We start from the raw sequence: 230,686 nt of genomic DNA, 5'->3' as shown, positions 1-230,686 counted from the left end.
CAACCATTGTAAATCTTGTTCACGCGCTAAAAATATTCCACGCAATAACATAGCGCTGATTTGTTCTGGGTGTTTTTGGGCGTAGAGCAAAGCCAAAGTTGTGCCCCAACTACCGCCTGCTAACACCATTTTTTTGATTTCCAGTTGTTGGCATATCAACTCAATGTCGGATAACAAATGTGCTGTGGTATTGTTTTCTAACGACAAACTTGGGGTCGATTGGCCACATCCGCGTTGATCAAATAAGATAATGCGGTAAAAGTTAGGGTCGAAAAAACGTCGGAAAAACGCACTACTGCTACCGCCCGGCCCACCATGACAATAGAGCACAGGGTAACCTCTCGGATTGCCCGATTCTTCCACATAAATATTATGGCCATCACCTGTGTCTAATTGGTAAGTTTGATTTGGCTGAATATCTGGGTAAAGCATGGGTCAGTTATCCTGTTAATTGATTCAATATTAGGCGCTTCTAAATTCATCTAACACGCAAGTAAATTCAGCACCGAGCAATACCACTAGCCAGTTAAAGTACACCCAAACACAAAATATTGGAATGGCTGCCAATGAGCCATAAATAAACTGGTAGGTTGGAAAGGCGCTGATATACCAACTGAAGATGTACTTACATATTTCAAATAATATCGCAGTAATACCTGCGCCTACCATAGCAACTTGGCTACTGGGTGCTTTGGCTGGCACTAAACGGTATAACAATAAAAAATATAAAAATGAGAAAACCAGCGGAATACCCGCGTTGAGCATATTGCCCGGAAACCAACTAGCAACTTGTTGGATCCATTCATTGGCTAAAAAGGCGCTGGTGGCGAGTAAACTTATGCCTATTAACACTGGGCCTAAAATAATCACCATTAAATAAATAATTAAATCTTGCCAGAACGGACGTTTTTTATTGGTAACAAATATGCGGTTAAGCTCTTTATCTATATTTTTCAGTAGCATAACTGCAATAACAAAAAGCGCAGCTGTGCTTAACCCCGTTGCATTGCCTAAATTGCCGATAAATTTAACTAGGTGTTTTTGGACCTCGGCGCTGGCTTCTGGCACAAAATGATGGAGTAAATAACTTTCAATACTGGTTTGCGCCTGTTCAAAAATACCAAAGGTGCTCATTACACTCATGATCACAGTGACAAAAGGCACAAAACTCAACAGGGTCACAAAAGCTAAATTACCGGAAATAATACTGACTTCATCTTGCTGGCATTTTTTTAAATATCGAATAATAAAAGCTTTTAACGTGCCAAAAATTGACGGGGTTTCTTCCATGGAAATTCTCTAAACAAAGTGTATACGGAAAAGAACAACAGCTCGAAGGCAACATAACACACTTGCTTGTGCTATAACTATACCCAAGCTAAAAATAACAACTAGGCGCTTATTATGACTCAGTTTCCGCAATTATTTCAGCCACTCACGCTTAAACACCACAGGTTAAAAAACCGCATTATTATGGGCTCAATGCACACTAATTTGGAAGAGTCGCCACAGGGTTTTGCAGCATTAGCTGAGTTTTATCGGCATAGGGTGGAAAATGACGTCGCACTTATTGTTACTGGCGGTATATCACCTAACGCCTCTGGGGTATTAGCACCAAAACAAGCGATGATGACAAGCCAAGCGGATGTTGAGCAGCACAAACAAATTACCCAAGTTGTGCACAATGCAGGTGGCAAAATTTGCATGCAATTATTACATGCGGGGCGTTATGGTTTTCATCCTGACGTAGTTGCTCCCTCTGCTATTCAAGCGCCGATTAGTCCATTTAAACCTAAAGAACTGACAGATACAGAAATTGAACAACAGATTACTGATTTTATTAACGCTGCTGTGTTGGCTGACCAAGCGGGTTATGACGGTGTCGAAATTATGGGCTCGGAAGGTTATTTAATTAATCAGTTTATTGCCAAGCGTACCAACCATAGGTCGGATACTTGGGGCGGTAGCCTTGAAAATCGTTGTCGCTTTGCGCTTAAAATTGTTCAAGGTATCCGCGCTAAGTTAGGTGATAAATTTTTAATTTTGTTCAGATTGTCTGTGCTTGATTTAGTTGAGCAGGGTAGTGATAAAACGGAAGTTTTACAACTGGCTAAATGGTTGGAAGATGCCGGAGTGGATATTATTAACACTGGCATAGGTTGGCATGAAGCGCGAGTGCCAACCATAGCCGCTATGGTGCCAAATGCCGTTTTTAGCCAAGCGAGCCAGTTAATTAAACAGCAAGTAGATATTCCCGTGGTAGCGGTTAACCGCATTAATATGCCCGATACGGCAGAACAAATACTGCAAGACGGCCATGCTGATTTAATCTCAATGGCGCGCCCCTTTTTAGCCGACAGTGCTTGGGTGAAAAAAGCGCAAAGTGGCAAAGTGGATGAAATTAATACCTGCATTGCCTGTAACCAAGCTTGTTTAGACAAAGTATTTTTAGGCCAAACCGCCAGCTGTTTAGTTAACCCTGTTGCTTGCCGTGAAACTGAACTTAAATTTAACCCAGCCGCTGTTGTTAAGAATATTGCTGTGATTGGCGCGGGTGTCGCTGGTATGGCGGCGGCAGTGTATTGTGCGATGCGTGGACATCAAGTGAGCTTATTTGAAAAGCGCAGTGAAATTGGTGGTCAGGTTAACTTTGCGAAAAATATTCCGGGCAAAAGTGAATTCGCACAACTGCTGCGATATTTTAAAACCATGTTGGCTAAACATGCAGTGGACATTCGTCTGAATATTGAAGTTGAGTCCGACGATTTAGCCAACTTTGATGAAGTGATAGTTGCCTCTGGTGTGCAACCTAGATATCCAAATATTGCTGGCTTAGATGATTTTATTGGCACTAAAGTATTTGACTATCAGCAAGTGTTATCCGGCAATGTGAGCCTAATGGGAGCTACTGCAATTATCGGCGCTGGTGGCATTGGTGTAGATATGGCGGTGTTTTTAACTGAGCAGCTGAGTTTGGAGGATAACAGCGGCAAGAGTGATGCCGAGCTTTATTGTCAGCAATGGGGCATAGATCTTACCCTTGAACATCAAGCTGGTTTAAGGAAACCTCATGTTAGTGCAAATTCAGATATTTATTTATTGCAGCGCAAAGCTGAAGCTATTGGTAAAAACTTAGCGAAAACCACAGGGTGGATCCATAAAGCGCATTTGCAGCAGCATAAGGTGCATATGTTGTCGGGTGTTAGTTATCAAGAAATTAATCAGCAAGGTTTAGTCATCGAACATGATGGGCAAACTAGGTTGCTTGAGGTGAATAATATTGTGATTTGTAGCGGCCAGGAGTCGGTTATTCCGTCATGGATTGTGCAGTTAAAACAGAAAGTACATTTTATTGGTGGTGCGGCCAAAGCGGCGGAGTTAGATGCCGAAAGAGCGATTTATCAAGCAGCGAAAATAGCGAATGTTATTTGAGTTTGGGTGTTAATCGCTGCACATTTGGTGGCATTCAAGCCCATTCGAAGCATAATTTTATAAAAACGCTGTTCGCCAGTCCATGGCCGCTCCCAAAAGATATCCCTATCTTTTGAAGTTTTATAAAATTAGCATTCGAATCAGCTTTTGATTGAACTTGTGAGTTGCTGGTGCATTTATCGCAGCTCGGTCGTCTGTGGTAATCAAGCCCACTCGAAGCATAAATTTATAAAAACGCTGTTCGCCAATTCATGGCCGCTCCCAAAAGATATCCCTATCTATTGAAGTTTTATAAAATTAGCATTCGAATCGGCTTTCGACCGTGCTTATGAGTTGCTGTCGGATTTATCGCTGCTAGATTTGTGGTAAAAAAGCCCGTTTCAAGCATGATTTTCAAAAAACGCGGTAAACCCATCCATGGGCGCTCTGCTTTATCATCCCTGATAAAGAAGTTTTTGAAAACCAGCATTCAAACAGGCTTTAGTCTGACATCGGTGGTGCTGTTGGGGTTGCCGCTGCTTGTTTGGTGTATTCAAGCCCATTCGAATTGGCTTTTGATTGGGCAGGTGAGTTGCTGGTGGATGTGTCGCCGTTTGGTGGTATTAAATCTAATTTGAAGGATGCTTTTCAAAAAGTTCAGTTCTCCATTTTTCGCAAAATATTCGACGTCACCAGACAAGGTTTGAACGCCGAGCGACTTCGATGTTAAAGCTAGTGAATGGGTGGGTTGCGAACAAAACTTCATAAGATAGGGATATCTTATGCGAGCGACACAAGGATGTGCTTGAAGCGTTTTTGTGAGTAACTCCCCATTTGCTCGCTTGAATATAGTGCACCATGCTACCAGCGCCAACGAATCCAAACTTGGGAACTGTCCGTTTATCCAGTATACTGCGCGCAGTTATAAAAAATGCGAAGGTCGAATGCATGGATATTCATGGTTTAATTGATGGGTTAAATGACAAACAGCGCGAGGCAGTTGCCGCGCCACAACAATCAATGCTGTTACTTGCAGGTGCTGGTAGTGGTAAAACACGTGTGCTGGTGCAACGTATCGCTTGGTTGATACAAGCAGAAAACATCTCCCCCCATTCAATTTTAGCGGTAACTTTTACCAACAAAGCGGCGGCAGAAATGCGCCACAGGGTAGAAGATTTATTGCAAACCTCAGTGCAAAGCATGTGGATAGGCACATTTCATGGATTAGCTCACCGTATGTTGCGATTGCATTATGCCGATGCTGGTTTGCCAGAAGGTTTTCAAATACTCGATGCCGACGACCAATTGCGCCTGATAAAACGCGTAGTACGTGCACTCGATTTAGACGAAAAAAAATGGCCACCAAAACAAGCCATGTGGTACATCAATGGGCAAAAAGACGAAGGTTTGCGTCCACACCACATAGAAACTTGGGGCAACCAACAAGACGAAGTCTGGAAACGCATTTACCAAGCTTATCAAGAAACCTGTGACCGATCTGGCCTAGTCGATTTTGCTGAGCTATTACTACGTGCACACGAATTATGGCTAAAACATCCGCATTTATTGCGTCACTATCAACAAAGATTTAAACACGTTTTAGTTGACGAATTTCAAGATACCAACAGCATTCAATATGCCTGGTTACGTTTATTGGCCGACGCCGACAACTTTATCAGTATAGTCGGTGATGATGACCAATCTATCTACGGTTGGCGTGGTGCTAAAGTTGAAAACATCCAACGCTTTTTAGACGATTTTCCCGATGCACATATGATCCGCCTAGAACAAAACTATCGTTCCAGCGGGACAATTTTGAAAGCCGCCAATGCGGTTATTGCCCACAATTCTGGTCGTTTAGGCAAAAACTTGTGGACTCAAGCAGGTGATGGCGAAGCAATCAAACTTTATTCTGCTTTTAACGAACTCGATGAAGCTCGTTTTATTGTTGGCCGTATCAAAGAGTGGTTAGAGCAAGGCAATGCGTTAAAAGACAGTGCCATTTTATACCGTAGTAATGCGCAATCGCGAGTGTTAGAAGAAGCGTTGATTGTTGAAAATATACCGTACCGAATTTATGGCGGTTTACGTTTCTTCGAGCGCCAAGAAATTAAAGATGCGTTGGCATATATGCGTTTGTTAAACAATCGCCAAGATGATGCAGCGTTTGAGCGTATTATCAACACACCAACGCGTGGTATAGGTGAAAAATCTCTACAACAAATTCGTCAATATGCGCGTGAACACCAACAAACTATGTGGCAAGCGTCTGAAAATTTGGTGTCGGCAAAGTTACTGACAGGTCGCGCGGCCAATTCAGTTAGTAGTTTTGTGAATAAAATAAATGAACTAGAGCATGAAATTGAAGACTTAGTTTTGTATCGTCAGTGTGATGTAGTGATTAAATCTTCTGGTTTACATTTTATGTATCAATCAGAAAAAGGCGAAAAAGCGCAAGCACGTATCGAAAACTTAGAGGAGTTAGTTACGGCTTGCCGCCAGTTTGAAAATACCGAGCCTGAGTTATCAGATTTAAGCGCGTTTTTATCGCACGCAGCGCTAGAATCAGGCGAAAACCAAGCTGAGCGTAATCAAGATGCAGTGCAAATGATGACCTTGCACAGTGCTAAGGGGTTGGAGTTTCCACTGGTGTTTATTGGTGGCGTGGAAGAAGGCATGTTTCCAAGTTTACAAACCACAGAAGAATCAGGCCGCATGGAAGAAGAACGAAGATTATGTTATGTCGGCATGACAAGGGCAAAACAGCAGCTATATTTAACTTATGCAGAATCGCGCCGAATATATGGTAAAGACCAATATCATGCACCAAGCCGTTTTATTCGGGAAATACCGGCAGATTGTGTCAGTGAAATTAGGTTAAACAACCAAATAAGTCGCCCAGCGGCAGTTGGCAGGTTTAGCGCCAGCGTAGTTGAAGATAGTTTTAGCCAAACCGGATTGCAATTAGGTCAAAGAGTTATGCATGCAAAATTCGGAGAAGGGACTATTCTTAATTACGAAGGCAGTGGACAAAATAGTCGGGTACAAGTGAACTTCGACCAAGTAGGCAGTAAATGGTTGGTGGTGGCTTTTGCGCGCTTAGAAATTATCTGAGGTAAAAGTTGGAACAGTATAAGCTGTTAATCGTTGAGGATAGTCGGCCAATATCAACATTGGTCGAATATGTCGCCAAAGAAGCTGGATATCAAACTGTTATCGTTGAAACGCTCGCTGAGTGCCAACAAGCGTTAGCGCAAGAAGACAATTTCTATTTAGCTTCGGTGGATTACAGCTTACCAGACGGGCCTGACGGCGAAGCAATAGATGAAGTTATAAAAAATGGTATTCCAGCCATTGTGATGACGGGCCACTTAGATAGCGAAATTCGCGATCATATCCTCAGCAAAGCCGTTTCCGATTATATCCCCAAAGAAAGCTCCGAAGCATTTTCTTATTTGTCTAAACAATTAAATCGTTTTAAACACAACCCCAATTTTAAAGTGTTAGTGGTTGATGATTCAGAGGCAACCCGCAGTTATATTCGGAGTTTGCTTGAACGCAATTTATTTGATGTGGTTGAAGCGGCCGATGGGCAGCAAGGGCTTGAACAACTAGCACAACACCCTGACATTAAATTAATTATTACTGACTATGAAATGCCGATCATGAATGGTGTGCGTTTTGTTAGTGAAGTGCGCAAAAGCAAACCTAAAGAAGCAGTGTGTATTATTGGCTTGTCGGGTGGTGGTGCATCTTCCTTGTCTGCGCGATTTATTCAAAATGGCGCAAACGATTTTTTACAAAAACCCTTCTGTTTAGAGGAGTTTTATTGCCGTATTCACCAAAGCATTGAACATTTGGAGCATATGGTAAAACTTAAGCAGTTAGCTGACTTAGACTCGATGACGGGATTATTTAACCGCTATGCTTTTTTCACCCAAGCAAATCAACAGCTAGTTAGCCAAGGTGATAATGAATATGCTGTGGCAATTTTAGATATAGATCACTTCAAACGTGTTAATGATGAGTTGGGTCATGATATGGGTGACCAAGTTATTAAAGATCTGGCGCATACTTTGCGAGAAGAATTTGCGCAAGAAACCCTATGCCGCATGGGAGGAGAAGAGTTTGTTATCTTGTTTAAAGATGGTAATCAGCAAACCCATAGCCATTTATTAAACGCCTTTCGAGAAGAGATTAGTGAACATGCTGTAGCATGTGGGGATGCTGAGACACATTACACTATTAGTATTGGTTACATTTCAGGCCAACATTCGATAGATCAAATGATCCAATTTGCCGATGAAGCGCTTTATCAGAGCAAAGAAGAGGGCCGCAACCGATTAACCATATATTCAGCAGCGCATGCGTAAATAGGATTCAGCATGAACAATAGAGTTTTAATAGTTGAAGATCATAGAACGACAGCTGATATTTTAACCAAAATTGCGCAAAAGCTTGGTTTTGAAGTAGATGTTATGCACAGTATGGCCGAGCTAACAGCAGCGCTTGTTGAATTTAAAGACTACTTTTGTGCCTGTGTTGATTTCCATTTACCTGACGCTCATAACGGCGAAGCGATTGATCAAACGGTTGCGGCAAAAATTCCAACCTTTGTTTTAACCGGTCGATTAGACGAACAAGTACGTAAAAAGGTAATGGCGAAAGCGGTTGTCGATTTTATCTTAAAAGAAACCGTGCACTCGTTTGATTACGTTGGAAAATTACTTACACGATTAAAACGTAATATGCAGGTGAGTATATTAGTGGTTGATGACTCACTATCTGTACGTAAATATCTACGTACCTTATTAGAGCGACAAAACTTTACTGTAATAGAAGCAGTAGACGGCGAAGATGCGTTAGAGCGGTTAAAAGCACATCCTCAAATTAAAGTCGTGATCACTGATTACGAAATGCCGAAGATGTCGGGCGTGGAACTTACATCAAAAATTAGACGGAAAAACCCACACGAGAAGATAGCCATTTTAGCTATTTCCAGCAGTAACAATGCGATGTTAACCGCGCGCTTCTTAAAAAATGGTGCTAATGATGCGTTGAATAAGCCTTTTGATGCAGAAGAATTTTATACACGAATTTTCAGAAACTTAGAATACATAGAGCAAGTAGAAGAAATTGAATTTGCTGCTAATCATGATTTTTTGACCAAGATAAAGAACCGCAGGTGTTTTTTTGAATTATCCAACCAAGCGTTAAAAACAGCGAGTAAACCGAGCGCTTTAGCTTTACTTGATTTAGACCATTTTAAAGCGATTAATGATACTTATGGACATGAAGCCGGTGATATTGTTTTGGTTCAAGCCGCACAACGTATGATGGCACATTTTAAAGATGGCATAGTTGCTCGATTGGGTGGTGAGGAGTTCTGTGTATTATTGCCGGAAACGTCGATTGATGAAGCACTTGGGCGCTTTGAATTTTTATGCCATCACTTCGAAAGTTTTGAATTTAAAGTATTAACTCAAGTGCTCAATGTCACCACTAGTATTGGTTTAGTTGAGGTTGATAAACAAACTTTGTCTGTTGCACTAAAACAAGCTGACGAAGCTTTATATGCAGCTAAAGGCAACGGTCGAAATCAAGTTGTCCAATATCAAAATAGTAATACTGATTAACCTCAGCTACGCATAATCAAAATTGCCCAATATGTCTATTTTTCCATCTCTCTGCGTTATTTTTACTACTAATAGCCAGCTATTAGATACATAAAAATGCCTTGATAGATGAAAAACTATCCGTATTGGACCGTAAAGATAAACGAGTAAGTATCACTGCGCATAAATTTACTTCAACTCTGCTTATGCATAGCTAAGGTTAATACACTTGTAAGCTAGTTTTTAATCCTTATAATACCGCCTCTTTTTTGAGCAGTTGCAAGCTGCTTAGTTTGTTGTGGTTATTCTTTTAAGGTGTAGTTAGTTGTTACCTGCTGTTAAAACGTCCCCTCGGTTATTTATTGTTTTAAGTATATTAACCGGTCTAGTTGGTTCATTTGTTAATCCGCTAATGAGCTTGTTTTTAGTACAAGATTTAAATGCTCAGCCTATCTATATTGGTTTGTATACTGTCAGTGTTACTTTGTCGGGTTTAGCAATTAGCCAGTGGTTAGGGCAAAAAGCTGATGCTGGTTTAAGTGCGCGTAAAATGTATATTTTTGCAGTATTGGCTATGGCGATTGGTTTAGCTATTTATGCTAATGTGTCTTCTTTTTGGTTAGTGTTGTTGGCTGGTGTTGCTTTTGTCGCCGTTGGTAATGCAGCTATTCCACAAATGTTAACCATATCGCGCCAGTGGGCAAATCAAGCTGATAAAGTGGACGTGGGACAATTTAACGCGAATTTGCGCGCGGCTATTTCCTTTGCTTGGATTGCAGGCCCTGCAATTGGTTTTGCTTTGGCCTCGGCGTTTGGTTTTTTTGCATCATTTTATATGGCGGCTATTTGTGCTGTTGTCGCAGCTATTTTTGCGTACAAATTTATTCCAGATATCTCTAAATCCAATCAAAATAATGAAGTTGAAAAACCACAAGCTGTAGGATTGGCTTTTTGGTTGCTCGGTATTTCAGTCACTTTAGGATCGGTTGCAAACATCCTCTATTCGTCGTCTATGCCTTTATATGTTATTCGAGAGTTAGGCTTTGCTGAATATACCCCTGGGGTGTTTATGGGTTTAGTTGCTTGTTTAGAAATTCCAGTGATGCTCTATTCAAGTAAGTTAGCTAAATCTATTGGTAAAACCCGCCTGATTGCGATTGCTTATCTATTTGCAATGACCTTTTACATCGGTGTTTATTTTGCCGAGCACGTTTGGCAATTCATAGGTTTGCAATTTATTAATGCTATTTTTTATGGTTTGTTTGCTGGTCTATCGTTAACGTTATTGCAAGAAGAACTACCACAGCGCATTGGTTTTACCTCAGCGTTTTACTCCAATGCAATAAAAGTTGGCATGATGTTGGGGTCAACTCTAACTGGTTTTATCGGCCAGTTTTATACCTTTAGAAATGCCAATTTAGCAGCAACTGTTGCGATATTCTCTGCTTTGTTGTGTTTGTTGGCCTATGTTTGGTTAAAACAAAAAAATGCTATTCAGCCTAATTTGACTTTAACCTCGCAGGCTGGTTAATTTAGCGCAATATTTTGTGTAAGGACTAATTGAATTATGACACATCCTACTTTTCCACTCGCTCTAAATGAGCAAGGCGCAGCTATTATTATCACCCCATGCCCAGGTACTAAAGGTTTGCCACTGGCTGAATCAATCGCGCAATTAAAAGCCGAAGGCGCCAGTGCTGTATTAACTTTTATGCAGCAATACGAATTAGAAAAAAATGATGTCACTGCAATTAAAGATTTGTGTGAGCAACACGATATTTTGTGGTTTCACCTGCCAATTCACGATGACCAAGCTCCAGAAGAGGCATTTCAATCTGCTTGGAAGCAAGCAAGAGAAACTGTGCATAAGTTATTAGACGACAACAAAAAAATTGCTGTGCATTGCAAAGGTGGCACAGGCCGCACTGGTTTAGTATCAGCACAAATACTGTTAGAACGAGGTTGGTCATTAGCGGACGCAAGTGTGGCAATTAAAGCACTTAGACCTAATAGTTTAACGCTACCACCACATGTGGCGTATTTGACTGAGTTGGAGAAGTCGCTGTTAGGCAGTAAGTAATGATTGATTTACAGTACTAGAGCGATAATTTAGAGCAAAGTCTCTCTTTCAGGGGCGAATCAGAAACGAAGCACCGCTTCGCAGTCTGATGAGGTGGAGTCAAGGAAGACGACAGGGCTTAAACTTCAAGGATGAATAGTCTCTGTCGTACTATAAATTATGCTCTAGTGCTTTGTTGAAACCTAAGTTACTCAAACTTCTGTTCGCGCCCTAACAAAGCTAATGCACCTTCTTTTGGCGCTTTGCCTTGGTATAACACTTGATAAATTTGATCAACAATTGGCATTTCAACCTGCATACGTTGCGCTAACATATACACTTCTTTGGTGTTGCGATAGCCTTCAACCACTTGACCAATATCTGACATGGCTTGTTCAACCGATTTGCCTTGACCTAACGCTAAACCAAAACGACGGTTGCGCGATTGGTTATCAGTACAGGTTAATACTAAGTCGCCTAAACCTGCCATACCCATAAAGGTTTCTGGTTTTGCGCCTAGTGCTTCACCTAAACGACACAACTCAGTTAAACCACGGGTAATTAATGCAGTACGTGCATTTGCGCCAAAACCAATACCATCCGCCATACCGGCGCCGATAGCAATTACGTTTTTAACCGCACCGCCTAGTTGTACACCAATAAAGTCGTTATTTTTATACACTCGAAAACGTTTTTCACAGTGCATTAAATCAGACAAGGTTTGAATAAAATCAGCATCGGTTGATGATACTGAAATTGCAGTTGGCATACCGGCTGCCATTTCTTTGGCAAAGGTTGGGCCGCTGACAACAGCTAAGGTACGAGATTCGCCTAACTGTTCACGCGCAACATCTTGCAATAATCGGCCTGTTTCTGGCTCTAAACCTTTAGTCGCCCAAGCAATAGAACTGTCGCTGCGCAAATGCGGTTTTATTTGTGCGAGCGCTTCGCCAAAAGCATGGCTTGGCACTACCAATAAAATATTACGGCTGTTTTGCACCACATGAGCTAAATCTGCCTGTGGGGTTAAAGCTTGTGGTAATGGCAAACCGGGTAAATATCGGCTGTTTTCCCTGCTTTGTTGCATAGCGGTAATTTGTGCTTCATCACGACCCCACAGGGCTGTTTTATGGCCATTACGTGCTATACAAATGGCTAATGCAGTGCCGTACGAGCCAGCACCGATTACACCAATATCAAATAAAGGTTCGCTCATATTAAGAATCTAGTTTTTGGTTTGACTCTTGGTTTTCTTGAGCTTGTTGCGCAACTTGCTGCATGTAGCTAGCAAATAAAGCATCAAAGTTTACAGGTGCTAAGTTAAGCGGAGGGAAAGTACCACGGTTAACTAAGTTTGAAATTGCTTCACGTGCATAAGGGAATAAAATACCCGGACACATAGAACCAATAGTGTGCGCCATTTGTTGTGGTGGTAAGTTAGCAATAGCGAAAATACCCGCTTGTTCAACTTCTACTAGAAACGCAGTTTTGTCTTCAATTTTAGCTGTTACTGTAATTGATAAAACAACTTCGTAAGTGTCACCGTCAAGCTTTTTACTTTTTGTATCTATGTCCATTTGTACATCTGGTTTCCACTGAATAGTGAAAATTTCAGGTGAATTTGGTGTTTCAAATGAAATGTTTTTCGCAAAAATACGTTGAATTGCGAATTGCGGTGCGTTTTCACCTGCAGCTTGTTGGTTGTTTTCTGGAGTTTGTTCTGACATGACAATACCTTTGTTTTAAATTATGCGTTGAGCAAATTATCTAGTTCACCGTCGTATTCTGCGTCGAATAAATCGTCGCATCCACCGACATGATGCTCATTTATAAAAATCTGTGGCACAGTTGAGCGTCCGCTCAGTTGGATCATTTCATCGCGTTTTTCAGGTTGTTGATCTATGTCAATTTCATTAAACGCAACGCCTTTTTGTGTCAGGAGCATTTTGGCTCTTCTACAAAACGGACACCAACTTTTGCTATATACGGTTACTGTAGCCATTTTAAATTAACCTTTTGCGACAGGTAAGTTCGCATTTAACCAAGCATTCATACCACCTTCAAGTAAGTTTACTTTTGGATAACCTGCTTGGCATAGTTGAGTTGCAACTTTTGCCGCACTCAAACCTGCGGTACAAACAACAATAATGGGTTTATCTTTGTTTTTTTCAAGGGCTGGATTGTTACCACCGTCAATTTTATCACTGGTAATGTTCAATGCGCCGGCGATATGGCCTTTGCTAAATTCAGCAGCCGGACGAATATCCACTATAGCTGCGTCTTCGCGGTTGACCAATAAGGTAAGCTGTTGAGTATTCACGCGGGCATAAGGTGCAAATTTAGCTTGAACTAAAGTGTAAACAACCGCGAAAAATAATACGAACCAAGCACCTGTCATAATTGGGTGATTGGCAAAAAATTGAATGTATTCTTGCATTAAAAAGACCTATGAATGTTTTTACTGCGGCAGATTATAGCCTTATCGCTTAACTAAACCAATACAATCGCTTTTTGCAATTAGCGGAATTATCTAATTTGGGTAATCTAAAGCTATGAGACTAGGCTCAAGGCAGTCATTATACCTTGCATTGCGTTATATTTGTTTGCAGCAGCCTAGATATGCGACAATAACAACTAATTATCCGCGATATAAACCAGAACTGTATGATTTAATCGGATTGTCATTGGTTTGTAGAGCAATTCTTAGTAAAATTTGCACAAATACTAATACGACTACAGGTAAACAGCATGACTACTGCGAAAAAACCATTAGTGTTAATCATTATGGATGGTTGGGGTTACAGCGAAAACCCTAAAGACAACGCGATTATGGCCGCGAACACGCCAAATTTAGATAAATTGTGGAAAGAGTATCCAAGCACATTAATTTCTGGCTCAGGCATGGACGTAGGTTTACCTGACGGACAAATGGGTAACAGTGAAGTAGGTCACGTAAACTTAGGTGCTGGCCGTATTGTTTATCAAGATTTCACTCGTATCACCAAAGATATTGCCGATGGCGAATTCCAAAACAATGCTGCTTTAGTTAAAGCAGTAGACAGTGCTAAAGACGCTGGTAAAGCTGTGCACATTATGGGCTTAGCTTCACCAGGCGGTGTACATAGCCATAACGATCACATTAAAGCTATGGTAGATATGGCGGTTGCTCGTGGTGCGGAGCAAGTTTATGTTCACGCATTTTTAGATGGTCGTGATACACCACCACGTAGTGCTGAAAACCCATTAGCAGAGTTAGAGGCACAATTAGCTGCAACAGGTAAAGGCCGTGTGGCGAGCATTATTGGTCGTTATTTTGCGTTAGATCGTGATAAGCGTTGGGATCGTGTACAAGCTTGTTATGAGTTATTAACTGAAGGCAAAGCAGAATACACAGCAACTTCTGCCGTTGACGGTTTAAAAGCTGCTTACGAGCGTGACGAAAATGATGAGTTTGTAAAAGCAACTGCAATTGTTGATGCAAATGGCCAAGCTGCAACCATCAATGATGGCGACGCGATTATTTTTATGAACTTCCGTGCTGACCGTGCGCGTGAAATTACTCGTGCATTTGTCGACACTGATTTTGACGGTTTTGCCCGTGCAAAAGTACCAGCATATAGTGATTTTGTTATGTTGACTCAATACGCAGCTGACATTCAAGCAAGCTGTGCTTATCCACCATCAGACCTTGTTAATGTAATGGGGGAGTGGTTAGAAAAACATGGCAAAACTCAGTTACGTATTTCTGAAACTGAAAAATATGCGCATGTTACTTTCTTCTACAGCGGTGGCCGTGAAGACGAATTCCAAGGCGAAAAACGCGTATTAATTCCGTCTCCACAAGTGGCAACTTATGATCTTCAACCTGAAATGAACTCAGTGTTATTAACCGATAAATTAGTTGAAGCGATTGAAAGCCAAGAATTTGATGCAATTATTTGTAACTATCCAAACGGTGACATGGTTGGTCATACAGGTGTATTTGAAGCCGCTGTTAAAGCCTGTGAAGCGGTAGACGCTGCAATTGGCCGTGTTACTGAAGCTTTAGCAAAAGTAGGTGGTGAGTGTTTAATCACTGCTGACCATGGTAATGCAGAGCAAATGGTTGACCCAATTACGGGACAAGCACATACAGCACATACCAGCGAGCCAGTACCATTTATCTATTTTGGCCGTAAAGCTGAATTAGCTAAAGCTAATGGTGTATTAAGTGACGTAGCGCCTACAATGCTTCACTTAATGGGTATGGAACAACCTGCAGAAATGACAGGTCAATCTATCTTTAAATTGGTTTAAGTTGAATCTGCTAAGGATTGCTAAACCAATACAAAATATCAACGGGGCAAACATTAAATTTGTTTGCCTTGTTGTGTTTTTTTTCCTGCAAACAATCTTATCTACCAAAGCATTTGCTGAATCAGATACTGAACAAACACAACGCAAACTAGAAAAAGTTCAGCAGCAAATTATTGATAAACAAAATAAGTTAGATAAAAGCCACTCAGAACTAAAACAAACTCAAAACAAACTAGCGCAAACAGATAAACAAATTGGTCAAGCAGCACGGGTTTTACGCCAAACCAAACAAGAATTAACCGCAACAGAAAAAGAGCTGAAAAAGCTCACTGCACGCCAACAAGAATTAGAACAACTCAAGCAGCAACAGCTAAAAGTATTAGAAAAACAACTGAATAGTGCTTACCACATAGGCCAACACGATTATTTAAAAGTATTGTTAAACCAAGATTCACCCGCCAAATTAGAGCGGGTGATCAGCTATTACCAATATTTAAACAAAGCACGCACCCAAGCGATTGAAGATTTAAAAACTACACTAGCTGAATTAGCACAAACGACTGAAATGCTTAATCAAAAACAACTTAGATTAGTTGAGCTAGTCGAAATTGAAGCACAGAAACAACAAGAATTAGTTAAATTAAAAGCGCAGCAACAACAGCAAATTGATGCATTGGCGCAATTGATAAAATCTGAATCAGCCGAAATTCAGCGTTTACGTGATAACGAAGCTGCGCTTGCTCAAGCATTAGAAGCTTTGGCTGAAGCAATTGACGAATTACCTCAGCAAGTTGAACTGAATGGTTTGCAAGATATTAAAGGCCGACTCTTGTGGCCAGCTAAAGGCAAAATACAAAATATCTATGGCAAACGTAAATCAGGCCAATTGCGCTGGAAAGGCATTAAAATTGACGCTGATTCGGGCGCAACAGTACACAATGTCCATGCTGGCCAAGTGATTTTCTCAGACTGGTTAAAAGGTTATGGTTTAGTCATAGTGGTTGAACATGGTAACGGTTATATGACCTTATATGGCCACAACCAAGCGCTACTAAAAGATGTGGGTGAAATTGTTCAGTCCGGTGAGCCTATCGCTTTGGTTGGCCAATCAGGCGGACAAACTAAACCAAGCTTGTATTTTGAAGTGCGCTATCAAGGTCAGCCGCTAGATCCTATGGATTGGTGTAATTAATCTATTTCTTTACCACTTGTTTCAATTTCAAAACCTTCAATATTCTTTTGCAACCGAACAAACTTCATTCTATTTGCGTACTTTGCTTGTGGTGATTAATTTGGTCTGCTATAAAATCACGCATATTTTGAAGAGCCCGCCGTTTAGTGTTTACATCGGAAAATTCAGCGGGTAGAGAGCTAAAAACACGCAGTAACATTAATGTGTGCACACAGGACAACAAATGACAGATATTTTAAAGATTATCGCTGGCGAGTTAGCGGTACAGCCAACTCAGGTAATTTCTGCGGTTAAATTATTAGATGAAGGCGCAACCGTACCTTTTATTGCACGTTACCGTAAAGAAGTAACAGGTGGATTAGATGACACCCAATTGCGCAACTTAGAAAATCGTTTGGGTTATTTACGTGAATTAACTGAGCGTCGCCAAGTAATTCTCAAGAATATTGAAGAACAAGGCAAACTAACGCCAGAGCTTGCTAAGTCAATTGAACAAGCACAAAGTAAAACCGATTTAGAAGAACTTTACTTACCTTACAAACCTAAACGCCGTACTAAAGGTCAAATTGCGATTGAAGCAGGTTTAGAGCCACTAGCCGATGCAATTATGGCTGATTTAGCGCAAGATCCTGAGCAATTAGCCCAAGCTTATATCAGTGCTGATAAAGGCATTGAAGACACCAAAGCGGCATTAGAAGGTGCGCGCTATATTTTAATGGAAAGGTTCGCAGTAGAAGCGCCATTATTAAAACGCATTCGCCAACATTTAACTGATAATGCGACCATTGAAGCTAAGTTAATTGATGGTAAAGAAAAAGAAGCAGCTAAGTTTTCAGATTACTTTGAATTTAGCGAAAGCATTAAAACTATTCCATCACACCGTGCATTAGCGATTTTCCGCGGGCGTAACGAAGGCTTTTTAACTTTAGCGTTAAATGCTGATCCTGAAAAAGACGACAATCAAACTGGTTCTATTGTTGAAGGCATGATTGCAGATTATTTAAATATTGAATGGCAAGGCCGTGCAGGTGAAACTTTCTTAAAACAAGTGATTAGCTGGACGTGGAAAGTTAAAGTATTAACTCATATGGAAACTGAGTTGTTTGCGGATGTGCGTGAACGTGCCGAAGCTGGGGCAATTTCAGTATTTGCGTCTAACTTAAAAGATTTATTAATGGCTGCGCCTGCTGGTGCTAAAGTGACTATGGGGCTAGATCCGGGTATTCGTACTGGGGTTAAAGTGGCGATTGTTGATCAAACTGGTAAGTTGTTAGACACAGCAACTGTATTCCCACATCCACCTCAAAATGCTTGGGATAAAAGTAAACGCACTTTAATCAACTTAATTAAAAAACATCAAGTTGAGCTTATTAGTATTGGTAATGGCACAGCTTCGCGTGAAACTGATAAGTTAGCGGCGGAAATTTTAAAAGAAGCAGCAGAAGTTAAGCTAAACAAGATTATGGTCAGCGAAGCGGGTGCTTCGGTTTATTCAGCTTCTGAAACTGCCGCAAATGAATTCCCTGATTTAGATGTAAGTTTACGTGGTGCTGTTTCTATTGCCCGTCGTCTACAAGATCCATTAGCTGAGCTGGTGAAAATAGAGCCGAAATCAATTGGTGTAGGCCAATATCAGCACGATGTGAATCAAAGTTCGTTAAGTAAATCACTAGATTCAGTGATTGAAGACTGTGTAAACGCAGTGGGTGTTGATTTAAACACAGCATCTGTACCGCTATTGTCAAAAGTGTCAGGTCTAACCAAAACCATGGCGCAAAATGTGGTTGAATTCAGAAATGAAAACGGTGGTTTTACCAACCGCAACCAATTGAAAAAAGTTGCACGTTTAGGGCCAAAAGCATTTGAACAATGTGCTGGTTTCTTAAAAATAGTGGGTGGTGACAACCCACTTGATGCATCAGCTGTTCACCCTGAAGCATATCCTGTGGTCGAAAAAATAGTTGCAGCAAATGATGAAGTTGTAACTAACTTAATCGCTAATAGCGACAAGTTACGCAAATTAAAAGCAGCTGACTACACGGACGACACTTTTGGTTTACCAACAGTACAAGACATCATCAAAGAGCTAGAAAAGCCTGGCCGTGACCCTCGTCCTGAGTTTAAAACTGCAACTTTTAAAGAGGGTGTTGAAACCATAGCAGACCTTAAAGAGGGTATGAAGTTAGAAGGTGTAGTAACCAATGTAACTAACTTTGGTGCCTTTGTTGATATTGGTGTGCATCAAGACGGTTTAGTGCATATTTCTGCAATGTCAGAAACTTTTATTGATGATCCGCGCAAAGTGGTAAAAGCCGGTGACATAGTCAAAGTTAAGGTGATTGAAGTAGACGCACCGCGTAAACGTATAGGTTTAACTATGCGTTTAAATGATGAAGTGCATGCTGCGCCGACTAAATCTGGCGGTAGTCAAAAACCTTCTGAGCGCAACAAAACTAATAACGGCGGCAACCGCAATAAAGGCCGTGGTCAACAAAGTTCATTTGGTGGCAATGCAGGCGGTGGTTTAATGAATAATGCTTTTGCAGAGGCTTTTGCTAAAGCTAAGAAGAAGTAATTTAGTTAAAAAACATCATTTTAAAGTATTACGCGCCCGAGTTTACCTTGTAAACTCGGGCGTTTTTTTACAAGAGTATACTGCTTAAAGCTTCTTAACCTCGATGGCAGAAATTTGCTGAATAATCTCTATACATCCTTTTTTGTAAACCTTAGTGAAAATAATTATCATTTGCTATATTGTGTTGTTTTATTCTGATGGGACAGTTAGGAAGCTATATGAAATTATTCTCAGTTGCTGTAGTGAGTTTGGCTATTTCAGCATCGCTACAAGCAAAACAAAATGAAATGGAAACTGTATTAGTTACGGGAAGCCGTATTGTTGAAAGCATTGATGAAGTGCCTGTATCAGTCACAGTGATCAGTAATCAAGACTTACAACAGCAAATGAAAGTATCTCCAGACATCCAAAACTTGTTGGCTATGTATGTACCTGGTATTAGTTCAGGTACTGGGACTTCAAGTAACTTCGGCCAAACCCTACGGGGTCGAGCTGCTTTAGTTATGATAGATGGGGTACCTCAATCAACGCCATTGAGAAACGGGGCCTTAGGTATAAAAACACTAGACCCAAATGTGATTGAACGAATAGAAATTATTCAAGGCGCAACGTCTATCTATGGCAATGGAGCGGCTGGCGGTATTATTAATTACATCACCAAAAAGCCAGGTGGTGATAAAGCAATTTCAGGAAATATAGATCTTTCAACACGTTTTAGTGCTGTTAAGTTAGAAGATTCAGTCGGTGGAAAAGTAGCTGCTTCTGTTTACGGTTCAGTTGATGCGTTTAGCTATGTTGCCAGTTTGAGTCATGAAGAAAATGGTGTATTACGAGATGCAGACGGTGATGCTTTAGGAACGCAATACGGTTTGTCTGAAGGTGTTTCAAAAAACTACTTTACTAAGCTAGCTTATGAATTTTCTACTGAGAAAAATTTAGCTATTACCTACAACTATTATGAATCACAACAAGATTCAGATTGGGTCGATGTAGTGGGGAATATCAGCAAAGGAGAAAAAACCTATGCTATTTACGACCCTTCAGGTAAACCACCGACAGCAGAGCCGCAAGGGCCTCGTGGTAATCACAATTTACAACTAAAATACCAAGACAACGCTGTATTCAAAAACACACAACTAGCTATAGATGCCTACATGCAGAAGATAGAGAATGTGTTTTTCTATTCGACTCGCTTGGGTAATCCAGATCTCGGAGTTGACGGTGGCCAATCTATGATCCGATCTGAAAAGAAAGGATTACGAGCCACATTCAATAGCTATTTCGACTTTGATCAAGTTGAACTGAATTTAATTTATGGTCTTGACGCACTGAATGATGTGACTTCTCAGCCTTTGGTTGACGGTCGTATGTGGGTGCCCGAAATGGATATGGGTAATCTAGCTGGTTTTATTCAAAGTAAATGGATAATTGCTGATGACTATATTTTAAAAGCGGGTATACGTCAGGAAGATATTAATATTTCAGTGGACGACTATGACACCTTAAAGTTGTGTACAAGTCCGACAGTGTGCTCTACCCCAATGTCTGTCGCTGGTGGAGATATTGACTTTGAGGCAACCACTTACAATATCGGTTTTCGTTATAATGCCTTCGACGCGTTTAATCCTTATTTAAGTTATTCGGAGGGGGCTGATGTACCGGATATAGGTGTGCTATTACGTTCAGCCACTGTTAATGATATATCTTTAATCCAAACCGAAGCGGCAATTGTTAAAAACTACGAAGTTGGTTTTGTTAGTAACATAGAACAATGGCGACTAGAATTTACCGCGTATCGAAGCGAATCGGATTTAGGATCTAGGAGTGTATTAAACCCTGACACTGGCATTTATATCACTCAAAGGGCACCACAAAAAGTTTGGGGTTACGAAGGGGTGGTAAATTATCGAGTGGATGACACGTTGAATTTTGCTGCGACGTTTGGTTATGTTGAAGGTAAACATACTGAATCAGACCTGTATATTGGAGGTCGCCAAATTGGTGCTCCAAAGGCTACGTTTGTTGCAAACTGGCGACCTACAGAGCAAGCTGCGTTGTCAGTAAGTTATTTGCATGTTGAAGATCGCGAACGTTTTGAACGAAATGACGAGGGTAACTTCACAGGAGATGAAGGGAATGTTAAAGGATATGACGTGGTTAATTTGAGTGGTAGCTATGATTTTGGTGACGTGTCAATTTTTGCGGGTGTTGAAAATCTATTTAACCAAGACTATTTCCCTGCTCGCGCTCAAGCGCTGACCTATACTGCATTTAATGTAAAAGGAATCGGCACCACAGTTAACCTAGGTGTAAAAGTTGCGTTTTAGTTAGTAGATAAAAACCTAGATGTTCAAGTCTGCAATGCCCATGTTTGTTCTATAAACTCGGGCGTTTGCCAACGCGAACAAAAAGTAGATACAAAAAAGGCAAGCCGCTGGCTTGCCTCTCTTTAAACATTTATTGGCTATTAATTAGATAGCAACAATGTTCTCAGCTTGTGGGCCTTTAGCGCCTTGAGTTACAGTGAACTCAACAGCTTGACCTTCAGCTAAAGTTTTGAAGCCTTCACCAGCAATTGCACTGAAGTGAGCAAATACGTCAGCACCAGACTCTTGAGCGATAAAACCAAAACCTTTCTCTTCGTTGAACCACTTAACGGTTCCTTTAACTTTATTAGACATAAACTATACCCTAGTTCTAAAAAAATGATGCCGTATATCGGCGGACTTAGCTTGTGGAGACATGAACTTAAAACTGCAGAACGAGGTATTTATTACGAATAAAACAGCGAAATGTAGATAAATTTTATTGCTTCTTCAAGCTATGCCGCGCAGTGTACAGCAACTTTGGCTAATGTCTAGTATAAAAATTAACCAATTTAAAAATAATTTTTTGTGACAGTAAATCATACAACCTTGTTAACAGCCAATTTGATCTAGCACAACTTATGTAAATCCCTTTCTTTCTATACTGCTTCTGTAAAAAGATGCAATCGGGGAGAAAGGTTTTGCATATCGACGGTTATTTAGTTGTCAACGCTGGCAGCTCATCAATCAAATTTTCATTTTTTGATTTTCAATCACCACAGCCCATTTTAACTGGCTTAGCCGAATGTTTGTTTAGCGAACAAATAACTTGTGTAGTTAAATACCAAGGCAATAAATATCCAATTATAGTAAAAGGGCAAGACCACAAAGCTGTGTTAATTGCTTTGTTTGACTACTTAGCTGAGCAATTGCCAAATTTAAACGTAGTTGCAGTAGGGCACAGAGTTGTGCATGGTGGTGAGCACTTCTCAACTCCAGTATTGATAAACGATGAGGTAATTGAAAAAATTGCCAGTTGCAATAACCTTGCACCTTTACACAATCCAGCCAATTTAATCGCGATTAAATTAATTGCACAAATGCAGCCTAACTTGCCGCAAGTGGCTGTGTTTGATACTGCGTTTCACCAAAGCATTAGCCAAGAAAAATTTATGTACGCGCTGCCGTACCAATATTACGCTGATTTGCAGGTTCGTAAATATGGCTTTCACGGCACTTCACATCAATACGTTAGTCAACAAGCGGTTGAACTGCTGAATTTAGCTAAAGATGATCATGGATTGGTGGTTGCACATTTAGGTAATGGTGCGAGTGTTTGTGCCGTGTTTAACGGTAAATCAGTTGAAACTTCAATGGGGTTAACGCCGTTAGACGGCTTAGTTATGGGCACTCGATGTGGTGAACTCGACCCTGGAGTGTTTAATTATTTATGCGACAAACTTAATTTATCAACTGGCGAGCTAACCAATATCTTAAACAAAAAAAGTGGTTTGTTAGGCATTTCTCAATTAAGCAATGACATGCGCACTTTGCTTGAACAAGCTGAAAAAGGACACGAGGGCGCTAACCTCGCAATTGATATGTTTTGTTACCGTTTAGCCAAACATATTTGTGCTAGCACTGCCGCTTTGCCGAAATTAGATGCAATTATCTTTACTGGTGGTATTGGTGAACACGCCGCAGTTATTCGCAGCAAAACTATCGCGCATCTAAAAGTTTTACATTGTCTGTTAGACGAACATAAAAATGCTCAGTCTTATAACCAGTTCAATGCAATTCACCATGATTCATCTTTAGTGCAGCTTGCAGTTATCGCCACTAACGAAGAATGGATGATAGCGCAAAGTGTTCAGCAGTTGGTTGCTAATAATGCGGAGGCAACAGTATGAAACAAACCATTTTAATTGCCCCAACAGGTTACGAAACTGGTGTAACTTCTATCTGTTTAGGTTTGTTTCATGCGCTGGATAAACAAGGTATCAAGGTTGCCTTTTGTAAACCTATAGCGCAGGGCAGCGGCAAAGCTAAAGGTGTTGAACCTTCAGTTAGTTTTATTCGCGAAATAAAAAAGTTAGCTGTGCCTAATCCAATTGCTTTGCAGCAAGCTGTGCAGTTAATGGCGCAAGGAAAATCTGATGATTTAATGGAATTGGTGGTCGAAAAAGTTGACCAAGCTGGTGAAGATTCCGATGTAATTATTATTGAAGGTTTAGTACCGCAAGATGATTCGCCGTTTATCCATAAAATTAATACCAGCATTGCCAACTCATTAGATAGCCAAGTGATTTTAGTCGCCGCCGAAGGTGCTGCCAATGGCGCTGAGCAAGCGCAAGCTTGGGTTAATCAGTTAAAAGTAACTGCTAAAGTGTATGGACATAGCAAAGAAACAAATGTACTGGGTTTTGTATTAAATAAAGTTGGCGCAACTAAACAACAAAGCAAAAGTGCATTGCCAGTTGAAGTGACAGGTAATCAGTTAGTTGCGCCTAGCCTAAATTTGGATGATTTCGAAAGCCAAGTAAACTTGGCTTGTCTAGGTGCTGTGCCGTATTCACATCAACTGATTGCACCACGTTTGTGTGATGTAGTGCAGCATTTAAATTGCCAAGTTTTAAATGATGCTGCTGATTTAAATCGTCGTATTAGCAATGTCAGTATTTGTGCGCGCACTGTAGTGAATATGGTCGACTCGCTTAAAGCGGGCGCATTAATTGTCACCCCTGGGGATAGAGATGATATTTTCTTAGCTTGTTGTAGCGCGGCGTTAAGTGGTATTCCACTAGCGGGTATTTTATTAACCGGTGGCTATCAGCCTGCAGCTAAGCTAATGACTATGTGCCAAAACGCTTTAGCAACAGGTTTACCTGTCATGCTGGTGGAAGATAATACTTTTAACACGGCAATCTCGCTCAATCAGTTAAACCCGCACGTGCCAGTTGACGATTTGTATCGAATGGAGTTGGTGATGCAGTATGTTGCTGAGCATATTGATGTTGCAAAACTAGCCAACAAAATTGATGTAGCAAGACATATTCGTTTATCACCGGCAGCTTTCCGCCATAGTTTAATTAGCAAAGCGGCTAAACAGAAGCAACGCATTGTTTTACCTGAAGGGGATGAAATTCGCACCGTTGAAGCGGCAATTATTTGTGCGCAAAAAGGCATTGCCGAGTGTATTTTATTGGCCGATCCTGAAAAAGTCGCTATGGTCGCCAATAGTTTGTCATTGGCGCTCCCTGATGGGGTAACTGTGGTTAACCCAACTAGCATTAGTGCTGAATATATTGCACCTTTGATGGAAATGCGTAAACACAAGGGCATGACAGAATTGCAAGCGGCAGAAATGTTGGAAGATCCTGTGGTGATTGGCACTATGATGTTGGCACTTAATCAAGTAGATGGTTTGGTTTCTGGTGCGGTAAATACTACTGCTAATACAGTGCGCCCAGCGTTACAGCTGATTAAAACTAAACCTGCTAGTAGTATTGTTTCTTCAATCTTTTTTATGTGTCTGCCAGATCAAGTTTTAATTTATGGCGACTGTGCAATCAACCCAGACCCAACTGCTGAGCAGTTAGCGGAAATTGCCTGCCAAGCGGGTGATTCTGCGCTTGCTTTTGGTATTGAACCCAAAATTGCCATGATTAGTTATAGCACTGGCACCAGTGGGCATGGCCAAGATGTTGAAAAGGTTAAACTTGCGACTGAGCTTGCGAAAGCCAAACGCCCTGATTTATTAATTGATGGCCCGTTGCAATATGATGCTGCAAGTGTTGCTTCTGTTGCTAAAAGTAAAGCGCCGAATAGTAAAGTGGCAGGGCAGGCAACTGTGTTTGTTTTCCCTGATTTGAATACGGGTAATACTACGTATAAAGCTGTGCAACGTTCTGCCAATGTAGTGAGCATAGGCCCTATGTTGCAAGGTCTACGTAAGCCGGTAAATGATTTAAGCCGTGGGGCATTGGTGGAGGATATTGTTTATACCATAGCGTTGACGGCTATTCAGGCGCAGTTTGAGAAGCAGGTTTAGTGCCGCTGCTGGGGCGGTGCACACGAGCCCATTCGAAGCATAATTTTCTAAAACGCTTTGTTATTTATGCTTTATTCATGGGGTAATTCATCCATGAAGCTTGGTCCCTGTCGTCATCCGTGACTCCACCTCGCTTAGCTGCGAAGCGGTGCTTCGGTCTTCGCTCGCCCTATCTTTTGACGTTTTAGAAAATCAGCATTCGAATGAACTCTTTGAGAGCATATTTATCGCTGTTTTTGATTCAGCAATTAAAATGCTTAGTTAGGCTGGGAATTGCGAATAAACGAAGCAACCTTGAATTGCATGGATGCAATTCGAGAGCGCCTAGGGACAGCTTGCAGCGTTTGCTGAGTTATTCGGAGTTTCTAGGCTATTTACTCTGAACTTCAAGCGATAAGTATTGAATGCCCAATGTTAGAGCGCTTACCGATCAAAGCCAAATTCACTGGGTTGAAACCAATAGCGGGTGTTCTTCCAGTCGGTGTCCGCAGGTAATATCGGATTATCTATCAAGATATAGCGAGTACCTGGCTCTACCCGCAATGGGAAAATGTGTCCTGTTAATAAATGATTTTGCATATGGCTGATCAACTCACCATTATCAATCATTTTTTCTAGCCCATCTTCAATCCACTGGGCCAACTCAGGTTTATGTTTAGGTGTAAAAAAATACACTGCAAACGGATAATGCAGAATAATTTTTTGATAGTGACGCAGATCAGGGTATTGCGAATTTCTAACCCTAACTTCGTTGTAACCATCGTGATAAGGGCGTGGGAAATAATCACAGCGTTTTGCATGCACACGTTTAAAAATGTTCTCGTACATAGCATTAGCGACCACTGGTAATTTAGCCGCTTTTAAAATTTGTACATCTGGCCAATGTGCGCCTTGGCAGGCAGTGTAATTTCTAAGCTGAGCTAAATTAACAACCTGTTCAAATTGAACAGCTAAGTCTTTATGAATAATAAAAGTTCGATAGCCGATTAGGCCTCGGCTGGTGGGTATTTTTATCGCTCGTAAAGACTGCTCCTTAGTCGCATCTGTACCAAACCAGTACACATCGATTTTTTCACCTTTGGTTAACTCGTGAAAAGCGCGTGCTTCAGCCATATGCAAAGAGGTTACAATACGTGGCACGGCTCGGCCATTTGCACCATGTTCTAGGGCTTTTTCTAGCAAAGAAACATGATAATGGTGACCAATATCTAGGTGTGAGCGTGGTTGTGGTACATAAACAGTATCAAGCGCATATGCCATAGTGCTGCATAGCATCGACAGCACTAACAGTGTGGTTTTGATTTGTTTAGTCACAACAGCACTCACAGATGGATCATTTGTAGAGTATATAAGAGAGCTTAACAGATTTCCTGTTAATTGCCCGCGACTGTCATTTGTTCAACAATTACCGAGCCGGTTTGAATTGAGCCTTTAGGGTCGATATCGTCGCCAATCGCAACTATGTTTTTAAACATATCCTGCAATTTACCTGCTATGGTAATTTCTGTTACTGGATATTTAATTTGGCCATTCTCCACCCAGAATCCAGCAGCACCACGAGAATAATCACCATTCACTAAGTTAACACCTTGGCCCATCATTTCAGTTACTAACAAACCTGTACCAAGTTTTTGCAACATTTGTTCAAATGAACCACCGCCAGCACTAACTAACCAGTTATGAATGCCGCCAGCATGGCCTGTGGTTGGCTCGCCTAATTTGCGCGCTGCGTAGCTGCTAAGTAACCAAGTATTTAGGACACCATTGGTGACTATTTGGCGTTGTTTGGTTGCAACACCTTCTGAGTCGAACATGCGGCTAGACAGGCCTTGTAAAATAAACGGATCTTCATTAATGCTTAGCCATTCAGGGAATACTTGTGTGCCTTTGGCGTCTAATAAGAAGGTTGCCTTGCGATAAAGGTTGCCACCACTAATTGCGCCAATAAAGTGACCAAACAAACTGCTGGCAATTTCACTGTTAAACATAACTGGCACTTTACAGGTTTTGACCTTTTGCGCGTTTAAACGTGATACCACTTCTTTCGCAGCTTTTTGTCCAACAAATTCAGCACTGTCCAATTTACTCATTAAACGCGAAACTGTGTATGCATAGTCTCGTTGCATGTCATTTTCTGAATTGGCAATCAATGAACAGCTTAAGCTATGACGTGAGCTTGGGTAACTGGCAATTAATCCGGTTGAATTACCGTATACCTTAAACCCTTGATGTGATGAAAATGATGCGCCATCACTGTTGCTGATCAATTTATTCGCTGCTAAACCTGCTTTTTCACAAGCGAGCGTTAACTCAATTGCGTCTTCAGTTGAAATATCTGACGGGTGGTATAAATCTAAATCGCGTAAATCTTCGGCTTTTAGCATTAATGCTGGATCTGCAATACCCGAAAAAGGGTCTTCCGATGTGTATTTCGCTATGTTGCAAGCTGCTTCAACTGTTTGTTTGAGCGCTTCGGCAGATAAATCTGACGTAGATGCACTACCTTTTTTCTGACCAAACCATACTGCAATACCTAAAGCGCCACCGTAGTCGTATTCAACGGTCTCAAGTTCTTGCATGCGGCAACTAACTGATAAACCTTGCTGTTTTGAGATTGAAACTTCTGCGCTGGTTGCACCTAGTTTTTTTGCTAGGGCTAAAGCGTCGGCAACTGCTACTTTTACGGAATCTATTTCTTGAATCATATTTTTATTCAGATAATACAAAGCATATAACTTAGTGTAACATACGCTATAGTTTACAGTAGTAAGAATATGTTTAAGTGAGTGGCATGAACGACGAATGGCAAAATGAAGTCGATCCAGACGAAGAAATAATTTATGTTAGCAAATCTGAATTAAAACGAGATGCGATTATGCATCACGAATTAGGTCAGAAGCTGGTAAATCTGTCTCCGGCTAATTTAGAAAAAATTCCTATGGATGCTCAATTGCATGAAGCTGTGCACCTAGCTGTGAAAATTCGTAATAAACATGGGGCATTTAGTCGGCAGTTAAACTATGTAGGCAAACTATTACGTTTTCGTGATTTAGAACCAATTAATATAGCTATTGCTAAAATTGAAAATCAGCACCTAATTGCCAATCAATACTTTCATAATTTAGAAAGATTACGTGATGATATTATTGCCAAAGGGGATGATGCAATTAATCAATTGTTGGTTGACCACCCTTCAATGGAGCGTTCTAAATTACGTCAATTAGCGCGCCAAGCGAAAAAAGAAGCTGAACAAAACAAACCGCCTAAATCGGCACGACAAATCTTCCAATATTTAAAAGAAAATATTCCAGCGAAAGATTAATCTATCTTGTCGTTAATAGGCCGAATAAAAATACTATTTGGCCTATTATCATTTTTTACTCAAAGTCGGAAACTCTATAGCTTATTCCAGCATCCGTTGCTTGTTGATTGTAGCCATAGCGCAATAATTCGGGGAAACCATAGTCCGCGTTGTAAATTACTTCATCCAAAATTTCTGAATCGATAGCTTTTTGAGTGAGTTCAAATAATTTATCTAACGTATGTAATTGGAGTTTGTCGTCGTCATCAAGTTGAATGCCGGTACTTTTGTCATAAGCATCCACAATTACATTCGAACGAACAGTCACTACAACTTCCGACCACTTTAAAATACAAAAACATTTAGTTTGTATAGTGTAGTTATAATCGCTGAGCGCTTGGTGCTGCCATTTAGCTAAATTCTCATCTAATTGCTGTTGAGGTTTCTGTTTGCTTGATACTTCGAAATCTGTTATCGAAATAGTTATACCAGCATCTTCGACGCCTTCATAATACCCATAGCGGATGGTTTGTGGGAAGCCGAACTCTGGATGATAGTTTGCCTCGTTCAAATTACCATCAGTTAATATCGATTGTGTAAATTCAAACCATTGATCAATATTTGTTACCCAATAATTGTCTGATAGTATCTCGCCTGTTTTTTTATCACTAATCTGAGTAATTTCGCCATCAACCACTGTGACATTAGCTTCTGATACAGGCAGCAGACAAAAACAACTCTGGCGCACGGTAAAAGAATAATCTGTGAGTGCGTGTTGTTTCCATAATTGGTGATTGCTGTCTAATTCATTTTGCTGTTGTTGAGGGTTATTAGTTTGTTCTGTTTTTTCAACGACAGTTTCAGTTTGCCCTGAAATCTGAGAGTTATCTGTAGTATCCAAAGAGTCAGTTTGGCATCCCAGCAGGATAATTTGGCAAAAAAATATAATAAGGGAGAAAGTTTTAGCTGTCATAACAAGTCCTTTTAATTATCTAGTTTGTGGCTACTTAAGCCGACTGTGAACTAAAAAATTATATTAATTCAAAGCGGGCTTAACTAGAATACTAAAATTGTTAAAAAGTGTTACTTTATGACTAATTTAAACCAAAAATATTAAAGCTTAAACACATTAACTTGCTGAGTTAAATGCTCAGCAAGCTCGGATAAATCTTGTGCTGTGGTTTGTGTACGCTTGCTTACTTGTGTGACTGTATCGCCAATTTGTTTAAACGAGGCTATTTTGTTGTTGAGTTGTTCAACGTCATGTTGGGCACTTCGAGCAAACTGCGCTGATTGTTCGCTGCTGCTGTTGAGTGCCAGCATTACACCACGAGTAACTTCTAGCTCATCAACCAGTTGACTTGCTTGTTCAACTGAAACTTGCACTTTCTGTTGATTAGAATCCATAGTACTTTGTGCTGAACCTATTGATTCGACCACAGTGGCTAATATTTGATTAATTTCTACAGTGGATTGATGGGTGCGTGTCGCCAGTGTTCTAACTTCATCTGCAACCACTGCAAATCCACGGCCTGACTCACCCGCCCGTGCAGCTTCAATTGCAGCGTTGAGAGCTAGCAAATTTGTTTGTGCAGCGATGTCAGCTATTGTGCCAACTACGCTTGAAACATTATCGCCTGCCAGTTGTAATTGTGTCAGTATGTCTGCTGTTTGTTTGATGTCAGTTGCCAGTACTTGAATATTGTCAGAGGTGGTTTGTACTTGCTGTTGCAATGAGGTAATTGCGTTTGCACCTTGTTCAGCCTGGTTCGCCGCTTCAGATGAACAGTTTACGCTGTTGTCCATATGCGCATTTAAATTATCAATTTGCCCTGCTAAATAGCTAAGCGCGTCTGCCAATTCTCGGTTGATTTGCTGTGACTGTTGGCCGTTATGCTCCAAAGAGCTTGTTGCTTCGGTAATATCACTTACCGCGGTTGAGACTTTTTGTAAACTTTGTCTGAAAACCGCAAGTAGATGGGTTAGTTGGTGAGATATGTCGCCAATTTCATCATTACTGCGGATGGTCAGCTGTTTGGTTAAGTCGTGCTGTTCGGCAATGTTTTTGATATTGCTAGAGGTGTCACGTACAGGTGTTGAGATTAGTTTGTTTGCGAGCAAATAGGCTGTTACAGATACTAAAACGATTAGTGCAAACTGGGTATAAATTGCTGTTTGGCTGTTAGTTAATGAGCTAGCTAGTTCATCAATATTCGCCGACATATGATTTGATATTTGCTGTGCATTTTCTTCTAGTTGTTGTTTTATTTGCTGCTTGCTTAAATCTAGTTGGGTCAAAACGTTACGAGCTTGATCCCAATCCACTGAATTGGCCGACATAGTTGTGTTCAGTCGATTCAATTGTTGCACAAACTCGTCAGTTTGCTGCAGTGCATTCGAGTTAATAATCTCCAAGTATGGACGATTGTTTTGACTAAAAGTTTTAGAGTTTATGGTTGTTCCATACAAAGCATAGGCATTAATCAGCAATTGGTTGTATGCGTTGTTTAGACTAGCTGTTTGTTGGTAAGCCGGTAGGGTTTGTTTAATCAGTTCTTCTTTTTTATTCAGTACTTGTTGATAACTAAACTCGAGTAAAATGGCGGTTAACAAGCCAATAAGCCCAATTAATAAATAACCCAGCATCATTTTACTGTTTACAGTGCGGAATAGCGGCATAAGTACATTTCCAATTGTTATCGGTCTACTTGAATTAGAATAGACCGATAACAAGGAAAATAAATTACAGCCCAGCTTTTATTTTATCCGTGTATGGTGGCCAACCCATGGCTTTACCCGCCAACATATGTAAGTGGATGTGATAAACCGTTTGTCCACCATTGTCATTGCAGTTCATAACAACTCGGTAACCATCATCAGCAAAACCATTTTCTTTCGCGAGTTTAGCGGCTACTAAATATAAATGGCCAACCAGTTCGCGGTCGCTTTCGGTTATGTCATTAATGGTTGCGATAGCTTTTTTGGGAATAATCAAACAATGAAAAGGGGCTTGTGGGTTTATATCTTTAAACGCCAGTGCTAAATCGTCTTCATAAACAATGTCTGCGGGAATTTCTTTATTAATTATTTTGGTAAAGATTGTTTCTTGTGACATATAGGCTCCTTGAATCTTGGCACAAACAACACAACAATATGATGAATGCTAAAATGGTTTTTATCTGTCTCATCATAGACTAAATACAGAACAAATAAATAGGAAAAGCTATGTCACAACATTTTGATTTTATCGCCATAGGTGGCGGCAGTGGTGGGATCGCCAGTGCCAATCGCGCAGCAAAACTAGGTAAAAAAGCCGCTGTGATAGAAGCCAAACATGTCGGTGGCACCTGTGTAAACGTAGGGTGTGTGCCAAAAAAAGCCATGTGGTATGCAGGGCAGATAGCTGATGCATTTAGATATGCGCCAGATTATGGCTTTGACTTATCTGTGAATAAACTAGACTGGGCAAAACTGGTTGAAAGTCGTCAAGCTTATATTGAGCGTATACATGCATCCTACAGTCGTGGATTTGCCAATAACGGTGTGACCTTAATCAATGGGTTTGCCAAATTTGTCGATAATCACAGTGTTGAAGTAAACGGCGAGATTTATACGGCAGATCATATTGTGATTGCCACAGGTGGTCGACCGAGTTTGCCAAATATTCCAGGCATTGAACATGCGATTACTTCGGATGGTTTTTTTCAGTTAAATCATCAGCCAAAAAGTGTTGCTGTAGTGGGGGCGGGTTATATCGCAGTTGAAATTGCTGGTGTTATGCATGCACTTGGCAGTGACACTCATTTAACTGTGCGTAAAGATAAACCATTGCGCGATTTTGATGAACTGATGTCAAATACTTTAGTTGAAGTGATGGCGAGCGAAGGGCCGACACTGCACACTCACTTTACTCCAGCCAAAATTGATAAATTACCAGATGGATTGTTGCAACTAACCAGCGAAACAGGGCAAAAGTTACCGCCAGTTGAATGCATTATTATGGCAATTGGCCGCGAGCCAGCAACGGATAATATCAATTTAGCGGCAACGGATGTGCAACTGGACGACAAAGGCTTTATTGTTACCGATGAATACCAAAACACCAGTGTGCCTGGTATTTATGCTGTAGGTGACAATACTGGCCGTTTAGCATTAACCCCAGTTGCAGTTGCTGCAGGGAGGCGGTTATGCGAACGTTTATTTAATGGCAAAACCGAATTGAAACTTGATTATGACAATGTTGCGACTGTGGTATTTAGCCATCCACCCATAGGTACAGTTGGTTTAACCGAAGTACAAGCAAAAGCTCAATTTGGCGAAGATAATATCAAGGTGTATACCAGCCAGTTTACTGCTTTATATCAAGCTATGACTCAGCATAGACAACCGACTAGAATGAAATTGGTCTGTTTAGGTGACGAAGAAAAAATTCTTGGTATTCACAGTATAGGCTTTGGCTCAGATGAATTGTTACAAGGTTTTGCTGTCGCATTAAAAATGGGTGCAACCAAAGCTGATTTTGATAATACAGTGGCAATACACCCGACCAGTGCTGAGGAATTTGTTACTATGTAGCGCATCAACTGAATAGCTGCTGAATTCACTCAGCAGTTATTCAGTGGTTTGGTAAATTATTATCGAGAGATTATTTGTTTGTCGAAACTAAATTTGCACTGTCATCACAACTATCGTCTTGCACTTCCGTTGGGTTTTGACCTTTAACGCCGAGTTGCGCCAAGTATCTCAGTGGGTTACTGATCACATGACTTGTTGGTGCTTGACCTGTATCTTGCAAGTATTTTTTATACTCTTTCATTTGATGCAGTGGTATATCTTGATTCATATGATGGTAGATATGGTAAACCCCCCACCAACAGCTTAAAAAGCGAAACCAAGCTAGTTGAGGTGTAAATTCGATACATTGGGTATGTTGCTCTTGATAACCTGATTGTGAAAATGTATCTAATCCTGAGTGCTCAAAATATACTCTCAGTCTAAAACTCGCCCAGAAACTGAATACCAAGCTAAAATACCAAAGTAAAATAAAAGGTATCACAGTACCTGTTATCAAATAATTAATCGCGACTAATATCGAAAAAGATGCAGACCAAGTTAATACAGTTGATAAAATATTTCCTTTTATTATCAATAGAATGAAACTCGACATTTCGCGTAAACCACCAAGCAGAAATAAGTCTTTGAAAAAATAACCAACATAGTTAACACCGCTTTGTGGAGAGCTATATTGTTTGTGGCCAATTTTTTTAATCGGTATTTCTGTGTCTTTGTCGGTTCCGACATATTTGTGATGATCACCATGAAATTTACGATAATTTTTCATGTTTACAAAAGCTGGCCCAAAGCTTAATAACATGGTTAATACATCATTTAAGGTTTTATTTTTACATACTAAGTAGTGTGCGCCGTCATGGCCAAGAATGGCTAAGTGGTGTTGCAATACACCTGTGATAAAACTCATAACTAAAAAAACACCAATCGCCCAGCCAAGTGACTCATTTAAATCGATAGTACTTAAGTAGTAGGATTGCGCAAAAATAATAGCCCAGATAGATAACACTGGGATCAACCATTTGATTGGATTTAGCTTAATTTTAAACTCTGGTGGCATAATTTTATCCTTATTTATATTGATTTTATCCACTAAGGTTTTATCGCTGCAGGGCAATGCGGCTAACTACACATACCCGAGTACAGTAAATGGGCTAGGGTATTACAAGTTAGTCTGGTTAAACAATAGCATTTTCAATTTTGAATTAAAATTAAGTTTTATATATCAAAAAATGTTGTGTTAATTGAGGCGACTTGGGGTTAGAGAATATCCGGTGGTTCATAGATGTCGTTATATTTGCGTGTACCGTCTTTTTTCCAAAAGGTTAATGCTGGTATTTGCACTTCCCACAATTCAGCTGCGTTCCAAACAAATTCACCTTTAAAGCGCATCGCCATATATTCACGGTTTACATGACACTCGCGGCGCGTATTGTCAAAATACATATTACTTTTGGGATGCACCAGTAATTCCATATGGCTTAAAAACTGTAACTGGCGACGGGTAATTTGTTTAACAATTGGCTCGTCCGGTTTTAATGGGAATAGCGATGAGACAATCGCTCGTTCAACTTCTCCAGTTTGTTGTTGGATCATGTATACACCTGAACCTAGGGGAAAGCGACCCACCATAGACAAAAACACATTAGTATAATCTTCTCTATATTGTTTTTGATTTGCGCCTTGCGCGAGTATGTCGTATGCCTCATAAATTTGTGTGTAATCAAACTCAGGTTTAGTCGATAAAATAATCGATGAATAAACCATAGGTATTCGAACTAAATCGCCAAGTGGGTCGAGTGGTTTTTGCAGGCTTTGTTGCATTTTAATCATAAATTTAAGCAAAGTTGTATGCTCTTTAACATACTCAGCTTGCTCTTGTTTGGTATTAAAACGTTTCGGCGGAATACCTATGCCTTTTTGAATAAATTCGACAGATTTAACTCGAATTGCATGAACCAATTTCTCCCGCTCGTCATTAGCTAAAATTCTGTATTTGTCTTCACCTAAAATATCTTTGCATTCTTGGCTATGGCTTCCAATAGACTGTACCAAAGCTGCTTTAGCCAGTGGTTTAAGTACTTCTTCACGATAGATAGCTTTTAAATCTAGCGGCATAGGTTTTAAGTGGGACGTTGGCACAAAATCAGGTGAAACTTCATGTGCTTCAGCCAGTAAACTTAAAGTTTGGTGTTCTTCGGTTGGGAATAATCTATCTAACTTAGCTTGTAGAAAAGGGATATGTTTATAACCGGCCATTCGGTGCGATTCAAATAGCGCTATGGTCAAAGCTGCGATATAGATAGGTTTGTTCTTGTCGTTACGAACATGGCGTACTTTTTCTTCTGGCGCGGGAACGGATAAAGCAATAGTGCCTAAAAATTGGCTAAAAATTCTATGGCCATTAAGCAAATCAAGCATTTGATCTACCAAGTGGTCAAGCATTTCATATCTATGAATTTGGTTGGTATTGAGTTCTTTATCTAATTGAGCTTTTTCAGTTTTAGCTTGGGTTTGTAGCCTATTGAGCTTTTTTAAGTAAAACTCGCTAGATGGCTCATTTTTGATTTTTGGTAATTTTCCATGTTCTTTGACATAGTTTTCAATTACATCAATTTGTTGCTGGTAGGCTTCTATGTTGCTTATTAATTTTTGTTTGCGCTCTGCTTGCGCGGGGAAATCTACAAAGAATTTTTCTGCATTACTGACTAATTGATTGTAATCTTGACGAAATTTGGCAATCTTTTTTGAGATACCACTCGCCATTGACGGTATTTTGCTCAGTTTATCTTGCTGATAAGCAACACTACCTGGTTTTGACTTGCTATCTAACAACATGCACGCTGTCCTTATTATTGTTGTAACAGCACCCCCGCAATAAAGGTGAGCTTTGATGATACTCAATTGTGCTAGCAAATATCAAACGAATAGTCGTATTAAACATTATAAAATTATACAAGTGTTAAGGTTTCTTTAAGCTTTGTTTTCTATTCTTCACTTTAGTTGATATTTGTGGAGACCTCCATGTTGAAAAAAATAATCTGTTTATTGATTTTTCTTGCAGCGCCGCTTAGTGCTCAGCAAGCCCCAGACTTTTCCTTAAATAATCCAACTTTGCCAAAGCAGTTGTCGCAGCTTAAAGGTAAGGTTGTTTACGTAGATTTTTGGGCATCTTGGTGTCAGCCGTGTCGTAAATCTTTTCCTTGGATGAACCAACTGCAGCAAAAGTATTCAGGTGATGAGTTTGTCATGTTGGCGGTAAACGTAGATTCAGATATAGACTTAGCTGAAATATTTTTGCAGCAAGTACCAGCAAACTTTCCGATAGTTTATGACCCTAAGGGTGAGATCGCGGCCAAGTTTGATCTATTAGGCATGCCAAGTAGTTTTATTATTAATAAACAAGGTGAAATTGCTTATAGCCACACAGGATTTTTTGAAAACAAAATTGCAGACTATCAAAGCGAAATTGAAAGTTTGCTTAAACATTCCTCCGCTGCTAATTAGGAGTTGGTTATGAAAAAACAATTGTTGGCTCTGTCTTTGATGTCCTTAGCTTTATCTGGTTGTGCAAACTTGGGGGTTAACCCTTGGGAGCGTGATTTACTTGCCAAACCGCAAATGCAATTAGCTGCTGAAAGTACTGATATGGCATTAGATGATCATATTTATTTTAGTAAAGAAGCGACCAGCGGTGGCCGTAGTTTTGCTGGTGGAGGTTGTGGATGCAATTAACAAAATTTTCTAATATTAATGGCGCTTTAGCTGCTGCTACTTGCACCTTGCTGGCGGGCGTATCTAACGCGCAAGCGGACGAAAAGTCAAATGACTGGCAATTTGATACTGCAATTATGTATTACGGCGAACCTGACCGTGTGCAAGCGGTTGAAGGTGTTGTTAGTGCAACTAAAGATTTTGGTGATGAACACGTTTTTAGCACAAAATTGGTATTAGACACTTTAACCGGTGCTTCGGCAAATGGGGCTGTTGCGCAAACAAGTGCACAAACTTTTACGCGCCCATCAGGTAATGGTGAGTACACAATTGAAGCTGGCGATACACCGTTAGACGATACTTTTAGAGATACGCGTGTGCAATTAAATTTGGCGTGGAATCAACCTTGGGGTGCTAACCAAAAAGTCGGTGCTGGTTTACATATTTCTAATGAATATGATTATTTATCTGTGGCATTAAATGCCAATTATGCACTTGATTTTAATCGTAAAAATACTACTGTCTCAGTTGCCGCATCCTATGCGGCAGACGAATATAGTCCTGAAGGCGGCATACCTCTGGCGTTGTCGAAAATGGCTATCCGCAGTGACTTTGCCAATGAAGACGCATTTAAAGCTGGTTTTGATGATACTCGAATTGGAGAGAGTGAAAACAAAGATACGCTTGATGTTATATTTGGTTTAAGCCAAGTTATTAATCGACGTTGGTTGGTGCAATTTAATTATGGCTATTCACAAGTGGATGGTTATTTAACCGACCCGTTTAAAGTCGTGAGCTTGGTTGATGATACAGGGAGTGCGCTTGGTCATTATTACGAGTCGAGACCAGACTCTCGCAGTAAACATTCGATTTTTGCTCAGTCAAAGTATCACTTTGATAGTTTGATTTGGGATATGTCGTATCGATTAGCATCGGATGACTGGGGAATTGATTCTCACACCTTAGAATCTAGGTTATATATTCCGCTTTCCGATTCAGCTTGGATCACGCCGCATGTGCGTTATTATCAACAGTCAGCCGCAGACTTTTATCGTCCATTTGTGCAAGGGGATCTTGCTGAATATATGTCAGCAGACTATCGAATTGGCCAAATGACAGCCTACACTCTAGGCTTAAAATATACCCAGAAATTATCTGATGGTGACGAGTTGAGCATGCGGTTGGAATACTATCAGCAAACGCCTGAAAATTCGGGATTTAACAGTCCAGGGCAATTAGCCGATGTAGATTTGTATCCATCTGTCAGTGCGGTTATATTTCAACTAGGTTATAAATTTTAAATAATAGGCTAAGTTATTTTGCTACAAACACAACAAGGCTACCATTGGCAATTAAAAGATGAGCATGCTTCTATCCACTTTAATGCTATGGCTAGTCCTTGTGAGTTGTTAGTTGATACTTTAGAGCCTGAACTCGTTGAGCTGTTAGCCAAACTCGCTTATGCGGAAACTAAACGCATCGAACATAAATTTAGCCGCTATGTTGCTGACAACATAGTAGCGAAGATTAACTCATCCAATGGTCAAGTAGTTGAAATTGATCACGAGGTTTTTCAATTACTCACTTTTGCTGAACAATGTTATCAATTGTCTGAACATTTATTTGATATCACTTCAGGTGTGCTACGCAAAGCCTGGCACTTTGATTGTAGCGATAACTTACCCAACCAACAGCAAATAGAAAGCTGCATGCAGTATGTTGGTTGGGATAAAGTGAAGTTTGAACACAACTGCATTCGCCTTCAGCCGGATATGCAATTAGATTTTGGCGGAATAGGTAAAGAATACGCAGTAAGTCGCGTAGCTCAGTTATGTTTAGCACATGCACCAAATAATTCGGTATTGGTGAATTTTGGTGGTGATATTCAGGTTAGCCAAACCAAAAAAAATGGTCAAGCTTGGCATGTTGGCATTGAAGATCCTGTTACTGGTAAAGCTGAGCAAGTATTACAGTTAACGAGTGGTGCACTCGCTACTAGTGGGGATACCAATAAATACCTGCTTAAAAATGGTGTTAGATATAGCCATATCTTAAATCCGCAAACGGGTTGGCCAGTAGTAAACGCACCGCGCTCAGTAACAGTTCTGGCTGGCCATTGTATCCAAGCCGGCTGTTTGGCAACTATAGGGTTATTGTATGGCGCTGATTGTGAAGATTTTCTGCAAGCGCAGCAGGTTAAATTTTGGTGTAGTCGCTGATGAATATTATATTGATTGAAGATGATAATTTACTAGGTTCAGGTGTTAAAACGGGACTTGAACACTTTGGTTACTCAGTGAATTGGTGTACCACTGCTCGTCAAGGTGAGTTAGCCATTGAACAGCAAACACCTAATTTAGTTATTTTGGATTTGGGGTTGCCGGACATGGACGGCTTAACTTTGTTAAAACGCATCAGAAAAAATTATGCTGATTTGGCAGTTATTATCTTAACTGCGCGTGACATGTTGGATGACAAGTTAAAAGGATTTAATTTAGGTGCTGATGATTATTTAACAAAGCCTTTTGATATGCCAGAGCTAGAAGCACGCATTCGTGTGTTGCTAAAGCGTAAACTAGGTGTAGTTGACAATAATATTGTTGTTGGAAATGTGTGTTTAGATTTAGCGCAACGTCGTTTGCAAGTTAAGGATGAGTTGATAGATTTGTCTAAACGGGAATTTGATTTGTTGGTTTATTTATTTGAAAACAAAAATAGAGTGTTAAGCCGCTGTCAGCTAGAGCAACATGCTTATGCTGAAAACGAAGAACCAGAGAGTAATGCTTTAGAAGTACATGTGCATAAATTGCGTAAAAAGTTAGGTAATAACGCTGCGATTAAAACTATACGTGGAGTAGGGTACATGCTAAATACGGATGCTTTGCTTTGAGTTCGATTCGCTCTTTAGTTATCAAATGGACTTTATTGGTATTACTGATCAGCAACGTATTGACCAGTGTTTTAGTATATTTACATAGCCAAAAACAATTGGCAGATTTGTTAGATGCAGAGCAAGCCCAACTTGCCCGCACTATTGCTGTCATTATTTCTCGACACACTCATTTACATAATGGTGAAGATGTTTTTGCACAAGAAAGGTTGTCACCGTCCGATCAAATTTTAGAACTGTCGTCTCAACACAATAAAGAAGCCAGCATTGCTTTTCAGGTTTGGGACAACTTAGGTAATTTACGTATTATGTCGCGTAATGCACCGCTTTACCCTTTATCTGCAAACAATCAAGGGTTTACCTCAGTGCAGTATCAGGACATAGATTGGCGTATTTTTACTTTGTATATGCCTAGGTTAGATATGTGGGTGCATACTGCTCAGCGTAGCGATATTCGCCAGCAACTTATCGTCCAGCTCGTTATGGATAATTTGTGGCCGATGTGGCTTGCTTCTATGTTAACTGTATTAGTGCTAATGGGGATTATTTCTTTAGGACTTAAACCGTTACGCCGGCTGTCTAAAGCGCTAGCTGAAGTAAAACCTCTACAATTTCAATCTTTGCCAGACAGTCATATAAAAGAGCTACAGCCGATTGAAAATGCGGTAAATAGCTTAGTTGAACAAGTGCATAAAAATGTTGCACAAGAAAAAGCCTTTAGTGCAGATGCAGCACATGAATTACGCACACCACTGGCCGCGATGAGAGTGCATGCTCACAACTTAAAACATGATATTAAATTGTCAGCTCAAGCCGAAGAATCACACAATTTGTTGTTATCTAGCATAGATAGAATGTCGAACACGATTGAACAGTTGTTGCAGTTAAATCGTTTAGAACAACAAGGTAGTTATGATTTGTCTGAGCAGGTTAATTTGGCTGAATTGTTAGGGCAAGTTATTGCTGAATTACCGGTGAATGTTTTGCAAAATTATGATGTGAGCTTGCAAGCTGAGCCTGTTGTTGTGCAATCAAATAGGCAACTGTTATTCACTGTTATGCGGAACTTGCTTGAAAATGCACACAAATATAGTCAAGTGGGTAGTGCTATTGAGCTGGGGGCAGTTATGCAAGAGGGGGCGGTTGAAATTTATGTACTAGACCAAGGCCAAGGTATGACTGAGCAGCAAAAAGCGCAAGCGACCACTAGGTTTTATCGTGCTAATACTTGTGTGCAACAAGGGAGTGGCTTAGGTTTAGCTATTGTGCAGCGCGCTACAGAGATTATTAAGGCTGAACTGATATTTTCAGACAACTTAAATGGTAAAGGGTTAAAAGCCAGTGTAGTTTTAAGCTTACGTTAAGTTTTGATGTGTATTCTGGCAGAAAATATCTGTCGGAAGCATTATGAAAACTCTTTTTGTTCGTTCAATTTATCTGTTTGTTTGTTTTTTCGCTTCTGCGAATCTGGCTTTGTCGGCAGAAAGTGAATTTTTGCCTGTAGACAAAGCTTTTCAATATAGTTACCAGCAGCAAGGTGAGCGAGTTGTTATCCAGTTTGACGTCGAACATGGCTACTACCTTTACCAGAATAGGTTAAGCATCAAAGCCAACGGCGAAAAGCTCACTCCGCATTTTTCAATTTCGCCAATAATAAAACAAGATGAGTTTTTTGGTGAGGTGGCTGTATTTGAAGAGGATTTTTCAATTGAATTCTCTACTTCTGCGGCTCAAATTCAATTGCAATATCAAGGATGCGCCAAAGCTGGGTTGTGTTATCCACCACAAAACAAAACTTTGCTCTTGTCATCTCATGATTCTGTTGAGAATTTGTTGGTTCAAGAGGACGAATTAAATGAAGTGATTGAGCAAACAAACCTAGCGAATCAAGGGTTAATCGTCACTTTAATTAGCTTTTTTGCTATTGGAGTGGGCTTGTCGTTTACTCCTTGTGTATTGCCAATGGCGCCTATTCTTTCAAGTATCATCACAGCTAAAAAACAACCCAACAAGAAATGGGATGGTTTGTTTTTATCTATTGCTTATGTGTTTGGGATGGCTAGTTTTTATAGTATCAGTGGTATTTTAATCGCGTTGTTAGGGGCAAAATTTAATTTACAGTTGTGGATGCAAACTCCGATTGTAAGCATTGTATTTGCTATTGTTTTTATATTTTTTGCGTTAACTATGATTGACGTTTTTACGCTAAAAATGCCGCAAAAGTTAGAAAGTTGGTTGGGGGCAAATCAGCAGGCCAGTAGCGGATATTTAACTACATACCTAACTGGTGGTATTGCCAGTTTGGCTTTATCTCCTTGTGTTACAGCTCCGATGGCAAGCTTATTAGTTTATATTGCTGCGACTGGGGATGCTGTATTAGGAGGACTGTCTTTGTTTGTATTGAGTTTAGGTATGAGTTTGCCCTTATTGTTACTTGGTGCTGGTATGGGAAATGTATTACCTAAAGCTGGTGGCTGGATGATTTACGTGAAGTATTTTTTTGCTGCCTCTATGCTTGCAATGGCCGTTTGGTTACTTGCTCGATTACTCGATAGTACTTTTTCCGTGTACTTGTGGTCAGTATTTTTTATTTGGCTAGCAATTCAACTGTATGGCTTAGCAAATAAATTTAGCCAAACTAAAGTACATGCTTATTTTGTATCAGCGTTATTTTTGTATTTAGTCTCGGTTATTAACCAGCCCGCAGTAATGATTGCAGCCGAAGTCCAACAAAACCAAACTGAACATACAAGCTCTAGGCTATTTAGTCGTTTTGATTCAGTGCGGGCTTTGTCCAAGCAGCTCGAGCACGCTGCCGACCAGCAGATTGTTATTGTTGATCTTTATGCCGATTGGTGCGCCAGTTGTAAACAAATGGAACGGGATGTATTTTCACTTTATCAGCCAACAAATAGGGAAGCTGGGTACCAATATTATCAACTTGATCTAACAGATGTAGATGCACAGAAACAGGCTAAGTTAAATGAATGGAAGGTGATAGCTCCCCCTGCTTTAGTTGCAATAAAAAATGCTCAAGTTATTGCGCGTAAACAGGGTGAGTTGGATCTTCTTCAGTTTTCTACTTGGCTCGCCGATTTACCAAACTAGATACCAGCGCAGCGCTAGCTGGGATGAATCTCGTTCAAGTAAATATTCTGTGTTGTTTTCTTGGTCTGCCAGTTCAAGGCTTTTACCTTGCCATTCCAGCATGATGCTGTGATTACGCATGTAACGATAATTAACAGCAGCGCTTATGTTTGTCGCTTTATCCTTGGTTAAATTCGTGTCTGCTTTGGCGTGCAAATATAATCGTTTGAAAACAGGAATATCTAGCCTAAATCCTGCGTAACCTTGAGTGCTAGAAAATTCATTGCTTAAGATATCAACTGAAGTGTGTCTGATACCAATAAGTGGATAGAGGTTTAACCCTCTATCTAAGCTAAAAACACTCATGCCTATATCAAACTGCAAATTTTGCTGTTGGTATTTGCTCGAGATGTCGGTTAATTCGGTTTCGTTTTTATCCAATTGGTAGCTAATTGCCCAATTCGGACTGATGGAATAACCCTGAATGGAGTAGTTGTCTGCGAATTTGCTGGATAAATTATCTAATTCAGCCAGTGTTTGCGCGTTTGATGTTAGAGTCAGTTCAGATTGCTCTGAAGCTAAACCAATGCTGATACCGTGGTGCCAACCAATTCCATGTACTGCACCACTTACAGCCAAGCTAGATATTGCAATAGCTTTTGCTGCAAATAGGTGTTTGAACGACATAGGGCTAAAGCCTTCTATTTATTTTTGGATTGTAATACAGCTATTTGTCTTAAATTATAAACAATAGTTGACGACAAAACAGTGTCAGTTTTAATAAATTTTAAGTGGTTTGATGAGTTATCTGATTAAATTATAGTAATTGACTGTTTAAAATGCCAAGTCGCTGTATTTTTTACCGATTCAGTAATATATTTCATAAGTATTACTTGAGTGACAGCCGCTCAGTTTCATTATTGAGGTATTTAGATGCGATTTCAGCGTGGGTTAATCGCCGAAGCTAATTTACATAGTTTGTATTTAATGTTTAATGCCAGAGATGGTTTTGAGCGCGAAATCCGTCAGCATCTAGCTTGTTTTCAAGCTTTGATTAATCAATTTGCAGAAGATTATTCTGAAGCTGAACTGTCTGCATTTGTTGCCGTAGGCGCTGGTTATTGGGATCAACTATACCCTGACGCCCGTCCTGCTGAATTGTGTGACTTTCCGCAAATGAGTAAAGACAATCGCAAAGCACCGCATACACCTTATGATTTATTTATCCATATTCGCTCTGACAGAACGGATGTAAACCACCTAGTTGGCTCACATGTAGTTGAGTTATTTGGTGATGCCGTGCATTTGCAAGAGCAGGTTAAAGGATTTCGATATTTAGATGGTCGTGACTTAACCGGCTTTGTTGATGGTACGGAAAATCCGCATGGTGCACATAGGCGCAAAGTAGCGTTAGTGGATGAAGCACAAGATGCGACTTTTGCTGGTGGTAGTTATGTGCATATTCAGCGCTATCGTCATGCAATGGAACAATGGAACGAGTTACCGACTAAGGTTCAAGAAAATATTATTGGTCGAACTAAAGCGGATAATATTGAATATTCGACAGAGAAAAAAATGGCTTTTTCTCATGTTAAGCGCACTGGCTTAAAAGATGAAAATGGCAACTCAATTGAAATTTTGCGCCAGAGTATGCCATACGGCACGATGAAAATTCAGGGGCTGTTTTTTATATCCATTTGCCACAGCCCCAAGCCATTTGAAATTATGTTGCGTAGCATGATTGAAGGTGATGATCGCGGCCAACACGATAAGCTGTTGGAATATACAAAAGCAGAAACGGGCGCTGCGTTTTTCGCACCATCTATCGACTTTCTACGTCAGTTTTTATAGGCTTCTAGCGACCAAGCTTGCACTAAACCAAAACTGGTATTGGCGTATAAAACATCGTCCTGTAAATTAAACGCAAAATCTAATACGGTTGCTGCAAAGTTATCTGCTTGAATTGGCCATTTGGCAATTAAATCACCTGATTCAACTTGCCAGAGTTTTACTTGTTGTTTGGGCGCGCCGGTTGCGAGCCATTTCCCGTCATGCGAAAAAACCACACTGGTAAATATCTGTTGGCGCGCAGTGTAATTAAGCCTACTTACTTTCTGCCCCGTGGTTAAATCCCAAATATAAGATTGATTGGTACTGTTGGCGGTAAACGCAAAACGCGCTTTGGCATCTAAGGCTACTTGGGTAATACGACCTGTGTGGGCAAAATCATAAACAACTTGCGCGTTTTGACTATTCCACAATAAAGCTTTGCCATCGTAACCACCACTTAATACATATTGACCATTGGCCGACATGACTAATTGACTGATGCGCTCACTATGGCCTAAAAATTCTAAACGGCGGCCTGTGTCCAATTCGATAAACAAGATGCGCCCGTCCATTAAACCTAAACAAACCTTTTGACCGCTTTTCGAAATTGCCGCTGCAACAATTTCTGATTTATCTATTTGGTAATAACCTTTATTCGCACCGGTTTGCATGTTCCACACGGCAAAAACTGTGTCTTCTGCGGTTAACACGAATTTATTATTCTCAGATATTTTTACTGTATGAATTAGATTGGGTTGGTTAGGCTGATGTTGCCAAACAAAAGTTGGCAGCTGTTTTTCAACATCCCACAGTTGCACCCCTGTTTGGGTGCTGATGACTGAATAGACACCGGCAATAGATAAATCGGCAGCAAACGCGCCATTGTCAGTTTGTACTAAAGCTAATTCTTCAGTTGGCTTTTGCTCGCAGCCAGTCAACAACCAGCTAGAGCAAAAACTGAAAACTAAACTTAAGCAAAGATAGATTTTTGAATAAGTTGCCATTGTGCCGCCAAATGTTTAGATGGCAGATGTTTAAATTCGCTGCGTACAAACTGGCGAATTTGCCCTTCTAACCAGCTACTAAATAAGTTTGCTATAACGGTTTCGTTAGTTGGTAGTTCCTTACCTTCACGCATGGATCTTTCGCGTAATACTTGTTTGAACTGGGTTTCAATGCGCTCAAACAAAGCGTTAACTCTTACTCGTAATCTTTGTTGTTCACCCATAAGTGCATCTCCAGTTAATAAACGGGAAATACCTGGGTTTTTTTCAGTGAACAACAACACCAACTGACAAATTTTTAAGCAGCGACCGAGTGCTTGTTTATCTTCTTCTAAAATTTTATTGATGCGAGTAAACAAAGTATCTTCTACAAAGTCTAGCAGACCTTCAAACATACGCGCTTTACTTGGAAAATGCCTATATAAGGCAGCTTCAGTTACCCCTACTGCTTCGGCTAATTTTGCAGTGGTTATGCGCTCACCCGGGTTGGTTTCGAGCATATTGGCTAATGCTTGTAATATTTCTTGTTTGCGATTGCCGCGTTTTGTATTCATGGTTAATTACTTCTAGTTTGTTCAAATTGTTTAGCGATTAGCTGAATGAGTTGCTGTGCAAGTTCGCTTTTATCCATTTGGGCAAAAGCTTGTTGTCCATCGGGCCACAGCACAGTGACTGCATTTTGGTTGCTGTTAAACCCTATGCTACTGTCGGATACATCGTTGGCTATTATCATATTCAAATTTTTGCGCTGCATTTTGCCGGTGGCGTACTCAATAACATTGTTGGTTTCAGCGGCAAAACCAACACAAAATGGTTTTTCAACTTGCTGAGCAATAGTCGCTAAGATATCAGGATTGCGTTCTAGTTGAATGCTCATTTGGTGCGATGACTTTTTAATTTTTTCGGCGGCAACCTCTTTAACTTTATAGTCAGCAACTGCGGCGCAGCTAATAAATATGTCGTTTTCAACACTGGCTTGCTCAACTGCTTGTAACATTTGCTGCGCTGACGTGACGGATATGCGTTTAGTCCACATAGGCTCTGCTAAGTTAGTTGGCCCTGAAACTAATGTCACCTGCGCACCCATATTGGCCGCAGCTTCTGCAAGTGCATAACCCATTTTTCCTGAGCTATGATTGCTGATGTAACGTACCGGATCAATTGCTTCCTGAGTTGGCCCTGCTGTGATTAATACTCGTCTTCCCTGTAATACTTGTGGCATAAATAAGCTTGGCAACAATTGAATGATTTGATGTGGCTCCAACATACGACCAGCACCCACATCTCCACAGGCTTGCTCGCCTGTGCCTGGGCCAAAGATAAAACGACCGTCGTGCTGCAAAATAGATAAATTACGCTGGGTAGCTGGCGCTGCCCACATTTGTTGATTCATTGCAGGTGCTATTGCCACTGGTGCTTTGCTGGCTAAACATAGGGTAGGTAATAAGTTATCCGCTAAGCCGTGCGCCAGTTTAGCCATTATATCTGCACTGGCAGGAGCGATTAATATTACATCAGCCCATTTGGCCAATTCTATATGCCCCATAGCGGCTTCGGCTGCAGGGTCGAGTAAGCTGTCTGAAACTGGGTTACCTGAGACGGCTTGCATGGTCAGTGGGGTTATAAAGGCTTTTGCACCTTCTGTCATAACTACGCGGACATTTGCACCCTGATCTTTTAACCTGCGGGTAAGTTCGGCGCATTTATACGCGGCAATTCCACCACTGATGCCAAGTAGGATGTTTTTGTTGGTTAATATACTCACAACCAAGCTCTTTTTGTTATGTTAATTGGTACTAACTATACTCTTAAAAGACGGTATATGGCAATGTGTTGTTATATATGGCCGTTTGGGGATAGAGGATAGTTCTGGTAGCGCTTTTAGTTTACGAGTTAACAAAGCAGCCCCGAGACATAATTTTCTAAAAACGCTGTGCGCCATCCATGGCCGCTCACAAAAGATATCCATATCGTTTTAAGTTTTAGAAAATTAGCCATCGGATCTGCTTTTATTTGACCTTCGTGGTTGCTGCTTGCGTGTCGAAGATCTAGTGCAAGTTAATAGCAATTAAATTTGTGAAGAAGGTGGATGGGGATGTTTGGAGCAAAACTTCACAAGGAAGGGAAGCCTTGTGTGAGCGGCCCATGGATGGGCTTGAAGCGTTTTTGCGAGAAATTCGCCATTCATCTTCTGGGCATAGTGCATAAATCTGGCAGCGCTTTATTTAGTCGTCGCTGCTGGGTTTTATTGACGACAAAAACTTGTATACTGCCAAAACATACGAATCAAGGATAAGGATAAAAGATGAGTATAAAGGATTGGCCGGCGGAGTCGCAGCCGAGGGTAAAACTTCTAGCACATGGCGCTGATGTTTTGTCAGACGCTGAATTACTCGCAATATTTCTTAGAACGGGTGTGGCTGGCATTTCAGCTGTTGACCTAGCCAGACAACTGCTTGACCATTTCGGTAGCTTACGCTCACTGCTAGGCGCTTCTTTAGATGATTTTAGTGCAGCTAAAGGTTTAGGTGCAGCCAAATTTTGCCAACTGCAAGCCAGTGTGGAAATGACCAAACGCTTTTTAGCGGAAAATTTGCAAAGAGGGGATGCATTAACTTCGGTTGATGCGGTTAAAAGTTACCTAAAAGCCCAGTTGCAGGCTAAACATAACGAAGTATTTGCCGTGTTGTTTTTAGATAACCAACACAAAGTTATTCGTTTTGATGTTTTGTTCTATGGCACTATTGATGGTGCGAGTGTTTATCCGCGAGTGGTCGTTGAGCAAGCGCTACAACATAAAGCCGCAGCTGTAATATTTAGCCATAATCATCCATCTGGTGTGGCGGAGCCAAGTCATGCGGATATTCAAATTACTAATAGATTGCAGCAGGCGCTGGCGTTAGTGGATATTCGGGTACTTGATCATTTTATTATTGGTGATGGTGAGCCAGTTTCATTTGCCGAGCGTGGTTTGCTTTAATTTTCGACAATTTTAATAAAATAGATTGACTAAATAGCCCCTGTCATGTATAAAATGCGCCCTCTTGAATCAAGGGTACGCAACTTATTTTGTTTCGAAGCAGCAACTTTGAAACTCAGTATTGGAGACACAGCAATGTCTAAAGTATGCCAAGTGACTGGTAAAGGTCCTATGGTTGGTAACAATCGCTCACACGCGTTAAATGCTACCAAGCGTCGCTTTTTACCAAACTTACAATCGCACCGTTTTTGGGTTGCAAGTGAGAACCGTTTTGTCAAACTGCGTGTATCCACTAAAGGTATGCGTATCATCGACAAAAAAGGTATCGATGCCGTTTTAGCAGACATCCGCTCTAGCGGTGTTAAAGTTTAAGGAATTCTGTAATGCGCGATAAAATTAGATTAGTATCTAGTGCCGGTACGGGTTTCTTTTACACGACCGACAAAAACAAAAAGAACATGCCTGGCAAGTTTGAAATCAAAAAATTTGATCCAGTTGTTCGTAAACACGTTGTTTTTAAAGAAGCTAAAATTAAATAAGCATCTTTACTGATTTTGTGTAAAAAACCCGGCTTGCCGGGTTTTTTTATGCCTAAATTTCGTTAGGCTATACCCAAATGCTGATGAATGGAGTGTCTTTATGGTTAGGTTGTCACGATCTGGTTGGAATAATGTATTGATATTCACCAGCTTGATTATGATCTTCTTGTTTAACGGTTTACACCTCAAAATGTTTTCAAGTGATGGCAAGCCGGTACAACAACATAGTCTACTTCCCGCCGACGAAATGATTTTAACTATAGATTTCCCCAACTATTCACTTGAGCGCATTGGCCGTAGTTGGCGGACCATGCCAGAATCAAACTATTCAGCAGAGCAATTACAAGCAGTAGTTGAGCAATGGCAACAACTACAGGTTCAACCTATTGATGTGATGCCTAATGAGACAAAACAATATCCAGATGTTGTGGTGAGTTTTTGGTTTGCAGGACAAAAACAAGCTTTTGTCGTACAGATTTTTAAGCTTGCAAACACATATGTGCTGCGTACGCCAAACGGCTTAGTTCAAGTAAACCAGCCGCTTGATTCGTTATTGCTTTGAGGCTTTTTCTAAGCTTTGCATATATTCAGGTGTTACTTTTAGACCTGCGATCAAAGCGCCTATTGTTTGTGTATCTGCTGTGATAGGTACAGTCATAAAAAATGAATATCTTTGAGTACTTTCATCCCATTGAGCAGGGGTGACGCTATAGTTTTTCGTTTCGATAGAGACGGTAAACTTGTCTTCGTCACCCTGCCAAAAGTCGCTGGTGAGTGGGTAAGCTGCGACTAAAGCACCATTCGCATCAACTAACATTATCTCCGCAAAGCTATAGTGGTGCGAATCGATTAAGCTTGAAAGATGTTTAGCAAGTGGGTTTTGGGTTATTTGTAGTTGGCGGTTTTTATCCTTGGGCCAATTTTTGTCAATTTCAATTATTTGCGCGAGCGACAAAGGCTGGTTATTTCTTTGTTTTAGTAACTCAAGCGTTTGTGTTTGCTGGCTTAATTGAAACAATACACCGATATGACTATCAATCAATATTTGTTTGTACTGTTTGTTCAGCCGGTTAAGCATGTCGGTATTCGCTATGCTATGCGGAAGTAGAAAGCTACATAACAATATAAAACCTTGTAACTTTGCAGGAAACTTGTGCACTTTTGCCTTATCCATTTGTAACCATAAACAAATAGTAGAGGTGTCGTGGCAAAAGCGCAATTTTGTTTAAACGGTTTTTGTTATTTTCTGTAAACCTGGCGGACAGTTTATATCAATACCACGCGATGCTGCGATAGGTGTTAAATCTAGATAAAACCTTTGCAACAAAGTTAGCGGCTGCAGTCTCGCCGGAATATCTTTTAGTTGACTCTGGATATTGCGGATCGGCAGATCATTATCGGCAAAACGTCTAATTTGCTGCATATGCGTTTTATACGATTCATCCGTGATAACTGTATTAAATACTTTGAGATTATGTTCGGTTAACCCAGCTGCGCTGTGCATAAATTCTGCTGTGCTAAAGGGTTCTGCATGAATACCGCATAAACCTTTTAATTTTAGCGCTATCTCTTTAGCGACGGCAAAACCAAAACCTCGGCCTAAAATGGCACAATGTTCAACATGGTCAAAATCTTCAGGCATTAACAATGCGGGCTGATCAATTGCTTTGCGCAAATAGTCGGGTAATTGCAGTATTTGTTTTTTCAGTTCTTTGTTATGTGACCAAGTGGCGGCAAGTTGTAGTAAAGCTGACAAAGTTGCTAAGTAGGTTTTTGTCGCACCTACTGCTTGTTGTTCGCCCGCTTTTAACGGCAAGATCACGTCAATTTCGTCGGCGAGTGGTGAGTCTTCATCATTGACTATAGCTACCACAAAAGCGCCAGCTTCGCGCGCCATTTTGGCTTGTTCAATAATATCTGGACTTCGGCCACTTTGTGAAACAACCAAAACAAGGGACTTTTCTAAGTTAAGTTTTTGCCCGTAGATGCTGGTGACCGAGGGGGCAGCACCCACTACAGGCACGCCTGTCTCTGTTTCAAATAAGTATTTGGCAAAACCCGTTGCATGATCCGAAGAGCCTCGGCCAACCATATAAATGAACCTTGGTTGCATAATTTTTAGGTGGGAACCGAGTTTTTCTATCGCGTGTTCGTTTTCTTCTAATTGCTCTGCAACACGCTCAGGTGTTTCGAGTGCTTCTTGTGTAAGCAGTGAATTTGACATTGTATTGTTGTGGTATCTTTTATAGATTTGCGCAGCTTGATAGCGCAACTTTAGCAGGTTATACGTGGCTTAAAACCGCTTTTTTATACCAATTTATTCCATATATATAGCCAAGGCTTAGTTTGTTATACATATGTTTCATTTAAACTTAATTGCGGATTATCAATTAAAACCATAGCGCCAGCGATTGGTTGATGGTCGGATAACTTAACACTGAATTGCTCTTTCAGCATTGGATAATAAAAACTGGCTAATCCACCTAATAGATAAGTTGAGCCTGATTGAACTTGGTTCAATTGCTCAATTAGCTTGGAGAGATACAGTATAGCCGTGTTGGCTATAGATAAAGCGCTTGGATCATTCTCGTGTGCTAAGCCTGTAACTAAAGGGGCTAATTCCGCGAATTGACTGGGGCTCGCTTGATACCAAAGCTGGCTCAGTTGGGGCGCATCTGTAGTATTTGCATGCTCTGTCACTAGCGTACTTAACTGGTTATGAGCGGCTAAATTATCTAAAACTAATAAAGTTTGTTCTATCGCTTGTCGACCTAACCAAGCACCTGAGGCTTGGTCGCCAATTTGAAAACCATAACCGCCTAATATTACTTCTGTGCTGTCATTTGTCGCAATTGCACAACTACCTGTTCCAGTAATAATGGCTTTGCCATTGCAAGATTGATTAGCTGCGTAACAGGCTAAATGTAAATCAGTGGTAAACAGAAATTTTTTGAAAGGATGTTGCCAATTAGACAACTGCTGACAAACTTTTGGCAAATTTAGCCCTGCAAACCCTCCCGCCACAGTGCAATTTTTTATCACATTTTCCGCTAAGTCAGCTTTGAGTAATAATTTCTCTATGCTTTGCACTAAATTGACAATGGCTTGGTTAAAGTCTGAAGCAAAATTGCATGAGCCTCCGGTATATTCGGCAATGGCATTTTGCTGTGTTTGTTCAAACAAACGCACATGACATTTCGAGCCGCCACCATCCACGGCGATTATATAGTTATCCTTCACTGGCAAATTGCTCATTAGTTTCAATTACATCTATTACTTTTTCCACACCATCCATATTACGCGCTATGGTAACGGCAATTTTTTTCTCGCGTTTAGTTAATAACCCCATCAAAAATACTTGTTGATTTTCGGTATACACTTTAACTTGATGACCATCTAGCTCCTTGTCTGCTAACATGCGTGTTTTGACCTTAGTGGTTAACCAAGCATCTTTAGCGCGTTGTGCAGCCGATGTTGGCTGGGTAATGACAATTTCGTTGTAAATGTCTCTTAAGTCGGTATTTTGCCCTGCAATGTCTAATACTTTATTGCGCACAAATTCGCTGGTGGCTTGACCAACTAACAGCACGTTGCGGTTGTAACTGACTACATTAACATGTGCTTGCTCAAATAAACTTGGTTCATTGTCAATTGCGCGGGCGATTTTTTGTTCTATTTCGTGATCAAGCACTTGCGTATCTAAATCACGTCTATCCGCTGAAACTGCAGCTGTGGTTGCTGCTGCTCCACTAAATAGGGCAATTGCACAGCCTGTTGTTTGGCTTGCTAGCAGTAAAACAAAAAGAATATTTACAATAGATTTCATATTACATACCTGGGAATAAAGTTTTTTCGATGGCATCAACAATGCTGTGAACAACCAGTTGATGTACTTCGTGGGTTCTTACTGGGCTGTCGGATGGCACTCTAATCTCAACATCATTTGGCCCCAATAAACCGGCAATTTCACCGCCATCAGCGCCAGTTAAGGCTATGACCAACATGTCCTTAGAAAGTGCCGCTTCAATTGCGCGTAAACACACAGGTGAGTTTAAATTGCTGCTGACCACTACTAATACGTCACCTGATTGGGCAATCGCACGTAATTGCCCGGCAAATTGTTGATAAGCTTGATTGTCGTCACTTAATAACGAGGTTGCCATTGCATCAGCGGCTAATGCATAGGCAGGTAAACTCGGACGCTCGTGTTCTAATTTATAGTTGAGCGCATTTGCCAATATGCCTGCTGTTGCATGGGCGAGGCCATCACCACAGGTTAATATCTTCTTTTCAGCTAATAAGGCTTGTAGCATGGTTTCAGCGGCTTTTTCCACTATAGGTGCTAACACATCTAGAGCTGCAATTTTGGTGTGAATACTTTCAGTAAAACTTTGTTTAATTAATTCTTGCATGGCGTATTAAAATGCTGATTTTATCCAGTTGGGTTGTGATACATCAAAATCAAAACTAACGACGTCAAAACGCATTTCAGTATGATGTATGTTGAGCCCTTGTTGTTTTAAAAAGAACATGGCTGCTTTTTGTACTTTGCGCTGTTTCGCATAGCTAACAGTGGCAGCGGCGCTACCATAATTATTTTGCTGGCGAAAACGCACTTCAACAAATACAAAGCAGTTATTATCACGACAAATAAGGTCTATTTCGCCCATTTTGCAGTTAAAGTTACGCGCAATACAGATTATGCCTTGTTTTGCGAGTAAGTTAGCTGCTGCTTGTTCGTATTGTTCACCTATTTGCCTTTTATTCATATTATTTCATAACAAGGTTTACAACTCGGCCGTTGTTAAACTTTGCCCACTTAAGTTCCCTGTGTAATTTCCCGTTGTTTTCGACTGTTAATTTACCTGTCATGCCGGCAATTGTGTAACCCGGAAATACTCTCATCTGCGCTAAGTTCTCGATAAGTTGGTATGCATCAAAACCAAATGCAAAAAAGCGCGAAAGTGCATCCGTTGGGTTGTCCCAAACTAATTGCATTTGGTATGCAAGTTTACTTCGGTTTGCTTGCCCAGGTAATATCCATGGCATATCACTAAAAATAATTTCGTCTAAATCGCGTAAATCGGCATTGTTTAACGCACTGCTAAAACTTATCGAGCTTGCAAAAATAGGAATTAATTCGGCAAAAGGTGCGGTATTTACGTCGATATAAGGTTTTAATATACGGGTTTGTGTTGGGTCTCCAACAATATAAATTACATCTATATCTTGGCGATTACGCGCATCAGCTTCAAAACCTTGTGGGTTGCCTAACAGCTGTTTTATGGTTTTTACTCTGTCTTTACTTTGTGCGGTTTCTAGTAACTTCTCTACATTAGCTTCCATTTCATCTGTATTGCTGAAAAAACCAATCGCCACTTGATGTTCTGTTTCTTCGCTGAAAATTTTGCTAAAGGCTTGGCTCATGCGTTTGCCGTAGGCATCATTTGCAGCAAGGACAATAGGTTTTTTATATCCTTGGGCAAGTATGTGTCTTGCTGCTTGCTCTGCTTCAATTTCTGGCGCTAGGGCAAAATGAAATTGCTGTGCTTCGCTTATCTGCCCTTCGGCTAAGTCATTTAAAAACAAGGTTGGGGTTAATAAGTTAGCTAATTTAACTTGCTCAACATTATTTTTAAGCAGTGGGCCAATAATAAAATCGTAGTTAGCCTGTTCTTGCTGGTTTTGCAAAAACGCTTCAAAATTCAGCGTATTTGTATCTAAAAATTCAATGCTAGGTGCATGGGAACGCTGTTTTTCGTAATAAGCCGCAACTATACCTTGTTGAATATACTGACCTTGTTTTTGAAACTTGCCTGTTAGTGGTAACAAAACTGCGATATTTTTTGGTTGATAGGCTTTTACTTCTAATGCTGTTAACAAAGCTTGTGGCAATTGATTGGCTGCCGGATGATTTGGGTATTGTGCTTGCCAGTTACGTATGTTTAACAGCATGGTTGCGGGTGCATTTGCATGTGCGCGGGTAATTTGTAGCAGTTTTAACCAGCCGCTTAGTTCTGGCTGGCTCGGTTCTTGAAAATGTTTAACCGCTGTCGCTGCTAGCTGATTGATGTCAGCCCAAATTTGTTCGTTGATTGCCGGTTTTTCTTCTGCAATAACATAACTTTTTAGTGCGATTTGGTTTTTTGCCGCGACTAAATAATGTTTGCTCTTTTGCGCTGATATAGCTTTTGCCTGCAAGAGGCGTTTTTCAAAACCTTGTAATTGTTCAAACTGCTCAATTAAGCTATAAGCTTGTTGATATTGTTGAAAATGAATTAAACCTTCTGCTTGAAACAGCTTCTTTTGTTTTAGAATGTATTCACTTAAATATTGGTCGTCTAGTTCACTCAATAATGCGAGCGCTTTAGTTGCTTGTTGTTCTTCAAGGTAAGCATCTGCTGCACGCACATACCAAATACTTGCTTGGTATTGATCTTGGGCTTGTTGCGCACGCAATAAATAAGCGCCTGCAGTAATACGTGCAGCGACCGGCTGGCTAACTTCAGGTTTGCTTTCTATTGGTTGTGCTGTTTCTTTTGGCGTGCTGCCACAGGCGGTTAAAGCCAAAAGACAGGTAACAATTAGCGCTTTTTTTAAACCTTTGTCCATTCTTTCCTGAATAACTGTATTATCTCAATCGCATGGCGGGTATATTACTACGCCAAGAAAATAAATAACATGATATAGGTAAACTATATGCAAGATCACACTGCGCAAACAAGCGGCATTTTATACGTAGTCGCAACACCAATTGGCAACTTAGCGGATTTTACCCAAAGAGCGATTGATACTTTAAACTTGGTGGATGTGATAGCCGCTGAAGACACGCGCAATGCATATAAGTTACTCCAGCATTTTTCGATAGATAAAAAATGTATTGCTTATCATGATCATAACGAAACTCAACAAGCACAATCTCTAGTTAAACAATTATTAGCAGGTGCTAATATAGGCTTAATTTCAGACGCGGGTACACCGCTAATTAATGACCCAGGTTACCGCATTGTTAAAGCCTGTCGTGAAGCCAATATCAAAGTTGTGCCTATTCCTGGCGCTTGTGCGATTATCACTGCGCTTTCTGCGGCTGGGGTTGCAACTGACCAATTCTTTTTTGGTGGATTTTTACCAGCAAAAAAACAAGCGCGCCAAGCTGCGATTGCCACAACGGAGCAAACCACGGCAACTAGTGTTTTTTACGAATCAACGCATAGAATTGTTGCCTGTTTAGGGGATATTCAAGCTGTATTAGGTACAGACAAACATGTGGTGATTGCCCGCGAACTGACCAAAACTTTTGAAACTTTTATCTCAGCACCTGTCAGTGAAATTTTGCAAATTATGGCTGAAGATTCAAATCAACTAAAAGGCGAGTTTGTACTTGTGCTCGAAGGTAGCTCGGCTCAGGCCGAAGTGGATGAAAAGTGCCTTAAACTGCTAAAAAGCTTAGTTGAATATATGCCGTTAAAAGCGGCTGCTGGTATTGTCGCTGATACTTTTGGGGTAAAGAAAAAAGCTGTATATGAGGCTGGACTCACGTTAGATTAAATACAATATTATTTTTGGGCATCTTCCAATGCTTAAGGTTTTATGTAAAATGAGCGTCGCTCAAAAACTGAGACTAAATAATAAACAATAGGAAAAAGGAAATAATAATGAAAAAATTAGGCCTTGTGTTAGGACTTACTTTATTAGCGTCTGGTTGTGCTAGTGTGATGACGGCAGAACAACAAACTATAAATGTTACTACTAGTAATTCTCAGCAAGTTGAAGTTACCGTTGATGACAAAACAATTACAGCTCCGGGCATGGTAACGGTTTTACGTGATGGTAAAGATAAAGTGGTGAAAACTTCAGGTGAAGGTTGTGATGCAACCACCCCAATTAAAAAATCTATTACTCCAGTCTTTTTTGGCAACATCGTCCTTGGTGGTTTGCTAGGTTCAACTACCGATGGATTGACTGGTAAAATGTGGAACTATGCTGACGACGTACAAGTTAAGTGTGCTGGTTAATCACATTTTATAACGTTTTTAAAAAAGGCTGGTTTTTACCAACCTTTTTTGTTTTATCTCTGTTCAGCTGCAAAGCTAACTGTTCACAGAGTCAAACTCCTCATGATAAACATCTGTTATCATTAGCTAATTCACCTCGTTGGCATGCTTTACTACAGTTAGATCAAAAACTAAAACCGCGCATATTAGATAAAAATTTTATCCTAACTATTGACGACTTCTCGCCCTACAATGAGTTATTAGAAACATTGAAGCGCGTAGAAACTGAATCGGAATTTAGATGTAAATTCCCAGCCCGCATGACGTTTTTACAAACTGAATTTTATAAGGGGAAAAGACAATTCGACTTTTCCTCATGTAGTGATTTAAACAAATATAGTGATTTTGTACCTTACGACTCATTAACTTTGGTTTACGCTTCGGAAGTATTATCTTCAACAACAAGCATGATGGGGCATGTGTTTTTCAAAGCCTCAGGCATAAATCATAAAGGAACGCCGGTTGAGCATAGCATTGCATTTCTTAGTGAAATCAAAACTTTAAATCCATTTAAACTTTTATATGAAAGTTTAATTGTGGGGATGCCAGGTTTTTTTATTGTGAGGCCATATCAACAAGATAAGGTTAGATATTTAAACGAGGAAAAACGAAACTTATGGGAATATCAATTACGGTTTAGTGATTATCAGCGAGAGCTAATAAAATTCCATATTTGGGAACTAAAAGACAAGCATATAAATTATTTATTTCAGGATTATAACTGCTCCACACTAGCATTATATGTATTAGCTGTTGCCGAGCCTAGCTTAAAAATGGATGAATTGTTGTTTGTATCCCCTGTAGATGTGATTAAAAGTGTTGAATCTAATCACTTAATAAATAAAACCAATGTTATTTTATCCGACACTTGGGCTACAGCTATGTACGGTATGGAGATTGATAGATCGCAAAGGAACATGATCGATAATTATGTTGAAAGTGGCCAGTACAAAACTGTATTGGGCTATATTGAAGATCCTAAGGCTTTGTTATATTTGCAAGCTAAAACGCAATTAGTCTCTCCCAAAGAATATACCCAAAAGCCTGATGATAGTTTTATGCGCGCGTTAAATAAAAAAATTGATGAGTTCCAGGTTGATTTGAGTGAGTATAAAAAACCAACTAAAACGCCACAGGATTCTATCGTATCAGTGCAGATAAATCATGCAGGACAGCTGCTTTTTAGTTTTGTTCCAGCAGCTCGTTATTTGCGTTCTGATAATGAGCAATTTTTCACCGAATCGCAATTGAAAATATTTTCTGTTTCTACTCTGCTAGATGTATCAAATGAGCAGCTATCTTTATACGAATTTTCTGCCTATGACGTGATATCTATACCGACAACAGCTGAAGATGTGTGGCACGATGCAGGGAAGTTTTATTTGGGTTACAAACATAAGTATATCGGTAATGATGTTAAAGGCGCGATAGAATTGTCGGGTGCATATGGTTGGGCTACCTTACTTTTGCCTGATGTGGAGTTTTACAGCCTTATTGGCGGAGGGATCGATGTATGCGGCAGTGATTGTGGTGGGTTTCTTAGTTTTGAACTTGGTAGCATTGTCGATTTAATTTACGATTCTAAACTGCTAGCAAGTTATCAGTGGGAAAATAAGCGAGCATTGAAACCGCTGGAGCAAGTTAAAATCGAAATCAGCCATTACATGAATCAAAAATATAATTTAAACCTGAGTGCTGCTAAGCAATTTTCTCAAAGTGCTGAAGTCAGGTTTACTGTCGGGTTAGATTATCATTTTTAATTAAATTGAAATCTATAATAGCCAAAATAACCACCGAAAACACTTGTACATTGTCGCTAGATGCCACTTATAATGTTAGTGCGACATTCGCTTATAAACTAAGGATTGAATATGAAAAAACTACTTTTAACAGTTGTGTTATCTGGCGCTTCATTTGGTGTTTTGGCAAATGGTCCTGCGGGCTGTGGTTTAGGGACAGCAGTTGTATTCCAAAATGCAAATGAATTTCATGAGCATGTGTTAGCTGCAACAACTAACGGTACATCTGGCAATCAAACTTTTGGTATGACTTCGGGTACTTTAGGGTGTGAAGCTGCTAATGGTCCTTTGAAAAAAGGTTTAGCTATGTTTTTAAACAACAACTTGGAGCCATTAGCTGTTGATGTGGCAAAAGGTCAAGGTGAAACATTAGACGCGCTTGCCAACTTAATGGAAATTAAAGCAGAAGATAAAGCTTTGTTTAATCAAACGTTACAAACTAATTTTGATAAAGTATTTGCATCAGAGCAGGTCAATGCTTCTACTGCTTATCAATCTATTGTCGCTGTAATGGAACAAGACCAAGTATTAGCTAAATATTTAGCTTAGGACAAGGTTGTTTAATGCAGGGCGATTGATTGCAATCGCCCTTAATATGGAATTTACTGGTGCTGCATAAATATTCTGTACGCTTGATAGTTTGTTTATCATTTTTCTTTTCGTTTAATTCGCTCGCAGACCAACTTATTAATTTAGCTAAACAACGATATTGGTTAGATTTATTACACTTCCATCAAGCAGGTTTTATTGCACCAAATCAAAGTCAAATTGATTCCGCAGCTTTTTTTCTTTCACCATCAGGAAAAACCGATGCTTATGCTGAGTTAGTTGCTACTGTTGCTGCCTTTAAAGGGGATTTAGCAACAAATAAAACAGTTAAAACACAGTGTTTATTTCCTGCCCGTTATCACTGGCTGAGTAAGCAGCTACCTGAACTTAAAAATTATCAAACAGCTTGCCCTGAATTTAGCGAATGGCGTGATACCTTATCACCAGAAAAAATCTATTTGGTTTTTCCTGCTGCATATTTGAACAGTCCATCCTCTATGTATGGTCACACCTTGTTGCGTATCAAAAAAACGTCTAGTGACAATGCACTTTTGGATTATGCGGTGAACTATGCGGCAAATCCTGATCCAAATGACAATCAATTGGTATTTAGTTATAAAGGCTTAGCAGGAATGTACCCGGGTGTATTTTCTATTATGCCTTATTACGAAAAAGTCACTGAGTACGGCTCGTTAGAAAGCCGTGATATATGGGAATATGAACTAGATTTAACAGAGGAAGAGGTACTTCAGTTTGTTCGGCATATATGGGAAGTGCGTGATATTTACATGGATTATTATTTTTTCAGTGAAAATTGTGCTTATCAATTGTTGAGTATGGTTGATGCAAGCTCTGAGAGAATATCTTTACTTGGTTCGTTTCGGTATAGAAGTATACCAACAGATACCATTCGGGCATTAGTCGAGAATGATTATGTCAAGTCAGTGGAATATCGACCGTCTATACTGTCGCAGATGCGTTATTTACAAGCAGGTATATCCGAGCATGATTTGCAGTTAGCTAAGGCTATTGTTGAACAAGCAGAATACAATATTACTGGCTTGCAAAGTTATTCTAATAGCCAACAAGCCAAATTGCTTGAATTGGCTTATCACTATAGCCGATACCTTGCGGCAAAGAAAAAATCATCACTAGCGCATTTAGGCAAGCGTTCAATTCAATTGTTGTCAGATAGAAGTAAGTTGCAAGTACAGCAAAATTTTACCTCTGTACCCTCACCAAAACACAGAGATGATGAAGGGCATGCAACTCAGCGATTATTAACGAGTATTGGCTTATTTGACGGTGAAAGTTATTTAGAAATTGAATACCGACCGGCTTACCATGACTTGTTAGACCCTGCCGCTGGGTATATGCCACATTCTCAGCTTGAAATGTTTAGTTTTAAATTGAACTTGGATAATGATAGTCAGCTAAGGTTTGAGCAACTTAAGTTAATTGGGATTCGCTCTTTGTCGCCATCTACTGGATTATTTACGTCTAATTCGTGGCAAGTTGATTTTGGCTGGAAACGTTTTTCAAAACTAAATGATACGTTTTCACCTTATTTAACTTACGCTTATGGTCAGACATATGAGGTGTTGGTTGGCAGTATTAGTTTTTTGGCGGGCGTTGAAACTTATGTGCATTCAAGACTTCCCAAGGGATACTATTTGGCTGCAGGTCCTGAAGTTAATTATTTTTATCAAGGGGAAAATCAGAGTTGGGTGTTGCAGTATAAGTATCTGAGAGGTGACCAAGACTGGTTGGAAAATCAGCACAAGTTAGAGTTTAGTCAAGCGTTTAATCTTAGCCGTGCTATGCAATTTCGTTATGCGTTTGAATATAAAAGAATCGAAGATGTGAGTTTTGTTGATGCTAAATTGGGACTAGCGTATTACTTTTAAAGCAGGCAAGCCACTAGAGCTGCCTGCTTAAAAGTACAAGTTATTTCTTCACTGGTGCAACATAATAAGGTCCAGGTAATAATCCGCGATTTTTTTGGTTAAAGGCTATGTTATTAGCTACCCGTGCAATTTGAGGTGTTTGGTCGTTAATTGAACCAATAATTTGGGTTACCACTGCATTTACTAGCGCGCCGACTAAACCGTTACCACCACTATCAGAAGCTTGCTCAAAACTAAATGGCGCATCCCAAAGTAGGTTACCTGTTTTAGTCGAAACTAATTGTAATTGGCCGCGTGCAACGGTTTTAGATGACAATAGGACGTATTTTTGTCCCCAGTCTGTGATATTTACGTATAGAACCGCATCAGCACCAATATGTTCGCTAATTTTATCCAGCGGGATAGCGTTCATTTCTGCCGGGGTTGGCAGGCCATTCTCTTTTAAAAAAGAATCAATTACTGAAACAGGAAAGACATAATATCCTTTTTCTGCAATAGGTTGGCTTACCGTTGAAAGGTACGAATAGGTGGCTGTAACATCTACTGTGTTGTTAGTAGGCGGTAAAACTAAAATAGATTTAGGTTTCTCACTGTTTAGTGCAGTGTAATCGTATGCAGGAGCCATTGTTGTTTGGCAGCCTGTGACGAAGAGGGTAAGGCAGGCTATACATACTGCTGTTATCGTTTTTGTAATTTTCATTGTCACATCCATTATTGTGTTTGTTGTGTATGTTGTTTCAGCCGAGTGACTAAGCCATCAATTAACAAGGTTGAATCTGGATATAATTCTTTTTCTTTCGTTAATGCTGCTAAGGCTAAGTCTCGGTCACCGATATTTGCGTACAACATTCCTAGATGTGCATATACGCCAGGAGCCACTGGTTTTCCTATCGTTTGCGCTTTTTCAATGTCTTTGGTTAGCTGCTGAATTTGCACTTGAGCCGGAAAATCTTCTTGTTTTAGGTGGTGGCCGTAGATAATGGTTTCATAGTTTCCCCAGTAGTACTGGCGATTATCTTTAGTTGCACAACCAACCGATAGCAAAGCCACAAAGGCTAGCAAAGTGTTTTTTACTTGGGTTTTATTCACTAACATTTAAAACACCACTTTCTAGATCTTTTACCATGCTATTTACACACTCTTTAATGGCAAAGTCTAATACTTTGCCATTCAAAGTTGCGTCGTAGCCCGCGGTAGAACCGAAACCCAAAACTTCTCGTTCACTTAAGGAGTACTCACCGGCACCTTGGGTTGAATAAATAACTTCAGAAGTTACTACATCTAAAATGTTCAAAGTTACTTTTGCGTAAGCAACCTGGCTTTTTCCTGAACCCAAAATGCCAAATAGTTGTTTGTCACCAACATTTTTACGGCCAAACTCTGTTACAGCGCCAGTAATCATATATCTAGCACCTTTTAATTGCAGGCTTTGCCCCATCAGTGATGCTTCTTCTTTCAATTGAGCTAGATTTTCTCTATCAACCATTTTGAAACGATTTGTTTGGGTTAAATGTGCTTTTAAAATGGTTTTTGACTGATTGGTTAATTGCGTTGAGTTTTGCGTAAACATGCCTTGCATGTACGTTGAGCGATTATCAAAATTGCCAACCACTAGGGTCGATTTAGGTCCATAGTAAGGTGTACTGTGGCTTTCAACTTTTTCAATCTTGACGCTTTTATGGGTTTGCTGAGTTGCACATCCGCTTGTAAGGATAGTCGCGATGGCGCAAATAGCTAAAATGCTGGAGGTTTTCATGAAATTCCTTTCCTGTCCAATCTGAGTTACTCGGATGGTAAGCAGCATCATATTTGCTGTCAACAAGAGTTATGTTTCCTTTTGTATCATCCATCACAATTTCTTAGATAATTTATTTGTTTTCGAGTAGAATAACGCCCGAAAAAGACAGCTGGGCAATCGCTGCCTCATTTTTTGAGGGGGAGGAAAGTCCGGGCTCCATAGGGCAGAGTGCCAGATAACGTCTGGGCGGCGAGAGCCGACGACCAGTGCAACAGAGAGTATACCGCCGATGGCTGCTTGCAGCACAGGTAAGGGTGAAAGGGTGCGGTAAGAGCGCACCGCGCGGCTGGTAACAGTTCGTGGCACGGTAAACTCCACTCGGAGCAAGATCAAATAGGGTTCCATTGGCGCGGCCCGCGTTGGAACCGGGTAGATTGCTTGAGCCTTATAGCAATGTAAGGCCTAGACGAATGATTGCCATTTTACTTAGGTAAAATACAGAACCCGGCTTACAAGCTGTCTTTTTCACCCTCTTCTCTAAACTCTTTCGTTTGACCTGCAATAACCCGCACACCTAGCCTATCAATATTAAATCAAAGTGATTACATCATATTTTTAGTAGCCAGAACGAATGGCTAACGAGTTTGTTAACACATTCCAAGGCGAGACAACAGAAACAAAAAAGCCCAATCAATTGAAGTGACTTCAATAGACTGGGCTTTTAAATAATTCAGTAAGCTGAATTATTTAAAGATTAGTTAAACGCGCGACGCTCACGACGTTTGAAACCACCTTTATCACCACCTTCGTTTCTGCGACGTGGGGTGTAATCAGACGCAACATCTTGCTCAGTTGCAATAGTTGGTGATATTTTTTGGTTACGGATCATTACACGTTGTAATTTACCAAACACAGCTTTAGGCATGCCTTTTGGTAGGTCTACGTATGAGTATTGATCGTGTAACTTAATGTGACCAATATGGCTGCTGTCTAAGTTAATTTCGTTTGCTACTGCGCCAACGATATCACCAGGGCCTACACCGTGCTCACGGCCAACTTCAAATCTGAAAGTATCAAAATCTTGCTGGCTACGACGTTCACCGCGTTCACCACGACCGCGAGATTCACGACGACCATCACGACCGCCTCTTTCACCGCGTTCAGCTCTGTCACCACGATCACGACCACGTGATTCACGACGACCATCGCGACCACCGTCACGTCCGCCATTTCTGTCGCCACGCATTTCACGGCCAACAGGATCTTTAGGTGGGAACAATGGTTGATTTAATTGTTGTTTAAACAACAAAGCTGCAGCTAGTTGTTCTGCTGTCCACTCGTTTTCTTCGATAAAACGCTTAACAACATGGCTGAAGTTACCTAAATCGGTTTTTTCAATCACTTCTGACAAACCAGTTTGCATACGCTTCATACGTACTTCACCAAGTTGGTTTGCATCAGGCATGTTGAAGTCTTCAATCTTGCCTTCAGTTGCGCGCTCTAAACGGAACAAGGTACGCATTTCACGACCATTGGCGAATAAGATAGCTTCACCGCTACGACCAGCACGACCAGTACGACCAATACGGTGAACGTATGATTCTGAATCTGCTGGTAAATCGTAGTTGATAACGTGAGTAATACGTGGAACGTCAAGACCACGTGCAACAACGTCAGTTGCAATTAAAATAGATACACGACCATTTTTAAGTTGGTCAACAATACGCTCACGGTCGCTTTGGTTCATGTCACCATTTAATGCAGCCGCAGGGAAACCTTTACCGATTAAGTGCTCAGCTAAAGTTAAAGTATCGTTACGTGTACGCACGAATACTATCATTGCATCATATTCTAAAGTTTCAGCTAAACGCTCTAAACCAGCTGTTTTGCCAATTTTGCTAACGCGCCATGCACGTTGGCTGATATTTGCTTTTGCTTGTTTTACTGCAGCAATTTTTACGTGTACAGGATCTTTTAAGAACTGTTGAGTTACTTTTTTGATCGCTGGTGGCATAGTTGCTGAGAAAAATGCCATTTGGGTATTGTCTGGCACGTGCTCAAGGATCCATTGGATATCTTCCAAGAAACCCATGTTTAACATTTCGTCTGCTTCATCTAATACACAAGCGCGTAAACCGTCTAATTTTAAACGACCTTTATCAATGTGATCCATTAAACGACCAGGTGTACCAACAACAATTTGTGGGCCTGCTTTTAAATCACGAATTTGTGGCGTGTATGACTGACCACCATAAACAGTTGCTACACGTACGCCGCGCATGTGTTTAGCAAAATCTGTAACCGCTTCAGCAACCTGAATTGCAAGTTCACGTGTAGGGCACACAACTAACATTTGTGTTTCACGTACATTTGCATCAATTTTGCTTAAGAGTGGTAAACCGAATGCTGCGGTTTTACCAGTACCCGTTTGCGCCTCACCTAGAATGTCGTTACCTTCTAATAACGCAGGAATTGACTGTGCTTGGATAGGGGTTGGTTGAGAAAAGCCTAATTCTTCAATTGCTTGCAATACAGGTGCAGGCAAACCCAGTTCGTTAAATAGAACTGTAGATTCATTTTTTTGCATATAACTACTCTAGTTTCATCATCAAATTGTCGATGAGGTAATAACCCAAATTTTGCTTGGGTATAAGGCGCAGGACACTGGACTAAACACAGCTGTTCAAAACTCTGTGGAGTGATGTGTTTTGATTAAGCATTACATATTTGCTTAACACACAATTGCTCAATTTTAGGTGGAATATACCTTTCACACTGGCAGCGCGACTACCTCTACTAAACCAGCGCGACTTTTACATGGGCAGATTAAACCGCCGACAAGAACAAGCTCGAGTGCTTGTTAGGAAAAAGCCATGGGCTGGGAGACGCGCACTATACAGGCTAATAATATTATTGCAAGAGTTTGGTTAAAAAATGGTCGATATTTTTTTGATCAATATTTATAACCTTTTGCTTGCGGTTTGAAAGCGCTTACACTATATTGTTGCAAATATGTTTAAAAACACAATTCTTATCTGAGCTAGGGTAAAGAGGTTATGAAAGTTATCGAACTATCGACTGTTAGTCGCAAAATTAAATTGGGGATTGCTCTTATGAGTAGTGTCGGATTATTAACCATAGCGGGCTGTCAAAACACGCAATCATCACAGGTTGATAAACCTATAGATCCACGCCAAGGCGATTTGTCTATTTGGCCAAAATTAGATATTGCCGTGAAACAAGACCCACAAGTTGAAGCGCAAGTCGCGAAAATTTTAGCTGGCATGACCATTGAACAAAAGGTCGCGCAAACCATTCAGCCTGAAATTGGCTCTATTAGTGTTGAAGATATGCGCAAATATGGGTTTGGTTCATACCTAAATGGTGGTGGCTCTTTCCCTGGTGCGAATAAACATGCAACCCCAGCTGATTGGATAAAACTTGCAGAAGATTTATATCAAGCATCAGTTGATGACTCAATTGACGGTTCAAGTATTCCAACCATGTGGGGCACAGACGCAGTGCACGGTCACAATAATGTGATTGGCGCGACTTTATTTCCTCATAACATAGGTTTAGGTGCGGCACATGATCCTGAATTGATTCGAGAAATTGCCGAAGCTACAGCAAAAGAGGTAATGGCTACTGGCATAGATTGGGTCTTTGCACCAACTGTTGCTGTAGTGCGTGATGATAGATGGGGGCGCACTTATGAAGGTTATTCGGAAGATCCTAAAATTGTTCACGACTATGCGCGCTCAATCGTTGAAGGTTTACAAGGGCCAGCCAACGCTGACTTTTTAAGTGAACGTCGAGTCATCTCTACTGTTAAACACTTTTTAGGTGACGGCGGCACGGTTGATGGTGATGACCAAGGCAATAACATCGACAGCGAACAAGCTTTATTTGATCTACATGCCCAAGGTTATGTGTCTGGCATAGCTGCTGGTGCACAGTCGGTTATGGCTTCATTCAATAGCTGGCACGGCGTTAAAATGCACGGCAACAAATATTTCTTAACCGATGTTCTAAAAGACAAAATGGGTTTTGATGGATTTGTTGTGGGTGACTGGAGTGGTCATGGGCAAATTAAAGGCTGTACGAATGACAACTGCCCAGATGCTATGAATGCCGGTTTAGATGTATACATGGCGCCAAATGAATGGAAAGTTTTGTACGACAATGTAGTGGCTCAAGTAAAAGCAGGTGTGATTAGCCAACAGCGTTTAGATGATGCAGTTACGCGTATTTTGCGCGTAAAAGTACGCGCAGGTTTATTCGACAAACCATCTCCGGCTAATCGCCCATTAGCAGGTAAATCAGAGTTGATTGGTGCACCAGAGCACAGAGAAGTTGCGCGTAAAGCTGTACGTCAAAGTTTAGTGTTATTAAAAAACCAACAAAATATCTTGCCGTTGAAACCTACTATGAACGTATTAGTGGCTGGTGATGGTGCCGACAATATTGGCAAACAATCAGGCGGTTGGACCATTAGCTGGCAAGGTACAGGTAATTCTAATGAAGACTTCCCTGGTGGCAGCTCAATTTGGGATGGTATTGAACAAACGGTTAAAGCCGCTGGTGGTAAAGCTAACTTAAGTGTAGATGGTAGTTTCAGCCATAAACCTGATGTCGCTATTGTGGTATTTGGTGAAGAGCCATATGCCGAAGGCAATGGTGATGTCAGTAACCTTGAATATCAGCGTGGCAACAAAACTGATTTAGCTTTGTTGCGTAAACTAAAAGCACAAGGCATACCTGTGGTATCCGTATTTATTAGTGGTCGACCTATGTGGGTAAACCCAGAACTGAATGCATCTGATGCATTTGTAGCAGCTTGGTTGCCAGGCTCTGAAGGTGCTGGTGTTGCCGATGTTTTATTTACTGATGAAAGCGCTAACGTACGTTACGACTTTACTGGTAAGTTGTCATACTCATGGCCAGCGTTCGCAGATCAAGGCCCTGTTAATGTCGGTGATGAAGATTACCAACCTTTGCTGCCGTATGGTTTCGGTTTAACTTATGCTGATAAAAATGTACTGGCAAGTGATTTGTCAGAAGTTGCGGGCAGCAACCCTGATAGCAAATTAGCTGAATACGCGATTTTTGAGCGCAGTGCACAAGCGCCATGGGCTTTAACCATAGGTACAGCAACGGAGCGCAAAGCGGTTGATTCTAAAATTGTGAGTTTAGATAAAATTCAAATTAGAAGCATAGACAAATATGTGCAAGAAGACGCTCGCCAAGTAACTTGGACTGGCGGACAGGCTGATGTGTCTTTAGGTGCTCCATTCCCAGATGATTTACGTGCCTACACTGAAGCAAATGGGGTAATGCAGTTGGATATTCGAGTTGATAGCCAAATACCAGCAAACGTTTGGTTAGCAATGAATTGTGCCGGCGAGTGTGATGGCAAACTGAATATAGCACCAACTTTAGCTAACTATACTCAAGGCCAGTGGCAGACATTACGAATAGATTTGGCTTGTTTTGCAAAAGCAGGAACCGATTTTGGCAAGGTGTTTACCCCCTTTAGTTTAGCAACAGACCAACCATTGCAGCTAAGTTTTGCTGCGGTTAAATTGTTGGCTAAACCAGAAGGTGAATCAAACATCTCATGCCAATAAAGAGCAGTACCTTTATGGTTGTTTAACTGTGTAGCAAGGATGCATTTGTTACTGTGTTTGGTAACAACTCCCTTTGCGCCTATAGACGTGGGTTTCTATAGGCGCTTTTTTAACGCAATAAATAAACACAGCCCGCCCGCTAATAGGGCAACATAAGCAGCTGTGTTAAAGGCTTGCTGATTGTTGGTATTTAGCGACATAAAAAATACTACATAACTGATTGAACCTAAGCCAAATCCGGCTAATATTCCTTTTCCTGCAATGGTTGATAATTGAATCAATTTAAACATTTGCATTCCTTACCCTTAAATTTATTGTTGTATGATAATACTTTATTGGGCTTGGGAAATAAACTACTGCAAATAATCCTTCACCACATCTTTATAAGTGCGGCTGACTTTTACTTGTTCGTTGTCGCCTATATGCACATAAAATTCACCTTTGGGCAGTGGGGTGACTTTATCGATACAAGTTAAATTGATTATGGTCGATCTGTGTACGCGTTTAAAAATGCTCGGATCTAATTCATCTAACATAGCCGATATAGTTGAACGCTTGATATGAGTTTTGCCTTGAGCGTGAATACAACAATAGTCGCCCGCTGCGTCAATCCATTCTATTTGCTGTTGGTTGACTAAAGTAATTTCATCACCATCTTTAATGACTATTTTGTGTTCGCCAGAGGCTTTAATCGACTGTAACGCCCCTATGATTTTCGATTTTTGCTGATTATCATCTTCCACGTTTTGCAAACGGCTCGTGGCACGCTCAACGGCGCGTTGAATGTGCTCTTCATCAATGGGTTTTAAAATATAATCGACTGCATTTACATCAAAGGCATTTAACGCGTATTGATCGTAAGCCGTGGTAAATACAATTAGCGGCATCAGGTCATTTTGAATTTTTTGAATCACATCAAAGCCATTTAGCCCGGGCATTTCAATGTCTAAAAAAACTAAATCGGGCGCATGTTGCTGAATTTTCTCCAGCGCTTTACGGCCATTTTGACATTCGGCAACAATATTAATTTGTGGATGTTTAGACAACTTAGCTTTAATCAAACTTAACGCGAGTGGTTCATCGTCAACAATAATGGTTTTAATATTATGCATATTTGCCTCGATTAAATTTGATATGGCACGCTAATTTGCGCGAGCAAACCGCCGGTATCTAATTGTTTTAATTCAAATGTGTAATCTTCAGGGTAAAGTGTTGCTAAACGCTGTTTAATATTGCGTAAACCTACACCTCTAGGTTGATCAAAAGCGGATTGGTCCACAGCTTCTGCTAAGCCCGAGCCTGTATCAGACAACTGCAGTAAAAGGCAATTGTCTTTAACCTTAGCGGTTAAATTAATTGTGCCGCCATCTTCATTTTTGGCGATTGCATGTTTCATCGAATTTTCGACTATAGGTTGTAAAATCAAACTTGGGATCAAGGCTCGGTTAGCCTCTTCATCTATGTTGAAATCAAATTCCAACCTGTCGCCAAAACGCACTTTTTCAATTTGTAGATAGAGTTTTAGTGTGTCTATTTCTTGCGCTAAACTGACTTTAGCATCAGGATCATTGTCCAACGAATAACGCAAAAAACGGCTTAAATTGACCACCATTTTTTGTGCTTTATTGTTTTCTTGCGCTTCAATTAACGAGTTAATTGCATTTAAGCTGTTAGATAAAAAATGTGGGTTTAGTTGATAGCGCAGCATTTTTAATTGGGCTTCTCGCGCTATGTTTTGTGCTTCAACACGCTTTAAATGTTCTGCTTTCGATTTAGCTTCAGTTTCTAATAATATTTTGTGCTCTACTTGCAACAACTGGTAATAAACCACGCCATAAAACATTGCACTCCAACAAGAAAAAATAAAAATACCGGTGAAATACCAACCACCAAAATTCCACCAAATATCAGGCTCGTCAGTCATGTGCATAAACGCCAGCATACGCACAACAGTCCACAGCAAAGAAACAATGACCACAAGTACAAATGAATAAGCCAGCCTAAACCAATTGCCTTTGTGCCAGCTCCATAAAAAGGCTTTTTGTAACAACAAGCTCAAAGCTAAACCAAAAACAGCTTGAACAATAATATGTGAGAAATGCGCTATGTCGTATTGACCATACCAAAGGGTTAGCGTGGTGTAGCTAATAAAGCAGCTAAATACCCAAAAACCGACTTGGCAATAGCGAAATAAAACGGCAGGTGCGTTGCCGAGTTTATGTTGAATAAGCTGGCTGACATCAACAGCTTTTACCTGCTCACTTTGTTCCATTGCCTGAATTATCGTATTTGCTTGCGACACTAGTGGTAGACCCTCTATCAATCAACTAAATAAAACTTAGTTGCAAATTAGCTAAAAATAAATGTAAGCGAGTACATCCGTTGCTCAGTTAATTATCCATTTTAACTTGCGTTTATCCCATTTTGTCTCATTTTGTATGTATAAAAGAAAATGGTGTGTTAAAAAAGTATTAATTGTTTTGGTGCTTTAATTGATTGTAACAGCACTAAATGAGGTTTGTAAGCGATTACAATTGTTTTTAATGATTGAATAATCATCAACAATAATTATGGGGATACCTATGGCAACACAATTACCTAACCGAAATAAGTTAGCTCGGTTAGTCAAATATGGTTTGGCTGTCACATCGAGCACTTTAATACTAGGTTGTACGCAAGACGTAACAACTGAATCTGACTTTACCGCTCCAGATATAACAGAAAAAAATTCAAACTGGCAGCTAGTTTGGGCAGACGAATTCGACGGTACCGAAATAGACAGCACTAAATGGACACATGAAGTTAATTGTAGTGGTGGTGGTAATAACGAGCAGCAATGTTATACCGACGATGCCAAAAACTCTTATGTACAAGACGGTTTATTGTACCTAGTGGCAATGGCTGAAGAAGGCTTAGATAATGAAAAAGGCTACACATCCGCACGCCTAAATACCAAAGATAAAGGTGACTGGACTTATGGCCGTTTTGAAATTCGCGCCAAATTACCTGCTGGTCAAGGGACTTTCCCCGCTGGTTGGATGTTACCAACTGACAATGTGTATGGCGGTTGGCCAAACTCTGGTGAAATTGACATTTTTGAAGGGGTCAACACCAAAGCGGTTAAAGCAGATGACAGTATAGACAGCACAATACATGGCACCATTCACTATGCGCGTATGGCGGCAGTGGTAGATGGCGCGCACCAACATGATAAAGCTGTTACTTTTGGTCACCATCACTCAGGTACATCAATTGACACTGACGCTAACCCTGCAGATGAATTTCATACGTATGCAATTGAATGGGAAGAAGGTGAAATTCGTTGGTATGTTGATGATATTTTGTACGCAACTCAGCGTAAATCTGAAATTCGCTACAAAAGTGATGGTAACCCAGCTTTAGCGCATAAAGGTTGGTACACAGAAGATTATGATCCGTATGGTCAGATCAAAGACAACTATACATCAGCACCATTTGATCAAGATTTCCATTTATTGCTGAATAATGCAGTGGGTGGTGACTGGGTTGATGGAATTAAAGATTCATATAAAAACCCACATACAGATGAAAAAGGGGTTGACCCATCTGCGTTTGCTGAAGGTAATCCACTAATTGTTGATTACGTACGTGTATATCAATGCTCGGTGAGTCCATCAACAGGTAAAGGATGTGGTACTTTCACTCCTGAATATTTTGGCGGTGACACACTAGTTGAGGGTATGGCACCAACACCACCAAAAATTAATGTAGACGATACACCAGCAGCTGATTTAGTGGTATTTGCCGATGGTGAAAATCCAACTTGGCCATTGTGGGATTGTTGTGGTGGCACCACACCTATGGTGGAAACAGATGCCGACGCAACCTATGGCGCGACTGCTGAATTCGCGATAGGTGCTACTCCAACTGTAATGGGCTTTATTACACGTAATGCCGCTGCGCCGCAACCATATAACGCCAGTTCAAAATCGGAAAATGGCACAGTTGAGTTTGACTTAAAACTTTTATCTGCGCCAAATGCAGGTGTGGTTGATTGGTTGTTAAAAGTTGAAAGTGACAATAACAGCACAGCTGCGACAATCAGTTTTGCAGACAGCCTTGAAGGCGTAACACCGCCAGTGGGTCAATGGCAACACTACACATTTACTATAAAACAGTTAGAAGATGCAGGTTTAGACTCTTCTGCTATCGATGTATTTATGATCTTCCCAGCTTGGGGCCAAGGTGAAGGTGCAGTGTACCGAGTTGATAACTTTGTTGTCGGTGATGGTGCAGAGTCTCCTGAATTAGTGTTATTTACTGATGGCGCCAACCTTGAATGGGCTCCTTGGGATTGTTGTGGTGGTTCAACACCGCTTGAAGTCACAGATGACGCTGAGCACAACACAGCAATTGAATTCAGCATAGGTGCGACAGAAACTGTTATGGGCTTTAAGCCAGCTACAGGTAGCGGTATCTCATTTAATGCTGCGTCAATTGAAGATACAGGTGTCGTTCAATTTGATATGAAAGTCACCAGTGCGCCGACGGATGCTAGTGCAACATGGCAATTCAAGATTGAAAGTAATTCAGCATCGGAAGCGGTACAAGTAGCGTTAACAGACTCTGTTGAAGGTGCAGCACCAGTGGTTGGTCAATGGCAAACCTATACCTTTACCTTGTCTGAATTAGCTAACTTAGGCTTAGATACCTCGGCAATTGACGTTGTAATGGTTTTCCCTGATTGGGGCAAAGGCAACGGCGCTGTTTATCGAATTGACAATGCCAAAATATACAATGGCGCAGGCAGTGTACCGGCTGCTGGTGACGACACTGGCAATGACAACTCTGGTGATGATACAAGTGATGACAATGCTGCAGTCTGTGCTGTCCCTATCTGCAACGGCACATTTGATTCAGTCGACCATTGGTTAAACTCAATTTTTGACGTCAATATAGTGACAGAAGGTGCAAACTCTTTCTACCAAGTTGATGTAACTGCGGCGGGTAACCCTTGGGATGTCAACATTAGCCAAGTTATGACTATTACTCCTGGTGCGACTTATACAGTGTCATTCCAAGCAAAATCAGACCGTGCTCGCACTATGCTTGTAGGTTTAGGTTTAAACCATGATCCATGGACCAACATAACAGAAACTGTATCGCTAACTACAGATTGGCAAACATTTACTTACGACATAGTTGCCGATGGTTTTGGTGACGACAACAGCCGAGTGCTGTTTGATATGGGCGCTGAAATAGGTGTTGTATCAATTGATGATGTCACTGTGGTGATGAAGTAATTACCAAATGGTAGAGCTTCCTCACAGATGGCAGCTCTACTTTGTTCCCAGGTTATTAGCTAAGAATTTTTAGTACAGAATTAAGTAGGAAAGTTATGAATACCAATAGCTTTAAATTAAATAAACTTGCAGCAACTTTATCAGTTGCACTCGCTGCTGCTTCAGCACCTCAGATGGTTTACGCTCAACAAGGTGCCGACGAGCAAGTAGACGAAACCATTACAGTACGCGGTATTCGCGGCAGTTTAATGCGTTCAATGGATTTAAAACGCGATAGCTCAGGCATTATGGATGCTATTTCAGCTGAAGAAATGGGTAAATTCCCCGACACTAACTTAGCTGAATCACTGCAGCGCATTACAGGTGTAACCATCAGCCGTTCCAACGGTGAAGGTAGTGAAATTACTGTGCGTGGTTTTGGTCCGCACTTTAACTTGGTTACGCTAAATGGCCGACAAATGCCGGGCACGGGTTTTACTCGCTCATTTAATTTTGAAAACTTATCGTCTGAGGGTGTATCTAGTTTAGAAGTGGTTAAAACCTCACGAGCAGAAACGCCAACTGGTGGTTTAGGCGCAACCGTCAATATAGTCACACCTAAGCCGTTGCAATCGAAAGAACGCACTGTCAGTTTAATGGTCAAAGCGATTCATGATAGTTCAAATGTAGCAGGCGATGATATTACCCCTGAATTTGCTGGTTTATACAGCGACACTTTTATGGATGATACCTTTGGGGTGGCAGCAAACTTCTCGTATAACCGCCGTGATTTCCAGCAGCAGGGCGCTAACATTCAAGGTTGGCATGCAAATGCAGATTTGCCATCAAGCCCAAGTGGTGAGGTGATTGACAATCGCGCAGTCGATGAAAATGGTGAACCAGTTAAAGTCTTTACTGATTATGATAAAGACACAGGCGAACCTTTTGCTTCTGCCGCACATTTTTTCCCAAAAGATATGAACTATGGTTATGCCGATGTGCAGCGTGAACGCATTAATGGCCAAGTAGCGCTTCAGTTCAAACCAACCGACAACATGGTTATTACCGCTGACTATACAGGTACACGTGCTACCACAGCAGTTGAAAGTGTGGGTTGGGGCATTTGGAATAACTTTGGTGGCAACATCAATGGCTACGAATTAGACGCTAATGGTACGGCAATTTATGCGGATATCGCTGGGGATGATGGCTCGTTTGCAATTAGCCGTTCAACCACAGAAGTAGAATCTGATTCAATTGGTTTAAACCTTGATTGGCAGTTAACCGATAGCATACATCTGGAGTTAGATGTGCACGATTCGCAAACCAAAGTAGATAATGGTGCGGATAAAGGCATTGGTGGCACAGTGCAGATGATCATGGGCTCAGACCAGTTGATCAATAAAGTATATGACTACCGTACAGGGGAGATTCCACATTATTGGATTAATTGGGAAAATGGCAGCCAAACACTCAATACCAGTGAGATAGATTCTAACTTTGGCCAATTTATCCACAGCCCAGGCAAAGCCACAGTGCAGCAAGCACAACTAGATGTGACATGGACAAACGAAGGAAACGGCGCACTGATTCAATTAAAAGGTGGTGCATCTTTTACTAAACAAGAATTGTCTGGTTCTAATGCTTGGAGTGGTTTGCGTGGTGGCCCAGGTTTTAATCCTAGCTTCACCCAGATATTTGCAGATGAGTTATTTACCAAACATGGCACAGGTAGTTTCTTAGACCAGTTTGCCGGTGGTGGCGACGAGCTATCGCCAAATTATTATTACACCTTTGATTTAGACAAAGTAGTTGGTTTGCATAGCGCCTACGTAACAGCTGCGGCAGTGGGTGATGCGAATGCATTTTCAACCGACCCTTACGACGCAAATGGCACATTTTCAACCAGCTTAGTTGAAGAAGAAACCACAGCGGTTTATGTGCAAAGCCAATGGGAATTTGAACTCGGCGATTATCTGTTAGAAATGAATGCTGGTGTGCGTTATGAGTCAACAGATGTAATCAGCCCATCTGAAAGTAAATTAGTTGATGAAGTGGTGTGGGCATCAGGCTCTGAATGGATCACGCGTTATCAAGGTGATGCTCAATTAGTCTCTAATTCTGGTGGCTACGACATAGTCTTGCCTATGATTGATTTAAAACTAGAGTTAACCGATGACTTGGTCACGCGTTTATCTTTCGGTAAAAGCATGGCCCGACCTGAATTAGGTTATTTATTAGGTGGCACGGGTTATAGCGGCAGCCCCAAAATAGGCGCGCGTACCGCCAGTGGTGGTAATACTAACCTTAAACCTTACCAGTCAACTAACTTGGATTTATCGTTCGAATATTATTACCAAGAAGACAGTTATTTATCGCTTGGTTTATTTGCCAAGAAAGTTGAAGACTGGATTGAAGGCTCTGTCACCAGTGTCACATTAGAAGGTGTACATGATGTATATAAAGGCCAAAGATACAACGCAGCTGTCACTGCAATCGAAGCGGATGGCCAACAAGCGGATACCAGTGCAATTTACGACTGGTTAATTGCTGAAGGTTACGGTGATGAAAATGGTGCTATCGCAGCAGACCCAGCAACAGATCCTTTGTTGGAGTGGTCATTAAGCACACCGTTAAACGTTGAAGAACGTAACGTTCACGGTGCTGAATTTGCTGTACAACACGTATTTGGCGACAGTGGTTTTGGTACATCACTCAACTTTACTTTAGTGGATGGTGACGTTGAATATGATCCGTACGAGCTTAAAGTTCAATCCGTCCTTCCTGGCATTAGTGATTCTGCCAACTTCCAAATGTTCTACGAGAAAGACGGTTTATCAGTTAAAGCAACTTACGCGTGGCGGGATGCATATTTAATTGGCCAAGGTCAATCACAAGGTTCGGCTGAAGCGCCGCCGCAGTTTGCTAAATCCTTCGCTCAATGGGATATGAGTATTAACTATGATGTTACTGACAACCTAACTGTGTTTTTTGATGGGGTTAACCTCAACAATGAAACCGAACAAGGTTATGGCCGTTTTGAAGAGCAATTCTTATTTGCTCGCCAATATGGCCCAAGATACATAGTTGGTGCGCGCATCAAACTGTAAGACTCCCAATAATAGCGTGGCGGCAGTTATATGTGTCCCATTGGCTGCCACGCTTTTTTTCTAATTGGTACTGTTATGAAAAAATCCATGTTAATTGTGGCGGCTATGCTATTGCCTAAAATTAGCTTAGTAGAGGCTGCACCTTCGGCTGACAATCTTATCACCTACCCAGGTTATACAGGTGAATACACAGATTTTACTTTAGTGGTAGATGAAAGGTTCAACCAATTTAATCCAAACTTGTGGGCGAAAGGTGATGGTGCTGTAGGCAGCGAATCTATCTGTCGCTTTCAACCACAAGGCGTTGAGGTTAAGCAGGGAGTATTAAATTTAACTATACGCCAGCAAGCGGTTGCGGCCGGTTGGTCTGAAGATCACCAACAGCAAAAAAATGCTTACAACTACACCTGTGGCGAGTTGCGCACAGCGGCGGATAAACCAATTAAATATGGCCGATTCGAAACTCGGATGAAAGCGCCAAATCGCCAAACTGCATCAGGTTATATCTCGTCGTTATTTACCTATATGCAAGGTGGTGAGCCAAGAGAATGGGAAGAAATAGATATCGAACTTGAAGGTGGCCGACCGGATAAATTTCAAGCCAATTTAATTTATGGGCTCAATTCACCAGATTGGTGGTCAACCCGTCAATGGGGCGCGTGGGAAGACAAAATTGTTGTTGGCCCTGTAGATGAATGGCGTGTTTTTGCTTTTGAATGGACCCCCAATGCCATCAAATGGTTTGTTGATGGTAAGTTAGTTAAAACACTCAGTGCTGCAGATATTGATTGCCAGCCTGAATGTGTTGCCCCTCAAGTAAAGCCAACACCAATTCCCGACAACTTTACCCAGTTGATGATGAATTTTTGGATCCCCAATGACCAAATCCAAGATGTCTTTGGCGGCAATAAAAAACGCAATAAATATCCTATGGTCACTCAATACGATTGGATACGTATATACCAGTGGGATAAAGCGCCATATGGGTGGTCTGAATAATCGTTTCTGAGCCGAAAGCCGCAGAGTTGTAGAGGAATAATTATCGCAAAACCGCTGTGAATACGTCCTTGTACGCTTCGCTTTTTCATCCATGAAAAAGAAATTTTGCTCTAAATTATCCCTCCACATCTCTGCAATCGAGTTGACTGTTTGTTCAGTTAACTCTGATTCAAATAATTAAAGAAAAAAATAAACAAACTTCAACGCACAACAAATGGAAAAAACGACATGCAAATGTTCAACAATAAGTACAACAAAACAAAAATACTCAGCAGTTTATTACTTGCTATGAGTGTAAGTGCTTGTCAGCTAGATATTTCTACTGATAATCCAACGCCAACGCCAACGCCAACGCCAACGCCAACGCCAACGCCAACGCCAACGCCAACGCCAACGCCAACGCCAACGCCGACGCCAACACCGACGCCAACACCGACGCCAACACCGACGCCAACACCAACACCAACACCAACACCAACACCAACACCAACACCATCTCCGGCTGATGAGCTAGCTGTTTTTGTTGATGGGCAGGTGAATGTTTTGTGGGATAAAGGTTTACGTGCATTTGATGAGGCTATCGGTTGGGGTGAATGTCAAAATGATGATGGTGCCGCTTGCCCTAGCATAGCTTGGCAGATAATTGATGAAGTAGACAGAGGACAAGTTTTACAAATTAGCCACAGCAGCACAGGCGATTTTGCTGGATTTTTTATTGGCACAACTCAAGCGTTAGACTTATCTGGTTTTGCTAACGGCTTTTTAGAATTTGATATTAAAGTTGTCTCAGGTGATAGCCAATTTACCGGCAAACTAGACTGTATTTATCCTTGTACCTCAGGTGATATTTCTTTTGGTGATTTAGGTGGAGTAGGCTGGCAAAGTGTTAAATTAGCTATGTCTACATTTACTAATACACTAGATTTACGCCAAGTTGATACAGGTATTGTCATTTGGGCGACGTCGACAACTGACACTGTATTTCAGTTAGATAATATTCGTTTTACTGGTTTAGCTGATGGCGAAGATTTACCAACCCAAGGTACGGATCCAACCGCGGCTAAATTTACTCAATACGGTGCTGGTAATATCTCAGATAGAATTAACCCGGATAGTTATCGCTGTGTGGTTGACCATGGCAACTGGATATATAACGCAGGTATAGTCGAGCCAGCTATTGCAGCGTGCGACGCCTCTACACAAATACCAACAGGCACACCAACTAAGTTATATCCACAATTAGCCGATTCATTTACCGCTCCAACGCCAAGCCATCGCTGGTGGGGCTCAGTTGCTTTTATGGGCGAAATGCAAATAGGTGATCCAAACCAAGCGGCGTATATCACGCCAGATCCAATTACAGCACGTATTACCAACAAAGGTTTTCGTATGATGGGTATACCGTCTGGTTTGCAGTCGGCCAATACCCAATATTTGTATCCAATTCCAGATCCATTCAGTGAAGTATTTGATGGCATAGCAATAGCCAACGACCAATACGACAACCTAAATGCAGTATTAAAAGACTACAGTGATGGCTCGGTAACTGTGCTATGGCAATCGGCAGATACGGATGTGATGCAAGCAACCTTTGTTTATGGCTCTCCATATGTCTTTATCGAGGTATTGGCGGGTAATGCACAAGTTAAAACCTTGCGTGAAGACGGTGGTGAAAAAAGTATTTTCCACCAAGCAGCTAATCAACTTGGGGTAAAAACCTCGGTTGCTGGTAATACCAATCACTTTTTAATTGTTGGTGACGACAGTACGAGTTTTAGCAATATCAGCTCAAACTTAATTGGCATAAACGCCGCGACTAATTCATTTACTGTGGCCTATTTACCTGCAAATGGCGCAGAACCAAATGCAGATATGATCAACGCATTTGCAAGCCTTGCGCGTAACAAAGTTGCGGCATTGCAAATAGATTACCAAGTAGACCCTAGTGACTACTCAGTGACTGTGCAGCACCAATATTTAGATGCGGCAGGTGCACAAGTGCAAACACTTGCGGGTTTACAGCCATTGCAGTGGAAAAATAACACTAACGTTAGCAGCAATTATCAAACTCGCAGTGCACGTGGTGTGATTAAATTTATGCCAAGTGCCAGCTTTGATTATCAACTGCCATATGTTGGAGTTTTACCGTATTTACCAACTATGACTGACACTACGGATATTACCCAATTAACCACTTTGGTTAACGATTTTGTATCGGCAGGGCAGGCTACTTGGAACACAGCCACAGACACTTATTGGGCGGGAAAAAACTACGCTAAAGTGGCTGAGCTTATAGCGATTGCAGAGTCTATTAATATGTCGACAGAAGCTGGCATTATGCGCCAGTGGCTTAAAGACGAATTGGCCGATTGGTTTACAGCAGATAGCAGCGGCAGTTTAGATATCAATAAATACTTTGTTTATGATGAAAAATGGAGCACTTTGTTGGCGTTAGAAGAGTCGTTTGCATCGCATCAACAGCTAAACGACCACCACTTCCACTATGGTTATTTTGTACGTGCAGCTGCAGAGATTTGTCGGGTAGAACGCGATTGGTGTAGTGATCAACAATACGGTCCAATGGTTGAATTACTAATTCGTGATTATGCGGCAATGCGTGACGATGATATGTTCCCGTACACACGTAATTTCGACCCTGCCAATGGTTTTTCTTGGGCATCAGGCAAAGTGAATTTCGCCCGTGGTAACAACAACGAATCAACCTCAGAAGCAGCTAATGCATATGGCGCAATTGTGTTATACGGTTTAATCACGGGTCAAAACGACATTGCCGAACATGGTATTTATTTACATGCTTCAACCACTGCAAGTTATTGGGAATATTGGAATAACTTAGACGGCTATTATTCACCAAATACAGATGAAGATAATTTCCCTGCAGGTTACGAGCAAATCACCACTTCAATTATTTGGGGGGATGGTGCCAGCTTCTCAACTTGGTTTAGTGGTGCACCAGCACATATTTTAGGTATTCAAGGTTTGCCAACTAATACGTTAAACCTGCATGTTGGTTTGTATGCAGACTATATGGCTGATTATGTGCAAGTTGGTTTAACCGAAGCCGCTAACGGCAAACCATCTGGTTTACCAGAAGATAGATGGCGCGATATATGGTGGAATTTATCCGCTATGGTGGATGCGGATGATGCAGTTAGCGACTACCTAAGTTATGGCGATTACAACGCTGAAGCGGGCGAGAGTAAAGCGCATACTTATCAATGGATACACGCGTTTAAAGCACTTGGTAATATAGCGCCAGAAGTACACGCCGATTACCCGCTAGCTGTGGTCTTTAGCAAAAACGGCACTAAACAATATGTGGTTTACAATATGGATGACACCCAGCGCCAAGTCACTTTTTCTGATGGTGTGACGGTACAAGCTCCAGCAGGGCAAATGACAGTAAGCACAGGACAGTAATACTTAGTGGTTAATTAAGCAGTAAACGGATTTGCTGCTTAAAGGGCTATTCAATTTAGTTAGTAAATTGGCAGCGCAGTGTTATTTACCGGTGACTTTAATACAAAAGAGGAGTGCACTCCTGTTACCCCTTCAATTCTAGTTAGTTTATTCAATAAAAAATCCTGAAAATCATCCATATCTTTGACAATAATTTTCACTAGATAGTCAGCACTTTGGCCAGTAATTAAATGACATTCTAATACTTGGGGCAAATCGGCTATGGTCTTTTCAAATACTTGAAACCTTTCGGGCGTGTGTTTATCCATGCTAATCTGAATAAACGACATTAAGGTTAAACCCAACTGGCGCGCATTTACCAGCGCAACATAACCGTCTATCAAACCCGCATCTTCTAGCGCTCGAACACGGCGTAAACAAGGGGAGGGTGATAAATTAATCGCATCAGCCAGTTCTTGGTTTGAAATTCTGCCTTGTTTTTGGATTGTTTGTAAAATCAGTTTGTCGTATTTATCTAGTTGCATAATTTGCTTCTGTGAAATTTTATTTCAATAAAGTGATTATATGTGAAATTTTATTGCGCTGCAGGTGCAAATTAACCTGATCTTAGCAATCATTCACTTGTTGAAGTCGTTAATATAATAAGCATTAAAAGCAAGTGCAGTGTGGAGCCGAATATGATTAACAACCCAGCTAGTAAATATCAAAGATTTGTTGGGGTCAGTTTGCCTGATCGCCAATGGCCAAATAATTTTATTGAAAAGCCGCCAATTTGGATGAGTACAGATTTGCGTGATGGCAACCAAGCTTTGATTGATCCTATGTCAATTGAAACCAAATTACGCTTTTTTAAAGAATTGGTTGCTATGGGTTTTAAAGAAATTGAAATTGGTTTTCCGTCGGCATCACAAATCGATTTTGATTTTACCCGCTTGTTAATTGAAGAAAATCATATTCCGGACGACGTAACCATAGAAGTACTTGTGCAAGCGCGTTTTGACTTAATTGAACGCACAGTCGAAAGTTTGCGCGGTGCTAAACAAGCTATATTGCATATGTACAACCCACTTGCTCCTGCATTTCGCGAGATTGTTTATCGCACTGACAAAGAAGGTGTGAAAAATATTGCGATTCAAGGCACACAATGGGTTAAACAGTTAACTGCCAACGCACCTGAAGTGAACTGGACCTATCAATATTCACCTGAGGTTTTTTCCAGTACCGAAATAGAATTTGCTAAAGAAGTGTGTGATGCGGTGAATGATGTTTGGCAACCAACGGCCGACAACAAAATGATCATCAATTTACCAGCAACGGTCGAAATGAATACACCAAATACTTATGCTGACCAAATTGAATGGATGCACAGAAACTTAAATAACCGTGAAGCTATTATATTAAGTGTGCATCCGCATAACGACAGAGGCACAGCTGTGGCCGCCGCTGAATTAGCAGTAATGGCAGGTGCAGACCGAGTTGAAGGTTGTTTGTTTGGTAACGGTGAGCGCACTGGTAATGTTGATTTAGTCACGCTTGCACTTAACTTGTACTCACAAGGTGTCCACCCAGGTTTAGATTTTTCTGATATCGACAAAGTGCGTAAGTTGGTAGAAGAGTGTAACCAAATTCCAGTACATCCTCGCCACCCTTATGCGGGCGAATTGGTGTTTACTGCGTTTTCTGGTTCACATCAGGATGCAATTAAAAAAGGTTTGGCGATACAACAGCAAGGTGAATTATGGCAAGTACCTTATTTACCAATAGATCCGGCCGATTTAAATCGCAGTTACGATGCTGTGGTTCGAGTAAACAGCCAATCGGGCAAAGGTGGCGTTAGCTTTTTACTTGAGCAACAAGCGGGTATTCAATTGCCGCGTAAGTTGCAAATTGAGTTCAGTAAAATAGTCCAGCAAGTAAATGACAGCCGCGGCAAAGAAATTACCGCCAGTGAAATTGTTGAGTTATTCACCCAAGAATATTTGGCAAAATCAGCGCCTATTCACTACCAAACAAGCCATGTCACTGGTTATTCAGATAGTCAGCAACAAGTGGAAATTAGCTTTGAACATCAAGGTAAAACGGTTGATGTAATAGGTTTAGGCAATGGGCCGATAGATGCCGCTGCACAAGCACTAAGCCAATATTACGATTTGCCAATAGAGGTGATTGACTACCATGAACACTCAATTGGCACAGGCTCTAATGTCAAAGCGATTTGTTATATTGAGCTTAAAATTGCTGGGCGCAACACCCACTTCGGTGTTGCACAACACAGCAATATTACGGTAGCGGCAATTCAAGCTTTGATTAATGGCTTAAATCGCACTTTGGTTCAACAAGCACGAGTTACATCGGGAACAGCTGAAGCATAGTACTTGGCTAATTGCTTCAAATGAAAGATAGTTTGATAAAGCTTTCAAGGCAGCAAATTGGAATTGCTGCCTTGAGGTTTTTGTCTATTTATCAATTACTTGTATCGTATTTATGCCAGGCGACCGAAGAGTGACTACCGCAATTATATAGGCCCAGTATCAGGCTGCCATCAGTTGATAGTTTGACTCTCGTCATACTGCTATAACAGCCAACAGGCTGCGGAGTAAACGAATAGATCAAGTTGTGATCTAGGATGTTGTATAGCTGAAACGAGTTGTTATCTGAAAGGAGAACAGTTTCTCCAGAAGCTGTGAATTGGCCGCTTGTTGGGTATGCCCCTGTTTCCCATTCACCTAATTTTTCGTTTGTGCCATCGGCCTTAAAATCAAAAACAGAATAATCGACTCCGTTTCCTCCACCACAGGGTATGGCTATATGTTCACCATCATTTGATATCATTATTTCTTTACAATTGCCTTGTACATTGTCTGTAGCAACATAATGACTTAATGAAAGAGTATTGATCGAACGGTTATAACTGTATGCTTTTAATCTTGTACCATTGGATATGTACAAGCGGCTTTTTACTGGATCAAATGACATCAACCTTATTTCATCACCAAGGTGCTGTTGATATTTCAATTCTAAAGTTTTCGAATCAAAAATTGACAATGCCCCTTTAGAATAATCTTGATGATCAACGAATAGCAAATTGTCGGTCGTGACTATTAAATCGTTTATATTGTTCGGAAGTTCGATAGTTGCTCTTTGTTTGGAAACTAAGTCCAAGCGAGTAAGATCGGGACTATTGATGTGGGATATATATAACAAAGAGTTGGCACTGTCATAAGCCATTTTATGTATGTTTGTATCGAAAGAAAAAATATCAATGGTATTTTTTTGGACAACATCACGGATGAAAATTTGATCTAAATTAACATCAAGCCCTAAGACTAATCCCCCGCATAAGGGTATGATTTGCGTAAAATGGACACTCTCAGTGTTATTTGAAACCCAAAAATGGTCGCTGCCAGAAGTAATTATATTTACCTCTGGTTCTTCCTCGTTGTTTTCTAGCTGTGTTGAATTAACTAATGTTTGTATTGGGCACGTTTCAAACGTTTTCACAGATTTTGTAAAAGTTGCGTTCAATTCAATATGAGTCTTTTCTTGGTTGGTTACTTGGCAGTTGTCGGAGCCTGTGCAAGCACCTGACCAGCTATTTAATTCATATCCTGGATTGGGAAGCGCGATAAACTCTACTAAATTGTCTGAGCTGGTGACTTTTTCAGTGCATGTTGAATCACAGTGGTAAGCTGATTTAGTCTCTAGAATTGAACCATTGGCAAGTTCTGTTGAACTGACTTGCATGCGATTATCCTCGACCAAATATACTATTTCTACCTTTTTAGGGCTTCCGCTAATGTGTTTTCGGCAAGCTGTGTCATAACAAACAGAAATAGTAATATTCTCACGATAGACACCTTCTTCTAAAAGCGCTGTAGATTTAGGGGTGATTTCTAACTCTGCACTGTACCCACCTGTAAAGTAAGCTCTAGCGTCGGCTACTAGTTCTGAGTTACCTATATCCACTCGTATATGCACACCCTCTTTTACGTCGGATACGGATCCTCGGACTGTTTTTGAACGCGGAGTTGATTTTCCAATTTGACCTTTAAATTCAATCGAGTCTTGTTCTATGTTTAGTTTATTACTGCTGCTTCCCCCTCCACAGGCACTGATTAGTAGTGAAAGGAATACTATTAAGCTGATTTTTTGCATGGTTTGTCCCTGTTGTGTTTTTATTAGATCGCGGAAATATAACCTTGTTATGTGATGTGTGACAAGTTGAATTTTGTCGGCTTATTTGTTTTTTTTGGTTAAAAGCATGTTTCATAGTAGTGGGTTGGTAGATGGCCGTTAATGGAAGTTGACCATTGCACCCTGCAGTCGACTTGAGCGAGTGGTATTTGACATCTCCCTCCACCTCGCATACCTTCTAAGTCTGTAATCGCTTACACAAAACACATTTAGAGCGCCATATATGTTAACTAATCCAACAAATATCCATAAAAACTGGCCTGAGCCTAATTTCTGGTTGCTGCAAATCTCCGGTTGGTTGTTTTATATGTTGTTTGTATATATGGCTTACCATGTGCAGCGCTACGACTCTTGGGTTGATGTACTGGTTTATTACCTTTACGAAGCTGTACTCGGTATTTTTATTACCTTGTCGCTGCGGCAGATATTTCGGGTAACTTGGCGGCGTTCATTGGTTGAATGCATTTTGCTTGGTTCGGCAGCTGTGATTATTGGCTCTTTTGTCTGGACTACGCTGAAAGTTATTCTGTTTTTGTATTTATTTGAAAACCCATTTGAAAAAGAATTTGTTGGAATTATTTTTGAATGGCTGCCTAACTCGTTAACTGTATTGGGCGGGTGGTCTGCTATATATTGTGCGTATAAATATCGCAGTTCATACCATGAAAATAAATCAGCTTTGCTCAGCGCCGAAAACGAAGCGAAAGAAGCACAACTGCGTATGTTGCGTTATCAATTAAATCCACATTTTTTATTTAATACTTTGGCGAGTGTACGCGCGCTGGTTAACCAAAATGCCAATGACAAAGCAGCGGATATGACGCAAAAACTCAGCGACTTTTTGCGTTATTCATTAGAAACTGATCCGCTGAAAAGCGCTTGTTTGGGTGAAGAAATAGATATTATTCATAATTATCTGGCGATAGAGCGCATTCGTTTTGGCGAGCGATTGCAGATGAAAATTCAGATAGATCCAGCGAGTAAACAAGTGCAAGTACCGAGCATGTTGTTGCAACCTTTTGTCGAAAACGCAATTAAATATGCGGTTGCCCCAAGTATCTCAGGCGCAAGTATTTGTATCTCTACCCAATTAATTGATAACAAAGTGCTGATTAGGGTTGAAGATAAACTAAAGGATCCAGCAGAAGATGCACAACAAGTATCGGCAAATCAACGCCTTGGTATTGGCCATAACAATACGCGCATGCGCTTAACTGGCTTTTACCAAGACAATTATAGCTTTAGTGCCGAGGCGCAAAACCAAGGTTATCTAGTTTGTTTAACACTTCCACTCAGTACTAGGAGTTAACAATGCCATCTATAACTGCAGTTATCGCAGAAGACGAACCTTTATTGTTGGAAGAGCTCAGCGCTAAATTACAGCAGCACAGTCAAATAGATATAGTTGCAAAATGCACCAATGGTGTTGCCGCGGTTAAAGCTATACAAACACATAATCCACAGTTGGTATTTTTAGATATTATGATGCCGGGTTTAAGCGGCTTAGAAGTGGTTAGCAAATTACAAGCGGATGTACTGCCTGAAATCATATTTGTCACTGCCTACGACAACTTTGCGGTTAAAGCCTTTGAACTGGCAGCTGTTGATTATTTGTTAAAGCCAATCAGCAGTGAACGACTCGCACAAGCCATAGATAAAGCTGAACAAAAGTTAGCTCAGCAACAAGCCAACAGCAAACAAAAGTATCTTGCCGCCTCAAGCGAAATTCAGCAAACCTTGTTGAATATTGATAACCAAACTCAATTGCCAAGCAGTGACATTATGTGGGTAGATGCGGCTGGCGATTACATGTGCATTCACACTCAAACCGACACGCATGTTATGCGCTGTACCTTAAAAGGTTTACAAAAAATTCTGCCAGAACAAGACTTTATTCGAGTACATCGCAGTACTTTAGTCAATGTTAACTATGTGCAAAGTGTGCAAGCTTTAGGCAAAGGAGACTTTAACTTAAATTTGGCCGACGCAAGCCAAATTCGCATGAGTCGCAGTTATGCACAAAACTATCCTAACTTGGCGGATAACTAGTCGCCAAGTTAGAGCTAAATAGCGCGAAACATTCCCACTTATCGCAAAAAATTCCCACTTGCCGAATCTATATTGATGTTAAAAAAATGTATCAATAGGATGTGTGCATCTAACAAATATTAAGCGCCCATCACTGAGTATTTGTTGGATGTTAATCCCTAACTAAGGGCAAACACATGAGGCAAACATGCAAAAATTGAATAAAATTACACACACAATTGCGTTAGTCACTGGCTGTTTTTCTGCCAGTGCATTAGCGGCAGACTACAACGACCCGTATTGGAACGACCCAAATGTAAACTCGTCATTTGTTGACCATTTCGACGCGGAACAAATTAACCGTCAAGCTTGGAAAGTTGAACAGAATATCTTCGTAAACGGTGAAGACATTGATTACCAAGATGTTGAATATCCACAAGCCGACTGGACCATTCGCACCGGCCAACCAGACACAGACGCACTAGACGGTAAGGCGCTAAACTTAAAAGCGCGTTATATGGATGGTGAAATTCAAGATTATTATGGTGGTGATGCGCAAAACCCAGGCAAACCACTATTTATTCGTGCCGGCCGTATTGAAAGCCAAATTACCGATGATACAACCTTCACTTACGGTAAATTTGAAGCGCGAATTAAAATGCCACCTGCGCGCAATGCTGAATTCCCAGCATGGTGGTTATTAGGTAATTACCCTGATGTGGGCTGGACTGCTTGCCAAGAGTTAGACATAGTTGAATGGACAGGTGCCAACGCCGACAAATTGCCACAAACTTATTGGACAGCGCCCTATGCTGTGCACGGTGGCACCAGTTTATCCTATCAAGCTTTGGGTATTAACGATGCAACCAATACATACAATACCTATGGCGTAATAAAAACACCTGACAAAGTAGAATGGTATGTAAACGGCGAGCTCACACAAACTTTCTCGCGCGAAAACCAAGGGGATGATCAACCTTGGCCATACGTGACGCCTATGCGTATGATCTTAAACCACGCCATCACCCATACTGAGTGGCCAGATGTTGGCAACTACAACAAGTTTACCCCAGATGAAAATGTCGCGAATCGCACCGGATATAGTTATGTCGACGAAAATGGAGTACGTCAATACGAGTATTTAGACACACAAGCCATGGGGGCAAACATAGGGCGTGAAGGTACTGACTTTTTGGTAGATTATGTCGCACATTGGCCATTGCCTGCATCTGAACCAACACAAAAATATGTCGATGATTCTAAATACAGTTTCTTCCGTGAAACTGGCAATACTAAAGGTTTCTACAATTTACGTGGTTGGTTAGCACCTGTAGCGGTAACAGCGGATGATTACGACCAACCGGGTTACGACAATGACCACAGAGACAATGGCCCAGACAATGCCGCCGACGGTTATGTTGGCTCTAAATGGGCAACACCAAATGATGATGAATTACACTGGGTCGAGATAGATTATGGCTCAGACAAAAACATCAATTATTTCTGGATTGAGTGGGCGTGGAATTTACCTAAAGCTTACGATATCTATGGTAAAAGCACGGATGGTGACTGGGAATTTATCCTAAATTCTGAGCAAGAAAACACAGGTTGGGCAACTCACACCTTTGATATCAACAAAACTTACCGTTATGTAAAACTTGTGACTAAAGGCCGAATTGATAAAGCCAACCCTGTGTGGTTATTGGAATTTAAAGCCTTTGAAGACGTGGCAAATATGTATCCAAAACCAGCTGGCACAGTATTACCAGACAGAAGTGTCAACATGTTAACCAATGGTGACTTTAGCCAAGGTTCAGCTGACTGGACAACCGAAGCTTTTGATGGTGCCGACAGTCAGTTTGATTTTAGTAATGCGCAAGCACAACTCAGTTTAACTGATGACGGTGCCAACTATGGCTCAGTGCAACTGCATACCTCTGGTTTTGGTTTAAAGAGCAATTACAAATACCGAGTGCAGTTTAGCGCCGCGGCTGATACTTCAAGACAAATGATAGTGCGTTTATCAGACAATGATTTAAACCCAACACAAACTGGTACACATTTGTATCAAACGCTGCAATTAACCACGGCAATGACAGATTATCAGTTTGAAATTGACTACACCCAAGCAGGTAATACGGGTCGGTTAGCTTTCCTATTTGGTGAGTTAGGTACAGCTGGGGTAAGCATTGACGATGTTGTTATTCAAGAAGTTGCATATATAGGCACAGGTGAGCCATTAGTACCTGCAATTAATCCATCAAACTTCAGCGGTGCAAGTGCTGGCTGGGAAAACGAGTGGTGGGGTGTTGCCCAACGTGCAGTCGACGGTTCGTTAGGCACTAAAGCCAGTGGTAACGATGGCCAAGCTGAAGGTTTAGATTTAGATGTGTCAGTACAAATCGACCCTCATTATGAAATTAAAGCCATTCAAGTAGCAGGTGATAATTCACCAGAGCGCAGCTTAGCGCAATTTAAAGCTGAGTTTGCCAATGGCACAAGCTTAATTGATTGGACTGATAGTACAACTGAAGGTAGCTACGAGCAGTTTGATACTTTTGTTAATCAACCGCCTGTTAGTGAGCAAAACTTCAAGTTCTTCTTCAGACCACCGGCTGGTGAATTAGTCGAAGTGACCGACGTGCAATTGTTAGCAATTGATCATATGCCACACCGTATTTATAGCATGACACTCGACCAAGGTGGCAGTATTTCACCTGCAGGCACAATTCGCTACAACCGCAGCAATACAGACTCGGCGACTTATTACTTTAATGCCGATGCGGGTAGCAGTGTCAGTAATGTGATTATTGATGGGGTTTCGTATGGCGCTATTGAGAAATACACCTTCACTAACATAGACAGTGATCACACAATTGCAGTTGCTTTTGGTGGTGGCGCTAGCCAAGTGGTTAATTTAAGCCAATATGCCACGGCGACGGCCAGCAGTGAACTAACTAGTGCACAATATGCAATTGATGGGGATGCAGGCTCACGTTGGGAATCGGCACATAATGTTGACCCAACCAGCATCACACTTAACTTTAATCAAATGGTTGATTTAGCTTCAATTGAAATTGATTGGGAAGCTGCCAATGCGGCGGATTACCAAATTTTAGCTTCGGTTGATGGTCAATCTTGGCAACAAATTGCAGAACACACAGGTGGAGCATTTGGTGCTCGTAGCGACCAGCACACGCTGCAAGGTCAGTATCAATATTTACAAATACTTGGTACAGCGCGTAGCAGTGGCAATATGTGGGGCTACTCAATTTATGAAATAAAGGTAATGGGCAGTTTAACTGGTGCAGCCGAGTTAGATTTAACCAGCCAGCTGACTATAACAAGCACAAGCGAGCTGCAAAGCGCGCAAAATATGTTAGATGGCGACAGTGCGACACGTTGGGAAAGTATTCACGCCGACAACACAGTGCAAATAGATTTTACCTTGCCTGCCGCTAAGCAAGTGTCAAAGCTTGAAATAGACTGGGAAGCTGCCAATGCGGGCAGTTACCAAGTGCTAGGTTCAAACGACGGCGTAACTTGGCAAGCTATTGGCCAACTGCAAGACGGACAATTTGGCGCTCGCAGTGATGTGATAGAGCTGTCGGGTACCTATCAGTACATCAGACTTGAGTTGCAAAACAAAAGTACTGGCAACCAATGGGGATACTCAATCTACGAAACTAGATTGTGGGGTTACTAAGCTAAGTTTTAAGCTGTAGCAGTACCGATAAGTGTACAAGGACGTACACAATCTACAGGTATTCTTTTCCATATTGTTAAATAATTATTGACTTTATGAAAATGGTTGAATACTCTAATTTCTAGAAAGCGCTTTCATATGGTTGGTTTGGTTTCATAAAGTTGCGCAGTATCACAATAATAATGAAACCGCTTACCTTTGCGCGATTATGTTGTGTAAAACTAACACTAAGGGCAAACACATGGGACACAAAACTTTTAAACTAAGTGCGGTATCAACCGCCATGCTAGCAAGCCTTATGGCAGGCCATGCAAGTTATGCAAATGCAGAAGAAACCGTCGACGAAACCATTACAGTTACAGGTATTCGCGGTTCGATTATGCGCGCTATGGATACTAAGCGTGAAAGTACAGGTATTGTTGACGCGATTAACGCTGAAGATATGGGTAAATTCCCAGACACCAACTTAGCTGAATCGCTACAACGTATTACTGGTGTGTCTATCGACCGTACCAATGGTGAAGGTAGTAAAGTAACAGTACGTGGTTTTGGCCCAGACTTTAACGTAGTTACGTTAAATGGCCGTCAAATGCCTGCTGCTAATTTAGAAGCGACGACTGCTGCATCCACTCGATCATTTGATTTTGCCAATTTAGCCTCTGAAGGCGTTTCTGGGGTGCAAATTTATAAAACTTCACGAGCTGAATACACCACAGGTGGTATTGGTTCTGTTATCAACTTAGAAACTCATCGACCTTTAAATTCACCAGGCTTTAAACTCAGTGTTGGTGCTAAAGGTGTAATGGATCAATCACTTGAAGGCAATACTATTACTCCTGAATTGTCGGCAATTGTCAGTAATAGTTTCTTTGATGACAAAGTTGGTATCTCTTTAGTTGGTTCATACCAACAAAGAAAGAGTGCTTACAATTCTGCAGTAACTGGCAATGGTTGGTACACAATCAAAGGTCACGATGCTGACTGGGGAACTTTGCCGTTAGACGAATATGACGACAATGGAATTTTAGTTAAAGAACAAGTTGCGGTAATCAATCGTCCAACGGTAGACGAGGTTTATTCAGTACCACGTAACTTATCTTATGAGTTTAACAATGTTGAACGTGAGCGCGTCAACGGCCAATTAACACTTCAATTTAGACCTGTAGATTCTATTTTAGCGACACTTGATTATACCTACGCAAAAAATGAAGTAGAAACAAACAGCACAAATATTTCAGCTTGGTTTAACAACGCATACGACACAACTACCCCAGGTAACATAGTGATGACAGAAGGAACAGATGCTGTTGGTTCTGTTGTTGCACCTGTTATTTACACTGATTTAAGTGGTGCAGATGCTGCTTCTGGCGTTGCTAGCTTTGGTACCTATAACGAAAACAAATCACTTGGTTTTAATTTAGAGTTCACTCCAAACGAAAATTTAAAACTCGTGTTAGATATTCATTCATCTGAAGCTGAAGCTGGCCCAGCTGATTGGCGCGGTTCTAACAATATTATTGGTTTAACTCAAAACGATAGAATTGGCGCAACAGTTGACTATAGCAAAGACTTCCCTGTGCTTGATATTGTTTATGCAAATGGCGCGGAAGAGCGTGATGCGTCACGTATGATGAGTGCGGGTACTAGCTTCCGCAATGCATACATGAAATCTGAAATTGATCAGTACCAATTAAAAGGTAAATACACTTTTGATGATGGTCTTGTTCACAGCATAGATTTTGGTATTGCTTCGATGGAAGCGAAAAATAGATCTGCATTTGGTAACTCGCAGCGCGACTCTACTTGGGGTGGTTATGGCATAGCTTCCAAGATGGATGAAACTAGCCCAGACTATGATCCAGATTACCAAATGCAAGACTCATATGATGATGACATCTTCACCCTAGATACAGTGCCAGATAAGTTTTCTGATATCCCAGGCAGTGATAATCCTAGAATGGAAAAATATATCTATAAGGCGGATTTCTTAGAAGTTATCGATCAAGTAGAAGCTATTGCTATCGCCAATGATGAGTCTTTGGGTGATTGTGGTCCAAAATTATGTGCACCAACCAGCTATTCAACAGACAGACGCGTAGTTGAGAAACAGCAATCCGCGTTTGTTCAAGCAAACTTTGTTTTTGATGTTATCGAGCGCCCGGCTAATTTATCTGTTGGTGTTCGCTATGAAGAGACAGACGTAACGTCACCAGCTGTTGTACCTAATTACACTTCTGTTAGTTGGACTGGGGCGAATGAATTTTCATTAGCTGCTGCTGGTGAGCCGATTAACTCTGCACAATCTGGCTCATACGACAATGTATTGCCAGCGCTTGATTTTGACATTGAAATTATCGATGACTTAATTCTACGTACAGCAATAGGCAAATCTATTACCCGTCCGAGTTACTCTGATATCCAAGGCGGTCGCACAGTAGATCAGTTAGGCCGAATCAATGGTGGTACTGGTAGTAGTGGTAACCCTAATTTATTGCCATTTGAGTCGACTAACTTCGATTTATCAGCAGAGTGGTATTACGACGAAGGTAGTTATATGTCTATTGGCTACTATGCAAAAGACGTTAAAAACTTTATCGGCAACGGTAGCATTACAGATACCCCGTTTGATGTAGTACACCCGTTTTCTGGCCCAAATGCCGCAGAAGCGCTAGCTGCGCTTAACTTATCAGCTGAAGAAGCTGGTCCTAATGCGGGTGATTTACGCCAGTATTACTTAGACCAAGGCTGGATTGACGCAGTAGGTAAACTAACAGATCCAACTGATGGTTATGAGCGTGCAAGCTTTGTATTCACAGCGCCTTCAAATGCAAAAGAAGCATCTATTGATGGTTTTGAGGTCGCTATCCAACATTTATTTGGTGACAGCGGTTTTGGTACCCAAATCAACTTTACCACAGTAGATGGTGACGTAGTGTATGACAACTACAACACCAACAAAGGTAATCAAGTTGATGAGAATGGTGTTGAGCTCGTGGATGAAGAAGGTAATTCGATTCCAGTTGAAAACCAATTTGTATTGTTAGGTTTGAGTGATTCTGCCAACTTCGTAGGTTTCTACGAAAAAGACGGTTTACAGGTGCGTTTAGCCTACAACTGGCGCGACAAATTCTTGGTTAATACTTTCACCGGTGATCAGAAAAACCCAATTTATACAGAAGCCTACGGCCAGTGGGATTTAAATGTAAGTTATGACGTAAACGAAAACTTAACTGTTTTTGTAGAAGGCATAAATATTACTGATGAATACACTCGCCAACACAGTCGCCATCAAAATATGGTGATGAATGTGACGCAACAAGCGCCAAGATACAACATAGGTGCACGTTACACTTTCTAAGCGTTCGCGCTTAATCAAAACCAAGGTGTTAAGCCCAAGCTTAACACCTTCTTTTCTTAAACTTATTCGGAACTTATTTTGAAGGAATGGATACTTTCGCCGAGGCGTCGCCTCACACACAACACACACTTGTATTGTCATTTTGGATAGGTGGCAACAAGGGATTGATATTTAAATAAATTAGGAGCTTATACATGAATGTATTAAAAAAATTAGCACTCGCAAGCACTTTAGTTGGTTTTTCAGCAATTGCTTCGGCAGCTGATACTTGGGTTGGAAGTATAGATGTGCTCGGGTCAACACAGAGTGCTGCTAGCGGTTGCTCATGGGGAAATTGGAATTATGTTCCCTACACAGGAGTTACAACAAAGGTGAAGCATCTTAGTTGTCAAGGTGAGACTTATGCGACAGCAGTGGATGTACTCCACCAAAGAGGTCGCTCTTGCTATGTACAAAGTGCAGATTCATCGAAATATATAGTCGATACGACCGGCAGTTGTTCCGCTGATGTTTACAAAAAAGCACCTGAAATCCCTGTATATCCAGGTGACCAGTGTAGCTGGGTACAAAAACAAGGCTACTACGGCTACGATTATTACGACTTTAAATGTTTCTACCATGGTGTAGTTGCAACCAAAACTGTTGGTTACCCGTGGAGTTACAGCAGTCCTGGTTATTCGTGTCAGATTAGCGGTAAAACTGGTTTTAATGTTACAACTACTGGCACTGGCTTAGGTGATACTCAATGTGATATCACTAAAATAACTAAATAAATTGGTTTGATGGTTTAAGTAAGAAGGGCAACCTTCTTACTTATTTTTTAGGGTAAATATTCAGGATAAATTTATGAAAGTGATCTCAGCAATTCTTGCATTGGCTTGTTTGGCTATGTTTGCTTATTGCCGATTTTTACTCTTATCCATTGAAACTCAGCAAGATACTATCGCGCAATTGCAAGCTGAGTTAATTGAAGTGAGTACCACTAAGCTTGCAGCAGAGGTATTGCAACAGCTTGATGAAAAACAGGCAACTAGACAAAATGCCAGAGTAGAAAATATTAAAGCAGCTCCACAATCCATTACAGACAAACCTACACCAGCAGAAGTTACACAATTTGAAGTTATCTCAATTGAGCAATCACAGCAGTTGCTTGAGCAGTCCAAGCTCTTTGCCAAAATAGAACAAACCCCCATTGGTACTTTACACGCTAATTTGGCGGCAAACTTTAATAACGAAAGCGTCAATGCTGAATGGGCTGAACAACAGCAACAGAAATTAACTAATATCTGGCAACAGAATGAGTTTTTGGCTGGGCAAGCATTAGATGAAATTGAATGCCGCACCAGCCAATGTGCTTTCAAGCTGAGTGTCGCTGTAGAGGATGTAGACGCAGTAACGGCAAATATTTATCAGTCGTTACAAAGCGTTAATGCTTTTTCGTCAGAGCAAGCATTAATTGTCCAGCCAGTTGACACAGCCAGCGGGCAAGTAACTATTTTATTAACAGACAGTCGTGCACTTGAAACAGCATTATAGTTTTTACAAAAAAGCAGTAGATGACTTGTTGTAAATATGTGACTATGAAAACGTTTTAGGTTAGCATGTTGTTATAAATCTATCGCAGTGGTTTGTAGGTACAAGATTAATGAACCAGCAGGTTAAACATATAGTCATTTTAGGTGGTGGTAGTGCCGGTTGGTTAACCGCTGGTGTGTTAGCAGCTGAGCATATGGCGAATGATGCCAATGGTATTCAAGTTACTTTAGTTGAATCACCTGATATTAAAACTGTTGGGGTTGGTGAGGGCACTTGGCCTTCTATGCGCACCACATTACAAAAAATGGGTGTGAGTGAAACCGACTTTATTCGTTGCTGCGACGCAGCTTTTAAACAAGGCTCTAAGTTTGCCGCTTGGCATACAAATAATGTTGAAGATGCTTATTATCACCCGTTTTCGTTGCCTGCTGAATTCTCTCAGCACAATTTAGCTATGGCGTGGCAACAGTATCGCGAACAAGTTAGATTTGACCATGCTGTTTCTTTTCAAAGTCATATTTGTGATCGCGGTTTAGCCCCAAAACAAATTGCCACTCCTGAATATGCTTTTGTTGCCAATTATGGTTACCACTTAGATGCAGGTAAATTTGCGCAATTCTTAACTCAGCATTGCAGCGAAAAACTTGGGGTAAAGCATGTTCAAGCAAATGTGTTAGAGGTTAAATCACACACAAATGGTGACATCGCCAGTTTAATCACAGATGTTGCTGGTGAAATTGCCGGTGATTTATTTATCGATTGCAGCGGCAGCCGTTCACGTTTATTGGGTGAACATCTGGGCATTAATAACATTAATTTGCAGCATTATTTGTTTAACAATACTGCATTGGCTGTGCATGTGCCATATAACAATGAGCAAGAAAATTTTCCCTCGCATACCTTATCTACAGGGCAAAGTTCTGGTTGGACTTGGGATATAGCATTACCAAGCCGTCGTGGTTGTGGTTATGTATTTAGTGATGCGCATACTAGTTTAGATGACGCAGAACAAGTTATTCGCAGTTATGTCGCACAAGCCAGCAGCGCAGAGTACGCCAAACAAGCTGAACTGAAACAGATTAAGTTTAACCCTGGACACAAACAAAAGTTTTGGCATAACAACTGTGTTGCTGTTGGTATGGCCGCTGGTTTTATCGAACCATTAGAAGCATCTGCTTTAGTTTTAGTCGAATTATCGGCACAAATGATCAGCGAACAGCTACCGCAAAATCGCCAAGTTATGGATATAGTTGCAGCGCGTTTTAACGACAAATTTAGCGAGCGTTGGCAACAAATCGTCGACTTTTTAAAAGTGCATTATGTATTGAGCAAAAGGAACGATTCAGCTTATTGGTTAGATAACCGCGACGATTCGACTATTCCACAAAGTTTACAAGACAACCTCAATTTATGGCGCTATCAATCGCCGTGGCATTTTGATGCAACTCATACTGAAAGTTTGTTTTCGTCGGCCAGTTATCAATATGTTTTGTACGGAATGGGGTTCGAAACGCTGAAACGAACGCATAAAACCCAAAGCCAAGCTAAACTCATGCAAGAAGCTGAAAGGCTATTCGCTGAAACATCGCGTAAGAGCAACCAAGTGGTTAGTCAGTTACCGACTAATCGCGAGCTAAATTTAAAAATCCATCAATATGGATTTCAAAAAATATAAACAATCTATCAAGATAAAAGCACAGATAAACCAATAGAGGCAATACACATGAGCAACCATGCATTATTAAACAATGTGGATCACAAAGACCTAAAAATTAGCCGTAAACGCAATGCCGATATGGGCGACCAAGTTATGTTTTGCATGACCTTTCCGGTTGAGTTTCGCAGTGTTCAGCATGATTACCCAATTTTTTTCCGTAAAGATGCTCAAACCGGTGAGTTTATGCCTGTGGCTATGTTTGGTTTTGAGCAAAAAGAAAACTTGTTTTTAAAAGATGATAAGTGGGATGCGGGTTATATCCCATTAGTGATGGACAGAGACCCGTTTTTAATTGGTTTTCAGCAAGACAGAGAAACAGGTGAAAAGAAACCTGTTATCCACATCAATATGGATAGTCCACGCGTAAGCAGCGAAGAAGGCGAGGCGGTATTTTTGGAACACGGTGGGCAAACGCCATATTTAGAAAAAATCAGTTCTATGCTGCAAGCCATTCATGCGGGACAAGATCACGGCAAAGCTTTTGTGCAAAAGTTAGTTGAGTATGAGCTGTTAGAATCTTTCACGCTTGAAGTTGAACTAAACGATGGCACACAAAATCAATTAATTGGTTTTTACACTATCCATGAAGAAAAAGTGAACGCACTAGCTGCAGAGGCGCTAGCTGACTTACACAAAGAAGGTTTTTTGCAAAGTATCTATATGGTATTAGCGTCAATGAGTTCTATTCGCGACTTAATTGAACGCAAAAACCAAACTTTGTTAAACAAGTAGAGTGACAGAGTTGCATGCAAGCATTTGGGCAAGCCGTTAAAACAATCGAGGGATGTACAAGTAATGACATCCCCAAACATTTATTAACCGCAACAGAGCCGTTTATTTTAAAAGGCTTGGCGGCTGATTGGCCTTTGGTTAAAGCTGGATTAAATTCAGCCGCTGAGGCGGATAAATATATTCGGCAGTTTTATCAAGGTGAGCAAGTTGGAGCATTTGTTGGCCAGCCTGAAATAAAAGGCCGTTTTGGTTATAACCAAGATATGACGGGTTTTAACTATCAAAATACTCGCGCCAACTTAACTCAAGTATTAGATAAAATTCAACAGTATTACCCAATGCCACAATCACCGTCTGTTTATGTTGGTTCAACTTCGGTAGATATGTGTTTACCGGGTTTCCGTCAAACAAATGATTTGCAGCTAGCTACGCCTAATAAACCTTTAGTGAGTGTTTGGATAAGCAACCGCTCGCGCATTTCTGCGCATTTTGATTTGCCTGACAATATAGCTGTGAATGCGGTTGGCAAACGTCGTTTTACTTTGTTTCCACCTGATCAGCTAGAAAACTTATATGTTGGCCCGTTGGAGTTTAACCCTGCAGGTCAGGCGATCAGTTTAGTCGATTTTCACCAACCTGATTTTGCCCGTTTCCCTGAGTTTAAAACGGCAATGGAAAATGCTTGGGTCGCGGAATTAGAGCCCGGTGATGCTGTATTTGTTCCCTCTATGTGGTGGCACCATGTTGAAAGTTTAACTGGCTTTAACGTACTGGTGAATTATTGGTGGCGGCAATCACCAAACTTTATGGAAACACCCGCTGGCGCACTAACCTATGCACAAATGACCATTCGCGACTTGCCCGAAGCGCAAAAACAAGCTTGGAAGAATATGTTTGATTATTATGTGTTTAGCGACAGAGAACGCGCCGCTGCACATATTCCTGAACATTGCCAAGCCTCGGTTGGAAAAATGACAGCTGATATTATTCGGCGCTTACGTGGCATAGTGTTAAATAGATTAAATCGGTAACAGGTTATCGATTTTTTGTAGAATAATTGAAAGCGCTTACTTTAAATGGTGTGCACTATGCTTGATGTGGGAATAACTGGGCTATGATTTAGAGCAAAATGTACTTTCGCGGGTTCAGTGTTTGTATGAGGTTTAGAGTAGGGGTATGTAGAGTATTAAATATCGCAAAACCGCAGTGAATCACATGGTTAATTTGAAACACTCAGGCGGTGTGCACTATGTCTGAAGTGGGGATAACTGGGCAATAATTTAGAGCAAAATGTACTTATCAGGGATGATAAGTCCAAGCTTACATGGAAGTATTTACAGCGTTTTTGCGAAAATTATGGCCAGTTGTGCCCACAAAACTCAATGGTTGGAGCTAGCAAGTATACTTTTATGTATTTAATAACAAAATCAACAGGCAAAATCAGCAAGGCAAAATACCTGCTACTCGTCCCTCTAATGCTAGCGATTGTACTGGTGTATCTGCTCAAGCAAGATATGCAAGTGCTTGCCGGACTTGAACGCTGGCAACAGAACTTTCCCCATCTCTATCAAAAAACTAATGGCTTAAATGGGCAACAAAGTTACCAAGAGCTTCATGCACTGCTGATATACCGAAACGAGCAGTTATTGTACGAGCAATACTACAAAGGCAATCAAGACTATATCAACTTTGAACAAGGCATAAAGCGGGTTAAATCGAGCCGGATAAAACAGTGGCAATATGACGACTTACACTATATAGCCTCGGTCAATAAAAGCTTAACGGCGATTTTTATCGGGATCTTGTTAGAAGAGTTTTCGCTGAGTGCGGATAGCCTAATTAGCCAACACTACCAATTTAGCCCACAGCAATTAGCTACTTGCCCGGTACTGCAACAACTAACATTTGCCCATTTACTCTCAATGCAAAGCCCATGGCAATGGGATGAATGGCAAGGTGATGATTTAATAAACTTATGGCAACAAACTGACTTTAATCAATATTTATTATCTAAACCTTGTAAAAGTACCCTTAGTTGGCAATACAACAGTGCAATTCCCAACTTTTTATTAAACCTGTTCGACAACAAGCTACGCCAGCAGCAACAAATCAGCATTCAAACCTACTTAGATAAAGAATTTTTTCAGCCGCTCAAGATTAAAAACTATCTATGGGTGCAACAACCAAATGGGGTGGTTGAAGGCTCTGCGCGCATGCATATGCAAGCGCGAGATTTAGCCAAAATAGGTCAATTGATATTAAACCAAGGCAAATATGCTGGGCAACAAATTGTCAGCGCGAACTGGCTGAAACATATGACACAACCGCAACAAGCTACAGAGGCGGGTGATTATGGCTATTTTATTTGGCTGCGAGAATATGCGGGTGAACCTGCTTGGGTAATGGAAGGCGACGGCGGCCAATACTTAATTATTCTGCCCGAGCTTGCGGCTGTTGTGGTTATTTTTCAAGGCAACTATCTCGACTGGCCGCTGTACCATGCTCAAAGCAAAGAGTTGCTCAGTCAATATGTAGTGCCGCAACTGCGCGCGGATAAATAGGCCGAAATTATGCTGTTATATGTAACCAACAACTTAGTTGAAAATGGCGCCAATTTAGATGCGCGCATTTTTAATTTGCATGATGTATTTTTGTTCACCACAGTGTTTGAGTGTTTATTGTTAGCTGTTTATAGGCTGGCGATACCATTAAAGCGCAGTTTAGATGGCTATTTTTTATCCCTGTTTATGTTGGTGATCGCCATAGATTGTTTTTGTTTAATTCTTATCTGGAACCCTGAATTAGCCAGCCAATCTTATTTTGGCCAACAAGTTTTGCTGTACGCTTACACCTGTGCTGAATTATGGCGTGGGCCGTTGTTTTTATTATATGTATTGTCGTTAACCCAAGAAAAATTAATCATTCAATACAAACATTTTCTGCACTTTGTTTGGGCTTTTATCGCTATTGCTTTGTTTGCTGTGTTTGACGTGTCGCTCGACAATTTTAAGTTTGCCAATGGCAGCTATCAACAACAGCTTGCCGCCCGGCTTATTTGGTACTGCACTATTCTAATTTCTATCGCATATGCAACTTATGCACTTATCTTAGTAAACCGTTATCAAACTAAGCTGTACACCCAATACTCTACTTTTTCTAGTGCTCAATTTATTTGGTTACGGGTGTTAACCAGCAGTTTTATGCTGGCTTGGGCTTGGTCATTAGTTACTGTGTTATCGGATGATCTCTTTGGGAGTCTAGTTGGTGACCGAATAGGCACTGCCTTTAATTATTTAATCTTTAGTTTAATTAACGTATTGATTTTATTCAGCTTAAATTACACCCATCAGATGACCCAAGTTGCTGATTTTGAGTTGGATGAGCCCGGTGATAACAACGAAGAGCAGCAATTAATTCAGATTCAAAAATTAATCAACTATGCGTTGCAGAAAGATCAAATTTACCTCAATGCTAATTTAACTATAGATCAGCTAGCGCAATTTATTGCGCAACCAAGCAAACAAGTTTCAGCTTGTATAAACCAACTTATGCAAACCAGTTTTTATGAACTGATTAATTTTTATCGAGTTGAACATGCCAAAACAATATTGGCGGACAACCAATATTCACATCTGACTATTTTGGAAGTTTTGATGGAATCAGGCTTTAACAATAAATCATCTTTCCACAGGTTTTTTAATCGCTTTGTTGAAATGTCTCCAACCGAGTTTAGAAAACAATACATCAAAAGTGACTAGAGGTCACATTTGTGTCTTTTTGTTTGTGACTGTTGGTCATGATCGCTTTTGGTGTAAGTTTATTTATATAAATAACAGTAGCTTATAAAAGTGTCTTTTTTATTTTGTAACTTTTTTGTTAATGCTGACGAATTTGTTTTACCTGCCTATATGCTGATGATGGGTCGATTAATAAATCAACCACACACAAATGTGACTTCACATTTACACACTAACACGGGCATAAAATAGGTAAACACTATGTTTAATCTCAAACACTTGGGTTTAGCCGTACTCGCCACTTGTGCAGTAGCACCAGCACAAGCTGACGTCAGCAGCAGCGCTGTTGGTCAACTTATTTGGCAAGACGAGTTTGACACCCTAAATACCAATGTATGGAATGTAGTAGAAGGCAATGGTTGCCAATATGGGCCAGATTTATGTGGCTGGGGTAACCAAGAGCTACAATCTTATTCACAAAATAATGTTTATATCGAGAACGGCAATTTAGTTTTAGAGGCGCGCAATGTGCCTGAAAATGGTAGCGCTTTCACTTCCGGTAAAGTTGATTCACAAAACAACATTTCTATTCAATACGGCATGATAGAAGTACGTATGCAGGTACCAGATGTTGGTATTGGTTTATGGCCTGCCGCTTGGTTGCTTGGCACTAGCCCAGATGCTTGGCCGCGCAAAGGCGAAATAGACATGATGGAAATGGGCCATAAGCGTTCGGCAATCGACGAAATTAGCCCAGGGGCTGATATTAATAGTTTTGTTGGCTCTAACGTGATTTTTTATGCAGATGCTGCTTGTGTTGAAGGTAATCCGACTTGTGCGGCTATGAGCGCATGGCAAACCGACAACGCCCATATTTCTTCAACCCCGTTAACCAATAGATTTGTTACTTATCGCACTTATTGGACAGAGCAAGAAATTCGCTTCACTGTAATTGATAACGGTGTCGAATACGATTTGTACGACTCACCAGTGCAGTTAACTGAAGAAGCAGATGAAATTCGTGCACCTTTCTATTTGCTGCTTAATTTGGCTGTGGGTGGCAACTTTACCGACGCTTTATCATCAGAGCAAGTAACCGCACCTTTACCGGCGAAAATGTACATAGATTATGTGCGTGTATATGAATTAGATGGTCAAGGACAAGTGTGGCAAGGCGCACCTCCGCTACCGCCAGCTGAAGAAGGGACTTTTGGGGTATTTACCGATACCACCACAACCAATAACAAGCTAGAAGCAGAGGTGAGTTCTGATATTTATATCTGGAACACCAATAGTGTAAGCGCTGGCTCGACACCCGCATACGAAGGTGCAAATGTGATTGCATGGCAATACACTTCTAGCAACGAGTGGTTTGGTGGCGGAGTGCAAGCGCGTGGTGTACCAAACATGAGCAATTTTGCCAATGGCTCGCTCGATTTCAAAATCAAAATACCAGCTGACGTTGCGTTTAAAGTGGGTATTGCCGATGCCTACACCAACCAAAACTGGATAGACTTTCCAGCACACCAAAATCAATATGGCATGATCCGCGATGGCGAGTGGACACAAGTTAGCATTCCCATGAGTGATATGCGTGGTGAATTAATTGCCCTGCAAGCGATGAAAGGTATGTTTTACATTGCCAATAGCGACAGCCAATTACCGACCGCACCTTTTGAATTTGCCATTGATGATATTGTTTGGAGCGGTGGCACAAGCAATGGTTTAACCCCGCAAGTGGTTAAATTCGAAGCTGAAGACTATATCAATTATTTTGATACATCAGCAGGCAACGCAGGTGGACAATACCGCACTGACGATGTGGATATTGAAATTACCACAGACACAGGTGGCGGATATAATGTCGGTTGGACTGAAAGTGGCGAGTGGTTAGAGTACAGTGCCGAGTTTGCCGCGGGCGACTATCAACTAACAGCTAGAGTTGCTTCGCAAGTAGGAGGCGGCCAATTTTACCTATCCGTTGCTGGACAAAATTCAGCGACAGCACAGGTTGACGCAACAGGCGGTTGGCAAACATTTGTGACCACAGATTTAGGCACAATCACTATCCCTGCTGATGGCGACTACACAGTACGTATTCAAATTGAGCAAGGCTTAGCCAACATTAATTGGATAGAATTCCAGCCAATTGTCGGCTGCCAATCTTTGTCTTGTATGGATAGTGATAGTGACGGTGTCACTGATGATATAGACCAATGTCCAGCAACACCAGCTGGTGCCTCGGTAGACACTAACGGCTGTGAGTTTCCAACTTCTGGTGCTTGTGGTATTCAAGCGGCAACGGATACCAGCTTAACTTTTTACTGTAATGCTCAGTGGGCTGATTTACATTACCGCATTAATAATGGTGGCCAGTTAAATGTAATGATGAGTTCAAACGGCAGCCAAATGTTGTATACAGTGGACAACATCAATCCGGGTGATTCACTCTGGTATTTCTTTACTCATGAAGACAATGGTTTAGCAAAAGACACAGATGCACAAACTTATACTTTTGCTGGGGCATCTAACCCAAATCCAGATCCACAACCCGATCCTGATCCAGAACCAACACCAACTGACAGCGATAACGACGGTGTGCCAGATGCGCAAGATCAGTGTGCAAACACTCCTGCCGGCACGCAAGTTGATGCCAATGGCTGTCCGGTTAATACCACGCTTGATGCAGACGGTGATGGCGTTGCAGACAGTCAAGACCAATGCCCAAATACTCCGCCAGGCGATTCAGTTAATGCACAAGGTTGCACTATAAATATTGGGCAGATCCAACCATTATTTGATGCGAATACGCCGTTAGAGCCAGCAACTGTATATGATCGCGGTGATGCAATAATCACGCGTTTGGCAGATCGCGGTCGTGATCGCCACGCCAAAGACTCAACGCAAAATGACCATTATGATCATTATTTAGCGCATTATTGGCACTTCCGCACTGCGCGTATTCAGTTAGAGGACTATGTGGCTAAAGGCGGTTCGACTATTGAAGTAACCTTTATTACTGAATGGGAACTCAGTGTCTATGAATTCCGTGCATGGTTCTGGGGTGTAACAGCAACAGGTCAGTTCCACCACAATATGGAACAAGATGTCGTGAACCATGGCAGCGGTACTTGGGACAACAACTTTGTTAAAGTCAGTGACCAAGGTCATCAATGGAAATACACAGTTTCTATTCAAAACAAATGGCTACAAGGTGGACAACAACAAATTCCACTGGCAGCAGGCCAACGTATGGAATTTGAATTAAGCCAATTTTTAACTCAACCGCCAGAAGGTTCGCGCCTAAATTATTATGGTACAACTTACTTGTACATAGTGGGTGAAGGTGGCTTAAAACCTTTTAAATGGGACGTCAATTCATACGATGATGGTTATCCGATTGAACCAGCAGGTTTATTAGGCGGGGATACTACATTAGGTTACAACTACACCAACGAGCCAGCGGGTCGTTTTATGCAAATGGCGACTAATTTGAGCCATGTAAATGGTCAAGCATTTGTTGAAGGTCGTCGTGTACACCACACTAATTTTGAAGATGGTATTCATGATGAACGTTTCGAAAATGGTCAATGGCCTGAGCAAGTAGGCAAAGTCGGCACACATTATATCCAAGAGTCTTGTTCTGGCTGTCACGTACGCAATGGTCGTGCATTTGTTGCAGATGTTGGTCAACCATTAGATAAATGGGTATTTAAAGTGGGTGATGCTCAAGGTTACCCAGATCCATTTATCGGCCGAGTGTTGCAACCACAGCAAATTGGTAATGTAACTAGTGAAGGTGATGTGACCCTAGGTAACTGGACTGAACTGGGCAATGGTTTACGCCAACCTAACTATGTATTTAGCAATGGGACACCTGCGACCTTTTCTGCGCGTATTGCGCCAAACTTAGTTGGATTAGGTTTATTAGAAGCCGTTGCAGAAGAAACGATATTAGCTTGGGCAGATCCTGATGACACAAGTTCAGCCGATGGTATTTCTGGTAAAGCTTCGATAGTGACAGATCCAGTAACAGGCGCAACACGTTTAGGTCGTTTTGGTTATAAAGCAGCAACTGCAGATGTTAAACATCAAGTAGCAGCCGCCTTTAATACAGATATGGGGGTAATGACTTCTGTATTGCCAACGCCAGACTGTGGCAGTCAACAAACGACTTGTGGCAATACTCAAGGTTCTGAATTAGCCGATGAAGATTTAGATGACTTAGTTAAATACATTAGTTTGTTAGGTGTGCCAGCACGTCGTGATTTAGACAATACACAAACACTGCAAGGTGAAAGTTTGTTTAACAACCTAGGTTGTGGTGGCTGTCACCGCGCTGAAATGCAAACCAGTGCTTATCATCCTTTAGCTGAATTGCGCAACCAAACTATTCGTCCATATACAGATATGTTATTGCACGATATGGGACCGGGTTTAGCCGATAGTCTAGGTGAAGGCAGTGCGACGGGCAGCGAATGGCGTACCGCACCACTTTGGGGTTTGGGCCATACTGAAGAGGTGATGTTGGGCGATCTCAAAGGGAACGATCAAATATCTATCGTCAATGCCCAAGAGCGTGCCGCAAACCAGAATCGTATCGGTTATCTACACGACGGTCGCGCTCGTACAATAGACGAAGCGATTCGCTGGCATGGTGGTGAAGCGGAAAATAGTAAAAATGCTTATGAGGCTTTATCACAAGCAGATAAAGAAGCTGTGTTAGCGTTTTTACGTTCGCTGTAGGTTTTGCCAGCGAGCTAAACAATACAAAGGGCATTGTGCCCTTTGTATACCCAAGCTTCTATATGTATTAAAAATTATAACGAACACCCACTTGGATAGTTTCATCTGGCGTGTTCTCTAACTTAGCACCAACCGATAACCAATCTGTGATAGAAACAAACACTTCAGCAAATTCATAGTTGTCATTTTGTGACCAGCCTTCATGAAAATATCGATTAATACCCAGTTTGTAGTGCACTCGGCTGATATTACCGGCTACACCGTAATTTAGAATATAGGTTTTTCCGTGATAAGAGTCATCCCATCTATTGTCTTCTGTGTGCCCATATCTAAAGTTGGCTTGGACAAAAGGAATGACATATTGCATTATTTCAAACTTAGTACCTATACCAATGTCAGAAATGTAATAATCAAAATCTTCTTCAGTCCAATATTCCAATGCGCCAGCAAAATACAAGTTTTCAATTAGACTATATTGGCCTGCCACACCATGGCCGTATAAATTGCCAAAGTCATAGTCGCTGACAAAACCAGCGCTTAGTTCAACATAATTAAACTGTTTATGTTCATTTGCCAATGCGCTGCCGGTTAATAATAGGCCGACGAGTGGGAGATAGTTGAATTTCATTTTCGTCCTTAACTTTCGAAAGAAGAATTTATTTAAATGGTTTGAAGTCCTAATTTTTGCGGCGAGAAATATAAAACATATGCGATTTTCTTCAAGTCAGTTCAATTGGTTGCTGTTATTTGAAACGAGCTAAAACAAAAAGACTAGGTTGAAAAATTTATTAAAATTTAATCAATACCTCTTGCAGTTTAAATCATTTACTGGGAAATTAACTGCATGGGCATTTGTTGCCAAAAGAGGAATTAATTATGACCATACGGGTTGGGGTCACCCACCATACGGAATATAACTACGACCGCGCCATTCAATTAGAGCCGCATATATTTCGTTTACGTCCTGCACCACACAGTCGCACTCCTATTGTTAGTTATTCTTTAAAAATCTATCCCGAAAATCATTTTATCAACTGGCAACAAGACCCTTTTGGTAACTATTTAGCCCGCGTCGTCTTCCCTGAAAAAACTGACAAGTTTTATTTCACCGTAGATGTAGTCGCGGATATGACTGTGATTAACCCGTTCGACTTTTTTGTTGAAACTTATGCGCAGCATTATCCATTTGCTTACCCAGAACAAACCAAAAAAGATTTAGCCCCTTATCTTGAATGTCTAACGGTCAGCAAACAATTTGCCGAATTAATTGCCGAAGTCAAAAGCAAATATACTAAAGGCGACGAAGTCGCAATTGTCGACTTTGTGGTCAATGCCAATCGCCATATATATGAAATGGTTAAATATGGCATTCGCTTAGAACCGGGTGTACAAACAGTTGACGAAACCTTAGAGAAAAAATCAGGCTCGTGCCGCGATTCCGCATGGTTATTAGTGCAATTGCTGCGCAATTTAGGTTTAGCTACACGTTTTGTTTCGGGTTATCTAATTCAACTAACGCCGGATGAAAAATCACTCGATGGCCCAAGTGGCCCAGAAGAAGACTTTACCGATTTACACGCATGGGCTGAAGTGTATATTCCAGGCGCAGGTTGGATTGGGTTAGATCCAACTTCTGGTTTATTTGCTAGCGAAGGGCATATCCCACTTGCTTGTACTCCAGAGCCAACCTCTGCGGCACCTGTCTCGGGCGCACTGGAAATGTGTGAAAGTGAATTTAGTTACTCGAATAAGGTAAAACGTCTGGTGGAAATGCCACGGGTAACTAAACCTTATTCAGAAGCGCAGTGGGCAGAGATGAATCAGCTAGGGACTAAAGTTGACCAGTTGATGCAACAACAGGGTATTGAATTAACCATGGGCGGTGAACCCACTTTTATTTCTGTTGACGATATGGAAAGCGCCCAATGGAATACCGCAGCCGATGGTGTAGAAAAACGTATTTTAGCGCACAAACTTTTTGTCAAAATGCAGCAAACTTTTACCAAAGGTGCGTTTAGCCACTTTGGTCAAGGAAAGTGGTATCCGGGTGAACCTTTGCCGCGTTGGCAATACGCCAGTTATTGGCGCAAAGACGGCGAGCCAATTTGGCACAAACCTGAATTATTGGCCGATGTGCATAAAGATTATCAAATAACCGAACAACAAGCGCAGCAGTTTAGCTCAGCGCTGGCTGAGCAATTAGGTTTACCGGCACAAGCTATCACCACAGCTTATGAAGATGTGCTTTATCACTTGTGGCAAGAAGGCTGTTTACCGCAAGACCCAAGCCCGAAACAACCTGAATTATTAGATGCTATGAGCCGTAAAGGCTTTTTAGCCAAAATGGAAAAAGGTTTAGACAAAGCAGCTGGTTTTGTTATGCCTATTCAGTGGGATTTTGGCCAGAATTGTTGGCAGACTTGTAGGTGGACTTTTAAACGCGAACATTGTTTTTTATTGCCGGGTGACTCACCTATTGGTTATCGTTTACCGCTAAATAGTTTAGGCGCAGCCGCCGAGTTTATTGAACGTGACCCAACTAGTATACCTGCTAGTTTTGACCATGAACTTGGTCAAGCTTATACACAAAAACAAGCAGGTTATTTAGGCAGTCAATTACTGAAAACTGCTTTGGCAATTGAAGCGCGAGATGGTCAGTTGTGCATATTTATGCCGCCACTCACTCATGTGGAACATTATTTAAAACTAGTTAATGCGATAGAAACAGTTGCAGATAAACTGGCGATCCCTGTGGTGTTAGAAGGTTATACACCACCGCATGACAGCCGCATTGAAAAATTTGCTGTTACACCAGATCCAGGTGTGATTGAGGTCAACATTCATCCATCTACCAGTTGGTTGCAGTTGGTAGAGCGTACACAAACCTTGTACAAATTGGCCAAACAAAGTCGATTAGGCACAGATAAGTTTATGGTCGATGGTCGCCATACAGGTACAGGTGGTGGCAACCATGTGACTATGGGCGCATCTACACCACTCAATAGCCCGTTTTTACGCAGGCCAGATGTGCTACGCAGCTTTATAACCTATTGGCAGCATCATCCTGGGTTGTCTTATTTATTCTCAGGTTTATTTATTGGCCCAACTAGCCAAGCACCAAGGGTAGATGAAGCACGTGACGAATTATTGTACGAACTAGAAATAGCCTTTGCCCACATGCCACAAGGCGAAGTACCGCAGCCTTGGTTGGTTGACCGTTTATTACGTCATTTATTAGTGGATTTAACTGGTAATACCCACAGAGCCGAATTTTGTATCGACAAACTTTACTCGCCAGATTCAGCGACAGGTCGTTTAGGCATAGTTGAGTTCCGTGGTTTTGAAATGCCGCCGCACGAGCGTATGAGTTTGATGCAAATGCTGTTGTTAAGAACACTTTTGGTCTGGTTCTGGCAAACGCCATATCACAAACCTTTAGTGCGCTGGGGCACAGAGTTGCACGATAAGTTTTTATTGCCCGAATATGTAAAACAAGACATAGCGCAAATTTGTCGTGACTTGCAAACTGCTGGTTTTAATATGCATTTGGCTTGGTTTGAGCCTTTCTTAGAATTCCGCTTCCCGGTTTGTGGTAAACGCGAAATTGACCAAGTGCAATTGGAATTGCGCACCGCAATTGAACCTTGGCATGTATTGGGTGAAGAATCGACCTCCACAGGTACAGCACGTAGTGTGGATTCGTCACTTGAACGTGTGCAGTTAAAAGTAAAAGGTTTAGTCGGTGATAGATATATAGTGACTTGTAATGGCCGCCGTTTACCGATGAAACAAACGACAGATAAAGGCGCTATGGTTGCCGGAATTCGCTTTAGGGCTTGGCAGCCACCAAATGCATTGCACCCAACTATTGGTGTGCACGCACCTTTGGTATTTGATGTTTATGACAACTGGACTGGCCGTTCAATTGGTGGTTTTACCTACCATGTATCACACCCGGGTGGTCGCAGTTTTGCAACTTTCCCGGTGAATGCATTCGAGGCGGAAGGGCGCAGGTTAGCGCGCTTCTGGCAACATGGACATACGCCAAATACTTATGTGGAGTGGCAAGAAGATGCGCCAGTTTGGCATCCAAGCCAAATGCAATATAGAGTGGAAGCACACGAAGCAATTGCAGATTTTATTGTACCGGCGGAAGAGTCTTTTAATAAAGATTATCCGCATACGCTGGATCTGCGCAGACCTGTGCGCTAGCCATAAATGACTAACGTTTATCTAATTTAGCTCGGTTTGGGCAAACTAGGTATATACTAGAGAGACAGCACTTGTACTACAGCGAATCTCACACAATGTTAGAAATGCCTAGCTGGCTCGCCAGCTATTTAAATGGCTCACATGTCCATGATGAAGTGGAGCACCACTGCGGTGGTGACACCACGCATTGGGATGTTCTATTTGCGCGCTTAGCCAATTTATCCGAAAAAGACATACACCTGCGCAGCAACGAAATTAAACGCTTGTTGCAAGACAGCGGCGTGACCCATACAGGCGCCCAATCTAGTTGGCGGCTTGATCCCATGCCGTTGATGTTGTCCGAAGGTGATTGGCAAATTATCCAAGATGGGGTTAAGCAGCGCACTCAGTTATTGATCCGCACAGCGCAAGATATTTATGGCTCACAACAGCTCATGCTTAACGGCATTTTAGATGCACGAGCTATACAAGCATCACCTTTATATATTCGTGAAAAAAACAGTTTTGCGGCAAACGCCAACCCAATCTTTATTGCAGCATTCGACATTTACCGCGATGCAGATGGTTTATTTAAAGTTAAATCAGACCATCTACAAAGCCCACAAGGTCTCGGCTTATTATTAGAAAACCGCATTATTGCTCGTCGAGTCATGGGCGACGAATTTGCTGAATGTAATGTGCAGCGCATTGCCAACTTTTTCGGTAAATTTCAGCAAAATATTAATGATTTAACGACTGGCTTGCGCGATCCACGGGTGGTTATTTTAAGCCGAGGTCCAGATGATCCCTATTATTCTGAACACGCGTTTCTATCTTCATACATGGGTTACACGCTAGTCAACAGTGCCGACTTAACAGTGCGCAAAGGCAAAGTTTGGTTAAAATCGCTGAAGGGGTTACGCAAAGTTGATGTAATTGTGCGCTGGTTAGCCGACAATGTGCTCGACTCACTTGAACAAACTGATTATTCAATTGATGGTATCCCTGGGCTATTCCAAGCTATTCGCGAAGGCAGTGTGCATATAGTCAACCCGGTTGGTTGTGGCATACTCGAAATACCTCAAGTTAAAAGTAAACTTGAGCAAATTTCACAGTATTTTAATCGCCAATCACTAATCTTACCTGAAGCGCAACCTAGCCCACTGACTGCCGCTGACTTAGATAATTTATTACCTAATTTAGCCGATTACCAAATAGGTCGCTTTTCCCAAGCTGAATTTATGCTGGACGGCGAAGGCCAAGCTGAAAATATTATGTCTTTGTTTGATGGTTTATCTAGCGAACAAATGGCAGATTATTATTATTTGAAAAAAGCTAAATATAGCAGTGCGCCATTTTGGGATGATCACAATTTAGTCGCCCAACCTATTGTTATGCGCTGCTTTACTTTGGTTTCTGGCAATAACATTGAGGTATTACCATCTGCATTATGTTTTTCTGCCACTGGGATTAAATCAACACCAACAGCTGGTTGGATTAAAGACACTTGGATCCGCAGCAATACCCCACAAACCAGCATTCGCAATTTGCCTAAATTAACTAAAGAGATGTCAGATTTAGCTCTGTTAGATGGGGTAATACCATCGCGCACAGCCGAAAATTTATATTGGTTAGGCCGTTATTTAGAGCGTGGTGAAAACACAGTACGTATGCTCAGGGTGCTCATTGACAGATTCACCGAATTTGCCATATACCCAGACAGCAACAATAAAGCTATTGTCAGCCGACTCGTTGAAGCTGTGGTTAATCAAGCTGTGGTGTTTCCATATGCGGAACAAAATATCAGTCAAAGTGAAACTCAGTCGTACATTCCACGTGAAATCGCCATTCAGTTATTTGCCGATCAAGAATTCAGCGGCAGTTTAATTAATACATTAAAAGCGCTGAAAAACAGTGCTTTGCAGGTACGTGAATTATTGTCACTAGATAGTTGGCGCATTATTGATGATATTAACGATGAAATTCGTCGCATCGCTAAATCGCCCGCTTCAGCTTCTACACGTGTGATGCAAGCCACCATTGACCGCATCATAGGCTTTTTAATGGCGTTTAATGGTTCAACCTCTGACAGTATGGCCAATAGCAATGGCTGGTTTATGTTGGATATTGGCCGCAGGGTCGAACGCTCAACACAAATTGCCAGTGTCTGTGAACATTTGTTAGGTCAGTCATTATCGGAAATTGAGCAGCTAAGCATGTTAGAAGCTGTGTTGTCGACCCAAGTTAGCTTGATTACGCATAAGCGCCGTTATCGCATGTATCAAAGCACAGAAACTGGCTTGGAGCTGTTGATCTTAGATGGTGATTATCCACGTAGTTTGCTTTATCAAGTTGAACAGCTAGCACAGTTGTGCAAATTTTTACCCGACAATAGCGTGCGCGGCATGTTACCAGCGCATGCTAAATTGTTATTAAAAATGCAAACTCAATGTCACTTAGCCGATAGAGAAACTTTAGCCCTTGCAACAGAAGGGCAACGCATTGAGCTAATTGAATTAATGCAGTCGGTCAAAGTGAGTTTAGAACGATTTGGCGATATGCTGTTATTACAATATTTCTCACATACTAAAACTGCAACTCCGCTCAACTCTATGTTTGGGAGTATAGATAAATCGTGAAATATACAATCAAACACACAACGACATATAGTTACAGTGAGCCGGTAAATTTATGTCAAAACCATGCGCGCTTAACACCTATAAGCAATCAGTATCAGCAGTGTTTAACCACAGAAATAGTCACATCTCCCACTGTGGATTATTTGCAAAGTTTTATCGACTATTTTGGCAATCGAGTGTCTGTATTTGATATTCCAACCCAACACGAAGTGCTGCAAGTTACCGCTATTAGCGAAGTGGAAATTTATAATCGTCAGCAAATTAATATGCTCGGCTGGCAAATGCCTTGGGAGTCTGTGGTACAGGCGTTGGCGAATCCTATTACCCCACAAACGTTAAAAGCAGCCGAGTTTACTTTGGTCTCGGCTTTTACTCGCTACCAAGCTGAAATGAAAGATTATGCTTTGCAGTCATTCACGCCAAACCGACCTATTGTCGAAGCGTGCGAAGATTTAATGGCGCGAATTTTTAGCGACTTTCAGTATGAGTCTGGTGCTACTACAATTAGTACACCACTTGCTGAAGTTTTTGCCTCGAAAAAGGGCGTTTGTCAGGACTTTGCACACTTTGCGCTCGCCTGTTTGCGCAGTATTGGTTTGGCGGGTCGATATGTCAGTGGTTATATAGAAACTTTTCCACCAGAAGGTCAAGAAAAGTTAGAAGGCGCAGATGCAACTCACGCTTGGTTTGCATTGTATGTGCCGGATGTTGGTTGGGTAGATTTTGATCCAACCAATAATGTTTTACCCAATGATCAACATATAACATTAGCAGTTGGTCGGGATTTTGCAGATGTTACTCCACTTAAAGGTATAGTTTTTGGTGGCGGTATGCACCAATTAGCAGTTGCAGTAGATATGAAACGACACGAGTAGGGTTTTAGTTCAAAGCATAGCGGCATAGAAGGAGTTCGCCATGGCAATTGAGTGGCAAAAATATCAAACCAAACCATTTTATGATGAGTTAATTGGTTCTGATGGTAGAGCAAGAAAACAGTGTGAAATATTAGCGGACTATCTAGCCAAGCTAAAAAAAGATGAGTTAAACACAGCTAAAGCTGCAGCAGACTTTGCTATCAAAGAAATGGGCATTAGTTTTACTGTGTATAGCGAAGGTTCGAATATCGACAGGTCTTGGCCTATGGATATAGTACCTAGGGTGATTTGCAAAAAAGAGTGGCAACAAGTTGAAGCTGGCTTAAAACAACGTGTGCATGCGCTCAATTTGTTTATCGACGATTTATATCATAAACAACAAATCATTAAAGACGGCATTTTTCCCGCTGAGTTGTTATCCAAATCAGTCAACTTTCGCAAACAATGTGTTGGCATTAATCCACCAAAAGGCATTTGGGCGCACATTTGTGGCTCAGACTTAGTACGTGATGGCAAAGGGCAAATGTACGTGCTTGAAGACAACTTGCGTGTACCTTCAGGTGTGTCTTATATGATTGAAAACCGCTCAGTGATGAAGCGGGTTTTTCCTGAAATATTTGAGCAATTAGAAATTGCCCCTGTGCATGATTACCCATCCCAGTTGTTTGATATGCTAGCCAATATGTCACCGCGCAGCGGCGACACGCCAGAAGTGGTGGTGTTAACGCCTGGTATCTATAACTCCGCCTATTTTGAACATTGTTATTTAGCGCAAGAAATGGGCTGCGAGTTAGTTGAAGGCCGCGATTTACTGGTAAAAGATGACGATTGCGTATATATGCGCACCATTTATGGCTTGAAGCGTGTCGATGTTATTTACCGCCGCATTGACGATTTATTCTTAGACCCAGAAGCTTTTAACCCTGATTCAATGTTAGGTGTTGCTGGTTTATTGCGCGCATGGAAAAAAGGCAACGTCGCTTTGGTGAATGCGCCAGGTGCTGGGGTTGCTGACGACAAAGTAGTGTATTCGTTTGTACCAGAAATCATCAAATATTATTTGGATGAAGAAATTAAGTTGCCGAACGTGCCAACTTACAAGTGCATGAATAAAGATGAACTGGCTTATGTGATTGAGCATATTGATGAGCTGGTGGTCAAACCTGCCAATGAGTCTGGTGGTTATGGTTTGATGATAGGGCCAAAAGCGACTAAAAAAGAGCATCAAGAGTGTATTAAACGCATTAAAGCTGATCCGCGCAATTATATCGCGCAGCCAACTTTGAGTTTATCGACAGTGCCAACTTTAGTAGATGACCATGTAGAAGGTCGCCATGTTGATTTACGCCCATTTATATTGTCTAGCGGCGATGATATCCAAGTAACGACAGGTGGCTTAACCCGTGTGGCTTTGGTTAAAGGTTCGCTAGTGGTTAATTCATCACAAGGTGGTGGCAGTAAAGATACTTGGATAGTCGATACGGAGGGTCAATAACATGTTATCAAGAGTGGTTGAAACTCTATACTGGACTGCGCGTTATGTTGAACGAGCAGAAAACGTTGCGCGCTTGGTTAATGTAAATAACCTATTGCTGATGGATTTACCTAAAGGTATATCAACCGGCTGGGAACCCATTATCGACATTATTGGCGCAAAAGACGCTTTTTATCAAAACCACAAAGAGTGTAATGACAGAAGCGCAATTAAGTTTTTATTAGTGGGCGGGCAAAATCCATCATCAATTTTAAATTCAATGTGGTTAGCGCGAGAAAACGCTCGCACAGTGCGCGATGTTATTCCGCGTGCCGTGTGGGAAGGCATTAACTCTTTATATCATTACGTTAAAGAGAACCAAAACGAAGGTATTGGTAAGCGCGGTCGTTTTGGTTATTTAAAATATGTAATTGAACAAGCGCACTTAATTTTTGGTGCTTTGGATGCAACCATAAACCATGATATCGGTTATCGTTTTATCCGCTTTGGTTCAATTTTAGAACGGGCGGATATGACTACACGTATTTTAGATGTGCGTTCAGCTAGCTTAATTGAATCGGATGTTAATCGCCCATTTGAAAATATTCAGTGGATCAGCGTATTACGCTCTTTTAGCGCCTACCAAATGTATCGCCAACAAATGGGCATACGCGTCAGACGCGAAGATGTCCTTGAGTTTATGTTGCATAGCGAGGTATTTCCGCGTTCAGTATTATATTGTTTAAATGAATTGGCGGAGGTGATTAAACCTGTACCTAATTCCGAGCAATTAAACAGTATATTTGAACAAGCAAATAAAAAGCTAACGCATGCAAATGTGCGCAAATTGAAAAATGGAGAGCTACACAAATTTATGGATGATATTCAAATAGAACTGGCACATGTACACAGCAAACTGGCTAAGTTATATTTTCTGAAGTAATGCCTCAAAAATAGCCCAAGCATATTAGCTGGGCTATTTATAATCCTGCATTTATCCCGTTAGTTTAGCTGCTACCCCAGAGCAAAAAGTTTCGATTTTGTGAGCCGGTTATAAAATAAGCTATCTTAGTTCCAAAATGATCTAACAAAAGAAACAAACTATGGCTACACTGTATATGCAACAAATGGTTTGTTGTTCATATATTCATTGGTAGCGAAGTGGTCTTCGCTGCTTGTACCAAGAGGATAGTAGTTATGATTTTGTTAGTCGGTGGAGAAAAAGGCGGCAGTGGTAAAAGTTGCCTAGCCCAAAATATCGCAGTTTATTTAGCCAAAGAACAAGGCGCTAACGTTATGTTAGTTGACTGCGACCCGCAAAAAACCACATCAGATTGGATCCAAACCCGCCATAGCAGCCCTGAACTTGAATGGATAAGCTGTGTGCAATTGTTTGGTAAAGTTCGTTATGAACTGCAAGGATTTGAGCGTAATTACGATTACGTCATTATTGACTGTGGTGGCCGAGACAGTGCAACTTTACGTTCCGCACTTTCGGTAGCAACACACGTTTTAATTCCAATGCGTCCAAAACGTCGTGATTTAAAAACTGTCCCGCACGTGGAGGAGTTGATCAATACATGTAAAATGATTAATCCAACTATGCGTGAAGCTGTGGTTATGACTCAATGTCCGTCATTGCCTAATCAAGCAAATCGAATTCTTGAAGCTAAAGACGTCTGTAAAAGTTATGGTTTAAATGTACTCAATTCAGTGACTTTTAGCCGTAATGTTTATGACGATAGCGAAGAACAAGGCTCTTCAGTGATTGAACAAGATCCGCAAGGAAAAGCCGCTGAAGAAATTCGTTCGATTATTCAAGAAGTGATGAACTTGCCAATTGAGGTAGATGATTATGGGCATGGCCGATCTGAAGAAAACTTGCTCAAAGCCGTATAAGCTAGCTGAATTTGACGTTGACGATTTTATTGATGATGTAGATAACTATACCCACGGACGGCAAAGTTTTATCTTTCCACCACAATTGACTGTGGTAGATGGTAAAAATGACAAAGGGATGAGTGAGCTATCTGTGCGTAAAAATGCGACATTTTCGTTGAATATTGATTGTATTGCAGAGCTAAACTTATTAGCTGAAACACATCAGACCAATAAGTCTAAGCTCATTCGCGCCCTGATTAGTCAATTTTCTGAACTGAGTGACAGTGAGCAGCGAGCAATATTGGCCCAGCTATAATTTAGCTCTATTTAATTGTTGTAGTTAACGTGGAAATTTCGATTTAGTGTCGCTTTTTCTATGCCGACTGTGGTTAAATTAGGCATCTTAATTTATGTCTTGAGTAACCAGTGTATGTCAGCAAAGCATCCTATTATTGCGATTACTGGCTCGTCGGGCGCAGGCACGTCAACTACAACTAAGGCGTTTCGCCATATATTTCGTAGTTTCGATATTAAAGCCGCAGAGGTGGAAGGTGACAGCTTCCATCGATTTACCCGTGCTGAAATGGAAGTTGAAATCCGTAAAGCTGAAGAGCAAGGTCGTCATATTAGCTATTTTGGCCCTGAAGCAAATGATTTTGCTTTGCTAGAAGAGCTGTTTAAAACTTACGGCGATAGTGGCAGTGGTCGTCTACGTCGTTATCTACACTCGTTTGATGAAGCCGTGCCGTATAATCAAATGCCGGGTACTTTTACCCCTTGGCAGGAACTACCTGAATCTGACTTGCTGTTCTATGAAGGTTTACACGGTGGTGTGGTGAATGATGAGGTAAATGTCGCTGAGCAAGTTGATTTGCTGATAGGCATGGTGCCTATTGTTAACTTGGAATGGATTCAAAAAATTATTCGCGACACAACTGACAGAGGTCATAGCCATGAAGCTGTGATGGCGTCTATTGTACGTAGTATGGACGACTATATAAATTATATTACGCCGCAGTTTAGCCGCACCCACATTAACTTTCAGCGTGTACCTACAGTTGATACCTCTAACCCATTTTCGGCCAAAGATATTCCAAGCTTAGATGAAAGTTTTGTTGTGATCCGTTTTCGTGGAACTAAAGGCGTCGATTTTCCATATTACTTAAATATGATTGATGGCGCTTTTATGTCGAGAGTGAATACTATGGTTGTGCCCGGTGGTAAAATGGGCTTGGCTATGGAGTTAATTATTACGCCGCTAATTGAAGACTTAATGAAGCGTAAAGGTAAAAAAATAACCCCGACAGATTGGTTATTGCGCTAGTAAAGGGGATGTGGCGGGAAAATGAGGACAGCTATTTACTGTCCTCAGTTCTGATTCGCGATAATGGGGATTATTCACCTTTATCGGCAGAAGCATGGCGTATGGTATTAAACACATCACCATCAATTAAATCGAAGATCACTTCCGCTAGTTGAGCCAATGCAGGCGACGCAATAAAACGTCCTTCTTCTTTAATGACAATCAGCTCTCTGTCTTTTAACTCTCCAACAAATTGAGTCAAGATAGATTTATCAGTAAATTCTGGCCCTTTAATATCATGCATTTTCGCTAGGTATTTAGCGGCTTCTTGCGCTGTGCGCTCAAGCTCAGAGCGGCTTAACCCATTCGGGTGAGCTTCTAAGGTTTGCAATACAATAGCGTATCTTTGCAAGGTTTCTTGGGCAATCAAACTAAGTAAATGTAGCTGTAAATATGGCGGCTGAGCATGGTCTACAGCAGACACTTTCTCACCTTGCAGCTCGATCACTAGGTAATTTTGCATAGTTTGCAAACAATGGTCTATGTGCTGATTTAATGCTGTTTCATCAACACTAAAGAAGTATTCGTTGCCGAGTATAGGTGATATCTGTTGAACAACTTGGTAGATTTTTTGTTTATCCACAGTCGCATTTTCCAACAAGATAGCCGCAATGATAGAGGGAATAACGTATAAGTGAATGATGTTATTTCGGTAATAACTCATTTCAACAACTTGTTCGGCCGCTATGCTAACTGTGGTTTGTTCACCTTTTTCTTCAACAAACTTTTCCATTTTTAAGGCATTATTGACCAGCTCAACAACATTGTCTTCAGGAGGCAAAGTCATATTGTTAAATGGAGAATCGTTTTTGTGTAAATCTATCAGTAAAGCTAATTGCGACTCTAAATCGTCTCTGAACAGCGTTTGTTTGTTGGCAAGAGCCAATGTCATTGCGGTTAAGGTTACGCCATTTAAAGCAGCTGCATGGTTGATATTGCGCATTATTTTTTCGCTTAAATTCGTGATGTAACCATTTAACCAAGCTGGTTTAGGTGGGTAATAGGGATCACAATCTTTTTTCCAATCAGCTTGATATTCAGTCATATCTTTATTCAGTTTAATTGGCTGACCGAAATTTACATAACCTCTACCGAAGTGACGTAAATTTTTTAAGATAGAAAATAAATGTAACCATGACTCTTTTTTCTTCTTTTCACCTTTTAATTCACGCAAATAAGTTTTTACTTCCATGACGTGCTCGTAACCTATATATACAGGAACTAAGGTGACAGGACGCTCAAGGTTTCTCAGCATGGTTTGCACTGTCATAGCCAACATGCCGGTTTTCGGTTTTAACAAACGCCCTGTGCGCGAACGGCCCGACTCAGGATAAAACTTGATTGCATAACCTTTGCTAATGAGCTGGGCTAAATATTCACGAAATGTCTCTGAATAAAGTTTATTGCCGCGGAATGAACGACGGATAAAAAATGCACCGGCGCGACGGAATATTGGGCCCATAGGCCAAAAGTTTAAATTAACCCCTGCTGCGATATGTGGTGGTACTAAACCTTGGTAATAAATTACATAAGTGAGCAGTAGGTAATCCATATGGCTACGATGACAAGGTACATAGATAAGCTCATGACCATCTTGTGCAAGTTTACGTACAGCATCGCCATTTTTCACTTCAAGACCAGAATAGAGTTTGTTCCAAACCCAAGTCATAATACGATCAAGCAGTCTAATGTGGCTTTCACGATAATCGGCAGACATTTCGTCCAAATAGGATTTTGCTGTTTGACGGGCTTTTTCGATTGGAATATTTTTACTTTTCGCTTCGTCTTCAATCGCTTTTTTTATAACAGGGGACGCTAATAACGAGGTAATTAAATTATCGCGTTGCCATAAACGCGGCCCTGCCATAGCAAGACGTTGGCGCTGGAAGTGAAAACGCGCAACACGTAACAATTTGTGGCTGATTTCATCATCTGAACCATAGTTTTCAACAACATGACGAATGGATAGCGGTTCATTAATTGAAATGAAGTTATCTCGGCCGGAAAACAACACTATAAAGAACTTTTTCAACCAGCTAGGTTTTCTTTGGTCGTTGAACAAGGTTTTTATGTTATTGGTTTCAACACCCGGTGAGCGCCCCCAAGCGACAAAACAAGGCACAAGTTTGGCGTCTAAATCTGTGTTGACTGTATGTAAATCCAATACGGTTTGTATTTGTGCTTTCGCGTCGGTTTCACCAGACGATTTTTGTAACACAGGTTGTAATTTATCTAAACACACGTAGCGGCGAAACAGCTGCTCACCAATTTTTACCGGCTTAAATGGGCTAGGTAAACCTGCTTTACTACAGGCTCGTTTTAACACCAATAAATCGGTTATCGAATCGTGTTTTAATACATAAAATATTGGCTGTGTACCACAGTCTTGTGTGAGCTTATCAAACTGGCCTAATACCAATTTTGACTTTGTTAACAAGCGTGTGGGGTATTCAATTAAATAGCTGAATAGCTTTTTGTAGTCAGTCATCTAATAACAAGTAGAAAAAAATTTGCCGTTATTGTAGCACGGCAACTTATTATTTGGTTAGCTTCGGATTTTGCAAATGTTGGATTAAATTCAGCTTGAGCTTGTGTTTTTATCTAGCCTGTATATACTAACAGTACTTTGTACTGTATGGATAAACATTGTTATGCGCCCACTCACGCCAAGACAAAGCGAAATATTACAGCTGATAAAAGACAATATTCAAGAAACTGGCATGCCACCAACGCGTGCTGAAATAGCGAAAATTTTAGGTTTTAAATCACCCAATGCTGCGGAAGAACACTTAAAAGCGTTAGCGAAAAAAGGTGTGATTGAGATTATGGCCGGTACCTCACGTGGTATTCGCTTAGTTGCCCAAGATGGTGACTTAGTTGAAGAGGAAGGTTTACCGCTAATTGGCCGTGTAGCGGCTGGTAACCCAATATTAGCAACTGAACACGTTGAACAACACTATAAAGTTGACCCTGCATTGTTTCGACCAAATGCAGATTTTTTACTGCGTGTACACGGCGACAGTATGATAGATGTTGGTATTTTAGATGGTGACCTATTGGCTGTACATAAAACTCAAACTGCACAAAATGGTCAAGTTGTGGTAGCTCGGGTCGAAGATGACGTAACTGTTAAACGTTATCAACAAAAAGGCCATAAAGTTATTCTAATTGCCGAAAATGCTGATTTTGCACCAATAGAAGTTGATTTAACCACTACACCTTTTGCAATTGAAGGTTTAGCTGTTGGTGTTGTTAGAAGTACAGGTGGCTTCTAAGTTTTATTTTTCCTTTTTCTCCTTTGTGTAATAAAGAAGAGTGTTAAGTGGTTATTTACCTTGCACTCGCCTTTATTGCTATGATCTTGCCGCTTGCTGTTTTTTCCTTTCAACTAATATCTAATAAATTCCCTCGCTTAATTGTTAAAAAATAAAAATATTTTTGTTTGTTATTGGATCTAATGCAAATCATTGTCTATTTTTTATTCATAACCTATGCAAACGCATGTTTGTATACGCAGTAATAAAATAAAACTAATGTTGTATTAATTGATGTGGGAATCGTTGCGCTAACAATCTAACTTCTACACGCCAATTGATCAGCAAAAAACAAGGAGTTTTAGCTGTGGTCAAAAGAGTTGTTGCATTTATCTTCGCTGTTATAGCGTCTAGCTTATCTTTTGTATGTTTAGCTTCAAACGAGCGGAGTGATCTAAACTTGCCGGTTGGGGTAACAGACATAAGCCAAAAAGTTTATGACTTACATATGACGATATTTTATATCTGTATCGCCATTGGGGTTGTGGTTTTTGGTGCAATGCTGTGGGCTATGGTATTTCACCGTAAATCAAGAGGGGTGAAAGCGGCCAATTTTCATGAAAGCCTAAAAGTGGAAGTGGCATGGACTATAGTACCCTTTTTCATTTTGATTGGTATGGCAATCCCAGCTACAAAAACCTTGTTTGAAATGGAAGACGCTTCCGAGTCTGACATTAGCATTGTCGTGACAGGCTCACAGTGGAAATGGCATTACAAATACCTAGATGATGACATTGAGTTTTATAGTTTGATGTCGACCCCAATGGAACAAATCCAGAATAAATGGGTAAAAGGTGATACCTATTTACTTGAGGTGGATAAACCTTTAGTCATTCCAACCAACCGCAAAGTCCGTTTTTTAATGACTTCAGATGATGTAATTCATAGCTGGTGGGTGCCTGATTTTGCTGTGAAAAAAGATGCAAACCCTGGTTTTATTAATGAAGCTTGGACTCGCGTAAACGAGCCCGGCATTTACCGAGGTCAATGTGCTGAATTATGCGGTAAAGATCATGGTTTTATGCCTGTAGTGGTCAAAGCTTTGCCACCAGAAGAGTTTGATGAGTGGATGGCTCAGCAAAAAGCGCTTAAAGCTGCTGCTGCCGCAGAAGAAGCTAGATTATTGGCAATGAACATGAGCTTTGAAGAGTTGATGAAAGAAGGTGAAGCGGCATACATGGGTTATTGTGCGGCTTGTCATCAAGCCAATGGCGCTGGGTTACCTGGGGTATTTCCATCATTAATTAACAGCCCAATAACCTTGGGTGATGTAAACGGCCATATTGATATAGTGGTTAATGGTAAAAAAGGTACGGCCATGCAAGCTTTTGCTAAACAGATGAGTTTAAAACAAATAGCGGCAGTTGTTACCTACGAGCGCAACGCTTGGGGTATGAACTCCGGCGATTTAGTCCAACCAAAAGATGTTCATCAATTTATAAATCAGGGCGAATAAGGGAGATTAATGTATGAATTCAGTGACTAGCACTCAAGACACTGCTGCGCACGAATCTGACCACGGACATGATTCGCACCATGCACACCACGGTCCTGCTAAAGGGATAAAACGCTGGTTGTATACAACTAATCACAAAGATATTGGCACCTTATATTTATGGTTTGCCTTTATTATGTTTTTAACCGGTGGCGCTATGGCTATGGTGATACGCGCCGAATTATTTCAACCTGGGTTGCAAATAGTTGAGCCACACTTTTTTAATCAAATGACCACAGTGCATGGTTTGATTATGGTATTTGGTGCTGTTATGCCTGCATTTACCGGTTTAGCGAACTGGATGATACCTATGATGATAGGTGCGCCAGATATGGCTTTACCTCGGATGAATAACTTAAGTTTTTGGATTTTGCCTTTTGCTTTTTTAATTCTACTCGCGAGTTTATTTGTTGAAGGTGGTGGCCCTGCATTTGGTTGGACTTTTTATGCGCCTTTATCTACTACTTATAGTGGCGATAGTACTGCTTTGTTTGTATTTTCTGTGCATATTATGGGGATTTCGTCGATTATGGGCGCAATTAACGTAATAGTGACCATTTGGAATATGCGCGCACCAGGCATGACTTGGTTAAAAATGCCATTATTCGTTTGGACTTGGTTGATTACCGCATTTTTATTAATAGCAGTTATGCCTGTATTGGCTGGTGCAGTGACTATGGTGTTAACCGATAAGTTTTTTGGCACCTCGTTTTTTGACGCTGCAGGTGGTGGCGACCCTGTAATGTTCCAGCACATCTTTTGGTTTTTTGGTCACCCTGAAGTTTATATAATGATTTTGCCGGCATTTGGCATTATCTCCACCATAGTGCCAACCTTCAGCCGTAAAAAGCTTTTTGGTTATACCTCTATGGTCTATGCCACAGTATCTATAGCTGGTTTAAGTTTTGTGGTGTGGGCACACCATATGTTTACCACAGGTATGCCGGTTTACGCTGAATTGTTTTTTATGTATTGCACCATGCTGATATCCGTGCCGACCGGCGTTAAGGTGTTTAACTGGGTTGCGACTATGTGGCGCGGTGCCATTTCTTACGAAGTGCCCATGTTGTTTTCTCTGGCCTTTATTGTGTTATTCACTTTTGGTGGCTTCTCAGGTTTGATGTTGGCGATTACCCCGGTTGATTTCCAGTACCACGACACTTATTTTGTTGTCGCCCATTTCCATTATGTATTGGTAACTGGCGCTATATTCTCGCTCATTGCAGCTGCTTATTATTGGTTGCCAAAATGGACAGGCGTTATGTATGACGTTGGTTTAGCCAAGTTACATTTCTGGTGCTCACTTATTTCCGTCAATGTGCTGTTTTTCCCAATGCATTTTGTTGGTTTGGCCGGCATGCCAAGACGTATTCCCGACTATTCAATTCAATTTGCTGATTGGAACCAAATTATCAGTTTAGGTGGCTTTGCCTTTGGTTTATCACAACTTATTTTCTTAGCTGTGTTGATTAAAGCCAGTAAAAAACAAGGTGAGCCAGTGGATAATCAAGTATGGGATGGCGCTGAAGGTTTAGAGTGGACGGTTGCATCACCAGCGCCTTACCACACCTTTAGCACACCACCGAAAATTCAAGATTAAGCAGGTGGATTAAATGTCAGAGCCAATGTCATCCACAGCAAAACAGCAAATGCAACAAGCAAATAGCCGCTTGGTTAAACGCTTGTTGCTAGCGACTGTATTAATGTTTGGTTTTGGTTTTGCACTGGTGCCACTGTACGACGTGTTTTGTGATATCACAGGAATTAATGGCCGTATTTATCAAACAAGCCCAGAAAAAGCTCAAGGAATTGAAGGGCAAAATTTGGTAGCGCCGTTGACTCAAGCTGAACAAAACAACACTGATTTATCCCGCTCAATCAAATTAGAAATGATGACCATCAGCCAAGCTGGTGGTGCCATTTTATTTGAACCTATTGATAAAGTTTTGCGGGTGCATCCTGGGCAAATGGCTGAAGCTAGATTTCGTATCACTAATGTGTCGAAACAAGCTAAATATGTGCAAGCTATTCCTTCGATATCACCCGGGCAAGCTGGTTTGTATTTACATAAAACTGCGTGTTTTTGTTTTGAACAACAGCTTATTGCAGCGAATCAACAAAGCGAATTTGTTATGCAATTTTATTTGGACACAGATATGCCCAAAGATGTATTGCAAATGACTTTAGCTTATACCTTGTATTAGGAGGCTTAACCATGTCACAAACTGAACACACGGAATATTACGTACCAGCACAAAGCCCTTGGCCAATATTAGGGGCAATTGCTTTGTTTTTAATTGCTGTTGGCGCAGGTACTTTAGTTGCGCAGTCGGGCAAAACAGGTGAAGCAGGCTGGGGTAAATGGGTGCTGATTTTCGGCATTATTGCCGTGTTATTAATGATGATAGGCTGGTTTAGAGACCAAGTGATTGAATCGCGCACTGGTCTACATAGTCAGCAACTTGGTGTTTCTTACCGCCAAGGCATGAGTTGGTTTATTTTCTCCGAAGTGATGTTTTTTGCCGCTTTTTTTGGCGCTTTGTTTTATGCACGCATGATCTCGGTTCCATGGCTTGGTGGTGCTGGCAACAATGAAATGACCAATGTGGTGTTATGGCCTAGTTTCCAAGCTATGTGGCCATTAACAACAACACCTGATGGCACAACTACCCAAGCTATGGGGCCTATGGGTTTACCTCTAATCAATACCATTATTTTGGTTGTATCGTCTGTAACAGTGCATTTTGCTCATGTGGGCCTTGAACAAAATAAGCGCAAACAGTTATTTGGCATGCTGACTCTGACTATCATGCTTGGATGCATATTTTTATTCCTGCAAGTTGAAGAATATATTCATGCATATAGAGATTTAGGGCTCAAGCTCGACTCTGGCGTTTATGGCAATACCTTTTTCTTATTAACCGGCTTTCACGGTATGCACGTAACTTTAGGCACACTGTTTTTGATTGTGATGTGGTTTAGGGTGTTGGAAGGGCATTTTACTCCAGACAACCACTTTGCTTTTCAAGCTGCGAGTTGGTATTGGCATTTTGTTGATGTAGTTTGGTTGTGTTTGTTTGTTTTTGTATATGTGCTTTAGGGTTCTGATTCGGCCATGGCGATTGAAGTTTTGCTCCTAATCTTTGTTCCAAAACGCTTAGCATAGTTAAACGTATCTGAAGTTAACTCGGAGCAAGTATTGAAGCGATAATTTAGAGCAAAATTTCTTTTTCATGGATGAAAAAGCGAAGCGTATAGGGATATATTTACAGCGGTTTTGCGAAAATTATGCTTCAAGACTTGCGTTGTTTAGTAAAGAAACTTTGGCCGGTTAATAAGGGCGCGGGTTTGGTTCAATCCAGCCCATGGATAACGCTAAAACAATTAAGACTAAGGTGAGGGCTGAAAACATTACGCGGCGACCTAAATTACGTGTCATCTGTTGGTTTTTGTCGTCTCTACTCATAGCCATTAACGCGCGGAATAAACTAAAAATAGAAATGAATAAAAAAACAACAATAATCACTTTAAGCATATTTTGTCCCTAACGAGGTTTTAATGAAGATAGCGGCAAATTTACATCTTCATATTCGCCCTACAGCGCTATTAATTTGGCTAGTCTCAACTGGTATTTTAATCAGCCTAGGTTTATGGCAATTGTCGCGCGCCAATGAAAAAGAGCTTATTTTACAAAACCTCAACAGTCAACCTAGTCTAGGGTTGGTCGATTCAAGCTATCTTAATCATCTCACAACAAAATCTTTTTATCCGCATCAAATCAAACTGCGTGGTCGTTTTGATCCGCAAAATTTATGGGTGCTTGATAACCAAGTTAACAATCATGTATTAGGTGGTAATTTAATCATGCCATTTGTTGTTGAAGAGCAAGGTATTACAACAAAGTTATTTATTGATTTTGGTTGGATTAGCTATAACGCACAGCGCTTGCCTAATCAGCAAGATTGGCAAAGTTGGCGAGCCAATCTTGCTCAAGTTCACCAGCAATCACAGCAAGTTGAACTGACGCTCTTTGTCACACCATTACAGCACAATGTTTTTAAATCAAACCTAGTTGAACAGCGTGATGGCTGGCAGTTTGTTGGACAAATTTCATCTCAGTTAATTGAAAAACAGGCAAAAACTCAAGTATTGCCTATACTGGGTATATTGGATGAAAAATCACCGTTTGCTTTACTGGTTGAACGGCCATTAATCAATATGCCGCCAGAAAAACATACAGCTTATGCAGCACAGTGGTTTTTACTTGCAATTGCGCTAAACCTAATAATATTAATAAAGGCAGTCTCATGGAAAAAACAGCCGATCTTCAGTTAAATCAAGCTAACAACTCAATCAGTAAATGGTTACTCGTGGTGGTATTTATCGCACCAGCGATATTTGCCTGGTGGGCACTTAAAGCCAATTGGTTTAATTTAGCTGTCACTAATCAAGGCCAGTTATTGCAGCCTGCGATTGTGCTCAATAACCAACAACTTCCACAGAAACTGCAAAATAAATGGGTGATTAGTTTCTTTGCCGATGCCAATTGCAGTCAATGTGATAATGCTGAGTATTTGCTTAATCAAGTCAGAGCTGCACTTGGTAAAGAACAAGCTCGCAGCGAAATAGCTTTGATTAGCTCTGAGTCATTGATTAAGCAGACTGAGCTTGCACAGATAAAACTTAATTCAACTGAAGTTACTCAGTTAGCAGCAGGGCATTTTTATATTATCGACCCACTCGGGCAGATTATCTTGCAATACAGTTTAGAGCAAACGCCTTCGTCGGCTGCGACAGTTCTTGAGCAAGACAAAATTCTTGGCAAAGCCATATTGGCAGACCTTCGCAAACTATTAAAACTTTCTAAAATCGGATAAGGAGTGCTTATGCTCTGGTTAAGCCGTTTTGCAATTGTATTGGCTTTTGTCGTTGTAGTTTTAGGCGCTTTTACCCGTTTAACTGAAGCTGGCTTAGGTTGTCCTGATTGGCCGGGCTGTTATGGCTTTTTAACTGTCCCCACAGCTGAACAAATTGATACAGCACATGCGCGATTCCCTGAACAACCAGTTGAAGCGCAAAAAGCTTGGAATGAAATGATCCATAGGTATTTTGCCGGAACCTTAGGTTTAGTCATTTTGGCATTGGCAATAGGTGGTGTTCGTACATCGCAACAGCGCGAAGAAAAAATATTTAGCTTCGTGGCTATTTCAACCCACACATCTGCGTTGTTATTACTGGTGATATTTCAAGCTATTTTAGGCATGTTAACCGTCACTATGGACTTAAAACCTATTATAGTTATGGGGCATTTATTGGGCGGTTTTAGCATATTTGTTTTATTGGTTTTATTAGAAAGACGCTTAGTTAAACAAAATGCCGATAGTGCCGAGCATAGCAGTGAGGTACAGGTTAACAAGTTGATGCTAGCAACCGCAGCTGTATCAGGTTTGTTGATTATACAAATTGCTTTGGGCGGTTGGACTGCTGCCAACTATGCTGCATTAACCTGTACTCAATTACCTATTTGTGAAGGTGATTGGCAAAATAAGCTCGACTTTGCCCAGGCCTTTTCACCAACACCGCATGCTGAAACCTACCAATATGGTGTTTTAGATTATGCTGCACGTATGACCATTCATGTAACCCACAGAGTAGGCGCTATTATCGTGACCTTAGCTTTACTGTTTTACTGCGTTTTATTGTGGCGGGCGAAAATATTTACTAAGCAGCTTATCAGTATAAATTTCCTGTTATTTATGCAAATTAGTTTAGGCATCAGCAATGTGGTGATGAGTTTGCCGCTGGCTGTGGCAGTAGCACACAATGCTGTTGCGCTCTTGCTGTTGTCGAGTTTAATTATTACTTGGCACAAAGTTAGTTTAATCAGCAAGGTACAAGTACAACAAAAACAGTCTCCACAAATATTATTGCCGGTTAAGGAGTTATCATGAATGACAAAGTAATTGGTGGTTTTGACCAAGCGCGAATTCAAGCTAAATTCTGTATCCACCACTGGCGCGATTTTTTTGAGTTAACCAAACCTAAAGTGGTAGCTCTGATTTTATTAACCGCTGTGGTTGGTATGTTAGTCGCCAGTGAACAACTGCCAAGTGTGTCTGTATTATTGTTATCTTTAATTGGCATTGGTTTATTGTCTGGCTCTGCTGCGGCCATTAATCATGTAGTCGATGCTAAAGTTGATGCCATTATGGCGCGTACTCACTGTCGCCCAATCGTTCGCGGGCGTGTTAGCCATATGCAAGCACTTGCTTTTGCTGCACTAATTGGTGTGATAGGTTTTGTGGTTTTGTATGCGGGCATAAATCCATTAACAGCTTATTTAACCCTCGCGAGTTTAGTTGGATATGCAGTTGTTTACACACTGTTTTTAAAGCGTGCTACACCACAAAATATTGTGATTGGTGGCTTAGCTGGCGCTATGCCGCCGCTACTCGGCTGGACTTCTGTAACCAATAACATAGCACCAGGTGCATTATTATTGGTACTCATAATATTCACTTGGACGCCACCACATTTTTGGGCGCTGGCAATTCACAGAAAAAATGACTATGCCAAAGCCAATATCCCTATGTTGCCGGTTACCCATGGCATTGAGTTCACCAAAACTATGGTGTTGTTATATACCCTGTTATTAACCGCAGTATGTATATTGCCTTGGCTGGCTGGTACTTTTAGTTACTTCTATCTGGCTGTAGTAACAGGACTCAATATTAGGTTTATCCAATACGCGTATAAACTTAAATACCATGCAACTGACGATACCGCCTTTGCCATGTTTAAATTTTCGATATGGCACTTATTATGGGTGTTTGTTGCTATGTTGGTTGATCACTTTATCTTTTAGTTTTGTGCTTATGTCGGTATATTGCCTGTATTAACTGATACAGAAGAGTTGGAATATAAGTGCGTTATTTAGCATTAATTATGGTTTGTGTTACCGTATTGGCTTGCTCTCCACAGCAACAACAATCGGTACAAGAATTTGACAATGTATTGATATATCCAAAAACAAAGCTGTTACCTGAGTTTAAATTGACTGACCAATTTGGCGATGAATTTGGTAACAGCCAACTGCAAGGCAAGTGGACATTATTTTTTATTGGTTACACATATTGCCCTGACATATGCCCTACTACCTTGATGGATTTAAATCGGATATATCCGCAATTGCAGCAACTCAGTCAGCCGGTTCAAGTGGTGTTGATTACTGCAGATCCTGCGCGTGACAGTAGTGAACGACTCAAGGAGTATATTGGATTTTTTAACTCTGAGTTTACAGCTGTTAGAGCCGAACATGCTGAACTTTTTCCATTTAGCCGCGCATTAAATTTGGTTTATGCTGTGTCGGATTCAAAGCAGAATGATTATCTAGTTAACCACTCTGCTTCACTCTCTTTAGTCAATCCTGCTGGGGAATTACAAGCCATTATCAAACCTGACTTTAGCGCAAAACCCGCCCAAATAGACTTCCCACAAATTGTCAAAGTTATTGATACTTTAATAAAAAATTAAAAAAAATCTCTTCGCAAATTTGTTTTTTTGTAAAGCCCTTCTAATATAAAAAGTACATAGGAAATGTTAAAGGGCTTTTTATGCACAAGGTTTTTCAATTACCCGAATTATGCACTGTAGTGGAGGTAGAACCTTATTACCAAGAACTAAACGCTTTTTGCACTCAACAACAAGACGTTGAAATTGATGCGAGCAAAGTTGAACGTATTGATACTGCATTTATTCAGCTATTAATTGCATTTGAGCAAACCTTGGATAAAGCGGGTAAAGAGTTTTGTTACGGTCAATGCAGTGATGTGTTTAAAAACGCCTGTCGAATATTGGGATATCCTCTAAACCCAACCAACTAACACAGTTTTATCAACGGAAGCAGCTATAAGGTAACTCAAGATGAAGAAGATTCTCGCAGTTGACGACTCGGCATCAATGCGCCAAATGGTCAGTTTTACGCTCCAGCGGGCTGGCTACAAAGTAACAGAAGCGAAAGATGGGGTCGAAGCGCTAGGAATTGCCAAAAACGAAACTTTTGATTTAGTTTTATCTGACGTCAATATGCCAAATATGGACGGTATATCACTTATCCGTGAGCTTAGGGCTTTACCTGAGTATAAATTTGTACCCTTGCTTATGTTAACTACAGAGTCTGGGCTTGAGAAAAAAACAGAAGGTAAACAAGCCGGGGCGACAGGTTGGATAGTTAAGCCGTTTAATCCAGACCAATTAATTGCTACTTTAGGAAAAGTATTGAGATAAATTCTATGACAGTGGATCTTAGTCAATTCTATCAGGTTTTTTTTGATGAAAGCCTTGAAGGTTTGGATGCAATGGAAGCTGAGCTTTTACGCTACAGCGAAGGCACCCAAGATGATGAATCAATTAACACTATCTTTCGAGCAGCGCACTCGATAAAAGGAGGCAGTGGTACATTTGGTTTTGATAGTATTGCTGGGTTCACTCATGTACTAGAAACTTTGCTCGACCAAATCCGTGATGGGCAAAGAGATATCACCAGCCAGCATATAGATTTGTTTTTACAATCAATTGATTGTTTACGCGAGATGATAAATGCTTTGAGTTCAGGTGATGATAGTGTGCCTGAATCAACCGCCCAATTGAAAGCGGCCTTTGAAGCCATTTTAAATGATGAAGTTGCCAATGAAGGTGAACAGAGTGCTTTAGAAGCTGAGCAAATAATTGCTGATAGTGCGACAACAGCCACCGAAACGCATGAAAATACACCTGGGTGGAAAGTCACTTTTATCCCTAGTGAAGATATATTGATGACGGGTAACGAGCCTTTATACCTAATTCAGGAGCTAACTGAATTAGGTGATCATGAGGTTGAGCTTGTTACTGAAAAAATTCCATCATGGTCTGAGTTAAAACCCGAATTTTGTTATTTACGTTGGATAGTAAAGTTATACTGTGATTGCACTGAGCAACAGATAAACGAAGTTTTTGAGTGGGTTGCCGACGAGAGCGAAATCAAAATCGAAAAGCTGGCAGCCGCAGAGCCAATCCAAACTTCTGCAACTGTGCCAACTTCACCGCCAGAAATTGAGGCAAGTGCAGAAGCCGCAGTAGCAGTAAAAGAAGTGAAACCATCGGCACCTGCTGCAACTAAAAGTGCAGATGCAAAAGCCGCTGTCGCTAAACCTGCAGTCAAGGCTAAACAAGCCGACGCCAATTCAATACGAGTAGGTATTGATAAAGTAGATTCGTTAATCAATATGGTTGGTGAGTTGGTGATTACCCAGGCAATGTTAAGCCAATTATTTGAAGGCGAAATGACGGCGCAGTCTCTTACTCGTATGAAAGAGGGCTTAGCGCAACTTGAGCACAATACCCGAGATTTACAAGAAAGTGTTATGCGTATTCGCATGTTACCAATTAGTTTTGTCTTTAGCCGTTTTCCTCGTTTAGTGCGAGACACTGGGCAGAAAATAGGCAAAAAAATAGAGCTGGTATTACAAGGTGAAAGCACTGAACTTGATAAAACTGTCATGGAGAAAATTTCAGATCCGCTAGTTCATCTTGTTAGAAATGCCATGGATCACGGATTAGAATTGCCCGAGCAACGTTTGGCTGCGGGAAAACCAGAAAGCGGAAAAGTAACCTTAAATGCCTATCATCAAGGTGGTAATGTTGTTATTGAAATTATTGACGACGGCAAAGGACTTGACCCAGTTAAAATCAAAAACAAAGCCGTAGCGAATGGTCTAATTGGTCCGAATGACGAGTTGTCAGAAGAGCAAATCAATTTATTAATATTTGAAGCGGGTTTCTCTACCGCTGATACCGTGTCTGATTTATCCGGGCGCGGTGTTGGTATGGATGTAGTTAAAAGCAACATTCAAGCACTTAACGGTTCGGTTGATGTTGAATCCGTGGTTGGTAAAGGCACAACCTTTCGTATTCGTTTACCACTTACTCTAGCCATTTTAGATGGACAACTTATTCGCATTGGCCAGCACACTTATATTATTCCTTTGGTTAATATTATTGAGTCGCTGCAAATCAATCAAAAAGATGTTAGCCGCATTGGTGGTGAATACGATGTGCTGCATTTGCGTGGCGAATACGTACCGATAATTTGTTTAGCTGACGTATTTTTACATAAAGCTGATGCCCACACTTTAACTGACGGTTTACTTGTGGTGGTTGAAGTAGACGGTGGCAAAGTAGGGATTTTTGTTGATGACTTATTGGCGCAACAGCAAGTCGTTATTAAAAGTTTAGAAGCGAATTACAACAAAGTTGAAGGTATCTCGGGTGCAACTATCCTAGGTGATGGCACAGTGTCATTGATTATAGATATAGTTAGTTTGGTGCGTATGGCTGGGGTGAAAAGTATTTCTAGCCACAACATAATGCCATCCGATATTGATGCTGAAGGAGCATAGCATGGTAGCAGACAATAACGTGGATGAAATTAACCAAAAACTTGAACTGCTAGAAGGTGTTGAAAATGCAAACGTAGAGCAGTTTCTATCATTTTTTTTAGATGAAGAAGAATACGCAGTAGATATTTTGCGCGTGCAAGAAATCAGGTGTTGGGAAGGCGCAACTGTCATTCCCAATTCACCGGTTAGTGTAAAAGGGGTTATGAACTTACGAGGCACCATAGTGCCAGTAATGGATTTACGCTTACGTTTGGGTTTAGTCGAGCAAGCATATAACCCACTCACAGTTGTGATTGTACTTAAGTTTATTACCCAAGATGGGATTGAAAAAATCAGCGGCGTAGTTGTAGACGCAGTGGCTGATGTGCACAGTATATCCCCTGACGATATTCAGCAAGCGCCCGATCTAAGCACTAATGTAAATTCCAGTTTTGTTAAAGGTTTAGGAAGTGCCAAAAGTGGTGCATTAATTTTACTTGACCCAGATACGCTATTAGCAATTTAAGCTAAAAAATTTAGCCAGGAGACAAACATGTTATCGACACTTTTTGGACAAGGCAGTAAACAAGAGTTAGCCGATTTAAAACAACAATTATCCGAATATCAAGGTAAGTTGGCGGCGATAGACCGTTCGCAAGCTGTGATTGAATTTACCCCAGACGGAACTATTTTAGATGCGAATGACAATTTTCTTGCGGCTATGGGTTATGCCAAGAACGAAATCGTTGGTCGTCATCACTCTATGTTTGTTGGTTCAGAGTTTGTTAGTAGCAGTGAATATCAAAGATTTTGGCAAAGGCTGGCAAACGGAGAATATTTTTCCGATCAGTATTTACGTTATGGTAAAGGTGGAAGGGAGATATGGATCCAAGCTACTTATAACCCGATTCTAGATGCATCTGGTAAACCATACAAAGTGGTAAAATTTGCCTCAGATATTAGCAAAATTAAAGCTGACGAAATAAAAAGCGCCGAGTTAGCAAATTTAGCCAACGCACTGAAAATCTGTCAAGCTAATGTCATGATGGCAGATAACGACTTAAACATTGTTTATGTTAATGATGAAAACCTTAGCATGTTACGTAAACGCCAAGCGCAAATTCGCCAGGTTTTACCTAACTTTGATGCGGATAAATTAGTTGGCACTTGTGTTGATATTTTCCATAAACAGCCGAGTCATCAAAGGCAAATGCTTGCACAGTTAACTGAGCCTTATTTTACCCGTTTGACGGTAGGTGAACTAAAGTTCGATCTCATTGCTACCCCTTGGAAAAATGATGCAGGTGAACGTTTAGGCACTGTGGTTGAGTGGGATGATGTTACAGATGAAGTTGCTCGCCAACAACAAGCTGAAGAATTAGCTCGCAATAACGAAAGGGTAAAACAAGCATTAGATAGTGTCAGCACCAATACTATGATTGCCAACGCAGATTACGAAATTATCTACATGAACTCAGCAATTGAGCATATGCTGCAAACGGCGGAGCGAGATATTCAAGAGGTTTTACCTAACTTTGATGCGCGTAATTTGATGGGGAAAAATATTGATGTCTTCCATAAAAATCCTGCACATCAACGCAACTTGCTTGGCAAGCTTACAGACACCTACAAAGCACGGATTAATGTTGGTAAACGTGTATTTGATTTAGTCGCGAATCCAATTATTGATGATGATAAAAATCGCATTGGTACAGTAGTCGAGTGGCAGGATGTTACTGAAAAGTTAGCCACTGAAGCTAAACTAAATCAAATGGCAGAAGAAAACCTGCGTGTTCGCCAAGCATTAGATAGCGTATCTACTAACGCCATGATAGCAGACAAAAACAATGTGATTGTTTATATGAATGAAGCTATCGAAGGCATGATGGCAGCAGCGGAAGCAGACATAAAAACCGCATTGCCGAATTTTAATGCTAATAATTTAATGGGACAAAATATTGATGTCTTCCATAAAAATCCTGCGCATCAACAAAATTTATTAGCGCGTTTAACTACTACCTACAAAACTGAAATTAATGTTGGCGGTCGTACATTTGCGTTAGTTGCTAATCCTATTATCAATGAAGAAAACGAACGTATTGGCACAGTAGTAGAGTGGTTAGATAGAACATTAGAAGTGCAAGTTGAAAGGGAAGTTGCTGATTTAGTTAAACAAGCTTCGCATGGCAACCTATCTCCACGTCTAGAGGTTGAAAGTAAAACCGGCTTCTTCAAGAGCTTAGCTGAAGGCTTAAACTCTTTAATTGATTCATGCGATAGTGTGATTACCAGTACAGTTGAAGTATTAGATGCTATGGCGCACGGCAACTTAACTAAGCGTATTGACGGCGATTACGAAGGTACTTTTGCTAAGCTGCGCGATGACGCAAATACGACCTTAGATAAACTAACAGAAATTATTACTAAGGTTAATCAATCGGCTGCAACTGTTTCATCGGGCGCAGATGAGATTGCTCAAGGCAATGCTGATTTAAGCCAACGTACCGAAGAGCAAGCATCATCACTAGAAGAAACAGCCGCGAGCATGGAAGAAATGACCAGTACGGTCAAACAAAATGCCGACAACGCCGCACTAGCCGATGATTTAGCTGAACAAGCACGTAAAAAAGCGGTTGAAGGTGGTCAAGTGGTTGAAAACGCTGTGACTAGCATGGCACAGATTAATGATGCGAGTAAGAAAATCGCCGACATTATAGGTGTGATTGATGAAATAGCCTTCCAAACCAATTTGTTAGCCCTGAATGCTGCGGTTGAAGCTGCTCGTGCAGGTGAACAAGGGCGAGGTTTTGCAGTGGTTGCGGGTGAAGTTAGAAACCTAGCGCAGCGCAGTGCCGAAGCGGCCAAAGAAATTAAGAACTTGATTCGTGACAGTGTGGCTAAAGTGGAAGATGGTTCTGCGTTAGTTAATCAATCAGGTGAAACCTTAAGCGAAATTGTTGAGGCAGTTGAAAAAGTGAGTCGTATGATTGCGGATATTTCAATTGCTTCGAAAGAACAAAGTTCAGGGATAGAACAGGTGAATAAAGCCATTACCCAAATGGATGAAATGACCCAACAAAATGCTGCTTTAGTTGAAGAAGCATCTGCCGCAGGTGAATCTATGGCAGAACAAGCAGCTAGCATGAGCCAAATACTGTCGTTCTTTACCTTAGACCAGCTGGGTATGGGGTTGCCAAATAAAGCCCGCATGCCGGCTGCGCAACTTGAATCCCGTCAACCGGCAAAACGTGTAGCAAACAAACCCGCTAAAAATGGCATTGCAGGCTTGTCATTTGACGAAGACGAAGATTGGGAAGAGTTTTAATAACTTTATTCAGTGACAACTTAACAGCAGCATAATTGCCTATGCTGCTGTTTGTGTTGCACTAACTATGTCGTCTTAACATTGGCTTGCTAGAGGGAGTGCAATATGTCATTTCTAAACAATCTAAACCTTAAACAAAGAATTGTTGCCGCCCTGGTTTTTTTTGGTTTGGCTCCGATGATTTTTTTGGGTTTTATAGCGGTAAACCTCGCCAGTGAGAGTTTAACCGACGCTGCGTCTAGACAGCTTAGAACGGTTAAATTCGATAAAAAAATAGCAGTTGAATCTTATTTTAAAAGTGCAGTAAACCAGATTGAAAATTTGGCAGAACACCCGCAAGTGCTTGAGTCGGCAGTTGCCTTTACCGATAGTTTTTTTAATTATCAGTTACCAAATAGCGAAGGTGACATAACACAAGTTAAAAATAACCTTGCACAGTATTACACGCAAGAATTTACTCCGACCTATCAGCAGAACAATCAAAAGCAAATTGATGTTAAGCCTATGCTAGCGTTAAGCGACCTCGCAATTGCGCTGCAATATCAGTATATCTGGAAAAACCCGCATCCTTTGGGCAGTAAAAATAATTTACATAATTTGCTTGATGGTTCTGATTATGCCGCAGTACATGCGCAACATCATGCAGTATTTAATAATGTGCTCAATCGTTTTGGTTATTACGATATTTTTATTGTCGAGCCAGTTAAAGGACATATTGTTTATTCGGTATTTAAAGAGTTGGATTTTGCAACCTCTCTGCTTACTGGCCCGTACAAAAATACCAATTTTGCCGGTACATTTCGCAAAGTCTTGCTTGAAAAGCGCACTGTCGTCACTGACTATCAAAGCTATTTACCTTCATACCATGCCCCAGCTTCATTTGTTGGCACTCCTATACTCAACAAGGGGCAATTGACAGCAGTACTAATATTTCAATTACCTTATGATCCAGTACAAGCAATTATGGGCAGCAGAACCGGTTTGGGTGAGACTGGTGATGTTTATTTATTTGGTGCCGATGCGTTGCCAAGAAGTGACTCTAGCTTAAATATAGAAAGTCGCTCACTTGTTTATGCGTTTAAACATCCTGAAAAAGCGCAATTAACTGGTTTGGCTCATCAAAAAGCGATAAACGGCGAAGTCGGATATGTATTAGATAGTGGCGTAAAGGGTCAGCAAGTTTTATCGTCTTACGATAAGTTAGATTTGCCCGATTTAACTTGGTTTATTGTTGCACAAATGGACACATCCGAAGCATTTTCTGCGGTTGACTCTTTAGTTTATACCAGTGTTTTTATCGCCATAGCCGTGTTGGTGATTATTGTGTTATTTGGTTTGCTGATAGCAAACAATATTGCTAAACCAATCCAGCAGTTATCCAAGTTAATTATAGAGATTGCACAAACTGGCCGTTTAACTATTCGTAGCCAATATCAAAGCCGCAATGAAGTGGGGGAGATAGCAAGTTCGCTGAATAGTTTGTTGACCAGTCTGCAGGCAAGTTTCCAAAGCGTGTCACAAACTTTGGCTGCAACCAGCCAAGGGCATGCAGGGCAACGAGCACATACTCAAGCTAAAGGTGATTTATTAGACTTATGTAATCAAGTAAATCAAGCGGTAGAAATTATTGAAGATAGCTCAACACAAGCTGACAAAGCCAAACAAGCTGCACAAATGCAAGCACAACAAGCGCAACAAGCTGCAGAAGATGCAAAACAAGCGCAGCAAACCGCGCTGCTAGCACAACAGCAAGCGGAAGAGGCAAGGTTGTTAGCGCTACGAGATAAAACCGCCTTAGACAAGTGCCAAGCGAATGTGATGATGGCAGACAATAATTTAAACATTGTGTATTTGAATGAGTCGGTCAAAAACATGTTAGCAAAAAATGAAGCAAAAATTCGCCAATCAATTGCTAGTTTTAAGGTTGAAGGGCTGATCGGTCGCTCGATAGATTCTTTCCATAAAACACCAAGCCATCAAAGAAGTTTGTTGAAAAACTTAGCTGACGTTTACAAAACACAAATCAAGGTCTCTGATTTAACTTTTAATTTAATTGCAACACCAGTCTTCAGTGAAGATAAAGAAAGGTTAGGTACAGTCGTCGAGTGGGAAGATGTAACTGAACAGCTTGCTAAAGCTGAACAAGAACTCAAAGTGGCGAATGAAAATGCGCGAGTGCGTCAAGCTTTGGATAATGTTTCAACCAATACTATGATAGCGGACGAGCACAATTCAATTATTTATATGAATGCAGCTATCAAACAAATGATGCAAAATGCGGAAGGGGAAATTCGTAAAGTATTGCCTCAGTTTAATGCGTCTGCATTAATGGGGCAAAATATGGATACTTTCCATAAAAATCCGCGCCATCAACAAGGTTTAATTGATAGTTTAACCACTACGTATGCAACCCAAATAACAGTTGGCACCAAAGTGTTTAAGTTAACTGCTAATCCAATAGTGGCAGCTAATAAACAAAGAATTGGCACCGTAGTTGAGTGGGATGATAGAACGGATGAAGTTAATGCTGAGCGTGAAGTCGCAGCTCTAGTTAAAGCTGCTGTTGCGGGTGACTTATCCGGGCGAATTGATGAAAAAGGCAAACAAGGTTTCTTTCTAATGTTAGCTCAAGGACTCAATTGTTTGAACGGCTCGTGTGAAGCCATTATTCAGCAAACCGTGAGTATATTAGATGCCATGTCGCATGGTGATTTAACCAAACGTATTGATGGTGATTTTTCGGGCAGTTTTGCCAAACTTAAACAAGATGCCAACCAAACCTCGGAAAAACTAACTGAGATAATAGCGCGCATTCGCCAAGCTGCGGATACAGTTGCAACTGGCGCGGATGAAATAGCCCGTGGCAACGCTGATTTAAGTCAAAGAACCGAAGAGCAAGCGTCTTCTTTGGAAGAAACCGCAGCTAGCATGGAGCAAATGACTAGCACAGTAACGCAAAATGCTGAAAATGCCTCTGTAGCAGATAACTTGGCGACCGAAGCAAAGAGCAAGGCTGTTGAAGGCCAGCGGGTAGTTGAAAATGCAGTCGCGAGCATGGCACAAATAAATGATGCGAGTAAAAAAATAGCTGACATCATAGGTGTGATTGACGAAATTGCCTTTCAAACCAATTTATTAGCGTTAAACGCTGCGGTTGAAGCTGCAAGAGCGGGTGAACAAGGGCGCGGTTTTGCTGTGGTTGCCGGCGAAGTTCGCAGTCTTGCACAACGTAGCGCCGAAGCGGCACGGGAAATAAAAGGTTTAATTCAAGACAGTGTGGCGAAAGTTGAAGATGGTTCTGTACTGGTTAATCAGTCCGGTGCAACTTTACAACAAATAATGGCTGCGGTTGAAAAGGTAAATCGTATGGTTGCTGATATTTCGGTTGCATCTAGTGAACAAAGCACTGGCATTCAACAGGTCAATAAAACCATCACACAAATGGATGAAATGACCCAACAGAATGCGGCGTTAGTCGAGCAAGCCAGTGCTGCAGGTGAGACTATGTCGCAAACAGCCAGCAGTATGCGAGATTTATTAGCATTTTTTAATATCGGCTCTGGGAAAATTCAGTCAGCCGCGCCGTTGCGTTTGCAGCAGAACAAACCAACCACAGGCCGCAAAGCTCCCGCCAAGCTTACTTTTGACGACGATGATAGAGCTAAATCAATATAAATAGCGATAGTCAGCTGGAGATAAAAGCCATTTAGGCAAGGCAAGTTGGCACAGTCATAGTGGTTCTATATCAAGCCAACTTAACGCAGAATAAATGGCTTTTAGCCCAGCCTTTCAGGAGCCTCACAGACAGCCCACTTCTGTGTTGTATCATTTTGAAAGGTGCCTACATTCCTGCAATGATACGCCTTGAATTGAACTGTCTGTGATGGCTCTGATACTCGCAATTTATATTGATTTAGCTCTAATTGGCAGGATTTCTAAAAAATCATTTTTCAAACTAGCGGAATTGGCTGAACAGGACTATGCTGCAAAATGTAAAAAAACGCAGCATTTTTTACAGTGAAAATGTACAAATACTGCAAGCATTTTGTACGGTGGAAAGATAAATAAAAATTTCATCAATAATGTTTTGACAGAAGTGCATTTTACCGTTAAAAGTCAATCCGCATTCAATTGTTTGAATGCCTGAATACTTTTCTTATTTGAGAGGTCCTACATGGCAAGAAATAAGCAGCAATTGTTATCTCGAATCTACGATGATCCAAAAAACTACCCTTATGGTTTCCGTCGCTCAGGTGACTTTTCTATCGGTGAAGCTGATTCACTCGCTAAATATGGGCATTTATTTAATGCTTTATATAAAGGTGAAATTGAGCCAAGCGATTTAGAAGATCAACACATTATGAGTGTGATGCGTGGTGAAACGCAGCCTGAAAACGTAAACGAAAGGGCTTGGTTGAAGTATCAATCTAGACTGAATCGTCCAAAACTTGGTAGCCTGTATGGCAACAAGAAGCAAGTTGTAGCGGATGATGACGACTCAGATAACGATATTGAGCTTAATGATGATTTAGGCGATTCAATCGACACTGACGACGATTAAACTGTCCTTTTGCAGGTTGGCAAAAAGCTTTAATTGTTTCAAAGTTAAACATTCACTTTTGAACAATAAGCTTTTTGCTATACTCAAATAGACCCAAGTTCATTTAAGTCTATTTGGAGGTTTGTTTATGCTTGCAGTTTCAAGTTTTGTCCAATCTGAATTCGAACAACCTGAAATAGCCCAGCACATTATTCAGCTTGTGCGTGATGCGTTGGATTATGCCTATCAACATAATCATCAACGTTTACCTGAACACCTGATTAATCCACACCCTGTATTAGCAAACTCGTTAGCTTGTTTTGTTAGTTTAAATGACCATAGTGGTTTACGCGGTTGTGTTGGCACAACAGTCGCAAACGGCCGACTTGATAATAATATTGTTTGGTACGCACACGAGGCTGCGTTTCACGATCCTAGGTTTGATCCTATACCCGCCAAAGATTTTGCTGATTTAACTTGTGTTGTGTCCATTATGTCTATGCCATTGCCACTACAAGTCGACAGTGAAGATCAATTGCTGCAGCAACTTATTCCACAAAGAGACGGCTTGATTATTCAATATGGGCAAGCAACCGCGGTATTTTTGCCTTGTATGTGGGCTCAATACCCAAAAGCTGAAGATTTTTTACAAGCGTTAAAATACAAAGCTGGTTGGCCAGAACATGGTTGGACGCATGCAATGAAAGCGAGTGTATTTCAGACCTACCGAATTAGTGGCGCATTAAGCTAACTTTATTCGCCGAGAAAAGCGCAAATCTAGCCATAGGCCGGATTTATCGGTATGCTTTAGCCATTAATGCGCTAATTCAAATTCCACAATATGCAACATCAACCAAACAACCCACTGCATGGGATAAAACTTGAAACCATAGTGACAGAACTTGTTGAATATTATGGCTGGCAAACCTTAGGTGAAACTATTCAAATTAATTGTTTCACCAAAGACCCTTCAATTAAATCAAGCTTAAAGTTTTTACGTAAAACTCAATGGGCACGTGATAAAGTTGAAGCCCTCTACCTCGAAATGATCGAACGTAAAAAGAATAGCCCTTACGCCAATTCGCTAGATTAAATAATCAACTAGGTAATAACTATGAGCGAGAACAAACCATCTTGGTTTATTCGTGCAATTAAATTGTGTGTAAAACTCGTCTTTGTGCTCTTGGTGGTCATTATTGCTTATGGTGTTTATCTTGATGCGCAAATTAAACAAAAATTTAGTGGCAACAAATGGCAGTTACCAGCGCTTGTATATGGCATGGAGCATGAGTATTTTCAAACTGATGCTTTATACAAAGATGATTTAATTCGCCATCTTAATTTATTGGATTACCGTAAAGTTCGAACTTTGTCTTTGCCAGGAGAATACAAAGTATATGCAGATTCAGTTGAGTTAGTGCGACGCGAATATAGCTTGGCAGAAAATCACTACCCAGCCAAACGTTTAAAAATTAGCTTTCAAGGACGACGAATTAAAAGTATCTGGGACGCAGGTTTACAAAAAACAGCATCCACTTTTACTCTAGAACCCTATTTGTTGGCTCGATTACAAGCCAACAATTTAGAAGACAGAATTCTGGTGTCGTTAGCCGATGTTCCAGACATAGTTATTCAAACCTTGTTATTGGTAGAAGACCGAAGTTTTTACGAGCACCATGGTGTTTCGCCATTGGCGATACTACGTGCCTTGTGGGTTAACATTCAAGCTGGTCGCACAGTTCAAGGCGGCAGTACGCTGACGCAGCAATTGGTCAAAAATATGTTTCTGACCAATGAACGCAGTTTAGTGCGCAAATTAAAAGAAGCTTATTTAGCTTTATTGTTGGATGCGCGTTACGACAAACATGAAATATTGCAGGCCTATATCAACGAAGTTTATGTTGGGCAAAATCACCAAAGAGGTGTGCATGGTTTAGGTTTAGCCAGCCAGTTTTATTTTGCCAAACCATTAAACGAATTATCGGCGAATGAAATCGCTTTGTTAGTCGGCATGATCAAAGGGGCTTCTTATTACAATCCGCGCAAATATCCTGAACGAGCGAAAGAAAGACGTGATTTAATTTTACGTTTGATGACAGAACACGGCTTATTAACCCCTGACGACTACCAAGTGGAAGTGAGCCGTAAGTTAGTTGTACAAGATTTATCGGTAATTGCGCGTAAAAAATACCCAGCATATGTTGACCAAGTTCGTGAAGAACTGAAAAAAGTAGTGACACGCGATGATCAATTATTCAGTGGCTTAAAAATATATACTCATTTTGATCCACTAGCTCAATACAGAGCACAAACTAGTTTATCCACCAGTGTTGAGTCGATTGAAGGACGCCGAGCGATTGAAGGTTTGCAAGGCGCTATGGTGGTTGTTGATAGCCAACAAGGTGGTGTTAAGGCGCTGGTGGGTGATAAAAAACCTCATTACGCTGGGTTTAATCGCGCGTTAAATGCACAGCGTAATATTGGCTCGCTGGTTAAACCTTTTGTGTATATTAGTGCGTTTGAACAAGAGCCTAGCTTAAATTTAGCCAGTATAGTGAAAGATGAAGCTATTACTTTAACCAGTTCACTTGGCAATAAATGGTCACCCAAAAATTACGACAATGAATATGAAGGTGATATACGTTTAGTTGACGCATTAGTGCGTTCACGCAATGTGCCTGCGGTTAACTTGGGCATGCAAACTGGCTTACACGAAGTAGTCGAGCGCATGCACGATTTTGGTATTAAACGTGACATACCTGTCTATCCATCGTTATTGCTCGGCTCAGTTACTTTGTCGCCGTTTGAAGTGGCACAAATGTATCAGGTATTGGCCAATAAAGGTGTTTATATAGAGTTACATGCCATTCGTTCTGTTTATTCAAACGATAATCAATTGGTGTGGCGGCCAGCTCAAACTAACCAACAAGTGGTAGACGCTAGCCATAGTTATTTGGTTAATTATGCTTTGCACAAGGTTACTCGCGAGGGCACAGCTAAAGCTATAACAAATAAATTGCCTAAACGTAAATTCGCCGGAAAAACCGGCACAACTAATGATGGGCGTGACAGCTGGTTTGTTGGTTATGATCATAATGAGCTGGCATTGGTCTGGTTAGGTAGAGACGATAATCAAGCTATCTCATTAACCGGCTCGGCTGGCGCTTTGCAAACTTTTATCCAGTATCAACAAGCACATAATGGCGAAAACTTAATATTGAATATGCCCAGCGGCATTGAACTGAAATATTTTGATAAACAAACAGGTTTACATAGTTTGCCAGGCTGCCAAGATTTAATCTTGTTACCTGCTATTGTGGCGCAATTGCCGCCAGCGCAAGCGTGTGACGGCTCTAAAGATTGGGTTAAACCAAAATCAACTTGGTTACAGCGCTTGTTCGACTGGTAAGAGTGTTTGTCGGTAGATAAAAAACTCTAGGGTAACGGCCTGTTCTATTTCTTTTGCTTGTTGGGTTGGACAAAACAGGCTGAAATTGTACTGAACATGGCCTAAATCTGTAGTGGTAATTTGTACTCTATTTTTTTCACCTGGAATGCTAATTTCTAGTTTTCGTTCGATAACACTGCGGTATCTGTCAGCCGTTTCTTGGAATTCTGCACAATTTTCGTCTAACTTTTGTTGCAAATAAATTTGCATCTCTAAAGGATTTTCCCCTTTATCACTGATCAGATAAAAACTATGGTTCACGTACCTGCGCATATAATTTAAGTTGGTAAATGAGCGGGTGATAAATAAATTATTCGGTATGATTAAGGTTCTACCTGTGTACTGGTATTTGCCGCATTTAATACTGAGTTCATACATAGATGTGGTGATCCAGTCGGTATTAGCAACTTCCCCCGCTGTGCCATCAACTTCAACCCAGTCACCCACACGATACTGTCGCGCGGTTGTTTGATATAGCGACGCCAAAATACATTGAATATACTCACGAGTCGCCAACACTATAGCAACGATAAATGCAGCTATAGAAATTGCAAAATTTTGAATTTCATCAAACCAGACCGACGCTAGGCCAATCAACATCAACAAGCTTGAGATATTTTTAATACCACTATTCCAACGGCGTTTGCGTTCGCTGTCATTCTTAAAACGTTTATGCGCGCTTGCGGTTAACGAGCGGCGGACAATTAACAACAGCAGTAACACACCTGCGGATAAAATAAGTTTTGACTGACTAAGTTGGTTTAAATATTCAAGCATATGAAAAAATTTTGCCTCGTAACTGTCAGGCTTTAATTTACAGATAAGTCGCAGCACAAATTATACACTCTTGTGCTAGGCTCTATGATAAAGGGAACATTATACTGAGATGTTACAACCCAGCAAATGATTGCTCAATTTTAACTTGCATGTGAGGGAATATGGAGTTCTTGCGTCAATTAATGAATGGCGACTATATGCCACATGGTCACTGTTTACTCTGGAAGCCAGACTTGCTGATAATGAATGTGGCTTCAGATTTACTGATCACTTTATCTTATTTTGCCATTCCTGCAGCTTTAGTTGTGTATGGGCGACAAAAGCCTATGCCTTATCGCAGTACGTTAATTATGTTCTCCATGTTTATTTTTGCCTGTGGTATAACCCATATTATGGCAGTGATAAACGTTTGGAATGGTTACTACTATTTGCATGGGGTGATTAAAGTTTTCACTGCTTTGGTGTCTTTTGCCACAGCCGTGTTAATTTGGCGCTTGTTACCTGAATGGTTAAATGCACCGAGTTTATTGGAATTAAACACCTTAAAGCGCCGGGTTGAAGCTGACGGTTTTAAATTTAGTGATTATGAATTACTTGAGATCCGTGAGTATTTAGAAGAAAAAATAAGCGAAAGAACGGAAGAGCTCAATAGTGAAATAGCACGACGTGAAGAAGCCGAAGACAACCTCAACCGCATATTAGACTCAGCTGCTTATGGACTATTATTAGTTGACGAAACAGGCAAAATTGTTCGTTATAACGAAAAAGCCGTTGGCATATTTGAGCTTAAAGACGAACTACTGACAAAAAATGTTTCAGACTTTGTAGATGGTGAAGTTAAATCGCAGCACCATAATTGGGTGAAATCATTTTTTGCATCACCAAATGTCAAAGCCATGGCGAAAGGGCGTATGGTCAGATACCGCACACCCACAAAAATGGCGAAAACACTCAATATTGAGTTACAACCATATACTCATGCCGGCAAAAATTATTGTTTGGCAACTATTATGGACGTCACTGTCACCAATGATTTATTAACTAAGTTAAACCAGTCCGAACTTAAATTTAAAACCATAGCCAATTCGGTTGATGCAGTTTTGTGGTTGGCTACGCCTAAACTGAATAAGATATTGTATGTAAATCCGGCCTACGAAAAACTATGGCAGGCAAGCTGTGAAAGCTTGTATGAAAATCCAATCTCATACGTGTCTCGTGTTCACCCAGAAGACAGAGAAATTCTAAAACAAAGAGCTGCCCAACATGAAGGTTGGGATGTGCGTTATCGATTGCGCAAGCCATCTGGTGAAATTTGCCATATTCGGGAACAGGGTAAGCCTGTCCACAATGAAGTGGGTGAACTGGCTTTTGTGGTTGGTATGGCAGTTGATATTACTGATTCGGTAGAGCTAGAAGAGATCCAGAAAAAATACGAAATGGCGATCAACGCTATCAATGATGGTGTGTATGACTGGGACTTAACCACAGATGTGATTACTGTCAGTGGTAAATTAAAACAAATGCACGGCTTGTCAGAGCAACAAGAGTGGTTGTATCAAAGTTGGGCTGAAAGAGTTGAGCCGGAACATTTATCAAAAATTGAACAAGCCTTACAACAACATTTAAACGGTGAAGTAGCCTTTTTCTATGCAGAATATCCAGTAGATGTGTTAGGGAAAAAGCGTTGGATGTTAACGCGAGGGCGTGTGGTTGAATGGGATGTGAAAGGCAAACCTATACGTTTGGTCGGGATTGAAACAGATATAACCAACCGTAAACAAATTGAAGAAGAGCTGTGGCTAGTTGGGCAAAAACTCAGTGCTTTGCAGGCTTCGGCCGTTGACGCTTTAGTATATACAGACGTTGAACTAACCATACTAGAAGCAAATAAAACTTTTGCTAATCTATTGGGATATGAAACTGCGCAGCTGTTGACAAAAAGTTTGTTCGAATTGACTCCAACTAACCTGCATGGCTTCGATAAAAAAATTCTTAACGAGCAGATTATCCCTGAAGGGTTTTGTGAAGAGTATGAAAAAGTATTTCTGACTAAACAAGGTGATAAAGTTGCTGTATCTGTTTGTGCTTGGGCGGTTAAAGATAACTTGGGAGATGTCACCGGAATTATGTGTTTGATTCGGGATATCTCGGCTAGAAAACATGCGGAGCAAACGATACATAATGCTTTAGCTGAGCTTAAACGTAAAAATGAGGAGCTCGACCAGTTTGTATATGCAGCCTCTCATGATTTAAAAGAACCAAGTAGAGGCATAATGCATATAGCGCAATTTTTATATGAAGATTATGCCGCTAAATTGGATGAAGATGGACAAAAATACATAGTCCATATTCGCTCTGCCGCAGAAAGAATGTTCGGTTTAATTGAAAGCTTATTAAAATTTTCACGTACTGGTAGACGCGAAATCAATCGAGAGTACATAGATATGAATGTATTGGTTGATGAATTATTGCAACAAACGCGCAGCCATAAAAATTTCAAAGTTACCCGTAACTTTAGCAATGCAAAATTGTTTGCAGACCGATTATCTGTATTTGAGATCCTACAAAACTTGTTATCTAACGCTTTAAAATATAGCCAGCGAACGCTTGTTGAGGTAGAAATAGGTGAAGACAAGGGCACTATTTGGGTTAAAGACAACGGCGTAGGAATGTCGAAAGAAAGCTGTGAACTTGCTTTTATCATCTTTAAACGCCTAAACAAAGTAGGTGAAGGTGAAGGTATAGGTTTAAATATAGTTAAACGTTTGGTTGAACTGCATGATGGCAGAGTTTGGATGGAATCGGCCGAGGGGCAAGGGACTCAAGTATATTTTACGTTAGATAGACAAGACTAGGTCAACAGACCCTAAGGTGTTGCTGTGAACAAAATAATATTTGTAGAAGACAATGATATCGATTTTTGGTCAGTCCAGCGTATTTATAAAAAAGCTGGTTTGACACAAAAATATGAAATTCATAGGTTTGCTTCAGCTGAAGAGTGTCTGGAATATATGCAAGCTGTACCTGTCAAAAACCTTATTGGTAAACAATTATTTTTTATCGATATAAATTTACCTAATATGTCAGGGCACAAATTAATTGAATGCCTGCGCAAGTTTGCTAATGCCAATACGATTTTAGTTGCATTATCTTCATCAACTCATAATACTGATATAGAGAAATCATATAGTGCAGGAGCAAATGCTTACATAGTTAAGCATGAAAGATATGATGAGTTCGCAGAAACTTTGTTAACTACAACAAAGTTTTGGATGGAGGTCGCTCTTTATGCGTAGTACAGTGCTAGTGGTAGATGATTCGGAAACGGATAGGCTGATCTTTGAGCGCTATTTAACTCAAGCTCATCAAAACTTTGAAGTGATCTCTTATGCAGATCCAAGCACCTTGGCCAGCATATTGAAAATGGTGCAAGTCGATTGTGTTATCCTGGATTTCAACTTGGCTGGCGAAACTAGCATTCAGCACATAGCAACCATTCATGAAGTTTCACCTTACACTGGTGTTGTCATGATAACAGGTGTTGGCGACGAAAAAGTCGCAGCAACCGCGTTTAAATCTGGTGTAGACGACTACCTTTCCAAAAATGATATCAGTCAAAGTCGTTTGACCGCAGTTGTTAGTAATGTGATTGCGAAAAAACACATTGAAAGAGAGCATCATAACGCCAACGCAGAACTGACATTACTCAGAGCTGTTATGGACAACACGCCTAACCTAAACATGGTGTGTGATCCTGAAACCAGTTTATTTATCACCTTTAACCTTGCATTAAATCGCTTTTTAAAGCTGCCAAGCGAACATATCAAAAGCAAATCCTATTTTCACATATCTAAACAATTTAGCAGCACTGATGATTGGTATGTATTTGTTGAAACAGTAAAAAAAACCGACCACTACAAATATGAAACTGAGTTGATCAATTCAGAAGGCCAAGCCATACCGTTCGAATTTGATTGTTGTTATGCCCAAGTCGGTGACAAGCATTATTTACTCTTTAGTGGCATGGATATTTCGCGCCTTAAAAATGTTCAGCAAGAGTTGATGGAACTTGCAACCAAAGATCCACTCACCCAACTTAGGAATAGACGAGGTCTAGCCGAAGAATATGCTCGTTTATATAAATCTGCTCGACGCAACAACCAATATTTATGCTTAGCGATTTTTGACATAGATAATTTTAAACAAATCAATGACAGTTATGGGCATGATGTTGGTGATATTGTTTTAGTGCAATTTGCTGAACTGCTCAAAGCCTCGTTTCAACGGCCGCTAGATTATATCGCACGGGCGGGTGGTGAAGAGTTTGTGGTAATTTTGTCTGATAACAACCAGCAAAATATTCAAAGATTAATAGATAAAGTGATTGATGCATGCGCGGATAACTTAGAGCATGGTACAACTGTCAGTGCTGGGGGGATTTGTATTAATGCAAAAAGTGCAGAGCTGGCCTATGAGAAATGCTTTAAGCATGCGGATAATAATCTTTATTACATTAAAGAACATGGAAAAAATCAGGCAAAAATAACTTACAAATAGTAAGTTGTTACCCAGATTTCAGGTTATTTAGTACAATACTCAGCGAATAAAAACACAGATTACAAATTTGAGTAATGAATGAGACTAGATAAATATTTATGTGAAGCCATGGATGTAACCCGGGCTTGGGCGAAAAAAATCATCAAAACGGGTGAAATCAGCATAGATGGTGAACCCTGTAAAAATCCCGCCACCCATGTTGCTGAATCCTCTGTTGTGCAATACCAAGAGCAAACCTTATCCTTAATTGGTGTGCGCTACATTATGATGAATAAACCGGAAGATACCTTGTGTAGCAATGCCGATAACGAAGTATATCCATCTGTTTTGTCGTTATTGGAAGTTGATAAAATTGACAGATTACACATAGCAGGCCGCCTAGATGCTGATACCACAGGGTTAATTTTAATTACCGACGATGGCCAATGGTCGCACCGTATTGCTAGCCCTAAACACATTTGTGAGAAAACCTATTTAGCTGAGCTCGCCGAAGAAATGACACCAGAGCAACAGCAGCAAGCCATAGATACTTTTGCTCAAGGCATAATGCTTAATGGTGAAGATAAACCAACTGAACCTGCCAAACTTAAGTTTTTAGCCGATGATTACGCAGAGTTAACCATTACCGAAGGTCGCTACCATCAGGTTAAACGTATGTTTGCCGCTATTGGTAATAAAGTAACCTTTCTACATAGATGTCAGATAGGTGCATTAGAACTAGATGAATCCCTCGAGCCTGGTGAGTGGCGTTATTTAACTGAAGAAGAAGTTAATTTGTTTTAACTGCGACAAAATTTACCCAAGAGAAGTCCCTAATATGTTGAGTATTATTGAGAATATCCGCCAAAATTTAGCTGTTGCTTACCAAAAAGCACAAGAGTGTGATCAGTTTATTGAGCAGCTCCAACAAAATGGTCAAGGCAAATTTAGCGCAATTTTTGCCGAGGGTTTTACTACTAAAGCAACCCGTTTTATGCCCTATGTAGAAGAAATTGCTGCTGATTTTTATCCTTTTACCCAACTGTCTGAAGTACAGCAACAGCAAATTAATCCGCAAGAGTTGGCCAAGATAGTGGTCAAACTGGAAAAAATATTTGCCACTCAGAGCAAATTTCAACAAACAATCGTGTCTGCAGAAGAATAGTTCTGTTTAAAAAATAAACAGATGTTCTATACTTAGGTTAACGGTTAAAACGCGCCGAAAGGTGGAAGATGACAGACGTTGCTTTTATTAATTCAGGGCTACAAAACCAGCTGCATCAGCAAGGGCAGTTGGTTGGGCAGTCGTCTGCCAATAATAACAACACTGGCGTAAACACTGTTGGTAACCAAACCAGTAATACCAGTGTCACCATTTCACCGCAGGCGCAACTTATTCAAAAAAGTGGCGAGTTATCTGTAGCGCGTCAGCAACAAGCAGAATCTACACAAAATAATGAAGCGGCTAATGATTCTGTGCGAGTAACGAGCAGTTTAGGCAAAGCTGCTAGCTCGGTTGGTTTAACCGAGCAAGAAGCAATCAAACTATATGAAGCGGTCAAAGACTTACTTTAAAATAGCAGTCGGCTGGCTTATAGCTTCTTAGTACCAGCTACACGACACCAATCTTCTTGCTGAGCAACTGGCTCTAGGTCAAACCACTGGCTGTATATTTGGCAAATTTCTTCCGCTTGGCTGTCTAAAATACCAGATAGCGCAAGTTTACCCCCAGGCTTAACATAGTCGCTAATCACTTGTGCTAGTTCTCGTAATGGCCCAGCTAAGATATTGGCAACTACTATATCGGCTTGCATTTTTGGCTGCGCATCAGGCAAATACAGCTCTAGTTTATCTAAAACATGGTTACGCTCAGCATTGGCGGTGGAAGCTTCAATCGCTTGTGGATCAATATCAATGCCTATTGCTTTTTTCGCGCCGAGTTTTAACCCTGCCACAGCCAAAATCCCAGAGCCACAACCAAAATCGACTATGGTATGTTCAGCTTGGATATGTTTGTCTAGCCATTGTAAACACAAAGACGTGGTTGGGTGCGTGCCTGTGCCAAAAGCTAAACCCGGATCAAGAATGATATTAACCGCAGCTGGATCTGGAATATCACACCAACTTGGACAAACCCATAATCTGTCACCAAATTGAATCGGCTTAAAGCTATCCATCCACTCACGGATCCAATCTTTATCTTCTAACTGTTCAATTTTGTACGAACCTTTTTGCCCAAACGGGAACTGTTGTAAATGCTCAACAATGGCATCCATATCTGCTTCAGCATCGTACAAACCAATAGCTATGGTCTCTTCCCACAACATAAAGTCACCTGGTTTAGGTTCGTAAATTGGCGTGTCTTGTGCATCCAAAAAAGTAACGGAAAATGCACCGCACTCCATCATTTCATCAGAAATTAAATCGGCACTTTGTTTGTCAGTGGTATATCTAAGCTGGAGCCAAGGCATAAAGGTCTCAATAAATTATTTTGATTAGTTGGGGGTATTCTACCTAACCTGAACTCGGGATAACAAGTTAGCTAACTATTGGTAGAAATAAAAAAGCCGAATCGAAATTCGGCTTAGTGTATTTAGAAATCACAGGGCGTAAGTTCACTATACGTAATAAAGCAATAATTAGGAGCAAAACTTCAATCGCCATGGATGGCGTTTGCGAGCGTACAAGGACGTATTCACAGCGTTTTTGCGATAATTATGCTTTATTGCCTGTACTGGCTACTTAGCAATACCCAGTTTCTTCTCTAAATAGTGGATATTAGTACCACCATTTTGGAAATTCTCATCTTCCATAATGGTTTTTTGCAAACTTACGTTGGTTTTAATACCTTCAACCACAAGTTCACTCAAAGCATTTTGCATACGCGCAATTGCAATACCACGATTCTCACCATAAGTAATTAACTTACCTATCATAGAATCATAATTAGGTGGCACAGCGTAACCTGCGTAAATATGCGAATCCCAACGAACACCTAAACCACCTGGTGAGTGGAAACGGTTAATTTTGCCAGGACAAGGCATAAAGGTATCTGGATCTTCCGCGTTAATACGACATTCAACCGCATGGCCGCGAATTTTGATCTCATCTTGCGTGATAGATAAAGGTTGACCCGCAGCAATTTTTAACTGCTCTTTAATCAAGTCAACACCAGTGATCATCTCAGTTACTGGATGTTCTACCTGAATACGCGTATTCATTTCGATAAAGTAGAATTCACCGTTTTCGAATAAAAATTCGAAAGTACCTGCACCACGATAACCAATTTCGATACAAGCGCGACGACAACGATCACCAATGAACTTACGCATTTCTTCAGTAATGCCCGGAGCTGGTGCTTCTTCTACTACTTTTTGGTGGCGACGTTGCATAGAACAGTCACGCTCACCTAAGTGAATAGCATTGCCTTGGCCGTCTGATAATACTTGAACTTCAACATGACGAGGGTTTTCAAGGAATTTTTCCATGTAAACAACGTCGTTGTTAAATGCAGCTCCAGCTTCAGATTTAGTTAATTCAATTGATTTAATTAACTCTTTTTCACTACGCACAACACGCATACCACGACCACCACCGCCACCGGCAGCTTTAATGATCACAGGATAACCAATGCGCTTAGCGATTTGGATATTCTTTTGTTCGTCGTCGCTTAATGGACCATCAGAACCTGGTACACAAGGTACACCGGCTTTTTTCATCGCGCTGATAGCAGCAACTTTATCACCCATAATGCGGATAGAGTCAGCAGTTGGACCGATAAAAATAAAACCACTTTGTTCAACACGCTCAGCAAAATCAGCGTTTTCAGATAAAAATCCGTAACCTGGGTGAATAGCTACTGCGCCTGAAGCTTCTGCTGCTGCGATAATACGCGGCACATTTAAGTAACTTTCAGTTGCAGGTGCTTTACCGATACAAATGGTTTCATCGGCTAACAACACGTGTTTAAGTTCGCGGTCGGCAGTTGAATGCACAGCGACAGTTTTTATACCGAGCTCTTTACATGCGCGTAAAATACGCAATGCAATTTCGCCCCGGTTTGCAATTAGAACCTTATCAATCACAGTGGGAAACTCCTTAACCTATGATGAATAATGGTTGATCAAATTCAATTACGTCGCCATTTTCCGCTAATACAGATTTAATTGTACCTGCTTTATCAGCAGTAATTTCATTCATCATCTTCATTGCTTCGATAATACATAAAGTATCACCAACGTTTACTGTGTCGCCTACTGAAGCAAATACTGGTGCACCTGGCTTAGGAGATGAATAGAAAGTACCCACCATAGGTGATTTAACTTCGTGACCTGCTGGTTTTGCTGCCGCGGCAGGCGCTGCTTCAGCTGCTGGCGCGGCAGGAGCAGGGGCTGCAGCTTGAGGTGCTGGGGCATACACAGGTTGAGGAGCTGCATAGTTTACTGCAGGCGCTCCACGGCTGATACGTACTGACTCTTCACCTTCGGTGATTTCTAATTCTGAAATGCCAGACTCTTCAACTAATTCAATTAGTTTTTTAACTTTACGAATATCCATAGCCATGGTTGTTACTCTCTTTATTTGGTTGATTCTGAATTTAAAATGCGGTGTGCCGCATCTAGCGCATAAAAATATCCCTGACTGCCTAAACCGCAGATAACTGCATGGGCAACATCAGAGAAATATGAATGGTGTCTAAACTTTTCACGTTTGTGTACATTAGATAAATGTACTTCGATAAAAGGAATGTTAACCGCCAAAATAGCATCGCGCAGTGCCACGCTTGTATGTGTGAATGCAGCTGGGTTGATAATAATAAAATCAACTTGCTCAAAAGCTTGATGAATTTTATCAATTAACTCAAATTCAGCATTTGACTGTAAATGCGTTAATTCTATAGATAACTTGCTGGCTTCTTCGGTTAACTGCTGAACAATTTGTGCCAAAGTGGTACTACCATAAATCTCAGGCTCGCGTTTGCCTAACATATTTAGGTTTGGCCCATTCAATAGTAATATTTTAAAAGTCTTTTTCGGCATAAATGTGGTCTTTGTTGGTAATTTAGCCACTAATTTCGGTGAAAAGTTAGCGAAATATAAATTGTGCTTAACTATAGAAGATTATTAGCCAATTTAAAACGGTAATTTTCAAAAAAATGGTCGAACCTCTCAAGTTATCGGTTTTTCGACGAAGTTGGCGTGGTTTTTGAATTTATTTGTTCTAGCAGCCATTGTTCGTATGCTGGCTCAATTTCTTGAATCTCCAGCGCGATAATTTCCGCAACTTGATAACTATGAATACGTTTTACTTGTTGTGATATTTGCTCAAAACAACTCCTAACACTTTTTATAACTAACATACATTCATTGGCTTGTTCAACTTTGCCTTGCCATTTATATATCGAAAGTAGGTTTTCTGTAATCTGGCAGCAGGCTGCAAGATTTTGTTCAAGCAATTGCCTTGATATGTTAATTGCTTCATCTTTATTGGAGCAAGCGACAGTAATTTGTATTGGGGTTAAACATTTCATTAATTTTGAACGTATAAACTGTTTAATAGGTCACAACATTGTAGAATAAAACTGTCCATTGTCTGCATATACCTTGTTTTTAATTAGGTTGATGCCATTTCAATTGTTCAGCGGGTCACAAGACCTTAATGTAAGAGAGTTAAATCATGTTTTTCAAATTATTGTTTTTGTTTGTTGTTATGCCAATAGCTGAGATAGCTTTGTTGTTGCATGTCGGTGATCTAATAGGTGGCTGGACAACTTTTTTTATTGTGATTGTCACTGCGGTGGCGGGTGCGCATTTAGTTAGAGCGCAAGGTATGGCTGCGCTAGCAGAAATTCAGCAGAAATCACAACAAGGCATTTTACCTGCAGAGTCAATTACTGAAGGTCTGATGATTTTAGTTGCGGGTGTATTGTTGGTCACTCCTGGTTTCATTACCGATGCAATTGGCCTATGTTTAACCATACCATTAACACGCAAGCCGCTAGCAAAATTGATCATTAAAGAATTTGATCAGCATATAGTTGCGCGCAGCCATGTTTATGCTGGTCAAACAAACCATCATCAAAATTACCAGCAAAATGATGCTGGCGGTACTGTGATTGAAGGTGAGTGGCAGCGTAAAGACGATACAAATAATCTCAACAAATAATTTAAGGACATGTTTATGCGCTGGGTGCGAAATATTTTTATTGGTTTAATTGGGTTGCTCTGTTTATTAGTGACTGCAGATTATTTATTTGACCGGACGAATATAGTTAACCAGCAATTGGATAATGCTTTGGCTGCCACCCCAATGAACATGCGCATAGACAAAGTTAATCATAGGATAACCCAGCTGGGTGAACTGCAATTACAAGGGGTACACTGGCAAGATAAGTTTGGTGACTCTGTTGCTATTGATAATTTAGTACTGAAATTCAATTGGCGAGCTTTGTTAAACAATACTCTGGATATTAACCAAATAACAATTGAAGGTGTCAGATTTAACGCATCTGAACAAGGTTTGCAGCAACTACAGCATGAATTGCAGGCAAATGCTACTGAGCAACCCGAACAAGACGATGCCGAACAAACCGACATCAATGAATATTTACCCAATAAACTTATACTAGATGCGTTTGCTTTAACTCAAGTGGAAATCGCCTTTGCAACTGAACATCAGCAAGTTAATTTACAACAAGCCAATGTGAGTTTGAGTAAATTAGAATTAAACCAACTGCTCGAATTTGATCCCGTTAATTTATCTTTTGAGTTAAATCTAGCACTGGATAATTTTGCGTTTGTCGATAACCAGCAACAGCAAAATGTAAAATTAGACCAGTTAGATTTTGCGCTTGAATTAGCACCTAAATTGCAGGTTAATCACACTGACTTAAGCATTGATAATATTGTTTTTAAGCAGCCGAATTTTGAATCGTCAATTAAACACCTAGCCGTAAGTGGTGGTTTTGTTGCGCAGTGGTTGAACGATACAGCGCGTCTTGAGTTATTTAACTGGCAAACCGCTAAGGCGAAGTTGAAAACCGATGTTGAACGCCTTGAACTGGTGTTACCACAACAAACGCATAACAATAACTATGTTGTGGAAAAATTAGCACTTGTTAGCCAAATGGCAGAAGAGCAGCTGGAACTAGAAAAGTTAAGTTTTAATGCTTTTGGCGGTCAAACTCAATTGCAGGCTCAATCAAACTTAACCCTACCGTTAGAGCTGCGTTTAAAACAGCTTAATTTAACGAACTTAAATCTACAGCATTACTTGGCTCAACCAGCAGAACAAACTGAAAATGCCGCGGATGCAGGCGAACAGAAGCAAGCACAAACAAAAGAAGAACAAAAAAGTCAGCACATTGAGCAGGTTGCAAATCTTTATCTTGAGCAAATCAATATCACAAATTTAACTACTGAGTTGATAGATCCAGCAACAGCGTATCAATCAAGTGAACAAGCAGCTTGGTTTGCACTTAATAAATTTAATTTTGCGCTGAGTGATGTTGCCGCTGTACAAGAGCACAAAATAGTTGATCTCATTACACTGAATAATGGCGCAAAAGTTAAATTAGCGGCAAATCAATTAACTTACCTAGATAGCCAATTTAAGCAGCTGAGTTTAAATCTTCAACAAACTGATGCAGGTTTGGCGATAACAGATACAGGGCTTAGTACTAAAGAGGGGCGAGTGCAAACTCAAGGTAATGTGTTTGATAAACGCCGTATAGGTGAAAAATCTGCGTTGGTTAACTTGCAGACAGATATTTATCGTTTCGATTTAGCCGCGTTAGAACCCTTTTTAGCTGATTCAGCGTTTAAACCTAAAGGTTTATTAGACGCTAATCTAGATGCGGATTTAGAATTTAAACCAGAAGAAAAATGGTTGATGCAACAAGGTCAAGTGCAAATAAAGTCTGGTCCGTTTGCGGTTGAGGGTATCGCCATGGATAAACTTATAAATGGTTTTAAAGCTAGCCAAGAAACCTCACTGTTGGATGTTGGCTCATTTTTAGTTGCAGGGCCAGTTGGCATGATGGCCATGCAATTTGTTGAGTTAACTGCAGGTGCAGCTCAGTTTAAAGGTAAAAGCCAAATTAAATCGATTGAAGCAGATGCTCATGTGCAAAATAATTTAATCAGATTAGATAAAGCCAAATTAAAAACCGCTGAAAACAGTTTAGGTTTTATCGGCAATGTAAATTTAAACAAACAGGCATTCGAAAAGTTTAGGTTTGCGATATTGGACGACAAAGACTGCCCAAGTATCCAACAAACTTTAGATGGCAAATTTAGCGAAGTTAAGAAAGTATTGTTTAATACCACTAGTGGTGCAGTTACTAGTCCACTATCCAATGTTTGGCGAAAAGCGAAAGATGCAGCTGCAGGAGGATGTAAGTCATTTTTCGCTATGTAACTTAACAAAATACCTGCGGCTTTGTTCAATTGTTCTACACTGTATAGGAAGAAACAAATCAGGAGCTTGGGCGTTTTGCAGCAGAATTTTGATAAGACTCGACGTCAACATATAAAGTCAATATTAACAGCTTCTTTGGGGTTGTCTTTTGCAAGTGCAGCCCCCTATGTTTGGAGTAAAAAGAAGCTAACATTACGCATATTAGGCACACATGTCACTTTGCAAGAAGCTTTGCGCCAGCAAGCAATGCAAGACCTAGGGATAGAGCTGTATTTTGAGCCAAAAGGCAGTGCTGCTGTGTTGCAAAAAGCATCAACTCAACCTAGTACTTTTGATTTATACGAACAATGGTCTGACAGTATTAATGTGCTGTGGGCTGCTAAAGCAATCCAACCAATTGATATTAAACGACTAAACTATTGGGATGAAATAAACGGCTTAACCAAAGTGGGTCGTTTAACTCCTCAAAGTAAAATTGGCGCTGGCGACGCCCCTTACAAATTACTTTATGCACAGTCAAATGGGCGTTTGTCACAACAGCAATCGGGGTTTATCAGTTATCTTCCATACGTGCACAATGTAGATTCTTTTGGCTACAACATAGATGTCATTCCCAAGGGCGTACCTTATATCACAGAAAGTTGGGGCTGGTTATTTGATAAAAAATATAGTGGCAGAGTTGGTATTGTAAACACACCAACAATTGGCCTATTTGACATGGCTCTAGCCGCGCAAGCGTCCGGGTTAATGCGCTTCGAAGATATAGGTAGTATGAGTAAAAAAGAGTTAGATCAGCTATTTGATATTTTACTCGGGCTCAAATTTGACGGGCATTTTAATGGTTTTTGGAATTCAGTTCCTGAATCTGTTGAATTTATGGCAAACGGCAGAGTTGTTATTGAAAGTATGTTTTCGCCGGCGGTATCAGCCTTGAATGGGCGCAATATTCCTGTGGTATTTGCTGCACCAAAAGAAGGCTATAGAGGTTGGCATGGCGTGATGTGTTTATCGGCGGCAACTCAAGGCGTAGCCAAAGATACTGCCTATGAATATATGAATTGGTGGTTATCAGGCTGGCCAGGCGCTTTTATTGCTCGGCAAGGTTATTACATTTCTAACCCACAGCGTTCGAAACCTTATTTAACTCAAGCTGAGTGGGATTACTGGTATATGGGACAAGCGGCCGATGCTGATTTACAGGGGCCTGATGGTAAAACAAGTGTGCGCAAAGGTGAAATACGCACTGGCGGAAGTTACCAAAAACGTATGGGCAATGTTGTTGTCTGGAACACTGTGATGCCGACTTACGAATATAGTTTGCAAAAGTGGTATGAGTTTATTAGTGCTTGAGGCTTAAATGGAAATCATCAATACAATATTGCGATTAGCTCGAACTTTAACCGTGCAAATTGTTGCGGCAGGGCTGATATTTGCTGTGTTATTAGTTGGTGTAGCATCCATTTTGTTCCGTACTCAAGAAGTATTATCAACCAGTTTGCAACAAAACCAACTTTCAATTGAAGAAATAAATGCGGTTCGATTTATTGAAAGAGATGTTATCGACCTACAGCGCAATGTACTAATCTACAAAAGAACGGCCAGCCAATCAGCGATTAAACGCTTTAATATGCTGTACCAAGAAATAAAGCTTAATTTAGCCAAGCTGTCTGATGAAAGCCGCAACGATAAATTTAGTGAGTATAGCCTGCGCATGCAGTCGCATTTACGCGATTACAAGAGTAACTTTAATACGGTAATTGAAAATCGTTCGTTACGCAGCAATATAGTTCACACTGAACTGGCCTATACTAATAACCAATTACATCAACTGATTGCCCAACACACACAAGCCTCTAATTATGTTGTTGCAGCTTTACAGAAGATAAAAATTGAATTACAAAATAGTGAAATTGCTTTACTCAAGTATTTAGAACAACCAGATTCAACGCATATTCAAGAATTTAGCCGCGCACATAACCAGATACAAGACTTGCTATTGGATTTGCCTGCAAACATTGCACAGCCGTTTGATCAGCCACTTAAATTATTACACGAGCACTTTTATAACGTTGCCAATGTCACACGCGGCTATAGTTTTCTGGTTAATGTAGTGATGGCGGGTACGGCCAATGAAATTTTATTTTTGTCGAAACAATTGAGTGCAATTGAAAGAGAGCAGCTGCAACAGAAAAATCAGCAAATTGTTGAGGTTGTTGAATCTCAGCGCCAACAAGCTTTATTCATTTCCGTTTTTGGACTGTTATTTTCGATTATTCTTGGGGTTTATTTTGTTCAGCGTATTTCTCGTCCCATAATTGATATAACCAATGTATTTCGGGCATTATCACATGACAAACCAGTTGGTGAGATAACGCACAAACATAGATTTGATGAAGTAGGTGAATTGGCCCGGGCTGCCGACGTTTTTCAGCAGAAAATCATTCAAACTAAAGAATTACTCTTACAGGCGCAAAGCCTTAATTTAGCCTTGTCGGAATCTAAACGCGAAGCTGAAGAAGCCACTATAGCAAAAAGCCGCTTTTTAGCTAATATGAGCCATGAAATACGCACGCCTATCAATGGCATATTAGGCCTGGTCAATTTGGTACTAGATACAGAGCTGAGCAAAAAACAACGAGATTATTTAGAAAAAGCTGACTACTCAAGCAAGCTGTTACTCAATATTATCAGTGATGTATTAGATTTCTCTAAAATTGAAGCTGGCAAACTGGACGTTGATCATTTGCCTTTTTCCACCCATGACTTTATCGATGGTTTGTTGACTAACATACATACGATAGAAAGCACGAAAAAAGTCCAAGTTATATTGGATGCAGACCCAAGTATCCCTGACTGTCTAGTTGGAGACAGTATGCGCTTAACTCAAGTCGTCATGAATTTAACCAATAACGCGCTAAAATTTACTGAGCGTGGCCAGGTACAAATTCGATTGTGGGGGGAGCATTTAGCCGGCAATAATTATAGATTGTATGTACAGGTTAAAGATTCAGGTATTGGTTTAGATGAACATCAGTTGGAGAGCATTTTTGATTCTTTTACCCAAGCTGATTCCTCATTGCGCCGGAAATATGGAGGCACAGGTTTAGGGCTGGCAATTGTCAAAGAGTTATGCAACTTAATGGGCGGTGACGTATCCGCGCGCTCTGCTCGCGGAGAAGGTGCCGAGTTTAACTTAAATGTTATGTTAGAAAATGACAGTCGCAATGTATTGATAAACAGTGATTTATCTGCTGGCTCTTCGTTAATGCTATTTGGCGAAGATGCTTGTTTTGAGCGTTATTTGAAGGCTAGCCATGTACTCTATCAAAAGCATGAGCTAGACAACACCAGCAAGTTTGAACCAACAAACGAGCCAACCGTCATTGTATTAACTTCGCAACTGTATGCCGACAACTACTTTGAATCGCTTGATGCCACCAAAGATCATTTTTTAATCGTTGCTGATTTAGCCCATAAAAGCTGGCTAGAAAATTTAGCTAAAATCGCTAAGCAGCTTATTTTGTATCGACCCTTTGGCCCGAGAGAGTGGCTTGATAAAACAACTAACCTAGTCGCAATCGATGACAAAAGTGATTCTGAACAAGCGAAGGTTGGCAGTAACAACAAGGTTAGTTTTGATAATGCCAAAATCTTGTTAGTTGAAGATAACGAAATTAATCAACTCGTTGCCAAAGCCATGTTAGAAAAATATCAGATTGATGTGGAACTGGCGGATAATGGCCAAATTGCCTTGGATAAGATTAATAATGAGAATGCTTTTGAACTTGTATTGATGGATGTTCAGATGCCAGTTATGGATGGTTACCAAGCGACTAAAGGTATTAGAGAAAGAGGGTTAACAAGCTTGCCGATAGTTGGACTCTCTGCGAATGCTTTACAACAAGATTTTGAGACAGCAAAAAATGTTGGTATGGATGATTATTTGACCAAACCAATAGATGAAGAAAAATTAGTCTCAATTTTAAAAATTTATCTAACCAAAACATAGCACTTTGCTACACATTGGGGCAATGATAGGTTTCGCCGATACCGAAATCACATTTAGGTTAATTCACCCAACAGATAATAATTATAAATTTGGTGATTGAAAATGATTGTTTTTGGTTTGTTTTTTCATCCCTCCTGTATGACTTTTACTTTATTTGTTTTTAAAAAATCTCACTAGTGTTTTTTAGGTGTTTTAAGTTTGTTTGTTTAATGTTGGTTTTTCACGCACTGCCTCTCAACTCTACATTGTTATTCAAATTGTCATAATTACGGCATGTAACTTGATTAATATGTTTAAATGTTAATGGCAAAGTGGAGCGCAAAGCTGATGGTAGATCTCGAACTTGGCATTCTAAACCGAAGCGCTTTTTTTGCAGAGTTAAAAACTTCTTATTTACAGGGAAGGGCAAATAAGGAGCAGGCGCTGTTTATTGCTTTAGAATACGATTGTGTTTGTAAGCTCAGAAGTGTTCTTAGTGCGGAGAATATAAGCTTTTTGCTGGCTCACTTGGTTAACGTGTTTAAAAGTTACCTGCCTGCACAGGCTATACTAGGTCGAAGTTTAAAGGAAATTAACGCTTATATTCCAAAAGTTTGTGATGCCGACTTAAACTTGATCATTACTAATTTGCAACACGCATTTGAGAAACCAGTTTTTTTGCCTAATGGCCGTATGGTTGAGGTGAAGCCTAAATTGCTAAGTGCTTTTTTACCTGGAATACTAGCGCAAGCAGATAACCCGGACGCAGTGATAGATCAATTAGCTATGTTTTTGGGTTATGTAGATCAATTGGTTGACGAGAATTCACATTTTCATCTGGATGAAAATACTTTAGCTTATTTGAACAATAGAATTAGAATCGACAAGTTAATTGTTGATGCATTGTCGAACGACGAACTTTATGTTTTATACCAACCTAAAGTAGATTTAAAAACTGAAAAAACCATAGGCGCAGAAGCACTTATTCGCTGGTCATCTCCTGAACTTGGGCTAGTTTCGCCGGAATACTTTATTGAGCGAGCTGAATTTACCGGTGTAATTCAATCTTTATCCTTGTATGTACTGGTTGATGCAATAGCTCTACTAGATAAAGCTAGAGTGATTAATAGCGAGTTTACAGTCAACATCAATTTAACCGCTTCTTGTATTGAATCTAGCTATTTTATCTCTGAAATCGAGTCATTAGTTTCTCATTCTGGACACCCAGCAAGCGCTTTTGAATTTGAAATCACAGAAACAGCAGCCATTAAGCATTATGAAACGGCTTTGGCTGGTTTGATGCGCATCCATGAGATGGGATGTAAAATAGCTTTAGACGATTTTGGTACAGGTTACTCATCTTTGTCTTTGGTATCCAAACTGCCTTTAGATACTTTAAAAATTGATAAATCTTTTGTCCAATCCATGTTTAATTCTGTTGTGGATGTGCAGATTGTCAAAACTGTGATTAACCTGGCTACCGAATGCAATTTAAACGTGATAGCTGAGGGAATTGAAACGGCAGAGCAAGCCGACGTATTAGTTGGCAAGCTTGGATGTTATCAAGGACAAGGATACTTTTTTAGCCGACCGATTCACGCGTTAAATATTGTTGCTCTGCTAAAATCTCAGTATCCAGAAAAAAGCAAAAAAGTACGAGGAAGCATACTACCTATTATGCCGAAGCGAATGAGCTTTTTACGTTGAAACCTGTTCATTAAAGTTTTGTTGGCTGAACTCAACTCTTTCTATAGCGTTTCGCGCTTCTCTTTGTTGTTCTATCAGCTTAAGTCTAGGTTTGAGGCCACAGCCATTGGCAATTTGAATAGATAAACCTGGACGTGCATTTAGCTCTAATAATAACGGGCCTTTTTCCACATCTAATACTATGTCAGCACCAAGATAACCTAAACCTGTTTTTTCGTAACATTTAGCTGCCAGAATCAGCATTTCTTGCCAGTTTGGTACTTTTAGTTCGGCTAGCTGTTGTTGAGTGTCTGGGTGATGGCTAATAGGTTTACCAAACTGCACTGCGTTAAGTGCTCTGCCTGTGCTGATGTCTAGCCCAACTCCAACTGCCCCTTGGTGTAAATTCGCTTTGCCGTCAGATGCTTCGGTCGACAAGCGCATCATAGCCATCACAGGATAACCTTTAAAAATGATGATGCGAATGTCCGGCACACCTTCAAAACTATAATCGTTAAATAGCTGATCAAAGTTGATAAGGCGTTCAATAATAGCTGTATCTAACTTACCACCTAAACTGTATAAACCTGCGAGTATGTTGCTGCAATGATGTTGCAGTTGCTCAACTTCTAGCTCAGTTCCATTCGGTTTAAGAAACTGCGGCGAATTATTTTGTTGAACTACTAATATGCCTTTGCCACCACTCCCTTTAGCTGGTTTGATTACAAAACCGCCTGTTTTAGGCAGGAGATCAGACAAATTATTAATTTGTGATTGGTGTTCAATGGTTGCCAGCAACTCTGGTACATGTATATCTGAATTTTCTAGTAATTTTTTGGTTTCGAGTTTGTTGTCGACCAAAGGATATAATTTGCGCTGGTTATAACGCGAAATATAACGAATATTCCGCTCGTTCATACCCAATATGCCCATTTGGGCAAGTTTAAATGGATTTACCAGCATATTTATCTACCAATGATTTAAAGCGAGCCAATTCAAATAAACGGTAACCAGTATAGTTGCCTAAGGCCAAAATCGCTGCCAACAGAATGAGTTGTACACCTAAAAAGTTAAAGGTGAGATGGCGAATAAATTCGTTAGTCATGGCTAAATAAGCAATTACCGCAGTTAATAGGCTGCCACCACCTTGAATAACCACTTCTTTTGCACCTTCTTCTTCCCATAAAACTGACATGCGCTCAATCGTCCACGAGAGAATGATCATAGGGAAGAAAGTTACTTTCAGACCTTCGCTTAAACCAATTTGATAACTTAACAAGCTGAATAAGGTGATGATGGCGATAACGCTGATGATGACAGCTGAGATACGTGCGACCAGCAATAAGTTTAAATGTGATAGGTAACTACGTAACAGCAGACCGGTAAATACGATTAGCGTGAAGCCAACTAGGCCAGTAAACAAAGAGGTTTGGATAAATGCCAGCGCAATTAATACTGGCATAAAAGTGCCAGATGTACGCAAACCGACCAAAATACGCAATAGGCAGACCATAAGAGCACCTACAGGCAATAACAGAATAGTTTTAAATAGCGCTTGCTCTTCTAACGGCAAACTATGAATTGAAAAGTTCACTAAACTCTGTTGCACGTTTTGTTGGGCTTTGATTGCTGATGCTATGCTTTCTTGGTGGCGAATAATTGAAAAACTGACTGTTGAATCATAACCGCCCATGACTTCAAACATAGGTTGGTCAGTTTGTTGCCACAGCAACATATCTTGTGGTTTACCGCGTTTGCCTGTAGTTGGATTAAATATTGCTGAACTTGCTTGTTCATTCCAAACTTTTATCAAAGGCACTAGCGCTTGGCGTCTTCTACCATCTTCTAATTTGACCGCATGAATAATACTGGCTGCAATGCCTGCATGATTGAGTAGCGTAACCGCGAGCTTGGCTTGATCTGGCTGTTGATCTCGCAATAAAGCTAAGTTTTGTTGGCTATTGTCTACTGTTGTCAGTAACTTAAACAATTGCTGCGCATAACTGATTGAATCTGCTGAGATAGCTAATAACTGTTGGTGAATCTGTTGTGCGGCAGTTAAATATGGCTCAGCAAGGCTAACTGGTTGCACAGGTGCTGCTGCAGTTTCTAGGTTGTTTTGCATTTGGTCGTCTAAAAAGTCGACCCGATAAAATAGCGTTTGTTCACCTTGAGCTTGGCGAATAGTCCACTCTAAAATATTTTCTTCATCTAAATAAGCGACGCCATAACCTGAAGATGCACTCGATTCTGCCAAACGAGCAAAACCTTGTTGGTTATACGGACGCGCAAGTTTAACTTTGACCGGGCCATCATCCGCGGTAAATTCGACTCTAGCTTCGACCGACCAAGTGGTCAAAGTTTCACCGGGTAAAAAGGGCACTTGGTAATTAATATGTCGATAAATAGACATAATTAAACCGGTGAAAAATAATATGCCGATCAAACTATAAAAAGGCCAACGAGCAGACTGCATAGGTCAATTCCTTATGATTTGACTTTTGGATGGATAAAAGATTTGCCTACCTCAATTAAGGTAACATCCTGCAGGAACTCCCGGCCTAACAAGACTGGAAAGTCCATATCTGTTCTATCAGCCAAGGTGAATTCTGCTTCTTGCTGTAAGTCACTACCAAGTTTAACCACAAGTTTAATTACGGTTCTGCGCTCAAGTTTGGTTGTTGATGCTTGACGAATTCTTGCCGTACGCACGACTTTAGCTTCCATATCGTAGTCTAGTTTAGCTTCTGTATGCGTCAGCGTGAACTTAACCCAGTTTTCACCGTCACGCTCAAACCGCATAATGTTTTTTGCGCTAATTGACGATGTGGTTGCCCCTGAATCAATTCGAGCTTGGATATGGCGCTGTACCGACGGTACGTATATCCACTCTAATTCACCTATGATGATTTTGCCGTCGAGCTTATTGGCTTTTTCTTCACATTGTGCTGTTGGCTGTTGCGAACTTTTGCTCAGTTGTTGATAAATTTTATTGAGTGTTTGTTCACTCTGTTTTTGCTGTTTGCTGAGCTGACTCAAACTTTGATTTTGTTGGTTACACAGCTGTTCAAAGCTGTTTTTTAACTCAGTTAGCTGTTTGTTGTCGCTAGAATTGGCTGACTGATTGGCAGTTAGCGAGCAGGCTGGCAAAACAGCGGCAGCAAACAGCAAAGTGAATATGCTTTTGCTGTGGTGAAAAAAGTTGCTATTTAACATGCGTCCTGTTTCTGTGTTAAATAAAATCTATCTTCTCACCACTTAATTGTTTGCTGCAAGGGTTAGAGGCTAAAAAATTGCACTAGTGCTGTTTTTTCTCTTTTTGCTGCTGTTTTAACCTAGATATCTTGCTTTTTTATTAGCTTTTAACTTAGTGATATCAACTAAAACTAAACCATCTATACAATCAGCAAAATCAGGATCAACACCAAAGTCGAGAAACTTCACTCCATCCTCTTCACACAATTCACTATATTGTTTGTATAAAGTTGGCACACTGGTGCCCATATTGGCCAGCATAGACTTTAATTTCGCAAAGTCTTGTTTATAGTTGTCGCCGGTAAATTCGGTTTTGAGCACTGAAATAACATCATTTGGAATTTGATAAGGTTGTTTCGAACTGGCAATCACTTCTTGATGCTGAAAATACAATTTATAAAAATACACCATCAAGTCTTTCGCCGCTTTAGGCATTGTATTGCTCATACTCACTGGGCCAAATAGGTATTTTATCTCAGGGTGTTTCTTTAAAAATGCACCTATGCCATACCAAAGATAGTCTAAACTGCGCATGCCCCAATATTTAGGTTGGACAAAACTACGACCTAACTCTAAGCCATATTCAAAATATTTCTGCATTTGTTGATCGTAGTTAAACAGCGAGTCTGTATATAAGCCTTTTTGCCCTTGGTTTTGGATAATTTCAAGCGTGCGACCTAAGCGATATGCACCAACAATTTCTTGCTCTTGTTTATCCCACAGAATTAAATGCTCGTAATATGCATCATATTTATCAATATCCCTTTTTTTACCACAGCCTTCACCTACAGCTCGAAAGGCTAACTCGCGCAAGCGGCCTATTTCGCGCATAATTGGCGAGCTATCTTCAAATTTGTATAAATAAATATCTTTGTTGTCTGCTGTTTGTCCAAGCAACTCACATGCTTGGATTGCTTTATATAACTCTTGACGATTTTCAGGGCGAGCAATAGCGGATTCTGTGACAAAACAGCCTTTTTTCTGTTTGCCGATTCGATATAAATGTCGTTGGAATAAACGAATTTTTTCTTTATTGGTTAACTGACTGCCTTTGAAACTATCATATGGGATCTGCTCACCAACTCGTACTGGCATGTTTTTGTCTTGTTGCTTAAACATCTCATTGACCAAAAACAGAGTCGAGAGTGGTTTATACAACATAGATAATAGGTAGAAGGAATTTGAGTTTTTACCTTGCACATGAATTGGCAAAATAGGTGATTGTGTTGCTTGCGCCAGTTTTAGAAAACCACCGTTCCAACGGTTGTCACGAATGCCTGCAGGTTTTAGTCGCGAAACTTCGCCTGCCGGAAAAATAATCACAGCACCATTATTGTTTAAATAATTCTGGATACCTCGGATATTTTCGCGAGCTGTGCCGCCGCCCATATTGTTCACTGGCAGTAGCATTGGTCTAAGTGGTTTTAACGACATTAATAATTCGTTGGCAACCACTTTAAAATCTTTACGTACTTCACTAACTAACTTGATTAATGCAAGTCCATCTAATGAACCAATAGGGTGATTCGCGATTATCACGCAACGTCCTTGGCTGGGAATGCGCTCTAGATCTCGAGCCGAGATAGTGTAACTGAAGTCAAAATATTCTAATGATTGCTCAACAAAATCTAAGCCGCGTAAATGCGGATAACGCTCAGCGAATTCGATAAATTCTTGTTCATGCAATAATCTCTTCAACACTTTTTTGGTTAAAGAACTTAACACTGGGTGTTTTTGTAGTTGAGGTAGGTTTTTTTCTATGACTTCATCAACGGTAAACATGGTTCAACTCCTAATAGAAAACAGCTGAACTCTATCTAGGTAGTGTGAACAATGGATGCAATTTTTATTGCACTTTTATTGCTGATTATTTGAGCGATATAATCTTGTATGCAACAAAAATTGCTAGGGTGAATAGGTTACGCAGCCTGGCTCGCAGGTCTAGCTGCACGAGCTGAGTCAAACTGAGTTAAACTTTGCACTGTTTCAGTCCAATAAATTAACTCTAAGCGACCATCTGCGTGTTCGGCCAGCATAGTGCAGTTTTCTATCCAGTCACCATCATTACAATATAAAATACCGTTTTTATATTCCATGTCTGGTTGGTGGATATGTCCGCAGACTATACCATCGACATTTTTGCTTTTGGCATGAGCGATTGCTGCATCTTTATACCGCTCTATCGCAGCGCCAGCGCCTTTCACTCGGCTCTTGATGTAACCCGCCAGTGACCAGTAACCCCAGCCCAATTGTTTGCGGAATCCATTGCAGCAGCGATTTAAGAACAATAAAAAGTCGTACAGCACATCACCGAGTTTAGACTGCCATTCGCCTAAACAAACTTGGCCGTCAAACTCATCGCCATGGGTGACAATTAGTTGCTGACCTGATTGAGTTGTATGGATAATATCGCGGTGAATTTCAATATCAGCGAAAGTCATGCCTATATAGCGGCGGACTTTTTCGTCATGGTTTCCCGGCACGTAAACTACCCGGGTGCCTTTATGCGCCTTATCAATCAGGGTATCTATTACTTGATTGTGGCTTGCAGGCCAATGAACCCGTTTTTCTAGTGCCCAAATATCAATAATATCGCCGACTAGATATATGGTTTTTGTTTCAACTTGATCGAGTAGATCCAACAGAAAGTGGGCTTTGCAATCTTTGCTACCTAAGTGGATATCCGACAGCCAAATCGCTTGGTACTGCATTTTCTTGTGTTTCATATATGCTTCCCTATTGCTCAAAACCTAATTGGCTTGGGTGTAGATGCAAATATGCAGAGCACAAGTTAAATAAAGTTGACTATTTAATGAACATTAGATTACTGATTTAGATATTTATTGACAGCTGCAAAGAAACCTTGGGTCTCTACCACGTCATATCTGTTGCAATGGCGTTCACCTTGTAATGTATTACACAGATATAACCAACGGTTCTGGCTGTCTAATTGCACGTCTGCATTGGTATCTAGCAGTATAGCTTTGCTGCCAAAACGACTCGGTACATAGATGCTTTCAGCAACTATACCGAGTTTTTCATAGGTAATGACTTTAGGGTAAGGCAATAATGCAGCGACAATTGCAACTAAAGCCAGAAAATACCACTTAGCTTTGCTTGGTTTTTTCGCAACAGGCGCGGCTTCAGCTGCTTGTGCCGCCTGAATTTGCGCCATTTTTTGTTTAATCAGCGCCTGTTGTTTGTCAATTGCTGCTTTTTGTTGCTTGCGTTTCAGTTGTTTCTGAAAGTCTTCGCTATTCAGTAGCTGTTGTTTCTGTGGGCTGTTCATGCTCGTTCACTTGATTGTTGAAAATCAGGCCTTGATTGGCGACACTGAATAAAAAGATACTATAAATTGCGACGTTTTGCTGAATAGATTCTAAACTAACTTTGTCGAAGGTATCGTTAGCCGAATGCAAATATTTAAAATATTGCTCGGTTTTTTGTACCCAATTAAAAATTGGCAAGTCTTTAGCTACAAAGTATTGGCTATTGGTTGCGCCAGCTGACGCATTGTGACCTCTTTCTATCCCTAAATCTGCGACTAAAGTGTGTATTTTGTCTGCAAGTTTTAGGCTATCTTCACTGATATTTGTATCTAACCTAAAAATAGACTCTCCACCTAAATCAGCTTCGGCTGCGACTATAATGCTTTTGTTTTGGAGGTGATTAAGATAGGTTTTGATGCCATTTTGGTTAAACTGACTCGCTGTCACAAACACAACTTCAATATCGTGTTGTAACAAGGCTTGGTGTGGAGCAAGTTGTTTAATAATACCTAAGCCAATACCGACCCCTGCAGCATTGTCTAGAGCGCCAGTGCCGAGATCTGATGAATCAATGTGAGCAATAAATACAACTTTATCTTTGTTTGGTTTTTCATAGTCAGCGCTCAGGGTGGCAATTAGATTATATGTGTCAATCCAACTGTCTTCACTATTTTGAATGTTTAACGACAATTCTACTGGCAAATTACGTGCAAACAATCTATCCAATAAATCTGCGTCTGCTGGGGAAATGGCCGCCGCTGGAATCAATGGAGTGTTGGCTGCATATCTTACTGACCCTGTGTGTGCAGTACGGCTTTTATCCGTTGTTTGTGAACGCATTATCAGGGCTTTAGCCCCTTTGTTTGCAGCTATAGTTACACCGAGTTGGCGTACTCTCTGAGTTTTTAAATAATCTTCAGCTGGTGCTTGGTCATCCAATTTTCGTGAAATATAGACTATTTTTCCCGCCAGTTTGTCAGCTTCAACTGATTTTAGATGGTCAAAATTGTTAATTTTCACAACTTCTGCAGTAACGCCATCAATCTGAGTGGACACACTGCCAGTGAGTGATTCAATGACTAATTCATGGATATAAGGTGAAACAACTTGTGCACTTGCGCTTTTTCTTTGCCAATTGCGCACTTTTAAGGTTTGTTTGCTTAAGTGACTGACAGACAAGTCTGTTAGTTGTTGCTCTAACCAAAGTAAAGCTTTTTGCTCTTTGGCACTGCCCAAAGGTCGTGCACCTATTTCAGTGGTCAGGGCTTCGATCTGGTGGTAAGCATAATCGTCAGCAAGCGCTTGGTTTTTTATTTGTTCAAGCGTTTGTATTGGCTGGGCAGCAAAACAAAATTTTACTAACGTAAGTGTAAAGATTAAAGTGATCCAAGCTGTGTTGGATTTCAACAAATTTTGCATTGAAATAATACTAATTATTTATAATTCAACTAAGCTCAATATTATTGCATTAAAAAGGCCAATAATCAGCGTACAACTGAAAATATTAATAATAGGAGTGTTCGCACTGTTGTATTTTACTCTACCTAGGCTAATTGCATGGAACTAATTCATCAAGCATATTATTTTTCTGTTGGGGTTAGCAGCTTAGTCGCTACTGTGTTGTGTGCGTTGGCGCTTGTTAGCCGATACAAAGGCCGCATGTTATCACTCGCCATTATTTGTATTATGGTGGCTGCTTTTCAGTATTTGTCAGCACAGCTCATTGTTACAGCCGACGTTACAGAGCAAATTGAATTGCGTCGATTGCGCAATTTTTTCGTCATACTCTTTCCTGCAGTTTTGCTGTATTTCTTGTACAGTTATAAAAAATTCCAATCCAGTCGATTGATATTTTTCGGCGCGCTGTTAATTGGCTGCATATTTTTATTTGCCAATCATTTACTGCCTTATACAACCCGATTTGCCAGCCAACCCAATGTGCAACAAGTCATATTTGATAAGGTTAACTACTACGTCATGGTAGGAGAAGCAAGTTGGTGGAGCCACGCTTGGTTTTTATACTTTTTTAGTGGTATGGCCTTGGCATTGGTTATTGCGAAAAAATTATTTCATGCTGGGCATAAACCGGTAGCACTGGCACTGGGGATTTATTTTGTTATTCAAAGTTTACTCGCTTTCTATGTATATTTGGCGAACTGGGGTTTCCACCAGCATTTGCCGTTAGCTGGTTTTGGCTTTTTAATTTTTATCGGCTTGATGTGTGCTGCGCTTATCTACGAATTTAAGCTGGCTGATATTAAGTTGCGCCAACGAACTAAAGCTTTACGTGAAGAAGCCTTTAAACGAGGGCAAATAGAAAAAGAACGAGATAAGTTAATTCAACTGGTAGCGGAAGATCCGATCGCGACGCACGTGGTTAATCTAGCTGGTGAGGTTGAACAAGTTAATTCTGCTAGTGTTCAATTTTGGCAAAGTGATTTAGCTGAAAATAAATTTAATTTAGTCGAGTTTTTACGTCATAGTTTTGAAAGTCACCAGTTTGTATTGAATCTGCACAAAAACAATAACAAATTGCCCGAAATTCAATTGAATAAGGTGGATTTGACCTATTGGCCTATTGCCAACAAAATCAATGCGAATGCATGGCTCAAAGTGTATATTTTTCCGCTGCACGATCGTAATAATCAAGTGACACATTTTTGTATTCGCATGAAAAATGTCACTCAAGAAAAATACGTCGAACAAGCGATTAATAAAATTGCCCAAGGTGTAGTCGGCGAGCGCGGAGAGCATTTTTACCAGTCTATGGTTGAAAGCTTAAGCCAAATTTTCCCTGTGGATTATGTGTTTATTGCGCAGCTGCAACAGCAAGAAACAACAGCAAAAACCCTTGCTGTAGCCTACCAAGGTAAATTGGTTGATAACTTTTCGTATGCGTTAGAGCATACGCCTTGCGAGCAAACTAAATCAAGTGGCATGTGTTGGTTTCCTAAAGGGGTGCAGCAAGAATACCCCAAAGACACATTACTGATTGAGATGGGCATTCAAGGTTATCTGGGGGTTGCTTTGAAAGATGCGGAAGGCAACACAATAGGTTTATTAACTTTGTTGAGCATCAATGAGCTAGACATAGGCTATCAAGGACAAGAGATACTGAATATTTTTGCTGCTAGGGCAAGTTCTGAATTACAAATGGAACGCGCTGAACAGGAGATCAGGAACCTAGCTTATTATGACTACTTAACTCAGTTACCGAACAGAGCTAACTTATTAGCTAAGCTGTCTACTTACCTAAATCGATACAATGAACATTTCGCCTTGATATTGGTTGATTTAGATAACTTTAAATTTGTCAATGATGCCTTAGGCAATGATGTTGCTGACGAGATTTTACGTACTGTCGGCCATAGGCTTGCATCATTAAAAGAGGCGGTAGTAGCACGTTATGGTGGTGATGAGTTTGTAATAATTTGCCAATCGCAATCGGTTGATAATATTACCCTATACGCTCAACGATTAGCTCACTCAGTTATTCAACTCATTAGCCAACCTATTCAAGTTGGTGAACGCATAGTTAACATTGCAGCAAGTGCGGGTATTTGTTTATTTCCGCTACATAGTTTCGACAAGCTAGAGATTTTACGCTTTGCTGAAACAGCACTAATGCAATCGAAAGAATTAGGCCGCGGACAGTTTTATTTGTTTGATCCGGCCATACAGCAAAAAGTAGAGCAGCGCATATCTTTGGAACAAGATCTCAAACGAGCGATTGCGCAGCGGGAATTTTCACTCTTGTATCAACCTCAGTACAATGCAGAGCAACAAATTTATGGTGCCGAAGTATTAATTCGCTGGATCAGCGATCAAAATGGTTTTGTTTCACCGGCGGAATTTATTCCACTTGCCGAAGAAACTGGCTTGATTCATGCGATTGGCGATTGGGTTTTAGAATCAGCTTTATTACAATTGACTGTGCTTGCTCAATTTGATGGTTTCCAACGTTTATCTATTAATGTATCGGCATGGCAATTTGCCGACCATAACTTTACTAAAAAGTTAATCTCACTGGTTGAAAAGCTTAAAATCGATGCGAATAAAATTACCTTAGAGTTGACTGAAACTGGTTTACTGCAGAATGTTGATGAAGCTAAATCTAAGTTAGCAGAGCTGCGTCGGCTTGGGTTTAAAATTGCTTTGGATGACTTTGGCACAGGCTATTCTTCGTTATCTTATTTACGTGAGTTGCCGTTAGACGAATTGAAAATAGATAAAGCATTTATCGATGAAGTGGATGGTGTTAAACCTGCACCTTTAGTTGAGTCTATGGTTTCAATTGCCAAACATCTAAACTTGTGGGTGGTCGCGGAAGGGGTGGAAACGCAGGAACAATACTTAGCGTTAGACAAAATGGGTTGTGATCATTTCCAAGGTTATTATTTTTCTAAGCCGATTAGTGCCAAACAGCTGGTAGAAAAATTGTCTAATGTGAGTGCAAGCGAAAATCAGCTATAAAAAAACCAGAATCGGTATTAACCGGATTCTGGTTTTTCTGCAATTTTAAAAAATTGCGAATTATAAAGCTTTAATCTGAGCAGCTAAACGGCTCTTATGACGTGCAGCTTTATTTTTGTGGATTAAACCACGTGATGCGAAACGATCCAACAATGGTTGAACAGTTTGGAAAGCAGCAGTTGCGCCTTCTTTGTCACCAGCTGCAATAGCGGCAACAACTTTTTTCAAATATGTACGCATCATAGAACGACGGCTTGCATTATGCTGGCGACTTTTCTCAGCTTGAACCGCGCGTTTTTTAGCAGACTTGATGTTAGCCAAAACTAAACTCCTAAAAATCGAAAACAGGGATACCCTTAATAAAGGCGCGGAAATATGCCTGTAAAAAGGGTAAATGTCAATTAATTTCGGACAAAAAATGCACTTTTATCCATCTCATTTCCATCGCATTATGTCTAGGTGATCCTGCCTGAATAAATCTCAGTCGATTTATCGGAACAATTACTAACAAACATAGGAATGATAAACGCCGTCTAGTATACTCCAGCGCCAGCAAAATATGAAATTGGAAAACACTTTTGGCGAAAGGTTTATTAAGATCTGGCATTATTTTTAGCGCGATGACATTAGTATCACGTGTGTTGGGTTTAGTTCGTGATGTTATTATCGCAAATTTACTCGGTGCAGGTGCTGCTGCTGACGTATTTATCCTAACTAATAAAATTCCCAATTTTCTTCGCCGTTTATTTGCTGAAGGCGCTTTTGCTCAGGCATTTGTCCCTGTATTAACTGAATACAAAGAAAATAAAAGTTTAGATGAAACTAAGTTACTCATTGCACGAGTTGCCGGTACGCTCGGCACTATAGTGATGATCACAACCATATTGGGGGTAATAGGCTCTCCTGTAGTTATTGCTTTATTTGGTACAGGCTGGTTTTTAGATTATTTAAATGGTGGGCCGGGCACAGAAAACTATTTACTTGCGAGTTTAATGCTCAAAATCACCTTTCCGTATTTAATGTTTATTGCAGTCACTGCGCTGGCTGGCGCTGTGCTTAATACTTGGGGCAAGTTTGGCGCGGCTGCTTTTACCCCTGTGTTGCTCAATATCAGTATGATCACTGCGGCAATATTTTTTGCTGACAATTTTGCTCAACCCGCTTTTGCTTTGGCTTGGGGGGTATTTTTCGGCGGTATAATCCAATTTGTCTTCCAACTGCCTTTTTTGCACAAAGCAGGATTGATTTGTCGTCCACAATGGGGGTGGAGCGATCCTGGGGTTAAAAAAATCCGTTTATTAATGTTACCTGCTTTGTTTGGCGTATCCGTCAGCCAAATCAATTTGTTGTTAGACACTGTACTTGCAAGCTTTCTTCAATTTGGCTCTATCAGTTGGTTATATTATTCAGACCGTTTGTTGGAGTTTCCGCTTGGTTTATTTGGTATAGCCATAGCGACAGTGATTCTACCTCAGTTGTCAAAAGAGCATGTTAATGCGGGCAAACAAGACTTTGCCAATACTATGGACTGGGGCATACGCATGGTATGTATTTTAGGTATTCCTTCTGGTTTTGGTTTGATGTTACTCGCTGAACCTATGTTAATGGTGTTATTTATGCGTGGTGAATTTAGCGCATATGACGCAGCACAAAGCCGCTTGAGCTTAATGGCTTATGCAGCCGGACTGATTTGTTTTATGTGGATTAAAGTTTTAGCCAGTGGTTTTTTCTCGCGCCAAGATACTAAAACACCGGTCAAAGTGGGTATTTATGCCATGGTGTTAAACATGGCATTTAATTTAATGCTGATTTATCCGTTTAAACATGTTGGTTTAGCCATGGCAACCAGCTTATCTGCTTTGTTTAATGCTGGCTGTTTATATTATTTTTTACACAAACAAGGTGTTTATCATCTAACTAAACAAAGTGTTTTGACACTGGTTCGAGTTATTGCTGCAAGCATGTTTATGTTACTGGCAATTTATTATCTGATGCCAGAGCGTCAATTATGGCTTGAAATGGATACTTGGATGCGCTCACTTTGGTTGGCTGGTTTAATTGGCATTGGTGGTGTGGTGTATTTATTGTCATTATTTGCAATTGGTTTAAGACTTTGTCATTTGAAAGCTGCATAGTTTTGTTAGCTAAGTTATAATCGCGCCGAATTTTATAGTTAGTGGGCTGGCATGGAGTTAATCCGAGGTATACATAACATCAAACCGCAGCATAAAGGCTGTGTTTTGACCATAGGTAATTTTGATGGTGTGCATTTAGGCCATATGTCTGTGTTATCGCAGTTAAAGGCTAGTAGCGAAAAACACCAATTACCTTCAGTTGTGATGACATTTGAACCTCAGCCAGTTGAAGTATTTAACCCAGCTGCCGCCCCTGCTAGGCTAATTCGCTGGCGCGATAAATACCAATTATTACAACCGCATGTTGACCGACTTTTGTGTGTGCGTTTCAACCAAGCGTTTGCCAATTTACCTGCTGAGGAATTTGTCAGTGATTTATTGGTCAACAAGTTAGGGGTAAAACACCTAGTTATTGGTGATGATTTTAAATTTGGTTGTAAGCGCCAAGGTGATTTTGCGCTGTTGCAAGTTTTAGCCAAAAAATACCATTTTAGCGTAGAAGATACCCAAAGCTGTATCTTGCAGTCTGAACGTGTGAGCAGTACAGCCATTCGCGAGCGAGTAGCAAACGATGATTTTGTTGGCGCACAAAGATTATTAGGTCGGCCCTATAGTGTGTGGGGTACTGTGGTACATGGTGCTAAAAATGGTCGCACCATAGGTTTTCCAACCGCGAATATTTTAATGCATCGCAAAGTTTCACCTGTCTCTGGCGTATTTGCCGTACAGGTTAAATTAGACGGACGTTTATACGATGCTGTAGCGAATGTTGGTTACCGACCAACGTTAAATGGTAAACAGAACCAATTAGAAGTACATATTTTTGATTTTGCAGGTGACTTATATCAACAGCGCTTGCAGGTCATATTTAGGCACAAAATTCGTGCTGAACAGAAATTTGAATCTTTAGCGGCATTGCAGCAGCAAATTGTATTAGACTGTCAAACCGCCAAACAATTTTTTGCGCTTGAAAGAGCAGAATAACTATCAGGAATACGGCAAAAAAATGAGTGAATATAAAAGTACCTTAAATCTACCAGAAACTGGTTTCCCTATGCGTGGCGATTTAGCTAAGCGCGAACCAGGTATGTTAAAAGCATGGCAACAAAAAGGTTTATATCAGGCTATTCGTCAAGCTCGCCAAGGTTGTGAGCAATTCGTATTACACGATGGCCCTCCATACGCGAATGGTGATATTCACTTAGGCCATGCAGTAAATAAGGTACTGAAAGATATTATTATCAAATCCAAAACTTTGTCTGGATTTGACGCGCCGTATGTACCAGGTTGGGACTGTCATGGTTTACCAATCGAATTACAAGTTGAGAAAAAAGTTGGCAAACCAGGCCATAAAGTTTCAGCTGCTGAATTCCGTGAAAAATGCCGTGCTTATGCTGCCAAACAGGTTGAAGGGCAAAAAGCAGATTTTGTGCGTTTAGGTGTTTTAGGTGAGTGGGACAAGCCATACCTAACCATGGATTTCCAATTTGAAGCCAATATTATTCGCTCACTCGGCAAAATTGTTGAAAACGGCCATTTAGAAAAAGGTTTTAAACCTGTTCATTGGTGTACTGATTGTGGCTCTGCGTTGGCTGAAGCCGAAGTTGAATATAAAGACAAAGAGTCACCAGCAATTGATGTACGCTTTAAATTAATTGATGAGTCGATTGCCGATAAGTTTGATCATCCAGATGGGCATAGTGGTCAAGGTGATATTTCTGTGGTTATTTGGACCACCACACCTTGGACTTTACCGGCGAACCGAGCTGTCGCAATTCACCCTGAACTTGACTACACCTTAGTCCAAGTTGAAGGGGAGAATCCTGAGCGTTTAATCCTTGCTTCTGATTTAGTTAAATCGGCCATGGATCGTTTTGGTTTTGAAAAATATCATGCACTTGGTTTCTGCAAAGGTGCAGCGTTAGAAAATGCCCAAGCACAACACCCTTTCTATGATTTTACCGTACCTGTGATTTTGGGCGAACACGTTACCACTGAATCAGGTACTGGTTGTGTTCATACAGCTCCTGGCCATGGTCAAGACGACTTCGTAGTTGGTGCAAAATACAATTTAGAAGTAGCCAACCCTGTTGGTGCAAATGGTGTTTATTTACCGGGTACACCTTTGTTTGAAGGTCAGCACGTTAGCAAAGCAAATACACCAATCGTTGATTTGTTACGTGAAAATGGTGCTTTGGTTCATCACCATGCGTATCCACACAGTTATCCGCATTGTTGGCGTCATAAAACACCAATCATTTTCCGCGCAACACCACAGTGGTTTATCTCTATGGATAAAGCGGGTTTACGTGAAAAATCATTGGCTGAAATTAAAAAGACTAAATGGATCCCAGCTTGGGGTGAAGGCCGTATTTCTAACATGGTTGAAGGCCGTCCAGATTGGTGTATTTCACGTCAGCGTACTTGGGGCGTGCCAATTGCTTTATTTGTCCATAGTGAAAGCGGCGAATTACACCCAGACACACCAGCATTAATTGAAACTGTTGCTAAACAAGTTGAAGAAAAAGGCATTCAAGCTTGGTTTGATATAGAGCCAACTGACTTATTGTCAGCTGAAGATGCTAAAGTTTATGTAAAAGTACCTGATACTTTAGATGTTTGGTTTGATTCAGGTGTAACCCACGCTTGTGTGGTAGATGCACGTGATACTTATACTAAAAAACAAGCTGATTTATATTTAGAAGGTTCAGACCAACACCGTGGTTGGTTTATGTCGTCATTAATGACTGGCATTGCCTTGAAAGATGCAGCACCGTATCAGCAAGTATTAACTCATGGTTTTACCGTAGATAAAGACGGTCGCAAGATGTCTAAATCAATCGGTAACACAGTTAGCCCACAACAAATTATCGGCAAGTTTGGTGCGGATATTCTACGTTTGTGGATAGCTTCTGCTAACTACACTGCAGACATCACAGTATCTGATGAGATATTTAAACGTTCAGCTGATGCATATCGTCGTATTCGTAACACTGCACGTTTCTTATTGTCTAACTTAAATGGTTTTGAACCAGCAACTGATATGGTTGCGTTAGATGAAATGGTTGAGTTAGACCGTTGGGCAGTGGCAAAAGCGTATGAGGTTCAACAAGAGATCACTAAAGCTTACGACGAGTATCAAATTTTACAAGTTGTGCAAAAATTAATGCATTTCTGTTCAATTGATATGGGGAGTTTCTACTTAGATGTGATTAAAGACAGACAATACACAGCGAAAGCAGATGGCCATGCGCGTCGTTCTTGCCAAACTGCATTGTATTTAATCGCCGAAGCTATGACTCGTTGGATGGCACCTGTATTAAGTTTTACTGCACAAGAAATTTGGGCAGCATTACCAGGCAAGCGCGATGAATTTATCTTCACGCAAACTTGGTACGATAAATTAGCGCCACTACCAGAAAGTGCCAAATTATCTGATGCTGACTGGCAACAAGTTATGGCAGTGAAAGATGAAGTGAATCGATTAATCGAAGTGGCGCGCCGTGAAGAAGTTATTGGTGCGTCTTTGCAAGCGGAAGTTTCAATTTTTGCAGATGACAGTTTATATACATTATTAGCGAAATTGGAAGACGAATTGCGTTTTGTATTAATTACATCAAAAGCTGATATTCAACCGCTTGAACAAGCTGGTGATGCAGCAGACACTGAAATTGCTGGATTAAAAATTGCCATTCAGCCGAGCCAAGGCAAAAAGTGTGACCGTTGTTGGCATTACCGTGAAGAAGTTGGTCAAATTGCCGAGCACCCAAGCTTATGTGGCCGTTGTGTAACTAATATCGACGGAGCAGGCGAAAGCCGACAATTTGCCTAATGATTGCTCAATACAAACAAACAGGTTTAGCTTGGATTTGGTTAGCACTTTTAGTGCTAATCGTCGACCAAGCAACCAAAATAGCTGTACTACAAAGTTTTCAGCTATACGATAGCGTTAAAATTACTGAATTTTTTAACCTGACTTATGTACGTAACTATGGTGCGGCGTTTAGCTTTTTGGCGGATAGTGGCGGCTGGCAACGTTGGTTTTTTACCATTATTGCGATAGTGGCTGTCGGTTTATTGAGTTTTTGGTTAGCAAAAACACCTAAACAACAAATTTGGTTAGTAATTGGTTTTAACCTGATTTTAGGTGGCGCAGCGGGTAACTTATACGACAGAGTTGCCTACGGTTATGTGGTTGATTTTTTAGATTTTACCATTCCTCTGTATGGCCGCTGGCCAGCATTTAATGTCGCCGACATGGGCATAGTGATAGGTGCGGCTTGTGTATTGATTGACGCTTTTGTTAATCAGAAAAAAACAAGCTCTGAAGAAAAGAAAATTTAGTAGTATTGATTATGACAGCAATTATTCAACAAAATAGCCAAGTTACCTTTCACTTTGCCATAGTATTGGAAGACGGCTCTGCGGCTGAAAGTACTAAAGTGCACAATAAACCTGCGCAATTAACTATAGGTGATGGTTCGTTAACACCGAGTTTTGAACAATGTTTATTAGGTTTAAAAGCGGGTGATAAAAACAAATTTAAATTAGCGCCAGAAGATGCATTTGGTCAACCAAACCCAGATAACATCTATCACTTAGATCGCAATAAATTTTCTGCTGATTCGCCAGCTGAAGTAGGCAATATTATCGCCTTTACTCAGCCTGATGGCAGCGAACTACCAGGTATTATCCGTGAAGTAGAAGGTCAATCTGTTACGGTAGATTTTAATCACCCTTTGGCTGGTTTAACCGTTGAGTTTGATGTTGAAATTATCGACGTAATTAATCCTGAAGCTTAACAACAGGTAAACAGAATTATGCAAATACAATTAGCAAACCCTAGAGGCTTTTGTGCAGGTGTAGACCGAGCTATTAGCATAGTTGAACGTGCGCTCGAGTTATTTGAAAAACCTATCTATGTACGCCATGAAGTGGTGCATAACAAATACGTGGTTGATGGTTTACGCGAACGCGGTGCTGTGTTTGTAGATGAGTTAGATGAAATTCCTGACGACAGCATAGTGATTTTCAGTGCGCATGGCGTGTCACAAGCAGTCAGACAACAAGCAAAAGATCGCGGACTCAAAATCTTTGACGCAACTTGCCCACTTGTGACTAAAGTTCATATGGAAGTAACACGTGCTAGCCGTAAAGGTATTGAATGTATTTTGATTGGCCACCAAGGACACCCTGAAGTAGAAGGGACTATGGGGCAATACTCAAACCCTGAAGGTGGTATTTATTTGGTTGAATCAGCAGAGGATGTCGCCAAATTAGAAGTAAAAGACCCAACCAACCTTTACTACTGCTCACAAACCACTTTGTCGGTAGATGATACTGCGGACGTGATTGATGCATTACGTGCTAAGTTTCCAGAAATAGGTGGCCCACGTAAAGATGATATTTGTTATGCAACACAAAATCGTCAGGATGCTGTGCGTCAGTTAGCAACGGATAATGATGTGGTATTTGTCGTCGGTGCTAAAAACAGTTCTAACTCAAATCGTTTACGCGAGTTAGCCGAAAAAGTAGGCAGTCAGGCATTTCTAATTGATACTGCGGATGATATTAATCCACAAATGCTTGAAAATGTGAACTCGGTCGGGGTGACAGCTGGTGCATCTGCGCCTGAAGTTTTAGTTAAGCAAGTTGTTGAAAAGCTTAACCAATTGGGTGGTGTGTCGGTTAACGAAAAACCTGGTATCGAAGAAAATGTAGTGTTTTCTTTACCAATTGAGCTTAGATAAAAAAATTTTCTATTCGCAATCTCTCTCTTTTGATCTATAGTTTATTCCGATAGATTAAAATTTGTTCTAGCAAAAGGATGAGAGATTGTGTTGTACTCAAGGTTTTTGCTTCTCCAGCAAGCTGGTCTTAGACCAGTTACATCCCTGATCACTGTATTTGCCTGTGCATGCAAATGCATAGCCGCAATACCAGCTAAAAGTGTGAGCTTGTTAAATGTTGCGAGCTTGTCTTTTGTGTTAATTTCTTGCATTCTTCTGCGCCATAAAAATCCATTTTTAGGCAGTTATCGATAGGGACATTATGCGTAACGTTAAAAACCAATCTGGTTTCTCTTTAGTTGAATTAATCGTTGCCATGTCAGTAATGGCAATTGGCATAGTCGGCGCTGTCGCAACTCAAGCAACCGCCAAGCGTTCAGGTGTTGACGCCAGTCAAAGATCACTCGCGGTATTTTTCGCGCATGATATGTTAGAGCGCATGCGCTTAAACAAAACTCAAATCGATGCTTACCAAGGCACTGCTTATGGAACAGGCAGCTTTTCGGTCAGTAATCAGGTTGACTGCTCAGCCAATAATTATTGCACGCCTGCACAGCTGGCTTTATACGATACTTTTCAATGGCACCTAAACTTAGCAGGGCGCACTGTCATCAATAGTGAAGGTTCTAGAGTTGGTGGTTTGCTTAAACCAACGGGCTGCGTAGAAAACAACAATGGTTACGTGACTATTGTTGTCAGTTGGTTAGGACGACAAGCGACCAAAGATGCGGCTGATAATGGTTCTACGTTCGAAAAAAACTGTGGAACCGTCAGTGATAAGCGTCGCCAAGTTACCTTGTCAGCGCACGTTTATTAAGGAAGAAAGATGAAAATGACGCAGATAAAATCACAACAAGGCGGATTTTCACTTGCTGAGCTTTTAGTCGCTATGGCTGTCGGATTAATTGTTTTTAGTGGTGTAATTGGTTTATTGATCGCTTCTGATGAGACAGTTTCTGACACAGTGCAACGTGGTGAAATGCAAGAGAATGGTCGTTTAGCTATGTCGCTGTTGTCTAAAGATATCATGATGGCTGGCTACTGGGGTAATTTTACCGGCATGGACATACATGAAGCTGCAGGTGCTGACATTAGAGCTATACGTTTGAACCAAGTTAATGGTAACAAGGTTGCTGTGCAAGGCTCGGATTGCCTAGGGGAAGGCGAAAATAATGGTTCGTTTTTTGTTGAAAATAGTGACTTTTTCTTTCGCTATATTTGGGGAACCCACACCAGCTTTAATGAAATATTCAATGCTTGTATTACCGATGCCATTATTGGCACAGACGTACTACAAATAAAGCGAGTGTTGGGCAGCACCAGCGTGGCAGGCACTGAAAAAGATACCCGTTATTATTTAATATCAACGGATAATCAAGGTGTGATTTACGCAGGCTCTGATGCGACGCCTGATATTGAAAGTGCCGCTATTAACGAATACATCCATCATATCTATTACATTGCAGAAGAAACACGTGGTGGTTTGTTAGTTCCAGTGCTCAAACGCAAATATTTATACAAAACTACCAATAGTACGGGTAACCAAGGTCAACTGAAAACTTATAACTTGGTTGAAGGGGTTGAAAGGTTAGGCTTGTTATACGGAATTGATACAGACGAAGACGGCACGGTTAATTATTATGCCAAAGCTGAGCAGTTAACCCGAGAGGATTGGGAACAAGAACGCGCGACTATTTTATCCGTTCGTATGCATGTGTTAGTACGAGCGTTAGAGCAAGACCTATCGGTGGATAATACCAATATCTATGATCTTGGTAGTTATACTTATCAAGTTAATGACAACTATCGCCGCACTTTGTTTACAACCACAATTCGCATTGTTAATGCAGGGAAAGAAGTATGGCGCAACTAACTTATATTAAATCGCCTAAGCAACAGCAGGGCGCTGCCTTGGCTGTTGCGTTGGTATTGATGTTGGTGCTGACAACCTTGTCGGTTACTTTGATGTACAACACTTCACTAGATACTAAAATGACCCATGCGACTGTTACCAAAAAATCGTCACTAAACGCTTCATTAGGTGGTAGCGAAGAGTTTATTCAAAAAGCCCATACCCAAGATGCGTTGTTTTCCGGCACTAACCCACTGACAGGCAATACAGATGTTGCAAGTGTTAACCTAACGGGGACGGATTTAACTGGCGAAGCCGAAGCCTTAACCGATTATCCAACAAATTGCCCACATTTTAGTCGCTCTGAAGCTAGTGATTCGTATATTCGCTGTACTCGTTTTGAAATTAAAGTATTGCATGAGTTTGGGCAAAATAATCAAGGTAACACTGAAGTTGTTACCGCTGTTGCAAGTCAAATACCCGGGGAGAGTTAAGGATGAATATTTCACGTTGTGCCGCGTATTTAGTCGCTAGTGTCGCAGTGTTTAGCAGCTTTAGCTGCAATGCTGAAGATATCGAATTATACGTACGTAATATCGCAGATAGGGTGGGCACAGCCCCACAAGTTATGATTATTTTTGATAACTCTGGCAGTATGCGTCAAAGTGAAGATGTTCGCTCTAGCTATGACCCTACAGCGAGTTATCCTGGGCATTATACCAATGGTGCGAATGATAGAGCAGTTTTTTTCACAGTTGGTGCCGCTGGTGTCGCTGAGTTACCCGACCCCATTGATGACGAGCGCCGTTTTAACGAAGCAATTAATGCCTGCCATCAGTCTTTTATTCCTTTATATGGCTTATGGAAACATAACTCTAGTGGGGTAGAAATCAATGGTTATGCTTTGGAGCAACAAGGCTTAAATTATGCTGATTACACCTTAATTGAAGGTGGCCAAGGTTATTATGTTGACCGTGTTGGCGAATACTATTCTTCTGGGCAAAATAAAAACACTTGGCGCAGTTTACGTGAAAACAATGGTATGAACGCAACTGACGTTATGGATTGTTTGAAAGATATTTTAGAAATTGATCAAAACAACCCAGGTGAATTTGGTGCTCAAAGTGGTAATGGCGAACCTATTTCAGCTGGTTTACCTGTCAATGGCATGGTAACGGGTAACGGTAGTAACCGTGTTGTACATACGCACTATTTTGTTGCGGATCCAGATAACATTGAGAACGATGCAACTTACCAAAGTGCCAAAGCGACTTTTGCCGATATTAATGTGGTTACCTTGTATACAGGTAACTATTTAAATTGGAAAACGGCAAATGATGAAGACGTGGGAACAACCAGAAGAAGTCGTTTAGATATAGCCAAAGAAGCTATTACTTCAGTGGTAAACGCAACCTCGACAGTCGACTTTGGTTTAATGTTATTTAACATTAATTATCCAGATGAAGGTGACAACGACGGTGGCAGAGTCGTTTCGACAATTCAAACTAGAACAACTAGCCAGACGGAAGATTTACTTAATACAGTTAATAGCATTCGTGCTCAAACAAATACACCTTTGTGTGAAACTATGTATGAAGCCTACCGTTATTTTGCCGGATTATCAGTGCAATACGGTAACGAAAATGGCAGTCGAGTACCTTATTGGGCTGAGAAGTCTGATGTAACTATTTTTCCAGGAAAAGATGTAAATGCTGAAACTGGTGGGAATTATATATCGCCGTTTGGTAACAACTGCCGTAATGAAGCTTATGTTGTCTTGATAACAGATGGTTATCCAACCGTTGATGCTGATGCTAATACTGCTGTTGCTAGCCTGCCCGGTGCGATAGCTGGCTCTAGGGTGCAAGGTAACTATTTACCTGTGTTAACCGAGTGGATGTTTAATCATGACATCAACAATAGTTTGGATGGCATTCAAAACGTAGTCAGCTATACCATAGGTTTTGGCAGTGACGCATTAAGTGCTGAACCTATTTTACAAGCTGCGGCGCAAAAAGGCGGTGGCGATTATTATGCAGCGACAGATCCTGATGAATTAGCTTCGGCACTGCAACGAGCTTTAATTAGTATATTAGAACAAAGTGCTTCATTTACCTCACCTTCGGTTGCTTCGAACAACTTTGACCGCACCCGTAGTTTAGACAATGTATATTATTCAATGTTTTTTCCAGAAGATGGCCCACGTTGGCCAGGCAATTTGAAAAAACTTGTGGTGACGGACAATGTAATTGTTGATTCAAATGGATTGCCTGCAATTGACTCTAACGGCAACATATCCAACACAGCTTTTACTTTTTGGGGCGCAACCAGTGACTGTGAAAGTGGCACTGTATGTGCTGATGGTAATGATGTTGACAGAGGTGGGGTTGCAGAATATTTGGCAAACAAGTCTCCGGCAGACAGAAATATTTTCTCAAATATAGGTGCGGGTGGTGCGTTGCAATATTTTACTGCTGCGAATGCTTCTAGTGGAGTCAGTGATTTAGCCAGTGTGTTAGGTGTGGTTAGTGGTGAAGAGGCCGAGTTAATCAACTGGGCTCGCGGGCAAGATGTGCATGATGAAAACAATAATGACAATACTACTGAAATGCGCTTTGATGTTTTTGGTGATCCGTTACATTCTAAACCTTTAGTGATTAATTATGGTGGCAGTGCTGAAGAGCAAGATTTAAGGGTGGTAGTTGGCACAAATGCTGGTTTCTTACATATGTTTAACGACAATGACTCAAGCTTAACTGAATCTTGGTCGTTTATTCCAACTAGTTTATATCCTAATCTTGACCCCTTACGTGACAACATTACCAACGCGGCTAAAGTGTATGGTATGGATGGTTCACCAGTAGCATATGTAAAAGACTCTGATGGTACAGTGAATGCGGCTGATGGAGATAAAGTGTGGTTATTTGCTGGTATGCGCCGTGGTGGTAACCAGTATTTTGCTTTTGATGTGACATCACCAGACTCACCGTCACTAAAATGGACTATTACTGGTGGGAGTAGCGACTTTCCAACCTTAGGACAAACTTGGTCACAACCTATTGTTGGTTTTATTAAATCATCATTGATAGATGTAGCTACCCCTGTGATTATTTTTGGTGCGGGTTATTCTAATGATGCTGATTCTACAGGAGCAACAACTGACGGGCGTGGTGTATACATAGTTAATGCGAATACAGGTGCACGCATTTGGAGTTTTACCCCAGATGCGAATTTATCTAACAATACCCAAGTAAATATCCAAGATGCTATCCCTGCTAAAGTCGCAGCATTAGATTCAGATTTTGATGGTTACATAGACCGAATTTATGCGGGCGATTTAGGTGGCAATATTTGGCGGATGGATTTATTTGGCAGTGATGCGACGAAATGGACAGCATATCAACTAGCGGATTTATCTGGCATAGATGCGGCTGACAAACGGAAATTTTTCAACGAACCTACTATTGTTCGTACTTTTATCAATGTTAAAAAGCGTGTGAGCATTCAAGGTAATGAAGAATCGACAGTTGTTGTTTCGAAAGAAGTGCCGTACGAAGGTATAGTGATTGGTAGTGGCGATAGAGCACATCCAAACTCTTCGACAGTTAATGACAAATTATATGTTATTCAAGACAGAAACATCATTACTGACTCATTTACGACTGCGCCATCTTGGTCCGGTATTACTGAAGATGATTTATTCGACATGTCGGGTGATCCCATTCAACTGGCTATCGAAAACAATAGCTTGGAATCTATGCTGGTTGATGGTTTATCGACCAAAAAAGGCTGGTATATAGATTTACCCAGAACGGGTGAAAAATCTTTGTCTGCGGCGCGAGTCATAGGTGGTGTAGCCTATTTTACCTCATACACTCCGCCAGATTCAGGCGTATTAGCCAATAGTTGTACCATTAAAGCAGGTACTGGGCGTTTATATGCAATGGACTTAAGCTATGGCACTCAAATATACGACTGGGGTACGGAAATGGTGGTAGGTAACCGTATTCCAGATACACCAGTAACTTTTGCGGGTGAGAATGATTCAGGCAAAAGTTTGTTGTCCTTTATTGGTGTTGGCCAAGGTGAAAACAATACTGGCGTGATAGAGGCAAAAGGTTCTACTGGTGAACCTGGGCAATCTTGCGCTGATTCAAATAGTTGTGATGTCGACTTTGGCTTAAAAACTTATAAACTTCATACAAAAGTAGAAGAGAAATGATCATTATGAAGTGTAAAAACTCGGGCATGACCCTTATCGAACTTATGATTTCTGTCGCTATTGTTGGGATTTTAGCGGCAGTCGCCTATCCAGCTTATGTCGACTATTACGCACAAAGTTATCGCAGCGATGTTATGCGAGAATTGGTCAAAGCCGTAAACAGGCAAGAGGCTTATTATTCTGACCAAATGACTTATACCGCGAATATGACTAATTTGGGTTATGCGGCAGATCCCTACGTGGTTGAAAATGCAATGTATACAATAGATGTAGTTGAAACAGAAAATATGGATTTGACTCAAGAATTTGAATTGAAAGCGACAGCAGTTACAGCGCAGAAGAATAATGATCCATCTTGTGCCAGTTTAACAATTAATCATTTAGGTGAAAAATCTGCGCTTGATTCAAATGGCAATGACTCTACTTCAACATGTTGGTACTAAGATTATGAAACTTAGATATTTAATTGTGCTCCTGTCTTTGGTTGGACATAACAACCTTATGGCCTCAACTCAAGACTACAAATGTTATGTGCAGTTGACTAACCAGTCGTATCAAATTGCTTTTGTTGATGGTTCTAATGTGCAATCAACAGCACAAGCGAGTCAATTATTGCTGACTCAAGGTTTTTATGCTGAAGATGGACAAAAACTGTTGAAAGTCGCAAAAGTAGTTGAATGCCAAAAAATGCATGTCTCTTTTATTGATAACAAGGCCAATTTAGCTGACGAACGAACACCTAGATAATGAATTAGCGTTCTGGTCACTGAGCATACTAGCTACAGCTAATGTGGCTTGTATTGGTATTTAATTCATCTTTTCCGTCGCCGTCTATGTCTCTAGATAATCTTGGACGACCGCCTAAGCTGATAATTAAAGCTCGGGAATAAAACTCACTGTTCTGAATATTTGGGCAGTATTTAAAAGTACCAGCTAGCCCTTTTAAATGGCCGTTTTCACCAAACCTCAAGTAGCGACCTCCAGTAAACAGAAAACTGTCAGCTGTATTGATTGCTGCGCGAATGCGCAGTGCTTTATCTATGTTGTCATCGTATTGGGCATTATTGTTTTTGTCTAAAAATACTTTGTAGCCGCTGTGCCAAAGGTTAGTGCAATTTCCTTGATTATCCGTTGGACACAACACCACAGGGTAATTGTATTGAATTGCATGATTACGTGATAGCAGTACATCTTGGTGGAGTTGATACAGGTGGTTATCTACACGCGAGGTAATTAATGTTTCTTTGAGGCTAGGTATGCCCAGTAACAAAACGATTGCAGCGATAGCGATTGATACTAATAATTCGAGCAGAGTAAATCCACGACAGTCCGTGTGCATAAAATTGTCCCTAATAAACAGCCCTCATTCCATAATTCGGGCTGCGTTTAATCCATTAGGTTAAATAGTATGCAATTGTTGAATTAGCTGCAACTAATATGATCGTTAGCGTCGTTAATTTCGTCTTTACCATCACCATCTATATCTGCAGAAGCACGCGGTCGACCACTTAAACCAATAATTACCGCACGAGAATATAGTTGAGGGTTGTCAACGCTAGGGCAGTATCTAAAAATACCTTGCTCGTTATTGGTAAAGTTAGTGACAGGTGTACCATCAAATTGAAACTGCAAAGAATTGCCATCGGAAAAAATAAAACTATCGCCAGAACTGACGGCTTCTCGAATAAATAACTTTTGATCTGTATTGATACTAAATATGCCATTGCCATCGTTATCGACAAAAACCGTATAACCTAAATGCCAGTTGTTGTCACACTCATTGCTTGAGTTTAAATGGCAAAGGGTAATTGTTGTTTCATAGTTAACTGCATAACTTCGTGCTGACACTATATCTTTGTTCAGATTCATGACAACTGTGTTGATGCGGTTTTCGACAATGATTTCTAACAATGTTGGCACACCTAAAGTTAAGGCGATTCCCGCGATTGCCAAAGTAATCATTAACTCTAATAAGGTAAAGCCATATTGAATAGACTGGCGAATGGTTAAAAAGGACATCCGTACTCCTGCTTAAATGCACCGATGATGATTTGTTTATTATGGCAAAGATTGGCAGAAAAGCGACTATCAATTACAGAAGTGTGAAACCGTTGGTGAAATATATAAAGGATTGGTTTAACGCGAAATGGCGTCCCATAGGGGATTCGAACCCCTGTTACCGCCGTGAAAGGGCGGTGTCCTAGGCCTCTAGACGAATGGGACGCATAGGAACTTGCGTGATTTATAAATTGTAAATGGCGTCCCATAGGGGATTCGAACCCCTGTTACCGCCGTGAAAGGGCGGTGTCCTAGGCCTCTAGACGAATGGGACACTTAGGAACTTACAAATCAAAAATATTGGCGTCCCATAGGGGATTCGAACCCCTGTTACCGCCGTGAAAGGGCGGTGTCCTAGGCCTCTAGACGAATGGGACGCTGAGTATTTCAGAACAACTAAAAGTTGTTAGGCCATTACATTGAAGTTAAGCAAAAACTTGGTGGAGCTAAGCGGGATCGAACCGCTGACCTCAACACTGCCAGTGTTGCGCTCTCCCAGCTGAGCTATAGCCCCTCTTGCTTAGGTAATCCTTTGTTAGAAAGGCTTTCCCTTCAACGCGGGGCGCATTCTATGCACCCCGACCTATCATGTCAACAAAAAATTATGCATTTTCTCGATTATTTATAAACTCGAGCGCCAAGTCGATTCGATTGATTATTTTTTGTCTATCTATTAACGCTAACGTAACATCTAGCGAAGGTGAGTTACCACCACCTGTTGCTGCAACACGCAGTGGCATACCTACTTTACCCATACCAACAGATAAATCTTCTGCCGTTTGGTTAATCGCTGCTTGGATTGATTCAGGTGACCAATCAGTTAAGTCTGCTAGTTTTTGTTTAACTAATTGTAGTGGCTCTTTAGCAACAGGGCGTAAATGTTTTTTCGCAGCATTTGCTTCAAATTCAGAAAAATCTTCAAAAAAGTAGCGAGATATTTCGACAAACTCTTTTAAGGTTTTTACTCTGTCGGCTTGAATCTTTATTACATCAGCTAAAGATGGGCCGTTCGACACATCTAATTTTTGTTCTTGCAAGTGCCATTGTAAGTGTTCAATCACTTCTTCAACTGGTGAGGTTTTAATATAGTGTTGATTTAACCAAATCAATTTTTCAGTGTTAAAAGCAGAAGCGGCTTTATTAATAGCTTCTAATGAGAACAAATTAATCATTTCTTCTAAGCTGAAAATTTCTTGGTCACCATGAGACCAACCTAAACGCACTAAATAGTTTAATAAAGCTTGAGGTAAATAACCTTCGTCACGGTATTGCATAACACTAACTGCACCATGGCGTTTAGATAGTTTTTTACCGTCGTCACCCAAAATCATAGAAACATGCGCATAAGTAGGCACAGGTGCACCTAAAGCTTGTAAAATATTAATTTGGCGTGGGGTGTTGTTGATATGGTCTTCACCACGAACAACATGTGTAATGCCCATATCCCAGTCGTCTACCACAACACAGAAGTTATAAGTCGGCGCGCCGTCAGAGCGCAAAATAACTAAGTCGTCTAATTCTTTATTGGCAACTTCAATTTTACCGCGAATTTTATCGTCAAATACCACACAACCTTCAAGTGGATTTTTGAAACGAATAACATATGGTTGATCTGTTGGGTGATCAGTTCTATCACGCCATAAACCGTTGTATCTTGGTTTTTCACCTGCCGCCATTTGTTTTTCACGCATTTCGTCTAATTCCGCTGGCGTGGTGAAACATTTGTATGCTTTGCCTTCTTCTAACAATTGTTGAATTAAAGCTTTATAACGGTCAAAACGTTTGGTTTGGTAATATGGGCCTTCGTTCCACTCTAAACCTAACCAATTCATACCATCCATAATGGCATCAATTGCTTGTTGGGTTGAACGTTCTAAATCTGTATCTTCTATACGTAATACAAATTCACCTTGGTTAGCTTTGGCAAATAACCAAGAGTAAAGGGCGGTACGAGCACCACCAACATGTAAATAACCAGTTGGGCTAGGTGCAAAACGTGTTTTAATCGTCATTTTTGTCTTCCACAAAATTGAAGTTAGCAAATATCAAGGTGGGCATTTTAGCAATGCTAAAGGCAGTTGCCTAATCGGATTTGCGATCGTTGAGCCTTTATTTGTTGATATTTTGCGTTTTTCGCTGAATTTTTGTTCGCTTGAAACAAAAGCGTATTTTTTTTCAGATTTAGTGTTGACAGTTTTGCGCGCATCCCTATAATGCGCACCACACACAGCGACATGGTGTTAACCATGAAGCAAAAGATGGACGCTTAGCTCAGTTGGGAGAGCATCGCCCTTACAAGGCGAGGGTCACTGGTTCAAGTCCAGTAGCGTCCACCATCCTTCTTGTGTGTTGTCTTTTTAGATGGACGCTTAGCTCAGTTGGGAGAGCATCGCCCTTACAAGGCGAGGGTCACTGGTTCAAGTCCAGTAGCGTCCACCACTTATTCAAGCTTATCGAAAATAATTCAACTGATTATTCACAAACTTTTCCACAGTTTTATTTTATCCCTGTTTTATCCAGAAATTATTCAACCCTTTTCCACCCTTTATGCACAGAGTTATTCTGAATGTGGAAAGGCTACATATAACCTTTCCAGTTAACGTGTTTGTTTTGATCTTTGGAAAGCACAACAACTTCGGTTTTAGAGGCGATATCGTGCAGTGCGCGTTTACCGCTCCAAGGTAAAATAACCCATAGGTTGCTTAAACCACCTAGTGAACAAGCCAAACGAATTAAACATTGGGCATGGGTAAGTTGTTTGCCATTTAGGCTGCGTAGCTGCAGTCGCCAAGTTTTCATTCCTGCGGTTTGACCGCCGCGACGCCAAAACCAGACGTAAAAGCCAACAAAACAAACTGCTAAATAAATTTGATAAATAAGGTTGTTGCGCGCGTACTCAGAAATATCACCATCAACTCCAAGATCAATTATTCCGGCGGATTCGAAGCCACTAATAATAGCTAAACCAACAGATGATGCTAACAACATAATGGCAATGATAATGAGCCCGTCGTAAACCCATGCGCCGATACGGCGAATAAGGCCGGCACGTTGTACTTGTGATTGGGCGTTTGCGGGAGTTTGTTCTGACATAATTTATTTATCGGCTAAGAAATTGCGTGAGCATTGTACCTATTAAGCTTGTTTGATGGCTAGTTACTGCTGATAAATTTGTTGTTTTGTTTGTATTTGCTGGATATTTAAGCATTTAAACAATGATTTATAAAAAAGTACTTGCTTGCAATTGTTGGCTTTGTATAATGCGCGTCACTCTTTACGAGTTCTCACCTATGCCTGGGTGGCGAAATTGGTAGACGCAGCGGATTCAAAATCCGCCGGGGTTAAACCCGTGACGGTTCGAGTCCGTCCCTAGGCACCATTAATCTTTTTGTTTCCCTCTTATATTGCGATACATCAACACTGTAACTTTTTGTTATTGCACTCAAGTATTATCAATGTCAAATTAACGCATAAATCTCTTCTATATTTTTGAATTTATGAGGATAACTATGCACAAACTTGTTTTGGCACTTGTTAGTTGGTTATTGATCTCCCTACCCTTTAATTCCTACGCATCAACTGCTGATGTTGTACCTAGTTTAATAAATCATTGGCTTGGTTATACGTCGATTTTAGTTTTTGTATGTGCTTATCTCTTTGTTATTTTAGAAGAAAAGCTGCACCTGAGAAAATCTAAACCCGTGATGTTATCAGCTGGTATTATTTGGATTTTGATTGCGATTGTTTACGGCAATCAAGGATTTTCCCATCAAGTTGAATCCGCTATCCGGCATAATTTCTTAGAGTATGCTGAGTTATTTTTCTTCTTATTGGTCGCGATGACATACATCAACGCCATGTTGGAGCGAGGTGTATTTGAAGATTTACGCAATAGGTTAGTCGCGGCTGGTTTTAGTTTTAAAGCATTATTTTGGTTAACTGGCTTTCTGGCCTTTTTTATCTCTCCTATTGCGGACAACTTAACCACTGCATTAATTATGTGTGCAGTAGTATTAGCAGTTGGCAAAGATAGACCAAAATTTGTTGGCTTAGCTTGTATCAATATAGTTGTGGCCGCTAACGCGGGTGGCGCGTTTAGCCCGTTTGGTGATATTACAACCCTAATGGTGTGGCAAAAAGGCATAGTTGAATTCTCAGAGTTTTTTGTTTTATTTGCCCCAGCTGTGGTGAATTTTGTAGTGCCTGCGGCCATTATGCAATTTGCCTTACCTGAGGGCACACCAAAAGGCGCTAAACTTAGGGCTGATGTGCTTAAACCTGGTGGTTTAACCATAGTTGCTTTGTTTTTATTAACTATTGTTACTGCTGTTAGTTTCCATAGCTTTTTACATATACCACCTGTATTCGGCATGATGTTAGGTTTGGGCTATTTGAAATTGTATGCTTATTGTTTAAGCCAAAAATGTAAAAAATGGGAAATACACACTGATAATCCGCCAGCAGGCAATGCTAATCCGTATCAATTTGATGTCTTCAAAAAAATAGCTGGATCTGAGTGGGATACCTTGTTTTTCTTTTATGGGGTGATTTTGTCGGTTGGTGGTTTAGGTTTTATCGGCTATTTGGCGTCTATATCCAGTTTTATGTATGGTGAATTGGGCGCGACACAAGCGAACATTTTAGTGGGTGTTTTGTCGGCGCTAATAGATAACATTCCTGTGATGTTTGCGGTATTAACTATGAACCCAGAGATGTCGCATATGCAATGGCTACTGGTAACTTTAACTGCTGGTGTTGGCGGTAGTATGTTGTCAATTGGCTCTGCTGCAGGCGTAGCCTTAATGGGACAAGCACGTGGTTATTACACATTTTTTGGCCATCTAAAGTGGACGCCAGTCATAGCATTGGGATACGGTTTAAGCATATGGGTACATTTTTTATTGAACAGCCCAAATTAACATGATTTGGCGCTACTTTATTGGATTTGCTTGACTATACTGATTATGACTAACAAATAAAGGTGGTGTTTCAGCAGATGTTTGAAATAAATAACGCTATTTTGGAAGATGTTAAGCGTAGCTTCATTATACCCCCTCATCCAGCAATTTTGTTTGAGTTAGAGCAAGAGTTAAATAAACCAGAGCCTGATGTTGGTGAAATCGCTAATACGGTCGCACAGGATATTGGCATTGCAGCATCCGTATTAAAAGTGATTAATAGCCCAGCTTTTGGTTTGGCTCGTTCTGTCACTGATATCAAACAAGCTGTTATGTTTATTGGTGCTGATGGTATTTTGGCTTTAATTCGCGGGTTAAAATTAAAAGAAGCATTTGACCAGAAATCATGTTGTATTAGTTTAGAACGCTTTTGGGATACCAGTACAGAAGTTGCCAATATCGCTTTATATGTTGGGCAAAGATATAAAGAGCAAATTCCAGTGGAAAACCTGCATACTTTAGGTTTGTTTGTCGGTTGTGGTATTCCAGCTATGGCGGTTAAATATAATAACTATATTAAAGTGTTAGCTGCGGCCAATAAAAATTATGATGTGTGTTTAACCCAGTTTGAAGAAAAAGTATATCAAACCAATCATGCAGTGGTCGGTTATTATTTAGCTAATGCATGGCATTTGCCACGTAATATTTGCAACCTTATTTTACGCCAGCACGAATTGGATTATTTGCAAGGTGGTAATTTTTACGAAGATAAATTGTCCTACTCAATCTTAAAAGTTGCAGAAAATATCCAGCATACTGAAAAACGTTATGTTGCTTCGTATGACTGGGTGCATGTTAAAGAGGCGGTGTTAGAAACCTTGTGCCTGTCGGATGACGATTACCAAGAGCTCAAAGAGGATGTTAGACAAGACTTATTTTTATAAGCTTGTCTAACTTTCTACAGCTGAATTAGCTATCTAGCTTAAATTTTTTCACTAACTCATTTAAATCGTATGCGAGTTTGGCTTGTATATCTGACCCTTGAGTTATTTCGTTAGAGTGGCGTACTACGTCGTGACTCTGTCCGTCAATTTCATTTATATGCACAGTGATATCATTTACTACGGCAACTTGCTCCTCTGCAGCAGTGGCAATTTGTTCTGTCATTTCAGATATTTTGTTAAAGGCAGTATTTATCTTGTGTAAAAACTCATCCACTTGTTTTGCACTGTTGGTGACAGTTGATGCTTTTTCTTGGCACTGTTTAATGACATCAAATGATTTTTGAGTACCCGTTTGTAGCTGATAGATAATGCTCTCTATTTCAGAGGTTGACTCTTGAGTGCGCATTGCCAGCGTTCTTACTTCGTCCGCGACCACGGAAAACCCTCTGCCGTGTTCGCCTGCTCGAGCGGCCTCAATAGCTGCATTGAGCGCGAGTAAATTTGTTTGTTCGGACACGTTTTTAATAATATCCACCATCTTAGCGATATCATGGCTTTTTTCATTTAATGAGGATATTTCAACGTTTAGCGTTGAGACTTCATCAATTAACGCATAAATTGAGTTATACGACTGGCTCATGGTTTTTTGCCCACTTAAACCAAGTTGATAAGCGTTCTGTGCTTCGTTAGCTGTGATCACTATATCTTGTGCAACTTGTTGCACTGCTGTCGACATTTCTTCAATTGCAGCGGCAATTTGATTGGTTGAAAGTTGTTGGTTTTGGATAACTTTGTGGCTATCGGCAACAGATACTTTCGACTGATTCGCCGATACGGACAGCTCACTTGCTGCTGTTCGTATTTTGCCTAAAGCATCCGCAAAAGTGCCGAGCATAGAATTGATTGAACCTGCGATATGGCCCAACTCGTCGTTTGACAAAATTTGTGTGCGAACAAACAAGGTTTGTTTATCTCTAACTTGGCTCATTGTATGGTCGATATTATTCACTTGAGCGCCAATAACTCGCATAATAGCCCAAGTTAACCAGCTAACCAGACATAGAATAACCAGGCTCCAAAAAGCTTTTTGGTATACTTGATTTTGCGCTTGATTCAACGAACTCTGGCTTCTCTCTAACAAAGTATTAGCGATTAAGTCGTCAATTTTTTTCAATTCATTGATACGAACAGTCGCTTGTCCAAACCAAGTTGCAGCATCTAACCTTTGCAGCATTTCCACTTCGGCAGTCATTGCTTGTTTGCGCATATGTTCTACTTGTTTAAAGGCATCATTGCGTTGTGCGAGCAGAAAAGACTCGATTAATTGTTCAGGCGCAAGCGCTGAAAATTGGCTAAAAAATGCCTCTTGTTCCGCAACTAAACTAATAAATTTTTGAAAATTACCGTTAGCAAATTGATTGTTGGCAAAAGTATTGGCCAGTACAGCACGCTCTATACCGGCGCGCTCTTTGCCTTGTAAAAAACTGTAATACGCTGAGGATATTTGGGTAATAGTTGCATCGTCACTAAATTGAGCTTGTAGTGCGGCGGTTGATAATAACAATTTATTTATACCCGTGTAATAACCTAAGGCACTTGCTAGTGGGATAGATAAATCGTCTACTTCTTGGCGTTTACGGGATAACTGAGTGAGTTCACGAGTTGCTTGCGCCAGTACATCAGTTGCGGCTGTGCTAAATTGACTCTTATCCTCAATATGTTGCTGAAAAGACTGTATAGCACTGTCTGTAAGTCTTCTTTGTTGTGATAGTTCATTGGCAAACTTCTGTGCTTTCGCGCCAAAATACGATGCACTTAAACCTCGCTCTTTTTGTAATTCGTGCACTAGTTTTGAATTGATATTGGTCAGTTCAGTTGTGGTAATTAGCCTTTGAGCATTATTCATGACCTGTATATCAGCTTGAATACTCGTGACATCTAGATACAAAAACGCCACAACAGGGATGAAAATCAGCGCGAACAGTTTTTGTTTGAACGTTAAATTTTTAAGCATAATGCATATCCTTTGCTAGAGGCAGACAGACGTTTGTGTTGTGTTAATTAAATATTAGTCAGAGAAATGTTTTTTGGTGGGTTATATGTATAGTTATTTTGACTAATTATATGCTGTAGAGTTATATATGGCTGGTATTGTGTCTATTCAAGTATTTTTATGCAACAAACTTTGCTAATGCTCACTTTTTCAACCAAGCTGAATATATACCTGACGGGGGAGTTGCTTAGTTGGCTGTAAATCATAAAATATTTGATCTTGTGATTATTGGTGGTGGCATCAATGGTGTCGGTATTGCTTATGATGCAGCGCAGCGAGGATTAAGTGTTTTATTATGTGAAAGTGGCGATCTAGCTGGGGCCACTTCGTCTGCCAGTAGTAAATTAATTCATGGTGGATTACGTTATCTTGAGCAGTACCAGTTTTCGCTGGTGAGAAAGGCGCTGTTAGAGCGCGAGGTGCTAAAAGATATTGCACCACATATCGTCTGGCCCATGCGTTTTTGTTTGCCTCATCAGAAATATTTGCGCAGCCCTTGGTTAATTCGCTTAGGTTTATATTTTTATGACCACTTAGCCAAGAGTAGTTTTGAAAAATCCAAATCTGTTGTTTTTGCGAATGCTTCACCTTTGCAAGATAGTTTTGCTACTGGCTTTGAATATAGTGATGCTTGGGTGGATGACGCTAGGTTGGTTATAGTCAATGCATTAGCGGCACAAGCCTGCGGTGCAACTATCCTAACCCGAACTCAATGTTTGAATGCCAAAGTTATGCAGTTGGCGAAACATCCTGAGCCTATGTGGCAGCTAATGCTTCAGTCTCAAACTGAAAGCTTTAGTGTTGTTGGTAAAGCTGTCATCAATGCTGCTGGCCCTTGGGTAAACCAAGTGTTAGATCAAGTGTTTGCGGCAAGCTCGCCATATCAAGTGCGTTATATAAAAGGTAGCCATATTGTTGTGCCGCGTATTCATCAGCAAGATAAAGCTTATATTTTACAGAATTCTGATCGACGAATTGTGTTTGTATTACCGTTTCAAGATAACTTTAGTTTGATTGGTACAACAGATGTTGAGCAAACACAGCTTGAAGATATAAAAATTTCGGTCGATGAAATCCACTACCTGTTAGACGTGGTCAATGACCATTTTAAACAACAGTTGTCACCGGCAGACATAATTCACTCATACAGTGGCGTAAGACCCTTGTTTGAAATAAAACAATCGTCTGTAAATAATCGTGCACAAGATCTCAGTCGTGATTATGCTATTTTCTCTCACGCAAAAATTAATACGCCTCCGTTATTATCTATTTATGGTGGCAAAGTGACCACTTACCGAAAGTTGGCGCAGCAAGCGGTTGATTGTTTAATTCGTACATTTGAAGATTTACCACCAAGCCAAACACACAAGCTGCCTTTGCCCGGTGGGGATATATCTTCAAGACAACAATTATTTCAACAATTGTCGACAACTTACCCGTTTCTGCCGACTGACTTAGTGACTCGCTATAGTCGAAGTTACGGCTCGTTAGCTTTTAATTTTTTGCAAAATGCACAAAACTTGAGGGATTTAGGCGAAGATTTTGGCCACGGGTTATTGCAAAAAGAAGTCGATTATTTGCTGCAAGATGAATGGGCGCAAACGGCTGAAGATATTTTGTGGCGTCGCACTAAGTTAGGTTTATATTTTACCCAACAACAGCAAGATAATTTGCAAGCTTATATCAGCAATCTGAAAACAGCAGGGTAGCTTGCACCGCTTGTTGCCATTTTTGGTAAAGTTTGTTTGCTTCCACTCTGGTGATCCTTGGCGTAAAGTGTGCTGAACTTTGATACAGAGCGCTAATTTGCGCAAAGTCACTATGGATATTTTGCTGCAACATCGCCATAAACGCCGCCCCAACCGCGCTGGTTTCGGTATTTGTTGGTTTGACTAAACTCACTTGTAGTATTTCAGCCAAAAACTGCATCGCCCAATGGTTGTTGGCCATACCACCATCGACTTTTATCGAGTCTAGCTGAATGCCATCTTGTTGCATGGCTTCTACTAAATCTCTGGTTTGATAAGCAATTGATTGCAAACTAGCGGCAATTAAATTTGCATTGGTTGAATCTCGGGTTAAACCAAATATTGCACCACGCGCATTTGCTTGCCAATAGGGTGCACCTAATCCTGTAAATGAAGGAACAATAAATACACCATGATCATATGCTATTGATTGGGCTATTTTTTCGGTTTCTTTGGCAGATGAAATACACTTAATGCCGTCCCTTAACCATTGCACTGCGGCGCCTGCTATAAATGAACTGCCTTCCAAAGCATAGGTAGTTTGGCCATTTATCTGATAAGCGATTGTTGATAATAGTTGATTACTCGATTGAATAGGTTTGTTACCTGTATTCAACATTAAAAAACAACCTGTGCCATAGGTACTTTTGGCTTCGCCTAGTTCAAAACAGTTTTGACCAACTAAAGCGGCTTGCTGATCACCAAGTACACCGCTAATAGGTATTGGATAATTAAATAAGTTGCAGATGCCAAAATCATCAGCACTTTGTTTTACCTCTGGTAATATCGAAGCTGGCACGCCGAACAAACTCAAGAGCTCTTGATCCCAATTTAGGTTGTGAATGTTGAGCAGTGAGGTGCGGCTGGCATTGGTTACATCTGTACAATGGCTTTGCCCTTGAGTTAATTGCCAGATTAAATAACTATCTATAGTGCCAAATGCAAGCTTTCCTTGGTCTGCTAATTGTTTGGCTTGTGGAACATGACTTAACAGCCAATTGATTTTACTCGCAGAAAAATAAGGATCGAGCACTAAACCTGTTTTGTGCTGTATTTGGGTTTCATAACCTTGGTGTTTTAGTTCATCGCAGTAACTGGCGGTTCGTCTATCTTGCCAAACAATAGCATTGTAGACAGGCTCTCCAGTTGTTTTATCCCAAATAACAGTTGTTTCTCTTTGGTTACAAATCGAGATAGCCGAAACTTTAACTGCTGCTTGAGCCAAAGCTTGTTGGCAGCAAGTTAAGCTTGTTTGCCAAATATCGGTTGGCGAATGTTCAACCCAGCCATTTTGTGGGTAAATCTGTTGGAACTCTTGTTGGGCAGTACTAATAACTTGGCCTAAACTGTTTACAACCAAAGCGCGTGAACTGGTTGTTCCTTGGTCTATCGCCAATATATATTTTTCCATTGAGTGATCCTTAAACACAGATTTTCACTAAATCTTAGTTCAAATGTGTCTATATTACATATTCTACAAAGCGTATTTTGCTTGTATGATGCAAAAGAATTCTTCACTTAAACTATTTATAGGAATGAAAAAATGGCAACTGTTACATTAAAAGGCAACCCGTTTGAGACTGTTGGCACTTTACCTGCTGTTGGCAGCAAAGCTGGCGAGTTTTCTTTAGTTAAAGCTGACTTGTCTGAAGTGACTTTAGCGAGTTTGGCGGGCAAAAAAGTTGTGCTAAATATTTTCCCTTCAATTGATACACCAACTTGTGCAACTTCTGTACGTAAATTTAACGAGCAAGCTGCAAGTTTTACTGACACTGTTGTTTTATGTGTTGCTATGGATTTACCTTTTGCGATGGCGCGTTTTTGTGGTGCTGAAGGTATTGAAAATGTAGTTGTAGGTTCGGGTTTCCGTTCTACATTTGGCCAGGATTATGGTTTAACTTTTGCTAACGGCCCATTGGCTGGTTTGTATTCTCGTAGTGTTGTAGTTGTGGATGCTGACGGCACTGTGTTGCATTCAGAGCAAGTTGCTGAAACAGCAGACGAGCCTGATTACCAAGCTGCCATTGCGGTTTTATAACGCACAAGATATCCCTATCTTGTGAAGTTTTGTTCGAAACATACCCATCTACCTTGTTGGTATGTTGTAGTGGCCTGTTCTGAACATTATACGTCGCAACGTCATCGCTGATTAAAGCTAGGTTGAATGCTAATTTTTTAAAACTTTGAAAAACAGGGATGTTTTTCCAGAGCGACCACGGATGGTGCACAGCGTTTTTAAAAAATTACGCTTCAACCTAGCTTGTTAGCACAATTTCCAAAGTTCAATTTAATCTATTTTGTAATTCACACTTTCTTTAATTCAATCCAATCTATTCCGAAATTCACCATTAAAAAATGCCTGAATATTCAAGGCTATTTCATCTATCAATTTTTGCCTTGAATCTATGCTGGCCCAAGCCACATGTGGCGTAACTAATAAATTCGGCAAATTGGCATTTAATAAAATATGATTATCAGCTGGTGGCTCAAGGGTTAAACCGTCTAACAAAGCGGCTTGAATCTGTTTTTGCTTAAGCGCATTTAGCAAAGCTTCTTCATCGATCAAACCACCTCGAGCTGTGTTGATTAAAATTGCTGATGACTTCATTTTCCCGAGCTGGTTTTTATCTATCATCTTTTGGTTATCTTCAGTCAATGGGCTATGCAAAGATAAAATATCAGCTTGTTGGATAACTTGCTCAAAAGCGCTGCGCCCATCTCTAACTGAGCTATTTGGCCTTTCTGCAATTAGTACATTCATAGAGAAAGCTTTGGCTATATTGGCAACGGCTCGGCCTATATTGCCATAACCAATAATGCCGAATGTTTTACCGGCTAAATCGGCAATTGGATAATCTAACAAACAAAAGTGTTTGCTTTGCGCCCAACTGCCATTAGTTGATGCTTGATGGTATTGCGGAACTTTGTTTAACCAAGTTAACAGCATAGCAAATGTATGTTGTGCAACTGCCATGGTTGAATAATCTTTTACATTACATACAGCTATTTGTTTTGCCTGGCAGGCGGCTAAATCAACATTGTTATAACCCGTTGCGGCAACACAAACTAGTTTTAGATTTTTCGCTTGTTCAAGTAATTTTTGTCCGATTTGCACTTTGTTTGAAATAATTACGTCAGCATCTTTGATGTAATCTTGTACTTGAGCGTTGAAAGAGAGTTTGTCGGCTAATATGGTTTGTCCTTGTTGTTGCAATGAACTAAAGTTGACGGCACCAACTGAGTCGGCATCGGCAAAAACAATTTTGGCTGATGGCATATCTAAATTTCCTGTAAACTGCTATACCTAGTAATAGAAGTCATTATAAATGGACATTGTATGTATATTATCACTGTTGAGTACGTAATCGACCCTGGCCACATGTTAACTTTTATGGATGCTGTGTTGGAAAATGCAGAAACCTCATTGCATCAAGAAGAAGGTTGTGTGCAATTTGATGTGAGCCAAAGCCACGACAACCCAACGCACTTTTTCTTATACGAACAGTTTGTTGATGAAATGGCGTTTCAGCAGCATGTTGAAAGTGAGCACTATTTAACGTTTAGTAAAAAAACTCAAACATCAGTTATAAGCAAAAGTGTTCGTCATTGGTATAGTTGTTAGTAATTCAAATTAATCGGTTAGTGTGTCCCTATGAATATAAGTATTATTGGAGCAGGTTGGGTTGGATTGCCATTGACTATGCTGTTAACAGCGAATGGTCACCTAGTTCAAGTGAGTAAATCTTCAGAAGATGGATTAGCCGATTTGCTGTTGCATGGCATTGATGCAAAAAAAGTTAAGTTAGCTCTAGGTGTTGTGGCTAAATCAGACACGGCCAATTTAGCTGAGTTAGGCCAAGCTGATGTCGTTGTTATTACTATCCCTCCTGGGTTTCGTAGTGGCGGTGGTGATTATTACCCTGCACATATTAAAGCTATATGCGAACATATTTCACCTAAGGTGAAACAAGTGATCTTAGTCTCGTCAACGGCTGTTTATCCTGAAATTGACAAAGATATGCAAGAAAGTGATGCATCCGCTTGGAGTACTAAAGCTGAAAAGATACTCGCAGCTGAACATGTTGTGCGCACTTTATTTCCAAAACAGTATGTGATTGCTCGTTTTGGTGGTTTGTTTGGTGCAGATCGCCACCCTGCAAGATTTGTAAAACATATGCAGTCAGTATCAAACCGCAGTTATGCCAATATGCTCCATCAAGATGATGCTGTGCACGGTTTGGCGTACTTGATCTCTCAGCAAATCACCGCCAAGGTCGTGAATTTATCGACACCTGAAAAAATAACCAAAGCCGAGTTTTATCAAGCCGCTGTCGAACATGCCGCTACGCATAGTTTTGAATTTAATAATTCTGATGCGATTGTTCTGCCGCCAGTTACACCTGAAGGACATGCAAAGTATATTAAGGTGGATAAAATTAAAGCGATGGGTTATCAGTTTAGGTACAATAACCCTATTGATGCCTTATAAGCATGTCAGCATTTTTTACATCGCAATATAACCTTAAAGAATAAAATGTTTTTACCATTTGATTTTAAATGTGTTTTTTGTATTGGCTTGTTAATTGCTTGTAGTCTGACCAGTATGCTTATCTGCATGAGCAAGAATAATTCACCGTTTTATCCTGACGTAAGACAGTAGGAATTTTACAATGAAAAAATTTATTTTAGGTTCGGTTTTAGCTTTATCTAGTGTTGCTACAGCGCAAGCTGCTACACAGACTTATACGTTTGATATGATTGATGACCAATACACTAGTAGTAGCGGTCGATATAACCCTGATGTTGGATACACAGAGATTTCTTTTAGTGATAGCCAAGGCGGTAAAGAAATCACAGCTACTTTTACTGCGTGGGCGGATACCTCTGAAAACCAATCAGGTGTAACTAACGATGATGAAATAACCCAAGGTGAATTGTACAAATGGGGTCGCAGTGGTTGGGGTGTGGTTAATAATGACGAGAGTTCAAGTGACCGACCTGGCCATGCATTCGATAATGATGGCTGGAGCACTGATTATGACTTTGTGCTAGTTGAATTTAGCGAATCTGTTGCTTTATCTGCGATTGATTTGGGATGGACAAATGGTGATAGCGCTGAAGTAACTGTAGTATCTCTTGGTGAATCTGCTCCTTCTCTGGCTGGTGGTGTATGGACTGATTTCATAAACGCTGGCAATAGCAATGTTTATGATATCTCTAGCTCTGATGGTTACTATTCTTTAAATAATGCAACCACTTCAACATACTGGTTGGTTGGTGCTTACCAAAGTGTATTCGGTGGTCATTGTCCTGACGATACTGCATTTAAGCTAACTGGTTTGCAAGCAACTGCAAGTACGTCGCCTTCTCAAAGACCTTCTCAACCTGTATCTGAGCCAGCTAGTTTAGCTATTTTTGGATTGGGCATAGCTGGATTGATGCTTCGTAGAAGACGCAACGCATAAAGTTACGATTTAAAATTCATTGTAAATTCTTGAAAAAGATGGCTTAGGCCATCTTTTTTTTTGTTATAGTTTTATCAGCCGAAATTTAACTCGCCAATTATTATTATGAAACTAAGAGTTTGTTTGTTACTTACCGCTTGTCTCTCGTTTATCGTTGAAGCTGAAGATAATCACTATGAAGCTGCTTTGCAGTCGTTTAATCAGCAAGACTTTGATACGGCATACATTCACATTAAAAATGCACTGCAACAAGATGAAAATCACTTACCAGCTAAAATTTTATATGCCAAGTTATTGTTGCAAAATGGCTATTACTTAGAAGCGATTGAAGAGTACAACAAGGCCTACTATTCAGGGGCTGATATTAATTTAATTATTGAAGATTGGTCGACCGCATTATTATTAGATCGTCAATTTTATGAGGTGATTGCTTTAGGTGAAGGGAAAAAGCTTAACAATAATACTATGTTTGATTGGTTAATGCTGCAAGCAGTGGCTTTTGAGCATTTAAAGCAATTTGACACGGCAAATTTGAGTTACCAAAAAGCGCGTCAATTGCAACCGAATAATCCACGCATCCTCAACAGTATGGCTTGGAACAAAATTAAACAACAAGACTTTGTGGCTGCTAAACAATTGATACAGCAGTCTTTGTTAATGGATGGCGCTAATTCTAAGACTTGGCACCTTAAAGGTAAACTGGCTGAAATAGATCGAGATATAGATTCTGCTATGGCGGCATACCAAACGGCATTAAAAGTTTCGGTCAACCCTGATGTGGTCATTTATCGCTCGCTTGCTGGTGTATATATCCAGCAAGGAGACTTAGAGCAAGCCAAATCTTATGTTGAAAAGATCCTAGAGCAGAGTGCCACTGATGCAGAAGCTTTGTTATTACAAAGCTGGATTTATGCCCAGCAGAATGACAATACCAAAGCTAGTGAAGTTCAAAAGTCTTTGCTAGAGAGAATGTCGTTAGTGCCAGAAGAGGAGTTTAAACAGAGAGTTTCTTTACTATTTATTCGTGGCTTAACTGCTTTTGCGCAAGGAAACAATGAACAAGCTCGCAGTGATTTATCTTCTTACATAGCACAAGCTCCGGGTGATTTACAGGCAGTGAAGCTGTTATTGGAGTTATATAATCAACAAGGTGATTTTGAACAAGCAGTTAATTTATTACAGTCAAACGAAGTCTATGTGCTGAACGATTTAGCTTTGGCGCTAAAGCTTGCACATATGTATTTGCAAGACGGTCAATACTACAGAGCGGATATTTTACTCAATGAGTTAAGAGCGCGTCACCCTGAAAGTGAGCAAGTTATCTTATTATCAGCCCAAGCGCTTATTGCTAGAGGCAAACACGAGAGTGCGGTTAAGCTGATTGAAAAAAGTGGTTTATCCGACGGTGAACAAAAAGGCGCCGCATTGGAGTTATCACAAGCTTTATTATTTATGCAATCAGGCGCTTATGACAAAGCTTTAGCCAGTGCAGAAAACTTATTAAAAACTGAGCCTGAACAAGTGGACTATTTAATTGTTAAAGGTGCAAGTTTAGTTAAATTAAATCGTTTAACTGAAGCAGAAGTGGTTTTATTGCAAATTACCTTGCAGCAACAAAAACATTTTGCTGCACGTTTTAACCTTGCTCAAGTATATAAAAAATCACGACGGTTAGAACAAGCACAACAATTATTAGCTGAGTTAACTGTTGAACGACCTGACAATAGGCAAGTGACCTTGATGTTAGCTGAAATCGAATTTTTATTGGGTAATTTGCAATTAGCCAGTGATATGTTGGCAAAACTTACTGTATTAGAAAGACAAAATATTTTTGCAGCTGAGTTATATGCGCAAGTATTGCTTAGGCAAGGTAGGTTAGAAGGTGCTTTGTCAGAAACGAATAGATTAAATGATCTAGATAGACTGAACGAAAAATATTTATGGCAGCGTGCACAAATATTAACTCAGTTAGGCCGCTCAGCTGAAGCGAGTGAACAAGCTGATATTTTATTTGGAATGTGGGCAGAACAACCGCGGAAATTATTCCAATTAAGTCAATTGCAGCAACAGCTTAAAGATGTACTTAAAGTTGAACGCTCGTTGAAAAAAGCTATTAGCTTAGCCCCAGAACAAGCCTTGTTACATTATGAGCTGATCAAGTTATATATTGGTCAATTGCAAATCAATAAAGCGCAAGCCATGTTGGCCCAAGCTGCACTGCAGTTTAAACTAGATCCAAATGTATTGGTATTAAATGGTGACTTGGTTGCAGCCCAAGGGCAAATGGACAAAGCTTTTGGTTATTATAAGAAAGCACTTGAGCTTAACGATGGTTTCGCCATGGCCGCGAGTCGAGTGTATCAATTGGCGAAACAAGGTCATTTTGTTGCAGAAGCTGAGTCAATACTTGAAAAATCGGTGCATGCACATCCACAAGAGCCGATTTTACTTAATTTATTAGCCGATCATTATTTAAATCAACAAAGTAATAGCCAAGCATTGGCGGCCTATCGCCAGTTGACAACACTGGATAAAAATTACGCCAACAACCCACAAATTCTAAATAATATCGCTAATTTATATTTACCGGATAACCCACAAGCCGCGATAGAGTATGTGGATAAAGCGTTAGCGCAGCACACTACTTTTGCTGCAGCGATAGATACCAAAGGTTGGGCATTATATTTAATTGGTCAACATGAACAGGCGTTAACTTTATTCCGTCAGGCGTTTGCAATTAATAGTTCAGATCCGTCAATCCGTTATCATCTAGGTGCAGTGTTAGTTAAATTAGGTCGAGCGAGTGAAGCTAAAATGGAATTACAAGCGGCTTTGATGTTAGGTGTAGATTTTGCTGAAAAAGCTCAGTGTGAACAATTATTGGAGACATTATAAATGAATAAATGGATTGGCTATGCTTGGGCTGTTGTTGCTGCTGGCTTGTTATCCGGCTGTGCTTCAACAGCAAATGACAAAATTGAATATGTAGAAAAAACCTTTTTAAAAATTCAGCTGGATGCAGGTGAACAAACTTTATTAGATAGTGAAGTTTTATGCGAAGGTACTCAACAGCTTAGGTTTGGTGAAGCAGTATCTGAACAAGCTTATGTATATAAAAACTTTTTAGCTAAATTTGTTTCTGGTGCTTTGTTGATTAATAACGCTGCTGTTGATGCCTGTGAGGCAAGTGTCTCACTACAAGCAGAGCTGTATGCGGATATATCCAGCAGCAAAATTGTTAATGGTGCCAAAGTATTTCAAGGTGATTATTTACAAAGTATTTCGCAAGCAGCTATCCCTGTTAGCCTTGAGCAAGGCAGTTGGCAAGATTTTGTGGCTGATGCATTTGTGTTAACTGTTCAAGCTGAAACACGGAAAATACCACTGTAGTCACGTAATTGCTAACTAGAGGAAAAGTTGGCATTAACCTTGACTGCACTCTAATCTTACTAACAAAAGATTGACGTTTTCGAGGTTAAGTTTGTTGCACAAATTGGCTGTACTCTGCTGGGTATTACTACTGGTTAGCTGTGGTGGCTCAGAGCCAGCAGAGCCAGATAATAATAACCCAGATGGTGGAAACACTGATGTAACCTTGCCGCAAATGGCAAGTCAGCTAGTTATTAGTGGCAATAATTTGCCAAGCCAATGTGCCTTTAGCGCACAAAGTGTTCGCCCTTTCAGCCAATGCCAAGTTATTTTTTCCATTCAACTTACCCAAGGTTCGGCCAGTAGCGCTGCTTTTGTTGGTCAAGTTTCTGACGATAATGGCAATTCGTGGACTAACTTAACCACAGACAACCAGCTTAATTTTGTTTTAGACCCACAAGCTTTTAGCGGCAGTTTGCTCATTCGCGGTAAAATGAGCGCCAATGGAACTGAATTCTTAACCCAAAACTATCCATATACAATTGCGGAAAATTCAGTTGCTATTGCCAGTGCTAATGATTTTTCTGAATTAACTACTTTATATTTTTCTTCGGCTGAAAAAAAACAAATTCATTTACCTAGCTGTACAGATGTTGATGGTGATTCCACTAAAGTTGAGTTAACCATTAATGGTCGCTATTGGTTGGAGCAAGCATCCAATGCCAAAATTAATTTAGCGGCCAGCACGGTTAAACAAGGTGATGTGTTAGCTGCAGCTTGTGTTGATAGTTTAGGCGCTAAGGCTAGCGCGCCTGGGCAGTTACAAATTTCTTTTGCAACCAATCCACAAGACAATCAAGCACCAGTGGTGGCTTTTACTGCATTGGCTGATTCGGTACGTTATTTTTCGTCACAATTACGCGACTATCAGCAAATACCAGTTTGTTTAGTTACTTCTGACGCTGAAGGTGATGTGCTGACCGCCAGTTTTCAAGCGCGTATTAGCAATGCTTCTGCGAACACTAGCCAGTTAATTGATTTAACCGCGAATAATTTGTGTACTGAATTAGATACTAGTGGTTTAGGTGGCAATCAAATTACTCTGCTTACACAGGTGTCTGATGGGGTTAATGCAACGGCTGCTGAATTAAATTTAGGTTTGATTCACAGCGATACTATTCCAATCGCCACTAGTCAAAACTCCAGTTGTTTAGTAGGTGATAATGCACAAACGGTTAATATTAATATTAGCTCGGATGCTGAGTTTGATACTGTTATTTTACAAGCGATAGATGCTGATTCGAATGAGCTATTAAAACAGCTAAATATTCGTCAACAAAACAGCATTACCTTTGACTGTAATCAACTTGGTTTAACTCGTTATCAAATTCAATCGACTAGCCGTGGTCAAGTTCTAAGTAGCGTTATATATAGCCATTCTGTTACTCAAGTGTCTAATCAAGCACCGCAGGTGGCAATAGATGTGACTGGTAATAGAGTGGGGTTGCTATATCGGGATAATCAAACTTTACAAGTTTGTTTAGAACCAACAGATGCTGATAACGACAGCTTAACTACTAGTTTAGCTTATGCTTGGGCGAGCCAAACACAACAAAATATAACCCTAACTGATAATTGCGCCAGTGTATCTACTCAAGGGCGTGGAGGGCAAAAACTTACTTTCTTTGCCACAGTAGATGACGGTTTGACCCAAATCCAACAAAGCTTAGACGTAGGGCAAATTCATGCAGACACTATTCAATTTGCTACCTCACAAAGTTTAAATTGTACACAAGGTGATGAGGCTGTTTCCTACTCAGTGAGTATAGAAGGTGATTCAGAAGGGGATGCTTATACACTTGATGTAATAAATGCCAATACTGGTTTATCTTTATTTGCTCTCGGCTCTATTACTCAAGGTCAATTTGAGCTGTCCTGTGACGATGTCGGCAGTACGCCTTTTTATCTGCGTACACAAAGTCGCGGTTTAACTGTGCAATCTATTGATTACCAGCACACAGTCACAGAACAACCAAATCAAGCACCAATCATAAACTATACTTTTACCGCCGCTGAATTTGCTGGCAGTTTTCGTGACAATCAAATTGGTTCGCTATGTTTTACTACAAGTGATCCTGAAGGGCAGGCTGTTACTGTAACTGGCAATTATGCGTTTAACAATCAATTCGTACAAAATCTGAACTTAGACAATAACTCATGCATGGCAATTTCTTTGTTTGATCGTGGTGGTCAAACTTTAACTGTGCAGGCTAACGCCAGTGATGGCGAAGTATCAACTGATTTAGCTGAGTCAATTGGTCTAATCCATTTAGATACTATTCAAGTTGCTAGCTCGCAAGACAATAGCTGTACCCAAGGTGATGGTTCATTAACCTATAACATTAGTTTGCCTGCGGATAGTGAAAGTGATGCAACTGTGCTCACTGTATTTGATGCGAGCAATAATCAAGTTATTGCTAATTTGGGCACTATCAACAGCACCTCAAGTTTTGCATTGTCTTGCCAAACGGCTGGTTCAACTAATTTTTATATTCGTAATCAAAGCCGTGACTTAACTACTTATTCGCGAGTTTACCGCCATACGGTTAATGCACCGGTTAATACTGCGCCAACAGTAGCGATAGTGTTAGACAATCAGCAAACTTATTTAGACAAGTTGCGTGATAACCATGAATTTAACGTCTGCGTAGCCGGTAATGATGCTGATGGTGACAACTTAACCACAAGCTTAACCTATAGTTTAAATGGTGCGGCCGCGCAAAATCTTAGCCTTAACTCAGGTTGTACAACTTTTTCAACTAACGCTTTGGGCAATCAAACTCTAGTATTTACCGCTTATGCGAGCGATGGCATTGAACAGGTAACATCAGAGCAGTCTTACTCGATTCATCAAGACACAGTGCAATTTGCTTACACAACTAGTCAAAATTGTCGCCAAGGTGATGATGATAGAACTTATGTTGTGCAAGTTGCTGATGATGTTGAAGGCGACAGTTATGCATTAGCTGTTTATCACGCTACTACTAATCAGCTTATCGCTAATTTAGGTTCGAGTTCTCCGGCAAGTTTTTCGTTAAATTGTAATGCGAATGGGGTGACTCCATTTGTTATCCGCACTAGCAGCCGTGATTTATCTAGTTTATCCACTCAATATTCTCACGTGGTTGCTGCCGAAAACAATACTGCACCAACAATAGATTTAACTTTGAATGCAGATGCTGAGCGATTTAACGGTAATTTACGTGATCAACAAAGTATCGAGGTGTGTGCAACAGTTGCTGATGCTGAAGACACAGTATTAAACACACAAGTGTTTTATCGCTTTGATAACCAAACTCAACAAAGCCTAACTTTAACTAATTTGTGTGGCAGCATAGATTTAACCGACAGGGGCGGGCAGAACTTAACCATAGAAGGTTTTGTCAGTGATGGTACAGCAACGGGCAACGATACGATTAATGCAGGTGTTATTCATTTAGATTCAGTGCAAACGGCTTTTTCATCTAGTGGTAGTTGCCGTGCGGGCGATGCGGCGAGTGTATTTGCTGTGCAAGTCGGCGCAGATGTTGAAGGGGATGCTTATAGCATAGATGTAGTGGATGCTATCAGCTTAGATGTATTGGCTTCACTTGGGCAAATTACCTCAGGCACTTTTAGTTTGTCGTGTGATGCGGTTGATGCAGTTGATTTTATGATCCGCACAGTTAGCCGTAACCAAGTGCAATATTCTTTGGTATATAGCCACGTGATCAGCAATACGCTTAATGCCAAACCGACTTTGTCGCTGGCGCTGCAAAACCCAGAAGAATTTAGTGAGCAGGTTAGAGACGGCCAAGAGGTTACTTTATGTTTAACCGGCACTGATGCAGACGGTGACGCATTAACTTATAGAGCTGCCTATCAATTTAGCAATGAATCATTTCAAACTGTCTCGTTAAACAGCCAACAATGTGCCAGTATCAGTACACGCAATCGAGGTACACAGAGCCTAATCATTCAAGGTTTTGTTAATGAAGCTAGTGCAGAAACAACGGCAATTCTTGATGTAGGGGAAATACATCAGGACACATTAGCAACAGCGTCTACCGTATCATCTGAATGCAGTGTTGGTGAATCATCAATCGGATACTCGATTAGTTTAGCGGATGACGAACAAGGGGATGCCAGACAAATTGAAGTGCTAAATCAACAAGCTTCAAGTGTTATCGCCTCGTTTACTGAAGGGGATAATTACAATTTTGCCATGGCTTGCGACACTGTTGGTCAAACTTCGTTTGTTATTCGCACCACCAGCCGTGACTTAACCACAGACTCAAGTGTATATACGCATACAGTCAACCCAAGCTTAACCAACTCAGTTGAAGTTTGGCGCACTTCTGGCGATGCGAGTTTATTACTGTCAAAGCGTGCAGGACAAATTTTGCGTGCAGGTGTTGGTACTTCTTCAATTCAAATAGACGTGAGTGATAGCCAACCGGCACAAAAAATTGCAGGATTAGGTGCCAACTTAACCGACAGTGCCGCGAGTTTAATTTATCAGTCGGCGCAATCTAGCAGCATTATCAATCAAATATTCTCAACCGAGTCGGGCATCGGCCTGCAACATTTACGTGTGCCTTTGTCAGGCATGGGCGAGTTTATCGCGCGTGCGCCTCGCAGTTATAACGATATGTCGACTGGTCTAACCGACCCAGAACTTACCCAATTTAGCATAGATGACGACGAAGATTATTTAATCCCGTTGGTTTTAGATATTCAAAATGTGCAAGCAGAGATAGGTTTACATGCGATTAGTTGGAGCGCACCTGCTTGGATGAAGGATAATGAGAGTTTTGCGGGTGGTTCGCTACGTATTGAGTTTTATCAAAGTTACGCCAACTATTGGTTAGCATTTATGCAGGCATATCAAAATCGCGGTATTGAATTTACTAGCATTAGTTTACAAAACCAGCCGCATTTAGCTGATGACTTCCCGTCTATGTTGTGGACAAGCGACGACTATTTATTATTTTTTGAAGACTTCTGGTATCCGGTTGTTGGTCAATTCAGACCTAGCCCTGAATTGTGGTTGTGGGATGGCAATTGGACAGATTTTGATAGCCAACAAAATGCTGATATTGCCAATTTCGCAATTAATGCACTAGCTGACGATTTTATCTATGGCAGAACCAATGCAATAGCGCTGCAATGTTACCAAGCAACCAACGGTGCGACAGATTACACTCAAGCCATTACACAAATATTGGCTCAAACACGTTCTCGCCCAGTGCATTTAACCAGTTGTCGGAATGAAAATGATGGCCGAAGTTTTGGCCAATATTTAACGGATACTTTGTCGGATATGTTGATCCCAACATTTGACGCTGGGGCATCTTCCATTTTTTACGACAGTTTAGCTTTAGATACTAACAATGGCCCAGTGCAAAACGGCTGCAGCAATTGCCGCAGTTTAGTCACTATAGATAGCAGCGGCAGTATGACAGCCAATGCTGAATATTATGCGTTTGGCCATATTAGTAAATTTTTACAAGATGATGCTGTATTGATTTCGAGTATTTCGGGATCGCAAGATGTGTCTACGCTAGCGTATAAAAACCCTGACAATACTGTGGTGGTTGTTTTGGTGAATAACAGCACAAATACAGTCGAAGTTGATGTGAATTGGCAGGGGCAATATACCCAAGTTGAGCTCGCCAGTTACGATGTCGTTAGTTTGATTTGGGATACTGACAACTCGCCTGTGGTAGATTTACAGCAAATTAGTCAAACCAATACTTTAGCGCAGAATATTTATCAGTTAATTGACTCAGCTCGGGATGCGAATGGTTTATATCGACCATTTTTAAACGCCGATGGCTCAGACAATAGTTTGCGTAGTGGTGCAGCCACTGGCTTAGGCTTAATTGCACTGAGCATAGCGCATAGCCTGGATTGGGATAGCTCGGCCGCCGCTAAACTCGTACAAACGCTACAAACGTTAAACGGAGAAAATGAGAATGTTGCGCCCATAGTTAATGCGAATGGCTGGGTTGCGCAATATTGGAATGAGGACGGCAGTGTTGCGACTGAATCGAGTTATTATTCTGCAATAGATACGGCGATACTAATGGCTGGGATTAAGTTTGCCCAACAACATTTTGTTAGCGACACAATTACTACAGCTGTTGATTCAATTGCTCAGACTATTGTTTGGGATGATTTGGTGAGCAACGCCAGTTTGGGTGAGTTAAATATTACACAAGATGCCGATGGGGTTAGTTTATCCACTCAGGGTGTTTACCAAGCGCAAATGCTCGCGGTTTGGATGGCGATGAATATGGATGATGGTTTAGCTGAACAAGTTTGGCAAAGTTATTATCAAACCGGTCAACAATTCCCGCTTGTTTATGTTGATGGAAATGCGTTGCCAGCCGATGAAAACAGTCAATCTGTGCCTGCGTTAAATCACCAATTAAACTTTTATTTAATTAATCATGTCTTAAATTCGGCTAATTATCGCCAGTTGTTTTTATCGCACGCTCAAGCGGAAAAAGCTTATTGGGATGAGAACTTTGCTGAGCCTTCGTATGTTTGGGGTTTCGGTTTAGATTCGAGCATTGACAGTCATACAAATAATATTGCCGATGTGAGTGTGATTGCTGGTTTTGTCGGCGCGGATGCTTCATTAGTGGCGGATGTCTTGGCTTGGCAAGACAACAATTTAGCGATTTTGGATACGCAGGTGAGTGGTATTCAAGTGCCGTGGCGTTACGATGTTGATGATGCTAGTTGGCAAAGTGATACTTTAGATATGCGGGCGTTGGCTGTGATGTTAATGGGATTGTCTGCACATCCGGGGTTGTTAGATGTACAGTATTTTAGGCAAAAAACAGAGTTAGAATTTTAGGTGTGTAGGTTGGGACGAACGGAGTGAATCCCAACATGGGTATGTTGCAGTGGGCGCTAGGAGTTCGTGCAATCAAGCAGCCGAGAAGCATAATTTTCTAAAAACGCTTTACACCGTCCATGGTCGCTCACACAAGATATCCCTATCTTGTGAAGTTTTAGAAAATCAGCATTCTCGCCTACTCTTATTGTTCATTGATATTGCTTGGGTTATGAGGCGTTTTATGTAGGTTGGGACGAACGAAGTGAATCCCAACAATGCAATGGATAAATTAAAAAGGAATTTTACAATGCATTATCGACGACATTTTGTCCAAGGCGGGTGCTATTTTTTCACTGTAAATTTAGCTGAACGCGATAAACCCTTGTTAACGGATAATATTCAATTATTGCGATCTAGCTATCGAAAAATGATTGTTACTAGACCGGTCAAAACAATCGCAGCTGTAGTGTTGCCCGACCACATGCATGTGATATGGCAATTACCTGCGGATGATAGTGACTTTGCTCAAAGGTGGCGTCAACTTAAAGTTAATTTCTCTCGGTATATTGAAAAGGGAGAATCAATTAGCCAAAGCCGAATGAAAAAAGGTGAACGTGGTATTTGGCAACGACGTTATTGGGAACATTTAATTCGTGATGAAGACGATTTACAAAAGCATGTTGCATATATTCATAACAACCCGGTAAAGCATGGTTATGTGTCGTCACCAGCCGATTGGCCTTATTCGAGTATTCACAAGTATATTAAATTAGGTTGGGTGAATGAAAATTGGGGATGTTGATTTGTTGGGATTCACTGCGTTGGTTCCAACAAGTTTATTGCTATATGTTGCAATTAGGCGCTTTGAGTAAGTGCTAACAAGCAACCGAGAAGCATAATTTTCTAAAAACGCTGTACACCGTCCATGGTCGCTCTCACAAGATATCCCTATCTTGTGAAGTTTTAGAAAATCAGCATTCTCATCTACTTTTGTTTTGCATTGATATTGCGAGAAAATCTCAACCTGCGTGTCGGTGTGGTCTGCAGGATTATAATGAAGCGATACAAATGTTTGGACTGGGTTTGGGTTTTCCGACACAGAACCTACTTTTCATGGATGAAAAGTCAGAGCGCCCAGGGATGGGTTTACAGCGTTTCTGTGTGGGAAACTTAAACCTACGCCGTTGTGGTGACGCAATTTTGAAGCGCCACCACAACAGCTGCAACCTACATAAAAAACTCCCGACTACTGAACCATAACAACTTGGGCTGGGCTTTTGGCGATGGTGATATCCACTTTTCGCTGAAAAAAGTTACTCTCCAAGTCATCTTGTAAATGTGCTTGTTCTCCCTGAGCTGAAAAACTAATGCGTTGTTCGTCTATGCCCATTTTTTGCAAAAACACAGCAACAGTTTCAGCGCGTTTATTCGATAACTGGCGATTATAATTTGCGCCACCTCTTTGATCGGCAAAACCAGTTAGCTGAATTTGTAAATCAGGCATAGCGGTTAACAAGCGGCTGATACCCACTAATTGCTGGCGATAATCTTCGGTTAATTCACTTGAACCTGTTTTAAATAAAATGGTTAAATTTAAGCTGCGCCCTTGAGTGAATGGTGTGGCCAACATATCAATTTGTTGTGATACCTGTTGTAACTGAATTTGCTGCTGGCGCTGCTGTTGCTGCAGGTGTTGGCTCAATTGCGCTGCTTTTTGTTGATGTTCTGCACTGGCTAAACTCACTTGCTCTATCTCTGTTTGTTGCTCATGGCTATGACCAATTAAACCGCCGATAACTGCGCCGACAACAGCGCCAAGCGGCCCACCTGTCATTAACCCTAAGCTACCGCCCGACAACAAACCAATGTTTTCCGGCTCAGCCATTTTCTCCTGCGCATGTTCTACTTTTTGTTTAAATTGACTTTGCCATTGTTCGAAAGTGTCGTTGGCAGCAGCGGTCGAAGTAACTGTAATTAAAGATAAAGCTAAAATAGAAGGTTTAAAAAATTTCATTGTGTTTCTCCAGAATCATTAAATTAAAAGCTAAAACACAGGAACCAAGCTCTCCTGTATCTGGAATCTATTAAACACAAACAATCTGTTTTTCTGGTCGGTCACAAATGGCAATCTGCTGAACAATTGTGGCAACAATATGGCAATTGTGCACGCGAGCTTGTTTCAGCAATTGCATAGGGTATATTGCTGTTAAAACATCACAAACAAAGCTAGTTAAAGGCATACCATGTCAGTTAAAAAACATATTGCGATAATTGAGGATGAAGCAGCGCTGCGAGACAACTACGCCAGCTTGTTGCGCCAACATGGTTATTTAGTGGATTGTTATGCTGACAGGCCTGCCGCTGAAAAAGGTTTGGCCGACAAAATGCCTCAGTTAGCCATTATTGATATAGGGCTAAAAGACGAATACGAAGGTGGTTTTACCCTGTGCCAATGGTTGCGTAGTCGCTCGCAACAAGTGGCAATTATGTTTTTAACTGCGCGTGATTCTGATATAGACACCATTACAGGTTTGCGTATAGGTGCTGATGATTATTTAAATAAAAATATAAGTTTAGTGCATTTAACTGCGCGAATTAATGCTTTGTTTAGACGTATGCAGGCGCTTAATCAATCTTTTGAACAACAGCAAAACAAAGGTATAGAGTTAGGCGACTTGAATATCGATTTGGATAAAATGCAAGTCAGCTGGCAAAACACTATGCTTGAACTCACTGTCACTGAATTTTGGATGTTACATAGTTTGGTTAAACACCCAGGGCATGTGCGTAATCGCAGCCAATTGATGCAAGATGCACACATGGTGGTAGACGATACAACCATAACTTCGCATATCAAACGTATACGGCGTAAGTTTGAACAGCTCGATGCTCACTTTCAACATATAGAAACCGTCTATGGCATGGGTTACCGTTGGAAACTTTAAAGTTGAGGTTATTTAAAAAACTCTTTTCGCTAAAAAGCAAACTACTACTGTTGTCTAGCAGTATGTTGTTGCTGCCATTGCTGGGATATCAATACGTCTCTGAAATGGAACATTTTTTACGTGCTGGGCAAGAGCAAACTATGCTTGGCACTGCCAAAGCAGTTGCAACCGCTTTGCATGAGCGTCCTGCATTGTTTGATCAATCAGCCGCCTACCAACAACAAGTTATCCCAACTCGAGACTTATATGCTTATGCTTTGCCAGTTCCGGTAAAGTTAGACGGACAATTGAACGAATGGGCGAGTTTAGATAAGTATCAACAAAACTATAATCACGCACATAGATTAGCTGCATTTTCCGACACGCAAACTTCATCACTCAGTTTTAGCCAAAAAGTGGGGCAGTATCAGCAACATTTATATTTAGCTATCTCAGTCAAAGATGATGCTGTGGTACTCCGGCCAAACAACAGTTATGCGGTCGATAAAAACGACTATCTACAAATCTCCATTTTTAAACCCGACACAGGCTTACAAAGATATATTTTTGCCGCGAACAATACTAGCCAACAAAATCTGCAAACAGGCCAATGGGTCAATGCTTTTGCTGTTGATGAAAACAACCGAGCTGAATTACCAGAAAAACAAGTGCAAGGTTATTGGCGCAATACAGTGCAAGGTTATGATCTTGAATTGAGATTACCTATTAGCTGGGTTGGCGCAAAAGTAGGTTTTGCCATATTTGATGTTGATGATGTGCACACTCGAGAATTAGTTGGTGCTATAGGTAATGCAGATGAACTCGGTACTATATTAGTGCCATCGCCTGAAATAGACGCGATTATTAAAGGGCTAAGTTATCACAACTCACGTATTTGGGTGGTAGATAAACACGGTCGAGTATTGGCACGCAGTGGTGATATTCAACAGGCAACTTCTACTTACCAAACCAGCAATACCTCAGCTAAATTTTTGCAGCAGATGCAATCTCTGTTGCAGCCTATATACGACGCTGTGTTAACTCATCCATCAAAAAACTTTATCGATCAGCTAAAAGATGCGGTCAAAATTGACGATCAAGCGCTTAAGCACGCACTCATTGGCAAAGCAGATACAGCTTGGCGGTTAACCCCAGATAAAGCTGCGGTGATTTTATCGGCAGCTCACCCTATTTATATTGATGGCCAAGTATTAGGGGCGGTCGTTATTGAAGAAACCACCCATGGCATACGTACTTTACGTAATCAAAGTTTACAAAATTTATTTAATCAAATGGTGTTGTTGTTATTGGTCGGCAGCTGCATCTTTTTATTGTTCGCCCTGCGAATATCTGGGCGCATTCAAAACCTTAAAAAACAACTGGGTTTAGCTGTGGATGCTCAAGGGCGCATTTTAGCTAAAGTTAAAGCAGAAAATCAGTTTGATGAAATAGGTGACTTGTCGCGCTCGGTCAGTGATTTAGTTGAAAGGCTTAGCCAATACAATAGATATTTAGAGAGCATGTCTTCACGCATGTCGCATGAATTTAAAACGCCGATTGCTATTATTGCTTCTAGCTTAGAGGCGTTAAAAGTTGAACAAACTCAACTTAAAGGCAATGAGTTTTTCCAACGTGCAGAGCAAGGTATGCAAAGGCTGAATAGCATGTTGGCCGCTATGACAGAAGCAACTCGGCTTGAACAAGCTATTCAGCATTCGCATTATTTAGCACAAAAAGAACCATTCGATTTTGCTGCTGTAGTGCAAGGTTGTGTGATGGCACATCAGCAAACTTTCCCAAATCAGCAGTTTAAGTTAATTGAAATGCCGAGTGATTACCAAGTTATAGGTAGTCCAGATTTAATTGTACAAATGCTCGAAAAAATACTCGCCAATGCGATAGATTTTGCCAAGCCTGATAGTGAAATAGAAATAAAATTAGTCCGCGATAAAAAACAGCTGGTATTAACTATTTTCAACCAAGGGCCATTATTACCAGAGCAAATGGCAGCTAACTTATTTAACTCTATGGTATCTGTGCGCGACAGCGATAGCCAACAAACCCACCTAGGTTTGGGTTTGTATATTGCAAGATTGGTCAGCCAGTTTCACCATGGGCAAATTCGCGCCTACAACCAGCATCAACCACAACAAGGCGTGGTAATTGAATTTGTAATGGGGTTAGTTGAGTAAATTAGGTGTATACTTATGGCTCCTCGGTTACAAAACAATATCAGTTTGCTGCTTATTTCTTATGGTTAAACTTTTCTCCGCGACAAATAAAAAAAACACTAAACAACCCAAAGCTATTGAAGTGACTATTGATGGGATAAACCATCAAGGGCATGGGGTGGCACGCCACCAAGGTAAAGTCTGTTTTGTTGAAGGTACATTGCCAGGCGAAACATGGAAAGCCAAAGTGCTGGAAGATAAAAAACACTTTATCCAAGCGCAAGGCATTAAATGCTTAACTGAATCTCCCGCTAGGCAAACGCCGCCGTGCCAGTGGGCGGAAACTTGTGGTGGTTGCCAGTTGCAACATATGCAGCCACAAGCTCAAATAGCAGCTAAACAAACATTTGTTGAAGGTTTATTTAGCAAAGTTAAATTGCACAATTTGCCTTGGCAGCGCAACTTACAAGCTGATGATTTGCATTACCGCAACAGAGTGCGCCTAGCTGCTTGGTATGAAGGTAAACAAGACAAATTACATATCGGCTTGCGGCAAAAGCGCAGTAAAAAATTAGTTGCTGTGGATAAATGTTTGTTGGCACCAAAAGCATTTGAAAAAATTCTACCAGCTTTACATGGCCAACTTGATGCGCTGGCAGATAAAAAGCTGATTCAGCATGTTGAACTTCATCAAATAGATGACTTGTCTATTGTCTTATTACGTATTGCCGAGCCTTTATCGCAAGCTGATTTAAACCAATTAAAACAATTTTCACAGCAATATGCTTGTGTGTTTTATTTGCAAACTGGCTCTATGCCCGCCTTGCCACTAGATGGTGCAACAAGGGAACTTAGTTACCCAATTATGGGTCTAAAGATGCACTTTCAGTTAGCTGATTTTATTCAAGTTAACCATCAAATGAATCAACAAATGGTCGAGCAAGCAATTAATTGGTTATCCGTGCAGTCACAAGACAAGGTACTCGATTTATTCTGTGGTAGCGGCAACTTCTCTTTACCTATCAGTAAACTATCTCAATCTGTTACTGGCATCGAAGGCAGCGAATCTGCAGTTGAGCGCGCACAGCAAAACGCTGAGTCTAATCAAATCAATAATTGCCAGTTTATCGCAAAAAATTTAGCCGACGAAACTGAGCTTAAACAGATTAATTGGGGGGACTATGATAAAATTCTGCTCGATCCTTCCAGAGATGGCGCAGTATTAGCATGCCAACAGGCAAAAAACTGGCAAGCAGATTCAGTTTTGTATATTGCTTGTGATGCAAATTCACTGGTGAGGGACAGCCAATTTTTATATGATGCTGGTTATCAAATAGACAAAATAGCTCTGGTGGATATGTTTCCACATACAGCACATGTAGAAACAATGGCTTTGTTTAAACGAGTTTAACGGTAGTTATTATGGTTTCAGTACGGCAATCGCACGATAAAGATAATAAATTTATAGCGTTTTCAGAATGGATAGACTCAATTGAGTTTTCTGAAGAAACGCGCAAACACGCGGTTGAAACTTGTTATGTGTTGTTAGAAGAGCTTGATCCTAGCCCTTTGATGTTAAGTATTTCACGTGAATTAGTTGAAATACTCTCTACTTTAAATATGGACAGCGAAACACTAGTCGCGGCCATGTTGTACCCATACTGGCAACGCAAACTCATTAGCGAACAAGCCATTGTTTCCACCTTCTCGAAAACCGTTTATGACCTAGTTCACGGTATTGAACAAATGGCGGCTATTCGAATTTTACACCATCAAAAACGCGGTGAATTGTCATCAGACCAAGTGGATAACATTCGCCGTATGTTATTAGCTATGGTTGAAGATGTTCGCGCTGTGGTGATTAAACTTGCCGTATGTATTATTGAATTGCGATTAGCCAAAAACGCTGATGAAGAAACTCGTGTATTAGCTGCGAAAGAAGCGGCAACCATTTATGCACCGCTAGCTAACAGGTTAGGCATAGGTCAAATAAAATGGGAAATTGAAGATTATTGTTTTCGTTACCAACATCCTGAAATGTATAAAAAAATTGCCAGTATGTTGGACGAAAAACGCAAAGACAGAGCCAGTTATATTCGTCAATTTGTTCGTGAAGTGCGTGAAGCATTAGCTGAACACAATATTAAAGGCGAAGTGTTTGGTCGACCTAAACACATTTATAGCATCTATAAAAAGATGCAAAACAAAGATTTATCTTTTGAACGCTTATTTGATATTCGAGCTGTACGTATTTTATTAGATAGCAAATTAGATTGTTATCAAGCTATGGGCATAGTGCACAGTAAATGGCGTCCACTTTCAAAAGAGTTTGACGATTATATCTCTGCACCTAAACCCAATGGTTATCAGTCTATCCACACAGTTGTTATCGGTCCAAAAGGTAAACCTGTTGAAGTGCAAATTCGCACCCACCAAATGCATGAAGAATCAGAATTGGGTGTGGCAGCGCACTGGCGCTACAAAGAAGGCACAGCCAATGGCAAAGAAGACGGTTACCAAGAAAAAATAAACTGGTTGCGCAAATTATTGCAATGGCAAGAAGACGTTAATGGCAATGGTGATATGCTCGAAGAGCTGCGTAGCCAAGTGTTTGAAGACAGGGTTTATGTGTTCACGCCTAAAGGTGATGTAGTTGATTTACCACAGGGTAGTACTCCACTCGATTTTGCTTATTACATTCACAGTAATGTTGGCCATTGTTGCATAGGCGCTAAAATATCCGGTCGAATTGTGCCATTTAGTTATGTTTTACAAAATGGCGATCAAATTGAAATTCTCACCGGCAAGGAGCCAAATCCTAAACGCGATTGGCTAAACCCAAGTTTAGGTTATCTCAAGTCGAGCCGAGCACGCGCTAAAGCACATCATTGGTTTAAACAGCAAGATAAAGAGAAGAATTTACACGAAGGTCGCGAGGTCTTAGAAGCTGAATTAAAACGTTCAGGTTTAACCTTAGCGGACGCCGAACCTGCAATTAGCCGCTTTAATATGCACAGCTTAGACGACTTGTTAGCTGCAGTGGGCGGAGGTGATGTTAACCCTAGCCAAATCATTAACTTTATTCAAAGCAAACAGCAAAAAGCTAAAAACGACATTGATGAGCGCTTATTAAGTAAACTTGAAGCGACGCCGCCAAAAGAAGCCAATGCACAAGGCATAATAGTCCAAGGTGTAGGTAACCTATTAACTTATATGGCGAAATGTTGTGAACCAGTCAAAGGGGATGTGGTTTCAGGTTATATCACTCATGGTAAAGGTGTGTCGGTACACAGAAGCGATTGTGACCAACTTGCGCAAATGTTGGAGCAACATCCTGAACGTGCAGTTGATGTAGAGTGGGGCGGCTCAGGCTCGCAAGGCTATCGTGTAACAGTAAGAGTAATTGCTGAAGATAGGTCAGGTTTATTGCGCGACATTACTACTATTTTGGCTAATGAGAAAGCTTATGTACTTGGTGTGCGCAGTCATTCTGATGAAAGCAAACAAGAAGCGGCAATAGACATAGATATGTCGGTGCCGCATGTCGACAGCTTAACTAAGTTGCTATCTAAAATTAGCCAGTTACCGGGTATATTTGAAGCAACGCGGTTAAAATCTTAATGCACAAAGACTTTTACAACATTGAAGACCTGCAAGCCATTATGCAGGCACTACGTACGCCAGAAACGGGTTGTCCGTGGGATCTTAAACAGACTTTTGCATCTATTGTCTCGCACACATTAGAAGAAGCGTACGAAGTAGCTGACACAATTGAGCGGCAAGATTTTACTGAGCTGAAATATGAATTAGGTGATTTGCTCTTTCAGGTGATCTTTTATAGCCAGCTTGGCAAAGAACAAGCTTTGTTTGATTTCCCGCAGGTGGTTGATGGCATCTGTAAAAAGTTAGTTCGCCGTCATCCGCATGTATTTGGCGATGCTAATTTAGCAACTGATGCTGAAATAAAAGCAAACTGGGAAAAAGAAAAAGCCAAAGAGCGCGCAGAAAAATCATCAAGCAACCACAACAGTGTATTAGATGATGTTCCTAATAACTTACCTGCGTTGTCGCGCGCCAACAAACTGCAAAAACGTTGCGCAACTGTAGGGTTTGACTGGCCAGAAATAACCCAAACTATCGCCAAAGTAAAAGAAGAAATTGTTGAATTAGAAGTTGAAATAGCCGCTAATCAACAAGAAAAAGCGGCAGAAGAACTCGGTGATTTAATGTTTGCTTTGGTCAATGTTAATCGTCAATTAAAACTCGACCCTGAAACAACTTTGCGTAAAGCCAATCAAAAGTTTGAAAAGCGTTTCCGCCAAGTTGAATTACTCGCATTAGAAACATTTCAACAGCCAGTAGAAGAATTGACATTAGAGCAAATGGAAAGCCTGTGGCAAAAGGTGAAACAGACTAATTAATCTTTTGATCTAACTGGCTTTTTCAACTATTGTTATTCTACAAGTTTATTCTTTTAGGGTAAAAAAGTGCCAAAACTCCATACCTTGATATTTCTTGCGGTGTTTTTAGCTGTTAGTTACAAAATAATCGAACCTATGCTGTTCGAAAAAAACAAAGATAAAGACAAAGAAAAAAAAGATAAACAACAGCAAGAGCAAACAGTTTCGAACTCACCTTCTGGAAAGGTTGACCCTAAGCTGATGTATATCCAAGAGCGTTTGTCTGAGGGCATGCCGAAACTCTATTCATGGCAGCGTTTATTGCATTTAAACGATGCAGAGCAAGATGAACCATTCGAACGTTACGCGGACGAATGGTTAGATGCTAATCCACAGCAATTGTTTAAATATGCCTTTGCGGGCAAAAAAGCGGTTACTGACGGCTCAATTCAACAAAAAATCCTTTATCGGGTTGTTAAAGTTTACCCTGAACACTACGTACAGCTACTAGGTGAATTGTTACCTGCGGACTTTGTTAGAAAGTTAGATCTTCATTTAGCTTTAGGTTTATACCAATTAAACTCGGCATCAGCGACCGCAAATATACTTGAGCTAGCTGAGTTTCAGCGTTTACCCAACGAAGTCGCAGATGAGTTTATTGGTAAAATATTCAATCAAGATTATCTGGCCGCCAAAGCTTGGTTTGAACAAATGCCAGCTTTTAACCAAGTTGAAGTTTATGTTGATTATGTTGACGAGCGTGACAAACAATATCAACAAGAATTGGAACAAAGCCAAGCAGCTAACTGATATAAATTGCAGTGGTTTGTGACACTTTTATGTAAATCATCGTCTATGCTTAAAGTTACTGAATAATAATTTTAAGTATTTATGATTTTTACCAATTGGATTAGTGCAACAGTTTTAACCTTATTATTTCTAGTAAGCGCAGCTTCGGTGCGTAACCTTGCCCCTGGCAATAATAGTCGAATCCGCCGTGTTGCTTTTTTCTGTTTGTCTTATCTATTCTCAGTCGCAGGTTATCATTTAGCGATTGGCCTTGAACTTGAAACCTCAACTGCTGTTGATACAACAGAGAACCTTAGTTTTTTACTTGGTTGGTTAACCATAGTCGAAATTTTCTCAATTTTAGTTTTTAAGCTTATCCTACCCAAACTCGGCCATAATTTACCTTCGTTGGTGACTGAGCTCTTTTTAGGCATATCTATCATCATCTTATTGATAGTGACGCTGAAAAATTTTGATGTCGATACTACAAGTATTGCAGCAACTTCAGCGGTAATTACTGCAATTCTTGCGATAGGTTTGCAAGCTACTTTGGGTAATGTAATAGGTGGTTTGGCACTGCAATTGGATAGATCAATTCGTATTGGTGATTGGATCCAACTTGAAAATGGCAAACAGGGGCGAGTACAAGAGATTCGTTGGCGACACACTGTATTGGAAACGCGTGATTGGGATACGCTAATTGTGCCTAATTCATCATTATTGGCTGCGAATATTATGATTTTGGGTAAACGTGAAGGGGAATCTCGTCAGCATAGAATGTGGGTGTATTTTGCTGTCGATTTTCGGTTTAACCCTTCGTTTGTTATCGAGACGGTTGAAAAAGCCATTCAAGCGCCACCTATTATTCCAAACATGTCGCCTTATCCCAAACCTAACTGTATATGTTATGACTTTGCCAAAGAGCATCACAACAGTTACGCCATTTATGCTATTCGCTATTGGTTAACCGATTTACAAGAAGACGACCCAACCAATTCTTTAGTACGCCGACGTTTATATGCAGCGTTGCAGCGCGCTAAAATTCCTATGGCGATCCCAGCTGCGCAAATTTTTGTTGAGAAAGACAATAACGAAAGACGCGAGCGCAAAGCGCGCAGTGAAATGGAAAACCGCATTGATGCCTTGAAACAAGTTGAGTTTTTAAATGCATTAACAGCCAAGGAATATGCGCAACTTGCTAAGAGCTTACAGCCGGTGTTGTACTCTAAAGGCGAAAACATCATGGTGCAAAATGACAAAGCTCATTGGTTGTATATTATGACTGAAGGTGAGGTGGAAGTTTGGGTGAGTGTTCGTGGGCACAAACGCAAAGTAACTGAAATGTCGGCTCCAACCTTTTATGGTGAAATGGGGTTAATGACGGGCGAGCCGCGCAGTGCGACTGTGGTGGCTGTATCTGATGTTAAGTGTTATCGCTTGTTCCGCGATGCATTTCAAAAAGTATTGCATGATAGGCCAGCTATGGCGGAGGAAATTTCGTCTATTTTGGCTGCGCGTGAAGTTGAAACTCAGTCAGTTAAAGAGCAGTTGGATGAGGAGTCGCATAATGAGCGGGTTACTCAGGCATCTGTGCATATGTTAGATAAAATCACCTCGTTTTTTGGCTTAACGGACTATAGGGATTATGAGTAGATACGAAAGCGCGATTTAATCCGGTGGCATGGAAGGGAAGTTATATGGGGAATTACTCACAAAAGCGCTTCAAGCCCGTCCGTGGGTCGCTCGCAAAAGATATCCCTATCTTTTGAAGTTTTGCTCGCAACACACCCATATACCTTCTAGACAATGTACGTGCTGTATTGTTTCAGCAGCCATTGCAAAGCTAGAGAATGGCTACTCAAATGCTGATTTTCTAAAACTTCGTAAAACAGGGACGTTTTACGGGAGCGACCATGGGCGGTGTACAGCGTTTTTAGAAAATTATGCTTCGAGTGGCCAT

178 protein-coding genes, 7 tRNA genes, 1 other RNA gene and 1 pseudogene (1 of these 187 cut by a window edge) are annotated in these 230,686 nt (G+C 40.7%); 123 read left to right on the top strand and 64 right to left on the bottom strand.

The genetic code is table 11. From position 1 onward, the window contains the following. Nucleotides 1–432, bottom strand: partial view of a prolyl aminopeptidase gene (gene pip, locus ACMZOO_RS07490; protein WP_440906066.1) — the 5' portion only. The gene continues 540 nt to the left of window position 1, outside the view; 432 of the gene's 972 nt are visible here — the first part of the coding sequence; its start codon is at nucleotides 430–432; the stop codon falls past the left edge of the window. Nucleotides 433–462: 30 nt separating this feature from the next. Beyond that, a complete protein-coding gene (locus tag ACMZOO_RS07485; RefSeq protein WP_440906065.1) occupies nucleotides 463–1,290 on the bottom strand; it encodes a YihY family inner membrane protein in 828 nt (275 codons plus the stop codon). Between the two features lie 114 nt (nucleotides 1,291–1,404). On the opposite strand from ACMZOO_RS07485, the gene ACMZOO_RS07480 reads away from it, so the two are divergent. The 6 genes from ACMZOO_RS07480 (at nucleotide 1,405) to ACMZOO_RS07455 (ending at nucleotide 11,106) form a co-directional block, all read left to right on the top strand. Then, entirely contained in the window at nucleotides 1,405–3,432 is a 2,028-nt protein-coding gene (locus ACMZOO_RS07480) for an FAD-dependent oxidoreductase (RefSeq protein ID WP_440906064.1), read from the top strand. A gap of 927 nt (nucleotides 3,433–4,359) precedes the next feature. Further along, nucleotides 4,360–6,525: a DNA helicase II gene (gene uvrD / locus ACMZOO_RS07475; RefSeq protein WP_440906063.1), complete on the top strand. Its 2,166-nt coding sequence runs from the start codon at nucleotides 4,360–4,362 to the stop codon at nucleotides 6,523–6,525. A gap of 8 nt (nucleotides 6,526–6,533) precedes the next feature. Continuing rightward, complete coding sequence (locus tag ACMZOO_RS07470) at nucleotides 6,534–7,784, top strand: diguanylate cyclase (RefSeq protein WP_440906062.1); 1,251 nt, start codon at nucleotides 6,534–6,536, stop codon at nucleotides 7,782–7,784. A 12-nt stretch (nucleotides 7,785–7,796) separates the two neighbouring features. Next, nucleotides 7,797–9,047, top strand: coding sequence for a GGDEF domain-containing response regulator (locus ACMZOO_RS07465; RefSeq protein WP_440906061.1), 1,251 nt, complete (start codon nucleotides 7,797–7,799; stop codon nucleotides 9,045–9,047). A 304-nt stretch (nucleotides 9,048–9,351) separates the two neighbouring features. After that, nucleotides 9,352–10,557: a sugar efflux transporter gene (locus ACMZOO_RS07460; RefSeq protein ID WP_440906060.1), complete on the top strand. Its 1,206-nt coding sequence runs from the start codon at nucleotides 9,352–9,354 to the stop codon at nucleotides 10,555–10,557. 36 nt (nucleotides 10,558–10,593) lie between these two features. Further along, nucleotides 10,594–11,106, top strand: coding sequence for a phosphatase domain-containing putative toxin (locus ACMZOO_RS07455; RefSeq protein ID WP_440906059.1), 513 nt, complete (start codon nucleotides 10,594–10,596; stop codon nucleotides 11,104–11,106). A 187-nt stretch (nucleotides 11,107–11,293) separates the two neighbouring features. On the opposite strand, the gene gpsA is transcribed toward ACMZOO_RS07455, so the two are convergent. Genes gpsA through ACMZOO_RS07435 form a run of 4 tightly spaced genes read right to left on the bottom strand, consistent with a single transcriptional unit; the run spans nucleotide 11,294 to nucleotide 13,522 of the window. Further along, on the bottom strand, nucleotides 11,294–12,301 hold the full coding sequence (gene gpsA / locus ACMZOO_RS07450; protein ID WP_440906058.1) for an NAD(P)H-dependent glycerol-3-phosphate dehydrogenase: 1,008 nt from the start codon (nucleotides 12,299–12,301) through the stop codon (nucleotides 11,294–11,296). Between the two features lies 1 nt (nucleotide 12,302). Continuing rightward, entirely contained in the window at nucleotides 12,303–12,812 is a 510-nt protein-coding gene (gene secB, locus ACMZOO_RS07445) for a protein-export chaperone SecB (RefSeq protein ID WP_016956217.1), read from the bottom strand. A 20-nt stretch (nucleotides 12,813–12,832) separates the two neighbouring features. Then, complete coding sequence (grxC, locus tag ACMZOO_RS07440) at nucleotides 12,833–13,087, bottom strand: glutaredoxin 3 (protein ID WP_026016823.1); 255 nt, start codon at nucleotides 13,085–13,087, stop codon at nucleotides 12,833–12,835. Nucleotides 13,088–13,093: 6 nt separating this feature from the next. After that, entirely contained in the window at nucleotides 13,094–13,522 is a 429-nt protein-coding gene (locus ACMZOO_RS07435) for a rhodanese-like domain-containing protein (protein ID WP_016956219.1), read from the bottom strand. A 311-nt stretch (nucleotides 13,523–13,833) separates the two neighbouring features. Here ACMZOO_RS07435 and gpmM point away from each other — a divergent pair, with 311 nt between their 5' ends. From gpmM to ACMZOO_RS07415, 4 genes are all read left to right on the top strand, one after another. Then, on the top strand, nucleotides 13,834–15,381 hold the full coding sequence (gpmM, locus tag ACMZOO_RS07430; RefSeq protein WP_440906057.1) for a 2,3-bisphosphoglycerate-independent phosphoglycerate mutase: 1,548 nt from the start codon (nucleotides 13,834–13,836) through the stop codon (nucleotides 15,379–15,381). A gap of 73 nt (nucleotides 15,382–15,454) precedes the next feature. Then, nucleotides 15,455–16,573 (top strand): murein hydrolase activator EnvC family protein, encoded by a 1,119-nt coding sequence (locus ACMZOO_RS07425; RefSeq protein WP_440906056.1) that lies wholly within the window; start codon nucleotides 15,455–15,457, stop codon nucleotides 16,571–16,573. A 223-nt stretch (nucleotides 16,574–16,796) separates the two neighbouring features. Beyond that, nucleotides 16,797–19,148 carry a Tex family protein gene (locus tag ACMZOO_RS07420; RefSeq protein ID WP_440906055.1) on the top strand — a complete coding sequence of 784 codons (2,352 nt, stop codon included), beginning with the start codon at nucleotides 16,797–16,799 and terminating at the stop codon, nucleotides 19,146–19,148. 218 nt (nucleotides 19,149–19,366) lie between these two features. Next, nucleotides 19,367–21,475 carry a TonB-dependent receptor gene (locus ACMZOO_RS07415; protein WP_440906054.1) on the top strand — a complete coding sequence of 703 codons (2,109 nt, stop codon included), beginning with the start codon at nucleotides 19,367–19,369 and terminating at the stop codon, nucleotides 21,473–21,475. Between the two features lie 144 nt (nucleotides 21,476–21,619). Here the strand turns inward: ACMZOO_RS07415 and ACMZOO_RS07410 are convergent, their stop codons facing one another. Further along, nucleotides 21,620–21,829 (bottom strand): cold-shock protein, encoded by a 210-nt coding sequence (locus ACMZOO_RS07410; protein WP_440906053.1) that lies wholly within the window; start codon nucleotides 21,827–21,829, stop codon nucleotides 21,620–21,622. A 326-nt stretch (nucleotides 21,830–22,155) separates the two neighbouring features. On the opposite strand from ACMZOO_RS07410, the gene ACMZOO_RS07405 reads away from it, so the two are divergent. Together ACMZOO_RS07405 and pta are read left to right on the top strand one after the other, a co-directional pair. Next, nucleotides 22,156–23,364 carry an acetate/propionate family kinase gene (locus ACMZOO_RS07405; protein ID WP_440906052.1) on the top strand — a complete coding sequence of 403 codons (1,209 nt, stop codon included), beginning with the start codon at nucleotides 22,156–22,158 and terminating at the stop codon, nucleotides 23,362–23,364. Then, complete coding sequence (pta, locus tag ACMZOO_RS07400) at nucleotides 23,361–25,505, top strand: phosphate acetyltransferase (RefSeq protein ID WP_440906051.1); 2,145 nt, start codon at nucleotides 23,361–23,363, stop codon at nucleotides 25,503–25,505. Before ACMZOO_RS07405 ends, pta begins: the two co-directional genes overlap by 4 nt. A gap of 423 nt (nucleotides 25,506–25,928) precedes the next feature. On the opposite strand, the gene ACMZOO_RS07395 is transcribed toward pta, so the two are convergent. Together ACMZOO_RS07395 and pmbA are read right to left on the bottom strand one after the other, a co-directional pair. Beyond that, nucleotides 25,929–26,819: a hypothetical protein gene (locus ACMZOO_RS07395; RefSeq protein WP_440906050.1), complete on the bottom strand. Its 891-nt coding sequence runs from the start codon at nucleotides 26,817–26,819 to the stop codon at nucleotides 25,929–25,931. Nucleotides 26,820–26,878: 59 nt separating this feature from the next. Beyond that, nucleotides 26,879–28,210: a metalloprotease PmbA gene (gene pmbA, locus ACMZOO_RS07390; RefSeq protein ID WP_440906049.1), complete on the bottom strand. Its 1,332-nt coding sequence runs from the start codon at nucleotides 28,208–28,210 to the stop codon at nucleotides 26,879–26,881. Between the two features lie 86 nt (nucleotides 28,211–28,296). On the opposite strand from pmbA, the gene yjgA reads away from it, so the two are divergent. Next, entirely contained in the window at nucleotides 28,297–28,827 is a 531-nt protein-coding gene (gene yjgA / locus ACMZOO_RS07385; protein ID WP_440906048.1) for a ribosome biogenesis factor YjgA, read from the top strand. A gap of 55 nt (nucleotides 28,828–28,882) precedes the next feature. On the opposite strand, the gene ACMZOO_RS07380 is transcribed toward yjgA, so the two are convergent. The 3 genes from ACMZOO_RS07380 to ACMZOO_RS07370 all read right to left on the bottom strand — a co-directional run bounded on the left by ACMZOO_RS07380 (nucleotide 28,883) and on the right by ACMZOO_RS07370 (nucleotide 31,921). Continuing rightward, entirely contained in the window at nucleotides 28,883–29,779 is an 897-nt protein-coding gene (locus ACMZOO_RS07380) for a DUF6174 domain-containing protein (RefSeq protein ID WP_440906047.1), read from the bottom strand. Nucleotides 29,780–29,919: 140 nt separating this feature from the next. Further along, nucleotides 29,920–31,485, bottom strand: a complete 1,566-nt coding sequence (locus ACMZOO_RS07375) for a methyl-accepting chemotaxis protein (RefSeq protein ID WP_440906046.1) — start codon at nucleotides 31,483–31,485, stop codon at nucleotides 29,920–29,922. A gap of 64 nt (nucleotides 31,486–31,549) precedes the next feature. After that, nucleotides 31,550–31,921 (bottom strand): histidine triad nucleotide-binding protein, encoded by a 372-nt coding sequence (locus tag ACMZOO_RS07370; RefSeq protein ID WP_440906045.1) that lies wholly within the window; start codon nucleotides 31,919–31,921, stop codon nucleotides 31,550–31,552. Nucleotides 31,922–32,031: 110 nt separating this feature from the next. Here ACMZOO_RS07370 and gorA point away from each other — a divergent pair, with 110 nt between their 5' ends. Then, entirely contained in the window at nucleotides 32,032–33,381 is a 1,350-nt protein-coding gene (gene gorA, locus ACMZOO_RS07365) for a glutathione-disulfide reductase (protein WP_440906044.1), read from the top strand. 70 nt (nucleotides 33,382–33,451) lie between these two features. Here the strand turns inward: gorA and ACMZOO_RS07360 are convergent, their stop codons facing one another. Together ACMZOO_RS07360 and ACMZOO_RS07355 are read right to left on the bottom strand one after the other, a co-directional pair. Beyond that, nucleotides 33,452–34,435, bottom strand: a complete 984-nt coding sequence (locus ACMZOO_RS07360; protein WP_440906043.1) for a fatty acid desaturase family protein — start codon at nucleotides 34,433–34,435, stop codon at nucleotides 33,452–33,454. Nucleotides 34,436–34,635: 200 nt separating this feature from the next. Then, nucleotides 34,636–36,213, bottom strand: coding sequence for a hypothetical protein (locus ACMZOO_RS07355; protein ID WP_440906042.1), 1,578 nt, complete (start codon nucleotides 36,211–36,213; stop codon nucleotides 34,636–34,638). Nucleotides 36,214–36,402: 189 nt separating this feature from the next. Here ACMZOO_RS07355 and ACMZOO_RS07350 point away from each other — a divergent pair, with 189 nt between their 5' ends. From ACMZOO_RS07350 to dsbD, 7 genes are read left to right on the top strand one after another with little or no spacing between them, the layout of a single operon-like run. Next, nucleotides 36,403–36,882 carry a TlpA disulfide reductase family protein gene (locus ACMZOO_RS07350; RefSeq protein ID WP_440906291.1) on the top strand — a complete coding sequence of 160 codons (480 nt, stop codon included), beginning with the start codon at nucleotides 36,403–36,405 and terminating at the stop codon, nucleotides 36,880–36,882. A 9-nt stretch (nucleotides 36,883–36,891) separates the two neighbouring features. Continuing rightward, the gene (locus ACMZOO_RS07345) at nucleotides 36,892–37,110 is read left to right on the top strand and encodes a DUF4266 domain-containing protein (RefSeq protein ID WP_200870125.1); all 219 of its coding nucleotides are present in this window, start codon (nucleotides 36,892–36,894) and stop codon (nucleotides 37,108–37,110) included. Next, a complete protein-coding gene (locus ACMZOO_RS07340; protein ID WP_440906041.1) occupies nucleotides 37,101–38,390 on the top strand; it encodes a DUF3570 domain-containing protein in 1,290 nt (429 codons plus the stop codon). The genes ACMZOO_RS07345 and ACMZOO_RS07340 overlap by 10 nt, the downstream gene beginning before the upstream one ends. 18 nt (nucleotides 38,391–38,408) lie before the next feature. Then, nucleotides 38,409–39,308, top strand: a complete 900-nt coding sequence (locus ACMZOO_RS07335; RefSeq protein WP_440906040.1) for an FAD:protein FMN transferase — start codon at nucleotides 38,409–38,411, stop codon at nucleotides 39,306–39,308. Then, entirely contained in the window at nucleotides 39,308–39,979 is a 672-nt protein-coding gene (locus ACMZOO_RS07330; RefSeq protein WP_440906039.1) for a response regulator, read from the top strand. The genes ACMZOO_RS07335 and ACMZOO_RS07330 overlap by 1 nt, the downstream gene beginning before the upstream one ends. After that, on the top strand, nucleotides 39,976–41,343 hold the full coding sequence (locus ACMZOO_RS07325) for an ATP-binding protein (RefSeq protein ID WP_440906038.1): 1,368 nt from the start codon (nucleotides 39,976–39,978) through the stop codon (nucleotides 41,341–41,343). The genes ACMZOO_RS07330 and ACMZOO_RS07325 overlap by 4 nt, the downstream gene beginning before the upstream one ends. Before the next feature lie 43 nt (nucleotides 41,344–41,386). Further along, nucleotides 41,387–43,087 carry a protein-disulfide reductase DsbD gene (gene dsbD / locus ACMZOO_RS07320; protein WP_440906037.1) on the top strand — a complete coding sequence of 567 codons (1,701 nt, stop codon included), beginning with the start codon at nucleotides 41,387–41,389 and terminating at the stop codon, nucleotides 43,085–43,087. Here dsbD and ACMZOO_RS07315 read toward each other — a convergent pair. Continuing rightward, on the bottom strand, nucleotides 43,076–43,753 hold the full coding sequence (locus ACMZOO_RS07315; protein WP_440906036.1) for an outer membrane beta-barrel protein: 678 nt from the start codon (nucleotides 43,751–43,753) through the stop codon (nucleotides 43,076–43,078). The genes dsbD and ACMZOO_RS07315 overlap by 12 nt on opposite strands. A 246-nt stretch (nucleotides 43,754–43,999) precedes the next feature. Here ACMZOO_RS07315 and ACMZOO_RS07310 point away from each other — a divergent pair, with 246 nt between their 5' ends. Beyond that, nucleotides 44,000–44,917 (top strand): Dyp-type peroxidase, encoded by a 918-nt coding sequence (locus tag ACMZOO_RS07310; protein WP_440906035.1) that lies wholly within the window; start codon nucleotides 44,000–44,002, stop codon nucleotides 44,915–44,917. Here the strand turns inward: ACMZOO_RS07310 and ACMZOO_RS07305 are convergent. Genes ACMZOO_RS07305 through coaBC form a run of 3 tightly spaced genes read right to left on the bottom strand, consistent with a single transcriptional unit; the run spans nucleotide 44,905 to nucleotide 47,665 of the window. Then, a complete protein-coding gene (locus ACMZOO_RS07305; RefSeq protein ID WP_440906034.1) occupies nucleotides 44,905–45,900 on the bottom strand; it encodes a WD40 repeat domain-containing protein in 996 nt (331 codons plus the stop codon). The genes ACMZOO_RS07310 and ACMZOO_RS07305 overlap by 13 nt on opposite strands. Then, complete coding sequence (slmA, locus tag ACMZOO_RS07300) at nucleotides 45,867–46,454, bottom strand: nucleoid occlusion factor SlmA (protein WP_016956436.1); 588 nt, start codon at nucleotides 46,452–46,454, stop codon at nucleotides 45,867–45,869. Before slmA ends, ACMZOO_RS07305 begins: the two co-directional genes overlap by 34 nt. A gap of 2 nt (nucleotides 46,455–46,456) precedes the next feature. Continuing rightward, complete coding sequence (gene coaBC / locus ACMZOO_RS07295) at nucleotides 46,457–47,665, bottom strand: bifunctional phosphopantothenoylcysteine decarboxylase/phosphopantothenate--cysteine ligase CoaBC (protein WP_440906033.1); 1,209 nt, start codon at nucleotides 47,663–47,665, stop codon at nucleotides 46,457–46,459. 540 nt (nucleotides 47,666–48,205) lie between these two features. Between coaBC and radC the strand changes: the two genes are divergently transcribed. The 4 genes from radC to ACMZOO_RS07275 all read left to right on the top strand — a co-directional run bounded on the left by radC (nucleotide 48,206) and on the right by ACMZOO_RS07275 (nucleotide 49,981). Then, the gene (radC, locus tag ACMZOO_RS07290) at nucleotides 48,206–48,880 is read left to right on the top strand and encodes a RadC family protein (RefSeq protein WP_440906032.1); all 675 of its coding nucleotides are present in this window, start codon (nucleotides 48,206–48,208) and stop codon (nucleotides 48,878–48,880) included. Nucleotides 48,881–49,015: 135 nt separating this feature from the next. Then, nucleotides 49,016–49,252, top strand: a complete 237-nt coding sequence (rpmB, locus tag ACMZOO_RS07285; protein WP_026016844.1) for a 50S ribosomal protein L28 — start codon at nucleotides 49,016–49,018, stop codon at nucleotides 49,250–49,252. Between the two features lie 11 nt (nucleotides 49,253–49,263). After that, the gene (rpmG, locus tag ACMZOO_RS07280) at nucleotides 49,264–49,419 is read left to right on the top strand and encodes a 50S ribosomal protein L33 (protein WP_016956430.1); all 156 of its coding nucleotides are present in this window, start codon (nucleotides 49,264–49,266) and stop codon (nucleotides 49,417–49,419) included. Between the two features lie 100 nt (nucleotides 49,420–49,519). Beyond that, nucleotides 49,520–49,981 (top strand): hypothetical protein, encoded by a 462-nt coding sequence (locus ACMZOO_RS07275; RefSeq protein ID WP_440906031.1) that lies wholly within the window; start codon nucleotides 49,520–49,522, stop codon nucleotides 49,979–49,981. On the opposite strand, the gene ACMZOO_RS07270 is transcribed toward ACMZOO_RS07275, so the two are convergent. From ACMZOO_RS07270 to ACMZOO_RS07240, 7 genes are all read right to left on the bottom strand, one after another. Beyond that, nucleotides 49,970–50,593, bottom strand: coding sequence for a PDC sensor domain-containing protein (locus tag ACMZOO_RS07270; protein WP_440906030.1), 624 nt, complete (start codon nucleotides 50,591–50,593; stop codon nucleotides 49,970–49,972). The genes ACMZOO_RS07275 and ACMZOO_RS07270 overlap by 12 nt on opposite strands. Before the next feature lie 51 nt (nucleotides 50,594–50,644). Continuing rightward, nucleotides 50,645–51,643 (bottom strand): glucosamine-6-phosphate deaminase NagB-II, encoded by a 999-nt coding sequence (gene nagB-II / locus ACMZOO_RS07265; protein WP_440906029.1) that lies wholly within the window; start codon nucleotides 51,641–51,643, stop codon nucleotides 50,645–50,647. A gap of 125 nt (nucleotides 51,644–51,768) precedes the next feature. Further along, nucleotides 51,769–52,659 carry a BadF/BadG/BcrA/BcrD ATPase family protein gene (locus tag ACMZOO_RS07260; protein ID WP_440906028.1) on the bottom strand — a complete coding sequence of 297 codons (891 nt, stop codon included), beginning with the start codon at nucleotides 52,657–52,659 and terminating at the stop codon, nucleotides 51,769–51,771. After that, complete coding sequence (locus ACMZOO_RS07255) at nucleotides 52,649–53,245, bottom strand: BON domain-containing protein (protein WP_440906027.1); 597 nt, start codon at nucleotides 53,243–53,245, stop codon at nucleotides 52,649–52,651. The genes ACMZOO_RS07260 and ACMZOO_RS07255 overlap by 11 nt, the downstream gene beginning before the upstream one ends. A 1-nt stretch (nucleotide 53,246) precedes the next feature. After that, on the bottom strand, nucleotides 53,247–53,831 hold the full coding sequence (locus tag ACMZOO_RS07250; RefSeq protein ID WP_016956424.1) for a D-sedoheptulose-7-phosphate isomerase: 585 nt from the start codon (nucleotides 53,829–53,831) through the stop codon (nucleotides 53,247–53,249). A gap of 6 nt (nucleotides 53,832–53,837) precedes the next feature. Beyond that, entirely contained in the window at nucleotides 53,838–54,188 is a 351-nt protein-coding gene (locus ACMZOO_RS07245; protein WP_440906026.1) for a YraN family protein, read from the bottom strand. A gap of 1 nt (nucleotide 54,189) precedes the next feature. After that, entirely contained in the window at nucleotides 54,190–56,031 is a 1,842-nt protein-coding gene (locus ACMZOO_RS07240) for a penicillin-binding protein activator (protein WP_440906025.1), read from the bottom strand. Nucleotides 56,032–56,118: 87 nt separating this feature from the next. On the opposite strand from ACMZOO_RS07240, the gene rsmI reads away from it, so the two are divergent. The 5 genes from rsmI to ACMZOO_RS07215 all read left to right on the top strand — a co-directional run bounded on the left by rsmI (nucleotide 56,119) and on the right by ACMZOO_RS07215 (nucleotide 61,728). Further along, nucleotides 56,119–56,967, top strand: coding sequence for a 16S rRNA (cytidine(1402)-2'-O)-methyltransferase (gene rsmI, locus ACMZOO_RS07235; protein ID WP_440906024.1), 849 nt, complete (start codon nucleotides 56,119–56,121; stop codon nucleotides 56,965–56,967). 107 nt (nucleotides 56,968–57,074) lie between these two features. After that, complete coding sequence (locus tag ACMZOO_RS07230) at nucleotides 57,075–57,434, top strand: adenosine deaminase (protein WP_440906023.1); 360 nt, start codon at nucleotides 57,075–57,077, stop codon at nucleotides 57,432–57,434. Continuing rightward, nucleotides 57,422–59,233, top strand: coding sequence for a lipoprotein N-acyltransferase Lnb domain-containing protein (locus ACMZOO_RS07225; RefSeq protein WP_440906022.1), 1,812 nt, complete (start codon nucleotides 57,422–57,424; stop codon nucleotides 59,231–59,233). The genes ACMZOO_RS07230 and ACMZOO_RS07225 overlap by 13 nt, the downstream gene beginning before the upstream one ends. A 111-nt stretch (nucleotides 59,234–59,344) precedes the next feature. Continuing rightward, the gene (locus tag ACMZOO_RS07220) at nucleotides 59,345–59,821 is read left to right on the top strand and encodes a DUF3015 domain-containing protein (RefSeq protein WP_440906021.1); all 477 of its coding nucleotides are present in this window, start codon (nucleotides 59,345–59,347) and stop codon (nucleotides 59,819–59,821) included. Nucleotides 59,822–59,880: 59 nt separating this feature from the next. Then, nucleotides 59,881–61,728 carry an Lnb N-terminal periplasmic domain-containing protein gene (locus tag ACMZOO_RS07215; RefSeq protein WP_440906020.1) on the top strand — a complete coding sequence of 616 codons (1,848 nt, stop codon included), beginning with the start codon at nucleotides 59,881–59,883 and terminating at the stop codon, nucleotides 61,726–61,728. 40 nt (nucleotides 61,729–61,768) lie between these two features. Here the strand turns inward: ACMZOO_RS07215 and ACMZOO_RS07210 are convergent, their stop codons facing one another. From ACMZOO_RS07210 to ACMZOO_RS07200, 3 genes are read right to left on the bottom strand one after another with little or no spacing between them, the layout of a single operon-like run. Then, a complete protein-coding gene (locus ACMZOO_RS07210; protein ID WP_440906019.1) occupies nucleotides 61,769–62,428 on the bottom strand; it encodes a DUF799 domain-containing protein in 660 nt (219 codons plus the stop codon). Nucleotides 62,429–62,439: 11 nt separating this feature from the next. After that, on the bottom strand, nucleotides 62,440–62,823 hold the full coding sequence (locus ACMZOO_RS07205) for a DUF4810 domain-containing protein (protein WP_440906018.1): 384 nt from the start codon (nucleotides 62,821–62,823) through the stop codon (nucleotides 62,440–62,442). Beyond that, nucleotides 62,810–63,484 (bottom strand): CsgG/HfaB family protein, encoded by a 675-nt coding sequence (locus ACMZOO_RS07200; RefSeq protein WP_440906290.1) that lies wholly within the window; start codon nucleotides 63,482–63,484, stop codon nucleotides 62,810–62,812. The genes ACMZOO_RS07205 and ACMZOO_RS07200 overlap by 14 nt, the downstream gene beginning before the upstream one ends. 143 nt (nucleotides 63,485–63,627) lie before the next feature. Between ACMZOO_RS07200 and rnpB the strand changes: the two genes are divergently transcribed. Beyond that, an RNA gene (gene rnpB / locus ACMZOO_RS07195) (RNase P RNA component class A) lies at nucleotides 63,628–63,994 on the top strand. Between the two features lie 226 nt (nucleotides 63,995–64,220). On the opposite strand, the gene ACMZOO_RS07190 is transcribed toward rnpB, so the two are convergent. Then, complete coding sequence (locus ACMZOO_RS07190; protein ID WP_440906017.1) at nucleotides 64,221–66,053, bottom strand: DEAD/DEAH box helicase; 1,833 nt, start codon at nucleotides 66,051–66,053, stop codon at nucleotides 64,221–64,223. A gap of 469 nt (nucleotides 66,054–66,522) precedes the next feature. Here ACMZOO_RS07190 and ACMZOO_RS07185 point away from each other — a divergent pair, with 469 nt between their 5' ends. Continuing rightward, a complete protein-coding gene (locus ACMZOO_RS07185; RefSeq protein WP_440906016.1) occupies nucleotides 66,523–69,093 on the top strand; it encodes a glycoside hydrolase family 3 protein in 2,571 nt (856 codons plus the stop codon). A 95-nt stretch (nucleotides 69,094–69,188) separates the two neighbouring features. On the opposite strand, the gene ACMZOO_RS07180 is transcribed toward ACMZOO_RS07185, so the two are convergent. From ACMZOO_RS07180 to ACMZOO_RS07170, 3 genes are all read right to left on the bottom strand, one after another. After that, nucleotides 69,189–69,383, bottom strand: coding sequence for a hypothetical protein (locus ACMZOO_RS07180; RefSeq protein WP_440906015.1), 195 nt, complete (start codon nucleotides 69,381–69,383; stop codon nucleotides 69,189–69,191). Nucleotides 69,384–69,446: 63 nt separating this feature from the next. Continuing rightward, the gene (locus ACMZOO_RS07175; protein ID WP_440906014.1) at nucleotides 69,447–70,205 is read right to left on the bottom strand and encodes a LytR/AlgR family response regulator transcription factor; all 759 of its coding nucleotides are present in this window, start codon (nucleotides 70,203–70,205) and stop codon (nucleotides 69,447–69,449) included. Between the two features lie 11 nt (nucleotides 70,206–70,216). Continuing rightward, nucleotides 70,217–71,395: a sensor histidine kinase gene (locus ACMZOO_RS07170; protein WP_440906013.1), complete on the bottom strand. Its 1,179-nt coding sequence runs from the start codon at nucleotides 71,393–71,395 to the stop codon at nucleotides 70,217–70,219. A gap of 280 nt (nucleotides 71,396–71,675) precedes the next feature. Here ACMZOO_RS07170 and ACMZOO_RS07165 point away from each other — a divergent pair, with 280 nt between their 5' ends. The 4 genes from ACMZOO_RS07165 to ACMZOO_RS07150 all read left to right on the top strand — a co-directional run bounded on the left by ACMZOO_RS07165 (nucleotide 71,676) and on the right by ACMZOO_RS07150 (nucleotide 81,904). Continuing rightward, entirely contained in the window at nucleotides 71,676–74,375 is a 2,700-nt protein-coding gene (locus tag ACMZOO_RS07165; protein ID WP_440906012.1) for a family 16 glycosylhydrolase, read from the top strand. 95 nt (nucleotides 74,376–74,470) lie between these two features. After that, nucleotides 74,471–77,464, top strand: a complete 2,994-nt coding sequence (locus ACMZOO_RS07160) for a TonB-dependent receptor (protein WP_440906011.1) — start codon at nucleotides 74,471–74,473, stop codon at nucleotides 77,462–77,464. A 75-nt stretch (nucleotides 77,465–77,539) separates the two neighbouring features. Next, entirely contained in the window at nucleotides 77,540–78,463 is a 924-nt protein-coding gene (locus ACMZOO_RS07155) for a glycoside hydrolase family 16 protein (RefSeq protein ID WP_440906010.1), read from the top strand. A gap of 228 nt (nucleotides 78,464–78,691) precedes the next feature. Next, nucleotides 78,692–81,904 (top strand): glycosyl hydrolase, encoded by a 3,213-nt coding sequence (locus ACMZOO_RS07150; RefSeq protein ID WP_440906009.1) that lies wholly within the window; start codon nucleotides 78,692–78,694, stop codon nucleotides 81,902–81,904. Between the two features lie 59 nt (nucleotides 81,905–81,963). On the opposite strand, the gene ACMZOO_RS07145 is transcribed toward ACMZOO_RS07150, so the two are convergent. Further along, entirely contained in the window at nucleotides 81,964–82,428 is a 465-nt protein-coding gene (locus ACMZOO_RS07145; protein WP_016956377.1) for an Lrp/AsnC family transcriptional regulator, read from the bottom strand. 153 nt (nucleotides 82,429–82,581) lie between these two features. On the opposite strand from ACMZOO_RS07145, the gene leuA reads away from it, so the two are divergent. Further along, complete coding sequence (leuA, locus tag ACMZOO_RS07140) at nucleotides 82,582–84,276, top strand: 2-isopropylmalate synthase (protein ID WP_440906008.1); 1,695 nt, start codon at nucleotides 82,582–82,584, stop codon at nucleotides 84,274–84,276. Between the two features lie 91 nt (nucleotides 84,277–84,367). Here leuA and ACMZOO_RS07135 read toward each other — a convergent pair whose 3' ends face one another. Then, nucleotides 84,368–86,059, bottom strand: a complete 1,692-nt coding sequence (locus ACMZOO_RS07135; protein ID WP_440906007.1) for a YncE family protein — start codon at nucleotides 86,057–86,059, stop codon at nucleotides 84,368–84,370. Nucleotides 86,060–86,321: 262 nt separating this feature from the next. On the opposite strand from ACMZOO_RS07135, the gene ACMZOO_RS07130 reads away from it, so the two are divergent. The 12 genes from ACMZOO_RS07130 to ACMZOO_RS07075 all read left to right on the top strand — a co-directional run bounded on the left by ACMZOO_RS07130 (nucleotide 86,322) and on the right by ACMZOO_RS07075 (nucleotide 107,658). Further along, nucleotides 86,322–87,407 (top strand): sensor histidine kinase, encoded by a 1,086-nt coding sequence (locus ACMZOO_RS07130; RefSeq protein ID WP_440906006.1) that lies wholly within the window; start codon nucleotides 86,322–86,324, stop codon nucleotides 87,405–87,407. Between the two features lie 2 nt (nucleotides 87,408–87,409). Beyond that, nucleotides 87,410–88,147, top strand: coding sequence for a LytR/AlgR family response regulator transcription factor (locus ACMZOO_RS07125; RefSeq protein ID WP_440906005.1), 738 nt, complete (start codon nucleotides 87,410–87,412; stop codon nucleotides 88,145–88,147). Between the two features lie 187 nt (nucleotides 88,148–88,334). Continuing rightward, nucleotides 88,335–91,832, top strand: coding sequence for a discoidin domain-containing protein (locus tag ACMZOO_RS07120; RefSeq protein WP_440906004.1), 3,498 nt, complete (start codon nucleotides 88,335–88,337; stop codon nucleotides 91,830–91,832). Nucleotides 91,833–92,073: 241 nt separating this feature from the next. Next, a complete protein-coding gene (locus ACMZOO_RS07115) occupies nucleotides 92,074–95,190 on the top strand; it encodes a TonB-dependent receptor (protein WP_440906003.1) in 3,117 nt (1,038 codons plus the stop codon). A 194-nt stretch (nucleotides 95,191–95,384) separates the two neighbouring features. Next, nucleotides 95,385–95,963 carry a hypothetical protein gene (locus ACMZOO_RS07110; RefSeq protein WP_440906002.1) on the top strand — a complete coding sequence of 193 codons (579 nt, stop codon included), beginning with the start codon at nucleotides 95,385–95,387 and terminating at the stop codon, nucleotides 95,961–95,963. Nucleotides 95,964–96,036: 73 nt separating this feature from the next. Further along, nucleotides 96,037–96,726 (top strand): hypothetical protein, encoded by a 690-nt coding sequence (locus tag ACMZOO_RS07105; RefSeq protein ID WP_440906001.1) that lies wholly within the window; start codon nucleotides 96,037–96,039, stop codon nucleotides 96,724–96,726. Nucleotides 96,727–96,835: 109 nt separating this feature from the next. Continuing rightward, on the top strand, nucleotides 96,836–98,401 hold the full coding sequence (locus tag ACMZOO_RS07100) for a tryptophan halogenase family protein (protein ID WP_440906000.1): 1,566 nt from the start codon (nucleotides 96,836–96,838) through the stop codon (nucleotides 98,399–98,401). A gap of 48 nt (nucleotides 98,402–98,449) precedes the next feature. Then, nucleotides 98,450–99,175, top strand: coding sequence for a SapC family protein (locus ACMZOO_RS07095; RefSeq protein ID WP_440905999.1), 726 nt, complete (start codon nucleotides 98,450–98,452; stop codon nucleotides 99,173–99,175). A gap of 14 nt (nucleotides 99,176–99,189) precedes the next feature. Continuing rightward, on the top strand, nucleotides 99,190–100,206 hold the full coding sequence (locus ACMZOO_RS07090; protein WP_440905998.1) for a cupin-like domain-containing protein: 1,017 nt from the start codon (nucleotides 99,190–99,192) through the stop codon (nucleotides 100,204–100,206). Between the two features lie 378 nt (nucleotides 100,207–100,584). Beyond that, a complete protein-coding gene (locus ACMZOO_RS07085) occupies nucleotides 100,585–101,736 on the top strand; it encodes a serine hydrolase domain-containing protein (RefSeq protein WP_440905997.1) in 1,152 nt (383 codons plus the stop codon). A gap of 9 nt (nucleotides 101,737–101,745) precedes the next feature. After that, entirely contained in the window at nucleotides 101,746–102,933 is a 1,188-nt protein-coding gene (locus ACMZOO_RS07080; RefSeq protein WP_440905996.1) for a helix-turn-helix domain-containing protein, read from the top strand. Nucleotides 102,934–103,173: 240 nt separating this feature from the next. Then, the gene (locus tag ACMZOO_RS07075) at nucleotides 103,174–107,658 is read left to right on the top strand and encodes a di-heme oxidoredictase family protein (protein WP_440905995.1); all 4,485 of its coding nucleotides are present in this window, start codon (nucleotides 103,174–103,176) and stop codon (nucleotides 107,656–107,658) included. Nucleotides 107,659–107,725: 67 nt separating this feature from the next. Here the strand turns inward: ACMZOO_RS07075 and ACMZOO_RS07070 are convergent, their stop codons facing one another. Further along, nucleotides 107,726–108,286, bottom strand: a complete 561-nt coding sequence (locus tag ACMZOO_RS07070; RefSeq protein WP_440905994.1) for a hypothetical protein — start codon at nucleotides 108,284–108,286, stop codon at nucleotides 107,726–107,728. Nucleotides 108,287–108,534: 248 nt separating this feature from the next. On the opposite strand from ACMZOO_RS07070, the gene ACMZOO_RS07065 reads away from it, so the two are divergent. From ACMZOO_RS07065 to ACMZOO_RS07030, 8 genes are all read left to right on the top strand, one after another. Then, a complete protein-coding gene (locus ACMZOO_RS07065) occupies nucleotides 108,535–111,870 on the top strand; it encodes a DUF2126 domain-containing protein (RefSeq protein WP_440905993.1) in 3,336 nt (1,111 codons plus the stop codon). Nucleotides 111,871–111,965: 95 nt separating this feature from the next. Beyond that, nucleotides 111,966–114,488 carry a circularly permuted type 2 ATP-grasp protein gene (locus tag ACMZOO_RS07060; RefSeq protein ID WP_440905992.1) on the top strand — a complete coding sequence of 841 codons (2,523 nt, stop codon included), beginning with the start codon at nucleotides 111,966–111,968 and terminating at the stop codon, nucleotides 114,486–114,488. Then, complete coding sequence (locus tag ACMZOO_RS07055) at nucleotides 114,485–115,363, top strand: transglutaminase family protein (protein ID WP_440905991.1); 879 nt, start codon at nucleotides 114,485–114,487, stop codon at nucleotides 115,361–115,363. Before ACMZOO_RS07060 ends, ACMZOO_RS07055 begins: the two co-directional genes overlap by 4 nt. Before the next feature lie 40 nt (nucleotides 115,364–115,403). After that, on the top strand, nucleotides 115,404–116,858 hold the full coding sequence (locus ACMZOO_RS07050; protein WP_440905990.1) for a circularly permuted type 2 ATP-grasp protein: 1,455 nt from the start codon (nucleotides 115,404–115,406) through the stop codon (nucleotides 116,856–116,858). Nucleotide 116,859: 1 nt separating this feature from the next. Beyond that, on the top strand, nucleotides 116,860–117,780 hold the full coding sequence (locus tag ACMZOO_RS07045) for an alpha-E domain-containing protein (RefSeq protein WP_440905989.1): 921 nt from the start codon (nucleotides 116,860–116,862) through the stop codon (nucleotides 117,778–117,780). A gap of 254 nt (nucleotides 117,781–118,034) precedes the next feature. Beyond that, the gene (locus ACMZOO_RS07040; RefSeq protein ID WP_440905988.1) at nucleotides 118,035–118,736 is read left to right on the top strand and encodes an AAA family ATPase; all 702 of its coding nucleotides are present in this window, start codon (nucleotides 118,035–118,037) and stop codon (nucleotides 118,734–118,736) included. Then, nucleotides 118,699–119,034: a hypothetical protein gene (locus ACMZOO_RS07035; protein ID WP_440905987.1), complete on the top strand. Its 336-nt coding sequence runs from the start codon at nucleotides 118,699–118,701 to the stop codon at nucleotides 119,032–119,034. The genes ACMZOO_RS07040 and ACMZOO_RS07035 overlap by 38 nt, the downstream gene beginning before the upstream one ends. Before the next feature lie 114 nt (nucleotides 119,035–119,148). Then, nucleotides 119,149–120,042, top strand: a complete 894-nt coding sequence (locus ACMZOO_RS07030; RefSeq protein WP_026016838.1) for a phosphoribulokinase — start codon at nucleotides 119,149–119,151, stop codon at nucleotides 120,040–120,042. A gap of 70 nt (nucleotides 120,043–120,112) precedes the next feature. Here the strand turns inward: ACMZOO_RS07030 and plsB are convergent, their stop codons facing one another. Next, entirely contained in the window at nucleotides 120,113–122,569 is a 2,457-nt protein-coding gene (gene plsB, locus ACMZOO_RS07025) for a glycerol-3-phosphate 1-O-acyltransferase PlsB (RefSeq protein ID WP_440905986.1), read from the bottom strand. Between the two features lie 163 nt (nucleotides 122,570–122,732). Here plsB and lexA point away from each other — a divergent pair, with 163 nt between their 5' ends. The 5 genes from lexA (at nucleotide 122,733) to ACMZOO_RS07000 (ending at nucleotide 127,990) form a co-directional block, all read left to right on the top strand. Next, entirely contained in the window at nucleotides 122,733–123,356 is a 624-nt protein-coding gene (gene lexA / locus ACMZOO_RS07020) for a transcriptional repressor LexA (RefSeq protein WP_440905985.1), read from the top strand. 370 nt (nucleotides 123,357–123,726) lie between these two features. Further along, nucleotides 123,727–124,851, top strand: coding sequence for a cytochrome c oxidase subunit II (gene coxB / locus ACMZOO_RS07015; RefSeq protein ID WP_440906289.1), 1,125 nt, complete (start codon nucleotides 123,727–123,729; stop codon nucleotides 124,849–124,851). 13 nt (nucleotides 124,852–124,864) lie between these two features. Then, nucleotides 124,865–126,490, top strand: coding sequence for a cytochrome c oxidase subunit I (ctaD, locus tag ACMZOO_RS07010; RefSeq protein ID WP_440905984.1), 1,626 nt, complete (start codon nucleotides 124,865–124,867; stop codon nucleotides 126,488–126,490). Nucleotides 126,491–126,503: 13 nt separating this feature from the next. Continuing rightward, nucleotides 126,504–127,094, top strand: a complete 591-nt coding sequence (locus ACMZOO_RS07005; RefSeq protein WP_440905983.1) for a cytochrome c oxidase assembly protein — start codon at nucleotides 126,504–126,506, stop codon at nucleotides 127,092–127,094. Nucleotides 127,095–127,105: 11 nt separating this feature from the next. Continuing rightward, nucleotides 127,106–127,990: a cytochrome c oxidase subunit 3 gene (locus ACMZOO_RS07000; protein WP_440905982.1), complete on the top strand. Its 885-nt coding sequence runs from the start codon at nucleotides 127,106–127,108 to the stop codon at nucleotides 127,988–127,990. Nucleotides 127,991–128,221: 231 nt separating this feature from the next. Here ACMZOO_RS07000 and ACMZOO_RS06995 read toward each other — a convergent pair whose 3' ends face one another. Continuing rightward, on the bottom strand, nucleotides 128,222–128,425 hold the full coding sequence (locus ACMZOO_RS06995) for a DUF2909 domain-containing protein (RefSeq protein ID WP_440905981.1): 204 nt from the start codon (nucleotides 128,423–128,425) through the stop codon (nucleotides 128,222–128,224). A gap of 23 nt (nucleotides 128,426–128,448) precedes the next feature. On the opposite strand from ACMZOO_RS06995, the gene ACMZOO_RS06990 reads away from it, so the two are divergent. The 15 genes and pseudogenes from ACMZOO_RS06990 to mrcB all read left to right on the top strand — a co-directional run bounded on the left by ACMZOO_RS06990 (nucleotide 128,449) and on the right by mrcB (nucleotide 146,579). Continuing rightward, complete coding sequence (locus ACMZOO_RS06990; protein WP_440905980.1) at nucleotides 128,449–129,225, top strand: SURF1 family protein; 777 nt, start codon at nucleotides 128,449–128,451, stop codon at nucleotides 129,223–129,225. Next, nucleotides 129,198–129,767 carry a hypothetical protein gene (locus ACMZOO_RS06985; RefSeq protein WP_440905979.1) on the top strand — a complete coding sequence of 190 codons (570 nt, stop codon included), beginning with the start codon at nucleotides 129,198–129,200 and terminating at the stop codon, nucleotides 129,765–129,767. Before ACMZOO_RS06990 ends, ACMZOO_RS06985 begins: the two co-directional genes overlap by 28 nt. 9 nt (nucleotides 129,768–129,776) lie before the next feature. Then, the gene (locus ACMZOO_RS06980; protein ID WP_440905978.1) at nucleotides 129,777–130,841 is read left to right on the top strand and encodes a COX15/CtaA family protein; all 1,065 of its coding nucleotides are present in this window, start codon (nucleotides 129,777–129,779) and stop codon (nucleotides 130,839–130,841) included. Then, a complete protein-coding gene (gene cyoE, locus ACMZOO_RS06975) occupies nucleotides 130,838–131,755 on the top strand; it encodes a heme o synthase (RefSeq protein WP_440905977.1) in 918 nt (305 codons plus the stop codon). The genes ACMZOO_RS06980 and cyoE overlap by 4 nt, the downstream gene beginning before the upstream one ends. A gap of 59 nt (nucleotides 131,756–131,814) precedes the next feature. Then, a complete protein-coding gene (locus ACMZOO_RS06970; RefSeq protein WP_440905976.1) occupies nucleotides 131,815–132,423 on the top strand; it encodes an SCO family protein in 609 nt (202 codons plus the stop codon). A gap of 80 nt (nucleotides 132,424–132,503) precedes the next feature. Beyond that, nucleotides 132,504–132,773 (top strand): STAS domain-containing protein, encoded by a 270-nt coding sequence (locus ACMZOO_RS06965; RefSeq protein WP_440905975.1) that lies wholly within the window; start codon nucleotides 132,504–132,506, stop codon nucleotides 132,771–132,773. Nucleotides 132,774–132,813: 40 nt separating this feature from the next. Continuing rightward, nucleotides 132,814–133,176, top strand: a complete 363-nt coding sequence (locus tag ACMZOO_RS06960; RefSeq protein ID WP_440905974.1) for a response regulator — start codon at nucleotides 132,814–132,816, stop codon at nucleotides 133,174–133,176. Nucleotides 133,177–133,181: 5 nt separating this feature from the next. Next, nucleotides 133,182–135,326 carry a chemotaxis protein CheA gene (locus tag ACMZOO_RS06955; protein ID WP_440905973.1) on the top strand — a complete coding sequence of 715 codons (2,145 nt, stop codon included), beginning with the start codon at nucleotides 133,182–133,184 and terminating at the stop codon, nucleotides 135,324–135,326. Between the two features lies 1 nt (nucleotide 135,327). Next, nucleotides 135,328–135,831: a chemotaxis protein CheW gene (locus ACMZOO_RS06950; protein WP_440905972.1), complete on the top strand. Its 504-nt coding sequence runs from the start codon at nucleotides 135,328–135,330 to the stop codon at nucleotides 135,829–135,831. Between the two features lie 27 nt (nucleotides 135,832–135,858). Continuing rightward, entirely contained in the window at nucleotides 135,859–138,630 is a 2,772-nt protein-coding gene (locus tag ACMZOO_RS06945) for a methyl-accepting chemotaxis protein (protein WP_440905971.1), read from the top strand. A gap of 105 nt (nucleotides 138,631–138,735) precedes the next feature. After that, nucleotides 138,736–142,305 carry a methyl-accepting chemotaxis protein gene (locus ACMZOO_RS06940; RefSeq protein ID WP_440905970.1) on the top strand — a complete coding sequence of 1,190 codons (3,570 nt, stop codon included), beginning with the start codon at nucleotides 138,736–138,738 and terminating at the stop codon, nucleotides 142,303–142,305. Between the two features lie 499 nt (nucleotides 142,306–142,804). Continuing rightward, nucleotides 142,805–143,191 (top strand): DUF413 domain-containing protein, encoded by a 387-nt coding sequence (gene maoP / locus ACMZOO_RS06935; RefSeq protein WP_440905969.1) that lies wholly within the window; start codon nucleotides 142,805–142,807, stop codon nucleotides 143,189–143,191. A 127-nt stretch (nucleotides 143,192–143,318) separates the two neighbouring features. Then, nucleotides 143,319–143,921 (top strand): AmmeMemoRadiSam system protein A, encoded by a 603-nt coding sequence (gene amrA / locus ACMZOO_RS06930; RefSeq protein WP_440905968.1) that lies wholly within the window; start codon nucleotides 143,319–143,321, stop codon nucleotides 143,919–143,921. Between the two features lie 90 nt (nucleotides 143,922–144,011). After that, nucleotides 144,012–144,212, top strand: a pseudogene (locus tag ACMZOO_RS06925) (VF530 family DNA-binding protein); the annotation flags it as partial. Nucleotides 144,213–144,284: 72 nt separating this feature from the next. Then, nucleotides 144,285–146,579, top strand: a complete 2,295-nt coding sequence (mrcB, locus tag ACMZOO_RS06920; RefSeq protein WP_440905967.1) for a penicillin-binding protein 1B — start codon at nucleotides 144,285–144,287, stop codon at nucleotides 146,577–146,579. Here mrcB and ACMZOO_RS06915 read toward each other — a convergent pair. After that, nucleotides 146,556–147,395, bottom strand: coding sequence for a mechanosensitive ion channel family protein (locus ACMZOO_RS06915; RefSeq protein ID WP_440905966.1), 840 nt, complete (start codon nucleotides 147,393–147,395; stop codon nucleotides 146,556–146,558). The genes mrcB and ACMZOO_RS06915 overlap by 24 nt on opposite strands. A gap of 161 nt (nucleotides 147,396–147,556) precedes the next feature. Between ACMZOO_RS06915 and ACMZOO_RS06910 the strand changes: the two genes are divergently transcribed. The 6 genes from ACMZOO_RS06910 (at nucleotide 147,557) to ACMZOO_RS06885 (ending at nucleotide 153,506) form a co-directional block, all read left to right on the top strand. Further along, entirely contained in the window at nucleotides 147,557–150,250 is a 2,694-nt protein-coding gene (locus tag ACMZOO_RS06910; protein WP_440905965.1) for a PAS domain S-box protein, read from the top strand. A gap of 24 nt (nucleotides 150,251–150,274) precedes the next feature. Next, on the top strand, nucleotides 150,275–150,691 hold the full coding sequence (locus ACMZOO_RS06905) for a response regulator (protein WP_440905964.1): 417 nt from the start codon (nucleotides 150,275–150,277) through the stop codon (nucleotides 150,689–150,691). After that, nucleotides 150,684–151,952, top strand: a complete 1,269-nt coding sequence (locus ACMZOO_RS06900; protein ID WP_440905963.1) for a diguanylate cyclase — start codon at nucleotides 150,684–150,686, stop codon at nucleotides 151,950–151,952. The genes ACMZOO_RS06905 and ACMZOO_RS06900 overlap by 8 nt, the downstream gene beginning before the upstream one ends. Nucleotides 151,953–152,030: 78 nt before the next feature. After that, on the top strand, nucleotides 152,031–152,735 hold the full coding sequence (locus ACMZOO_RS06895; RefSeq protein ID WP_440905962.1) for a pseudouridine synthase: 705 nt from the start codon (nucleotides 152,031–152,033) through the stop codon (nucleotides 152,733–152,735). Between the two features lie 34 nt (nucleotides 152,736–152,769). After that, a complete protein-coding gene (locus tag ACMZOO_RS06890) occupies nucleotides 152,770–153,096 on the top strand; it encodes a hypothetical protein (protein WP_440905961.1) in 327 nt (108 codons plus the stop codon). A gap of 68 nt (nucleotides 153,097–153,164) precedes the next feature. Then, on the top strand, nucleotides 153,165–153,506 hold the full coding sequence (locus tag ACMZOO_RS06885; RefSeq protein WP_440905960.1) for a hypothetical protein: 342 nt from the start codon (nucleotides 153,165–153,167) through the stop codon (nucleotides 153,504–153,506). Between the two features lie 17 nt (nucleotides 153,507–153,523). Here ACMZOO_RS06885 and prmA read toward each other — a convergent pair whose 3' ends face one another. From prmA to cutA, 5 genes are all read right to left on the bottom strand, one after another. Continuing rightward, the gene (gene prmA, locus ACMZOO_RS06880) at nucleotides 153,524–154,402 is read right to left on the bottom strand and encodes a 50S ribosomal protein L11 methyltransferase (RefSeq protein WP_440905959.1); all 879 of its coding nucleotides are present in this window, start codon (nucleotides 154,400–154,402) and stop codon (nucleotides 153,524–153,526) included. 267 nt (nucleotides 154,403–154,669) lie between these two features. Further along, nucleotides 154,670–156,016: an acetyl-CoA carboxylase biotin carboxylase subunit gene (gene accC / locus ACMZOO_RS06875; RefSeq protein ID WP_016956326.1), complete on the bottom strand. Its 1,347-nt coding sequence runs from the start codon at nucleotides 156,014–156,016 to the stop codon at nucleotides 154,670–154,672. A 13-nt stretch (nucleotides 156,017–156,029) separates the two neighbouring features. Then, the gene (accB, locus tag ACMZOO_RS06870) at nucleotides 156,030–156,488 is read right to left on the bottom strand and encodes an acetyl-CoA carboxylase biotin carboxyl carrier protein (protein WP_440906288.1); all 459 of its coding nucleotides are present in this window, start codon (nucleotides 156,486–156,488) and stop codon (nucleotides 156,030–156,032) included. A 20-nt stretch (nucleotides 156,489–156,508) separates the two neighbouring features. Then, complete coding sequence (gene aroQ / locus ACMZOO_RS06865; RefSeq protein ID WP_440905958.1) at nucleotides 156,509–156,970, bottom strand: type II 3-dehydroquinate dehydratase; 462 nt, start codon at nucleotides 156,968–156,970, stop codon at nucleotides 156,509–156,511. A 134-nt stretch (nucleotides 156,971–157,104) separates the two neighbouring features. Beyond that, nucleotides 157,105–157,461, bottom strand: a complete 357-nt coding sequence (cutA, locus tag ACMZOO_RS06860) for a divalent-cation tolerance protein CutA (RefSeq protein ID WP_440905957.1) — start codon at nucleotides 157,459–157,461, stop codon at nucleotides 157,105–157,107. A 146-nt stretch (nucleotides 157,462–157,607) separates the two neighbouring features. Here cutA and ACMZOO_RS06855 point away from each other — a divergent pair, with 146 nt between their 5' ends. The 5 genes from ACMZOO_RS06855 (at nucleotide 157,608) to ACMZOO_RS06835 (ending at nucleotide 166,044) form a co-directional block, all read left to right on the top strand. Continuing rightward, nucleotides 157,608–158,096 carry an FxsA family protein gene (locus tag ACMZOO_RS06855; RefSeq protein ID WP_440905956.1) on the top strand — a complete coding sequence of 163 codons (489 nt, stop codon included), beginning with the start codon at nucleotides 157,608–157,610 and terminating at the stop codon, nucleotides 158,094–158,096. 15 nt (nucleotides 158,097–158,111) lie between these two features. Further along, nucleotides 158,112–160,349: a hypothetical protein gene (locus tag ACMZOO_RS06850; RefSeq protein ID WP_440905955.1), complete on the top strand. Its 2,238-nt coding sequence runs from the start codon at nucleotides 158,112–158,114 to the stop codon at nucleotides 160,347–160,349. Nucleotides 160,350–160,424: 75 nt separating this feature from the next. Then, nucleotides 160,425–161,699, top strand: a complete 1,275-nt coding sequence (locus ACMZOO_RS06845) for an ABC transporter substrate-binding protein (RefSeq protein WP_440905954.1) — start codon at nucleotides 160,425–160,427, stop codon at nucleotides 161,697–161,699. 7 nt (nucleotides 161,700–161,706) lie between these two features. Continuing rightward, a complete protein-coding gene (locus ACMZOO_RS06840; RefSeq protein ID WP_440905953.1) occupies nucleotides 161,707–164,358 on the top strand; it encodes an ATP-binding protein in 2,652 nt (883 codons plus the stop codon). A gap of 516 nt (nucleotides 164,359–164,874) precedes the next feature. Continuing rightward, nucleotides 164,875–166,044, top strand: a complete 1,170-nt coding sequence (locus ACMZOO_RS06835) for an EAL domain-containing protein (protein ID WP_440905952.1) — start codon at nucleotides 164,875–164,877, stop codon at nucleotides 166,042–166,044. Here the strand turns inward: ACMZOO_RS06835 and ACMZOO_RS06830 are convergent. The 7 genes from ACMZOO_RS06830 to ACMZOO_RS06800 all read right to left on the bottom strand — a co-directional run bounded on the left by ACMZOO_RS06830 (nucleotide 166,036) and on the right by ACMZOO_RS06800 (nucleotide 173,966). Further along, nucleotides 166,036–166,986: an alpha-L-glutamate ligase-like protein gene (locus tag ACMZOO_RS06830; RefSeq protein WP_440905951.1), complete on the bottom strand. Its 951-nt coding sequence runs from the start codon at nucleotides 166,984–166,986 to the stop codon at nucleotides 166,036–166,038. The genes ACMZOO_RS06835 and ACMZOO_RS06830 overlap by 9 nt on opposite strands. Beyond that, nucleotides 166,967–168,499, bottom strand: a complete 1,533-nt coding sequence (locus ACMZOO_RS06825) for an inactive transglutaminase family protein (RefSeq protein WP_440905950.1) — start codon at nucleotides 168,497–168,499, stop codon at nucleotides 166,967–166,969. Before ACMZOO_RS06825 ends, ACMZOO_RS06830 begins: the two co-directional genes overlap by 20 nt. 11 nt (nucleotides 168,500–168,510) lie before the next feature. Further along, complete coding sequence (locus ACMZOO_RS06820) at nucleotides 168,511–169,239, bottom strand: ATP-dependent zinc protease family protein (protein ID WP_440905949.1); 729 nt, start codon at nucleotides 169,237–169,239, stop codon at nucleotides 168,511–168,513. Nucleotides 169,240–169,353: 114 nt separating this feature from the next. Beyond that, nucleotides 169,354–171,060 carry a GNAT family N-acyltransferase gene (locus tag ACMZOO_RS06815; RefSeq protein WP_440905948.1) on the bottom strand — a complete coding sequence of 569 codons (1,707 nt, stop codon included), beginning with the start codon at nucleotides 171,058–171,060 and terminating at the stop codon, nucleotides 169,354–169,356. Nucleotides 171,061–171,197: 137 nt separating this feature from the next. Further along, a complete protein-coding gene (locus ACMZOO_RS06810) occupies nucleotides 171,198–172,004 on the bottom strand; it encodes a UDP-2,3-diacylglucosamine diphosphatase (RefSeq protein WP_440905947.1) in 807 nt (268 codons plus the stop codon). Nucleotides 172,005–172,102: 98 nt separating this feature from the next. Continuing rightward, nucleotides 172,103–172,567, bottom strand: coding sequence for a hypothetical protein (locus ACMZOO_RS06805; RefSeq protein WP_440905946.1), 465 nt, complete (start codon nucleotides 172,565–172,567; stop codon nucleotides 172,103–172,105). Then, nucleotides 172,533–173,966, bottom strand: a complete 1,434-nt coding sequence (locus tag ACMZOO_RS06800; RefSeq protein ID WP_440905945.1) for a M28 family peptidase — start codon at nucleotides 173,964–173,966, stop codon at nucleotides 172,533–172,535. The genes ACMZOO_RS06805 and ACMZOO_RS06800 overlap by 35 nt, the downstream gene beginning before the upstream one ends. A 138-nt stretch (nucleotides 173,967–174,104) precedes the next feature. Between ACMZOO_RS06800 and ACMZOO_RS06795 the strand changes: the two genes are divergently transcribed. Next, complete coding sequence (locus ACMZOO_RS06795) at nucleotides 174,105–177,020, top strand: EAL domain-containing protein (protein WP_440905944.1); 2,916 nt, start codon at nucleotides 174,105–174,107, stop codon at nucleotides 177,018–177,020. Nucleotides 177,021–177,080: 60 nt separating this feature from the next. Here the strand turns inward: ACMZOO_RS06795 and rpsT are convergent, their stop codons facing one another. Continuing rightward, a complete protein-coding gene (gene rpsT / locus ACMZOO_RS06790) occupies nucleotides 177,081–177,341 on the bottom strand; it encodes a 30S ribosomal protein S20 (protein ID WP_016956309.1) in 261 nt (86 codons plus the stop codon). Nucleotides 177,342–177,598: 257 nt separating this feature from the next. Here rpsT and murJ point away from each other — a divergent pair, with 257 nt between their 5' ends. Genes murJ through ispH form a run of 6 tightly spaced genes read left to right on the top strand, consistent with a single transcriptional unit; the run spans nucleotide 177,599 to nucleotide 184,905 of the window. Next, nucleotides 177,599–179,155 carry a murein biosynthesis integral membrane protein MurJ gene (murJ, locus tag ACMZOO_RS06785; protein WP_440905943.1) on the top strand — a complete coding sequence of 519 codons (1,557 nt, stop codon included), beginning with the start codon at nucleotides 177,599–177,601 and terminating at the stop codon, nucleotides 179,153–179,155. A 51-nt stretch (nucleotides 179,156–179,206) separates the two neighbouring features. Next, complete coding sequence (gene ribF, locus ACMZOO_RS06780) at nucleotides 179,207–180,139, top strand: bifunctional riboflavin kinase/FAD synthetase (protein ID WP_440905942.1); 933 nt, start codon at nucleotides 179,207–179,209, stop codon at nucleotides 180,137–180,139. A 22-nt stretch (nucleotides 180,140–180,161) separates the two neighbouring features. After that, the gene (ileS, locus tag ACMZOO_RS06775) at nucleotides 180,162–182,987 is read left to right on the top strand and encodes an isoleucine--tRNA ligase (protein WP_440905941.1); all 2,826 of its coding nucleotides are present in this window, start codon (nucleotides 180,162–180,164) and stop codon (nucleotides 182,985–182,987) included. Beyond that, entirely contained in the window at nucleotides 182,987–183,499 is a 513-nt protein-coding gene (gene lspA, locus ACMZOO_RS06770) for a signal peptidase II (protein WP_440905940.1), read from the top strand. Before ileS ends, lspA begins: the two co-directional genes overlap by 1 nt. Before the next feature lie 11 nt (nucleotides 183,500–183,510). Then, nucleotides 183,511–183,957 (top strand): FKBP-type peptidyl-prolyl cis-trans isomerase, encoded by a 447-nt coding sequence (fkpB, locus tag ACMZOO_RS06765; RefSeq protein WP_016956304.1) that lies wholly within the window; start codon nucleotides 183,511–183,513, stop codon nucleotides 183,955–183,957. A gap of 18 nt (nucleotides 183,958–183,975) precedes the next feature. Further along, on the top strand, nucleotides 183,976–184,905 hold the full coding sequence (gene ispH / locus ACMZOO_RS06760; protein WP_440905939.1) for a 4-hydroxy-3-methylbut-2-enyl diphosphate reductase: 930 nt from the start codon (nucleotides 183,976–183,978) through the stop codon (nucleotides 184,903–184,905). A 41-nt stretch (nucleotides 184,906–184,946) separates the two neighbouring features. Here the strand turns inward: ispH and ACMZOO_RS06755 are convergent, their stop codons facing one another. Next, nucleotides 184,947–185,156 (bottom strand): hypothetical protein, encoded by a 210-nt coding sequence (locus tag ACMZOO_RS06755; protein WP_440905938.1) that lies wholly within the window; start codon nucleotides 185,154–185,156, stop codon nucleotides 184,947–184,949. A 50-nt stretch (nucleotides 185,157–185,206) separates the two neighbouring features. Between ACMZOO_RS06755 and pilV the strand changes: the two genes are divergently transcribed. The 6 genes from pilV to ACMZOO_RS06725 are packed head-to-tail and all read left to right on the top strand — an operon-like array spanning nucleotide 185,207 to nucleotide 191,765. Then, nucleotides 185,207–185,761, top strand: a complete 555-nt coding sequence (gene pilV / locus ACMZOO_RS06750; RefSeq protein ID WP_440905937.1) for a type IV pilus modification protein PilV — start codon at nucleotides 185,207–185,209, stop codon at nucleotides 185,759–185,761. A gap of 9 nt (nucleotides 185,762–185,770) precedes the next feature. Next, nucleotides 185,771–186,817 (top strand): PilW family protein, encoded by a 1,047-nt coding sequence (locus tag ACMZOO_RS06745; RefSeq protein WP_440905936.1) that lies wholly within the window; start codon nucleotides 185,771–185,773, stop codon nucleotides 186,815–186,817. Continuing rightward, the gene (locus ACMZOO_RS06740; RefSeq protein ID WP_440905935.1) at nucleotides 186,805–187,290 is read left to right on the top strand and encodes a PilX N-terminal domain-containing pilus assembly protein; all 486 of its coding nucleotides are present in this window, start codon (nucleotides 186,805–186,807) and stop codon (nucleotides 187,288–187,290) included. Before ACMZOO_RS06745 ends, ACMZOO_RS06740 begins: the two co-directional genes overlap by 13 nt. A 2-nt stretch (nucleotides 187,291–187,292) precedes the next feature. Next, the gene (locus tag ACMZOO_RS06735) at nucleotides 187,293–191,018 is read left to right on the top strand and encodes a pilus assembly protein (RefSeq protein WP_440905934.1); all 3,726 of its coding nucleotides are present in this window, start codon (nucleotides 187,293–187,295) and stop codon (nucleotides 191,016–191,018) included. Between the two features lie 5 nt (nucleotides 191,019–191,023). Beyond that, nucleotides 191,024–191,461, top strand: a complete 438-nt coding sequence (locus ACMZOO_RS06730) for a type IV pilin protein (protein ID WP_440905933.1) — start codon at nucleotides 191,024–191,026, stop codon at nucleotides 191,459–191,461. Between the two features lie 4 nt (nucleotides 191,462–191,465). Then, entirely contained in the window at nucleotides 191,466–191,765 is a 300-nt protein-coding gene (locus ACMZOO_RS06725) for a TapY2 family type IVa secretion system protein (protein WP_440905932.1), read from the top strand. 28 nt (nucleotides 191,766–191,793) lie between these two features. Here ACMZOO_RS06725 and ACMZOO_RS06720 read toward each other — a convergent pair whose 3' ends face one another. The 7 genes from ACMZOO_RS06720 to gltX all read right to left on the bottom strand — a co-directional run bounded on the left by ACMZOO_RS06720 (nucleotide 191,794) and on the right by gltX (nucleotide 195,088). Beyond that, a complete protein-coding gene (locus ACMZOO_RS06720) occupies nucleotides 191,794–192,357 on the bottom strand; it encodes a GspH/FimT family pseudopilin (protein ID WP_440905931.1) in 564 nt (187 codons plus the stop codon). Between the two features lie 83 nt (nucleotides 192,358–192,440). Further along, entirely contained in the window at nucleotides 192,441–193,037 is a 597-nt protein-coding gene (locus ACMZOO_RS06715; protein ID WP_440905930.1) for a GspH/FimT family pseudopilin, read from the bottom strand. Between the two features lie 128 nt (nucleotides 193,038–193,165). Continuing rightward, nucleotides 193,166–193,241, bottom strand: a tRNA-Glu gene (locus tag ACMZOO_RS06710). Between the two features lie 33 nt (nucleotides 193,242–193,274). After that, nucleotides 193,275–193,350 (bottom strand) — tRNA-Glu (locus ACMZOO_RS06705). Between the two features lie 27 nt (nucleotides 193,351–193,377). Then, nucleotides 193,378–193,453 (bottom strand) — tRNA-Glu (locus ACMZOO_RS06700). Nucleotides 193,454–193,514: 61 nt separating this feature from the next. Beyond that, nucleotides 193,515–193,590 (bottom strand) — tRNA-Ala (locus tag ACMZOO_RS06695). Nucleotides 193,591–193,678: 88 nt separating this feature from the next. After that, nucleotides 193,679–195,088: a glutamate--tRNA ligase gene (gltX, locus tag ACMZOO_RS06690; protein ID WP_440905929.1), complete on the bottom strand. Its 1,410-nt coding sequence runs from the start codon at nucleotides 195,086–195,088 to the stop codon at nucleotides 193,679–193,681. 248 nt (nucleotides 195,089–195,336) lie between these two features. Between gltX and ACMZOO_RS06685 the strand changes: the two genes are divergently transcribed. Next, nucleotides 195,337–195,412, top strand: a tRNA-Val gene (locus ACMZOO_RS06685). Between the two features lie 27 nt (nucleotides 195,413–195,439). Next, nucleotides 195,440–195,515 (top strand) — tRNA-Val (locus tag ACMZOO_RS06680). Between the two features lie 138 nt (nucleotides 195,516–195,653). Here the strand turns inward: ACMZOO_RS06680 and ACMZOO_RS06675 are convergent. Beyond that, entirely contained in the window at nucleotides 195,654–196,169 is a 516-nt protein-coding gene (locus ACMZOO_RS06675; protein WP_440905928.1) for an RDD family protein, read from the bottom strand. 199 nt (nucleotides 196,170–196,368) lie between these two features. On the opposite strand from ACMZOO_RS06675, the gene ACMZOO_RS06670 reads away from it, so the two are divergent. The 3 genes from ACMZOO_RS06670 to ACMZOO_RS06660 all read left to right on the top strand — a co-directional run bounded on the left by ACMZOO_RS06670 (nucleotide 196,369) and on the right by ACMZOO_RS06660 (nucleotide 198,918). Next, nucleotides 196,369–196,455 (top strand) — tRNA-Leu (locus ACMZOO_RS06670). 130 nt (nucleotides 196,456–196,585) lie between these two features. After that, nucleotides 196,586–197,995, top strand: coding sequence for a sodium:proton antiporter NhaD (gene nhaD, locus ACMZOO_RS06665; RefSeq protein ID WP_440905927.1), 1,410 nt, complete (start codon nucleotides 196,586–196,588; stop codon nucleotides 197,993–197,995). A gap of 77 nt (nucleotides 197,996–198,072) precedes the next feature. After that, nucleotides 198,073–198,918, top strand: coding sequence for an HDOD domain-containing protein (locus tag ACMZOO_RS06660; RefSeq protein ID WP_440905926.1), 846 nt, complete (start codon nucleotides 198,073–198,075; stop codon nucleotides 198,916–198,918). Nucleotides 198,919–198,943: 25 nt separating this feature from the next. Here ACMZOO_RS06660 and ACMZOO_RS06655 read toward each other — a convergent pair whose 3' ends face one another. Continuing rightward, entirely contained in the window at nucleotides 198,944–200,932 is a 1,989-nt protein-coding gene (locus tag ACMZOO_RS06655) for a methyl-accepting chemotaxis protein (RefSeq protein ID WP_440905925.1), read from the bottom strand. A 230-nt stretch (nucleotides 200,933–201,162) separates the two neighbouring features. Here ACMZOO_RS06655 and glpD point away from each other — a divergent pair, with 230 nt between their 5' ends. After that, nucleotides 201,163–202,680 (top strand): glycerol-3-phosphate dehydrogenase, encoded by a 1,518-nt coding sequence (gene glpD, locus ACMZOO_RS06650; RefSeq protein WP_440905924.1) that lies wholly within the window; start codon nucleotides 201,163–201,165, stop codon nucleotides 202,678–202,680. Here the strand turns inward: glpD and glpK are convergent. Then, the gene (glpK, locus tag ACMZOO_RS06645; RefSeq protein ID WP_440905923.1) at nucleotides 202,655–204,130 is read right to left on the bottom strand and encodes a glycerol kinase GlpK; all 1,476 of its coding nucleotides are present in this window, start codon (nucleotides 204,128–204,130) and stop codon (nucleotides 202,655–202,657) included. The genes glpD and glpK overlap by 26 nt on opposite strands. A 132-nt stretch (nucleotides 204,131–204,262) precedes the next feature. On the opposite strand from glpK, the gene tpx reads away from it, so the two are divergent. Then, nucleotides 204,263–204,757 carry a thiol peroxidase gene (gene tpx / locus ACMZOO_RS06640; protein WP_440905922.1) on the top strand — a complete coding sequence of 165 codons (495 nt, stop codon included), beginning with the start codon at nucleotides 204,263–204,265 and terminating at the stop codon, nucleotides 204,755–204,757. A gap of 282 nt (nucleotides 204,758–205,039) precedes the next feature. Here the strand turns inward: tpx and ACMZOO_RS06635 are convergent, their stop codons facing one another. Further along, on the bottom strand, nucleotides 205,040–205,996 hold the full coding sequence (locus tag ACMZOO_RS06635) for a D-2-hydroxyacid dehydrogenase (RefSeq protein WP_440905921.1): 957 nt from the start codon (nucleotides 205,994–205,996) through the stop codon (nucleotides 205,040–205,042). A 60-nt stretch (nucleotides 205,997–206,056) separates the two neighbouring features. Here ACMZOO_RS06635 and ACMZOO_RS06630 point away from each other — a divergent pair, with 60 nt between their 5' ends. The 7 genes from ACMZOO_RS06630 (at nucleotide 206,057) to ACMZOO_RS06600 (ending at nucleotide 219,244) form a co-directional block, all read left to right on the top strand. Next, a complete protein-coding gene (locus ACMZOO_RS06630; RefSeq protein ID WP_440905920.1) occupies nucleotides 206,057–206,341 on the top strand; it encodes a putative quinol monooxygenase in 285 nt (94 codons plus the stop codon). A gap of 30 nt (nucleotides 206,342–206,371) precedes the next feature. After that, on the top strand, nucleotides 206,372–207,208 hold the full coding sequence (locus ACMZOO_RS06625) for an NAD(P)H-binding protein (RefSeq protein ID WP_440905919.1): 837 nt from the start codon (nucleotides 206,372–206,374) through the stop codon (nucleotides 207,206–207,208). Between the two features lie 181 nt (nucleotides 207,209–207,389). Beyond that, nucleotides 207,390–208,184 carry an exosortase-dependent surface protein XDP1 gene (gene xdp1, locus ACMZOO_RS06620; protein WP_440905918.1) on the top strand — a complete coding sequence of 265 codons (795 nt, stop codon included), beginning with the start codon at nucleotides 207,390–207,392 and terminating at the stop codon, nucleotides 208,182–208,184. Nucleotides 208,185–208,289: 105 nt separating this feature from the next. Then, complete coding sequence (prsT, locus tag ACMZOO_RS06615) at nucleotides 208,290–211,079, top strand: XrtA/PEP-CTERM system TPR-repeat protein PrsT (protein ID WP_440905917.1); 2,790 nt, start codon at nucleotides 208,290–208,292, stop codon at nucleotides 211,077–211,079. After that, on the top strand, nucleotides 211,080–211,574 hold the full coding sequence (locus ACMZOO_RS06610; RefSeq protein ID WP_440905916.1) for a hypothetical protein: 495 nt from the start codon (nucleotides 211,080–211,082) through the stop codon (nucleotides 211,572–211,574). 94 nt (nucleotides 211,575–211,668) lie between these two features. Next, on the top strand, nucleotides 211,669–218,460 hold the full coding sequence (locus ACMZOO_RS06605; protein ID WP_440905915.1) for a glycoside hydrolase family 30 beta sandwich domain-containing protein: 6,792 nt from the start codon (nucleotides 211,669–211,671) through the stop codon (nucleotides 218,458–218,460). Nucleotides 218,461–218,749: 289 nt separating this feature from the next. Further along, a complete protein-coding gene (locus ACMZOO_RS06600) occupies nucleotides 218,750–219,244 on the top strand; it encodes an REP-associated tyrosine transposase (protein WP_440905914.1) in 495 nt (164 codons plus the stop codon). A 444-nt stretch (nucleotides 219,245–219,688) separates the two neighbouring features. Here ACMZOO_RS06600 and pdsO read toward each other — a convergent pair whose 3' ends face one another. After that, nucleotides 219,689–220,456, bottom strand: a complete 768-nt coding sequence (gene pdsO / locus ACMZOO_RS06595) for a sortase-associated OmpA-like protein PdsO (RefSeq protein ID WP_440905913.1) — start codon at nucleotides 220,454–220,456, stop codon at nucleotides 219,689–219,691. Between the two features lie 229 nt (nucleotides 220,457–220,685). Between pdsO and pdsR the strand changes: the two genes are divergently transcribed. The 7 genes from pdsR to ACMZOO_RS06560 all read left to right on the top strand — a co-directional run bounded on the left by pdsR (nucleotide 220,686) and on the right by ACMZOO_RS06560 (nucleotide 230,379). After that, nucleotides 220,686–221,387, top strand: a complete 702-nt coding sequence (pdsR, locus tag ACMZOO_RS06590; protein ID WP_440905912.1) for a proteobacterial dedicated sortase system response regulator — start codon at nucleotides 220,686–220,688, stop codon at nucleotides 221,385–221,387. A gap of 2 nt (nucleotides 221,388–221,389) precedes the next feature. Continuing rightward, nucleotides 221,390–223,558 (top strand): proteobacterial dedicated sortase system histidine kinase, encoded by a 2,169-nt coding sequence (gene pdsS, locus ACMZOO_RS06585; protein ID WP_440905911.1) that lies wholly within the window; start codon nucleotides 221,390–221,392, stop codon nucleotides 223,556–223,558. Nucleotides 223,559–223,619: 61 nt separating this feature from the next. Continuing rightward, on the top strand, nucleotides 223,620–224,948 hold the full coding sequence (rlmD, locus tag ACMZOO_RS06580; RefSeq protein ID WP_440905910.1) for a 23S rRNA (uracil(1939)-C(5))-methyltransferase RlmD: 1,329 nt from the start codon (nucleotides 223,620–223,622) through the stop codon (nucleotides 224,946–224,948). An 11-nt stretch (nucleotides 224,949–224,959) separates the two neighbouring features. Further along, complete coding sequence (relA, locus tag ACMZOO_RS06575; RefSeq protein ID WP_440905909.1) at nucleotides 224,960–227,158, top strand: GTP diphosphokinase; 2,199 nt, start codon at nucleotides 224,960–224,962, stop codon at nucleotides 227,156–227,158. Next, entirely contained in the window at nucleotides 227,158–227,958 is an 801-nt protein-coding gene (gene mazG, locus ACMZOO_RS06570; RefSeq protein ID WP_440905908.1) for a nucleoside triphosphate pyrophosphohydrolase, read from the top strand. Before relA ends, mazG begins: the two co-directional genes overlap by 1 nt. Before the next feature lie 66 nt (nucleotides 227,959–228,024). Beyond that, a complete protein-coding gene (locus tag ACMZOO_RS06565) occupies nucleotides 228,025–228,747 on the top strand; it encodes a hypothetical protein (protein ID WP_440905907.1) in 723 nt (240 codons plus the stop codon). Nucleotides 228,748–228,828: 81 nt separating this feature from the next. Beyond that, entirely contained in the window at nucleotides 228,829–230,379 is a 1,551-nt protein-coding gene (locus tag ACMZOO_RS06560) for a cyclic nucleotide-binding domain-containing protein (protein WP_440905906.1), read from the top strand. Nucleotides 230,380–230,686: the final 307 nt, after the last annotated feature.

This window comes from Catenovulum sp. SX2, from assembly GCF_052056295.1.
GTDB lineage: Bacteria > Pseudomonadota > Gammaproteobacteria > Enterobacterales > Alteromonadaceae > Catenovulum.
The sequence above is the reverse complement of the archived record's forward strand: the minus strand, read 5'-3'. Positions and strand labels throughout refer to the sequence as shown.

Excerpts from the sequence above, each read along its gene's own strand:
- ACMZOO_RS06895 (WP_440905962.1), top strand. The coding sequence starts at position 152,031 with ATGAGACTAGATAAATATTTATGTGAAGCCATGGATGTAACCCGGGCT.
- ACMZOO_RS07000 (WP_440905982.1), top strand. The coding sequence starts at position 127,106 with ATGTCACAAACTGAACACACGGAATATTACGTACCAGCACAAAGCCCT.
- gltX (WP_440905929.1), bottom strand. The coding sequence starts at position 195,088 with ATGACGATTAAAACACGTTTTGCACCTAGCCCAACTGGTTATTTACAT.
- ACMZOO_RS06735 (WP_440905934.1), top strand. The coding sequence starts at position 187,293 with ATGAATATTTCACGTTGTGCCGCGTATTTAGTCGCTAGTGTCGCAGTG.
- tpx (WP_440905922.1), top strand. The coding sequence starts at position 204,263 with ATGGCAACTGTTACATTAAAAGGCAACCCGTTTGAGACTGTTGGCACT.
- ACMZOO_RS06610 (WP_440905916.1), top strand. The coding sequence starts at position 211,080 with ATGAATAAATGGATTGGCTATGCTTGGGCTGTTGTTGCTGCTGGCTTG.
- ACMZOO_RS07270 (WP_440906030.1), bottom strand. The coding sequence starts at position 50,593 with ATGGATAAGGCAAAAGTGCACAAGTTTCCTGCAAAGTTACAAGGTTTT.
- ACMZOO_RS07135 (WP_440906007.1), bottom strand. The coding sequence starts at position 86,059 with ATGCAAAAAATCAGCTTAATAGTATTCCTTTCACTACTAATCAGTGCC.
- ACMZOO_RS07150 (WP_440906009.1), top strand. The coding sequence starts at position 78,692 with ATGCAAATGTTCAACAATAAGTACAACAAAACAAAAATACTCAGCAGT.
- ACMZOO_RS07180 (WP_440906015.1), bottom strand. The coding sequence starts at position 69,383 with ATGTTTAAATTGATTCAATTATCAACCATTGCAGGAAAAGGAATATTA.
- ACMZOO_RS07155 (WP_440906010.1), top strand. The coding sequence starts at position 77,540 with ATGAAAAAATCCATGTTAATTGTGGCGGCTATGCTATTGCCTAAAATT.
- ACMZOO_RS07120 (WP_440906004.1), top strand. The coding sequence starts at position 88,335 with ATGCAAAAATTGAATAAAATTACACACACAATTGCGTTAGTCACTGGC.
- ACMZOO_RS06890 (WP_440905961.1), top strand. The coding sequence starts at position 152,770 with ATGTTGAGTATTATTGAGAATATCCGCCAAAATTTAGCTGTTGCTTAC.
- yjgA (WP_440906048.1), top strand. The coding sequence starts at position 28,297 with ATGAACGACGAATGGCAAAATGAAGTCGATCCAGACGAAGAAATAATT.
- ACMZOO_RS06990 (WP_440905980.1), top strand. The coding sequence starts at position 128,449 with ATGAAGATAGCGGCAAATTTACATCTTCATATTCGCCCTACAGCGCTA.
- ACMZOO_RS07275 (WP_440906031.1), top strand. The coding sequence starts at position 49,520 with ATGGTTAGGTTGTCACGATCTGGTTGGAATAATGTATTGATATTCACC.
- uvrD (WP_440906063.1), top strand. The coding sequence starts at position 4,360 with ATGGATATTCATGGTTTAATTGATGGGTTAAATGACAAACAGCGCGAG.
- ACMZOO_RS06740 (WP_440905935.1), top strand. The coding sequence starts at position 186,805 with ATGGCGCAACTAACTTATATTAAATCGCCTAAGCAACAGCAGGGCGCT.
- pdsO (WP_440905913.1), bottom strand. The coding sequence starts at position 220,456 with ATGAAATTTTTTAAACCTTCTATTTTAGCTTTATCTTTAATTACAGTT.
- ACMZOO_RS06850 (WP_440905955.1), top strand. The coding sequence starts at position 158,112 with ATGCGCTGGGTGCGAAATATTTTTATTGGTTTAATTGGGTTGCTCTGT.
- ACMZOO_RS07090 (WP_440905998.1), top strand. The coding sequence starts at position 99,190 with ATGCAAGCATTTGGGCAAGCCGTTAAAACAATCGAGGGATGTACAAGT.
- ACMZOO_RS07340 (WP_440906041.1), top strand. The coding sequence starts at position 37,101 with ATGCAATTAACAAAATTTTCTAATATTAATGGCGCTTTAGCTGCTGCT.
- ACMZOO_RS07100 (WP_440906000.1), top strand. The coding sequence starts at position 96,836 with ATGAACCAGCAGGTTAAACATATAGTCATTTTAGGTGGTGGTAGTGCC.
- ACMZOO_RS07210 (WP_440906019.1), bottom strand. The coding sequence starts at position 62,428 with ATGAAAATTACAAAAACGATAACAGCAGTATGTATAGCCTGCCTTACC.
- ACMZOO_RS06940 (WP_440905970.1), top strand. The coding sequence starts at position 138,736 with ATGTCATTTCTAAACAATCTAAACCTTAAACAAAGAATTGTTGCCGCC.
- ACMZOO_RS06815 (WP_440905948.1), bottom strand. The coding sequence starts at position 171,060 with ATGTTTACCGTTGATGAAGTCATAGAAAAAAACCTACCTCAACTACAA.
- ACMZOO_RS07040 (WP_440905988.1), top strand. The coding sequence starts at position 118,035 with ATGATTTTGTTAGTCGGTGGAGAAAAAGGCGGCAGTGGTAAAAGTTGC.
- pta (WP_440906051.1), top strand. The coding sequence starts at position 23,361 with ATGAAACAAACCATTTTAATTGCCCCAACAGGTTACGAAACTGGTGTA.
- ACMZOO_RS07190 (WP_440906017.1), bottom strand. The coding sequence starts at position 66,053 with ATGCAAAAAAATGAATCTACAGTTCTATTTAACGAACTGGGTTTGCCT.
- ACMZOO_RS06805 (WP_440905946.1), bottom strand. The coding sequence starts at position 172,567 with ATGAACAGCCCACAGAAACAACAGCTACTGAATAGCGAAGACTTTCAG.
- ACMZOO_RS06730 (WP_440905933.1), top strand. The coding sequence starts at position 191,024 with ATGAAGTGTAAAAACTCGGGCATGACCCTTATCGAACTTATGATTTCT.
- ACMZOO_RS06820 (WP_440905949.1), bottom strand. The coding sequence starts at position 169,239 with ATGTTAAATAGCAACTTTTTTCACCACAGCAAAAGCATATTCACTTTG.
- ACMZOO_RS06995 (WP_440905981.1), bottom strand. The coding sequence starts at position 128,425 with ATGCTTAAAGTGATTATTGTTGTTTTTTTATTCATTTCTATTTTTAGT.
- ACMZOO_RS07115 (WP_440906003.1), top strand. The coding sequence starts at position 92,074 with ATGGGACACAAAACTTTTAAACTAAGTGCGGTATCAACCGCCATGCTA.
- ACMZOO_RS06625 (WP_440905919.1), top strand. The coding sequence starts at position 206,372 with ATGAATATAAGTATTATTGGAGCAGGTTGGGTTGGATTGCCATTGACT.
- ribF (WP_440905942.1), top strand. The coding sequence starts at position 179,207 with ATGGAGTTAATCCGAGGTATACATAACATCAAACCGCAGCATAAAGGC.
- ACMZOO_RS07220 (WP_440906021.1), top strand. The coding sequence starts at position 59,345 with ATGAAAAAACTACTTTTAACAGTTGTGTTATCTGGCGCTTCATTTGGT.
- mazG (WP_440905908.1), top strand. The coding sequence starts at position 227,158 with ATGCACAAAGACTTTTACAACATTGAAGACCTGCAAGCCATTATGCAG.
- ACMZOO_RS07480 (WP_440906064.1), top strand. The coding sequence starts at position 1,405 with ATGACTCAGTTTCCGCAATTATTTCAGCCACTCACGCTTAAACACCAC.
- ACMZOO_RS07315 (WP_440906036.1), bottom strand. The coding sequence starts at position 43,753 with ATGTCGTTCAAACACCTATTTGCAGCAAAAGCTATTGCAATATCTAGC.
- ACMZOO_RS06980 (WP_440905978.1), top strand. The coding sequence starts at position 129,777 with ATGCTCTGGTTAAGCCGTTTTGCAATTGTATTGGCTTTTGTCGTTGTA.
- ACMZOO_RS07175 (WP_440906014.1), bottom strand. The coding sequence starts at position 70,205 with ATGCATAATATTAAAACCATTATTGTTGACGATGAACCACTCGCGTTA.
- fkpB (WP_016956304.1), top strand. The coding sequence starts at position 183,511 with ATGACAGCAATTATTCAACAAAATAGCCAAGTTACCTTTCACTTTGCC.
- ACMZOO_RS07050 (WP_440905990.1), top strand. The coding sequence starts at position 115,404 with ATGGCAATTGAGTGGCAAAAATATCAAACCAAACCATTTTATGATGAG.
- ACMZOO_RS07255 (WP_440906027.1), bottom strand. The coding sequence starts at position 53,245 with ATGAAATCTATTGTAAATATTCTTTTTGTTTTACTGCTAGCAAGCCAA.
- ACMZOO_RS06960 (WP_440905974.1), top strand. The coding sequence starts at position 132,814 with ATGAAGAAGATTCTCGCAGTTGACGACTCGGCATCAATGCGCCAAATG.
- ACMZOO_RS06660 (WP_440905926.1), top strand. The coding sequence starts at position 198,073 with ATGTTTGAAATAAATAACGCTATTTTGGAAGATGTTAAGCGTAGCTTC.
- ACMZOO_RS06885 (WP_440905960.1), top strand. The coding sequence starts at position 153,165 with ATGACAGACGTTGCTTTTATTAATTCAGGGCTACAAAACCAGCTGCAT.
- ACMZOO_RS07245 (WP_440906026.1), bottom strand. The coding sequence starts at position 54,188 with ATGAATAAAAGGCAAATAGGTGAACAATACGAACAAGCAGCAGCTAAC.
- ACMZOO_RS06675 (WP_440905928.1), bottom strand. The coding sequence starts at position 196,169 with ATGTCAGAACAAACTCCCGCAAACGCCCAATCACAAGTACAACGTGCC.
- ACMZOO_RS07110 (WP_440906002.1), top strand. The coding sequence starts at position 95,385 with ATGAATGTATTAAAAAAATTAGCACTCGCAAGCACTTTAGTTGGTTTT.
- secB (WP_016956217.1), bottom strand. The coding sequence starts at position 12,812 with ATGTCAGAACAAACTCCAGAAAACAACCAACAAGCTGCAGGTGAAAAC.
- ACMZOO_RS06900 (WP_440905963.1), top strand. The coding sequence starts at position 150,684 with ATGCGTAGTACAGTGCTAGTGGTAGATGATTCGGAAACGGATAGGCTG.
- ACMZOO_RS07130 (WP_440906006.1), top strand. The coding sequence starts at position 86,322 with ATGTTAACTAATCCAACAAATATCCATAAAAACTGGCCTGAGCCTAAT.
- ACMZOO_RS07455 (WP_440906059.1), top strand. The coding sequence starts at position 10,594 with ATGACACATCCTACTTTTCCACTCGCTCTAAATGAGCAAGGCGCAGCT.
- ACMZOO_RS07410 (WP_440906053.1), bottom strand. The coding sequence starts at position 21,829 with ATGTCTAATAAAGTTAAAGGAACCGTTAAGTGGTTCAACGAAGAGAAA.
- ACMZOO_RS06795 (WP_440905944.1), top strand. The coding sequence starts at position 174,105 with ATGGAACTAATTCATCAAGCATATTATTTTTCTGTTGGGGTTAGCAGC.
- dsbD (WP_440906037.1), top strand. The coding sequence starts at position 41,387 with ATGAAAACTCTTTTTGTTCGTTCAATTTATCTGTTTGTTTGTTTTTTC.
- gorA (WP_440906044.1), top strand. The coding sequence starts at position 32,032 with ATGTCACAACATTTTGATTTTATCGCCATAGGTGGCGGCAGTGGTGGG.
- prsT (WP_440905917.1), top strand. The coding sequence starts at position 208,290 with ATGAAACTAAGAGTTTGTTTGTTACTTACCGCTTGTCTCTCGTTTATC.
- amrA (WP_440905968.1), top strand. The coding sequence starts at position 143,319 with ATGCTTGCAGTTTCAAGTTTTGTCCAATCTGAATTCGAACAACCTGAA.
- lspA (WP_440905940.1), top strand. The coding sequence starts at position 182,987 with ATGATTGCTCAATACAAACAAACAGGTTTAGCTTGGATTTGGTTAGCA.
- ACMZOO_RS07035 (WP_440905987.1), top strand. The coding sequence starts at position 118,699 with ATGGCCGATCTGAAGAAAACTTGCTCAAAGCCGTATAAGCTAGCTGAA.
- ACMZOO_RS07370 (WP_440906045.1), bottom strand. The coding sequence starts at position 31,921 with ATGTCACAAGAAACAATCTTTACCAAAATAATTAATAAAGAAATTCCC.
- gpsA (WP_440906058.1), bottom strand. The coding sequence starts at position 12,301 with ATGAGCGAACCTTTATTTGATATTGGTGTAATCGGTGCTGGCTCGTAC.
- ACMZOO_RS07485 (WP_440906065.1), bottom strand. The coding sequence starts at position 1,290 with ATGGAAGAAACCCCGTCAATTTTTGGCACGTTAAAAGCTTTTATTATT.
- ACMZOO_RS07070 (WP_440905994.1), bottom strand. The coding sequence starts at position 108,286 with ATGAAATTCAACTATCTCCCACTCGTCGGCCTATTATTAACCGGCAGC.
- ACMZOO_RS07310 (WP_440906035.1), top strand. The coding sequence starts at position 44,000 with ATGCGATTTCAGCGTGGGTTAATCGCCGAAGCTAATTTACATAGTTTG.
- pilV (WP_440905937.1), top strand. The coding sequence starts at position 185,207 with ATGCGTAACGTTAAAAACCAATCTGGTTTCTCTTTAGTTGAATTAATC.
- ACMZOO_RS07005 (WP_440905983.1), top strand. The coding sequence starts at position 126,504 with ATGTCAGAGCCAATGTCATCCACAGCAAAACAGCAAATGCAACAAGCA.
- nhaD (WP_440905927.1), top strand. The coding sequence starts at position 196,586 with ATGCACAAACTTGTTTTGGCACTTGTTAGTTGGTTATTGATCTCCCTA.
- ACMZOO_RS07345 (WP_200870125.1), top strand. The coding sequence starts at position 36,892 with ATGAAAAAACAATTGTTGGCTCTGTCTTTGATGTCCTTAGCTTTATCT.
- accB (WP_440906288.1), bottom strand. The coding sequence starts at position 156,488 with ATGGATATTCGTAAAGTTAAAAAACTAATTGAATTAGTTGAAGAGTCT.
- pdsR (WP_440905912.1), top strand. The coding sequence starts at position 220,686 with ATGTCAGTTAAAAAACATATTGCGATAATTGAGGATGAAGCAGCGCTG.
- ACMZOO_RS07075 (WP_440905995.1), top strand. The coding sequence starts at position 103,174 with ATGTTTAATCTCAAACACTTGGGTTTAGCCGTACTCGCCACTTGTGCA.
- ACMZOO_RS07250 (WP_016956424.1), bottom strand. The coding sequence starts at position 53,831 with ATGCAAGAATTAATTAAACAAAGTTTTACTGAAAGTATTCACACCAAA.
- rpmG (WP_016956430.1), top strand. The coding sequence starts at position 49,264 with ATGCGCGATAAAATTAGATTAGTATCTAGTGCCGGTACGGGTTTCTTT.
- ACMZOO_RS07080 (WP_440905996.1), top strand. The coding sequence starts at position 101,746 with ATGCTGTTATATGTAACCAACAACTTAGTTGAAAATGGCGCCAATTTA.
- ACMZOO_RS07200 (WP_440906290.1), bottom strand. The coding sequence starts at position 63,484 with ATGAAAACCTCCAGCATTTTAGCTATTTGCGCCATCGCGACTATCCTT.
- maoP (WP_440905969.1), top strand. The coding sequence starts at position 142,805 with ATGGCAAGAAATAAGCAGCAATTGTTATCTCGAATCTACGATGATCCA.
- ACMZOO_RS07305 (WP_440906034.1), bottom strand. The coding sequence starts at position 45,900 with ATGGCAACTTATTCAAAAATCTATCTTTGCTTAAGTTTAGTTTTCAGT.
- ACMZOO_RS07415 (WP_440906054.1), top strand. The coding sequence starts at position 19,367 with ATGAAATTATTCTCAGTTGCTGTAGTGAGTTTGGCTATTTCAGCATCG.
- ACMZOO_RS06840 (WP_440905953.1), top strand. The coding sequence starts at position 161,707 with ATGGAAATCATCAATACAATATTGCGATTAGCTCGAACTTTAACCGTG.
- rpmB (WP_026016844.1), top strand. The coding sequence starts at position 49,016 with ATGTCTAAAGTATGCCAAGTGACTGGTAAAGGTCCTATGGTTGGTAAC.
- ACMZOO_RS07145 (WP_016956377.1), bottom strand. The coding sequence starts at position 82,428 with ATGCAACTAGATAAATACGACAAACTGATTTTACAAACAATCCAAAAA.
- ACMZOO_RS06910 (WP_440905965.1), top strand. The coding sequence starts at position 147,557 with ATGGAGTTCTTGCGTCAATTAATGAATGGCGACTATATGCCACATGGT.
- ACMZOO_RS07185 (WP_440906016.1), top strand. The coding sequence starts at position 66,523 with ATGAAAGTTATCGAACTATCGACTGTTAGTCGCAAAATTAAATTGGGG.
- ACMZOO_RS07465 (WP_440906061.1), top strand. The coding sequence starts at position 7,797 with ATGAACAATAGAGTTTTAATAGTTGAAGATCATAGAACGACAGCTGAT.
- ctaD (WP_440905984.1), top strand. The coding sequence starts at position 124,865 with ATGAATTCAGTGACTAGCACTCAAGACACTGCTGCGCACGAATCTGAC.
- plsB (WP_440905986.1), bottom strand. The coding sequence starts at position 122,569 with ATGACTGACTACAAAAAGCTATTCAGCTATTTAATTGAATACCCCACA.
- ispH (WP_440905939.1), top strand. The coding sequence starts at position 183,976 with ATGCAAATACAATTAGCAAACCCTAGAGGCTTTTGTGCAGGTGTAGAC.
- ACMZOO_RS06630 (WP_440905920.1), top strand. The coding sequence starts at position 206,057 with ATGTATATTATCACTGTTGAGTACGTAATCGACCCTGGCCACATGTTA.
- ACMZOO_RS07375 (WP_440906046.1), bottom strand. The coding sequence starts at position 31,485 with ATGCCGCTATTCCGCACTGTAAACAGTAAAATGATGCTGGGTTATTTA.
- ACMZOO_RS06720 (WP_440905931.1), bottom strand. The coding sequence starts at position 192,357 with ATGCACACGGACTGTCGTGGATTTACTCTGCTCGAATTATTAGTATCA.
- ACMZOO_RS07030 (WP_026016838.1), top strand. The coding sequence starts at position 119,149 with ATGTCAGCAAAGCATCCTATTATTGCGATTACTGGCTCGTCGGGCGCA.
- relA (WP_440905909.1), top strand. The coding sequence starts at position 224,960 with ATGGTTTCAGTACGGCAATCGCACGATAAAGATAATAAATTTATAGCG.
- ACMZOO_RS06800 (WP_440905945.1), bottom strand. The coding sequence starts at position 173,966 with ATGCAAAATTTGTTGAAATCCAACACAGCTTGGATCACTTTAATCTTT.
- ACMZOO_RS07085 (WP_440905997.1), top strand. The coding sequence starts at position 100,585 with ATGTATTTAATAACAAAATCAACAGGCAAAATCAGCAAGGCAAAATAC.
- ACMZOO_RS07420 (WP_440906055.1), top strand. The coding sequence starts at position 16,797 with ATGACAGATATTTTAAAGATTATCGCTGGCGAGTTAGCGGTACAGCCA.
- gpmM (WP_440906057.1), top strand. The coding sequence starts at position 13,834 with ATGACTACTGCGAAAAAACCATTAGTGTTAATCATTATGGATGGTTGG.
- rlmD (WP_440905910.1), top strand. The coding sequence starts at position 223,620 with ATGGTTAAACTTTTCTCCGCGACAAATAAAAAAAACACTAAACAACCC.
- leuA (WP_440906008.1), top strand. The coding sequence starts at position 82,582 with ATGATTAACAACCCAGCTAGTAAATATCAAAGATTTGTTGGGGTCAGT.
- xdp1 (WP_440905918.1), top strand. The coding sequence starts at position 207,390 with ATGAAAAAATTTATTTTAGGTTCGGTTTTAGCTTTATCTAGTGTTGCT.
- ACMZOO_RS07060 (WP_440905992.1), top strand. The coding sequence starts at position 111,966 with ATGTTAGAAATGCCTAGCTGGCTCGCCAGCTATTTAAATGGCTCACAT.
- ACMZOO_RS07330 (WP_440906039.1), top strand. The coding sequence starts at position 39,308 with ATGAATATTATATTGATTGAAGATGATAATTTACTAGGTTCAGGTGTT.
- grxC (WP_026016823.1), bottom strand. The coding sequence starts at position 13,087 with ATGGCTACAGTAACCGTATATAGCAAAAGTTGGTGTCCGTTTTGTAGA.
- ACMZOO_RS06830 (WP_440905951.1), bottom strand. The coding sequence starts at position 166,986 with ATGCTGGTAAATCCATTTAAACTTGCCCAAATGGGCATATTGGGTATG.
- ACMZOO_RS06810 (WP_440905947.1), bottom strand. The coding sequence starts at position 172,004 with ATGAAACACAAGAAAATGCAGTACCAAGCGATTTGGCTGTCGGATATC.
- rsmI (WP_440906024.1), top strand. The coding sequence starts at position 56,119 with ATGCAAGATCACACTGCGCAAACAAGCGGCATTTTATACGTAGTCGCA.
- lexA (WP_440905985.1), top strand. The coding sequence starts at position 122,733 with ATGCGCCCACTCACGCCAAGACAAAGCGAAATATTACAGCTGATAAAA.
- ACMZOO_RS06855 (WP_440905956.1), top strand. The coding sequence starts at position 157,608 with ATGTTTTTCAAATTATTGTTTTTGTTTGTTGTTATGCCAATAGCTGAG.
- mrcB (WP_440905967.1), top strand. The coding sequence starts at position 144,285 with ATGAGCGAGAACAAACCATCTTGGTTTATTCGTGCAATTAAATTGTGT.
- ACMZOO_RS07095 (WP_440905999.1), top strand. The coding sequence starts at position 98,450 with ATGAGCAACCATGCATTATTAAACAATGTGGATCACAAAGACCTAAAA.
- ACMZOO_RS06950 (WP_440905972.1), top strand. The coding sequence starts at position 135,328 with ATGGTAGCAGACAATAACGTGGATGAAATTAACCAAAAACTTGAACTG.
- ACMZOO_RS06945 (WP_440905971.1), top strand. The coding sequence starts at position 135,859 with ATGTTATCGACACTTTTTGGACAAGGCAGTAAACAAGAGTTAGCCGAT.
- ACMZOO_RS06825 (WP_440905950.1), bottom strand. The coding sequence starts at position 168,499 with ATGCAGTCTGCTCGTTGGCCTTTTTATAGTTTGATCGGCATATTATTT.
- ACMZOO_RS06635 (WP_440905921.1), bottom strand. The coding sequence starts at position 205,996 with ATGCCATCAGCCAAAATTGTTTTTGCCGATGCCGACTCAGTTGGTGCC.
- aroQ (WP_440905958.1), bottom strand. The coding sequence starts at position 156,970 with ATGCCGAAAAAGACTTTTAAAATATTACTATTGAATGGGCCAAACCTA.
- ACMZOO_RS07435 (WP_016956219.1), bottom strand. The coding sequence starts at position 13,522 with ATGCAAGAATACATTCAATTTTTTGCCAATCACCCAATTATGACAGGT.
- ACMZOO_RS07165 (WP_440906012.1), top strand. The coding sequence starts at position 71,676 with ATGGCAACACAATTACCTAACCGAAATAAGTTAGCTCGGTTAGTCAAA.
- ACMZOO_RS06955 (WP_440905973.1), top strand. The coding sequence starts at position 133,182 with ATGACAGTGGATCTTAGTCAATTCTATCAGGTTTTTTTTGATGAAAGC.
- ACMZOO_RS06965 (WP_440905975.1), top strand. The coding sequence starts at position 132,504 with ATGCACAAGGTTTTTCAATTACCCGAATTATGCACTGTAGTGGAGGTA.
- ACMZOO_RS07230 (WP_440906023.1), top strand. The coding sequence starts at position 57,075 with ATGAAAAAATTAGGCCTTGTGTTAGGACTTACTTTATTAGCGTCTGGT.
- ACMZOO_RS06560 (WP_440905906.1), top strand. The coding sequence starts at position 228,829 with ATGATTTTTACCAATTGGATTAGTGCAACAGTTTTAACCTTATTATTT.
- ACMZOO_RS07065 (WP_440905993.1), top strand. The coding sequence starts at position 108,535 with ATGACCATACGGGTTGGGGTCACCCACCATACGGAATATAACTACGAC.
- slmA (WP_016956436.1), bottom strand. The coding sequence starts at position 46,454 with ATGAATACAAAACGCGGCAATCGCAAACAAGAAATATTACAAGCATTA.
- nagB-II (WP_440906029.1), bottom strand. The coding sequence starts at position 51,643 with ATGTCAAATTCACTGCTTACACAAGAAGCACTCGAAACACCTGAGCGT.
- ACMZOO_RS07125 (WP_440906005.1), top strand. The coding sequence starts at position 87,410 with ATGCCATCTATAACTGCAGTTATCGCAGAAGACGAACCTTTATTGTTG.
- ACMZOO_RS07045 (WP_440905989.1), top strand. The coding sequence starts at position 116,860 with ATGTTATCAAGAGTGGTTGAAACTCTATACTGGACTGCGCGTTATGTT.
- ACMZOO_RS06745 (WP_440905936.1), top strand. The coding sequence starts at position 185,771 with ATGAAAATGACGCAGATAAAATCACAACAAGGCGGATTTTCACTTGCT.
- ileS (WP_440905941.1), top strand. The coding sequence starts at position 180,162 with ATGAGTGAATATAAAAGTACCTTAAATCTACCAGAAACTGGTTTCCCT.
- ACMZOO_RS06725 (WP_440905932.1), top strand. The coding sequence starts at position 191,466 with ATGAAACTTAGATATTTAATTGTGCTCCTGTCTTTGGTTGGACATAAC.
- radC (WP_440906032.1), top strand. The coding sequence starts at position 48,206 with ATGAGTATAAAGGATTGGCCGGCGGAGTCGCAGCCGAGGGTAAAACTT.
- ACMZOO_RS07160 (WP_440906011.1), top strand. The coding sequence starts at position 74,471 with ATGAATACCAATAGCTTTAAATTAAATAAACTTGCAGCAACTTTATCA.
- ACMZOO_RS06915 (WP_440905966.1), bottom strand. The coding sequence starts at position 147,395 with ATGCTTGAATATTTAAACCAACTTAGTCAGTCAAAACTTATTTTATCC.
- ACMZOO_RS07240 (WP_440906025.1), bottom strand. The coding sequence starts at position 56,031 with ATGGACAAAGGTTTAAAAAAAGCGCTAATTGTTACCTGTCTTTTGGCT.
- ACMZOO_RS07380 (WP_440906047.1), bottom strand. The coding sequence starts at position 29,779 with ATGACAGCTAAAACTTTCTCCCTTATTATATTTTTTTGCCAAATTATC.
- ACMZOO_RS06600 (WP_440905914.1), top strand. The coding sequence starts at position 218,750 with ATGCATTATCGACGACATTTTGTCCAAGGCGGGTGCTATTTTTTCACT.
- prmA (WP_440905959.1), bottom strand. The coding sequence starts at position 154,402 with ATGCCTTGGCTCCAGCTTAGATATACCACTGACAAACAAAGTGCCGAT.
- ACMZOO_RS07205 (WP_440906018.1), bottom strand. The coding sequence starts at position 62,823 with ATGTTAGTGAATAAAACCCAAGTAAAAAACACTTTGCTAGCCTTTGTG.
- ACMZOO_RS06715 (WP_440905930.1), bottom strand. The coding sequence starts at position 193,037 with ATGTCCTTTTTAACCATTCGCCAGTCTATTCAATATGGCTTTACCTTA.
- pmbA (WP_440906049.1), bottom strand. The coding sequence starts at position 28,210 with ATGATTCAAGAAATAGATTCCGTAAAAGTAGCAGTTGCCGACGCTTTA.
- cyoE (WP_440905977.1), top strand. The coding sequence starts at position 130,838 with ATGAATGACAAAGTAATTGGTGGTTTTGACCAAGCGCGAATTCAAGCT.
- ACMZOO_RS06655 (WP_440905925.1), bottom strand. The coding sequence starts at position 200,932 with ATGCTTAAAAATTTAACGTTCAAACAAAAACTGTTCGCGCTGATTTTC.
- ACMZOO_RS07360 (WP_440906043.1), bottom strand. The coding sequence starts at position 34,435 with ATGCCACCAGAGTTTAAAATTAAGCTAAATCCAATCAAATGGTTGATC.
- ACMZOO_RS07105 (WP_440906001.1), top strand. The coding sequence starts at position 96,037 with ATGAAAGTGATCTCAGCAATTCTTGCATTGGCTTGTTTGGCTATGTTT.
- ACMZOO_RS06985 (WP_440905979.1), top strand. The coding sequence starts at position 129,198 with ATGGAAAAAACAGCCGATCTTCAGTTAAATCAAGCTAACAACTCAATC.
- cutA (WP_440905957.1), bottom strand. The coding sequence starts at position 157,461 with ATGAAATGTTTAACCCCAATACAAATTACTGTCGCTTGCTCCAATAAA.
- ACMZOO_RS07355 (WP_440906042.1), bottom strand. The coding sequence starts at position 36,213 with ATGTTGTTAGATAGCAAGTCAAAACCAGGTAGTGTTGCTTATCAGCAA.
- glpK (WP_440905923.1), bottom strand. The coding sequence starts at position 204,130 with ATGGAAAAATATATATTGGCGATAGACCAAGGAACAACCAGTTCACGC.
- ACMZOO_RS06755 (WP_440905938.1), bottom strand. The coding sequence starts at position 185,156 with ATGCAAGAAATTAACACAAAAGACAAGCTCGCAACATTTAACAAGCTC.